General features: G+C 69.5%; 210 protein-coding genes and 16 pseudogenes (2 of these 226 cut by a window edge). 114 read left to right on the forward strand and 112 right to left on the reverse strand.

Annotated features, from left to right (window positions below; all coding sequences use genetic code 11):
* Both AC1P0E_RS00270 and AC1P0E_RS00275 read left to right on the forward strand, forming a co-directional pair.
* Positions 1-331 (forward strand): annotated as a pseudogene (locus tag AC1P0E_RS00270) (transposase) (its annotated part extends 187 nt beyond the left edge of the window); the annotation flags it as partial.
* Positions 332-474: 143 nt separating this feature from the next.
* Positions 475-1,522 (forward strand): annotated as a pseudogene (locus AC1P0E_RS00275) (hypothetical protein).
* A 28-nt stretch (positions 1,523-1,550) separates the two neighbouring features.
* On the opposite strand, the gene AC1P0E_RS00280 reads toward AC1P0E_RS00275, so the two are convergent.
* Entirely contained in the window at positions 1,551-1,868 is a 318-nt protein-coding gene (locus tag AC1P0E_RS00280) for a hypothetical protein (protein ID WP_482740103.1), read from the reverse strand.
* Positions 1,869-2,476: 608 nt separating this feature from the next.
* Here AC1P0E_RS00280 and AC1P0E_RS00285 point away from each other — a divergent pair.
* Together AC1P0E_RS00285 and AC1P0E_RS00290 are read left to right on the forward strand one after the other, a co-directional pair.
* A pseudogene (locus AC1P0E_RS00285) lies at positions 2,477-2,662 on the forward strand (winged helix-turn-helix transcriptional regulator); the annotation flags it as partial.
* 292 nt (positions 2,663-2,954) lie between these two features.
* Positions 2,955-3,809, forward strand: coding sequence for an ISL3 family transposase (locus AC1P0E_RS00290; protein WP_482745604.1), 855 nt, complete (start codon positions 2,955-2,957; stop codon positions 3,807-3,809).
* Positions 3,810-4,114: 305 nt separating this feature from the next.
* Here the strand turns inward: AC1P0E_RS00290 and AC1P0E_RS00295 are convergent, their stop codons facing one another.
* Together AC1P0E_RS00295 and AC1P0E_RS00300 are read right to left on the reverse strand one after the other, a co-directional pair.
* A complete protein-coding gene (locus AC1P0E_RS00295) occupies positions 4,115-4,591 on the reverse strand; it encodes a hypothetical protein (RefSeq protein WP_482740104.1) in 477 nt (158 codons plus the stop codon).
* Between the two features lie 97 nt (positions 4,592-4,688).
* Positions 4,689-8,141, reverse strand: coding sequence for an ALF repeat-containing protein (locus tag AC1P0E_RS00300; RefSeq protein WP_482740105.1), 3,453 nt, complete (start codon positions 8,139-8,141; stop codon positions 4,689-4,691).
* Positions 8,142-8,970: 829 nt separating this feature from the next.
* Between AC1P0E_RS00300 and AC1P0E_RS00305 the strand changes: the two genes are divergently transcribed.
* From AC1P0E_RS00305 to AC1P0E_RS00315, 3 genes are all read left to right on the forward strand, one after another.
* A complete protein-coding gene (locus AC1P0E_RS00305) occupies positions 8,971-9,483 on the forward strand; it encodes a hypothetical protein (RefSeq protein WP_482740106.1) in 513 nt (170 codons plus the stop codon).
* 85 nt (positions 9,484-9,568) lie between these two features.
* Positions 9,569-11,758, forward strand: coding sequence for a trypsin-like serine protease (locus tag AC1P0E_RS00310; protein WP_482740107.1), 2,190 nt, complete (start codon positions 9,569-9,571; stop codon positions 11,756-11,758).
* Positions 11,759-11,969: 211 nt separating this feature from the next.
* Positions 11,970-14,102, forward strand: a complete 2,133-nt coding sequence (locus tag AC1P0E_RS00315) for a glycerophosphodiester phosphodiesterase family protein (protein WP_482740108.1) — start codon at positions 11,970-11,972, stop codon at positions 14,100-14,102.
* A gap of 233 nt (positions 14,103-14,335) precedes the next feature.
* On the opposite strand, the gene AC1P0E_RS00320 is transcribed toward AC1P0E_RS00315, so the two are convergent.
* Positions 14,336-14,665, reverse strand: coding sequence for a hypothetical protein (locus AC1P0E_RS00320; RefSeq protein ID WP_482740109.1), 330 nt, complete (start codon positions 14,663-14,665; stop codon positions 14,336-14,338).
* Positions 14,666-14,726: 61 nt separating this feature from the next.
* Here AC1P0E_RS00320 and AC1P0E_RS00325 point away from each other — a divergent pair, with 61 nt between their 5' ends.
* The 4 genes from AC1P0E_RS00325 to AC1P0E_RS00340 all read left to right on the forward strand — a co-directional run bounded on the left by AC1P0E_RS00325 (position 14,727) and on the right by AC1P0E_RS00340 (position 16,294).
* Positions 14,727-15,140 carry a hypothetical protein gene (locus AC1P0E_RS00325; RefSeq protein WP_482740110.1) on the forward strand — a complete coding sequence of 138 codons (414 nt, stop codon included), beginning with the start codon at positions 14,727-14,729 and terminating at the stop codon, positions 15,138-15,140.
* Positions 15,141-15,450: 310 nt separating this feature from the next.
* Positions 15,451-15,606: a hypothetical protein gene (locus AC1P0E_RS00330; RefSeq protein ID WP_482740111.1), complete on the forward strand. Its 156-nt coding sequence runs from the start codon at positions 15,451-15,453 to the stop codon at positions 15,604-15,606.
* 24 nt (positions 15,607-15,630) lie between these two features.
* Complete coding sequence (locus tag AC1P0E_RS00335) at positions 15,631-15,828, forward strand: hypothetical protein (protein WP_482740112.1); 198 nt, start codon at positions 15,631-15,633, stop codon at positions 15,826-15,828.
* Positions 15,829-15,952: 124 nt separating this feature from the next.
* Entirely contained in the window at positions 15,953-16,294 is a 342-nt protein-coding gene (locus tag AC1P0E_RS00340) for a hypothetical protein (protein WP_482740113.1), read from the forward strand.
* On the opposite strand, the gene AC1P0E_RS00345 is transcribed toward AC1P0E_RS00340, so the two are convergent.
* Positions 16,291-16,623, reverse strand: coding sequence for a hypothetical protein (locus AC1P0E_RS00345; RefSeq protein WP_482740114.1), 333 nt, complete (start codon positions 16,621-16,623; stop codon positions 16,291-16,293). The genes AC1P0E_RS00340 and AC1P0E_RS00345 overlap by 4 nt on opposite strands.
* A gap of 219 nt (positions 16,624-16,842) precedes the next feature.
* Between AC1P0E_RS00345 and AC1P0E_RS00350 the strand changes: the two genes are divergently transcribed.
* Entirely contained in the window at positions 16,843-17,712 is an 870-nt protein-coding gene (locus AC1P0E_RS00350) for an IS5 family transposase (protein ID WP_482740115.1), read from the forward strand.
* On the opposite strand, the gene AC1P0E_RS00355 is transcribed toward AC1P0E_RS00350, so the two are convergent.
* Positions 17,699-18,238 (reverse strand): DUF6461 domain-containing protein, encoded by a 540-nt coding sequence (locus tag AC1P0E_RS00355; protein ID WP_482740116.1) that lies wholly within the window; start codon positions 18,236-18,238, stop codon positions 17,699-17,701. The two genes, AC1P0E_RS00350 and AC1P0E_RS00355, sit on opposite strands and share 14 nt — an antisense overlap.
* A gap of 729 nt (positions 18,239-18,967) precedes the next feature.
* Positions 18,968-19,903, reverse strand: a pseudogene (locus AC1P0E_RS00360) (transposase); the annotation flags it as partial.
* 248 nt (positions 19,904-20,151) lie between these two features.
* Here AC1P0E_RS00360 and AC1P0E_RS00365 point away from each other — a divergent pair.
* Positions 20,152-20,694 (forward strand): N-6 DNA methylase, encoded by a 543-nt coding sequence (locus tag AC1P0E_RS00365; protein ID WP_482740117.1) that lies wholly within the window; start codon positions 20,152-20,154, stop codon positions 20,692-20,694.
* A 322-nt stretch (positions 20,695-21,016) separates the two neighbouring features.
* Here the strand turns inward: AC1P0E_RS00365 and AC1P0E_RS00370 are convergent, their stop codons facing one another.
* Complete coding sequence (locus AC1P0E_RS00370) at positions 21,017-21,304, reverse strand: hypothetical protein (RefSeq protein WP_482740118.1); 288 nt, start codon at positions 21,302-21,304, stop codon at positions 21,017-21,019.
* Positions 21,305-21,516: 212 nt separating this feature from the next.
* Between AC1P0E_RS00370 and AC1P0E_RS00375 the strand changes: the two genes are divergently transcribed.
* The 5 genes from AC1P0E_RS00375 to AC1P0E_RS00395 are packed head-to-tail and all read left to right on the forward strand — an operon-like array spanning position 21,517 to position 22,946.
* Entirely contained in the window at positions 21,517-21,762 is a 246-nt protein-coding gene (locus AC1P0E_RS00375; protein WP_482740119.1) for a hypothetical protein, read from the forward strand.
* Positions 21,752-21,973 carry a LexA family protein gene (locus tag AC1P0E_RS00380; protein ID WP_482740120.1) on the forward strand — a complete coding sequence of 74 codons (222 nt, stop codon included), beginning with the start codon at positions 21,752-21,754 and terminating at the stop codon, positions 21,971-21,973. The genes AC1P0E_RS00375 and AC1P0E_RS00380 overlap by 11 nt, the downstream gene beginning before the upstream one ends.
* Before the next feature lie 22 nt (positions 21,974-21,995).
* Positions 21,996-22,322: a hypothetical protein gene (locus tag AC1P0E_RS00385; RefSeq protein WP_482740121.1), complete on the forward strand. Its 327-nt coding sequence runs from the start codon at positions 21,996-21,998 to the stop codon at positions 22,320-22,322.
* A gap of 13 nt (positions 22,323-22,335) precedes the next feature.
* A complete protein-coding gene (locus AC1P0E_RS00390) occupies positions 22,336-22,470 on the forward strand; it encodes a hypothetical protein (RefSeq protein ID WP_482740122.1) in 135 nt (44 codons plus the stop codon).
* The gene (locus AC1P0E_RS00395; protein ID WP_482740123.1) at positions 22,467-22,946 is read left to right on the forward strand and encodes a hypothetical protein; all 480 of its coding nucleotides are present in this window, start codon (positions 22,467-22,469) and stop codon (positions 22,944-22,946) included. The genes AC1P0E_RS00390 and AC1P0E_RS00395 overlap by 4 nt, the downstream gene beginning before the upstream one ends.
* Before the next feature lie 406 nt (positions 22,947-23,352).
* Here AC1P0E_RS00395 and AC1P0E_RS00400 read toward each other — a convergent pair whose 3' ends face one another.
* Positions 23,353-24,471 carry a fatty acid desaturase family protein gene (locus AC1P0E_RS00400; protein ID WP_482740124.1) on the reverse strand — a complete coding sequence of 373 codons (1,119 nt, stop codon included), beginning with the start codon at positions 24,469-24,471 and terminating at the stop codon, positions 23,353-23,355.
* A 7-nt stretch (positions 24,472-24,478) separates the two neighbouring features.
* The gene (locus tag AC1P0E_RS00405; protein WP_482740125.1) at positions 24,479-25,534 is read right to left on the reverse strand and encodes a ferredoxin reductase; all 1,056 of its coding nucleotides are present in this window, start codon (positions 25,532-25,534) and stop codon (positions 24,479-24,481) included.
* An 87-nt stretch (positions 25,535-25,621) separates the two neighbouring features.
* Here AC1P0E_RS00405 and AC1P0E_RS00410 point away from each other — a divergent pair, with 87 nt between their 5' ends.
* From AC1P0E_RS00410 to AC1P0E_RS00420, 3 genes are all read left to right on the forward strand, one after another.
* Positions 25,622-26,761 (forward strand): PucR-like N-terminal domain-containing protein, encoded by a 1,140-nt coding sequence (locus AC1P0E_RS00410; protein WP_482740126.1) that lies wholly within the window; start codon positions 25,622-25,624, stop codon positions 26,759-26,761.
* Positions 26,762-27,323: 562 nt separating this feature from the next.
* Complete coding sequence (locus AC1P0E_RS00415) at positions 27,324-27,662, forward strand: thioredoxin family protein (RefSeq protein ID WP_482740127.1); 339 nt, start codon at positions 27,324-27,326, stop codon at positions 27,660-27,662.
* Between the two features lie 588 nt (positions 27,663-28,250).
* On the forward strand, positions 28,251-28,538 hold the full coding sequence (locus AC1P0E_RS00420) for a hypothetical protein (protein ID WP_482740128.1): 288 nt from the start codon (positions 28,251-28,253) through the stop codon (positions 28,536-28,538).
* Here the strand turns inward: AC1P0E_RS00420 and AC1P0E_RS00425 are convergent.
* Both AC1P0E_RS00425 and AC1P0E_RS00430 read right to left on the reverse strand, forming a co-directional pair.
* Complete coding sequence (locus AC1P0E_RS00425) at positions 28,513-28,959, reverse strand: NAD(P)-binding domain-containing protein (RefSeq protein ID WP_482740129.1); 447 nt, start codon at positions 28,957-28,959, stop codon at positions 28,513-28,515. The two genes, AC1P0E_RS00420 and AC1P0E_RS00425, sit on opposite strands and share 26 nt — an antisense overlap.
* Positions 28,960-29,039: 80 nt before the next feature.
* Positions 29,040-29,426, reverse strand: coding sequence for a VOC family protein (locus AC1P0E_RS00430; RefSeq protein WP_482740130.1), 387 nt, complete (start codon positions 29,424-29,426; stop codon positions 29,040-29,042).
* A gap of 251 nt (positions 29,427-29,677) precedes the next feature.
* Here AC1P0E_RS00430 and AC1P0E_RS00435 point away from each other — a divergent pair, with 251 nt between their 5' ends.
* The gene (locus AC1P0E_RS00435; protein ID WP_482740131.1) at positions 29,678-30,307 is read left to right on the forward strand and encodes a TetR/AcrR family transcriptional regulator; all 630 of its coding nucleotides are present in this window, start codon (positions 29,678-29,680) and stop codon (positions 30,305-30,307) included.
* A gap of 1,605 nt (positions 30,308-31,912) precedes the next feature.
* On the forward strand, positions 31,913-32,431 hold the full coding sequence (locus AC1P0E_RS00440) for a hypothetical protein (RefSeq protein WP_482740132.1): 519 nt from the start codon (positions 31,913-31,915) through the stop codon (positions 32,429-32,431).
* Between the two features lie 564 nt (positions 32,432-32,995).
* On the opposite strand, the pseudogene AC1P0E_RS00445 reads toward AC1P0E_RS00440, so the two are convergent.
* From AC1P0E_RS00445 to AC1P0E_RS00455, 3 genes and pseudogenes are all read right to left on the reverse strand, one after another.
* Positions 32,996-33,175, reverse strand: a pseudogene (locus AC1P0E_RS00445) (dienelactone hydrolase family protein); the annotation flags it as partial.
* Between the two features lie 532 nt (positions 33,176-33,707).
* On the reverse strand, positions 33,708-34,949 hold the full coding sequence (locus AC1P0E_RS00450) for a glycosyltransferase (RefSeq protein ID WP_482740133.1): 1,242 nt from the start codon (positions 34,947-34,949) through the stop codon (positions 33,708-33,710).
* Positions 34,950-35,665: 716 nt separating this feature from the next.
* A pseudogene (locus AC1P0E_RS00455) lies at positions 35,666-35,943 on the reverse strand (MerR family transcriptional regulator).
* A 975-nt stretch (positions 35,944-36,918) separates the two neighbouring features.
* Here AC1P0E_RS00455 and AC1P0E_RS00460 point away from each other — a divergent pair.
* Positions 36,919-37,078: pseudogene (locus AC1P0E_RS00460) on the forward strand (ATP-binding protein); the annotation flags it as partial.
* Positions 37,079-37,103: 25 nt separating this feature from the next.
* Here AC1P0E_RS00460 and AC1P0E_RS00465 read toward each other — a convergent pair.
* Positions 37,104-37,556, reverse strand: a pseudogene (locus AC1P0E_RS00465) (acyl-CoA-like ligand-binding transcription factor); the annotation flags it as partial.
* Positions 37,557-37,884: 328 nt separating this feature from the next.
* Between AC1P0E_RS00465 and AC1P0E_RS00470 the strand changes: the two are divergent.
* From AC1P0E_RS00470 to AC1P0E_RS00480, 3 genes are read left to right on the forward strand one after another with little or no spacing between them, the layout of a single operon-like run.
* Complete coding sequence (locus tag AC1P0E_RS00470) at positions 37,885-39,093, forward strand: argininosuccinate synthase-related protein (RefSeq protein ID WP_482740134.1); 1,209 nt, start codon at positions 37,885-37,887, stop codon at positions 39,091-39,093.
* Positions 39,094-39,146: 53 nt separating this feature from the next.
* Entirely contained in the window at positions 39,147-39,875 is a 729-nt protein-coding gene (locus tag AC1P0E_RS00475; RefSeq protein WP_482740135.1) for a 2OG-Fe dioxygenase family protein, read from the forward strand.
* A 40-nt stretch (positions 39,876-39,915) separates the two neighbouring features.
* Positions 39,916-40,938, forward strand: a complete 1,023-nt coding sequence (locus AC1P0E_RS00480) for a DMT family transporter (protein ID WP_482740136.1) — start codon at positions 39,916-39,918, stop codon at positions 40,936-40,938.
* Here AC1P0E_RS00480 and AC1P0E_RS00485 read toward each other — a convergent pair.
* Positions 40,873-41,877 carry a LuxR C-terminal-related transcriptional regulator gene (locus tag AC1P0E_RS00485; RefSeq protein WP_482740137.1) on the reverse strand — a complete coding sequence of 335 codons (1,005 nt, stop codon included), beginning with the start codon at positions 41,875-41,877 and terminating at the stop codon, positions 40,873-40,875. The genes AC1P0E_RS00480 and AC1P0E_RS00485 overlap by 66 nt on opposite strands.
* A gap of 229 nt (positions 41,878-42,106) precedes the next feature.
* On the opposite strand from AC1P0E_RS00485, the gene AC1P0E_RS00490 reads away from it, so the two are divergent.
* Complete coding sequence (locus AC1P0E_RS00490; protein WP_482740138.1) at positions 42,107-42,301, forward strand: hypothetical protein; 195 nt, start codon at positions 42,107-42,109, stop codon at positions 42,299-42,301.
* A 4-nt stretch (positions 42,302-42,305) separates the two neighbouring features.
* Positions 42,306-43,118, forward strand: a complete 813-nt coding sequence (locus AC1P0E_RS00495; protein WP_482740139.1) for a hypothetical protein — start codon at positions 42,306-42,308, stop codon at positions 43,116-43,118.
* 331 nt (positions 43,119-43,449) lie between these two features.
* On the opposite strand, the gene AC1P0E_RS00500 is transcribed toward AC1P0E_RS00495, so the two are convergent.
* On the reverse strand, positions 43,450-43,650 hold the full coding sequence (locus AC1P0E_RS00500; RefSeq protein WP_482740140.1) for a hypothetical protein: 201 nt from the start codon (positions 43,648-43,650) through the stop codon (positions 43,450-43,452).
* 916 nt (positions 43,651-44,566) lie between these two features.
* Between AC1P0E_RS00500 and AC1P0E_RS00505 the strand changes: the two genes are divergently transcribed.
* Positions 44,567-44,995: an ATP-binding protein gene (locus tag AC1P0E_RS00505; RefSeq protein WP_482740141.1), complete on the forward strand. Its 429-nt coding sequence runs from the start codon at positions 44,567-44,569 to the stop codon at positions 44,993-44,995.
* A gap of 359 nt (positions 44,996-45,354) precedes the next feature.
* On the opposite strand, the gene AC1P0E_RS00510 is transcribed toward AC1P0E_RS00505, so the two are convergent.
* Together AC1P0E_RS00510 and AC1P0E_RS00515 are read right to left on the reverse strand one after the other, a co-directional pair.
* The gene (locus AC1P0E_RS00510) at positions 45,355-45,657 is read right to left on the reverse strand and encodes a hypothetical protein (protein WP_482740142.1); all 303 of its coding nucleotides are present in this window, start codon (positions 45,655-45,657) and stop codon (positions 45,355-45,357) included.
* 296 nt (positions 45,658-45,953) lie between these two features.
* Positions 45,954-46,280 carry a hypothetical protein gene (locus tag AC1P0E_RS00515; protein WP_482740143.1) on the reverse strand — a complete coding sequence of 109 codons (327 nt, stop codon included), beginning with the start codon at positions 46,278-46,280 and terminating at the stop codon, positions 45,954-45,956.
* Positions 46,281-46,487: 207 nt separating this feature from the next.
* On the opposite strand from AC1P0E_RS00515, the gene AC1P0E_RS00520 reads away from it, so the two are divergent.
* Positions 46,488-46,907, forward strand: a complete 420-nt coding sequence (locus tag AC1P0E_RS00520) for a peptidase inhibitor family I36 protein (protein ID WP_482740144.1) — start codon at positions 46,488-46,490, stop codon at positions 46,905-46,907.
* Between the two features lie 268 nt (positions 46,908-47,175).
* Here the strand turns inward: AC1P0E_RS00520 and AC1P0E_RS00525 are convergent.
* Positions 47,176-47,279: pseudogene (locus AC1P0E_RS00525) on the reverse strand (IS5/IS1182 family transposase); the annotation flags it as partial.
* Between the two features lie 193 nt (positions 47,280-47,472).
* Complete coding sequence (locus tag AC1P0E_RS00530) at positions 47,473-47,958, reverse strand: NUDIX hydrolase (RefSeq protein WP_482740145.1); 486 nt, start codon at positions 47,956-47,958, stop codon at positions 47,473-47,475.
* Between the two features lie 186 nt (positions 47,959-48,144).
* On the opposite strand from AC1P0E_RS00530, the gene AC1P0E_RS00535 reads away from it, so the two are divergent.
* Complete coding sequence (locus AC1P0E_RS00535; RefSeq protein ID WP_482740146.1) at positions 48,145-48,417, forward strand: transposase; 273 nt, start codon at positions 48,145-48,147, stop codon at positions 48,415-48,417.
* 897 nt (positions 48,418-49,314) lie between these two features.
* Here the strand turns inward: AC1P0E_RS00535 and AC1P0E_RS00540 are convergent.
* From AC1P0E_RS00540 to AC1P0E_RS00555, 4 genes are all read right to left on the reverse strand, one after another.
* A complete protein-coding gene (locus AC1P0E_RS00540) occupies positions 49,315-49,692 on the reverse strand; it encodes a hypothetical protein (RefSeq protein WP_482740147.1) in 378 nt (125 codons plus the stop codon).
* Positions 49,689-50,276 carry a TetR/AcrR family transcriptional regulator gene (locus AC1P0E_RS00545; protein WP_482740148.1) on the reverse strand — a complete coding sequence of 196 codons (588 nt, stop codon included), beginning with the start codon at positions 50,274-50,276 and terminating at the stop codon, positions 49,689-49,691. Before AC1P0E_RS00545 ends, AC1P0E_RS00540 begins: the two co-directional genes overlap by 4 nt.
* A gap of 385 nt (positions 50,277-50,661) precedes the next feature.
* Entirely contained in the window at positions 50,662-51,102 is a 441-nt protein-coding gene (locus tag AC1P0E_RS00550) for a hypothetical protein (RefSeq protein ID WP_482740149.1), read from the reverse strand.
* Positions 51,103-51,158: 56 nt separating this feature from the next.
* Positions 51,159-51,881 carry a TetR/AcrR family transcriptional regulator gene (locus tag AC1P0E_RS00555; RefSeq protein ID WP_482740150.1) on the reverse strand — a complete coding sequence of 241 codons (723 nt, stop codon included), beginning with the start codon at positions 51,879-51,881 and terminating at the stop codon, positions 51,159-51,161.
* Between the two features lie 56 nt (positions 51,882-51,937).
* On the opposite strand from AC1P0E_RS00555, the gene AC1P0E_RS00560 reads away from it, so the two are divergent.
* The 4 genes from AC1P0E_RS00560 to AC1P0E_RS00575 all read left to right on the forward strand — a co-directional run bounded on the left by AC1P0E_RS00560 (position 51,938) and on the right by AC1P0E_RS00575 (position 57,569).
* Positions 51,938-52,393: an ester cyclase gene (locus tag AC1P0E_RS00560; protein WP_482745605.1), complete on the forward strand. Its 456-nt coding sequence runs from the start codon at positions 51,938-51,940 to the stop codon at positions 52,391-52,393.
* Positions 52,383-52,877 carry a DUF3237 domain-containing protein gene (locus AC1P0E_RS00565; RefSeq protein ID WP_482740151.1) on the forward strand — a complete coding sequence of 165 codons (495 nt, stop codon included), beginning with the start codon at positions 52,383-52,385 and terminating at the stop codon, positions 52,875-52,877. Before AC1P0E_RS00560 ends, AC1P0E_RS00565 begins: the two co-directional genes overlap by 11 nt.
* Positions 52,878-52,998: 121 nt before the next feature.
* Positions 52,999-54,201 carry an epoxide hydrolase family protein gene (locus tag AC1P0E_RS00570; RefSeq protein WP_482740152.1) on the forward strand — a complete coding sequence of 401 codons (1,203 nt, stop codon included), beginning with the start codon at positions 52,999-53,001 and terminating at the stop codon, positions 54,199-54,201.
* 566 nt (positions 54,202-54,767) lie between these two features.
* Entirely contained in the window at positions 54,768-57,569 is a 2,802-nt protein-coding gene (locus tag AC1P0E_RS00575) for a type 1 periplasmic-binding domain-containing protein (RefSeq protein WP_482740153.1), read from the forward strand.
* Positions 57,570-57,807: 238 nt separating this feature from the next.
* Here AC1P0E_RS00575 and AC1P0E_RS00580 read toward each other — a convergent pair whose 3' ends face one another.
* The gene (locus tag AC1P0E_RS00580; protein ID WP_482740154.1) at positions 57,808-58,929 is read right to left on the reverse strand and encodes an amidinotransferase; all 1,122 of its coding nucleotides are present in this window, start codon (positions 58,927-58,929) and stop codon (positions 57,808-57,810) included.
* 369 nt (positions 58,930-59,298) lie between these two features.
* Between AC1P0E_RS00580 and AC1P0E_RS00585 the strand changes: the two genes are divergently transcribed.
* The 6 genes from AC1P0E_RS00585 to AC1P0E_RS00610 all read left to right on the forward strand — a co-directional run bounded on the left by AC1P0E_RS00585 (position 59,299) and on the right by AC1P0E_RS00610 (position 63,641).
* Positions 59,299-59,796: a DUF2975 domain-containing protein gene (locus AC1P0E_RS00585; RefSeq protein ID WP_482740155.1), complete on the forward strand. Its 498-nt coding sequence runs from the start codon at positions 59,299-59,301 to the stop codon at positions 59,794-59,796.
* Positions 59,796-60,017 carry a helix-turn-helix domain-containing protein gene (locus AC1P0E_RS00590; RefSeq protein WP_482740156.1) on the forward strand — a complete coding sequence of 74 codons (222 nt, stop codon included), beginning with the start codon at positions 59,796-59,798 and terminating at the stop codon, positions 60,015-60,017. Before AC1P0E_RS00585 ends, AC1P0E_RS00590 begins: the two co-directional genes overlap by 1 nt.
* Before the next feature lie 310 nt (positions 60,018-60,327).
* The gene (locus AC1P0E_RS00595) at positions 60,328-60,816 is read left to right on the forward strand and encodes a hemerythrin domain-containing protein (RefSeq protein WP_482740157.1); all 489 of its coding nucleotides are present in this window, start codon (positions 60,328-60,330) and stop codon (positions 60,814-60,816) included.
* A 105-nt stretch (positions 60,817-60,921) separates the two neighbouring features.
* Entirely contained in the window at positions 60,922-61,164 is a 243-nt protein-coding gene (locus AC1P0E_RS00600; RefSeq protein ID WP_482740158.1) for a DUF6411 family protein, read from the forward strand.
* Between the two features lie 309 nt (positions 61,165-61,473).
* Positions 61,474-61,848: a VOC family protein gene (locus AC1P0E_RS00605; RefSeq protein ID WP_482740159.1), complete on the forward strand. Its 375-nt coding sequence runs from the start codon at positions 61,474-61,476 to the stop codon at positions 61,846-61,848.
* A 242-nt stretch (positions 61,849-62,090) separates the two neighbouring features.
* Complete coding sequence (locus AC1P0E_RS00610) at positions 62,091-63,641, forward strand: PH domain-containing protein (RefSeq protein ID WP_482740160.1); 1,551 nt, start codon at positions 62,091-62,093, stop codon at positions 63,639-63,641.
* 678 nt (positions 63,642-64,319) lie between these two features.
* On the opposite strand, the gene AC1P0E_RS00615 is transcribed toward AC1P0E_RS00610, so the two are convergent.
* Positions 64,320-64,733, reverse strand: coding sequence for an Imm10 family immunity protein (locus AC1P0E_RS00615; RefSeq protein WP_482740161.1), 414 nt, complete (start codon positions 64,731-64,733; stop codon positions 64,320-64,322).
* Positions 64,734-64,968: 235 nt separating this feature from the next.
* A complete protein-coding gene (locus tag AC1P0E_RS00620; RefSeq protein WP_482740162.1) occupies positions 64,969-65,601 on the reverse strand; it encodes an HAD family hydrolase in 633 nt (210 codons plus the stop codon).
* A 487-nt stretch (positions 65,602-66,088) separates the two neighbouring features.
* Between AC1P0E_RS00620 and AC1P0E_RS00625 the strand changes: the two genes are divergently transcribed.
* The gene (locus AC1P0E_RS00625) at positions 66,089-66,904 is read left to right on the forward strand and encodes a hypothetical protein (protein WP_482740163.1); all 816 of its coding nucleotides are present in this window, start codon (positions 66,089-66,091) and stop codon (positions 66,902-66,904) included.
* A gap of 273 nt (positions 66,905-67,177) precedes the next feature.
* On the opposite strand, the gene bla is transcribed toward AC1P0E_RS00625, so the two are convergent.
* Positions 67,178-68,104, reverse strand: a complete 927-nt coding sequence (gene bla / locus AC1P0E_RS00630) for a class A beta-lactamase (protein WP_482740164.1) — start codon at positions 68,102-68,104, stop codon at positions 67,178-67,180.
* A 170-nt stretch (positions 68,105-68,274) separates the two neighbouring features.
* Between bla and AC1P0E_RS00635 the strand changes: the two genes are divergently transcribed.
* Entirely contained in the window at positions 68,275-69,168 is an 894-nt protein-coding gene (locus tag AC1P0E_RS00635) for a LysR family transcriptional regulator (protein ID WP_482740165.1), read from the forward strand.
* Positions 69,165-70,067 carry a serine hydrolase gene (locus AC1P0E_RS00640; protein ID WP_482740166.1) on the forward strand — a complete coding sequence of 301 codons (903 nt, stop codon included), beginning with the start codon at positions 69,165-69,167 and terminating at the stop codon, positions 70,065-70,067. The genes AC1P0E_RS00635 and AC1P0E_RS00640 overlap by 4 nt, the downstream gene beginning before the upstream one ends.
* Before the next feature lie 28 nt (positions 70,068-70,095).
* On the opposite strand, the gene AC1P0E_RS00645 is transcribed toward AC1P0E_RS00640, so the two are convergent.
* Positions 70,096-70,569: a carboxymuconolactone decarboxylase family protein gene (locus AC1P0E_RS00645; protein ID WP_482740167.1), complete on the reverse strand. Its 474-nt coding sequence runs from the start codon at positions 70,567-70,569 to the stop codon at positions 70,096-70,098.
* 159 nt (positions 70,570-70,728) lie between these two features.
* On the reverse strand, positions 70,729-71,490 hold the full coding sequence (locus AC1P0E_RS00650) for a TetR/AcrR family transcriptional regulator (RefSeq protein ID WP_482740168.1): 762 nt from the start codon (positions 71,488-71,490) through the stop codon (positions 70,729-70,731).
* 50 nt (positions 71,491-71,540) lie between these two features.
* Between AC1P0E_RS00650 and AC1P0E_RS00655 the strand changes: the two genes are divergently transcribed.
* On the forward strand, positions 71,541-73,232 hold the full coding sequence (locus tag AC1P0E_RS00655; RefSeq protein ID WP_482740169.1) for a CocE/NonD family hydrolase: 1,692 nt from the start codon (positions 71,541-71,543) through the stop codon (positions 73,230-73,232).
* Between the two features lie 296 nt (positions 73,233-73,528).
* Here AC1P0E_RS00655 and AC1P0E_RS00660 read toward each other — a convergent pair whose 3' ends face one another.
* Complete coding sequence (locus AC1P0E_RS00660; RefSeq protein WP_482740170.1) at positions 73,529-74,308, reverse strand: GntR family transcriptional regulator; 780 nt, start codon at positions 74,306-74,308, stop codon at positions 73,529-73,531.
* Positions 74,309-74,624: 316 nt separating this feature from the next.
* On the opposite strand from AC1P0E_RS00660, the gene AC1P0E_RS00665 reads away from it, so the two are divergent.
* Complete coding sequence (locus AC1P0E_RS00665; RefSeq protein ID WP_482740171.1) at positions 74,625-75,029, forward strand: ATP-binding protein; 405 nt, start codon at positions 74,625-74,627, stop codon at positions 75,027-75,029.
* On the opposite strand, the gene AC1P0E_RS00670 is transcribed toward AC1P0E_RS00665, so the two are convergent.
* The 3 genes from AC1P0E_RS00670 to AC1P0E_RS00680 all read right to left on the reverse strand — a co-directional run bounded on the left by AC1P0E_RS00670 (position 75,004) and on the right by AC1P0E_RS00680 (position 76,362).
* Positions 75,004-75,582: a SpoIIE family protein phosphatase gene (locus AC1P0E_RS00670; protein ID WP_482740172.1), complete on the reverse strand. Its 579-nt coding sequence runs from the start codon at positions 75,580-75,582 to the stop codon at positions 75,004-75,006. The two genes, AC1P0E_RS00665 and AC1P0E_RS00670, sit on opposite strands and share 26 nt — an antisense overlap.
* A gap of 133 nt (positions 75,583-75,715) precedes the next feature.
* Positions 75,716-76,147, reverse strand: a complete 432-nt coding sequence (locus tag AC1P0E_RS00675; protein WP_482740173.1) for a VOC family protein — start codon at positions 76,145-76,147, stop codon at positions 75,716-75,718.
* A gap of 20 nt (positions 76,148-76,167) precedes the next feature.
* Complete coding sequence (locus AC1P0E_RS00680) at positions 76,168-76,362, reverse strand: hypothetical protein (RefSeq protein WP_482740174.1); 195 nt, start codon at positions 76,360-76,362, stop codon at positions 76,168-76,170.
* Between the two features lie 93 nt (positions 76,363-76,455).
* Here AC1P0E_RS00680 and AC1P0E_RS00685 point away from each other — a divergent pair, with 93 nt between their 5' ends.
* The 3 genes from AC1P0E_RS00685 to AC1P0E_RS00695 all read left to right on the forward strand — a co-directional run bounded on the left by AC1P0E_RS00685 (position 76,456) and on the right by AC1P0E_RS00695 (position 78,002).
* Entirely contained in the window at positions 76,456-77,103 is a 648-nt protein-coding gene (locus AC1P0E_RS00685; protein WP_482740175.1) for a DUF4328 domain-containing protein, read from the forward strand.
* Positions 77,104-77,184: 81 nt separating this feature from the next.
* Complete coding sequence (locus tag AC1P0E_RS00690) at positions 77,185-77,766, forward strand: GNAT family N-acetyltransferase (protein WP_482740176.1); 582 nt, start codon at positions 77,185-77,187, stop codon at positions 77,764-77,766.
* A 104-nt stretch (positions 77,767-77,870) separates the two neighbouring features.
* Positions 77,871-78,002 (forward strand): hypothetical protein, encoded by a 132-nt coding sequence (locus AC1P0E_RS00695; RefSeq protein WP_482740177.1) that lies wholly within the window; start codon positions 77,871-77,873, stop codon positions 78,000-78,002.
* Between the two features lie 88 nt (positions 78,003-78,090).
* On the opposite strand, the gene AC1P0E_RS00700 is transcribed toward AC1P0E_RS00695, so the two are convergent.
* On the reverse strand, positions 78,091-79,710 hold the full coding sequence (locus AC1P0E_RS00700; protein ID WP_482740178.1) for a phospholipase D family protein: 1,620 nt from the start codon (positions 79,708-79,710) through the stop codon (positions 78,091-78,093).
* Positions 79,711-79,919: 209 nt separating this feature from the next.
* Between AC1P0E_RS00700 and AC1P0E_RS00705 the strand changes: the two genes are divergently transcribed.
* The 4 genes from AC1P0E_RS00705 to AC1P0E_RS00720 all read left to right on the forward strand — a co-directional run bounded on the left by AC1P0E_RS00705 (position 79,920) and on the right by AC1P0E_RS00720 (position 85,662).
* Positions 79,920-82,493 (forward strand): SpoIIE family protein phosphatase, encoded by a 2,574-nt coding sequence (locus tag AC1P0E_RS00705; protein ID WP_482745606.1) that lies wholly within the window; start codon positions 79,920-79,922, stop codon positions 82,491-82,493.
* Positions 82,494-82,596: 103 nt separating this feature from the next.
* A complete protein-coding gene (locus AC1P0E_RS00710) occupies positions 82,597-83,649 on the forward strand; it encodes a sugar ABC transporter substrate-binding protein (RefSeq protein ID WP_482745607.1) in 1,053 nt (350 codons plus the stop codon).
* 43 nt (positions 83,650-83,692) lie between these two features.
* Positions 83,693-84,484: an ATP-binding cassette domain-containing protein gene (locus AC1P0E_RS00715; protein ID WP_482740179.1), complete on the forward strand. Its 792-nt coding sequence runs from the start codon at positions 83,693-83,695 to the stop codon at positions 84,482-84,484.
* The gene (locus AC1P0E_RS00720) at positions 84,466-85,662 is read left to right on the forward strand and encodes a sugar ABC transporter permease (RefSeq protein WP_482740180.1); all 1,197 of its coding nucleotides are present in this window, start codon (positions 84,466-84,468) and stop codon (positions 85,660-85,662) included. The genes AC1P0E_RS00715 and AC1P0E_RS00720 overlap by 19 nt, the downstream gene beginning before the upstream one ends.
* 108 nt (positions 85,663-85,770) lie before the next feature.
* Here AC1P0E_RS00720 and AC1P0E_RS00725 read toward each other — a convergent pair whose 3' ends face one another.
* Positions 85,771-87,456 carry a glycoside hydrolase family 3 protein gene (locus AC1P0E_RS00725; protein ID WP_482745608.1) on the reverse strand — a complete coding sequence of 562 codons (1,686 nt, stop codon included), beginning with the start codon at positions 87,454-87,456 and terminating at the stop codon, positions 85,771-85,773.
* Positions 87,457-87,551: 95 nt separating this feature from the next.
* Positions 87,552-88,841 (reverse strand): MFS transporter, encoded by a 1,290-nt coding sequence (locus AC1P0E_RS00730; RefSeq protein ID WP_482740181.1) that lies wholly within the window; start codon positions 88,839-88,841, stop codon positions 87,552-87,554.
* Positions 88,842-89,020: 179 nt separating this feature from the next.
* Between AC1P0E_RS00730 and AC1P0E_RS00735 the strand changes: the two genes are divergently transcribed.
* The gene (locus tag AC1P0E_RS00735) at positions 89,021-89,677 is read left to right on the forward strand and encodes a TetR/AcrR family transcriptional regulator (RefSeq protein ID WP_482740182.1); all 657 of its coding nucleotides are present in this window, start codon (positions 89,021-89,023) and stop codon (positions 89,675-89,677) included.
* A gap of 49 nt (positions 89,678-89,726) precedes the next feature.
* Here the strand turns inward: AC1P0E_RS00735 and AC1P0E_RS00740 are convergent.
* The 7 genes and pseudogenes from AC1P0E_RS00740 to AC1P0E_RS00770 form a co-directional block, all read right to left on the reverse strand.
* A pseudogene (locus tag AC1P0E_RS00740) lies at positions 89,727-90,068 on the reverse strand (SDR family NAD(P)-dependent oxidoreductase); the annotation flags it as partial.
* Positions 90,065-91,024 carry a fumarylacetoacetate hydrolase family protein gene (locus AC1P0E_RS00745; protein ID WP_482740183.1) on the reverse strand — a complete coding sequence of 320 codons (960 nt, stop codon included), beginning with the start codon at positions 91,022-91,024 and terminating at the stop codon, positions 90,065-90,067. The pseudogene AC1P0E_RS00740 and the gene AC1P0E_RS00745, both read right to left, overlap by 4 nt.
* Positions 91,025-91,130: 106 nt before the next feature.
* Positions 91,131-92,063 (reverse strand): VOC family protein, encoded by a 933-nt coding sequence (locus AC1P0E_RS00750; RefSeq protein WP_482740184.1) that lies wholly within the window; start codon positions 92,061-92,063, stop codon positions 91,131-91,133.
* A gap of 1 nt (position 92,064) precedes the next feature.
* Positions 92,065-93,060, reverse strand: a complete 996-nt coding sequence (locus tag AC1P0E_RS00755) for an amidohydrolase family protein (RefSeq protein WP_482740185.1) — start codon at positions 93,058-93,060, stop codon at positions 92,065-92,067.
* The gene (locus AC1P0E_RS00760) at positions 93,057-94,187 is read right to left on the reverse strand and encodes an FAD-dependent oxidoreductase (protein WP_482740186.1); all 1,131 of its coding nucleotides are present in this window, start codon (positions 94,185-94,187) and stop codon (positions 93,057-93,059) included. The genes AC1P0E_RS00755 and AC1P0E_RS00760 overlap by 4 nt, the downstream gene beginning before the upstream one ends.
* A gap of 16 nt (positions 94,188-94,203) precedes the next feature.
* Positions 94,204-95,184: a cyclase family protein gene (locus AC1P0E_RS00765; protein WP_482740187.1), complete on the reverse strand. Its 981-nt coding sequence runs from the start codon at positions 95,182-95,184 to the stop codon at positions 94,204-94,206.
* A complete protein-coding gene (locus AC1P0E_RS00770) occupies positions 95,181-96,176 on the reverse strand; it encodes a fumarylacetoacetate hydrolase family protein (RefSeq protein ID WP_482740188.1) in 996 nt (331 codons plus the stop codon). The genes AC1P0E_RS00765 and AC1P0E_RS00770 overlap by 4 nt, the downstream gene beginning before the upstream one ends.
* A 128-nt stretch (positions 96,177-96,304) precedes the next feature.
* Here AC1P0E_RS00770 and AC1P0E_RS00775 point away from each other — a divergent pair.
* Positions 96,305-97,224, forward strand: a pseudogene (locus tag AC1P0E_RS00775) (LysR family transcriptional regulator).
* Position 97,225: 1 nt separating this feature from the next.
* Here the strand turns inward: AC1P0E_RS00775 and AC1P0E_RS00780 are convergent.
* From AC1P0E_RS00780 to AC1P0E_RS00820, 9 genes and pseudogenes are all read right to left on the reverse strand, one after another.
* On the reverse strand, positions 97,226-97,510 hold the full coding sequence (locus AC1P0E_RS00780) for a hypothetical protein (protein WP_482740189.1): 285 nt from the start codon (positions 97,508-97,510) through the stop codon (positions 97,226-97,228).
* Positions 97,511-97,757: 247 nt separating this feature from the next.
* On the reverse strand, positions 97,758-99,344 hold the full coding sequence (locus AC1P0E_RS00785; RefSeq protein WP_482740190.1) for an MFS transporter: 1,587 nt from the start codon (positions 99,342-99,344) through the stop codon (positions 97,758-97,760).
* Positions 99,345-99,404: 60 nt separating this feature from the next.
* Positions 99,405-99,878, reverse strand: a complete 474-nt coding sequence (locus AC1P0E_RS00790) for a MarR family winged helix-turn-helix transcriptional regulator (RefSeq protein WP_482740191.1) — start codon at positions 99,876-99,878, stop codon at positions 99,405-99,407.
* A 41-nt stretch (positions 99,879-99,919) separates the two neighbouring features.
* Positions 99,920-100,108 (reverse strand): annotated as a pseudogene (locus AC1P0E_RS00795) (ATP-binding protein); the annotation flags it as partial.
* Positions 100,108-100,312, reverse strand: a pseudogene (locus tag AC1P0E_RS00800) (alpha-L-arabinofuranosidase C-terminal domain-containing protein); the annotation flags it as partial. The pseudogenes AC1P0E_RS00800 and AC1P0E_RS00795, both read right to left, overlap by 1 nt.
* A 107-nt stretch (positions 100,313-100,419) precedes the next feature.
* Positions 100,420-101,448 carry a LacI family DNA-binding transcriptional regulator gene (locus AC1P0E_RS00805; RefSeq protein ID WP_482740192.1) on the reverse strand — a complete coding sequence of 343 codons (1,029 nt, stop codon included), beginning with the start codon at positions 101,446-101,448 and terminating at the stop codon, positions 100,420-100,422.
* Positions 101,449-101,476: 28 nt separating this feature from the next.
* Positions 101,477-102,394 (reverse strand): carbohydrate ABC transporter permease, encoded by a 918-nt coding sequence (locus AC1P0E_RS00810; protein WP_482740193.1) that lies wholly within the window; start codon positions 102,392-102,394, stop codon positions 101,477-101,479.
* Positions 102,391-103,332, reverse strand: a complete 942-nt coding sequence (locus AC1P0E_RS00815) for a carbohydrate ABC transporter permease (protein WP_482740194.1) — start codon at positions 103,330-103,332, stop codon at positions 102,391-102,393. Before AC1P0E_RS00815 ends, AC1P0E_RS00810 begins: the two co-directional genes overlap by 4 nt.
* Positions 103,329-104,642 carry an ABC transporter substrate-binding protein gene (locus tag AC1P0E_RS00820; protein ID WP_482740195.1) on the reverse strand — a complete coding sequence of 438 codons (1,314 nt, stop codon included), beginning with the start codon at positions 104,640-104,642 and terminating at the stop codon, positions 103,329-103,331. Before AC1P0E_RS00820 ends, AC1P0E_RS00815 begins: the two co-directional genes overlap by 4 nt.
* A 193-nt stretch (positions 104,643-104,835) precedes the next feature.
* Between AC1P0E_RS00820 and AC1P0E_RS00825 the strand changes: the two are divergent.
* Both AC1P0E_RS00825 and AC1P0E_RS00830 read left to right on the forward strand, forming a co-directional pair.
* Positions 104,836-104,949 (forward strand): annotated as a pseudogene (locus tag AC1P0E_RS00825) (hypothetical protein); the annotation flags it as partial.
* A gap of 40 nt (positions 104,950-104,989) precedes the next feature.
* Positions 104,990-105,580 (forward strand): annotated as a pseudogene (locus AC1P0E_RS00830) (Fic family protein); the annotation flags it as partial.
* Between the two features lie 15 nt (positions 105,581-105,595).
* Here AC1P0E_RS00830 and AC1P0E_RS00835 read toward each other — a convergent pair.
* Positions 105,596-105,865 carry a hypothetical protein gene (locus AC1P0E_RS00835; protein ID WP_482745975.1) on the reverse strand — a complete coding sequence of 90 codons (270 nt, stop codon included), beginning with the start codon at positions 105,863-105,865 and terminating at the stop codon, positions 105,596-105,598.
* A gap of 133 nt (positions 105,866-105,998) precedes the next feature.
* Between AC1P0E_RS00835 and AC1P0E_RS00840 the strand changes: the two genes are divergently transcribed.
* Complete coding sequence (locus AC1P0E_RS00840; RefSeq protein WP_482740196.1) at positions 105,999-106,274, forward strand: hypothetical protein; 276 nt, start codon at positions 105,999-106,001, stop codon at positions 106,272-106,274.
* A 110-nt stretch (positions 106,275-106,384) separates the two neighbouring features.
* Here the strand turns inward: AC1P0E_RS00840 and AC1P0E_RS00845 are convergent, their stop codons facing one another.
* Positions 106,385-107,218, reverse strand: coding sequence for a class II glutamine amidotransferase (locus AC1P0E_RS00845; RefSeq protein WP_482740197.1), 834 nt, complete (start codon positions 107,216-107,218; stop codon positions 106,385-106,387).
* A 201-nt stretch (positions 107,219-107,419) separates the two neighbouring features.
* Complete coding sequence (locus AC1P0E_RS00850; protein WP_482740198.1) at positions 107,420-107,806, reverse strand: cupin domain-containing protein; 387 nt, start codon at positions 107,804-107,806, stop codon at positions 107,420-107,422.
* 98 nt (positions 107,807-107,904) lie between these two features.
* Here AC1P0E_RS00850 and AC1P0E_RS00855 point away from each other — a divergent pair, with 98 nt between their 5' ends.
* Positions 107,905-108,525, forward strand: a complete 621-nt coding sequence (locus AC1P0E_RS00855) for an L-threonylcarbamoyladenylate synthase (protein WP_482740199.1) — start codon at positions 107,905-107,907, stop codon at positions 108,523-108,525.
* Positions 108,526-108,642: 117 nt separating this feature from the next.
* On the opposite strand, the gene AC1P0E_RS00860 is transcribed toward AC1P0E_RS00855, so the two are convergent.
* A complete protein-coding gene (locus AC1P0E_RS00860) occupies positions 108,643-109,047 on the reverse strand; it encodes an ATP-binding protein (protein ID WP_482740200.1) in 405 nt (134 codons plus the stop codon).
* Positions 109,048-109,307: 260 nt separating this feature from the next.
* Between AC1P0E_RS00860 and AC1P0E_RS00865 the strand changes: the two genes are divergently transcribed.
* On the forward strand, positions 109,308-110,105 hold the full coding sequence (locus AC1P0E_RS00865; protein WP_482740201.1) for a restriction endonuclease: 798 nt from the start codon (positions 109,308-109,310) through the stop codon (positions 110,103-110,105).
* Positions 110,106-110,186: 81 nt separating this feature from the next.
* Positions 110,187-111,083, forward strand: a complete 897-nt coding sequence (locus tag AC1P0E_RS00870; RefSeq protein ID WP_482740202.1) for an RNA polymerase sigma factor SigF — start codon at positions 110,187-110,189, stop codon at positions 111,081-111,083.
* A gap of 29 nt (positions 111,084-111,112) precedes the next feature.
* Here AC1P0E_RS00870 and AC1P0E_RS00875 read toward each other — a convergent pair whose 3' ends face one another.
* On the reverse strand, positions 111,113-111,493 hold the full coding sequence (locus AC1P0E_RS00875) for an STAS domain-containing protein (RefSeq protein ID WP_482740203.1): 381 nt from the start codon (positions 111,491-111,493) through the stop codon (positions 111,113-111,115).
* Between the two features lies 1 nt (position 111,494).
* Complete coding sequence (locus AC1P0E_RS00880; RefSeq protein ID WP_482740204.1) at positions 111,495-112,958, reverse strand: PP2C family protein-serine/threonine phosphatase; 1,464 nt, start codon at positions 112,956-112,958, stop codon at positions 111,495-111,497.
* 316 nt (positions 112,959-113,274) lie between these two features.
* Between AC1P0E_RS00880 and AC1P0E_RS00885 the strand changes: the two genes are divergently transcribed.
* From AC1P0E_RS00885 to AC1P0E_RS00895, 3 genes are read left to right on the forward strand one after another with little or no spacing between them, the layout of a single operon-like run.
* The gene (locus AC1P0E_RS00885; protein ID WP_482740205.1) at positions 113,275-117,585 is read left to right on the forward strand and encodes a HAMP domain-containing protein; all 4,311 of its coding nucleotides are present in this window, start codon (positions 113,275-113,277) and stop codon (positions 117,583-117,585) included.
* The gene (locus tag AC1P0E_RS00890) at positions 117,582-119,900 is read left to right on the forward strand and encodes a SpoIIE family protein phosphatase (protein WP_482740206.1); all 2,319 of its coding nucleotides are present in this window, start codon (positions 117,582-117,584) and stop codon (positions 119,898-119,900) included. The genes AC1P0E_RS00885 and AC1P0E_RS00890 overlap by 4 nt, the downstream gene beginning before the upstream one ends.
* A 44-nt stretch (positions 119,901-119,944) precedes the next feature.
* Positions 119,945-120,334, forward strand: coding sequence for an STAS domain-containing protein (locus AC1P0E_RS00895; RefSeq protein ID WP_482740207.1), 390 nt, complete (start codon positions 119,945-119,947; stop codon positions 120,332-120,334).
* Between the two features lie 128 nt (positions 120,335-120,462).
* Here AC1P0E_RS00895 and AC1P0E_RS00900 read toward each other — a convergent pair whose 3' ends face one another.
* From AC1P0E_RS00900 to AC1P0E_RS00910, 3 genes are all read right to left on the reverse strand, one after another.
* A complete protein-coding gene (locus tag AC1P0E_RS00900) occupies positions 120,463-120,666 on the reverse strand; it encodes a cold-shock protein (protein WP_028812747.1) in 204 nt (67 codons plus the stop codon).
* A gap of 377 nt (positions 120,667-121,043) precedes the next feature.
* The gene (locus AC1P0E_RS00905) at positions 121,044-121,739 is read right to left on the reverse strand and encodes a L,D-transpeptidase family protein (RefSeq protein ID WP_482740208.1); all 696 of its coding nucleotides are present in this window, start codon (positions 121,737-121,739) and stop codon (positions 121,044-121,046) included.
* 125 nt (positions 121,740-121,864) lie between these two features.
* Positions 121,865-123,046, reverse strand: a complete 1,182-nt coding sequence (locus tag AC1P0E_RS00910; RefSeq protein ID WP_482740209.1) for a hypothetical protein — start codon at positions 123,044-123,046, stop codon at positions 121,865-121,867.
* A gap of 78 nt (positions 123,047-123,124) precedes the next feature.
* Between AC1P0E_RS00910 and AC1P0E_RS00915 the strand changes: the two genes are divergently transcribed.
* Positions 123,125-123,781: a lipoprotein gene (locus tag AC1P0E_RS00915; RefSeq protein WP_482740210.1), complete on the forward strand. Its 657-nt coding sequence runs from the start codon at positions 123,125-123,127 to the stop codon at positions 123,779-123,781.
* A 71-nt stretch (positions 123,782-123,852) separates the two neighbouring features.
* Here the strand turns inward: AC1P0E_RS00915 and AC1P0E_RS00920 are convergent, their stop codons facing one another.
* The gene (locus tag AC1P0E_RS00920) at positions 123,853-124,464 is read right to left on the reverse strand and encodes a pyridoxamine 5'-phosphate oxidase family protein (protein WP_482740211.1); all 612 of its coding nucleotides are present in this window, start codon (positions 124,462-124,464) and stop codon (positions 123,853-123,855) included.
* A 35-nt stretch (positions 124,465-124,499) separates the two neighbouring features.
* The gene (locus AC1P0E_RS00925) at positions 124,500-125,684 is read right to left on the reverse strand and encodes a globin domain-containing protein (protein ID WP_482740212.1); all 1,185 of its coding nucleotides are present in this window, start codon (positions 125,682-125,684) and stop codon (positions 124,500-124,502) included.
* A gap of 369 nt (positions 125,685-126,053) precedes the next feature.
* Between AC1P0E_RS00925 and AC1P0E_RS00930 the strand changes: the two genes are divergently transcribed.
* From AC1P0E_RS00930 to AC1P0E_RS00950, 5 genes are all read left to right on the forward strand, one after another.
* The gene (locus AC1P0E_RS00930; RefSeq protein WP_482740213.1) at positions 126,054-127,739 is read left to right on the forward strand and encodes a ribonuclease J; all 1,686 of its coding nucleotides are present in this window, start codon (positions 126,054-126,056) and stop codon (positions 127,737-127,739) included.
* Positions 127,740-127,821: 82 nt separating this feature from the next.
* On the forward strand, positions 127,822-128,562 hold the full coding sequence (locus AC1P0E_RS00935) for a polyamine aminopropyltransferase (RefSeq protein WP_482740214.1): 741 nt from the start codon (positions 127,822-127,824) through the stop codon (positions 128,560-128,562).
* Positions 128,563-128,631: 69 nt separating this feature from the next.
* Positions 128,632-129,897, forward strand: a complete 1,266-nt coding sequence (locus tag AC1P0E_RS00940; RefSeq protein WP_482740215.1) for a D-alanyl-D-alanine carboxypeptidase family protein — start codon at positions 128,632-128,634, stop codon at positions 129,895-129,897.
* 161 nt (positions 129,898-130,058) lie between these two features.
* Entirely contained in the window at positions 130,059-131,276 is a 1,218-nt protein-coding gene (locus AC1P0E_RS00945) for a T4 RnlA family RNA ligase (protein WP_482740216.1), read from the forward strand.
* Between the two features lie 3 nt (positions 131,277-131,279).
* Positions 131,280-132,194 carry a phosphatase domain-containing protein gene (locus AC1P0E_RS00950; protein ID WP_482740217.1) on the forward strand — a complete coding sequence of 305 codons (915 nt, stop codon included), beginning with the start codon at positions 131,280-131,282 and terminating at the stop codon, positions 132,192-132,194.
* On the opposite strand, the gene AC1P0E_RS00955 is transcribed toward AC1P0E_RS00950, so the two are convergent.
* Positions 132,175-132,684 carry a hypothetical protein gene (locus tag AC1P0E_RS00955; RefSeq protein ID WP_482740218.1) on the reverse strand — a complete coding sequence of 170 codons (510 nt, stop codon included), beginning with the start codon at positions 132,682-132,684 and terminating at the stop codon, positions 132,175-132,177. The two genes, AC1P0E_RS00950 and AC1P0E_RS00955, sit on opposite strands and share 20 nt — an antisense overlap.
* A 281-nt stretch (positions 132,685-132,965) precedes the next feature.
* Here AC1P0E_RS00955 and AC1P0E_RS00960 point away from each other — a divergent pair, with 281 nt between their 5' ends.
* The 5 genes from AC1P0E_RS00960 to AC1P0E_RS00980 all read left to right on the forward strand — a co-directional run bounded on the left by AC1P0E_RS00960 (position 132,966) and on the right by AC1P0E_RS00980 (position 138,298).
* The gene (locus tag AC1P0E_RS00960; RefSeq protein WP_482740219.1) at positions 132,966-133,337 is read left to right on the forward strand and encodes a hypothetical protein; all 372 of its coding nucleotides are present in this window, start codon (positions 132,966-132,968) and stop codon (positions 133,335-133,337) included.
* Positions 133,338-133,633: 296 nt separating this feature from the next.
* Positions 133,634-134,782 carry a CapA family protein gene (locus tag AC1P0E_RS00965; protein ID WP_482740220.1) on the forward strand — a complete coding sequence of 383 codons (1,149 nt, stop codon included), beginning with the start codon at positions 133,634-133,636 and terminating at the stop codon, positions 134,780-134,782.
* Between the two features lie 190 nt (positions 134,783-134,972).
* A complete protein-coding gene (tgmA, locus tag AC1P0E_RS00970) occupies positions 134,973-135,164 on the forward strand; it encodes a putative ATP-grasp-modified RiPP (protein ID WP_482740221.1) in 192 nt (63 codons plus the stop codon).
* A gap of 17 nt (positions 135,165-135,181) precedes the next feature.
* Positions 135,182-136,120 (forward strand): ATP-grasp ribosomal peptide maturase, encoded by a 939-nt coding sequence (tgmB, locus tag AC1P0E_RS00975; RefSeq protein WP_482740222.1) that lies wholly within the window; start codon positions 135,182-135,184, stop codon positions 136,118-136,120.
* A 99-nt stretch (positions 136,121-136,219) separates the two neighbouring features.
* Positions 136,220-138,298, forward strand: coding sequence for a transglycosylase domain-containing protein (locus tag AC1P0E_RS00980; RefSeq protein WP_482740223.1), 2,079 nt, complete (start codon positions 136,220-136,222; stop codon positions 138,296-138,298).
* A 103-nt stretch (positions 138,299-138,401) separates the two neighbouring features.
* On the opposite strand, the gene AC1P0E_RS00985 is transcribed toward AC1P0E_RS00980, so the two are convergent.
* From AC1P0E_RS00985 to AC1P0E_RS01000, 4 genes are all read right to left on the reverse strand, one after another.
* Entirely contained in the window at positions 138,402-138,599 is a 198-nt protein-coding gene (locus AC1P0E_RS00985) for a hypothetical protein (RefSeq protein ID WP_482740224.1), read from the reverse strand.
* Entirely contained in the window at positions 138,596-139,417 is an 822-nt protein-coding gene (locus AC1P0E_RS00990) for a hypothetical protein (protein WP_482740225.1), read from the reverse strand. Before AC1P0E_RS00990 ends, AC1P0E_RS00985 begins: the two co-directional genes overlap by 4 nt.
* A 120-nt stretch (positions 139,418-139,537) precedes the next feature.
* Positions 139,538-139,930, reverse strand: coding sequence for a hypothetical protein (locus AC1P0E_RS00995; protein WP_482740226.1), 393 nt, complete (start codon positions 139,928-139,930; stop codon positions 139,538-139,540).
* Between the two features lie 326 nt (positions 139,931-140,256).
* Entirely contained in the window at positions 140,257-140,865 is a 609-nt protein-coding gene (locus tag AC1P0E_RS01000) for a hypothetical protein (protein WP_482740227.1), read from the reverse strand.
* A gap of 356 nt (positions 140,866-141,221) precedes the next feature.
* Here AC1P0E_RS01000 and AC1P0E_RS01005 point away from each other — a divergent pair, with 356 nt between their 5' ends.
* Positions 141,222-142,343: an HAD family hydrolase gene (locus AC1P0E_RS01005; protein ID WP_482740228.1), complete on the forward strand. Its 1,122-nt coding sequence runs from the start codon at positions 141,222-141,224 to the stop codon at positions 142,341-142,343.
* A 110-nt stretch (positions 142,344-142,453) separates the two neighbouring features.
* Positions 142,454-142,729 carry a GlsB/YeaQ/YmgE family stress response membrane protein gene (locus AC1P0E_RS01010; RefSeq protein ID WP_482740229.1) on the forward strand — a complete coding sequence of 92 codons (276 nt, stop codon included), beginning with the start codon at positions 142,454-142,456 and terminating at the stop codon, positions 142,727-142,729.
* A 32-nt stretch (positions 142,730-142,761) separates the two neighbouring features.
* Here AC1P0E_RS01010 and AC1P0E_RS01015 read toward each other — a convergent pair whose 3' ends face one another.
* Both AC1P0E_RS01015 and AC1P0E_RS01020 read right to left on the reverse strand, forming a co-directional pair.
* Entirely contained in the window at positions 142,762-143,250 is a 489-nt protein-coding gene (locus tag AC1P0E_RS01015; RefSeq protein WP_482740230.1) for a DUF5709 domain-containing protein, read from the reverse strand.
* Positions 143,251-143,346: 96 nt separating this feature from the next.
* Positions 143,347-145,764 carry a SpoIIE family protein phosphatase gene (locus AC1P0E_RS01020; RefSeq protein ID WP_482740231.1) on the reverse strand — a complete coding sequence of 806 codons (2,418 nt, stop codon included), beginning with the start codon at positions 145,762-145,764 and terminating at the stop codon, positions 143,347-143,349.
* A 229-nt stretch (positions 145,765-145,993) separates the two neighbouring features.
* Between AC1P0E_RS01020 and AC1P0E_RS01025 the strand changes: the two genes are divergently transcribed.
* From AC1P0E_RS01025 to AC1P0E_RS01035, 3 genes are all read left to right on the forward strand, one after another.
* A complete protein-coding gene (locus AC1P0E_RS01025) occupies positions 145,994-146,161 on the forward strand; it encodes a hypothetical protein (RefSeq protein WP_482740232.1) in 168 nt (55 codons plus the stop codon).
* 83 nt (positions 146,162-146,244) lie between these two features.
* Positions 146,245-146,544 carry a hypothetical protein gene (locus AC1P0E_RS01030; protein WP_482740233.1) on the forward strand — a complete coding sequence of 100 codons (300 nt, stop codon included), beginning with the start codon at positions 146,245-146,247 and terminating at the stop codon, positions 146,542-146,544.
* A gap of 92 nt (positions 146,545-146,636) precedes the next feature.
* Entirely contained in the window at positions 146,637-147,095 is a 459-nt protein-coding gene (locus AC1P0E_RS01035) for a CBS domain-containing protein (RefSeq protein ID WP_482740234.1), read from the forward strand.
* A gap of 30 nt (positions 147,096-147,125) precedes the next feature.
* Here AC1P0E_RS01035 and AC1P0E_RS01040 read toward each other — a convergent pair whose 3' ends face one another.
* The 3 genes and pseudogenes from AC1P0E_RS01040 to AC1P0E_RS01050 form a co-directional block, all read right to left on the reverse strand.
* Complete coding sequence (locus tag AC1P0E_RS01040) at positions 147,126-148,100, reverse strand: NAD(P)/FAD-dependent oxidoreductase (protein ID WP_482740235.1); 975 nt, start codon at positions 148,098-148,100, stop codon at positions 147,126-147,128.
* A gap of 81 nt (positions 148,101-148,181) precedes the next feature.
* Positions 148,182-148,637: pseudogene (locus AC1P0E_RS01045) on the reverse strand (GNAT family N-acetyltransferase); the annotation flags it as partial.
* An 18-nt stretch (positions 148,638-148,655) separates the two neighbouring features.
* On the reverse strand, positions 148,656-148,787 hold the full coding sequence (locus AC1P0E_RS01050; protein ID WP_482740236.1) for a hypothetical protein: 132 nt from the start codon (positions 148,785-148,787) through the stop codon (positions 148,656-148,658).
* A gap of 187 nt (positions 148,788-148,974) precedes the next feature.
* On the opposite strand from AC1P0E_RS01050, the gene AC1P0E_RS01055 reads away from it, so the two are divergent.
* The 6 genes from AC1P0E_RS01055 to AC1P0E_RS01080 all read left to right on the forward strand — a co-directional run bounded on the left by AC1P0E_RS01055 (position 148,975) and on the right by AC1P0E_RS01080 (position 156,034).
* Positions 148,975-150,684, forward strand: coding sequence for a SpoIIE family protein phosphatase (locus tag AC1P0E_RS01055; RefSeq protein ID WP_482745609.1), 1,710 nt, complete (start codon positions 148,975-148,977; stop codon positions 150,682-150,684).
* Positions 150,685-150,832: 148 nt separating this feature from the next.
* A complete protein-coding gene (locus AC1P0E_RS01060; protein WP_482740237.1) occupies positions 150,833-152,143 on the forward strand; it encodes an ATP-grasp domain-containing protein in 1,311 nt (436 codons plus the stop codon).
* 57 nt (positions 152,144-152,200) lie between these two features.
* Positions 152,201-154,252 carry a CocE/NonD family hydrolase gene (locus AC1P0E_RS01065; protein WP_482740238.1) on the forward strand — a complete coding sequence of 684 codons (2,052 nt, stop codon included), beginning with the start codon at positions 152,201-152,203 and terminating at the stop codon, positions 154,250-154,252.
* 105 nt (positions 154,253-154,357) lie between these two features.
* Entirely contained in the window at positions 154,358-155,038 is a 681-nt protein-coding gene (locus tag AC1P0E_RS01070) for a TNT domain-containing protein (RefSeq protein ID WP_482740239.1), read from the forward strand.
* Between the two features lie 10 nt (positions 155,039-155,048).
* Entirely contained in the window at positions 155,049-155,288 is a 240-nt protein-coding gene (locus AC1P0E_RS01075) for a hypothetical protein (protein WP_482740240.1), read from the forward strand.
* Positions 155,289-155,587: 299 nt separating this feature from the next.
* Positions 155,588-156,034, forward strand: a complete 447-nt coding sequence (locus AC1P0E_RS01080) for a subtilase-type protease inhibitor (protein WP_482740241.1) — start codon at positions 155,588-155,590, stop codon at positions 156,032-156,034.
* A gap of 149 nt (positions 156,035-156,183) precedes the next feature.
* Here the strand turns inward: AC1P0E_RS01080 and AC1P0E_RS01085 are convergent, their stop codons facing one another.
* Positions 156,184-156,936, reverse strand: a complete 753-nt coding sequence (locus AC1P0E_RS01085) for a transglutaminase domain-containing protein (protein ID WP_482740242.1) — start codon at positions 156,934-156,936, stop codon at positions 156,184-156,186.
* Between the two features lie 267 nt (positions 156,937-157,203).
* Here AC1P0E_RS01085 and AC1P0E_RS01090 point away from each other — a divergent pair, with 267 nt between their 5' ends.
* Both AC1P0E_RS01090 and AC1P0E_RS01095 read left to right on the forward strand, forming a co-directional pair.
* On the forward strand, positions 157,204-160,077 hold the full coding sequence (locus tag AC1P0E_RS01090) for a PQQ-dependent sugar dehydrogenase (RefSeq protein WP_482740243.1): 2,874 nt from the start codon (positions 157,204-157,206) through the stop codon (positions 160,075-160,077).
* 5 nt (positions 160,078-160,082) lie between these two features.
* Positions 160,083-161,867: a ThuA domain-containing protein gene (locus AC1P0E_RS01095; RefSeq protein ID WP_482740244.1), complete on the forward strand. Its 1,785-nt coding sequence runs from the start codon at positions 160,083-160,085 to the stop codon at positions 161,865-161,867.
* 29 nt (positions 161,868-161,896) lie between these two features.
* On the opposite strand, the gene AC1P0E_RS01100 is transcribed toward AC1P0E_RS01095, so the two are convergent.
* Positions 161,897-163,978 (reverse strand): SpoIIE family protein phosphatase, encoded by a 2,082-nt coding sequence (locus AC1P0E_RS01100; RefSeq protein WP_482740245.1) that lies wholly within the window; start codon positions 163,976-163,978, stop codon positions 161,897-161,899.
* Between the two features lie 201 nt (positions 163,979-164,179).
* Here AC1P0E_RS01100 and AC1P0E_RS01105 point away from each other — a divergent pair, with 201 nt between their 5' ends.
* Positions 164,180-165,130: a DUF3048 domain-containing protein gene (locus tag AC1P0E_RS01105; RefSeq protein ID WP_482740246.1), complete on the forward strand. Its 951-nt coding sequence runs from the start codon at positions 164,180-164,182 to the stop codon at positions 165,128-165,130.
* 11 nt (positions 165,131-165,141) lie between these two features.
* Here the strand turns inward: AC1P0E_RS01105 and AC1P0E_RS01110 are convergent, their stop codons facing one another.
* The 8 genes from AC1P0E_RS01110 to AC1P0E_RS01145 all read right to left on the reverse strand — a co-directional run bounded on the left by AC1P0E_RS01110 (position 165,142) and on the right by AC1P0E_RS01145 (position 173,451).
* Positions 165,142-165,450, reverse strand: coding sequence for an SCO5918 family protein (locus tag AC1P0E_RS01110; protein ID WP_482740247.1), 309 nt, complete (start codon positions 165,448-165,450; stop codon positions 165,142-165,144).
* 157 nt (positions 165,451-165,607) lie between these two features.
* On the reverse strand, positions 165,608-165,811 hold the full coding sequence (locus tag AC1P0E_RS01115) for a cold-shock protein (RefSeq protein ID WP_006604711.1): 204 nt from the start codon (positions 165,809-165,811) through the stop codon (positions 165,608-165,610).
* A 722-nt stretch (positions 165,812-166,533) separates the two neighbouring features.
* On the reverse strand, positions 166,534-168,174 hold the full coding sequence (locus AC1P0E_RS01120; RefSeq protein ID WP_482740248.1) for an MFS transporter: 1,641 nt from the start codon (positions 168,172-168,174) through the stop codon (positions 166,534-166,536).
* A 110-nt stretch (positions 168,175-168,284) separates the two neighbouring features.
* Complete coding sequence (locus AC1P0E_RS01125; protein ID WP_482740249.1) at positions 168,285-169,622, reverse strand: UDP-glucose dehydrogenase family protein; 1,338 nt, start codon at positions 169,620-169,622, stop codon at positions 168,285-168,287.
* A 271-nt stretch (positions 169,623-169,893) separates the two neighbouring features.
* Positions 169,894-170,520: a DUF6629 family protein gene (locus tag AC1P0E_RS01130; protein ID WP_482740250.1), complete on the reverse strand. Its 627-nt coding sequence runs from the start codon at positions 170,518-170,520 to the stop codon at positions 169,894-169,896.
* Between the two features lie 169 nt (positions 170,521-170,689).
* Positions 170,690-171,784, reverse strand: coding sequence for a carboxylate-amine ligase (locus tag AC1P0E_RS01135; protein ID WP_482740251.1), 1,095 nt, complete (start codon positions 171,782-171,784; stop codon positions 170,690-170,692).
* Positions 171,785-172,159: 375 nt separating this feature from the next.
* Positions 172,160-172,435 carry an isoamylase early set domain-containing protein gene (locus AC1P0E_RS01140; RefSeq protein ID WP_482740252.1) on the reverse strand — a complete coding sequence of 92 codons (276 nt, stop codon included), beginning with the start codon at positions 172,433-172,435 and terminating at the stop codon, positions 172,160-172,162.
* 119 nt (positions 172,436-172,554) lie between these two features.
* A complete protein-coding gene (locus AC1P0E_RS01145) occupies positions 172,555-173,451 on the reverse strand; it encodes a UbiA family prenyltransferase (RefSeq protein ID WP_482740253.1) in 897 nt (298 codons plus the stop codon).
* Positions 173,452-173,566: 115 nt separating this feature from the next.
* Between AC1P0E_RS01145 and AC1P0E_RS01150 the strand changes: the two genes are divergently transcribed.
* Genes AC1P0E_RS01150 through AC1P0E_RS01160 form a run of 3 tightly spaced genes read left to right on the forward strand, consistent with a single transcriptional unit; the run spans position 173,567 to position 176,196 of the window.
* Positions 173,567-174,625, forward strand: a complete 1,059-nt coding sequence (locus tag AC1P0E_RS01150) for a type III polyketide synthase (RefSeq protein WP_482740254.1) — start codon at positions 173,567-173,569, stop codon at positions 174,623-174,625.
* Positions 174,626-174,637: 12 nt separating this feature from the next.
* Positions 174,638-175,183, forward strand: coding sequence for an isoprenylcysteine carboxyl methyltransferase family protein (locus AC1P0E_RS01155; RefSeq protein ID WP_482740255.1), 546 nt, complete (start codon positions 174,638-174,640; stop codon positions 175,181-175,183).
* A complete protein-coding gene (locus AC1P0E_RS01160; RefSeq protein ID WP_482740256.1) occupies positions 175,180-176,196 on the forward strand; it encodes an NAD(P)/FAD-dependent oxidoreductase in 1,017 nt (338 codons plus the stop codon). The genes AC1P0E_RS01155 and AC1P0E_RS01160 overlap by 4 nt, the downstream gene beginning before the upstream one ends.
* 30 nt (positions 176,197-176,226) lie before the next feature.
* On the opposite strand, the gene AC1P0E_RS01165 is transcribed toward AC1P0E_RS01160, so the two are convergent.
* On the reverse strand, positions 176,227-177,219 hold the full coding sequence (locus tag AC1P0E_RS01165) for an EamA family transporter (protein ID WP_482740257.1): 993 nt from the start codon (positions 177,217-177,219) through the stop codon (positions 176,227-176,229).
* Here AC1P0E_RS01165 and ku point away from each other — a divergent pair.
* On the forward strand, positions 177,218-178,258 hold the full coding sequence (gene ku / locus AC1P0E_RS01170) for a non-homologous end joining protein Ku (RefSeq protein ID WP_482740258.1): 1,041 nt from the start codon (positions 177,218-177,220) through the stop codon (positions 178,256-178,258). The genes AC1P0E_RS01165 and ku overlap by 2 nt on opposite strands.
* On the opposite strand, the gene AC1P0E_RS01175 is transcribed toward ku, so the two are convergent.
* Complete coding sequence (locus AC1P0E_RS01175; RefSeq protein ID WP_482740259.1) at positions 178,255-179,076, reverse strand: helix-turn-helix domain-containing protein; 822 nt, start codon at positions 179,074-179,076, stop codon at positions 178,255-178,257. The genes ku and AC1P0E_RS01175 overlap by 4 nt on opposite strands.
* Before the next feature lie 124 nt (positions 179,077-179,200).
* Here AC1P0E_RS01175 and AC1P0E_RS01180 point away from each other — a divergent pair, with 124 nt between their 5' ends.
* Together AC1P0E_RS01180 and AC1P0E_RS01185 are read left to right on the forward strand one after the other, a co-directional pair.
* On the forward strand, positions 179,201-179,677 hold the full coding sequence (locus AC1P0E_RS01180) for a hypothetical protein (RefSeq protein ID WP_482740260.1): 477 nt from the start codon (positions 179,201-179,203) through the stop codon (positions 179,675-179,677).
* A gap of 146 nt (positions 179,678-179,823) precedes the next feature.
* On the forward strand, positions 179,824-180,915 hold the full coding sequence (locus tag AC1P0E_RS01185; RefSeq protein ID WP_482740261.1) for a glutamate--cysteine ligase 2: 1,092 nt from the start codon (positions 179,824-179,826) through the stop codon (positions 180,913-180,915).
* A 148-nt stretch (positions 180,916-181,063) separates the two neighbouring features.
* Here the strand turns inward: AC1P0E_RS01185 and AC1P0E_RS01190 are convergent, their stop codons facing one another.
* Complete coding sequence (locus AC1P0E_RS01190) at positions 181,064-181,561, reverse strand: peptidylprolyl isomerase (protein ID WP_482740262.1); 498 nt, start codon at positions 181,559-181,561, stop codon at positions 181,064-181,066.
* A 210-nt stretch (positions 181,562-181,771) separates the two neighbouring features.
* Between AC1P0E_RS01190 and AC1P0E_RS01195 the strand changes: the two genes are divergently transcribed.
* Positions 181,772-183,193, forward strand: coding sequence for a PP2C family protein-serine/threonine phosphatase (locus AC1P0E_RS01195; protein WP_482740263.1), 1,422 nt, complete (start codon positions 181,772-181,774; stop codon positions 183,191-183,193).
* Between the two features lie 69 nt (positions 183,194-183,262).
* On the opposite strand, the gene AC1P0E_RS01200 is transcribed toward AC1P0E_RS01195, so the two are convergent.
* Positions 183,263-184,750 carry a DNA-binding protein NsdB gene (locus AC1P0E_RS01200; protein WP_482740264.1) on the reverse strand — a complete coding sequence of 496 codons (1,488 nt, stop codon included), beginning with the start codon at positions 184,748-184,750 and terminating at the stop codon, positions 183,263-183,265.
* Between the two features lie 230 nt (positions 184,751-184,980).
* On the opposite strand from AC1P0E_RS01200, the gene AC1P0E_RS01205 reads away from it, so the two are divergent.
* A complete protein-coding gene (locus AC1P0E_RS01205) occupies positions 184,981-186,132 on the forward strand; it encodes an aminoglycoside phosphotransferase family protein (RefSeq protein ID WP_482740265.1) in 1,152 nt (383 codons plus the stop codon).
* Positions 186,133-186,227: 95 nt separating this feature from the next.
* On the opposite strand, the gene AC1P0E_RS01210 is transcribed toward AC1P0E_RS01205, so the two are convergent.
* The gene (locus AC1P0E_RS01210; protein WP_482740266.1) at positions 186,228-186,551 is read right to left on the reverse strand and encodes a carbohydrate-binding protein; all 324 of its coding nucleotides are present in this window, start codon (positions 186,549-186,551) and stop codon (positions 186,228-186,230) included.
* Between AC1P0E_RS01210 and AC1P0E_RS01215 the strand changes: the two genes are divergently transcribed.
* From AC1P0E_RS01215 to AC1P0E_RS01245, 7 genes are all read left to right on the forward strand, one after another.
* The gene (locus AC1P0E_RS01215; protein ID WP_482740267.1) at positions 186,495-186,695 is read left to right on the forward strand and encodes an ROK family protein; all 201 of its coding nucleotides are present in this window, start codon (positions 186,495-186,497) and stop codon (positions 186,693-186,695) included. The two genes, AC1P0E_RS01210 and AC1P0E_RS01215, sit on opposite strands and share 57 nt — an antisense overlap.
* Positions 186,641-187,015: an ROK family protein gene (locus AC1P0E_RS01220; protein ID WP_482740268.1), complete on the forward strand. Its 375-nt coding sequence runs from the start codon at positions 186,641-186,643 to the stop codon at positions 187,013-187,015. Before AC1P0E_RS01215 ends, AC1P0E_RS01220 begins: the two co-directional genes overlap by 55 nt.
* A gap of 118 nt (positions 187,016-187,133) precedes the next feature.
* A complete protein-coding gene (locus tag AC1P0E_RS01225; protein WP_482740269.1) occupies positions 187,134-188,165 on the forward strand; it encodes a glutathione S-transferase family protein in 1,032 nt (343 codons plus the stop codon).
* A 284-nt stretch (positions 188,166-188,449) separates the two neighbouring features.
* The gene (locus AC1P0E_RS01230; RefSeq protein WP_482740270.1) at positions 188,450-189,481 is read left to right on the forward strand and encodes a PHP domain-containing protein; all 1,032 of its coding nucleotides are present in this window, start codon (positions 188,450-188,452) and stop codon (positions 189,479-189,481) included.
* Between the two features lie 64 nt (positions 189,482-189,545).
* The gene (locus AC1P0E_RS01235; RefSeq protein WP_482740271.1) at positions 189,546-189,818 is read left to right on the forward strand and encodes a DUF1232 domain-containing protein; all 273 of its coding nucleotides are present in this window, start codon (positions 189,546-189,548) and stop codon (positions 189,816-189,818) included.
* 225 nt (positions 189,819-190,043) lie between these two features.
* A complete protein-coding gene (locus AC1P0E_RS01240; protein ID WP_482740272.1) occupies positions 190,044-192,038 on the forward strand; it encodes an N-acetylmuramoyl-L-alanine amidase in 1,995 nt (664 codons plus the stop codon).
* A 170-nt stretch (positions 192,039-192,208) separates the two neighbouring features.
* Positions 192,209-194,434: a terpene synthase family protein gene (locus AC1P0E_RS01245; RefSeq protein ID WP_482740273.1), complete on the forward strand. Its 2,226-nt coding sequence runs from the start codon at positions 192,209-192,211 to the stop codon at positions 194,432-194,434.
* 96 nt (positions 194,435-194,530) lie between these two features.
* Here AC1P0E_RS01245 and lepB read toward each other — a convergent pair whose 3' ends face one another.
* From lepB to AC1P0E_RS01280, 7 genes are all read right to left on the reverse strand, one after another.
* Positions 194,531-195,184 (reverse strand): signal peptidase I, encoded by a 654-nt coding sequence (gene lepB, locus AC1P0E_RS01250; RefSeq protein WP_482745610.1) that lies wholly within the window; start codon positions 195,182-195,184, stop codon positions 194,531-194,533.
* Between the two features lie 93 nt (positions 195,185-195,277).
* Positions 195,278-195,778 carry a hypothetical protein gene (locus AC1P0E_RS01255; protein ID WP_482740274.1) on the reverse strand — a complete coding sequence of 167 codons (501 nt, stop codon included), beginning with the start codon at positions 195,776-195,778 and terminating at the stop codon, positions 195,278-195,280.
* Positions 195,779-195,951: 173 nt separating this feature from the next.
* Entirely contained in the window at positions 195,952-196,182 is a 231-nt protein-coding gene (locus AC1P0E_RS01260) for a DUF397 domain-containing protein (RefSeq protein WP_482745611.1), read from the reverse strand.
* 93 nt (positions 196,183-196,275) lie between these two features.
* Positions 196,276-197,457, reverse strand: coding sequence for a thiolase domain-containing protein (locus tag AC1P0E_RS01265; RefSeq protein ID WP_482740275.1), 1,182 nt, complete (start codon positions 197,455-197,457; stop codon positions 196,276-196,278).
* Positions 197,454-198,497 (reverse strand): thiolase domain-containing protein, encoded by a 1,044-nt coding sequence (locus AC1P0E_RS01270; RefSeq protein ID WP_482740276.1) that lies wholly within the window; start codon positions 198,495-198,497, stop codon positions 197,454-197,456. The genes AC1P0E_RS01265 and AC1P0E_RS01270 overlap by 4 nt, the downstream gene beginning before the upstream one ends.
* Positions 198,497-199,441, reverse strand: coding sequence for a Zn-ribbon domain-containing OB-fold protein (locus AC1P0E_RS01275; RefSeq protein ID WP_482740277.1), 945 nt, complete (start codon positions 199,439-199,441; stop codon positions 198,497-198,499). The genes AC1P0E_RS01270 and AC1P0E_RS01275 overlap by 1 nt, the downstream gene beginning before the upstream one ends.
* Before the next feature lie 39 nt (positions 199,442-199,480).
* Positions 199,481-200,287, reverse strand: coding sequence for a crotonase/enoyl-CoA hydratase family protein (locus tag AC1P0E_RS01280; protein WP_482740278.1), 807 nt, complete (start codon positions 200,285-200,287; stop codon positions 199,481-199,483).
* Positions 200,288-200,448: 161 nt separating this feature from the next.
* Here AC1P0E_RS01280 and AC1P0E_RS01285 point away from each other — a divergent pair, with 161 nt between their 5' ends.
* Positions 200,449-202,077, forward strand: a complete 1,629-nt coding sequence (locus AC1P0E_RS01285; protein WP_482740279.1) for an acyl-CoA synthetase — start codon at positions 200,449-200,451, stop codon at positions 202,075-202,077.
* A 41-nt stretch (positions 202,078-202,118) separates the two neighbouring features.
* Here AC1P0E_RS01285 and AC1P0E_RS01290 read toward each other — a convergent pair whose 3' ends face one another.
* Positions 202,119-202,877 (reverse strand): PepSY domain-containing protein, encoded by a 759-nt coding sequence (locus tag AC1P0E_RS01290; protein ID WP_482740280.1) that lies wholly within the window; start codon positions 202,875-202,877, stop codon positions 202,119-202,121.
* Between the two features lie 164 nt (positions 202,878-203,041).
* The gene (locus tag AC1P0E_RS01295) at positions 203,042-203,488 is read right to left on the reverse strand and encodes an SRPBCC family protein (protein WP_482740281.1); all 447 of its coding nucleotides are present in this window, start codon (positions 203,486-203,488) and stop codon (positions 203,042-203,044) included.
* A gap of 51 nt (positions 203,489-203,539) precedes the next feature.
* On the opposite strand from AC1P0E_RS01295, the gene AC1P0E_RS01300 reads away from it, so the two are divergent.
* Together AC1P0E_RS01300 and AC1P0E_RS01305 are read left to right on the forward strand one after the other, a co-directional pair.
* Positions 203,540-205,084, forward strand: coding sequence for an ATP-dependent DNA ligase (locus AC1P0E_RS01300; protein ID WP_482740282.1), 1,545 nt, complete (start codon positions 203,540-203,542; stop codon positions 205,082-205,084).
* A gap of 362 nt (positions 205,085-205,446) precedes the next feature.
* Positions 205,447-205,644 (forward strand): DUF4236 domain-containing protein, encoded by a 198-nt coding sequence (locus AC1P0E_RS01305; RefSeq protein ID WP_482740283.1) that lies wholly within the window; start codon positions 205,447-205,449, stop codon positions 205,642-205,644.
* Between the two features lies 1 nt (position 205,645).
* On the opposite strand, the gene AC1P0E_RS01310 is transcribed toward AC1P0E_RS01305, so the two are convergent.
* Both AC1P0E_RS01310 and AC1P0E_RS01315 read right to left on the reverse strand, forming a co-directional pair.
* Positions 205,646-206,029: a DoxX family protein gene (locus AC1P0E_RS01310; protein ID WP_482740284.1), complete on the reverse strand. Its 384-nt coding sequence runs from the start codon at positions 206,027-206,029 to the stop codon at positions 205,646-205,648.
* A gap of 96 nt (positions 206,030-206,125) precedes the next feature.
* Positions 206,126-207,640, reverse strand: coding sequence for an alpha/beta fold hydrolase (locus tag AC1P0E_RS01315; protein ID WP_482740285.1), 1,515 nt, complete (start codon positions 207,638-207,640; stop codon positions 206,126-206,128).
* A 142-nt stretch (positions 207,641-207,782) separates the two neighbouring features.
* Between AC1P0E_RS01315 and paaK the strand changes: the two genes are divergently transcribed.
* Positions 207,783-209,072 carry a phenylacetate--CoA ligase PaaK gene (gene paaK / locus AC1P0E_RS01320; protein WP_482740286.1) on the forward strand — a complete coding sequence of 430 codons (1,290 nt, stop codon included), beginning with the start codon at positions 207,783-207,785 and terminating at the stop codon, positions 209,070-209,072.
* Here paaK and AC1P0E_RS01325 read toward each other — a convergent pair.
* Positions 209,041-210,573, reverse strand: coding sequence for an acyl-CoA synthetase (locus tag AC1P0E_RS01325; protein ID WP_482740287.1), 1,533 nt, complete (start codon positions 210,571-210,573; stop codon positions 209,041-209,043). The genes paaK and AC1P0E_RS01325 overlap by 32 nt on opposite strands.
* A gap of 180 nt (positions 210,574-210,753) precedes the next feature.
* On the opposite strand from AC1P0E_RS01325, the gene AC1P0E_RS01330 reads away from it, so the two are divergent.
* Positions 210,754-213,150: a penicillin acylase family protein gene (locus AC1P0E_RS01330; protein WP_482740288.1), complete on the forward strand. Its 2,397-nt coding sequence runs from the start codon at positions 210,754-210,756 to the stop codon at positions 213,148-213,150.
* 145 nt (positions 213,151-213,295) lie between these two features.
* On the opposite strand, the gene AC1P0E_RS01335 is transcribed toward AC1P0E_RS01330, so the two are convergent.
* The 5 genes from AC1P0E_RS01335 to AC1P0E_RS01355 form a co-directional block, all read right to left on the reverse strand.
* On the reverse strand, positions 213,296-213,712 hold the full coding sequence (locus tag AC1P0E_RS01335; RefSeq protein WP_482740289.1) for an SsgA family sporulation/cell division regulator: 417 nt from the start codon (positions 213,710-213,712) through the stop codon (positions 213,296-213,298).
* A gap of 164 nt (positions 213,713-213,876) precedes the next feature.
* Positions 213,877-214,449 carry an alkaline shock response membrane anchor protein AmaP gene (locus AC1P0E_RS01340; RefSeq protein ID WP_482740290.1) on the reverse strand — a complete coding sequence of 191 codons (573 nt, stop codon included), beginning with the start codon at positions 214,447-214,449 and terminating at the stop codon, positions 213,877-213,879.
* Entirely contained in the window at positions 214,415-215,443 is a 1,029-nt protein-coding gene (locus AC1P0E_RS01345; RefSeq protein ID WP_482740291.1) for a DUF6286 domain-containing Asp23/Gls24 family envelope stress response protein, read from the reverse strand. The genes AC1P0E_RS01340 and AC1P0E_RS01345 overlap by 35 nt, the downstream gene beginning before the upstream one ends.
* Positions 215,443-215,643: a hypothetical protein gene (locus AC1P0E_RS01350; protein WP_482740292.1), complete on the reverse strand. Its 201-nt coding sequence runs from the start codon at positions 215,641-215,643 to the stop codon at positions 215,443-215,445. Before AC1P0E_RS01350 ends, AC1P0E_RS01345 begins: the two co-directional genes overlap by 1 nt.
* Positions 215,644-215,657: 14 nt before the next feature.
* Complete coding sequence (locus tag AC1P0E_RS01355; protein WP_482740293.1) at positions 215,658-216,176, reverse strand: Asp23/Gls24 family envelope stress response protein; 519 nt, start codon at positions 216,174-216,176, stop codon at positions 215,658-215,660.
* 179 nt (positions 216,177-216,355) lie between these two features.
* On the opposite strand from AC1P0E_RS01355, the gene AC1P0E_RS01360 reads away from it, so the two are divergent.
* The 3 genes from AC1P0E_RS01360 to AC1P0E_RS01370 are packed head-to-tail and all read left to right on the forward strand — an operon-like array spanning position 216,356 to position 217,871.
* Positions 216,356-216,946: an RNA polymerase sigma factor gene (locus tag AC1P0E_RS01360; RefSeq protein WP_482740294.1), complete on the forward strand. Its 591-nt coding sequence runs from the start codon at positions 216,356-216,358 to the stop codon at positions 216,944-216,946.
* Positions 216,937-217,566, forward strand: coding sequence for an Asp23/Gls24 family envelope stress response protein (locus AC1P0E_RS01365; protein ID WP_482740295.1), 630 nt, complete (start codon positions 216,937-216,939; stop codon positions 217,564-217,566). The genes AC1P0E_RS01360 and AC1P0E_RS01365 overlap by 10 nt, the downstream gene beginning before the upstream one ends.
* Positions 217,563-217,871, forward strand: a complete 309-nt coding sequence (locus AC1P0E_RS01370) for an Asp23/Gls24 family envelope stress response protein (RefSeq protein WP_482740296.1) — start codon at positions 217,563-217,565, stop codon at positions 217,869-217,871. The genes AC1P0E_RS01365 and AC1P0E_RS01370 overlap by 4 nt, the downstream gene beginning before the upstream one ends.
* A gap of 15 nt (positions 217,872-217,886) precedes the next feature.
* Here AC1P0E_RS01370 and AC1P0E_RS01375 read toward each other — a convergent pair whose 3' ends face one another.
* Positions 217,887-219,443, reverse strand: a complete 1,557-nt coding sequence (locus AC1P0E_RS01375) for an acyl-CoA synthetase (protein WP_482740297.1) — start codon at positions 219,441-219,443, stop codon at positions 217,887-217,889.
* Complete coding sequence (locus AC1P0E_RS01380; RefSeq protein ID WP_482740298.1) at positions 219,440-220,552, reverse strand: NAD(P)H-dependent flavin oxidoreductase; 1,113 nt, start codon at positions 220,550-220,552, stop codon at positions 219,440-219,442. Before AC1P0E_RS01380 ends, AC1P0E_RS01375 begins: the two co-directional genes overlap by 4 nt.
* Before the next feature lie 222 nt (positions 220,553-220,774).
* On the opposite strand from AC1P0E_RS01380, the gene AC1P0E_RS01385 reads away from it, so the two are divergent.
* The gene (locus tag AC1P0E_RS01385; RefSeq protein ID WP_482745612.1) at positions 220,775-222,538 is read left to right on the forward strand and encodes a serine hydrolase domain-containing protein; all 1,764 of its coding nucleotides are present in this window, start codon (positions 220,775-220,777) and stop codon (positions 222,536-222,538) included.
* Between the two features lie 21 nt (positions 222,539-222,559).
* Here the strand turns inward: AC1P0E_RS01385 and AC1P0E_RS01390 are convergent, their stop codons facing one another.
* A complete protein-coding gene (locus AC1P0E_RS01390) occupies positions 222,560-224,110 on the reverse strand; it encodes a phytoene desaturase family protein (protein WP_482740299.1) in 1,551 nt (516 codons plus the stop codon).
* Between the two features lie 50 nt (positions 224,111-224,160).
* Positions 224,161-224,489 carry the end of a tetratricopeptide repeat protein gene (locus AC1P0E_RS01395; protein ID WP_482740300.1) on the reverse strand. Its footprint extends 1,918 nt past the window's final position, so 329 of the gene's 2,247 nt are visible here — the last part of the coding sequence; its start codon lies beyond the right edge, outside the window — the gene reads right to left on this strand; its stop codon occupies positions 224,161-224,163.

Below are 224,489 nucleotides of genomic sequence, written 5' to 3' on the forward strand. Positions count from 1 at the left end.
ACATGAACGCCTTCGGCAGCTCCGACCGCCTGGCCGGCGTCGCCGGCCTGGCCCCGTCCCCAAGGACTCTGGACGCATCAGCGGCAACATGCGCCGGCCACGCCGCTACTGCTGACGCCTGTGGTGGGTGTTCTATATGTCCGCCATGGTGGCTGCCCGTTCCTGCCCCGTTTCGAAGGCCTTCTACTACCGCATGCGAGCCGAGGGGAAGAATCACAAGCAGGCAATCATCGCCCTCGCGCGACGTCGTCTGAACGTTCTGTGGGCCCTCATTCGCGACGGCCGCACCTTCGAAATCACCGCACCTCCGAGCCCCATCCCGCTGGGCTGACACGCTCACAGCGAGACACCAGACGGGCTTGACAACTTCATTGGGATTCCTATGGTCCGCCTACTGACACATGGAAGCTGTGTGGGGTCAGCTGACGTGGACCGGTACACCCATTGTCAGACGCTGCTGGCAGCATCACCGCTATGAACGCCACCTTTACCACCCCGCCGAGGCCGGTCGACGTGACCGCGCTCTTCCCTCAACTGGCCCCGCTGGCGCGGACGGCGACCCGGCCGCATCCGCGGCCGGGGTCGCCGACCGTGCACGACAGCCACGTCGGCGGGCCGCTTCTGTGGCCCGCCGACGAGCCGTGGCCGTACTGCGAAGAACCGCACGACAGCCGCGCGTCGCTCAGGATCAACTCCCCGGAAGACATCCGGCTCCTGCGCCGCAACCGCGCCGCCGCCGCCGAGCGGCTGCGCCTCGCCCCCGAGGCACCCCAGTGGGCCCCCGAGGACCGGGAGACCTTGGAGCGGATCAAAGCGGGCCGCCCGTGGTTCGACGGCCCCATCCCCCCTCCTGCCCGTGGCCCAGCTCTACGCCCGCGACATCCCCTTCCCGTGCCCGTCCGGCGCGGACCTCCTCCAGGTTCTGTGGTGCCCCTTCGACCACTCGATGGCACACCCCGAGACCGCGCTCTTCTGGCGCTCCTCCGCCACCGTCACCGACGTCCTCGACGCACCGCCCGAGCCACCGATCGTCCAGGACGGCCACTACCTCCCGGAGCCGTGCCTGTTCTCACCGGAGCAGGTCACCGAGTACCCCAACCCCTTGGAGCTGGACAAGGAGCTTCAGGACCAGCTGGACGACATGAACCGCTGGGAGACGATCGACCCCGCGCGGTACAACGCGTACGCGGACGACCCGGGCGAGCTCTACCTGAACAACCTCTCCACCGCCCCCGGCTGGAAGACCGGCGGCTGGACCAGCTGGGGCCTCACCGACCCCAAGGCCCGCCCCTGCCCCGAGTGCGGCACCGAGCAGGTCCCGCTCCTCACCATCGCCTCCTCGGAATGGGACGGCGGCAGCGAGACCTGGATCGCCGAGGAGGACCGGACGGACCCGTCCCCGCCTCCCCTGGGCGCCCGGGACGGCAACTTCACCCTGATCGACATCGTCGGCGGCTACAACCTCCAGCTCCACGCCTGCCCGGCCGACCCGTCCCACCCCCACATCGAGCTGGTCCAGTGAGCAAGCCCAACGCCCCGGGACAACTCACCTAATGCATCAGCTCGGAGTGGGGATGCTCTGGGGCTGCCGGACAGATGTAGAGCTGTTGGTCGCGGACGTCGCTGATCTGGACGGCGGTCGGTTGCCTTGGAGCAGGGTTGGTGCCGAGGGGCGCGGTGCGGGTATTGCGGGGGACGCGACCGCGGTTGTACACCTCGATGCCTTGGGCGCGGAAGAAGTCAATCACGGCCTGGCCCTCCGTCCCGGTGTGGCCGGAGGACGGGATGGGGTGTTCTCGGTCTTCGTTCGGCAGCCAGCTGCTGGTGTCGTCGCCCTCGAACGTGGCGATGGCCAGCAGGACATCCATGTCGCTGTTGCAGGCGGGGCAGAGCCGGGGGGGGCGTCCCAGCGGGGCCAGCCGCTGACTTTCCAGCCGGGTGCGCCGGCCAGCTCACGGTCGCAACATGCAGGCACGGGAAGCCGGCCGGGGATCCGAGGACGCCGTGCAAGCGCTGCTACCAGAAGACCCTTCGTCGCTACGCCTGGTCTCGACAAGCACGTAGCGGAGATGCGGACAGTGCTGACCAAGACTCCTGGGGCATCGGGGGAAGCGGTTGGGGCACGTCTTGATAGGGATCGGGCCGTCACTTCTCATCGACAACCGCGGACCAGTCGATCACCAAGTGCCTCCGGAAACCGTCGACATGTCCCTAGAGATCAACGAAGCCACTCAGGTGGTACGGCGCGGTTCGATGCCCGTCTTGTCTTACAACGTCATGATTCTGACTAGCTACCGTTGCAACGCCTCAGGGTGACCTGCCGTGGCGTGGTCTGAGAGTCTGCCGGCGCGATGTATGAAGCGATCGTCGAGGTTGGCCGTGGTTGTGCTGGCGTGGGCAGCCTGCCTGGACGGCGACACCGGAGGCAGAGCCCTTGATTGGCATTCCTCTCCCGCCGTTGCTGCGGCGCCCCTACTTGGAGCGCGAGGGCCTGGTCACCCGCCGTAGGCTTCCGCCTCCTGGCGCCGCGTACGTCTACGAACTCACCGACCGTGGGCGGGATCTGCGCCCGGTGCTCACCACCCTCGCGACATGGGGCGCACTCGCGCTGGGCGAGCCCCGGCCCACCGACGCGGTGCGGGCCCACTGGTTCGCCGTACCCGACTCCCCTCCCCCGGGTGGGCACGGATGACGCAGACCCTCAACAGTTACCCGCCCGCTCTTCTTCCGTTGAAGATCGGCAGAAGGCATCACGGGCGGTGGGCCGCCCCATGCGGTGGCGTCATTTTTTGGTTCTGGCACAGATCTTGGGGAGCCGTCGCGGAGCGTTACCTCGATGTTCGATTGCGAGGGACTGGCTCGTGCGAGACGGCGTACGCCTTGGCGTCTGACGGCCAGAAGTGACGCTCCCTCAGGTGTATTCCGTTTGCTGCTCTGGTCGGCTGTGGACGGTGATGGTGCTGGTCATTCAGATCGATGCACCGTTCTGGGACTCGCTGGTGTTCGACGGGATCGACGATGTGGAGGTCGAGGCGGTTGCGGCCGCGTTCGGCACGGTCGAGGTGGTTGCGAGAGGCCGCGCGGCCGCGGCGGCGTGTCCGAACTGCGGCTGTTTCTCGGACCGGGTCCACGACCGTTACCAGCGCAGGCTTAGGGACCTTCCGCTCGCTGAGCAGGGCTTTGTGATCCGGCTGACGGTCCGGCGTTTCATCTGCGGGTCGGCGGGCTGTCCGCGTCGGACGTTTGCGGAGCCGTTCTCCAGGCTGGCTGCCCCGTACGCCCGGTTCACGACTCGGCTCAACCGTGCCTTGGAGCGAGTGGGACTCGCGCTGGCCGAGCGGACCGGCGCCCGCCTGGCAGCCCAGCTGGGATTCGGCGCGGGAAGAATGACCTTGTTACGCAGGGTCATGGCACTGCCTGATCCGCAGTTCAGCACACCGCGGGTGCTGGGCGTGGACGACTTCGCGATCCGTCGTGGCCAGACCTACTCCACGGTCTTGACCAGCGTTGAAGACCATCGCGTGGTCGATGTGCTCCCGACTCGTGAAGCGGGTCCGCTGGCCGCCTGGCTGCTCCGCCATCCCGGCGTGGAGATCATCTGCCGGGACCGGGCGGGCGCCTACGCCGAGGGTGCTCGCCGCGGTGCCCCTGGGGCTCTGCAGGTCGCCGACCGGTTCCATCTGTGGCAGGGCCTGGGCCGGGCCGTGGAGACCTGCGTCGCCGCCCACCGCGACTGCCTGCGCAACCCGACGCCCAGCGGCTTCCTGCCGCAGGACACCGCTCGCCCACTGACAACGGCCGGGGAGTGACGGTGATCACCGGACGGGTAGGGCGGCACCGTCGGCAGGCGCTTTTGAGGGCGTCGGCGACCAGGTCGGTCCGCAAATGACCGGCGGTTGCCCAGCCGAGGGCGGGAGGCGATGTCGATGACGGTGGCCGGGGACAGTGATCACGTGTCGCCGCCTGCGGTGACGGCCTTGAAGTCCCAGCCTCCCGCATCAGCCTGGCGACGCGGCGCCGTCCGCATCTCTCTCTCGCGTGGTGCCGGTCAGTCCTCCAGGTCAGGCCCGGCACCCTTGCCAGCGGGATCGCCCAAGATCAGGATTAGCAGATTTCAGTGGGTCATATTCTGAAGATCGCGAATTGCTGGATTACTCCCCATACCCGGATGCTGATCGACAATCACTTGAATCCCGGAACGAATAAATCGATACACCACCTGACCGTATTCCTCGATACCGCAGGAGGCCTTTACAGACTCACTCCAGGTTGGGGAAAAGACAAGACGGTCACCCTTCAGGGAGATGTGAATCTCCGATGAATCCTCAGTGAAGCTTATTCCCCCCTGGCCGGCGTTGCGAAGTCCCTCGACCGAATATGCGAGGCAAAACATGAAATCAATGAGAGGGAGGCGATCCTGCGAGATAATTTCCGTATCGTTGACCGTGAGTGTAACAGGGTAGATGAAGTAGGTGTAGCGAAGGAACAACGTGGAGAGTTCAGCCCAGTTGATTTCGCCCCGCAGCGCAGCGCCCTCAAGTTCGGGGGGCGTATCCCTACCGAGTTCAGGTGTGAATTCGATGCTCAGCATGTAGAAACCTCGCGTAAGGAGACGTTTGTTACATGGAAGGGGAGTACCGCCCGGAGTGGGGTCCCCTCCGGGCGGCCGCCCAAATGGATCGGCAATACTATACCGGATGCGCAGTAACGACGGCCCCGCTATCCGCGTCCAGGATCACCCTGATCGTCGATGATATATGACCGCCCCTTTTCGGGGCGACCCTACCTACGGGATTCGATGGACCGAAATTGCATGTGAATACAAGCCCAGGGCGCCCACCCGTATTGGTGGAAACGTCACCCTGCCCTACCGCTTCCTGAATTCTTTTCTTGAGGCGTTCGCCTTTGACGAATTTACCTTCGAATACTCCCTTGCCATCTGGGTCCTCGAGCCACTCCTTTCCGCCGGTTCGGTGGGCACTCTGCACGTGGCCCCAGCCGTCGCTACCGTCAGGGCGCGTCCATTTGACGATAGGACGGTATGCCCTGGATCCGGTGACGGCACCCTTGACCGTGACGGCTCCCTTGGCGAAGCCTTTAATTTTACCGAAGGGGGTGACGGCGGCGACTGCCCATCCGCAGTTTGAATTGAAGCCGAATTCGTTCCAGCAGTTCTTGAAGTCGGCGACTCCGGAGATCTGAGCAAGAAGCTCCATCGTGGCACGATCCTGCTGGCGCATCTGGTAAGCGGCCAGAAGACCTTCGGCGGGTTCTCCGAAGACGGTGCAGATCCGTGTGCCGAGGGGGTCTGGCGTGCCCGGAAGCGTAGGGCTGCCTGGGCTGATGGCGTCGGCGTAGACGAGGCACTGGCGGGAGTCGCTCCGCTCAAGTGCTTGCCGCTTCCGCAACTGTTCGGCTGCACGCCGCTTTGCAGCCTCTTCCTGGGTCCTGAGTACCGTTACGCGGTCCCAGGCTTCGTCAGCGGCTGCGTCTGCCTCTGCAGTGCTTTTACCGGCTTCGATGGCATCGGCTCGTGCCTGGCTGGCGGAGTCCCTGGCTGCGTATGCGGAGTCCTGTGCGTAATTGGCTGAGAATTCCGCTTGAGCTGCGGATTCCCCAGCTGCGTCGGCGTCCTTCTCCGCGCGCTTAGCGGCGTTGCGGGCGGTAGTGGCGGACTTGGCTGCCTGGTTGGCGCTGACTGCGGCTTTGTCGGCGGATGCGTCGGCGTCTTTTGCGTACTTGGCCGCAAGATTTGCGCTTTTGTCCGCTTCGGTGGCGGCATCGCTGGCTTCGTCGGCCGACTGGTTGGCCTCTGCTGCGGCCTTTGCGGCGATCCAGCGGTTTTTCTGAGCCTTGGCCGCGATGAGGGAGCCTTCGGCGATGAGGCGCTCGACCTGGGCGATGTGAGTGTCAGCGAGTTTGTCTTTGCGGTCGGCCATGTATTGGCCGACCTCGACGAAGCCGTGCATCAGGTCCGGTGCGCTGCCTGCCAAGGCGATCTTGGCTGCGGCCTTCACTTCAGGGCCGCCGCCGTTGATCAGTTGGCTGGCGGTGACGCGCTCGTCGGCGTTGCGGGCCTTGTGCTGGCCGCTGCGGATGAAGGTGATCAGGGCGTTGGCGCTGCCGTCGTTCAGCGCGGTTTCGGCGGCTGCCTTGACACCGGGTCCGCCCGTGGCGTGGATCTGGGAGACCGTTACGCGGTAGTCGGCGAGACCTGCCTCGTACTGGCCGGTGGTGTGGAAGGCCCGGAGCTGTTCGTCAGTGCCCTGGAGGGCCTCGGCCGCCGCAGTACGAACGTTCGGGTAAGGGCTGGTCGCAGCCAGGTTCTGCACCTGCTGGCGGATCTCATCGCGTTCGGCCTCCGATGCGCCGATGCGCAGATACTCCAGCACGTCTGCGTCGGTACCGGACAGGGCTGCAGCTGCAGCGTCCTGGCGCCAGGCACCGAAGTGCTTCATGACCCGGAGGGCAACGGCACGCCCCTTGTCCGCCACGGTCGCGGGGTCGGCGTCAGGCTTATTGGCCTCGACCACGAGGGCCTTGAGATCCGCGTCGATGGTGCGGCCCTCGACGACGGTGCCGGCAAGCGCAGTACCCAGCTCTTTGGTGACGCTCTCGTACGTCCGTGCCCGCTCGATGCCGGCGGCGGTGCGGGTGGCGAGGTCCTCGTCCTCGGTTTCCCGCGCAATGGCGAACGTTTCCTTGGCGGTAGCAACTGCCTTGTCAGCTGCTTCGGCTGCCACCTTGGCAGCCTTGGCGTACTTGGTGGCGTCGGCAGCAGCGTCGGCGGCCTCGCCGGCGTGTGCTGCAGCGTCCTCGGCCGCGTCGGCGGCGTTGTCGGCGTGCTTGGCGGCGGAGTTGGCCGCATCGCGCGCGCCCAGCGCAGCAGTGGCCGATTTGCGGGCCAGGGACTCGGCCTTCGAGGCGGCCTGGTTGGCCGCGTTGGCGTGCCGGCGGGTCTCCGCGGCTGCGGCCTTGGCCTCGGCGGAGGATGCGCCCGCGGCGGCGGCGTGGCCGGCGGCTTCGTCGGCTGCGTCCGCGGCGAGATTAGCGTTGGCACCCGCGCTGCGGGAGGCGGCGGCCGCGTTGGCCGCGGCCAAAGAAGCCTCTCCCGCCCGCTGGGCGGCCACGCCGGACTCGCGGGCCAGGTTGGCGGCATCACGGGCAGCCTTGGCCTGCGTTGCCGCGTTCGCTGCCTGGTTCTTGTCCTTGCCGGCTGCGATCGCGGCGTTGTAGGCACGGTTCGCGGCGTCGGCCGCGGCGGCAGCCGCGTTGGCGGTCTGTGCGGCGGCCATCGCCGCGATCCGCGCCGACTGGTTGGCGGAATTCGCCGCCTTGATGGCTGTCTGTGCGGCATCGGCGGCGGCGCGCGCGGCGTCGGCGGCTTGCTTGGCCTTGACCGCCGCACGTTTGGAGTCGTTCTTGGCAGCCTCGGCTTCCTTGGCTGCCTTCTGGGCGGCCTTCTTGGCCAGGTCGGCGGCCGCGTCGGCTTTCTCCGAGGCTTCCTTCGCGGACTTCGTGGCGTCCTCGGCCTGCTTGCCCGCCTGCTTGGCCTGCTCAGTCAACTGGGCGATGGTGGCGTGTTCCTGGTCACGGTTACGCGCCACGAACTGGCCTATATAGAGGAACTCGATAATGTCGTCGTAGGTCCCCCGCAGCGCCAACTTGCCTGCGGCTTTCACGTTCGTGCCACCAGCACCGATGATCTTGGAGACCTGGACTCGGTCGTCGGACTCACGTGCGGTGTGCTGGCCCAAGGCCAGGAATTTCTCAATATCCTCCGGAGTGCCCTGGAGGGCTGTCCCTCCGGCCTCCTTGACGCCTGCCCCGCCCAAGTTGATCAGACGCGAGACCTGCACTCGCTGGTCCTGCAGGTCGGGGTCGACCCATCCCCAGGTCAGAAACGCACGCACGTCCTCCGGGGTGCCTTGCAACGCCTTTTTGGCCGCGCCGCGTACACCGGCACCGCCAGCGTTGAGGACTCGGCTGACATCGACACGGTCGTCGGCAAGCTCTATTTCGTCCTTGCTGGCCAGAAAGGCTTGAACATCCGCGTCGGTGCCCAGAAGAGCCTGTTCGGCGGCCTCCTTGACCCCGGCCCCCCCGGTTTTCCAGTACGCCACCACCAGCGCCCGGTCCACAGCCGGATCTGGTTCGACTGCGAAGGCTGGTGACGCCCCTATCAGCCCCGTGATCAGAGCAGCGGAGAGCAGCGTGGCGATGGCGCCGCGGGAACCGCCGCGACGTGCTTGCCGTCGTTGCGGAAAGGAGTGTCCCCACACTCTTCCGGGTGAGCGTTCCCGTATTTTCACTTGGTTTCCTTCGTGCCGGATTCTCATGCGGCGGCTCGATGCCACGTGTGACGGGTGCGGCTGTGCACGTCTCAGGAGAAGGGCAGGTTGAGGTTGGTGGGTGGTATGCGCGATGGACCGCGGCATTGACAACGTGCCTGTGTGCGCGTCCGTGCAGGCGAAGTGACCTCTGGCTCACACGTAGCCGAGGATCTTACATGTGCTTTATTCGCAGGCCGGGCGTCGGGCTCGCAACTCGGCTTCGTCCGAAACGCGTTAGGCAACCTGGCCGGATCCTGTTGCTGGCGGATTCACTTGCTGTAGCTCAGTGAGGCAAGAATCTGAGACAGAAGGCGCTTCGCGGATCCTTGCAGCTTGTGACTTCGCCTGTATGCGTCACGCTTGCATCGTAGTTTCCACAGAGAGCGCTCCCTTCCCGACCTACGAGGCGCAACGTATGCCAGCCTGTGCGCTGATGGCCCAATAGCCGATGTGTGGGATCTGCTGCTCGAGGTCTCGGTGTGACTGTAGGTGCCATGCGGGCTTGAGACGGGCCCGGACAGTGTGACATGACGGTTCAACAGGTGCGCCAATCCGAGGACGGGTTGGGGCACCTACTTGTGCTTTACTCCTGGCATCGAAGGAGCTGTTCTGCTCCTGACTTCCCGGAGAGACACACATGGCGATAACGCGTGCCCGCAAGGCACTCCTGCTGGGTACCACCACTGCCGTGGCAGCCGCATGCCTCGGCTTCACTGCTTTCACCGGCGCCCACGCGGCGCCGCGGGGGCTGGAGGCGGCGCCGCGTGCGGCTGGTGAGATGCCTGCGATGGTGGAGAACTTCAACTACCCCGGAGCTGAACGGGTGCTCGAGGAGCGGAAGATCAGACTGAAGCGTGGTGATGGCCGTATCACCCTGGTCAATTGTGACGAGGCGTGGAACATCAAGGTCGAGTCCCGTCTGGACAACGCCGGTTACTGCTTCCAGGCGACTGCCAAGACGGGCTTCCTGACCCTTGAGCTTCCCGATGCCTACGGCATCTGGACCGAGAACCACCCGGTCAAGGCAACCCTGTCCGCGGAGGGTAAGGAAACCGTGGTGAACGTGCCCAAGGACGAGTACAAGCCGGTCGGTGAGTCCGGCGGTTCCGGCCTCAGGTCCGTCCTCGTGGAGCTGCGCGTCACGGGCTGACCCCCGCACCTGCTCATCCTCCTTTCGCGCACGTCCAGCCCGACGAGTTGGCGTGTGCGTCCCTTCTGAAAATCTTCGGGAAGACATGTCTCACATACGCTCTCGTGCAGGACTGGCCAGCACTGCGCTCGCCACCGCCGTAGTCGGCGTTGCCCTCTCCGGTGTCCCGGCGCATGCCGTCACCGGGGCCGTGGCTGCTGAAGGCAGCCTGGCCTTCACCACCCGTATCGACATCGGCGCCGGTGACCGTGCCTGCACCGGTTCCCTGGTCGACCCTCAGTGGGTGCTGACCACCGCCTCCTGCTTCGCCGACGACCCCGACCAGGGCTCCCAGGTCCGTGCGGGCAAACCGGCCAAGCGCACCACCGCAACGGTGGGCCGCACCGACCTAACCACCACCACCGGCCAGGTCCGCGACGTCGTCGAGCTGGTCCCGCGCACCGACCGTGACCTTGTCATGGCCCGTCTGGCCAAGCCTGTCACCGGGATCACCCCGGTCAAGATCAGCGAGACCATGCCGACCACCGGTGAGACCCTCACCGTCCCCGGCTACGGCCGCACCAAGACCGAGTGGTCCCCCCTCAAGCAGCACCAGGGCAAGTTCACCGTCGGCACCATCGGCACCGACTCGCTCACCATCACAGGCCAGGACGGTGCCGCCGTCTGCGCCGGCGACAGCGGCAGCCCCGCCCTGCGCAACAGCGGCGGCACCTTCGAACTCACCAGCGTCAACAGCCGCTCCTGGCAAGGAGGCTGCTTCGGCCAGGACCCCGCCGAAACCCGCACCGACGCCCAAAGCGCACGCCTGGACAACTTCAAATCCTGGATCGACACCACCATCCAGGCAGCCCGCATCACCGATTTCAACGGCGACGGGGTACGCGACATCGCCATCGCTGACCCGGCGGCCACAGTGGGCACGACGACCAGCGCCGGCCTGGTGCGGGTCATCTACGGCGGGGGCAAGGGCACCGCCGAGATCTCGCAGGGATCTGCCGGCGTCTCCGGTGACCCGGAGGCCAGCGACTGGTTCGGCGAGCAACTGGCCACCGTCGACTACAACCTCGACGGTTACACCGACCTGGTTGCCGGCACCCCGTCAGAGGACATCGGCGACGCGGCCGACGCCGGCCTGGTACAGATCATCTACGGATCGGCCGGGGGTCTGACCAAAGGCTTGGCAGCCACCCCGCTCGAGCAGGGCAAGGGCGAAGGCTCCCTCCTGGCCAGCGGGTCTGAAGCCGGCGACCGCATGGGTCACTCCGTAGCTGCCGGCCTCACGACTGTGGGCGAGGCTTACCTGCTGATTGGTGTGCCCGGTGAGGACCTGGATGGCATCGACGACGTCGGTAACGCCTACTACGTGCGGGGAAATGCCAGCACCTCTATCAACCAGGGCAAGAACGGCGTAGCCGGGAACATGGAGAAGGGCGACAGGTTCGGCACCACGGTCGCCGGCTCGCCCGAGCACCTGGCGGTCGGCACTCCTCACGAGGCCATCGGTGACCGCGCCGACGCCGGGTGCGTTTTGATCTTCAAGCAGGAGCTCACCGGTGGTTTTCCCACCCCTGTCGCCGACGCCAATCAAGACGACGGCACCATCACCATCAGCGGTTCCGCAGAGGCCAACGACGACTTCGGCGCAGCCCTGTCGATGACCTCCTACCGCACAGCAGCCGGTAACTCGACCACGGCCACCGACTCGATACTGGCTATCGGCGTCCCCGGTGAGGCGCACGGCGCCATGGGAGATGCCGGTCGGGTGGTCACTGTCAGGATCACCGCGAAGGGACAGGGGACCCAGCTCAGCGACATCAGCCAGGCCCCTGAGGATGTCTCCGGCGTCGTCGAGGTAGGGGACCGGTTCGGCAGCGAGGTGGCAACCGTCAATACCCGGCCCGGAGCGGTGGCGACGACGAAAACCATGCTGCTTGCGGTCGGCATGCCCGGCGAGGACATCGGGACGACCGCCGACGCGGGCTCGGTGAACACCTTCTCCCTGTTGGGCTCTCCCGGTGCCAGTGATGTCCCCGTCGAGCCGGGGAAGGGCCTGCCGGGGACCTCGGGTGCTGGCGAGAAGCTCGGTTCCACCCTCCACGCCACGGAGGAAAGCCTCTACATCGGTATGCCGTACGGTCCGGCACCATACGGCAGCCTCTACAGCGTTCTTTGGCGCAACGTCACCGACGCAGGCACCGAAGCCGTCACCACGTACCAGCCGGGAAGCAACGGTCTGCCCGCCAAGGGCAACCGCTTCGGCTACGCCATGCGCTAGCCCTCACTTGAATCTCGGGTGGCAGTGCACCACTGCCACCCGAGACTTCTTTTTGCCCCAGGCTCCGGCACTGCGGGCAGAGCTGCCCCCACCGGCCCAGAGCACCTCCGCCACCCCATGGGACGACCGGGTAGCGCGTCCACCCGCACCACCCGCCGGCGCAGTAGTAGCCGTACCACGACCAGAAAGCAGTTGTTCCGTGCGCCCAAGCATGCGCAAAACCCAATGCAACGTCCTCAGCTGGCTGGTCCTCTCAGCAGCCTTAACCACCGCCTGTGTCGCCCAACCGCTTGGGACGGATGGCAAGGTCTCCCCGCTGAGCGCCGAATCTGCGGTTCTGGCCCCCCTGCTCGAACAAAGGGCTACGTACCACCTCGAGGAAGCAGAAGGTGAGCACCGAATAGCCGGAGGCAAGCGGACGGACTTCTTCGCCGCAGTGCGCGGTGGTGCTCGGCTGGGGGTTGCTGGGCATGCTGGGACCGGTTTGAAGCTGAACGGTTCGACGGCGTATGCGGCGACGGCACGGTCGGTGGTGGACACCACGAAGTCGTTCTCGGTGTCGGCGTGGGTGAAGCTGGATCGCAAGGACGCGAACTACACATTCTTGTCGCAGGCCGGCATGAGGGCGAGCGGTTTCCAGCTGTACTACTCCAAGGCTTACGACCGCTGGGTGTTCAACCGCCACGCCACCGACACCGACGACACCAAGATCGTGCGCTCGCTGAGCGCGGAGGTTCCCCAGGTAGCGACCTGGACGCACCTGACCGGCGTGTACGACGCGAAGGCCAAAAAGATCCAGCTGTTCGTCAACGGCAAGGCGCAGACAGCCACAGACTTCACCACCCCCTGGCAGGCCCAGAGCGGCCTGCAGATCGGCCGCCTCCACCACCAGGGAACCTGGAAGGAATACGCACCCGCCACCATCGACGACCTACGACTCGTACAATCCACTACCACCCAGCCGGACGTCACTGCGATCATGGCCGGGCAGTCGCCGGATCACCTCCAGGAGCTGGTTACCTTCCCCCTGGACGAGACCGCCGGCACCACCCGCGCAGGCGGCGGCGACGGGGACGGGCTGGCCGCCACCATCGCCGGCGGTGGTGCTCGGCTGGGGGTTGCTGGGCATGCTGGGACCGGTTTGAAGCTGAACGGTTCGACGGCGTATGCGGCGACGGCACGGTCGGTGGTGGACACCACGAAGTCGTTCTCGGTGTCGGCGTGGGTGAAGCTGGATCGCAAGGACGCGAACTACACATTCTTGTCGCAGGCCGGCATGAGGGCGAGCGGTTTCCAGCTGTACTACTCCAAGGCTTACGACCGCTGGGTGTTCAACCGCCACGCCACCGACACCGACGACACCAAGATCGTGCGCTCGCTGAGCGCGGAGGTCCCCCAGGTAGCGACCTGGACGCACCTGACCGGCGTGTACGACGCGAAGGCCAAAAAGATCCAGCTGTTCGTCAACGGCAAGGCGCAGACAGCCACAGACTTCACCACCCCCTGGCAGGCCCAGAGCGGCCTGCAGATCGGCCGCCTCCACCACCAGGGAACCTGGAAGGAATACGCACCCGCCACCATCGACGACATCTCCATATCCCAAACCCCCTCGCCGGCCGCATGCTCGGTGACCAAGGCGATCGGTCACCGAGGTGCACCCTCGATCGCTCCCGAAAACACGCTGCCTTCCCTTGAAGGCGCTGTGGACGCTGGGGCGGCCTGGGTGGAGACAGACATCCGGTACACCAAGGACGGCGTGCCTGTGATCATGCACGACGCAACCGTCGACCGCACAACGAACGGAACGGGTCGCGTCGATCAACTCACCGCCGACCAGATCGCCGAGCTGGCCGTGGACGGCGGGGGCCGTGTCCCGACATTGACAGAGGTACTGGCTTCTCCCAAGGTGAAGTCGGTGCATGTGCTCCTCGAGATGAAAGGCCCCCAGAAGACCGAAGCGGTCCACGAGGCCCTGCGAGTCGTCGCCGAAGCGGGCATGACGAACCGGACCGTATTGCAGTCCTTCGACGAGAATGTCGTTCGTGACGCCGCTGGCTTCGAAGGTGCCCCCGACCTCGCACTGCTCCGCTCGACGCTGGACGCCGATCCCGTTGCCACCGCACAGGAGTTCGACCTAACCGCCTATGCCGTGAAATTCGGCGAGCTGGCCGGGAAGCCGAGCGTGGTGAATGACCTGAGGGCAGCCGGAGTGCAGACCTTCACCTGGACCGTTGACCGTGAAGACGACTGGGCAAGGGCGATCGACTGGGGAGTCGACGGCGTTATCACCGACCGCCCGGATGCGTTCGTCCAGTGGCGCGAGGCGCACTGCGGAAACTCCTGATCGATCAGGCGCCCGCTCCATTATCCGGCCCGGGTCGACGGCTCCCCACCTACGGCAGGCTGAGTCGAAGCCGTGGTGCTTAAGTGCAGTGCCCCGCCACGGCGGTGTGACACTTGGTTCGGCCGCCGCGAGACCACGGCGGAATGTGTCGGCGGGGCCGCCGGTGCCGCAGAGGATGAAGTTGATCCGGATGCAGTCCTGCAGGGCTTCGAAGTAGTCGCAGGCGCCTGGCTTTATCGAGCCAGAACTACTAGACATCGATGAAGCCACTCGCAGGTGCCGTCCTTCGCGAACGTCGCAGACCAGTGCTCGTACAACTGTTCCACCATGTGCTCACCCGCCGGATCACCGTGGGCACCGCTGGTGCGGGCAGGCGTCGGGAGGCAGGCTGAGAAGTGCGCCGGATCGGCACCCGAGGAGGGCCTGCCCATGACGTTCTTCCTGATCCTCTCATCGCGGCGATCGTGCTGGGCCTCATCGGCGTCGTCGCCGAAGGGCTGTTCTAGCTGCTGATCATCGGCATCGTGGTGTTCGGCGCGGCCCTGCTGTACCTCACTCTGCATCTGCGGAGCTCCGGCCGGCGCCGCCGTTGAGAGGCGGCAGGCCGAGGAAGGAAAGCACCCGATGACGAAGGGGCTGATGCGGGAGGCCGCGGTGCTCCTTCGGCGTCGCGCGGCCGAAGCCATCCAGTCCCCTGACGAACGGTGGATGATGGACCAGGACGAGACGGGCGCTCTGGTCCTGGCCGTGTTCACTCCGGAGGACATCGAGCCGGACGGCACGGTGAGCAGCAGCATCCTCGCCTCGTTCGCCTACCCCGACAGCCCGCAGCGGTCCACACACGCGCGGGCACTGGGGGCGGCCTCTCATATGGCCGCGCTGGACCCACCGACCGCAGTGACCCTCGCCGCCTGGCTGGAGACCACGGCATCGTTCGAGGACGGGGCCGAAGAACTCGGAGAGGTCGAGGGGGCGGCGCCGCTCGTTGAGCCGGCGGCCCGTTTCGCTCGTGCCTACCTGCGGACGACGGAAACGTAGCGACGCGGAACCGGGGCCGGCCGTGTGCCGACCCGCCCAGGTGCTCTTCCTTCGGACGACCACCGGGGCCTTCGGCTTTCCCGCTGGTTACGCCGCAGCCCTGGTTCGCGCCAGCGGTGATCCAGCCGCATCACCGCTTCGAGTGGCGCGTTGTTCCCAAGCCGTGGGTGCCTTGGCCGGAAGCGTCCCCCGGTGGCCTGGGGGTCGGCCATATCGGAGCAGAGCCGACCGCCCTGCTCGCCGTAGTCGAAGGAGTCCACCGCCTCATGGCCGACGCCGCGAACGCCCCTTCCGCAACCGTACCGCCCGTGTGGTCACGATCGTCGCCTTCGGAATCGGCGTCGCCTTCACCGGCTTGTGGACGTTCATTTCTGTCCCCCAGCTCATGGACCTCATCGCCGACCAGGACATCGACGCCCCGGTGCTTCTGGCCATCGCGGTCGTTACCGGGCCCGCCCTGTTCTGAGCCTTCATCGGTCTCGGCTACGGAATGAGCGCCCTCGGCTGGACTGCCGGAATCGCCAGCACCGGCATCCTCGTCAGCCTCACCTACGCGTACCTCACCGCGGCTGCCGATGACCACGGCTTCACCTACTGGCTGTTACTCACCATGATCGTCGCCTGCAACCTCGGTGCCTTCTGCGTGACCCCTTATGCCCTCGTTCGCGGCACCCTCGGGCGCCGTTGACCCGTCGCGTATCCGCAGGAGTGCCGGCGTTCCAGGGAGGACGAAGTGGCCGGAAGCCCAGCCCGCCCCGGCCCGGCGCTGACACACTCGGCAGCGTTGTGATCACCGAGTACTGACGGAGGACATGTTGAGCCAGCCGGAGCAGCCCTGGCAGCCGGGCCCGAACGATCTGCCCTTCACCACCCACCTGATCAACCCGCACGGTGACCGGCACCTCGGGTTCAACGACGTTGAGGGCCGCTTCTACCGGCTGTGGCAGCACCGCCAGCCCGAGGCGCTCCACACCGGCGACGCGATCCTGCTGCGTCCCAGCGACATCGACCAGATCATCAAGTTCTGCATGATCTGGGTGAAGAACCACCCCACCCACCCGCGCAGCAGTGATCTGTCGGACGAAGTCGCCGCCGGGGCCGAGGCCGTCGTCCTGCACTTCGCCCAAGCCGCGCAGGCCCCCGTACAGCGCTAAGCCGGCCCCTCGCTCGCCGCGCCCCACCGACCGATGAACTCGTCCAGGGCGCGGCGCTGCTGTTCCTCGCGGGCGATCTGCCTGGCGAGCGCGGTGCGGTCGATGTACGGGTCGACGGCGGCCAGGACCAGGCGCTGCAGCTCGTCCGGTTCGAGGGCTTCGACCTCCCATTGGACGGGGTGTGCGGGGTCGAATCCGTAGCGGGCGGCGAATGCCTTCCACCGGGAATCGCCGCGCTTGCCCTCGGTCGCGGGCAGCTCGTACGCGCGCACCTGGTCGTAGGTGAGCAGCACCCGGGTGACCGAGCTCCAGCAGCCCGTGCGTTCCACCCAATCCCGCTCAATGTCCTCGCCGGAGCAGTCGAAGTCGCCGACGTTTCTCCGGGGCTCAATGAGTGTGCGGTGGGAGTCTTCGCAGCTCAGAGGCAGTTGAGTGATCCTATCTTGTGCCACGCCTGTGGTGATGGGCGCAACTGGCATCCGCCCAGCTCACCGGGGTGAGGGCGACTCTCTCCCAGCTCTCCAAATAGACCGACCCCGAGATGACCCATGCCTCTCTCCACGCGCCGGCGCCGCTACCCCTCCGACACCTCGGTCGCGGAATGGGCGCTGATCGAACCACTCCTGCCCGTTCCGGCATGCCGGACCAAGAAGGGCGGCAGACCGGAGAAGTGGCACCGCCGTGAGGTCGTCGACGCGATCCGTTACGTCGTCGACAACGGCGTGAAGTGGCGGGCCCTGCCCGCTGATTACCCGCCCTGGCAGACCGTCTACTACCACTTCGTCCGCTGGCACCGGCGGGGAGTCGTGGCGATCCTGCGTGACCAGCTCCGCCGACAGATCCGCACTGGCCAGGGGCGATGCCCCTGGCCAGTGACACTGATCGTTGACTCGCAGTCGGTGAAGGGCGCGGACACCGTTTCCAAGGCCACCCGCGGCTTCGACGCGGGCAAAAAGATCAATGGCCGCAAGAGACACATTGCAGTCGACACCCTCGGGCTCCCCGTGATGATCACGGTGACTCCCGCCAGCATGACCGACCGCGATGCCGCCCGCGAACTCCTCTGGCGCCTGCGCGTGATGCAACCGCAGATCACCCAGGTCTGGGCCGATTCCGCATACGCCGGACAGCTCATCAACTGGTCCGGCGACTTCCTCGACATGACCCTCAAGACCGTCTCGCGGCCTCGCGGCGCGAAGGGCTTCGTGGTCCTCCCCCGCCGCTGGAAAGTCGAGCGCACGCTTGGCTGGATCATGAAATCCCGCCGCAACGTCCGAGACTACGAAGGCCTCCCCCAACACTCGGAAGCACACCTGACCTGGTCACTCGTCACATTGATGACCCGGCGCCTGACCCGAGGCAGCAAACGACCGGACTGGTCCAGGAAACCAGACGGCCGCAGCCCTACGGAGGAGTGAGCTGAGCGCTGAGAACTGGCTCGGTGAGCAGGTCATTAACAGCCAGCCCGACACCCAACCCCTCCGCAAGCCGAAGGTACAGTTCGCGTGGAGTCAAGGGGCCGTAATCGCCGGTATCCGGGTCCGCACCGTGCTTCCGCAACTCGGAGTTAATACGCGAGGGCGAACCCCCTACGAGATCCTTCAGCTCCGTCGTCGCATACCAGCTGAACGCGCTGAGCAACTGACCGTCTTCTGCGTACATGAACTCCGCCGGGCCCTCACCCCAAGCCAGAAAAACGCCGGCCGATCCCGTTGAGATGTCGCTGATCAGCTGCGGGTCGTCGAAACACCGCCAGCTGGAATGCTCCCAGACCCACGCCCAGTCACCCCACTGGCCGGCACTCACGACGTAGGCATCCATCTCGAACAGGAGGCTCCCGAACTCGTCGTGGAAGTCCTCCTGATCCCGGACGGCCACGGTCGCCGCATCGGCACCCATCCGTTCCAGGAGCTGCAAGGCCGTGATGCCCTTCACGAACGTCATGCTCACGAACGGAAGATCTTTTCCGACCATCCAGCCCAAACCAGTCACCAGCATCCCCCGCACCCTGAGCTTCTACGACCAAACGACGCCATCACAGACCTCGCGGTTCGCACACTCTCATCATCTCGATCAGCGCCGCCATAGTCCGGGGACTCTTCGGGTTCTCAAACAGGCACTATCTTGTCGTTTAACGACTCCGCTGGGCAGGCAACGGTGCTGGGGCAGCGATCGACGTAGGTCTATCCCCAACAGCGTCTTGCCCACCATCCGTCGTCGGGCGAGGCGAAGGGGTCGGGCCAGGTTTTGGCGATGTAGAGGTCGTCGAGCGGTTTCACCAGACGCCGCAGTTCACGCGCCGCGTGTGGCGGAAGAGCGTGCATTGCTGCTTCCAGCTCCTCGCTCGTCGGTTGTGGTAGAAGGGGTTGCACAAAAGGCAACCGCAACCGCCGGAGAGTGCACGACTGGGGCGGTGGGCTGTTCGCGACCACTGCCGCAGGGCCTGGGCTATCGCCCCAGGCCAGAGCCGATCGTGTTCGAGACGGGAAACCGCTCCGGCGAGCTTGCCGGAGCCAAGCGGCAACCCAGGCGTCGGTGTTTCATGCGCCTGCCGCCTCGGGTGGCGTCCGGAGGCGCGGACTTGGGACGGCCGATTACGCGGCATCGTCCTTTCTGAGCTTGTTGTTCACGGGGCCAGCATGCCAGATCCGAGGGACGGCTTCGCGCCCCGGATTACGCGTCGGACGGGTCACCGCCAGTGCGCCGAGGCTTAGTTCCTTGCTTGTGGTGCGCGGGGCGGGTATAGGACTCGCGCGTGGCGAGGACTCGTCCGACGTCGTAGCGGGTGGCGGGTTGTCGGTTCTTCGAGCCAAGCGGTCGACCGGGGCCGGGTCGGGTGGGTTTCGGTGCACCGGCTGGCGTGCCCGTCTTCGCCCGCAGGTTCCTGAACCCCCGCCTCACTCGGGCCGGAGTGAGCCTGTTCGGTTTCGCCGGCCGCTCCCACGGCCGTCGGAGGTCGCGCGCGAGCGGGCGGGCAAGCCGGAGCTGGGCGTAGGCGGCGATCACCAGCCACGTCCACCGGTCGGCTGCTTCTGAGCTGCGAAGCCGGGGTTTCGTCCAGCCGAGTGTCTGCTTGAACAAGCGAAACGTGTGCTTCAGATCGAAACGGCGCAGGAATGACTGCCAGCAGCGGTCCACGTCGTCGGGGGTGGCGCTGGTTTCCGACCACCACAGCCAGACGGGCTTGTTGACCCCGCTGGAGGGCAGCTTCTCGACGACCAGCCGAACGACGGTGCCCTCGATGATGGGCAGCGGCCCGTCGTGGTCGAGCCAGGCCGCCCGGCCGGTCAGCCGAGGGTGCAGCCGGTCCCATGCCGCGCGGTCGCCTTCCCGTAGAGACGGGTGTCCGTGACGGCCACGGCCTGCTCAGTGCCCCAGGTCGCCGAAGACGAACTCGCCCCCGTGCTTGAGCGGTCGGCCGCCTTTCGGGTAGTAGACCCGCGGCGGCGTCGGGCGCCGCATCACGCGGTCGGAGCGGAGGCGGCCAAGGACCTGCACCGGCAGACCGTCCAACAGATGAGCGATGCGGGGAGCGTCATAGCCGGCGTCCATCACCACCAGCACCTCCGGGTCGCCATGGTTGCGCGAGGCTGTCTGACGCATACGGCGGAGATGTGGAGCGGGATGTAGAGGTGGACAGGCCGGGGACAGACTCGGCCTAGTCGCAGGAACAGCACCCGGGCGGGAACTGCGCGAGCGGATCCACAACCACCTCGCTGCGGCAGGCTGAGCGCAGCCGACCAGGTGAGACTTGGCGGCCGGTGAAGCGGCGAGGGGCTACCTGCTCGGCAGGTCAGAATTGGGCACGCCCTCCGATGTACTTGGTCTTCTCGCACGCCGTACGGTTGGACCCGCCGGTGCGCGGCAAGGACGGGCGAGTGACGGCTACCCGGCCCGGCCTCGGGAAACGTGCCGAGCAGGGCTCCAGGTACACGCCAACTGAACTAGCAAGGGAGATGTGCCGCCTGCCCATCGGCCCGCAGCTTGACCGGCTGGCCCGGCATCCCAACCCGGAGAACGTGCTCCAAGTGATGGCCATGGATCCCGCCTGTGGGGCAGGAGTCTTCCTGGTCGAAGCCACTCGCCTCATCGCCGAACGGTTCGCACTGCGACTGTTCGGGACGGCACCGGCGGCAGCGGTCAAGGCAGTCATCCCGATGGTGTTTGAGGAGTGCATCTTCGGCGTAGACATCGACCCGGTGGCCATCGACCTGGCGAAGACCGCGTTGTGGCTGGAAGCTGAGGGACGGATCCCCTACAACTTCATGGACCGCAACGTGATCGTGGGCAATGCGCTGGACGACGAGATGCCACCAGCCTTCAGCGAGCGACGCCGCGAACTGCTGGAGGCTGAGACTCAACGAAAAGAGTACGAAACCAGCCGGCGCTGCGCTTCGTAATCTTGGCCCGCTGTCGACACCGACGATTGCCCCGGCCCTTCAGTGATCACGTCCGAGGCACCAACCTCCTGAGACGGCACAGCTAGCCCTGCGCTGGACCTGAGGAACGGTTCGACATCCCCGGGCCGCGCCGACGCTGTTTTTAGGCGCCCGCGCGCCCGGGTCCTCCCCGACTGGCGGGCGACCTGCAAAAACTCACCTTTTAAGAGGTGACTCCCTGCGCCCTTGTCCCGTGTCAGCGAACCTTAAGCGTGTGCCATCGAGGCTTGAGTGCACACGGAGACTACGACGGCAGCGAATTGCCAACCCAGCGTGCACCTTCTCAACTGATGTATGAGTCCCCCACAGAGACGACCCAGGTGGGTGCTCCTAGATTCCCGCACTGGTTGGTGGGACCGCTGCCAGGAAGCGTGGCGTTCAAGGCGTTGGCGATTCCTGGGCCAGCTGTCGTCGCACCATGGGCCACCGCCTTACCGACATTGCTACATACGTTGTTGTACGCGCTGTTGCCGAAGCCGATGATCGTGGTGGCCTCGGCCGGAGCAGCGGCGAGCACACTGACGACAACGCTCATCGCTGCCAGTGTTCCGCTTGCATTGAGACGGTTCATGCCCTCACCAACGCATTACTGAACCAGCAGACACGCGTTGGGATGCCGTGAGTCACTTGCAAGCAGGTGGTCCGGGGTGAAGGTCGCGCCGCGATCAGGCGCTCAAACTTTGATGGCACACGATCAAGGTTCGTTGTCACAGGACAGCCCCGGGGTCGCAGCCTCAGGTGCGAGCTGGCCTCTAAATTCGAACACGCACTCTACTTTGAGACATGGCGCAAAGTACGTTCCCTCACGACCTGATCCAGGCGCAGTACGACTGGGAGCGCACCTACGCGGCGCTCGCCGCACGCCGCCCGTACGCCAATACGGAGCTGCGCCGCCGCCTGCTGGCACTGTCCCGCCGGGTGCTCTGGCATCCCTTCTGGACCACGCCCAGTGGGCAGTCGGCCGCAGCTCGGGTGGAGCTGCGCCAGCAGGTGCGCGCCCAGCAGCAGGAAGAGGTGGATGCTCCGTGAGGACTGGTCTGAACTTGAGGCAGGAGGACATCCTGGCCTGTCTGCGGTACTGGACCGTGAATACGGTGACGCGCCCACCGTCCGCGAGATTGGTGAGCGAGTGGGCCTGTCCAGTCCGTCGTCCGTGCACTACCAGCTCAAGCAGCTGGAGGGACGTGGGCTGATCTCCCGCGCCGACTGCCGGTGGCGGCCCTACCGGCTCGTTGCCTGACGGCCACCGTCATGTCTGCAAGTTGGACTACGTCGAGGACCTCTACCGCGACTGGAACGACGGCCACCGCACCAGCGGAGGCGCCGCCGGTCGCGTGAACGCCGAGTTCGCCCGGATCCGTCGGGAGCTGGGCGACCTGCCCGGCATCACCGCAAGCCCCGCCCGGCTGCGCACCATGCTCCAGCACCTGACGAAGGCCCTTCACCCCGGCGTCCTGAACGACTGCTTCTACCAGCCCTCCTCCGCCCTCTGCGCGAAGCGGGCCCAGCACACGGGTCGGCCCCTGCCGCTGCTGACCATGTGCCTGACCTGTCCCAATGCCCGCCGCTCCAGCGTCCACCTGCCCTGATTGACCACCGCCCGTGCCCAGGCCCAGCGCCCGCTCGACGCCCCGGCGGGACTGTCCCGCCTCCAAAACCGCCGCGCTGACCACCCACATCGCCGAACTCGACCACGCCATCGCAGAACTCACCTCCACCGAAAGCCCCGACGCATGAATGACCCCGCCGCACTGCGGCTGCGGCACGCCCTCGAACACGCCGGCATTCCCGTACGGCCGGGCACCGACCAGGCTGTCGTGCACGCCTTCGAGCGGATCGTGACCGGCAACCCCGAACACACCAGCGGCGCCCTGTCCGTCTCCACGCTGTGCACGGAAGCGGCTATCTCGCGCGCCACCTACTACCGTTCACCCCTGGCGAAGATCATCACCGGACTGCTCCGGACACCGGACGCGCCACGACCGCAGACCGACACCCTGACGGCGGACATCGCCCGCCTCAAGAAGGCGGACCGCACGCTGCGCTCCCAACACGCGGCCGAGGAGCGGGAGGCACGCGCCACCATCGCCGCCTACGCCAACCACATCCAGACGCTGAGCCTGCGGAACGCCGAACTCGAAGCGGAGAACGCCACCCTGCGCGAAGCACTAGGCCAGGGCGGCACCGTGGCCTCCCTCCCTGTGACGCGTTGAATGCTGCCGGAAGGACTGCCGCAACCAGGGCCTGCCACCTGTCTTACTTCGGCTCACCCGCCCACCCCGGCAGCAGCGCAGGGTCGGACACAGGGGCGGCGAGCATCGGTTCCGGCAGTGTCCACGTCACAGCCCATGCCTTCCACCCAGCCCGCCCGTCGGCAAACCGAGTGCGCGTACGCACCCGACTACCGGCCCGACCATGGCAGGTCAGCGCACAACAACACCTCGCCGGGGGCTGTGTGCTGAGCTTTTGGCGCACGTCCAGGCAGCGCAGCCGACACTGAGCTGCCCCGGATCCCGTGTCGTACGGTCTGATGTCGCGGTCGCCCACCGTCCGCAACGGATCTCACCGAACCCGGCGGTGCCGCCGGTACGGCCGAGAGATCTGAACCAATACCGGGAATCAGGCGGCGACGAGCTCCTGCTCGCGGTCCGGCGTTTTGACCTTGGGCTTCTTGTTCGGCAGCGAGAGCCGGAAGACCTTGTGCCACGCGGAGAACACCTGTTTGGTCAGCGGGCCGGTGACGTACTCCAGCTCGTACTTCTCGAACAGGGCGCGCACCTTCACCGCGACCTCGGCGTACCGGTTGCTCGGCAGGTCCGGGAACAGGTGGTGCTCGATCTGGTGCGACAGGTTGCCGGTCATGAAGTGCATGGCCTTGCTGCCGCTGATGTTCGCCGAGCCCATCATCTGCCGCAGGTACCACTGGCCGCGTGTCTCGCCCTTGATCGACCGGCGCTCGAAGACCTGTACGCCCTCGGGGAAGTGCCCGCACATGATCACCGAGTGGGTCCAGATGTTGCGGACCAGGTTCGCGGTGAACGTGGCGGCGAGCGTGGGGAGGAACGACGGGCCCGACAGCAGCGGGTGGATCACGTAGTCCTTGAGCACCTGCTTGCGGATCTTGCGGCCCACGGCCTTGGCCCGCGCGCGGAACTCCGGGTTCTTGCGGCGGCGCTTGTGCAGGTTCTTGCCGAGCTCCAGGTCGTACGCTGCGATGCCGTACTCGAAGAAGCAGGCGTTGATGAAGTTCCACAGCGGCTGGCCGAGGTGGAACGGGTGCCACCTCTGGTCCTCGTCGACGCGCATGATGCCGTAGCCGAGGTCGTTGTCCTTGCCGATCACGTTGGTGTACGTGTGGTGCAGCTCGTTGTGCGAGTGCTTCCACTGCTCGGACGGCGAGACGTGATCCCACTCCCAGGTGGTGGAGTGAATCTTCGGGTCTCGCATCCAGTCCCACTGGCCGTGCAGGATGTTGTGCCCGATCTCCATGTTGTCCATGATCTTCGCCACGGACAGACCGGCGGTGCCGAGCAGCCACGCGGGCGGGAAGAGAGAGAACAGCAGCACGCCCCTGCTGACCAGCTCGAGCTTGCGCTGCGCCGAGATGACCTTACGGATGTAGGCGGCGTCTTTCTCGCCGCGGTCGGCGATCACCTCGTCGCGGATCGCGTCCAGCTCGCGGCCTAGCTCCTCGATCTGCTCCGCGGTCAGGTGGGCGGTGGGGTCGATGGCGGTCAAGGTGCTCCTACCGTTCGATGTCGCAGGGGCCCGCCGCGGCGGACACGCAAGTCTGGATGAGGACGCCCGGCTCGGCCTCGGTGATCTCGCCGGTGCGCAGGTCGCGGACGGCGCCCGCCTTGAGCGGCGTGACGCAGCCGAAGCAGATGCCCATGCGGCACCCGGAGGGCATGAGCACGCCGGCCTCCTCGCCGATGTCCAGCAACGGCGTGGCGCCGTCCGCGTCGACGGTCTTGCCGGTGGCTCTGAACGTGACCTCGCCGCCGTCGCCGGCGACGACGATGCTGGGGCGGAAGCGTTCGGTGTGCAGGCGCTCTTGTACGCCGTGCTCGGTCCAGTGCTCTTCGGCGGCGTCGAGCAGGCCCGCGGGCCCGCAAGCCCAGGTCTCGCGCTGGGCCCAGTCGGGCACGAGTTCGTCGAGACGGGCGATGTCGAGCATGCCGTCTGTGTCGGTGTGCACCTCGGTGAGCCGCAGCTTCTTGTCCGCGACCAGGTCGTGCAGTTCGTTGCGGAAGATCACGTCTTGCGGCTGTGGCGCGCAGTGGACCATGACGACGTCGTCGAACTCGATGTCGCGCAGCATGCCCATCACGGGCGTGATGCCGCTGCCGGCCGTCAGGTAGAGCACCTTGGCGGGCTTGGCCTGCGGCAGCACGAAGTCACCGGTCGGCTGGTCGAGCTGGATCAGCGTGCCCGGTTTCGCCCTGCGGACCAGGTGGTTGCTGACCTTGCCGTCCGGGATCGCCTTCACGGTGATCGTGACGCGGCCGTCCTGGCGGTTTGTCGGCGAGGTGAGGGAGTAGGCACGCCACAGGCGCACCCCGTCGACGTCGACCCCGATCCGCACGTACTGACCGGCTGTGTGGCCGCGCCAGCCCCGTCCCGGCCTGATCACGATGGTCGCGGCGTCACCCGTCTCGGGGTGCACGGCCTCGATGCGCCCACGCAGGTCAGCGCCCGCACGCAGCGGGCTGACCAGGTCGAGGTAGTCCGACGGCAGCAGCGGCGTCGTGACCATCTCCAGCAGTTTCCACGCCCTGCTGCGGAGGGCTGTACTCGTCATGACTCCAGCTTGCTGTGCCTCAAGGCGTAGAGTCCTGACCGCAGGACGTAAATCTGGTCGGCTGAATTGTTCGCAGGGAATAGAAACGTGAGCCATGCAATCCGGAGGGCCAGCGAACTGGCCCTGGATGAGACGACGGTCACCGCACTTCGGGGCGCGCTGAAGACCACCGCCGACGAGGTCGTCCTGGCGATCATCGACGAGGTCCCTTCCTACGCCAACGCCCTTTCGGGTCGCATGGGTGCCACCATCCGCCGAGCCGTCCGCACCGCCCTGGGGCACTACCTGGACCTCGCGAGCGGGAACGCCACAGGCGGCGACGCGGGTGACGCAGCCTACGAGCTGGGCCGCGGCGAGGTGCGCGACGGCCGTTCGATGGACGCCCTGCTCAGCGCCTACCGCGTCGGCGCCCGCGTGGCCTGGCGATGCCTGGCAGCGGGTGCCGTACCCGCAGGTCTGCCTGCCGCCGAGGTCGCCAAGTTCGCCGAGCTGACCTTCGCCTACATCGACGAGCTCTCCGCCGCGAGCGCCGCGGGCCACGCCGACGAACTGGCCGCCCGGGGCAGGGCCCACGAGCGCCACCTGGAACACCTGGCCCGCGACCTCCTCGCCGGCGCGAGCCCGGACGTGCTGCTGGCCTCTGTTCAACGGGCCGGGTGGCAGCCTCCGGTTTCGTTGACCGCGGTCCTGCTGCCCGCCGCCCAGGCCCGGCCTGCCTACCGCGCGCTCGACCCGAGCACCCTCGTCCTCGACGATCTGCCGGACGCCACCGGTGTGCTGCTCGTCCCCGATGCCGACCGATCACATCTCTTGCGGCAGCTGACCAACCGCACCGCCGTGGTCGGCCCGGCCCGGCCATGGACTCGTGCGTCCGCCTCGTACGCACGAGCCGCACGCGCGCGCTCCCTCTCCTCTGACATTCGCGACACCGAGGACCACCTGCCCGAGCTGGTGCTGAGCGCTGACGCGGACGCGTTCGCAGACCTGCGTGCCCGAGCCCTCGCACCGTTGCGGACCTTGCCTGTCGCGACCGCACGGCGGCTGGAGGAGACGTTGCGGGCGTGGCTGCTGCACCAGGGCAGGCGGGACGAGGTGGCGGCGGCGTTGTTCGTCCATCCCCAGACAGTCCGGTACCGGATGTCGCAGCTGCGGGAGCTGTTTCCGGATCTCGCATCGCCACAGCGGGTCCTTGAACTGACGCTGGCGGTCGGTCTTCGGGTCAGCTGACGCGTACTTCGACCGTCCACGACCGCGTCCGCGAGCAGTCCAGGAATCGTGCCTCGTTCTCGGTGCCATCAGCTGGCTCATGCGGCCCGGGGAAGAGCGGTATGAGCCAGCTGAGACCGGGGGTTGACGTGCAGACCAGACAAGGCCTCGGGGAAGCCCGTCGGGGCGCTGTCTCTGAGAAGCGCGGTGGCGGATACGGCTCGACTGGATCCGGTGGACGATGCGCACCGGCCCGCTCGTCGACGCGCTCATCGAGCATCTGGTCGGTGATCTGGGCCACTATGCCCTGGAAAACGGCTTTCATGTCGTCGTGGAGGCCGCGGTCCTGGCACGAGCTGACCCACGGGCGCGCGGCGGGCTGCAGCTGGGTGACCGGCGGGGCGGCCAGGCCGGGTCTCCAGGGGCGGGGTGCCGGGCCGCTCGCGCCGGGGACCACCGTGGTTCTGTGACGGCCCCGTGCCTCCCTTCCGACAGGTCAGCCGGACGACCGCCCGGGCCGGCCTGGCACACCGCGCGAGGGATGATGGGGATGGAATGACGGAACGCGAGGTCAGGAGCTTCCATGGCGAAGCGGGTTCACCGACCCCGTGAGGACGCGGAGTTCAATTTCATCCTCGGGATGAGCGGAGTTCCGGTCCTCGCATATTTCACCGGGACATGGCCCAAGGCAATCGAGCCCTGCCGGGTGATGGACCTTGTCGTGGGTGGCATCGCCGACGACTACAGGGGCCGCCTGACGGCCGTCCGCACCGACATCACGCGTTGTCCGGCCGCAACCGAGCGATACGGGATCACCGGAGCCCCGTCCTACGTCCTGCTGAAGGAGGGAGAGGCGGTGGCGCACGGCACGGGGCCTATGACCATCGCCGAGGTACGGAAGTTCCTGGACGGCCACCTCTGAGCAGCCGCTGCGGCACGTGGCCGCGACGCCCGTCACGTCTCGTCTATGGGAGCTGCGCCGCCTGAGACACCTTGGGGCTGAGACACCCCCACAGGTCACATAACGCCGTCGAGGACCAGTCCGTGCGGCAGCTGCTCCGCCGCGGTGACCAGGTCGGGGAATTGCCGTTGGATCAGGCTGCCGCGTCGGGACTGCAGAAGCGCTGGCGCGCCCGGCCGGGCTGGGGTGAACAGCAGGCATCTGTGGCCGTCGTTCTCCAGACTGTGCGGTGTCCCACGAGACGCCCCCCTACGTCGATTTGCGCGAGGATTCAACGGCGAGGTCTCTGCCATAGGCAGCAGCGTGGTAGCCCCAAACCGGCCGCCACCGGGGCTTCGCTTGTGCCGAGGAGCTGCTTGATCGGACGACGCCGAGCAGACCGGCGCATCCCAGGGCAGACTCCAACATTTGACCGATCCAGGGTCGTTCCACTGCGCACCCGATAGGTCCCAGGGGTCACTTCGTCGGACTGCGCGAGAGCGAGCGTTGCCAACTCCAGGCCACTGGGTCGCCCAGCTCCAGGTTACTTGCGGCGCCAGACGCATTCCCATGGAACGGAGGAGACTCGTCTCGGTCAGGGTTGCGCGCACGGTCGCCGACTTCCTCCGCACGGACGACCTGGAGCCCGCCGAGCGCGCCGCGCTCAACCAGGGGGTGACCGTACGGCGCGGCCAGGGCTACACCCTGCGCCTCACTGCCGCCCCCGCCGTGCACCGCCAGCTCCTCGCCCGCTGCCAGCCGCTCGACGGCGGCCAGGGCGTCCCGGCGGTTCCTGCCCAGCGCAAGGCCCGACGCGAGTACGAGAACCGCGTCAACGGCCTCGGAGCGCTGGCCTGACCAAGATCATCGCCTTAGCGTTAACCTCTGTACCGAGGTTCCCCGAGGCCGGACACGGTGACTGTGAGGTCAGGGCGCTCGACGGGCGCGGCGAAGTCGTTCGGGGTGGCGGTGTCGATGAGGACCTTCCCGGCCAGATGGTGCGCCCGGCTGCGTGCAGCGCGGCCAGGGAGGAGCCGCCGGTGGTCGCGTTGATCAGTAGTTCCGCGCCGTCGGCCGCCGCGTCGAAGGGGGCAAGGCGGGCCTGGGGGTGCTGTGGGAGCCAAGCGGAGAAGGGCGGGTTGCTCATCGTGTCCGGCTCCGTGCGTGCCAGGGTGGCGTCGGGTTCGCGTGTGCCCACCATGACCTGGTGCCCGAGTGCGGCCAGGCGTGCGGCGTGGGCTCGGCCGAACGCGCCGGTGCCGAGAACGGCGATCCTCATTACGGGTTCGATCCTTCATGAGGTTCAGGTGTGCGGCATCGCTGTCGCGGGGCCGGGCACCGGGTGGGCAGTCCGTTGGGTCACCAGGTCTGCTTCTGGGTGACGCCGATGACGTAACCGTCGGGCTCGGTGAAGTAGAAGATCTTCTGGCCGTTGTGCTCGGTGACGTCTTTGGTGACGTTCACCAGGGGCCGGATGCGCTCGACGTAGGCGTCGAAGTCGTCGACGGCCAGGTAGAACATGCCGAACGCGCCGACCTGAGTGTCCTTGAGGACGGGCAGCCAGGCGCGCAGCTGGTCGTGGCGCTGAACCATGAGCGCGAACTCGCCGTCGAAGAGCAGGATGCGCAGGTCGTCGTTCGGGTCCCCGCCGGAGGGCAGGGCGGTGAAGCCGAGCTTCTCGAAGAAGTCGACGGTGGCCTGGGTGTCGGTGACGCCGAGGCAGGCGGAGATCGCGGGAGGCTTCATCGCTTCGCTCTTTCGTGAGGGGTGGGCGCGACCCCAGGGGCCGCAGGCGGGTCGATCGCGGTGGTGGTAGCCACACTCAACCAGTACATTAGTACTGTACTGCAAGCCAAGGTGAGGCGCAATACGGACATTACGGCAGGCTAGCCATGCGGTGCCACCCTGACATCAGGGCGTCTCAACGGCAGGTACGGTGCGGCTAAGCCATCGAGGGGTTACAGTACGTTCGTACAGTCTTTATGGGAGGACAAGGTATGCCGACCGAGAAGCCGGTACGGCGCCGTCGCGATCCGCAGCGGCGGATGGAGGAGATCACCGCAGCGACCGAGCGGGTCATCGCCGCCCGTGGCATCGAGGGGCTGACCCACCGCGCGGTCGCCGAGGAAGCCGGCGTACCGCTCGGGGCGACCACCTACCACTTCGCCACCAAGGACGATCTCATCGCCTCCGCCCTCGCCGGGGCCGTGGACCGCTATGCCGCCTACCTGGACGACTGGGTGGCCCAAAGGCCGGATCTGGGCACAGACCAGCTGGTGGTCCTCCTTACTGACGTCCTGCGGGGCTGCTTCGGCCCGCAGCGAGACGAGCAGGTGATGGAGTTCGAGCTTTACCTGGCCGCCCTGCGCCGCCCCGCGCTGCGCCAGCTCGCCGACCGGTACGTGGAGCTGAGCATCGAGGCCCTGAGCCACTACACCGACACCGTCACCGCCACGGCCGCCGCCGCGGTCATGAACGGACTCACCCTGCGCGGCCTGGCCACCACCACACCACCCGACCGCACCAGCATTGAAGCCGTCCTGCGCCGGGTCCTGACGCCCAACGACACACTCACGCCCGCCCGGGCCGGGGCGCACTCCGGTGAAAACCAGCGGGCCAGTGGATAGCGACAGCGCTGGGAGGGCGAGGCGGGAGTTAGATGCAGACCGACTGCCGCTCGACGTGCCAGTGGGCATCCGCCCAGCTCATCGAGGCATCAGGACCTCGCCAATCCGCTAGTTCGGCGAGAGCAGAATCGGATCACCAGGGTGGATCCCAGCTCTTCACGGTCTGCCAGGGCCCCAATTTGCCATGATCCGTATTCGGTCAGTATCAGGCCTTGGGTACCCAGCCCGTACGCGCCAACCTGGCACAGAGCCAGCCCCGTTGAATCAGCTTCAACATGCTTATCCAACAGGGAACGTTCTGCAAACTCCGCGCATGTCGTAGGTCCTCCGTGGCTGGGGCGGGCGCTGCGTACGCACCGGTACGGCTGAGGACTGGTGACCAGCGGCGTTTCCGGTCCGCCCGCAGAATACGGCACCGTGACGACAACCCGCCGGCCACCCACCAGCCTCACTCCGCGGATCTCATCGGCGCGAACCAATGAAAACCCGGTGCCGTCGTCGCTGTCCGGAGCGTTGGTCGCCACCCACACGTCCTCCATGCTCAGCGGTGGATCTTCATGCACGGCATCTGGTCATAGTGCTGAAACTCCACACAGAATCACCTTCCACTTCACGATCTCGAACTTGCTGCCGCCAGCCGTGATCGGGGAGGCGTACTTCCAGCCTCGAACCTGACTGACCCACGTGCCGCCGCGCCACAGCGACACCCGGGCCTTCGCACCGACATGATGACCGGTCAGCGTCGCCGAAACCTAGCGGACATTGAGCTTGGTGCCCTGAATGCCGATGCCGACAGGACCGTCGTAAGCAGTGCCGCTCGCATGGGCAGGAGTGGCCGCCGCAAGCAGGGCCGCAGCAGCAGTCATGGTGATCAAAGTTCGCATACCCCCCAACCCCCAGGACCTGCCGACTGGTCACGGCGTACACCAGATGATCACTCCCATGGGGCTGCTCTGGGCAGGTCCGAAGGTATCCCTGACCGCAGCCCGGCTCCGTACGCGCCTCTCTTCCGTGCGAGCAGTTCCCCTCGCCACCATTGAAATATCTCACCTCTTAAGAGGTGAGATATTTCGGAGTGAGTTAGCAAAAACGCCTATGGAACTGGTCCGACGCGGTAAGTCTGGCCAGATAACCCGTGGCCAAGGGTCACTCTCGCCCGCACGGCGACCGTACCGGCCGCCTGACCACGCTCGTAGAAGGCTGCCCGTGCGGGGAGTTCGCCGGCCTTCAGGGCGGCGAACTGGCGTGGGCCCGCCCACTTTCAAACGGGAGGAGGGCTTGAGGAACATCCATGTCAGATCGTGCGCCAAGCACTCGTCCACCCTGGTGGGCAGCTGACGGAGCATCGGTAGTGAACGCGGTCCGAAGTCTTCCCACCGGTGACCTCCCAATATCTGCGGTACCAAGGCCGAAGCTGTCTTCTCGTAAATGCCGAATCAGGGCGACATGTGCTCGACTCTCAATTAGTTGGCAGCATTCCGCTGGCGGTAGGGGTGTCGCTCGGCCATTTTTCGGGTGCACCATTGCGAGACGGGTCGGGTCGGCGTCACTCTGGAGCGCAGGATGTGCTCAGCGTAGGCACATCGAAATTGAGAGGAAATGATCATGCGGATGCGCCACACGCCGGTGCGCTTAGCTGTCACATTGGGTTTCGCCGTCGGTGCAACCATGGTGGCCGCGGGCCCCTCAAGTGCTGAGCCCGGCCCGACGTCAGCCCTCACGGCCACCCATACAAACTGTGTCTTCACCGTCGAAAACGGGCAACAGGCGTGCTTCACGACCGCCGAACAGTCGAAGGAGTACGCCGCCTCCGCCGGGGTCTTGGTCGCCACTCTGTACGACTGGGTGAACTACAACTCGCAGGGCGCCCACCTCGCCATCTTTGCCCCCAATCGCTGCACCACATCGACCACCAACAAGGATTACCGCTACGCGGACATGCCTTCCGGCTGGAACGACAAAGTCAGCTCGGTCAGTACCCCGGCCAACGGAACCTACTGCGACGTCTGGTTTTCCTCCGACCGCAACTTTGAAGGTGAGTGCGGCAACCGGTGGATTGACAAGCACTGGGACCTGCGCCAGATCGGCTGCTTTAACCGAGCGAGTTCGTTCGAACTCAGCTGATAGCGGCAGAAACGCCGGCTGCCGGTGCGGAGGTCTTTCTAGCGCACGATCTGACATGGATGTTCCTCAAGCCCCGAGGAGGGGCTGATGCCGGGGGGTGGCTCGGTAGCCACTGCCGCTGCTCATTCGGCTCACCCGCCGCTTGGGCTGACTTTCGCTGGTACCGGTCCAGACGGTTACGCGAACAGCTATATCTCCCAGCGCTGCCGACCGCGTCCAGAAGTTCCGGGTCACGCTGACGAGGTGTCACCTGACCCGGCAAGCGGTCTCCCAGCGTCAGCGGCCATCCCGCGGATCATCGCCGTCTGGGGGTCCAGCCGAGATACGCGCCAAAGGGGCAATGAGTTGATCTTGATGTGACTTCGCACGTGGTCAGCACAATGAAGCCGCAGTAAATGCGTACACCTCGCCCCGGCAGCCGGAACGGACCGCCGCAGGTCGCGATCACGGCAGGGCTCCGTCGCAGTAAATCCGGTATTTACTGCGGCAGTTGCGAACGCGTTTCCGCGATCGAGCATCCGCCCGAATGCGGTTCTACTGTGCGGACTTGAGGGGAGGGGACTGTCAGTGCCCGGCGCCAGCATGCTTACCTGGGTCATGCCCCAGATCCTCCGTCACGGGCAGGCACTCGGCGAGCAGGTCGACGACGTCGCGCCAGGCTCGCTGCGCGTGCCGTGGGTGGTAGCCGACGCCGGGGACCACAGGGTGGCCGACCGGCGGGTGGTGGAAGGCGTGCAAGGCGCCGGTGACGTACGGCTCGTCGTGCTCGGGGTTCTGGTTCACGGCTCTGGCGCTCCAGGACGTGGAGGTTCAGGAACGCCGCGGGCTTGAACGCCAGCGCGGCCTGACCAGGCGCCGCCACGTGCGCAGCACCTCCGGGGCCAGCAGCTCTATGCCGTCGATCTGCAGGGCATCGAAGGCGACGAAGAACGCCAGGGCCTTCGCCCGCCCGCGGTCGCGGTGCGGCCGCGGGCGGCGGCCCGGCGCTGGAGGGCTTCGAAGGACAAACGGCCGACTGCGGTGTCCCAGACGACGATCTCGGACCAGGCCGTCCGGCAGCTGCTCGGCGGCGGCGACCAAGTCGGGGAACCGGTCCTGGACCAAGACGCCGCGCCGAGTCCGCAGGAGCAGCCGGCCGCCGGGACCGGCGGGGGGGGGGGGGAAGAGGATCGTCCGGTGGTCGTCGAAACATTTGCTCCGCCGCGAAGCCGCTCGCCAGAACGCCGGCACGTTACCTGTTAAACATCCGCGCCCGCCTCGCCCGAGCCGTGCAGCGCTATGTAAGGCGTTCCAGTGCGGTGAGCACGTCTCGTGCGCCGTCCTCCAGGGCGAGGTCCGTGGCGAGTCGGCGGGAGCGGGTGCCCAGTGCGGGGTTTCGTGTCGCGGTAACAATGGCTTCGGACAGGCGCTGCACGGTCAGGCGCTGGTAGCGCAGTGGGTGCGGGGCTACCCCCAGGGTGTGGAGGCGGCCGGCCCAGAAGTGCTGGTCGAGCTGGACCGGCACCGCGACGGCAGGGATTCCGGCGCGGAGCCCGGCCGCGGTGGTTCCGGCGCCGGCGTGGTGGATGACGGCGGCGGTCTTGGGGAACAGCCACGCGTGCGGGACCTCTTGGACGGTGATCAGGTCGTCGCCGTCGCCCCGAAGCCCGCTCCAGCCGGACTGGACGATGCCGCGTACCCTCGCTCGGCGGAAGGCTTCGGCGAGGAGGGCACTGAGCCGTTCGGCGTCCGCGGCGATGAAGCTGCCGAAGCCGGCGAAGACCGGGGGCGGGCCCGAGGCGAGGAAGTCCAGCAGACGGGGATCAGGTTGCCAGTCGGGCGGTGTCTCGGGCCACCAGTAGCCGCAGATTTGATGGCCCTCGGGCCAGTCCGTGGGGCGGGGGACGATCCGCGGACTGAAGCCGTGCAGGACGGTACGCCCTCGCGGCAGGCCCAGCGGTCCGCCGAACCGTTGGCGCGGAAGGCGCAGTTCGCGTCGCAGCTTGCTGACCGCGGGGGTGAAGATCGGTTCGGTGCCGGCCCACAGGGCGTGGGCGGCGAGCCGGTTGCCGAAGGGGCCCATCGAGCGGGCGCGGGTGATCAGAGGGGGAAAGGCCGTTGTGGGCTGGATCGGCTGGAGGTACACGCCGATGACCGGCAGCCGCATTGCCTCTCCGAGTGTCGAGCAGATGGGGTCGGTGATGGTCGAGGTCAGCACCACGTCGGTGCCCTGCCGTACGGCGTCGGCGACGCCTGCGGCCAGCCGGGGCATGAAGGCCCGTGCCATCCGCATCAACCGTGCCATCGCCACCGCCGGGCTCATCGACCGGGCCAGGTCCTGGCCGGCCGCAGAAGCCAGTTCCTGTCTGGGATCGACGGGCAGGGGCCGAAAGCCCAGCCCGGTGGCGGTCACCGTGTCCTGGAAGCGCTCGTGGGTGGCCACTGCCACCTCGTGGCCCGCGGCGCGCAGCCGCACTCCGAGTCCGGTGTAGGGGGCGACGTCTCCCCAGCTCCCTGCCGTCACAATCAGTACACGCATAGTCTCAATGTGTCACACAGTGCAACTAAGTGTCCCTGCCAGAGTGGCCCGTCAGGCACGTTTCAGCTCTCCCCGATCGGCACGGTCCGAAGGCGCCACGAAGCGTTCGCGGTCAAGGAAAGTGGACGTGGTACTGACACGCCGCAGAACTCGTCTTCAAGAGCGTGGATCCAGCGAACCAAACCGGACTGGTGCCGCCGTCCGCGCGGCCTCCCAGGAGGCCATGGAGTGGTCGAGAAGCGCGGCTATTCCGGTGGCTCCGGGATCTCAGTCGTGCGCCCTGCATCGATCACCAGGTCGGGTGGGCGGCAAGGGTCCGGGCTCGTTGCGCTGGGCGTAATGCGGGTGCTCCGTGTCATGGCGTGGCGGGCGAGTGACCACAGTCCGGAGGCATGAACGGTCGGGTAGCCGGAGCCCATTACTGGGCCCGGCCCACCAACTCCTCAATCAGCTGGTCGTCCACGGACCTGGCCGCCTGCGGCCCAGCCACCTCGACGGGCTCATGCTCAGACATGTTGTTGCTGGTCATCGGCGCATCTTCCATGATCAGGAGTTACACCGTTCTTTTTACAGTCCCCCGATACGACAACGTCGGTTGATGCGGTCCGTCCCATCCTCACCGCGAGCGACAACAGCTCGTCCGGCAGCGAACTCAACAAGTCTCGTGAGAAGAGGGAACGTCCGTTGTGACGGAACGCGGAAGATAAAGAACAAGCTCAGGCAGCGACCGTCGGGTTCGACACTTCGGCGGTGCGGCGGTATTCGGCGTTGATGCGCTGGGCTTCTTAAGTTCCCGGGCGCGCGCGGCGATGCGCAGCTGGTAGCGGGAGTAGCGGCAGTGTCCGCCCTCGGAGCGGAGCGGGGTGATGAGGCGGGCTTCGCCGAGGGCACGGAGGAAGTGCGGTGTGGTGCCGAGCATGTCGGCGGCCCGGCCCATGGTGTAGGCGGGGTAGTCATCGTCGTCGAGGCGGCCGTATGAGTCGTCTGCTGTCATTGCACCTCTCTCTGGAACACGTGGAGGGGCCCTGGTGCCGTATGGCACCAGGGCCCCGAAGGAACTGCTACACCATCTGCCGGCCCTGGTACTGCGCCGGCCTTCCGTGTCCGCTGACCCGACCGAGATGCTGTCGGGTGCGCGGGGATCGCGGTTGCTTGACCGGAGACCACCTCACTATCGATGTCCTGCGGTACCCGGGCTCAAGGACTTCCGCCCGGGCGATCCTGATGGCGCTCGGTTCCTCCGTTCTTCCCTCGGTGATCAATTGCTTACCAAGCGGGGTACTGCGTACTGCTGGTGATGCGAACTGCTCAGCGGCCTGCGACAGCGCCACTCTTCGGCAGCCAGCCCCGTCGCCCGTCCTGCATCTGCTCTGGCTTAGAACCCCACTGCCGAACCTCCCGATGCGCGCGTCCGCAGCCGACGCCTTCACCGAGGTGCTGCTCACTGACTTCACTGCTGGGTACTGCGAATGGGTACTGCGCACTGCACTTGCGGGTACTGCCACTGCGCTATCTGCGGTACTGCTCACGGCGGCCCCTGACTACTGCGGGCCACCCGGTCCGGTCGTCAGTCCCGTCACCGTCCTGCGACAACCCTGGCTTCGACACTCCACCACCGCACCGTTGTGCGAACTGCAACTGCGGTACTGCTGCCCCGCAGTTCGTCCCTGCCAGGCCCTGCGGTCCCTCTGGGCTACGAGAGAAACCATAACCACACCACCACCCAATGTCTACTCCAGCCAACATAGATTTTCGCGTGTTCGACAGTGAGGTACTCGACCTCGACAGCGATGGAGGGCGGGAGCAGGCCGGGTCAACGGGCCGCAGCCGGGGCACAAGCCCGGGGCAGCCAGGACAGAGCATCGACGATCCGGAAATCAGGGTGACCTGACTCCGCGACATCCGTCGCCGGCGCACGGCGAGAGCGCCCGGGATTCCCCTCGAAGGTCTCGTAGCGGCGATTGCAGCCAACGCTGCCGACACCGTGGTCCTGGGTCGTTTCGGAGCTCGTCACCAACGCCCTGCGCCACGGCGGCGGCACCTGCACCCTGGACCTGGCCGCCCACCCGGACAGCAACGAGGTGGCCGTGCACGTCCACAGCCCGCAGACCCCACGCATGCGCACCCCGACCTGAACGGCGGGCAGCCGGAGGGTTACTGCCGCTCTTCGGCGTCGAGCGCAGGAGCGATGACGTTGAAGGCTCGGCCGGTCAGTTCGGCTGGGTTATCTGCACCGTTACTGTCGCTCCACCGTTGGAGCACGACGTTGAAGGCGGTCAGCGCCATTCCGGCGGCCAGCTGCGGGTACAGGTCGGTGTCCGCTTCAAGCCCCTGGCGGCGCGCCAGCTCCACCGTCAGGCCCTCGCGCCACTGAGCCTGGCGCTCCAGGAAACGTGCAAGCAGGGCGGGGGTGCCCAGGATCAGCTGAACCACGCGCAGCGCCCTCTCCGAGTGCTCCGAGCAGGCGGCGATAGGCACTGAGACCGCGTGCCGCAGGGCAACCGAGGGGAGTTCCGAGGTGGGGCGGGCGATCAGTTCTGCCTGGATGCCGGTGCCCATGTCGGCAAGGAACTGGACGACCACGTCTTCCTTGGATGCGAAGTGGCGGACGCCTCAAGCAGGACCAGTCGCCGACGCTCTCGGCGTGCGCAAGGCGGCTCTGGTGGACTGGGAGAAGGGCCGCACGCCCGCCGGTCGCCACGCTCGGTGTGGCCGACCAGGACGGTGACGCGCAGTTCGTGGCGGTCGGGGCCGAGGACCACGAGGTGCTGTGGTGCGACATCCAGGAGATCCCCAACCTGACTGCCTGACCTGTTTGTCTGGCGGGGTTTCCGGGTCCGGTCATGACCGGACCCGGCCGCCCGGAATCCATTGTCCGGGGCCGTCGCGCACGGAAGTCTCCTGCTCTGTGACCAGTACAGAATTTGAAGGCGCCATGCATCCTCCGCTCATACGTTCCTTTTCCCAGCTCGAAGAGCTCGACCCCGACCGCCCCGTCGTGACCCTGTTCAGCGGTGGTCTGGACAGCTCGTACCTGCTGCTGCGGCTGCGCCGGATGGGCGTGCGCGAGGTGCACGCCGTGAGTGTCGATATCGGCGAGGACGAGTCCAGTACGTACAAGCGGCAGGTCGCCGAGGCGCTCGGGGCGACGATCCACATTCTCGACCGGCGCGAGGAATTCGCCGGGCGGTACGTCGCCCCGGCGATCGCCGCCCAGGCCGTCTACCTCGGCATCCATCCGGTCAGCTCCACGCTGAGCCGCCCGCTGATCGCCCACAGCGCGGTCGAGCTGGCCCGCGGTCTCGGCGCCCAGGCCGTGCTGCACACAGCCAACCGCTCGCAGAACACCCTGCGACGGCTCAACGGGGCGCTGCGGCTGCTCCGTTACGAGGGTGCGTTCGGCAGCCCGTACGACCTGGACCCCGTCACCCGCGACGACAAGCTCGTCGAGCTGCGGGCCGCGGGCATCGACCTGCTCGCCGGGCGGATCGTCAGCGGCGACTCCAATCTGTGGTGCCGCGAGTTCGAGTCGGGCATCCTCGACGACCCTGAACTGCATGAGGTCCCCGAGGAGATGTATGCCTGGAGCCGGCCGACCGCCGCACCGGGCGAGACCGACAACCTCACGGTCGCCTTCGAGCGCGGGCTGCCCGTCGCCCTCGACGGCGAGCCGCTGCCGCTGACGGAAATCGTCGACCGGCTCAACCGGAGGGTCGGCGCGTACGGACTGGGCCGCTACTCCGGGCTCGAGCACCTCGACCACGGCGAGAAGGTCCTGGAGATCCGCGAGATGCCCGCCGCCTGGCTGCTGCTCAGCGGCTACCGGCACATCGAGAGTGCCTGCCTGGACGCCGAAGTCATCCGGGAGAAGCGGCACCTGGAGCAGGTGTGGACGCGCGAGGCCCTTGAGGGCCGCTGGTTCGGTGAACTGCGGCTCGCCGTCCAGGCATTCATCGACACCTGCGCGTCCCGCACTACCGGGTCCGTGACCTGGCGGCTGCGCACCGGCGGCGCCGACACGCGTTCCATCACCGCAGGACGGCCGCTTTACCTGCGTGATCGGGAGGCCTGGGAGGAGCTCGCGATCGACGCCGAGTCGGCGCCGTTCGCCCGAGCCGGGGCGCTGCTGCTCGCCGCGGCCTGAGCCGTCGACCGACTGACCCGAGTACCGAACACCGATACGTACGGAGCACTTTCATGACCACTGCCGTTGCCCATCCCGTCGCCGTCGACGCCGTCAACGCCCTCGCCGGGCCCGGCGGACACCTGATGCCCGCCGCCGCACTGTCCTCCCTCGTCGGCGTCGGCGCCGACGACTGGGCGCGATTCGCCGCGCACTGGGACGAGCTCACCCTCGACACGTACATGGCCGACGGCGGCACCTACCGCTTCCGCCGGTACGGCCAGTTCGAACTCGACCCGGCCGCCGAGGAGCTCACGCTCCTGCCGCACGCCCCCTACCGCCAGGAATCCGACGTCAACACGCTCAACGGCGGCATCGAGCGCGTCTTCGACCCGCTGACAGACTCCTTCGCCGGCGACCCGCTGCTGCGCTCCGTGCTCGTCGAACTCGGCCGGCTCTTCAGCGCCGTCGACGGTACGACGTCGTGGAACGTGAAGCTCCACCCGTACCGCATCAGTGCCTCCGTCGACCAGAAGGGCCAGCCCGCGCCGGAGGGCAGGCACCGCGACGGGGTCACGTTCATCACCTCCCTGATGATCGGCCGCGCCAACGTCACCGGCGGGGAGAGCGGCGTCTACACCAACGAGGGCGAGCACCTGCTCACCACTACGCTGTCCGAGCCGGGCGACCTGCTGCTCGGCGACGACCGCCGCACTCTGCACTCGGTCACCCCGGTGCAGCCGGTGGACCCGGGACTCACCGCCCACCGTGACGTCCTGGTGATCGCCTACACCGCGCGCTGAAGCCGCAGCCGTTCTGACAGAGCCTGTTGAGGAGTACCGGATGAGCGTCACCGCGGCCCGCCGTGCCTGGCTGACCGATCTGCCCGTCCTGCTGGTCGCCGTGGTGTGGGGCTCCAGCTATCTCGCCGCCAAGGGCGTCACCACGACGCAGACCGTGCTGGCGGTGCTCGTGCTGCGGTTCGGCGTCGTGCTGCCGGTACTGGTCGTCGCCGGGTGGCGGAAGCTGCGGGCGCTGAGCGTCACGCAGGTACGCGGGGCCGGCGTCCTCGGGCTGATCCTGGCCGGGATCTTCCTGCTCGAGACGTACGGCATCGTGCACACCTCGGCGACCAACGCCGGGCTCATCATCAGCCTCACCATGATCTTCACGCCGATCGCCGAGAGCCGTATACGGGGAACGAAGTTGTCGCGGTCGTTCGTCGCGGCGGCGGGGCTCTCGGTGCTCGGCGTGCTGCTCCTGACCCAGGGCGCCGGCTTCAGCGAACCATCGCTCGGCGATCTGCTGATGCTGGGCGCGGCCGTCGCCCGTACCGTCCACGTCCTCGCGATGTCGCGTATGGAGTCGGTGCAGGGCGCGGACGCACTGTCGATGACCACGGTCCAACTGGGCAGCGCCGTAGCGGTGTTCGTGCTGCTTCTGGCGACGCCGGGGACCGGGGGCACACCGTGGGCGGCCGCTGCGGACTTCGGGGTCGGGCAGTGGCTGTGGCTGCTGTACCTGTCGGTGTTCTGCACGCTGTTCGCGTTCTTCGTGCAGATGTGGGCGGTACGCAGGACGTCGCCTTCGCGGGTCAGTCTGCTGCTCGGCACGGAGCCGGTATGGGCCGCGGTAGTCGGCATCACCCTCGCGGGGGACGAGCCGGGATGGCTCGGCCTCGTGGGCGTGCTGCTTGTCCTCGCGGGGACGGGGTGGGGGCGGATCGCCGCCGTACCGCAGCAGCGGGAGGCAGCGGTGGACCGGGCGGAGCCGACCGGGTCAGTCGTCGAGCCGGCCGGGTCAGTCGTCGAGCCAGCCGAGCCGGACGGCGCAGACACCGGCCTGAAAACGGCTGGCCGCGCCTAGCCGCTCGGTCAGTTCGGAGACGAGGCGGCGCACCGTTCGCTCGGAGAGCCCGAGCTTGCGGGCCATCGCCTCGTCGGTCAGTCCACCGGCGAGCATCCGCACCAGTTCGCGGTGGCGGCCGGTGGGCCGCCAGTCGCCTTCGGCGTCGCCGGGTTCAACGCCGGCGGCCGCGTAGGGCAGTACGCTCGCGCCCGCCCAGCAGTGCTCGAAGACCCCTCTGAACACGTCGACCAGGGTCTCGCTGCGCAGCACGACCGCGGCGATCTCCCCGTCCGCGGACTGCGGAGCCGGCACGATCGCCAGCGAGCGGTCCACCACGATCAGGCGCAGCGGCAGCGTGTGTGCGGTGCGCACCTGGGTGCCCGCGCCGGCGAGCCGCCGCAGATAGGCGGCCATGTGCGGTACGGCGGCCGCCGAGCCGAGATGGATCGTACGGATGTGTACACCGCGGCCCAGCGCGAGCCGGTCCCGTTCGAAGCCCGCCTCGATCATCTCGGCGGGCAGCGCATGGCCCGGATGCAACGACAGGACCTCCTCCTCGACGCGCTGCGAGGCGTCCTCCAGGGCCGCCGACACATTGGCCGCGCCCGTCACCACCTCCATCTGTACCGAGGAGAGCTCGCGGGCGTGCACAGGCTGGAAGTCCGCGACGACCTGCGCGAGCGCGGACCGCGTCTGTTGGACGGCGCCGAGCAGCGCGCCCGTGTGCCGCTCCTCCTCGAGGAGCAGATTGCGCAGGGCGGTGTCGGGGGCGAGCGCCGTCCAGCCGTTGCGGGTGTCGGCCGACGGTACGAACAGGCCGAGTCTGCCGAGCAGCTGGAGTACCTCGGCGAACTCCGTACCGCTCCAGCCGCGGTCCTCGGTGAGCAGCTCTGGGTGCCAGGAGGCATCATCCAGGGCGATCCGATAGAGCTCCTGGGCCCTTGCGCGTGCGTCCACCCCTGACCGCCCCCTCATTCCACGGCCGCTCCCCCTGCGGTCCTCGCGTCACGGATCTTAGAGGCTGTCTCACTTTGTGGATAACTCTGTCTGCGATGCGGACATCAGTGCGTGGAAGGCGTCCGCCCCTGGCCATGTCCGGTCCCGGAACTCCCTTTCCTGTAGGCGGGATGAGATCGCTGGAACATGCTGGTCACACACCGACCAACCACTTCCGGGGGGAACTCCCATGTCCGAATCCGTCTCGTACGCCGCGGCTTCCGTCTCGTACGCCGCCGCACCCTCGCGCCGTAGATACCTGCTCCGCGGAATGTTCGCAGCGCTCGCCGCGGTCCTCGCCCTCGGCGGGGCGGCCGCGACTGCCCACGCCGAACCGCAGGTCGCGGCCTCGGCCAACGGCAACTATTCGTTCATCTGGGGCTGATCCAGTGCCACGGCCGAGCATCGCCGTCGTCGCCCCGCTGACCGGGCCGCGCACGGTCTGGGGCACGGTCCTCCTCGGCCGGGTCGACAAGGCGCGGTCCGCGTTTCCGGACGCCGCCGAGTGGCACGTGCACGACGAGACCCCGGGGGTCGCGGACGCCGTCGCATGCGCCGGTTACACGGCTGTCGTCGGCCACAGCGACGCGGACGGCGCACGCCGGGCCCTGCCCTTGTACCGGGCCGCCGGACTGCCCTGTCTGCTGCCGTTCGTACGGGCCGACGCTCCCGCGCTGAGCTGGGCACCCGACGAGGACGCACTGGCCCGCACGATCGTCGAGGGAACGGTAGCCCTGGGCGCGGAGGCGCTCACAGTGGCGCATGACGAGGGGCCGGACTGGGTGGCGCTCGCGCACGGCGTCGGGACGGCCGCCGCGGCGGCGGGGCTCGCGCTGCGGTCGGGGGGTGTACTGGCCGTACTGGCGCCGCAGGAGCGGTTCGGGCGGTTCCTACGGGGCGCCGGCCCGGTGCTCACCCCGGTGGACTGCGGCCTTGTCTCCTTCGGTGCGCTGGCCAGGGCGGCAGACGGCCGCGAGGTGTGGGCCGTGCATCCGCAGATGTGCGCGGTACGGCGGGCCAGGACCGCGGTGACGGCCCTCACCCAGGCCCTCGACGCGGACCCGGCGCTGCGCGGGAGGGCCCTGACGGAGGCGGTACGGGCGCATTCGGGGGTGCTGCTCGCCGCCGGGGGCGGGATCGTGGGGGACGGCTGGAGGGTATCGCGACTCGGCAGCGTGTGCCCGGCGCGGGAGGGAGCCTGACCCCGTGGGTCCCGGGGCTGCTTTGCTGCTTTGCGGCAGGGGCACCTGTCGCGACGGCGCCCTCTGCCGATAGGCGCGTCAGGGTCGGCTGAGCCCACGGACGATCACGACACGCAGCAGCCGGCCCCGGCAGTCTCTTCCTGTGTAACCGGTTGAGGAGAGAAACGTGTACGCCGACACGCCTTAGAAAGAGAGTCACAGCTCCGCGCCGCACAGCCGCTGTTCGAACCGCATGACCGGCGCAAATGTCTCCAGTCCAGCGACGTCGAGTTGCAGCAGCACGGTGAAGCCGGGCATGTCCTGTCCCGTGTTCCGGTGCGGTCGGTGATCCTCAGGAGAACTGGGAGGCGGTGCGCGTCTCGTTCGCGTCGTAGGCGTCCGCACTGAGGCGGAAGTTGGCCGCTGCCTGGTCGAGCCGCTGCACAACGAACTTGTTCAACGCCTCCCAGCACCCCTGGAGCTCGTCGAGACTTCTGACGAAATTCCAGCCGTCGGCCGCGCGGGCCAGGCCCGTGCTCGCGCCCTCGGCCACGCCCCGCCTTGCGGATGACCTCGAACGCCGTCTCGCAGGCATCGGCCCGCTTGCGGAGGAACGACGAGGTGACCCCCCAGGTCCGGAGCAGCAGCGCCGGACGCAGCTGCTGGGACCCGCACTGCCGTCCGGGGATGGCTGATGCGACCCCGACGGGGCCGCAGGGCCAGAACGCCTTGGAGTGGGTGGGACTACGGAGTTCCTCCATCGCGGGGGCCTTCAAAGCGCTTGCAGCCTCTTGCCTGAACAGGTGAAGGGACCCTGGTGCCGCATGGCACCAGGGTCCCGGAAAAGCAACACCATCTACCGGCTACTTCTGTGCCGGGTACCTGTTTCCGCATCTCCGCCCGGGGGATGGACGGGAATGCGGGGATCGCGGATGCGTGACCGGGGACCACCTACCTTCCGGGGCCTTCGGTACCCGAGCGGACTCTTCCTCGCCCGGGCGATCCTGATGGCGTCTACCTCCTTCTTTCCTTGCGATCAATCTGTCGTACTGCTGGAACTGCGGGACTGCTTGCGCCCCCTTTTGGGCCGCTGGCCCGGCAATCAGCGACAAGACCCCTGCATGCGTCCGGCCCTGTAACTCCACTGCCGTGCCACAATCCGCCCCTGCGGGCCGTCCGGCCCGGCAGCCAACCCGAGGACCCTGGCGCATCCGGCCCTGAGGTTCCGCTGCCGTGCCACAACTCGCTTGAACCTGCATACGCGGCAGTTCATCCCTGCCGCGCCTCACTTGCTGTCCTGGCTACGAGCGAAACACTACCCGACCAAACGGCAATGTCTACTACCGCCAAGGCAGATTTCTTTCAGTTCGAGTAGTCAGGATTCTGCCGTCCCCGTGTGGAAGCTGCTCGAGCGGGCACGCTAACCGTTCTGCAAAGCGGTACAACCGATCCAGGTGGGGTGTACGTGCATGAACGACACAAAGATCACCAACACGGTTGCCTCACATCGAACGATGGGCGACAGCGCAGCTGACATCCATCGAGCCCGCGAGATCGCCCGGGCTTTCGCCGACAGCCTCAGGCCGGCACTCGGAGTGGACGTGGCAGACACCCTCGTCCTGGTCGTGTCCGAACTCGTCACCAACGCCCTGCGCCACGGCGGCGGCCGCTACACCCTCGAACTGTCCGCCGGCCCCGACGCGGTGAGCGCCGCAGTCGTCGACCTGAATCCCTCGCCCCCACGCGAGGTCGCCCCCGACCTCAACGGCGGCAGCGGAGGCTTCGGCTGGCACATGGTCCGCCGCCTGACCGACGCCGTGACCACCACTCCCGGCCCTGGCCCCGGCAAGACAATCAACGCCCTCATCACCCGGACCCCTGGCCAATCGACGGAGTAGCCGGGGTTGCAGACCGGCAACGGTCGGTGATGCTCCCGCTCTCGCACAAGCCGCTCGGATGGAACCAGGGTGGCGAGGGCGTAGGGCGCCGACGCCTGTCAGCAGCAAGGACCCGACGGGGGCGATGCCCACCGACGGACTTTTCAGCGTCAGTCACCAGTCAGCCAGATCCACCACGTTGAAGCAGTGAGGGTCGCCGCCCCTCCGTCATCCGCTGCTTCTCAGTGATCAAGCTCGGCAAGCCGGCGAGCAGGGCGGCGAGGGCGCCGGACGGGCCGCACGTCCACGGCGGTCACGTCAGGGAGGTCTTCGGCGTCGAGGTAGAGGCGCAGCCGGTCCTCCTCCAGGCAGACGAATCCTCACAGGCGCGGGTCCGACTCCTCTTCCGTTCGTTGCCAGGTGATGGCGCTCTTTGAATCTGGCTCCGACCGCAGTTGCGTGAACTCCACGGGGGTGAGGCCAGCGGTGACGGCGTCGAGGTCGCGGCGGAGGAAGCCGGCGTATCCGCTCATCGGTTTGGGAGCGCCCTGCTCGGCCTGGCGGATCCAGTCGAGAAGGAGGTGTCCGCTCTGGCGGCGGAGGGCGATGTCCCGGCAGGCGAGGCGGACTTCGAGCAGTGGCTCCTCCTGACTCTCGGTAAGGGCGGCCTCGCGTGGCCGCATGATCCAGGAGGTGATCTTGCGGAGACTCGGGATGTCGACCCGGACGGGTTCGGCGGCGCCGGCCCGGAGGGCGGCGAGGTGTAGGCGGACAACCTGGCGGCTGCTGCCCTGGTAGCCGCGTTCTCGGATTCCGAGGAACAGGCGGCTGCCGCTGCCTGACCGAGCGTCTGGGTGAGGCGTGAGTTCAAGTATGGCTTGAACGGTTCCAGCACTTCGGCGGGGTGGCGCTCGTGTGCTGAGGCCAGGATGGTCGAGGTCGGTGTCGCGGAAGCGTCGCACGGTCTTGCGGTCCAGGTTCAGCCGCGGGCGATGGCGCTGATCGTCCAGCCGACGTCGATGAGCCGGTGGACGTCCACGTGCCGGTGACACGTGCGCTCGATCATCTGAGTTCGGGACAACTCGTGCGGTGGAAGGCCCATCAACTGAGGTGCCAGTGGGACGTCGGCGGTCTCCTCGTCAGCACGTTTGCTCAGGCAGGCGCAATGTTGATGGCATGCCTCTTCCACGGCCGCGGACAGGTTCTGGAGCAGGTGCCACCTGTCGGCCGCTTCGAGGGCGTTCGGTGCGGCTTCTCTGACCGCGCGGGCGCCCGCGCCTACGTCTTCGACGGCACCGGTCACCACTGCGGCGATTGAACTCTGGATCCGCCCGTGATCCGCCGACAGGGCTTAGTTGGGGCGTGTCCGGCGGGGTGTGTGACCGAGCTGCGTTAGGGCGCGACTTGATTACACTATGGTGTGGTTTCGCAGTGGTTGTTGCATGTCGAGTTGCTTATGACGGGAAGGGAAGTTTGGGGAGAGCGCAACGCTCGACATAGAGGGAGGGAACACGTGAAGATCCGTATCGCGGTTGCTGCCGGAGCAGCGGCCCTTGCCACGTTGCTCACCGGGCCCGCATCAGCGGCCCCGGCACAACCCGCGGATTGGGGCATTGACTACGGCTCGGGCACGTGGGCATGCAGGACGGGCTATGTGTGCCTTTATGACAACTGGGACTTCAACGGTGGCGGCCCGGCCCGAATCCTCATGACGGACGAGGACATGCCGCGCTTGGACCAGCACAACTTCAACGACGGCACCAGCTCCATCGTCAACAACACCAACCGGGTCGTGCGGGTGTACCCGCACTACGACTACAAGGGGGTACCGGCGACACTCTTCCCCAAGGAGCGCATCAGCCTGAACGGCGACAACGGCAACTTCAACGATGTCGCCTCGTCCGTGAAGATTCTCCCCATTGCAATCGAGTAGCGCGGGCCCGCGCAGGGGCCGCGGAACGCTGAGTCCGTCCCGGTAAGGGCGAGTTGCCCTGGAGCCGCCCCGGGTTACCGGAACGTTCCGGTAACCCGGGGCGGCGTGCTGTACCGGGCCGGCCACGAAGAAGACCGCCGCGATCGGCCGGTGCAAACGGCGCTCGGACACGCAGCCGTCGAAGGGCACGTCGACTGGCCGTGTGCTGCCGACGCGTGTCTCTCGTCAACGTCAGCAACGCTCCGCACCGAGGTCTGTCCGGGGGGCATCATGGGAGCCACAGTCGGCTGCTGCGAGGGCCATCGTGCCGTGGAAGACGTACGCTCTCTTGTCGTACCTGGCCGCTACGGCACGGGATCCCTTCAGCGCGTTGGCCCGCAGCACCGCGCCCTTCCAACTCACCACCGAGATCACCGCGGCGATCCTCAATCGCACCCTGGGCATCCACACTGACTTCGCCGTCCGCGGCAAGGTCTCGCCGCGGACGGCTGGCCACCTACGCTGCCGAGGTCAGCCGCCGGAGGGACTCCTGAGACCAGGACACGGTCAGTCCAAGCTGATGGCGCTATTCGAGGTTCGGGACATAGCCAAGGTCAACCGGCGACGCAGACGGACCATCTCTCCGCACGCCAGCGAGCAACTCTGGCAGCTGCGGCGGCCACAACGGCTCTGTGTCACCAGACAGATCATCCGGCGTCCACCATCGCCAGCGCAGGATCTTGTCCGCCGCATGAGCGGCAGCGAGGTCACCGACTGGATCTCGGTGAGGGGCATGCGCGAGGAAGATGTGCTCGTGCTGCCGGACAGGGACTCCGGCTCGCGTGAAGTCATGTTCCCAGAGGCAGAACACTGTGCTGACCTCGACGTCGGTCCACCCGGTCTCCTCGCGCAACTCACGCTCAGCAGCCTTCAGCGGTGTCTCGCCCGGATCCATGCCACCGCTCGGCATCGCCCAGTGGACGCCGACTTCCTCGTTGTCATACCGGAACATGAAGATCGCTCCGGCCGGGTCCAGCACCGCGACTCTTGCTGCCTGTCTGGGTATCCGCATCGGCACACCCTGTCAGAGCGATTGCACCCCTGTCGATCAAGAACCGGACCAGGCATTCAGACAATTCCGATACTCGACGTCACCGTTAGGCGGAGAGGAACGTCGCCCTGTCCCGTGCGCTTGCGCTGTGTGGGCTGCGGACACTTCCGCACCGACGTCTCCTAACTCTTCGGCCTGGAGGCAGATTTGACCGACCTCCTGCGCAACCGCGAACGGCTGGCCGGCTTCGCCGACGCCGAGAGCTGGGCGAGGACGCAGGCATTGCCGTCGGACGACGAAATCAAGCGCGTCCGCCGCCTGGTACAGCGTGTCCGCCAAGACCTCGACAACCTCACCGACGAAGACCAAGCCAGATCCAAGAAGCAACCACCATGGTCCGCCGCGGCCGCACCCGTCTCCCCCGGCCTGCCCCGCGTCCGCCAGCCACTGCCCAACCTCCGCCCCGCCAGGACCGCATGACCAATCCCATGATCGACGGCCAACAGATCGTGCGCGGCCGGTATCGCCAGGGGTCCCCGTGCGGTTCACGTAGAGAACGGCGTCCAGGGTGGCTACGCAGCCTGCGGCCGCGGCGCTCGACATTGGCCGGCCAGGCGTTCGGGACCGGCTCGACCAGTTCCCACGACGTCCAATGCCAGTCCCCGCTTGCGGCCCAACACCCGTTTCGCCGCGTCCTGGCCGGTCGTGGAGGAGGGGGCCCCGACAGCCGCGTGGACACTCTGGGTGTCCAGCACCACCAGGGTCGGGTCCTCTGATCGGCAGGCCTTCTCACGGGCCTGACCAGGGCAGGAGTTCATGGATGACCTCGTCAGTCCCGTCGTCCCGCCAAGCGGCGATAGGCCCACTGTCAGCCGGTCCGGCTTTCGGTAGAGGTTCGCGTTCACGGTCTCCCGCATCGCATAGGTGCCCTTGTGACGGCTGGCCGAGCGGTGCCGATCCTTCCACGCGTGATCACCGGCTCGATCAACGACCACTGCCCACCCGATAAGCGGCTTGGGTACGGCTTCGTTCACTCACCACGCCACTCCAACAGCCAACCGGCTGCGGACCAGTGGGTTCCGCCCGCACCCACACCATCAGGCGACGACAGAAACTCAAAGACTCATGCAGCGCCCTCTCAGGTCAGCAACCACCAGTGCCGTTGGGTCGCACTGTCGCGGCCCCCATCAGGGCAGGGCAAAGCCGCGGGTCCTTGGGAAGCACCACACGTGAACGAGACTGCGGACGGCGGCCGCGCAGGACGGGCCCAGGCGGTGCGCTGCCTCGCCGCCCACGGGCCAGGCCGCCGCGAATCGATCACAGGCCCAGGCCTCGGGCGCGACGGCAGCGTTAGTCGCAGCCAGTGGCTCGGTCCTTTCAGGCGGCGCCAACACCGGCCAGCACCGCCACCGGCAACAGCAGCATCCATTGAGGCAGGCGCAGCAGCGGCCTCGACCAGCTGGTCGCCAACGACACAGCGAGGAAGACGCCTGAATAGGCGACGAAGTGGGCGGCCAGGAGCCAGGCGATGGCGTCACTACCCGCACGGTTTCCCAGGGCCAGCCACATCAGCGCAATGGCCGCCAGCACCAGGTCGGCGGTGACCATGTGCCAGACGGCGTGCAAGACACGGCGAGGTTCGTCGGGAAGATTGCCGGCCAGCAGCGGCCGGACGACATCCCGGCCACCCGCGATGGCGTGGATGGCGGCGACCGCGGCGGCGGTTATGCCGGCAGAGAGGAACCAGGCGTTCATCGGGACTCGATTCCGCGGCCGACGATGGCCGCCAGTTGAGCGGCGAGCTGCGGGCTGGGCTGCTCGCCCACCAGGCCGACGTGGAAGAAGACAGCTCCAGCCAGCGTGTCGAGGACCAAGTCGACCGGTACGTCGCGGCCAGTCTCCCCACGCTGGACGGCTCGCTCGAACACCGCCACCAGGCCATCTTTGGCCGGAGCCAGGAACTCGGACCGGATACGGGCCTGCAAGTCCGGGCCGGCGGCAAAGTCGGCCAGCAGGCCCGGCAGGGCCGCGGCGGCGGCCGGAGCGGAAAACTCCTGGATGAGGGCCTCCAGCAGCGTCGTCAGATCACTGGCCAGGCTGCCGGTATCCGGCGCCGGGGCCGCCTCGCTCCCGGTGAAGACCGCCTCGTACACCAACTCGGCCTTGCCCGACCAGCGCCGGTAGACGGTGTCCTTGCCGACGCCGGCCCTGGCCGCCACCGCCCCGATTGAGGTGGCCGCGTAGCCGACTTCGGTCACCAACTCGGTTGTGGCGGTCAGGATCGCCTGATGGGCACGACCGTCTCTGGGACGCCCACGCGGGGCGCTGGGAAGCGTCATGAGTTAACCATACGGGACGACCCGTAAAGTTTTACTCTGGGGCTTGCCACAACGGACGGCTGCCGTAGGTCGATCAACACCGCGTCGGGGATGGCTCGCCGGCTGGGGAGAGCCCCCAGCTACCGGGAAGCCAGCCGCTCCGTCCACGCCCGGAGCCCGGTGGTGGAGAGGTATGCAGTAAGCGCCGGCGCCGTCACCCGCGCCGACGGCGTACTGCCACCAGGACCCGGCCGGCTCCTCCCGGTGCGACATCTGACGTCAGGCAGTCGCACGCCGCGATCGCTGTGGCTCCCGCTCAAGCCTCCGGTCACGACCCGTGGCCCGCACAACCCGTTCAAGGGTTGTCCAGGCCACTGCCTTTGTGTCCCCGAGGGGGACTATCGGGTCAGTCGGACGCTGTTTGCATGCCCGCCGCCGGATCGCCGTCTCCGAAGCCGATCCACCAGTGCCCATCGTCCTTGACGAGAAGCAGTTCTTGTTGCTTTCCCACCTTTTCGTACGACAGTTGCACCTTGTTGAAGTACGGCACCGCCCCTTCGAGCACCGTGGCTTCCACATGGCCTTGCGCGCCCGCGGCGTACTCGCGGACGAGTTTCCGGGCTTCTGTGCCAGGCTGGTCGAAGTCCGGGCCGGCGAGCTGTGCCAGCCCTCCGGCGTCCCTGACCTTGAGCCGCTGGACATACACCCGTACGAGCGTGTCAACCTCCTCCGCAGTCTCCGTGACGTCCGCGTAGTCAGACTTCTCGGCCTTCACCGTGACGTCGACCGGCGGGGAGTCGGACAGGCCGTAGGGCGGCCGAAACCAGATCATCCAGACGCCGGCCACCACAGCGACCGCCGCAAGGAAGCCCCCACAGACCAGAGCGAAACCGCGGCGGGCAGTCACTCCTTCGGCGTTTCGATGGACGCGGCCGGCGCTCCGAGGAGCCCCTTGACGACGCGGCGGACCTTGGATGCGGCGTCGACATCGCCCAGGCGCATGGCGGTGTTGGCGGACATGAGTACCGCATCGACCTGAAAGGCCACCAGGTCCGGGTCCACCTCGGCAGCCTGTTCGGTGGCGACGGCATGGCGCACCTCGTCCGTGAGCAGGGCGAGCCAGGCGCTGCGGTGTCGCACCAGCGCATCCCGGACCACTCCGGGCCGGCCGTCGAAGTCCGGTAGCACTGCGGCCCAGAAGCAGCCGCCCGCGAAGAGCGGGGTCTGTGCGTAGGCGAGCCAGTGTTCGGTCAGCGCCCATAGCCGCGGTGCGCCCGGCGGGGCGGCCTGGGCGGGGCGCACGACCGCCTCGATGAACTCTTCGCGCGCCGTCTCGGCCGCGGCGAGCTGAAGTTTCTCCTTGGTCCTGAACAGCGTCTGAATGCCGCTCTTGCTCAGTCCCAGATCTGTGGCGAGGCGCCCGATGCTGAGCCCTTCCAGCCCCTCCAGCGAGGCGACATCCACGGCGTGGCGGGCGATCCTGTGGCGGGCCCGCGCGCCGCGCAGAAGGCGCTGGTCGCTGACCGTCTCGTCCGTCGGCCTCGTGGCGGTATCGACTTGCTGTGGCCCACCAGCCCTCGCGTGCTTGCTCATCGGCACCTCCTGGCACTCTCTTGCCTGGGACATACGATCGATCGTACGTTTAGTTTACATCGTCGAGGAGGCGGATGCACGTGAAACGCATGGTCGACCTGTCCGACAAACTGGCCGCCGCCAAGAGCAGGCAGGACCTCCCCGCGGCCCTGCGGGTCCTGCACCCGGACATGGTGCTGGAGACGCCTGCGTTCGGCACGACGGCCCGGGGCCTGGCCGAGAACGAGAAGGTACTCAGGCGCTTCTTCGGCTCCTTCCCTGACTACGAGGTCGTACTGGACGGCCACGCGAGCAATCACGACGTCCTCACCTGCTGGGGTACCGCACGCATGACCATGACCGGCGACCGGTTCGGCGTACGACCCGACGGGCGCCGGGCGGAGCTGCCGGTGTTCATCCGGTTCGGCTTCCGTGACGGCCTCATCGCCCATGAAGTGTTCTTCTTCGATCTGGCCACCCTGTGCGCCCAGTCGGGTGTCTCGGTGGACACCGTCCGGCGCAGATTGTTTCCCGCCGCCCCCAAGGAGGCCGAGCATGACGGCTGACCCACGGGTGAAGGACGTCGGCGAGATTCAGACGACACCCCTCTTCGACATCGTCGTGGACCTCGCTCCCCGCCTGCCCTTCGGCAGCGGTCCCTTCGGGCGGCGGGTGCTGTTCGGAGCCGCGGGCGGCATGTTCCATGGTCCACGGCTGCACGGCGACGTGCTGCCCGGCGGCGGCGACTGGGCGCTGTTCGGGCCGGACGGCACCATGACGCTGGACGTACGGCTGACGCTGCGCACGCACGACGGCGCGCTGGTGCACATGACCTACGGAGGCCGCTGGGTCACTCCGCCCCCGCTGCGCGAGGCCCTGTCCGACCCCGGCCGACGGCACCGGATCGACCCGGCCCGCTACTACTTCCGTACCACCCCCGTCTTCGAGACGGGGGCCGAACCGTACGCATGGCTCAACGGAATCGTCTGCGTCGGGTCCGGCTACCTGGTCGAGGGCGGGATCGCCTACACGGTCTCCCAGGTGCTGTGACGGACGCGCCTGTGTCCTGCCGGGGCACGGACCACGTCCGCCCCGAGTGGACGGACGCGTGACCCACGAGGATGCGGTCCGGTGCACCTGCCGGTGGACAGCGGACATAGCATGCGCAGGCATGACGACGTTGCACGACGACAGCATTCACCCGTTCCAACTCCACATCGCGCAGGACGAGCTGGACGATCTGCACGAGCGTCTGGATCGCACGCGCTGGCCGGATGAGCTGCCCGCAGTGGGCTGGGCATACGGAATCCCCCGCGACTACCTCAAGGAACTTGTGCGGTACTGGCGGCACGAGTACGACTGGCGTGCCGCGGAGGCCCGGCTGAACGAGTGGCCGCAGTTCACCACCACGATCGACGGGGCGAACATCCACTTCGCCCATATTCGGTCGCCCGAACCGGACGCCACTCCGTTGATCATGACGCACGGCTGGCCCGGTTCGATCGTGGAATTCACCGAGGTCGCCGGTCCGCTCACCGACCCGCGAGCGCATGGCGGCGACCCGGCGGACGCGTTCCACCTCGTACTGCCGAGCATCCCCGGCTTCGGACTGTCGGGCCCGACACGGGAGACGGGCTGGGAACTCCACCGGGTGGCATCCGCTTTCGCCGCGCTGATGGAGCGCCTCGGTTACCGGCGTTACGGGGTACAGGGCGGTGACTGGGGAGCGGGCATCTCACGAGAGATCGGCCGGACGCGGCCTGACCGGGTCATCGGCGTACACCTGAATCTGCTGCCGAACTCGTGCGCTACGCAGGTCCCCGATGCCGAGGAGCTGGACGCGCTGAGCCCGCACGAGCGCAAGCGCACGCTGGCCTCCTGGGAACGCTTCCAGGAATGGAGCCGTGACCGGCAGGGGTACGCGGACATCCAGTCCACCCGGCCGCAGACACTGTCGTACGGCCTGACCGACTCACCGGTGGGTCAACTGGCTTGGATCGCGGAGAAGTTCAAGGAGTGGACCGACTCCCGGGACCGCCCGGAAGATGCCGTCGACCGCGAGGTGATGCTCACCAATGTGATGCTGTACTGGCTGACCGGAACCGCCGGCTCGTCCGCCCGCATCTACTACGAGCGCGCACACGCCGACTCCTGGGGCACGCCGCCCGAGCCATCGACAGCGCCGACCGCGCTGGCCGACTTTCCACGGGACAACTTCATCCCGCTGCGGCACATCGCGGACCGGACGAACAACATCGCGCAGTGGACGGAGTACGACCGAGGCGGGCACTTCGCGGCAATGGAACAGCCGGACCTGCTGGTCGGCGATGTAAGAAGGTTCTTCCGCAAGCTCCGCGAGACTGCTCCCGAGTGACTGCCGCGAGGCCCGCCATCGACAGAGTGGTGATGTGAACCTCGTCGGCGTTTTTGACCCAGCAGACCGTGTCACCGGCCCAGATGTTTCCGGTCCTGAACGTCGCGCCCGCGCGGTGCACTGTGCTCTCCCAGCTGATGCGTATGCCGCTGCCACCGCAGGTCACGCCCCGGGTGCTGGGCGTGAATGATTCGCGCTGAACGGCGACACCTTCGGTCCCTCCTGGTCGACATCTGTGGGGCAGGGCCTGTCCCGATGCGCCGTACAGGAAATCGCCGCCGCCCTGCCCGCCCCCGGACCCACCGGGGCAGATCCCCCTAAGACAGCACCAGAGGGCCCCGGGGAGGAAGCCGTTCTCCCGGAGGTAGTCGGCGAGCTTCTCCACGGTCGGTGCGGCATTGCCCGGCTGGTGCTTCTCGTCGTAGTGCCGATGATTCCCCCGGCCTGGCGGGCCTCCGCCGGGCGAGGGGATTTCGCGGAGGCCGGTTGTTTCGCCACGCGCGCATCCTGCGCGTTCTGGCGAAAATCCCGTATCGGACATGATGGACGCAGGTAGCCTGCCTGGCATGCCAGAGACGGGGCCGGCTTTCACCGGTGTGCACGAACTGCTGTCCATGATCAGAGAGTTGACTCAGCGGCGCCGGTTCCTGGCCAGGACCTCGGACGACGAAGTACGGGGCGAACGGCCATTGCCGTTGGTCTGCCTGGTGCGCGACCAGGGCCCGAACAACTTCCTCCCCGCTCTCAAGGAACGGCTGGAGACGCCCCATCACCGGTCCTGGGTGCCCCACGCCTGTATTGATGCCCAGTCGGTGAACGAGTCGGTGACGGCACGCTGGGAAGGCACAACCGACCGGTCGATGCCGCTGATTCCGCTGCTGGACGAGCTGATGACCGAGCTCGCCACCGACCGCTTCGGCCCCGGACGTCCCTTTCGCTTCGACTACTACCGGCTGACGGACTGGCTGACCGGACAGCGGCTGTCCCCCGCGCCGGGGCGCCGCGATCAACAACTGGCAGGCCTGCTGCGCCAGTGGAGTGGCCGGGCGCACCGGTCGGACCGGGCCGCCCTCACCACCTCCATCGCCGCCACCCCCTCCCCCCTGAACATTCTCGGCTCCACCCTGTACCTGCTCGTGGAGGTCGGCCGCCGGATGGGGCTGCGCTGGCTGGGACGGCGGAGCCCCGGCCTTGGCCGGGAGGCGCGCTGGTTCATGCGCAGGCAGCCCTTCATGGTTCCCCGCCACTCCACCAGCTTCCGGGGGTTCGCGGAGCGGCTCACGGAACGCAGTCGCGAATCGGAGAATCCGGAGCAGATCAAGAAGCTGCTGGTGCATGCGTTTCTCGAAGACCTGCGACGGGCGTACCGCCGTCGGCGCTGGGTTGTCTTTCCCAAGCGCTCCGGGTGGCGCCGTACGGCGTACACAACCGTCCTGCTCGACAACGTCACAGAGGACAACGGTGGTTGGGAACTTCTGCGGCTGGTCAGCGAGGTCCGTAACGAGACCGGGGAACTCGACCCGCTCCTCGTCGTCGCGGCGAGCAACGAGCGCCCGGCGACGCTCGGAGCGGGAGACTCCGGCACGCTCTACAGTCCCCAGGAGGCCGGCGACGCGCTGAAGGTCTGGCTGGCCAACCTGCCCAGCAACCGGCAGCGGCTGGCAGAGAACGCCCGCTATCTGTGGATCGGCCTGCCGCCCGCGCAGGGGCCCCAGGTCGGCGTTCATGGCGCCCGGGTGAGCGAGGGAGACTTCCGGCCGCCCTCGGCTCCCTTACTGTCCCAACGAGGCATTGGCGAGGTCTTTTTGGCGATCGCGATGGTACTGATGCTGCTCCCCGTGACCCGGAACGTGATCGACTCGTGGGCCGCCGAGTGCGTCTACTTCCGGTCCGGCTTCCACAACGGCGTCTCGGTGAAGACGGCTGAGATCGGCCCGGACGACCGCCAGTGCATCGGCTACAGCGACAACGCCGCACAGATCTTCGGCACCAACAAGCGACTGCGGAAAGCGCAGCAGGCCATCTTCGCTCAGAACGAGGCGGCGGAAAAGCTGCGCCGGCAGCAGTCCGGCCGTCCGTATCTCAGCATCGTGCACTTCGTCGGGCTGACCCACCGCGAGGCTGCCCCGGACACCGATCATGCCGCTGCCGAGGAATTGGAGGGGCTGCTCCTGCGCCAGCGGGCACAGAACGTCAAGTCCAAAGCGCAGCCCCTGCTGCGCGTCATCGTGGCGAACGGCGGGGACGGCATGCGCAAGGCGCCGGAGGTGGTGCGCGAGATGCTCCGCCCGCTGTTCGACGCGGACCCCTCGGTGGTGGGGGTGGTCGGGCTGGACCGTACGGTCAAGGAAACGGAGCAGGCGATCACCGAGATCGGGCTGGCAGGGGTCCCGGCGATCGGCACCACTCTGACCGGCTCGGGGCTGGGCGACCGGTCGCCGCTGTACTTCCAGATGGTCCCGGACAACACGATGCAGGCCCAGCTGATCGCCGAATACGCGCGGCATCTCAAGGCACGGAAGGTCGCCCTGTACCACCCCCGGAAAACGGATAGTTACGTCGACACACTGGTCGCTGCGGCCGCCGCCAAATTGGCCGACCTCAACGTGCCGGTGACAAAGACCACGTGGCAGGGGTCAGCCGGCGAGGTGGCCTCCCTGTGTACGGACAACGTGGACCTGAGCGACGAGATCGTCTACTACATCGGGCGCGAGGACGACTTCGGGGACTTCATCCGATCCGCGACCAACGGGTGCACCGGCCGGCGGAAGCTGCCCCTCGTCGTGGCCGCCGACGCGGTCTCCCGGTTCGTCGCGCAGAAGGACAATCGTCAGCACATCTCGCTCGCGGGCCAGCCCATGTCGTACGTGGGGATGGGAAGCCTCGTCACGCTGGCGGGGGCTTCATGCGCCAAGGAGGGGCGTCCTGCGCCCCCGCTGGAGGCGAGGACGCCGCTGGTCGCGTTCTGTACGGGTTACAAGGATCTCCGCACGGAACTCGCGAAGACGCTCCCCAACGAGGAGTCACCGCAGACGCCGTGGCCGGCCGAGCGCACCGGAACCACCTACGACGTGGCAGGGCTGCTCGTCGAGGCCACTTCCACCCTGCACAAGCAACTGGACACACCGCCGAAGGGGGTGGCACCGCACCGGGCGGCGGTCGCACAGCAGCTCCGGGAAGCCACCTATCAGGGCGCGACCGGCGAGATCGACTTCCGGACCTCGCGCATCGGCAACGAGCGCAACCTCGCGGTCCTGCGGATCTCCGACATCCACGACCTGGACGCCGCGCCCGCGTGCTCGTACATGAAGGGCGACCTCTTCGACACCCAACAACCACGCGACCCCGACACCGGGTGCCCCAGGTAAGCGCGGCCCGGCGTCGGCGTCAGCGGCGCGGAGACGGGTGGCGAGTGACCAGTGACGAGTGACGAGTGACGAGTGGCTTGATCGCGCAGTGGATCGAGCATGGCGTCCAGCAACCCCCATGACATCGGTCACCGCGGCACCGTTTCCTCGCGGATGCATGCGGGCTGCCGAACGTGTTCCAGGCCGCCAGTCAAGACTCCGCGTCTGGTACCTCTGGTACTCACACTCGGCGGGCCGGTCAATTGAAATACGACTCGAGCGTCCCGCGACGCCGGACGTCGAGCGTCGCGCAGTGGAATGAGCCGCCGAACGGCGCGTAGTGCAGCAGGTCGCACGGGATCGGCTCGAACCCCCATTTTTCGAGCGCGCGCAGCATGTCGGTGTGGTGCCGCTCGGCGATCACCCGTTTCTCGTCGATCATGAGAATGTTCATGCTGAGCCACTTGCCGCACATCGAGGTGATCTTGAGCAAGCGCTCGTCGGTCGGGTTGGGCTGGGGGGCGATCAGGATGTCCCACGAGCGCAGGACGTCGGGCAGGCGGTCGACGTCGATGTATTCAGGGTTGATCAGTACCCGGCCGGGCGAGAGTACGAGAAAGGTCGTGTCGATGTGCATGGGTGCGTTGCAGCGGCTCTCGATCTCATGGATGCGATAACCAGGTCCGAGATGGCGGCGCAACCAGTCGATGCCCATTCGGTTGGTGACGTTGCTTCGCGTAACGAACAGGTCGCGTCCCGCGCGGACGAAGTCCGCCGCGTCGAAGACCGGCTCGAACTCGGTGAGGACGTAGCGCATGGGCTCGCCGGTCTCGGGGATACGGAAATCCGCCTCGAAAAGCGCGTCAGTGAGCTGCGGCTTTGGTGCCGCCGTCCAGCGCGCACCGCGCCGAAAGTAGTCCTTGAGGATCGCGCGATAGGAGTGGGTCTCGAAATATCGGCACGGCCATGCCATCGGGGTCTCGATGATCTCGTCGCCGATCACGAGCATGCTGTCACGCGGACAGGCGTTGCAAAAACCGCGCGACGACCAGTCGGGCGTGCTGAAGCGTTGCCTGTGGTTGACCGCGTCCGGGCGCCTGACCGTGATGTCGAGGGACTCCAGGAGAGTGATGAACTGATCGAGCTCGTGCTGCGCACGCTCGATCAGCATGCCCGGATACTTGAAGCCCGCGGCAAGCCCCTGCAACCGCGCCGCCCAAGGTGGGATGTTGCAGGCCACGACCGGGTGGCTGGAGGGGATCGTCGCGCCATCGAGACGCCCAACAATGATCTCCTCCAGCGGGTCCCACTCGTTGTGTGAATTGACTGGCGAGACAAGGGGTTCCGCAGCGTTGGCGGTCGTGGCCGATGGCACCGACATCACGCGTACTCCACCCCCCTCCTATGGGCATCGTTGTCTGCCGCCGGCGTCAGAATGCAGGGCCTCTGCAGCACCGCCATGCTCAACCCCTTTCAATCGAAGAAGTCAGTAACTCACTGTATCCTATGTAATACAGGAAGTTAAGGCTCGGGGCTGGGTTCGCGTCCACGTCCGCCAACGGGCAGAACCATCCACCAACGGGCCGTCACAGGGGAACATCACGCCCTTCGGCGGGAACGCGCCGCGCCCCGCCGTGCGTCCGCCGCGCGCAGGCCCTCCAGGTGACCCCCTCGCCGGCTTGCCCGACCCTCTTGCCGCCCCTATCGAATATCGATAGATTATCATCGTAAAACGATCGAAGGAGAAACGATGGGAAGAATGACAGTGCTCGCGCTGCGCGCCGTGCTGGTGGTGCTCCTCGCCGGCTCGGCGTTCGTACAGACAGTGATGGTGCCGCTGCTGGCCATCGACTTGGAGGAGCTGAACACAGACTTCGCGTACCTGCGCATCCCGCTCCTCGTGATCACGCTCCTGGGCGTCGTGGCTGTTCAGGTCGTCCTGGTCTGTGTGTGGCGGCTGGTGACAATGGTGCGACGGGGAACGGTGTTCTCACACGCCGCCTTTCGATACGTGCACGTCGTGATCGGTGCGATCGTGGCGGCCGCCCTCCTGATGTTCGCGCTCGCGGTCGTCCTGGCGCCGGGCGAAGCCGTCGCCCCGGGCGTGGTCCTCCTGTTGTGCGGGGCTGTCGTGGCAATCCTGGGAGTCGCACTCATCGTGCTCGTACTGCGCATGCTGCTCGCCCAGGCCGTCGCGCGCGAGGCCGAGGCGGCGCAGATGCAGGCCGAGCTGGACGAGGTGATCTGATGCCGATCGCCGTTGACATCGACGTGATGATGGCCAAGCGGAAGATGTCCGTCGGCGAGCTCGCTGACCGCGTCGGAATCACCCCCGCCAACCTGGCGGTGCTCAAGAACGGCCGCGCCAAGGCGGTGCGCTTCGCAACGCTTGCCGCACTCTGCGAGGCGCTCGAGTGCCAGCCGGGAGACCTGCTGCGCTGGGAGGCCGAGGACGCCGCGAACGAGTGACGTCTGCCGCTTCGGCGATACTTCCTCGTCCCCCTTGCCGGCTTGCCCTCACCCACTTCTCGTCCATCGTCTCGTGCATCGCACTCGCCATGCCCAGGAGCCCAACTATGGGCGCTGAGAGGGCAGCTATGCCCCCTCACCAACGGCAGGAACACGCGGGCCAGTAACCCCGAGTGTTTCGATCGAGACGGTCGGCTGTGGCCGCATGAGCAGGCTCTACGGCTTCTTGACTGTGCCGTGAGGAGGGGTGACGTGCGGATTGCGGGGAAGGCGTTCGGTCTACGTACATGCGAACAAGCCAGGAGGCGACGTGAACGACGTGGTGGAGCTGATCACGCAGGATCACCGGCGGATGGAGGACCTCTTTCGCGCGATGCGGAGTGTGGAGGAGGACCGGGCCGCGGCGCTCAGGGAGTTCGCGGACTTGCTGATCGCACACGGTGAGGCCGAGGAGGCGGAGGTCTACCCGGCGCTGCGCCGCTACCGGAAGGTCGACAACGACGAGGTTGACCACGGCGAAGAGGAACACACCGAGGGCAACAAGGCCCTGGCGGCCCTCCTGGAGGTGTCCGAGGTGGGCTCGCAGGACTGGGACGAGAAGCTGGAGGAGCTGTCCGAGGCCATCACCCATCATCTGGACGAAGAGGAACGCACGCTCCTCAACCACGCCCGGGAACTCGTCGCGGACGAGCGGCGGGCGGAGCTGGGCGAGGCGTTCGCCCGCGAGCGCGAGCGGCTGCTCAAGGAGGGGTGCGGAAGCCTGGAGAACGTACGCAAGGTCATCGCGGCATCCGATTGACGCCTGGTGGGCAGGGACGGCCGGTTCGGCCTGCGCGTGCAGCCGGTCTCGCGGGGCACGCGGCATACACACTCGACACTCGACACTCGACGCAAGGAGACCGTCATGATGATCGTCGGCATCGTCGCCGTCTGCATAGTCCTGGCCGTTCTGGCCTTCTTCGTGCCCCGGCTGTCCCGGCACCCCGAACGCGGTACCCAGCGCACTCTGGGAGCCGGATCACGCGCCGGCGGGAAAGCCCCAGGCGTCCTGGGCCGGATCTTCAGTAAGCCGTTTCGCAGCAGTTCCCGCGCCGTGGGCCGCAGCGGCTCCGCCGGTCGGCGCACTCGCGGGCGCATGCCGTTCTGAGGATCCCCCTCCGCCGCAATTGCTGTCGTCGTCTGATGGCGTCTGAGCGGGGCGGGCCAGGGGTACGTAGCCAGGAGGGGTGTCCTCTCCCTGCTGGGGATTCCGGGGCCCGGACGGGCTGTGGGCAGCGGCGGGGCGTCGGTGCAGCCGGGGTCGTGGGCGACCGGGATCTCGTCGGCGAAGAGCGATGAGTTCGCCGCTCCGGCGCGGTCCTTACTGGTGACGGCCCTGGTCGGAGGCTCCTCCCACCGGGCAGCCGTCGGGCCCGAACGGGCCGATCGGAGTGGCGACCTCGCTCAGGAGGCAATCATGTTCGGTACGACGAAGGCGTTCAGCGGTTTCTCGGTGGACGACATCGAGGCCGCCAAGGCGTTCTACGGCGAGACACTCGGCATCACGGTCTCGGAGGAGAACGGCCTGCTCACCCTGCGTATCGCGGGCGATCGGGACATCCTTATCTACCCCAAGCCCGACCATGTTCCGGCGACGTACACGGTGCTCAACTTCCCTGTCGACGACATCGAGGCCGCCGCCGACGAGCTCACCGGCCGGGGGGTGGCGTTCCTGCGCTACGACCACCTACCGACGGACGAGAAGGGCATCTTCCGGGGCGGAGGCCCGCTGATCGCGTGGTTCACAGACCCCGCCGGCAATGTGCTGTCCGTCCTCGAGACACCTTCGTGAACCCAAGGCCCGAAGCCGCATCAGCTCAGCTTCGGTCAGTCACCAGGGAGGCGTTGCAAATCATCTTCGATACGAAGCGCTGAGCCTTCTTCCAGCGGCCAACTCGACACCCCACACCATCTGGCTGGCTGCTCCTGGCGTCAGCGGCACTCCGCACCGCACGAGTCGGCAATGTTCGGGGCAAGGAAACTGCCGGACACTGCACAAGCAGGTTCGGCCCGGCCGATGGCAGGGTTCGGCACATGAACCATGCCCCGGAAGTGACCTGCCGTCCCCTCTGGAAGCGCACCCTGTGGTTCTTCGTAGGACTCGGCGCCGCCGGAGCGAGCCTGGCCGCGGTGCGCCTGGCGTACTGGGGCATGGACGCGTGGCTGGGCATCGGCCTGCTGCTCGCGCCGGCGGGTATCGCATCCCTCCGCAAGGTCACCGCCCGAGTGAGCGCCGACGCGTACGGCCTGCACACCCGGACACTGCTGCGCCGCCGGAGCGTGCCGTGGCGCGACGTCGCCGACTTGCTCGTACACCTGAAGTACGAGAACACGACTCGTGGCCAGGAGACCCGCCGCGTCGGCCTGGTGCTGCGCGACGGACGCAAGCGGCTCCTGCCTCTGCCGCAGAGCTGGTCATCCCACGACCCGGACTTCGACGCGAAGCTGGACGCGCTTCGCGCGCTGCACCGTTGTCACGGAGCCCCGGAGTCGAGCCACGTTCCCGTCGTCACGGACCGCACCGCCGGGCGCGGCTGGGCCCGGTCAGTGGGCCTGTGCGCGCTGTTGCTGGCGGGGGCGGGCGCGGCCGCGTGGTTCGTGCCCAACACCGCGTCGGACGAGCAGGCGTGGAAGTCGGCCACCCCGTGTACCGCCCAGACGCCCGCCACCGAGCACGGCGAGTGCCTGACCACGTTGTCGGCCGTGATCGAGCAGACTGATGCCAACCGGCCCAAGCAGACCAGCTGGCTGTACTTCGCCGGCAGCCGGCCGCTGGAGCGACTCGCCGTCTCGCGAGAGGCTGCGCAAGGTTTCCAGTCCGGCGACAGCGTCGAATTGACCGTCTGGCGCGGCACGGTGAAGGTGGTCGCCGGAGAGCGGCATGTGTGGCGCGAGCACATCCCCGCCGCCGGTGACCTGGCCGTCATCGCGGCCGCGTGCGCCCTCGCATCGGGCTACCCCGGCGCCCAGGCGCTGCTGCGCCTGCGCGGCCGGCGGCTGTCGGCCGACGAGGTCCTGCCGTCGGCCCTTCCGTTCGCGGGCGCGCTCGTCGGTACCGCCCTGTGGCTGCTGCCGCTCTGTTATCTCCATCCCACAACCCTGCTCACCTCCCCCGTGGCGATCACGTGGGCGGCCGTGGGCTTGCCGGCCACGCTGGTCCTCTTCATCTGGGCCTGGCGCACCACCCACGTCCGTTCGCCCGGGAAGGCCGGAGCGGCCGAAGAGCCCGCCGAGACGGACAAGGAGGTGTTCCTGGCCGCTCGCTTTCTGGAGCACACCGACTACAACCCGCACGGCTTCGGCACCCACGTCGTCCTCGGGGGCGGCCGGCCCGCGGTGACGCCCCACCCGGGCCCGGGCCGGTTCGCGGCGAAACCGATACCGGTGGAGCGGCTCACCGTCAAGGAATTGCGGCGTGCCCGGGGCGACGACGGCGACATCGTCCCCAGAAGCTGGCACATCGCCGAACTCGACGACGCGGGCAAGCCGGTCCGTCTCGCGGCCGCCCCGGGCGACTTGACCCGCATCATCCGCGAGCTGAGCCCTGCGAAGACCCGCGCGGCCCACGCGAACTCTGAGCCATGACCGCCTCTTCAGTCCGCCTGCAAACCCGGGTGGGCCGCCCGGCGCTGCGGCGGCGACGCTACGCCGGCGCTGCGGCTCGTCAGCAACGCGGTGCTGAACGAGGAGGGCCCCGTGCTACGGACCGGTCTGCCTCCTGGCCGACTTCGGTGCCTCGGCCGCACCGTATGCCGACCGGGTACGGCACATCATGGACAACACCGAGGGATGGCACCGGATACAGGCCGCGGTCACCTTGTGGTCGATCACGGGCGTGCGGGAGCCGAGCACCTCGGCCCTGGAAGAGTCTTCGGTGACGCGCTGCGGGCCCTGAGCCGGATCGGCATGATCACCCCTGCGGTGCGTACCGCCCTTCGGACGGTGAAGGGGTGCGAACACGGCGCCCGTGCACCGCAGTCGGACTTCCCCTCGCTGTAGGGCCGATTCTCCGAACGCCAGTCGCCTACTAGGGGTTTCGTCCGGTGGGAAGGCCCGCCGAACCGGCTGCAGCCTGGCTCCCTGCCGTTCCCCCTCCCCCACGACGCATGGCTGTAGCCAGTACCAGGGGCGGCTCCGTCGGGAGGGATGTAGGCGAGCATGGTCTCTTCTGTCTCTCCATCTCGTCTGGCACGAGTCCTCCTCGCCGGTCCCGACGGTGCAACGATAAGTCTCAACGCAATGGCGGATCGCGCGTGAGGGCCGCTACAACTCGACACGCAGAGGAAGCGCGTCCGCCCGGCCGTACGCCAGGATGCGCGGCAGCACCTCCCGCATCCGGTTCACATCCTCGGCCGGGGCTCGCAACACAGCCTCGATTACTGAATCTTCCACGTCGAGGGCTGCCAGTGATGCGGGATCCAGTACGACGCGCAGTACTTCGCCGTCGAAAGTCACCTCGCGGACACAGCCGTAGGCGGTGCCTTGATCCGGCGTGACGAGACAGTGGGTGTCGAAGCCAAGGGCTACGTTCTGGGCGTCGGGTTCGTCGAAGTCGCACATGAAAAGCAGCGAGAAGGCGTCGGCGTCATCCGACTCCGCCAGCCCCGCCATCATGCAGTCGTCTTCGTCTTCATTGTCGAATCCGCAAGCCACCTGGGCTATGAATTGGAATGCCACGCGTTGGTTCTACCAGTCGGCTCGGACAGGCGGCGCACCCGGCCAGTGGGCAGGAGAAAGCCCCGCGCAGCGGAACCGGCACATCACTGCAGGGTGGGCTGTCCTTGCGGTGATCATCACGTACTGGGTGGGGCGTCGGGCTCGGCGGAGGATCGCCCGCGAGATCGGTGTCGCGGAACGGTACGTGCACGTCATCGCCCGGCGGATCCAGAAGGCGTCGGTCGTTGCGGCAGTCTCAAGCGTTCAGCAGGAAGCTCAACGGCTTGCTCAGGTCGGCAGGTTCGCGGTAATGGATACCGGTCATCCCGAGTCCGACCGCGGCCTCGATGTTCTCCAGCCGGTCATCCACGAAGAGGCACCGGTCCAGGGTGACGCCTGCCCGCTGGGCCGCGATCTCATAGATCTTCAGGTCCGGCTTGGCCACCCCCACTCGCGCGCTGCTGACGACGTGGTCGGCGAGGTCAGCCAGCCCCATCGACGCCAGGTCGTTCTCCAGTTCCAGGGTTGCGTTCGTCACCAGGACCAGGGGCATGTGTTCCTTTACCCGACGAAGCAGGGCCACCACCAACGCGTCGGCACTGAAGGGCGCCGTAGCGAGCGCAGTACCCAGCTCGCGTGCCTGCGCCTCCGGCACCTGGCCTGTGAGGCGGAGCACGATGGACTCCACCCACTGCTGCTGAGTGACCTCGCCGAGGAGCAACGGAAGGTCCGTCTCCGGCGCATAAGCCACCTTCGCGGTCGTGCCTCCCGCCACCCCTGCGGCGCGTTCCAGTTCTGCCAACTGGCTTGTGTCGTAGAAACGGATCACGTTGTCGAGGTCGCACAGCACTGCGTCGAAGGGCCTGGTGAGGATCTTGGAAGCCGTCACTGCCCCTGGATAGCACAGCGATCGGCGAGCGGTCGATGCTCTGTGGCTCTGCTCCGGGCGTGCGAACCGGGCAACGTCAGATGGGACAGAGAAGGGTCACGCGAGACGGGGCAGGTCTGGCCCGAAGATGCCTCGAACGTGATCGACCGTAGAGGGGGCCCGCCGGACGCGGAAGCTGCCTTCGTCTGTCATGTGCTCCGGCCAAGGACGCACGTGATTGCAACGAAGGCCGTGAGGGTGAGTCTGCTGACCTATGCAGTCCGCAGGAAGCGTCACGCTTCCTCATCGTGGCTGCGGGCGGGCTCGGCAGACGGGTGATGGCGGTGGCTATTTGGCGAGCTGGGCGAGAGTGGCGTGGACACCGGTGAGCCGGGGCACGTCAGTCGGCACCCGGCCGAGATTGTTGTCATCGCCCGCCTGTAGCTTCTGCACATGAGCATCATCCGCGCATCGCGCCTGCGGACTTGGCGCATTGGAGGAGGGCAGCGTGTCAAGCCGCACGATCTTGTTTGATTTCATTGCTCCGATCTCATTCGTTTTGATCGGGGTCGTGGGGCTGCGCTTCCTGGCCGGCAAGAGGAAGAACCTGGCTGGGGCAATTGGGACCATGTCCCTGTCCGTAACTGGCCTTGCGTACTTCACCTTCGATGGAGTCAATCCTGCCGTGCGAGGCGCTGTCGCGATCGTTGGATTGCTCATCTGGGTGCGAGTTGTCTGGACCTCAGGGGTGATCGGGGGCGGCGTCCGGCCGAGCAGTGTGGTCGTGGGGCCCACACATGGATCGCACCACCCGAACCGAGGTGGAATCTCGCCGCAGTTGCACCACTCATCAGGACGTGTTCTGAACGGGCCCCGAGGGGCACAACCGTGGGTACGCGGGGCAGCGATCGTCTTTGCGGTGGTAGCAGGCATGTTGGTGCTTGCCGCCATCAGTATGCGCGCGCTGCTGAGCAGTTATCAGGGGCACGGGCATCTTGGGCCCTCTGACACACCTGCGGTGGTCACCACCATCGTGACCCTTGGCACAGCCATCGGCGCTCTCATCGGTGTCACGGTCACTGCCTTCGCGAAGTACGTTTCGGCCCGCGGCCAGGCCGATGCCGACATGGTGCGTGCGAGAGCCGAGTTGATGCGCGCTGAAGCCGAGATGGTCAGAGCCCGGGCCGGACTGCCCGCCGCCGAGGCGTCGCCCAACGGTGCACCGGATACGCCGCAGGCCCCTGCTGCGCCGCCCGATACAGCGCCACCCCCCGCACCGCCGGCTCGCGAACCGGGCCCGGAACCTCCTGCCGTCTCGCCATAGGGGTACGGCGAATGCCCCCGCCCGGGGCCGGATCAAGAAGGGTGTGGTGACCGACGCCTCGGCCTGCGCACGGCGCGGCTCGGCGTCAACATGCCTCGTTCCCCTTGGGAGTCGAGCTCTCTCGAAGGTATCCCCGCACACCCCCTGGCCGGCCAACGCTCGCGGGGCCGGGGCGAAGGAGCTGGGTGCGCGCAGGGCGAACGTCTTGGTCACCGCGCCCGGCCAGGTCACCGTCCGGACGTCGGTCCGCTCGCCCGCGCCGCGTACCTCTTGCTACGACAGCGTGTCGGCGACGACCGAGGCTGCTTCCGCGATGAGTTTGTCGTCGTGCTCGGCGCCCTCCTCGCTGCGGTTCGACATGATCGCCACGACGATGGGTGCGGTGTCGGGAGGCCAGATCACGGCGATGTCGTTGCGGGCGCCGTAGCCGCTGCCACTTCCGGTTTTGTCGCCGACCACCCAGCCCTTGGGGACCCCGGCCCTGATGAGCTCGGCTCCGGTGGTGTTGGTCCGCAGCCACTTCGTGAGCTGCGCCCGCTCGCCCTTGCCAAGGACGTTGCCGAGGACGAACGCGCGCAGGTCCTTGGCCAGCGCCCGCGGTGTGGTCGTGTCCCGCGTGCTGCCAGGCGCCCACTGGCTGAGCTCGGGCTCGCGGCGCTCCATCCGGGTCACGTCGTCGCCCAGTTCCTCCAGTACGGCGTCCAGGCCCTCGGGGCCGCCCAGTTGCTCGAAGAGCAGGTTGGCCGCGGCATTGTCGCTGTAGCGGACGGCGGCGTCACACAGCGCGCGCAGGGTCATGCCGGTCGCGACGTGCTTTTCGGTCACGGGAGAGTTGGCGATCAGGTCGTCACTCGAGTATTTGATCACCCGGTCCATTCCGCTCAGGGAGTACTTTCGCAACACGGCACCGGCGGCCAGCGCTTTGAACGTTGAGGCGTAGGCGAACCGCTCGCCATCGTTGTAGGCCACCTCGCGCCCGGTGCCGGTGTCGACGGCGTATACACCCAGCCGCGCGTCGAACTCGCGCTCCAGCTTCTTGAACTCGCGGCCGAACGGTTTCGCCGCCGTACTCGGGCTCGCTGTGGCGGAGGAGGGAGACGGTGAGGCCGGGGCAGCGCCTTCACCGCAGGCCGCAAGCGGGACGAGGGCGAGCGTGGCGAGCGCACCGAATACGGCGCGCGCGGTACGAGTGTGCTGCATGGTCCCAAACCTCCAAGGCGCCCCGTACACAGGGCGCACAGGGGATGGAGCGGCACGGCGCCATCCCGGTACGTGGTCATGAATGCCAGGACCACCCTGGCCTTCGGCTAGCTGTGCGGTCCAATGCGCTCATGCGCTGTTCGATGCCGATCTGGCATAGAGTTCGGGCCGTGGATCTGGTGGGGGCGTGTCGCGCGTTTGTCAGCGTCAGCGAGTACGGCAGTTTCACCGTCGGAGCGTCTGCTGCCCGGATGTCCCAGTCGGTGGCCAGCCGACGCGTCGCCGCCCTGGAGGAACACTTCGGTGAGCAGCTGTTCGAGCGCACGTCGCGGCGGGCCGTTCTCACAGCCTTCGGCCGGGAGCTGCTGCCGACCGCCCGGCAGCTCGTACAGGCGGCAGATGTCCTGCTGCACGAGGCAGAAGCCGCCAAGCACAGGCCGTGGCGGCTCGCGGTGCCCGACATCTGCTCCACGGTCGATCTCGCCCGGCTCGTCGCCGAGGCACGCGGGCACGGTGTCACGCTCGATCTCCGCGTCGCGGCGCCGGCGCGGCGCATGGAACTCCTCCACTCGCAGCAGGTGCGTGCTGCCTTGCTCGCGGTGCCACCGGACGACGCGACGTGGTCCGTACCGCTCGGGCTTGCCGGTGCCCAGGATCCCGGCATGAAGCGCGTCTACCTCGAAACGCTGCGGATCGGGCGGGCCTCCCCAGGACCGGCCCGCCACATCTGGATTCAACCGGAAGACGACGTGCCGCACATCCGTGACCCGTTGACGCGCCTGCGCGACGCGGTGGGACTGCGGCCCGCACAGCTCGTCGTCGCAGCCGACCTGACGACCGCCGCGGCAGAAGTCCTCTGCACACACGACCTGCTGCTGTGTTCCCCCGCTCAGGCCGACCAACTCGCCCTGAGCTGGCGGCCTGTCGGGGAGGCCGCGCTCAGCCGGGGGTTCGCCCTCGCCGCCGCCGCGGACGGCAATCCACAGCCCGTCGAAGCGCGCCTGGGCGACGCCATCGCCCGCTGCCTCGGCGCAGGCACGCAGGCGGGAGGAGTGGCGGCGTGAGCACCGAGGCACTGCTTCGCGACATGCGGCGGCAGCTGCACGACGGGGGCCTGCACGGCTGCCTGCTCGTGCGCGATCTGCACACGGGAGACGAGCTGGCGATCGAGCCGGACACCCCACTGCCGTCCGCGTCGCTGGTCAAGGTCCCGCTCGCGCTGGCGACGACAGAGCGCATCCGACGGGGCGAGCTCGACGGAGCGACGATGCTCGACGTACAACCCGGGCGGATCACCACGCCCGGACCCACCGGTCTGAGCCGATTCCGTCACCCCACCCGGATCGCGATCGACGACCTGCTCTACCTGAGCACCTGTCTGAGTGACGGAACGGCCGCCGACGCGCTGTTCGACCTCACACCGCCCGCCCAGGTCGCCGGCATCCTCCACGAGCTCGGCCTCCGCGGCATCACCGTCCGGCACACCATGGGGGAGCTGTCCGACACCCCCGTCGAACGCTTCGATGCCGCCCAGGCCCATCTCGCCCACGCCCTCGCCATCGACGCCGGCACCAGCGGCCGCGGACACCGCGTGCCGCAGCTCGACACCACCCGCGCCAACACCGGCAGCGCACGTGCCTACGTCGAACTGCTCCAAGCCCTGTGGACACCATCGACGATCCACCGTGAAGTGGCGATGCGTGTGCGAAGCCTCATGGCCCACAATCTGCTAAGGCACCGGCTTGCCCCGGATTTCAGCTCGGACGCCACCACTTGGTCCTCCAAGACCGGTACTCTCCTGAACCTCCGCCACGAAATCGGTGTCGTTGAGCACTCCGACGGTCAGGCCTTCGCCCTCGCCGTCCTTACTGAGTCACTCGTTCCGGCCAGTACCCAGCCCGGAGCCGACGCCCTCATGGCGCAGGTCGCCCGCACACTGCGTGACCATCTTCGGCAGCTCTAGCCTCCCGAGCCGGCGCCGTCGCCCCTGGTTATCCGAATTGGCCGGGCTGGTAGTCGCCGGCGGGCTGCTGGACGATGACGTTCACGCGGTTGAAGGCGTTGATGAGGGCAATGAGCAACGTCAAGGAGGCGAGCTGCTCCTCGTCGTAGTGCTTGGCGGCATTCGCCCAGGCCTCGTCCGTGACGCCACCGGCCGCGTCTGCGATGCGGGTGCCCTGCTCCGTCAGCTCCAGGGCGGCTCGCTCGGCCTCGGTGAACACCTTGGCCTCCCGCCAGGCCGCGATCAGGTTGAGGCGGGTGGAGGTCTCCCCGGCGTGCGTGGCCTCTTTGGTGTGCATGTCGACGCAGAAGCCGCAGCCATTGATCTGGCTGGCGCGGATCTTCACCAGTTCCTGTGTCGCCGCCGGCAGCGTCGAGTCCGAGACCACCTTGCCCGCAGCGGTGATGTGTTTCAGGGACTTGGCTACGACCGGGCTGCTGAAGAGGTTCAAGCGAGCATCCATGGTGCACTCCTTGCCGTTGTTGGTGGCTACACCTCTCTGACGGGACAGCTCGGCAAGATGTGACAGGAACGAATGTGACGTACGTCTCCCCGCTCGCGCCGCGGCAGGAGCACGGGGCGCTGTTGCGACGGGGACGGTTGTACGTCGCGGAATGCCCGCTCAGTCGGTATCGAGGCCGCCGATCAGTCGGTTGAGGAATCGGGTGAACGTGGCTTCGGGAGTGAGGGGGCGTCCGGGCGCGGAGAGGACCTCGGCGAGCTCCGGGTGGTGGCCGTCCGCGGCGACAGCGGCGAGGTAGCGGGCCTCGGCTGCGGCCCGGTCCGGTGATTGCGCCGCTGCGGCCTGCGCGATCTCGTGGGCGACGTGCGCGGCAACGAATCCGGTGAGCTGGGCGAAGACTTCGAGCTTCGCGGCGCCGTCCAGCCGGGTCGGCCGCAGGGCGGCGAGAGCGCGTTCCAGGAATGCCAGTGTGTGCGGGCCGAGTGTTCGGCGGGCGGACAGCGCGGCGGGAAGCCAGGGGTGACGGAGCATCAGAGCGCGCTGGAGGTGGCCGATGGCTCTGAGATCGATACGCCAGTCGCCGGTGAGGGCACCTGCCGCCGGCAGTTCGCCACTGACGTGGTCGACCATCAGTTCCAGCAGTGTCTCCTTGTCGGGAGCGTAGCTGTAGAGCGACATGACCCCGGCCCCCACCTGGGAGGCGACCCGCCGCATGGTGACCGCCTCCAGCCCCTCGGCGTCCGCCAGGGCGACGGCTGCGGCGGTGATCGCCTTGCGGCTGAAGGCGGGTTTGCGCCCTCTGCCGGGCCGGCCGGGGCTCAGCCACAGCTGTTGGGGGTCGACGCCTGTGGCGCCGGCCCCGTCTCCTCGGGTCACGATCTTCTCGTTCCTTTCCTCGCCGCTGTGACTTGCGGGAACCATCCAAGCATCCGCTATTCTCGTACGACGTACGAGAATAGCGGAAGGCAGCCATGACAGCGCACACGCACGATGCCGTACCGAGGCCCGACTGGACCGCGCCCACTGGAAAGCCACCGCTGTCCTCACGGATGATGAGGGCCACCTGGCGCGGCCTGCCGGCCAAGCGGCACGAAGTCGGGTGGGAACCGGGACTCGTGGTACCGGCCGCCGACGGCAGCCCCTTGCTCACGGACCACTACTTCCCCCGGGCGGCGGGCGACTTCCCCACCCTTCTCGTGCGCTCGCCTTACGGCAGAGGCCTGCCGTGGTCACCCATGTACGGCATGCTCTTCGCCGAACAAGGCTTCCACGTGGTGGTGCAGAGCTGCCGCGGCACCGGTGGCTCAGGCGGTCGGTTCGACCTGTGGCGCAACGAGGCCGCCGACGGCCGGGCCGCGGTGTCCTGGCTGCGAAAGCAGCCCTGGTTCAACGGAACTCTGGGCACAGTCGGCCCCAGCTACCTGGGTTACGTCCAGTGGGCACTCGCCCTGGACCCGCCACCGGAGCTGAAGGCGATGGCGATACAGGTCGGCCTGCACGATCCCCATGCCCTCTTCCACGCAGACGGTGCCCTCCGCCTGGAGAACGCCCTCGCCGTCGGCCTTGGCATGACGTACCAACACCAGGGGCTGGTCCCCTTCCTGAGAGCAACGGTGCGTCTCCAACGCCGTCTGCGCGAAACAACCACCGCGCAACCGCTGCGCCGGGCGTACGAGTCCGCCCTGGGGGAAGTGCCCTGGCTGGACGACGTGATGACCCACCCGGACGCCGACGACCCGTACTGGCTCGGCGCGTTCCTCGGGGAGGCGGCGGAGCGGCGAAACGTTCCCACCGGTCTGGTCACCGGGTGGCACGACGCACTGGCCGACCAGACCTTCGAGCAGTACGGCAGGCTGCGGCAGGCCGGGTGCGAGACCGCCTTGCTCGTCGGCCCCTGGACTCACACTTCCGCACTCCAGCAGGGCTGGCCCGAGGTGTTCGCCGAGAGCCTCGCATGGCTGCGCGCCCACCTGTGCGCCGACCCTTCCGGCCTGCGCCCCACGGGGGTGCGCGTGCACGTCGGGGGCGAAGAGGCGTGGCGGGACCTCGCCGACTGGCCGCCGGCCCCGGGCTCGGTTTCCTGGTTTCCCGCCCCGGAGGGGCTTCTCATCCAGCAGCCCCCCACCGACTCCACGCCGCTGACGTCCTTTTGCTACGACCCGGCAGAGCCCACCCCTTCCGTGGGCGGCCCCCTGCTCTCCCGGGCCGCCGGCTCCCGCGACAACAGCGCCCTGGAGGCACGAGAGGACGTTTTGACGTTCACCGGCCCGCCCCTGACCGACCCCTTGGACATCCTCGGCCCGGTCTCCGCGCGACTGCAGATCGCGACGGACACCGGACACGCCGATGTCTTCGCCCGCCTGTGCGACGTGGACGCACAGGGCCGTTCCACCAATGTCTGCGACGGGCTGGCTCGGCTGCGGACCGCTGGGCAGGCCCCCTCGGACATCACCGTGCCGATGAGCTCCACCGCGTACCGCTTCGCGGCCGGTCACCGTCTTCGCCTGCAGATCAGCGGAGGCGCCCATCCGCGCTACGCCCGTAATCCCGGCACCGGGGAGCCGTCGACCGGTGCCACCAGCCTTACGCCGGTACGCATCACGCTGTACACAGGTTCAGCATTGGCTCTCCCCCGGGAGACCCGGGAACGCGGCCTGGCGTAGGAGCACGCTGCGGGAAGGCGGTCAGGGCGTTGTCGAGCGGCTCGGACAACGCCGGTCCACCCGGGCAGCGGTCCCGGACCTGGCTGGAAGTCCCCGTCGCTCTCGACGTTGGCGACCATCGTGCACAGCACCTTGAGCGCGGCCGCACGAGATCGCCCGGGTCATCGGGCAGTTGCTCCACAAGGACATCAGCGACGACGAGTACGTCAGCTGGGTGACCACCTCCTCGCGGCTCGGCGCGGCGGGGCCGCCGTTCTCCCGCGCACGTGAGCACGGCCGGCCGCGCATCGACCGGATCAGCCGGCGGCAGATGGCGCGGTCAGCGCGAAACGGTAGCTGAGCTGCCACGACCCGGCCGGCACCGTGAGGTCGGTGACCTCCAGCGGTCGTTCGTACTGGTCGCACACCAGCCGCCGGATGCGGAGTTGAGCCGGCGCGTCCGCGGTCTCGGCGACCGTGCGCGGAGGCACCAGGGTGAGCGTCTCGGAGCGTACGGGGCGCAGACCCGCCTCCAGCATCCACTGGTAGAGCCGACGCAGGTCGCAACGCGTACCGCGGCGCAGCTGGCGACGCCGGTTGGCGAGCTGCGGGACTTCGGTGATCGCGACGGAGGAGAAGTACGAAGTGGCGGTCTGGACGACGCCCTCGACGGGATCCGTCAGGCGTTGGCGGTGGACCATCGTACGGACACCGCTTCGCAGTTTGAGCGAGTCGGCGACGTCGGCGGGTGCGGGCTCGTAGGTGAGGTCCGGCGCGGAGGGAGTGGCCAGCCCCACGGGGATCACGCCGCCGGGGAAGACGAGGTCGCCGGCCACCGGAACCGTGACGGCTCCAGCGGGCGGATTGGGAACGTACGTACCGCTCTTGTCGGTACTGACGATGCCCTGCTGGCGCAGGTACTGCAGCGCCTGGCGTACGGTCTGGCGATTGACGCGATGAGCGGCGGCCAGAGTCCTCTCGGAGGGCAGGCGGCCGCCAGGAGGTACTTGTTCGCGCTCCAGATCGGCTTGCAGTCGGTGCGCGAGCGATCGGTACAGCGGTACGGGTACGGGTGCGGCATTGGCCTGCTCGTTCATTTCTGCGGTCCTCACTGTGCGGGTAACCGAGCGTGCTCAGTCATGCGACCTCCGTACATCTATCACAGTGGTCTATACCTTTGAATGGGTATGGCGCTGAACCCGGTGACAACTCCGTGAAATGAGCCGGGCCGGGCCCCGACATGATGCCTTGGGCCGAAGGTCCGCAGCGCCTTGGCCATCGCGGTGATGGCGGGAAATCGCCCCCGGCGCTTCGGTCCAGAACTGGCCCGGATGTACGGCGCCGCAGTGAACCGAGCCGCAGAGGGTAGACGTTATGCAGCCAGTGCTGGACGAAGATTTCGGGGAGAATGCCATGGCCGTCAAGGCGACCGGGTGGGCCCGCACGTTTGCGGCGAGCAAGGGCGTACGCGGAGGGCGGGAGTGGACGCGCCGTCAGCTGGGGTCCCTCCCCTGGGCCGCTGAGGCGCCCGAAACCGTGGACGAGATCGTCCTGGCGGTCTCCGAACTCCTCACCAACGCGCACCTGCACGCCCACAGTGACGCCCAGCTGGTGCTGACCTGGGACAACACCTGTCTGCACGTGAGCGTGCACGACGAGGCCGCCGCCATGCCCGCGCCCAGCGACGCGGACGACGGAGCCGTTTCGGGCAGGGGCGTCAGCATCGTGCAGGCTCTCGCCGACAGTTGGCACACTCACCCGCAGCACCACGGCAAGACGGTCACCGCCTGCTTCAAGCCCCCTCACCCCGAGCCGTGAGGGTCCCCCGTCCCACCGTCGGCCGCGTCGTGAACGCCACCCTGGCCGCGCCCCGGCCGGCGCGGTGCACGCGGGCGAGGAGGAGGACCGTGTCATCGGCCGGCGGGCCGGGCAGAAGGCGCGCGAGGATGCGGTCCGCCGTCGCTTCCAACGCCTCCGACTCCCCCGACGCCCCCGCCAGTTCGGCGCGCAGCATGTCGAGCGAGGCCGGTCTCGATGTCGCGGCCGCGTGCCTCGACGAGACCGTCGGTGTACAGGGCGAGCGTGCGTTTTCGGGGAGCTCGATCGCGATCGTCCGGAAGGCGAAACCGCCGACACCGAGAGGTACTCCCAGGACGTCGTCGACGGTCTCGACCCGGCCGTCCGGATGGAGCACCAGCGGCGACGGGTGACCGGCGCCGGTGATGCGGAGGCCGCGCCGTGGGACGCGTCCGTGAAGAGAACGGCGCCGGGCTTCGACAGGACCGCGGCGGAATCGTACCCGAAGAGATCCTGCGCGCCGGGCCCCCAGTAACACACCAGATCCGTTGTCGTCGATGCCGAAGACCGCCATGGAGACAGCTGGTCATCCACAATCTGAGTTCCATGCCGGGTGGCCGCCACCGCCCGCGCCCGGGCCTTTCTCCGGCGGACTGACGGGCGGGGCCCGAGCCGGACGGTTTGGCTTCCGCCCGGCTCGGTGGTGCTCAGCGTTGCGACAGCTCCGACGGGGCCTCCTGGACCACCCAGCCGTTGCCGTCCGGGTCCTCGAACGACATGAACGAGTTCCAGGTTTCGCCCTTGCCGTCCTCCCAGCCCGTGGCGCCGACGTGGCGGATCGGGGAGACGTCCATGCCTCGGTCCACCAGCTCCTCGCGGGCCGCTTCGATGTCCGTGACACACAGCTGAAGGCCCTGCAGCGTGCCCGGGGCCATGTCGTTCATACCGGGAGCCGGGGGCATCCCTTGAAGCATCGCGATCGAACACCGCGAGCCGGGCGGGGTCATCTGGATGATGCGCATACCGGGGGCGACCTCGTCGTCGAGGTCCACCTTGAAGCCGGCCTTGTCGGCGTAGAACGTTTTCGCGCGGTCCATGTCGGTGACAGGGACCGGGACGACTTCGAGTGTCCAGTTCATGGGGATGCTCCTGGGAAATGTCAGCGGGTCCGGCCGAACGGATCGCCCTTGGCGTAGCCGGAGACCGCATGGGGCGCGACCGCCGGCACCGGGGCAGGTCCACCGTCGCCGACGAAGGAGCCGCCGTGCACGTCGAAACGCCAGTTGGGCCCGCACTTGTTGGCGGAGCCGGTCGAGCTGTGGTCATCGGGCCGTTCCAGTGCCGCATCAGGCAACGTTCGCCCTGTCGTGACGCGTCGCGCCGGATCGCGCCTTGGGGTCCGTTCAAGCTGGACTGAATGCCGAGCCCGGCAGTAGGTTTTGGCCGCGTGAGTCACAACGACGCCATCGCCGTGTCCCCGCCCGTGCCATCGGCCGACCGCGAGCCGCTCTTCGTACCGAAGGCGATGACGACTGTAGTCGTGGCCGCGCTCGGGGCTTGCGTGCTGGTGAATGGGGCGTTGCTTGTCGCTCAGTTGCATCTTTACCGTGCGACTGACGGCTCGTATGCCGCCTTCGAGAGGGAGATATGGGTCGGCAACCTCACCGGTATGAGGCTGTTCGCCACCCTGCTGACCGGATTCGTCTTCCTTCGCTGGCTGTGGCAGATGCGGGTGAACGCCGAGGCTCTGGCGCCCGGCGGACACCGGATGAAGCGCGGCTGGACTACAGGCGCGTGGCTGGTTCCGGTCGCCTGCTTCTTCCTTCCCAAGCGGATCCTCAATGACATCTGGGCTGCCAGCTCTCCGCCCGGCCGCCCGCGGCGTACCGGTGTACTGCTGACCTCGTGGTGGCTGCTCTTCGTGGCGGCGCAGCTTCTCGCCTATCCCTCCACCTCCCGAGGCCCGCTGCCGACAGAGATTGCCGGGGCCGCGCTCTATGTCGTCGCGGGGGCTCTGTGTATCGGTGTGGTGCGGCGGCTTGCCGCGATGCAGCGGGCGCGCCTCCAGGGGGCGGCCGGTAAGCCCGCCTGTTGAGGTGCCGCGCATTCGCCGCGAACGTTGCCTGGTGCGGCACTAGGCTGCTCTTCGAAGGAAAACTCACACCCGAGGAGCAGGATGTTCGCGATATCGCTGGGCGACGACGGCGCCGAGCTGCGGCCCCTGGAGCCGTGGAACGCCGAGGAGTTCATGGCCCACATGGACCGCGGCCGCGAGCACATCGGCCGCTTCGTCGAGCTCCCGGACCACGTCACCGACCTGCCCTCCGCAACCGCGTTCCTGCGGAGGTACGCCGACAAGGCCGCCACCGACTCCGGGCGCGTCTACGGGATCTGGGCCGACGACACCCTCGTCGGCGGCGTCATGTTCCGGATCTTCGACACCGCGACCGGCAACTGCGAGGTCGGCTGCTGGCTGGAGGAAACGGTGGTCGGGCGCGGCCTGGTCACCCGCGCGATCCGGGTGCTCGTCGACTGGGCGGTCGAGGAGCGCGGCATGTACAGAGTGGAATGGGTCGCGGACGCCGACAACACCGCCAGCCTCAAGGTCGCCGAACGTCTGGGCATGGTCCGGGAAGGAGTGCTGCGGGAGAGCTACCCGTACCGGGGCGTCCGCCGTGACCAGGAGGTCTGGTCGGTCCTGGCACCGCAGTGGCGCGAGCAGAGGGAGGCCTCGGCCGCCCCGGCCTCGGTCTCTTGAGGCCCTGCCCCTTCAAGGCCCCGGTCGGCGGGGCAATCGACTCCGGCGATCGATCGCACGAGGCCCGGCCCCGCCGTGGACGTCAGGTCCTATGCTGGTCCGCCATGGGAGACACTCCGCACGAGGCCGGCGAATGGCGGCAGGGGCGCAACCCGCAGCGCCGGAAGGTCGGGGTGCTCGGCTGGGCCCTGCTGGTCCTGCTGGTGATCGCGCTGTTCACTCTGTGGCCGGGCTGAGACCGACTCATGTCCCGCGCCTGCGTGCGGTCGGTCCACGTCGGGGCCTCTGTGGCTTCCAGCAGTGACGTGAAGGTGAAGAGCAGGCTCAGTATGTGTTGTTGCGGCGCAGAGTGAAGGGGCGGCCGTCGGGGTCGACCAGGAGACGGTACAGGGGCATGGAGAGTGCCTTCGCCGGCGGTGAGAGGTCCGGGGGGCGGTACGTACGAAGGCGGCCGGGGGGCCGTGGGCCCTTGCGGCCCCCGTCGTGCCAGGCGTCCAGGGCCGCGGCGCTCGTGGCGAAGGTGTCGAAGGCGGTCACCGGGTCGCACAGGGGGTCCGGCGCGTCAGGTGCTTCGGGTTCTTCCCTGTCCAGGTGCTCGCGCGAGAGTTCCAGCCGCAAGTTCCTTGCGTAGCCGCGCGCGCCGTCCCCGAGGCCCCCGGGGTCGCGCGGCTCGCGGGGGTCGACGTTCTCGTCCAGTACGGCGCAGCCGAGTTCCGAATCGTGCGTCCAGGAGCGGAGGTTGATGTTGTCGGACCCCACCGAGGCCCAGACGTCGTCGATCACGCACACCTTGGCGTGCACGTACACCGGTGTCCCGGCATGGTTCTCCAGCCCGTACACCGCGACGCGCCCCTCACCGCCGCCGTGTCGCAGGTGCTCCAGCGCCGTGATCCGGCCGACGAGGTTCATCGGCAGCGTGAAGCGGCCGTCCTGGTCGGGGAGGGAGGGGATGACCGCGACAAGACGCAGGCCGGGGTTCGCGGCCAGGGCCTCGGCGAAGCACTGCACCACGTGCGGGGACCACAGGTACTGGTCCTCCAGGTAGATGAGCGCACGGGCACGCCGCAGTGCCTTGAGGTAGCCGCGCGCGATGCTGCGTTCACCGTCGGGGGCGAAGTCGTAGCCACGCAGCAGACGGTTCGGGTAGGTGCGCAGCACCTGGACGGTGTGCGTGCCGCACGGCCGGGGGTCGGGCAGCTGGGGTGGCAGCGGGTCCGCGTGGGTGTCCTCACGGTGGGCGCGCTCTCTTATGCGGGTGACGGGGCTGCGGCTGAGCGGAGCCGGGTCGTCCCAGCGTTCGCGGAAGCAGGCCTCGATGTCGCCGACGGCCGGTCCGCGCAGTTCCAGCTGGATGTCGTGCCACGGTGGATGCGGTCCGTACGCGGCGGAGATGGGCTGCGACTGCGGGTCGCCGCGGTGAGTGGCGTCGTCGTGGCGGTTGTGGCCCAGGTCGATGCCGCCGGCGAACGCGACGTCGAGCTCGGGGCGGCCGGGATGGCGGAGTACGACGAACTTCTGGTGGTGCGATCCTCCGGGCCTTACCCGCATGTCGAGCAGGCACTCGCCGCCCGCCGCTTCGATCTCCTCGCCGAGGTGGCGGTTCTCGGTCTCACTGAACTGGAAGCGGTCCAGGTGGGAGCGCCAGACCAGCCCCTTGACGATCACGCCGCGCTGCGCCGCCTCGCACAGGACGGTGCCGATTTCGGTTCCGGGACCCGCGAGCCGCTCGTCGGGATCGCCGCGCCAGTCGGTGAACAGGAGCAGGTCGCCGGAGCGCTGCGAGCGGACTGCGGCGAGGAGCTCTCCGAAGTACGTCGCGCCATGGATCAGGGGCCGCACCCGGTTGCCGTCCGACCAGGCCACCGGGCCCGGTCGGCGGCTGTGCAGGCGGGTCGCGGGATTGCCGCGTTCGCCGGATGTCAGCAGCCAGTCGGTGAGTTCCACAGCATGGGTCCTCCTCCGCCCCGCTCGGTTTCGAACCTACGGCTACCCGATTCGCGCCCGCTCATCCGGAGCGCGGGTGGTGCCCGGCGGTGCCGGCCGCTCCCGCAACCTCCGCCTCCCGGCGAACGCGCAGGTCATCATCGGCGCCCGGCCGGCTGGCTTCCTCGGCGCCGGCGTCGCACGATGGAGTGGAGGCGGTGGACCGCGGAATGCCGAACGGACGCGGCGCCGGAGGGACCGGTCCGCGAGTGGGCAAGGCGACCGTGGTGTGCGTCTTCGGCTGCCCTCGTACGGAGGCGGTACAGACAGTGACCCGGCAGAACTCTGCGTTTCGCGGGACTGAGCTGGTCGCTGTGTACGTGCTGACCGCGAGCGGCGGTGAACTGCAGCTTGCCGAAGCCGTGGGAGAGCGGGGCAGCCCCTACCGGCTGCCCACGGCGTACCCGCTGTCGGGCAGCTCTCCGGTCGCCGACGCGTTGCGCGCCAACCGGCCGGTGTGGCTGAACCCTCAGGAACTCGCGGCCTACGGTGGGAGTGGCCCCCACAGCGGTGCTGATTCCCGCACCACCCTCCCGAACGGCGCCGGGACGGCGCCGGACAAGGTCTCGCTGGGCGCCCTCCCTCTGGGAGGGGACACCAAACAGCTGGGCTGCCTCGTCGTGATGGGGAAGGCAGCGGACGGCTTCAGCGCTGACCACCGCAGCCTCCTGGAGCTGTACGCCGACCAGGTGTCCGCAGGTCTGGAAGCGGTCGGGGCCCGCGCCACGGTGCGGGCGGAGGCGCCGCCCCGCCGTCCGGGTCCCGGTCTGATCCCCCTGCACGGCGGCGCCTTCACCCTGGAGCTGAGCACCGGGCGGATGGACGCGGACGCACAGGTGTTGCAACTGCTCGGCATCACCCCGGAGGACTTCGACGGGCGGGTCGAGACCTTGCTCGAGTGCGCCGTCCCCGAGGACGTTCCCGCGATGATGTCGATCCTGGAGCCGGGGTGGTCGTCCTCCGTGAGCCAGCAGCTGGCGTTCCGTATCCGCCGGCCCGGCGGCGAGCTGCGCTGGCTGGGTCTGCGGTGCCGGGTGGTGGACGGCGATGACGGAACCCCGGAGCGCGTGCTGGGCGTGGTGGCCGACACCTCGTACCTGCGTCCCACCGCCGACGAGGTCTCGGTGGTGCAGCGGCTGTCGGCCGCCCTGGCCGGTGCGACAACGATCCGCGACGTCAGCCGAGTGGTGGTCTCCGCCCTGCGCGCTCCTCTGCACGCCGACCGGGTGGCGATCGCCGAGCTGGAGGGCGACCGGCTCGTGGTCACCCTCCTCGACCCTCCGGAAGCCGATGCCTGGCCCCCGGTCTGGAGGTCGGAATGGCGTTCGGAATGGCCTGACGTGTCGTGCCACGCGCTGCCCACGCTGGAGGGCGCGCTGCGGGAGGGGCATGTGAGCCTGTGGCCCCCGGGCGCCGACCTCGAATCCGGCCTGGTGGGCATCGGACCGGGCGGTCTGGCCGTGCTGCCGCTTCCGGCCGACGGCCGGACGGTCGGACTGTGCCTGGTGGGGTGGGACGGGGCGCACCGGTTCGGGCCGGAGGAACGGTCCCTGCTGACCGCGACCGCCGGTCTGGCCGGCCAGGCGCTGACGCGCGCCCACGCGCTGGACGCCGGGCACGAACTGGCGACCATGCTCCAGCGCAGTCTGCTGCCCCGCAAGCTGCCGGCTCTGCCCGGCGGGGTGGCCGTCGCCCGCTATCTGCCCGCGACAGTCGGGCTGGAGGTCGGCGGCGACTGGTACGACGTCATTCCGCTCTCCGAGAGCCACGTGGCGCTGGTCATCGGGGACGTGCAGGGCCACAGCGCGGGCGCCGCCACCATCATGGGCCAGATGCGTACGGCCATCAGGGCGTACGCCGTGGAGGGGCACCCGCCGGATGTGGTGGTGGCCCACGCCAACCGCCTGCTCGTCGGTATGGAGACCGACCTCTTCGCCACCTGCTGCTACGTGGATCTGGACATGGAGGAGGGCATCGCCTGGTCCGTACGGGCGGGGCACGTGCCCCCGGTGATGCGCCACCCGGACGGCGCCACCGAGGAAATGGCGGTCGAGGGCGGCCCTCCGCTGGGAGTGCTGGCGGACGCGGAGTTCCCCATGACCGAGGCGGGGCTGGCACCCGGCACCCTGCTCACGTTGATGACGGACGGCCTGGTCGAGTCGTCGAGCCTCTCCATGGAGGACGGGCTGCGCCGCGTGTGCGAGCTGCTCCGGGCGGCCGACCCGGCCGATGTCGGGCAAGTGGCTGACCAGCTGCTCTGGAGCGTGAACCGGCGAGACGACGATGTGGCGGTGCTGCTGCTGCGCTACGACGGGATGCTGCTGCGGCCGGTACGGGTCCGCTGGGCGGTATGGCGGCTTCCCGACGCCGTGATGCACGCCCGTCGGTTCACGGCGCGCACGCTGCGCTCCTGGAACGTGGCGGAGGAGGTGGACGAGGCGTTGCTCGTGGTGTCCGAGCTGGTCACGAACGCCATCGCGCACACCGAGGGGGAGGTGCGGCTGGACCTGACGCTGTCGACGGACCGGCTGCGGATCGCGGTCAACGACGCGTCACCTCGCGCCCCCGTCAAACCGGCCAGTGTGGACTGGGAGGCGACCGGCGGCCGTGGCCTGTTCCTGGTCGCGGCGATGTCGGCGTCCTGGGGCTCGGTGCCGCTCAGTGGCGGCAAGCAGGTATGGGCCGAGATCGCGCTGTCGGCACGTGAGCGACTCGTCAGCGACGCGGCAGCAGGAACGAGGTGACTCCACGGTGTTCTCCCACACCCGACGCCGTACCGACGTCCCCGGGCTCGCCCCATCACGTCCCCCGCCCCATCGCGCCGTCGTTGTCGTGGCCGCGTTGGCGATGGCTGCCGGTCTTGTCTCGTGCGCCAAGGCCGGAGAGGTGAACGACTCGCAGCCGACTGTCGGCGGGGCCAACTCGCGGATCGGTCTGCTGCTGCCGGACAACACCTCGCGTTTCGCCACGTTCGACAGGCCGCTGATCGAGGCGAAGATCAAGGAACTCTGCGACGAGTGCGCGATCGAGTTCGCCAGCGCGGACCACGATGTGGCCACCCAGCAGCAGCAGATGGACGCGATGATCACGAAGGGCGTCGGAGTCCTGATCCTCGACGCCGTCGACTCCAAGTCGATTCGCACCTCGGTCGACAGGGCGCGGAAGGCAGGCATCCGGATCGTCGCCTACGACCGGCTCGCGGAGGGCCCGATCTCGGCGTACGTCTCCTTCGACGGCGAGCAGGTCGGCAGGCTGCAGGCCCAGGCGCTGCTCGAGGCTCTCGGAGACAAGGCGGACGGCGGCCAGATCGTCATGATGAACGGCGCCGGTACGGATCCCAACGCGTCCTGGTTCAAGAAGGGCGCATTGTCCGTTCTCCAGGGCAAGGTGAGGATCGGGAAGGCTTACGACACCGAAGGCTGGAGGCCGGTCAACGCCAACCTGAACATGTCCGGAGCCATCGCGGCCCTGGGCGCCGACAGCATCGACGGTGTGTACTCCGCCAACGACGGCCTGGCCGCCGGCATCATCTCCGCCCTGAAATCCGCCAAGATCGATCCGCTGCCTCCCGTGACCGGACAGGACGCCGAACTCGCGGCCATTCAGCGGATCGTCCGAGGCGAGCAGTACATGAGCGTCTACAAGCCCTTCAGGCTCGAAGCCGACGCGGCCGCCGAGATGGCCGTCGCGCTCGTCAGGGGCGAAAGCCTGGACGCCGTCGCGAAGCACCGGATCAGCAGCCCCACCACCGAGGACATTCCCGCCGTGCTGCTCACCCCGGTGTCCGTGACGGTCGACAACATCGAGGACACCGTCGTCAGGGACGGTACGTACACGGTCGACGAAATCTGCACCGAGGAGTTCCTGGACGCCTGCAAGAAGGCGGGACTCGTCCCGTAGGGCGGGCGCGGAGCCGATCGGTCCGACGGCGAAGGAGGAGCAGATGGTTCACAAGTCGGCACCACCGCTGCTGGCGCTGCGGGGCATCTGCAAGCGGTTCGGCGCGGTGCAGGCACTCGAGGACGTCGATCTGGAGATACACGCCGGTGAGGTCGTCGCGCTGGTGGGCGACAACGGCGCCGGCAAATCCACCCTCGTCAAGGTGATCGCCGGCGTCGACCACGCCGATCACGGCGTCATCGAGTGGGAGGGCAGGGCCGTCCACGTGACGTGTCCGCACGAAGCCCAGGACCTCGGTATCGCGACCGTCTACCAGGACCTCGCCCTGTGCGACAACCTCGATGTCGTCGGCAACCTCTTCCTCGGCCGTGAGATCCACAGGATCGGCGTACTCGACGAAGTGGAGATGGAACGGCGCACTCTGGGTCTGCTGGACTCCCTCTCCGTACGTATGCCGAATGTGCGCCTCCCGGTCGCCTCCCTCTCCGGAGGCCAGCGGCAGACGGTCGCGATCTCCCGCTCGCTCCTCGGCGAGCCCAGAGTCGTCCTGCTGGACGAGCCCACCGCCGCCCTGGGCATCGAGCAGAGCGCCCAGGTCCTCGACCTCGTGGAGCAACTGCGCGAAGGAGGCCGCGGCGTCCTGCTCATCAGCCACAACATGGGTGACGTCAAGGCCGTGGCGGACTGGATCGCCGTACTGCGCCTGGGCCGGAACAACGGGTTCTTCGACGTGAGGACCACATCGCACGAGCAGATCATCTCCTCCATCACCGGCGCTACGGACAACGCCGTGTCCCACCGCGCGCACGACCGCGGGTGGGGGGTGGCGCCGTGAGCAGGGGTTACGCCGACGCCCTCCGGAGGAGGTTTCGCGGGGGCGAGCTCGGTTCCGTACCGGTCGTGCTCAGTCTGGTGTCGATCTGGATCATTTTTCAGTCCCTCAACCAGAACTTCCTCTCTCCCCGCAATCTGTCCAACCTCAGCGTGGACATCGTCGGCACGGGACTCATCGCCGTCGGCGTCGTGTTCGTCCTGCTCATCGGGGAGATCGACCTGTCGGTCGGTTCGGTGAGCGGTCTCGCGGCGGCCGCGTTCGCCGTCCTGAACGTGAGCCACGGCATGGGGGAAGGACTCGCCGTCCTGATCGCCGTGCTCCTCGGAACCGCGGCCGGAGCCCTTCACGGTGTCTTCTTCGCGAAACTCGGCGCGCCCGCGTTCGTGGTCACCCTGGCGGGACTGCTGGGCTGGAACGGCCTGATGCTCTACATCCTCGGTTCCAGCGGCACCGTCAACCTTGATGACGACGGCCTCGTCGCCAAACTCACCAGCCACTACTTCAACGATGTCGCCGTCGCGTACGGTGTGGCGGCACTCGGCGTCGCCGGGTACTTCCTCATCTCCTGCCAGGACGCGAGACGCCGCAAGGCCAGAGGCGTCCCGTCCCGGCCGCTGCGCACGATCACCTGGCGCGCCGGACTGCTGGCGGCGATCGCCTGCTGCGCCGCGTATGTGCTCAACCGGTTCCAGGGCATGCCGCTCGCCCTGCTGGTCTTCCTCGTCATCCTCGTCGGCCTCGATTACCTCCTTCGCCGCACGACGTACGGTCGCAAGGTCTTCGCGCTCGGAGGCGGCGTCGAAGCCGCCCGCCGGGCCGGCCTCGACGTGGCTTCGGTGCGCATCTCGGTGTTCATGATCTCGGGAACGATGGCCGCGACCGGCGGCCTGTTCCTGGCCTCACGGGTCAGCTCCGCGAGCCAGACGTCGGGCTCGGGGAACCTGCTGATGAACGCTCTCGCCGCGGCGGTCATCGGCGGAACGAGCCTGTTCGGCGGACGGGGCAGCACATGGTCCGTGCTGCTCGGCGTCCTGGTCATCCAGTCGATCGCCTCCGGTGTGGCTCTGCTGGGCATCCAAGCGGCCGTACAGTTCATGATCACCGGCGGTGTGCTGCTTGTGGCCGTGGTCATCGACTCGCTGTCCCGGCGCGCCCAGAAGGCCCACGGCAGAGTCTGACGCGCCGAGGGACGGGAAGAAAGCCGCCCGGGACCCGATCCCCCCACGGGTCGGGTCCCGGGCGCGGGCGGGACCGTCAGGTGTCCCGCCGTTCAGGGGAGGCGCCCGTCAGAGGGTCAGCCCGTGGCCGTACGGGAAGACCGGGTCCGCCGTGTCGTTCGGTACGTCCGGGCTGGAGGCCTCGACCGCCGCCATGGAACGCGGCAGGTCGAAAGGCAGACGGCCCTCGGGCTTGGCGCGCCCGAACGCCACGTCCAGCAGGGCCTCGTCGCTCGCGCCGTAGTCGGCGAGCAGCGCCGCGGCCCTCTCCGCGATTTCCGGGATGACGGCGGCCCGCTCCAGGTTGACGCAGACGAGCGTCGGCACGGTGTCGAGGAGCTGGAGGATCTCTTTCAGCCGGGCGTCGGGGAAGGCGAGCGAACCGGAGTGGAAGAAGGACTCGAACTTGGTCGCACCGGGCTCGTACGGGGTGCGCAGGCGCAGTACCGCGAGGTCGGCGTCGGCCGGGTCGGTGACCAACTCGCCGTAGGTGGCGGCTGTTTCCGCCCCGAGCCCTTCGACGTACAGCTTGGGACGGCCGGTCAGCGGGAGCAGCGACGCGCGGTTGCTCAGCACGGTGAGGGAGCGGCGCTGCGCGGCCTCGCCCGCCGCCTTGGACGGGCCCGCGCCGACGATTTCCACGGCGCGGTCCGGGTCGACGTACGGGTTGTCGAAGAGGCCGAGCACGAACTTCTCACGCAGGAGGCGGCGTACGGATTCGTCGATACGGGATTCGGGGACGCGCCCGGAACGGACGAGTTGCACGATGATCTCGGGGCACTGCTCGCCGCCGAACTGGTCGCATCCGGCGTCCAGGGACTTCGCCGCCCGCTCGGCGGCGCTGAGGTGCTCGACGCCCCAGGCGCGGGCCGCGTGCGTCTCGCCGAAGATCACGGCGTCGGTGAGCAGGCCCCAGTCGGTGCAGACGATGCCGTCGAAGCCGAGCTGCTCGCGCAGCAGTCCGGTGATGACGCCCTTGTTGAAGCCGAAGCCGACCTCTTCCCAGTCGGTGCCGATCGGCTGGCCGTAGTACGGCATCATCTGCGCGCATCCGGCGTCGACGGCGGCTTTGAAGGGTTCGAGGTGGTGTTCGCGCATGCCGCCCGGGTAGACCTGCTCCTTGCCGTGCGGGAAGTGCGGGTCCTCGCCGTCCTTCTGCGGGCCGCCGCCGGGGAAGTGCTTGACCATGGCGCTGACGGAGTGCGTGCCCAGGCGGTCTCCCTGAAGGCCGCGGACGTACGCGCGTACGAGCTCACCCGTCGTTTCGGCGCTGGAGCCGAACGTGCCGGACTGGCGTGACCAGCGAGGCTCGGTGGCCAGGTCGATCTGCGGGTGGAGCGCGACCCGGAAGCCGACGGCGAGGTACTCGCGGCGCACCGTCTTCCCGAACTCCTCGACGAGGTCGGCGTCACCGATGGCGGCGAGGCCCAGCGGTTCGGGCCAGGCGGAAAAGGCTCCCGCGTTGAAGGAGGCGCCGGGATTGTCGGTGAAGGCGTGGCGCGGGTCGGTGGAGAGGGTGACGGGGATGCCGAGGCGGGTGCTCGCCGCCAGTTCCTGGAGCCGGTTGACCCACTGGGCCATCTCACGGACGCCGTACTGGCCCAGCAGGTTGAAGTGCGTGAGGTGCCTGCCTTCGACCAGCTCCGGGGTGGCGAAGGGGAGCATCGACTGCTCGGCGTCGGTGACGAGGGAGCCGTCCGGGTTCATCGTCAGCATGGAGTGGAAGAGCTGGCCCGCCTTCTCCTCCAGGGTCATACGGGCGAGCAGGTCGTCGACTCGCTCGGCGACGGAGCGCTGGGGGTCGCGGTACGCGGGAGTGGGGCTCACGGGGGCTCCGTTGCTCGAAGTGGTTACTTGACGGTGCGGATGAACTGGACAGCCACGGCGCCGAGGACGCAGGCGACGCCGCCGAAGAGGAACAGCACGCCGTAGTTGCCGCCCCCGCCGACCGCCAGCAGCGCGGGCGCGATGATCGGCACGAGGGACTGCGGAAGGGCGTTGCCGATGTTGAGTACGCCCATGTCCTTGGCGGACTCCTCCGGGTTGGGCAGTACGGCCGCGGCGAGCGCCACGTCGACGGAGAGGTACAGCCCCTCGCCGAAGCCGAAGACGACCATGGCCACGACGAACACCGGGAAGGACTGGGCCGTCGCGATCAGGGCGAGGCCGGCGGCGATCACCAGGGACGAGCCGAGTACGTACGGCTTGCGTCGGCCGGACTTGTCGGACAGGACACCACCGAGCAGCGAGCCGGCCACGACGGCGGCCACCATGGCGACGGTGGCGACGGCCAGCTTCCCGGGGACCTCGCTCTGGTCGTATCCGAGCCGGTCCATCAGGAAGTACACCTGGTAGCTGGTGACGCAGGAGATGCCGATGAAGACCAGGAAGCGGCCGGCGAAGTTCCAGGCGAAGTCGGGGTGCTTGCGCGGGCTCACCCAGAAGCTGCGCAGGAACTCCCGGAAGCTGTAGGGCGCGAAGGAGCCGGGGGCGGCCGGGCGGTCCTTCATCAGCACGGCGAGGCAGACGGCGCCCGCGAGGCCGAGGAGCGCGGGGACGACGAACGCCAGGGCCAGGTTCGTGCGCAGAGCGTTGGCGAGCACGGTGCCGGTGACGATGGCGATCGAGGTCATCATGCCGACGATGCCCGAGACGCGGGCGCGCTGCCGCTCGGGGATGAGGTCCGGCACGCAGGAGGTGAGGGCCGCGAACGCGGCGTTGCCGCCGAGCTGCGCGAGTGCCCAGCCGAGCATCAGGACCGGCACGCTGTTGCCGACGGCGACGGCCGCGAGGCCGAGGAGGCTTACGGCGGCGCCGCCTGCCAGCCAGGGGCGGCGGCGGCCGAAGCGGCTGGTGGTGCGGTCGGACAGGGCGCCGAAGGCCGGGTTGCCGATCATGGCGAGGACCGCGCCGAGGGAGAGGACCTGCCCCAGGGCGGCGCCGCGGTCGGCCTCGGGGACGATCTGGGAGACGCGCAGGGCGAGCGTGACCACGACCGGTGTCAGCAGGGCGAGCATGAGACCGAACTGCGCGAAGGCGAGGCCGAAAACCAGCCTGCCCGGCGCCTTGTCCGGCTCTGGCAGGCCGGTGACGGCCGGTGCCTGGGGAGTGAGGGAGGCGGCGTCATGAGTGACGGCCATGGCGGGCTCCAAAAGGGACGAGGCGACATCCTTGCCGCACGACGCCCACACAGTAAGCGCGAAAACCGAGCGGGTGGTAGGTTTCTTGAATGTGGCCTGGGTCACGTCGCAGCCAGGCAGGGTGGCTCTGTCCGTATGGCCGGAAAACGCCCCGCATCGACGGCCATTAGAGTTGCTCCATGAGCGCACCCCAGGAGCAGAACAAGCGCCGGCCCGCAGGCCGCGGCACATACGCCGTGGGCGACGAGCGCCGGCTGCGCATCCTGGACGCGGCCGTCGAACACTTCGCCCAGTGGGGCTTCCACGCGTCGTCCCTCGCCCGTATCGCCAAGGACGTCGGCATCACACAGGGCGGCTTGCTGCACCACTTCCGCAGCAAGGAGAGTTTGCTGGTCGCGGTGCTGGAACGCAGCGACGAGCAGGACGCCGAGAAGTTCTTCACGACCGAACCGGCCTCGGCGACCGAGTGCTTCACCACGCTGGCCGGCCTGACCGCGCACAACGCCACCAGGCTCGGCCGGACCAAGATGTTCAACGTCCTGCTGGCCGAGGCCGGCGACCCCGGCCACCCCGCCCACGCCTACTTCGCCGCGCGCAACGCCGAGGTGCTGAACGCCGTCTGCGGATCCTTCCGGCGAGCTGCGGACAGCGGCGAGCTCAAGCCGGACACCGACTCCCGGGCCCTCGCCCGGGAAGTGGTCGCGGTCATGGACGGCCTCCAGCTCCAGTGGGCACTCGATCCGCGCGGGGTCGACATGCCGGCCCAGTTCCGCGCCTACGCGGACCGGACGCTGCGGGCGATCACCGTGGCCGGGTCCGGGCTGCCGGACGCCTGACCGAGGGCCCCGGTACGGGGCGGGGCGGCCGTACGCGCGGCCACCTCATCATCAGCGGCGCGAGGTGCTGGATGCCCAGCAGCGGGCCGGTGACGTTCACCGCGTACACACGGGCGAAGTCGTCGGCGGTGACGTCGTCGAGGCGGGCGCGCCAGGTGACCCCGGCGTTGTTGACCAGCCCGTGCACGTGGCCGTACCGGGTGCGCAACTCGGCGGCGAGGGCCGCCCAGTCCGTCGCGCTGGTGACGTCGAGGCGGCGGCAGCCCGTGGAGGTGGTCACGTCGGTGGCGACGACCGTGGCACCCTCCCGGGCCAGGGCCCCGGCCTCGGCCGCGCCTTGGCCCCGGGCGGCCCCGGTGACGACCACGACCTTTCCGGCGAGGCGCGTCACGACCGGGCCCGCGGACGTTTGCGGGCGGCGGCCAGCGGGACGGGATCAGCCCCTGGAACCACGGTGTTGGACACGGCGCCGATCCCCTCGACGGTGAGCGTGACGGTGTCGCCCGGCTTCAGCGGCCGGGGCGAGCGCTCCCCCCGCAGGCCCCACAGTTCCGCCAGGCAGCCGCCGTTGCCGCAGGTGCCGGATCCCAGGACGTCACCGGGTCTGACGTACGTACCGCGTGAGGCGTACGCGACCATCTCCTCGAAGGTCCAGCTCATGTTGGACAGCAGGTCCTGGCCGACGACCTCCCCGTTGACCTCGGCGGTCAGCGCCAGGCGCAGGAAACCGTCGGCGTCGCGGTAGGGCTCCAGCTCGTCGGCGGTGACGAGGTACGGGCCGAGCGTGGTGGCGGTGTCCTTGCCCTTGCAGGGACCGAGACCCACCTTCATCTCGGCGGACTGGAGGTCACGGGCCGACCAGTCGTTGAAAATCGTGTAGCCGACGATGTGGTCGCGGGCCTGCTCAGGAGTGAGATCACGGCCCTCCCGGCCGACGACGGCGGCCACTTCGAGCTCGAAGTCGAGGACCGAGGAGCCCGGTGGCACGGGTACGTCGTCGTACGGGCCGATGGTCGCGTACGGATTGGTGAAGTAGAAGGTCGGCGCCTCGTACCACTGGCCGGGTACGCCCGCCGTGCCGTCGACCGAGCGGCGTACGCCCTCCACGTGCTCCTCGAAGGTGACGAAGTCCCGGACGGTCGGGGGTTGCAGCGGCGGCAGCAGCGTCACGTCCCGCAGCGGCGGCCCGGCGGGTACGTCGAGGGTGGCGGCGCCCGCCTCACGGAGCCTGCCGCTGCGGAGCAGGTCGAGGAGTGAGTCGTGGCCGGGGACGGGATACAGACGACCGTCGTCCTCGACGACGCCGAGACGCCGGCGGCCGAGATGTTCGTAACGGGCGAAGCGCATGGGAGGGGCTCCAGGGGGTGGGAAACCGGGGGCGCGACGGGCAGTCAGGGCATTGACATATGGCGCCGCGCCCCCGGGGGTCGGAGAACCGCCGTACGGCGGACGGTCAGACCGGCGGGGCGACGAACACGCCGCGGTCGACGTCGTTGAAGGACTCCTTCGCCACCAGCTCGTTCATCGCGTTGGCCGTGCCCCACTGGTCGGTGACCTCGGGCTGCGAGAAGTCGTAGACGTGCGGGTGCCAGGTGTCCTCGTCGAGCTCTTCGAGCTCGGTCGTGTACTCGACGGTGTTGCCGTGCGGGTCGAGGAAGTACGTGAAGGTGTTGTCGCCCGCCAGATGCCGGCCGGGGCCCCATATCTTGCGGAATCCGGCGCGCATCACCCGCCCGGAGCCGCGCATGTACTCGTCCAGGCCGCGCATCTCGAAGGAGACATGGTGGAGTGAGGTGTGCGGGCCCTTGGCGATGGCCATGGAGTGGTGCTGGTTGCTGATCCGCATGAAGTGCATGACCTCTCCCATGTGCGGGGAGCTGAGCGTGTCGGACAGCGCGAAGCCGAGGTGCTGCTCGTACCACTGCCTTGTCCGGTCCAGGTCCGGCGAGTTGAGGACGACGTGGGAGAGCCGGACCGGTATTGCTTCCTTCTCCTCGATACGACGGTGCTGCCGGGCCTCGACATCGGTGGAGACCTCGATCGTGCGGCCGTCGATGTCGAAGAAACGGAAGGCGTAGCCTCCGCCGGGGGTGTCGGCCTTCTCCGGCTGCGAGATCAGCTGGACGCCGCCGGCGAGGAGCCGCTCAGCGAGGGTGTCGACGTCGGCGGGGGTGGCCGCGCCGTACGAGACGAGGTCGAGGCGCTTCTCCTCGGCCTTGCGTAGGCGTACGACGTACTGCTCCGGGGAGCCCTCGGCGGCCAGGAAGGAGATGCCGGAGTCCTCGGCGACCTTGGTCAGGCCCCAGACGCCGGAGTAGAAGTCGAGCTGCTTGTCGTAGTCGGGGACGGCGAGGTCGACGTGGCGCAGGTGGGTGAGCAGACGCATGTCATTCCTTCCTCAGGAGTGCCGCCGCATTGGCACCGCGTACGGCGTGGAAGTCGGTTTCGGGCAGGCCGGCGGCGCGCAGGGCGGCCACCGGGCCGTCGGTGCCCATGTCGAAGGGGAAGTCGGAGCCGAGCAGTACGCGGTCCGGTCCGGCGACGCGGAGCAACTCCCGCAGCACGTGCGGGTCGTGGACGAGGGAGTCGAAGTACAGGCGCTTGAGGTAGCTGCTGGGCTCGTGGGTGCAGCCGCGCGTGTCGGTGCGGGCCCGCCAGGCGTGGTCGGAGCGGCCGATGTGGGTGGGGAGATAGCCGCCCCCGTGCGCGGCTATCAGCTTCAGTCCCGGGTGCCGGTCGAGGACGCCCGAGAAGATCAGGTGGGACAGTGCGACGGCGTTCTCGGTGGGCTGGCCGACCGTGTTGGACAGGTACCAGCGGTCGAGGCGATCGTCGAGGGTGCAGCCGAAGGGGTGCAGGAAGAGCACCGCGCCGGTTTCGGCGGCGCGGGCCCACAGCGGCTCGTACGCCGGATGGGACAGCTCCCGGCCTGGCGCGTGCGACGAGATCTCGACGCCCAGCAGGCCTGCTTCCAGGGCGTGATCGAGGGCTTCGACGGCGAGCTCGGGGTGCTGGAGCGGTGCCAGGCCCAGCCCGTGCAGCCGGTCGGGGGCCTGGGCGCAGTGCGCGGCGGTGCCGGTGTTCGCCAACTCGTATACGCTGCGGGCCAGTTCCTCGTCGGCCCAGTAGTGGTAGTGGGACGGGGAGGGAGAGACGAGCTGGATGTCCACACCCGCCGCGTCCATGGCTGCCAGCCGCTTCGTGACGTCCGTCAGCAGCGGGATGCGGTCGCGGACCATCGGGCCGTTGACGGCCAGGGCCTCGGGGCCGTTGCGCCGGGCTTCGAGGTTACGGGCCTGGGCCAGCGCCGGCTGTCCGCTCACCGCCTCTTCCACTTGCGGCACGAGGAGGTGGGCGTGGACGTCGATCGTGGGTGAGGTCAAGGGAGTTCCTTCAGTACGGTCGTGGTGCGGCCCATCAGCCCCGGCACATCCGCGTCCCGCACGCCGTCGAGCTGCCACTGGCCGATCTGGACCGAGGCGTCGACGACCATGCGTACGCGCGGCATGCGGCGGTCGCGATAGGCGGTCAGCAGGTCGTCGTCCCAGACCGGCTGGGAGCCGAGGAGTTCGGCGAGGACCCAGGCGTCCTCCATGGACATGGCGGCGCCCTGGGCGAGGGTGGGCGGGCAGGCGTGGGCGGCGTCCCCGACCAGCACGACCCGGCCGCGGTGCCAGGGGCCCTCGACCAGATGCCGGTCGAACCAGGTGTAGTTGACCTGCGCGGGGTCGGTGATGGTTGCCCGGATCTCGTCCCAGTGGCCGCCGTAGCCCTCCGCGAGGCGGTGCATCTCGTCGGCGTACGAAGCGGGGTCGATGGACGCCCGGTCGCGGTTCGGCTCGACGAGGTAGGCATAGAGCGTGGCGTCGCTGGTGGGGCAGAAGCCGGCGATGAAGGCGGGGCCGCCGTAGGCGAGGTGCGTACGGACGACGCCTGCCGGGCGCGGCGCGGGGGTGCGCCAGATGGCCATGCCGGTCGGGGCGGGTCTGTCGGTGATGCCGATCAGTTCGCGGGTACGGGACTGCAGGCCGTCGGCGGCGGCCACCAGGTCGTAAGTGCCCGTTGTTCCGTCCGTGAAGGACACGTCGGCGACGGTGGCGTTCTGCGCCAGCTTGTCGATCGTGCAGCCGAGCCGGACGCGGGCGCCCGACGCGCGTACGGCCTCGATGAGGATCTTCTGCAACTCGGGGCGCTGCATCCCGACGGTGGCAGGCAGGTCGTCGCCGCCGGTGCGCAGGTCCTGCTGGGTGAGGATCTCGGTGCCGTCGGGGGCGGTGATGGTGACGCCGTCGGTGCTGCAGCCGTGCTCGCGCACCTGCTCCCAGACACCGATCTCGCGCAGTACGCGCAGGGCGTTGCCCTGGAGGGTGATGCCGGAGCCGGTCGTGGCGTTCCAGTCGGCCTTGGTCTCGACGAGGTCGACGGCGATGCCCGCTCTGCGCAGCAGGACGGCGAGTGCGCAGCCGGCGGTGCCACCGCCGACGACGAGGACGGAGCGGGTGGGGGTCATGTTCGGGGTTCCTCTCTCACTTCACGGCGATGGGGTTGACCGGCGAACCGACGGCTCCGGTGATGGGCAGTGGGGCGGCGGTGAGCCAGAAGTCGTACACACCGTCTTCGGCGCAGTCCTCGGCGAGCGCGTCCGGGTCCCACATCTCGCCGATGAGCAGGCCCATGTTGGGGATGGCGACCTGGTGCAGCGGCTGGAATGCGTGGTCGAACTCGTTCGGCCGTACCTCGAAGCCCCAGGTGTCGGTGGCGACGGCGGCGATCTCGCTTCCGTGCAGCCAGCCGGCCGTGGTGAAGGACAGGCCGGGCGACGGGCCTCCCGCGTACTCCCCCCACCCGTCGCGCCGGGCGCGGGTGAGCCTTCCCGTGCGTACGACGACGATGTCACCGCGACCCACCCGCACACCGTGGGCCTCGGCGGTCCGGTCGAGGTGCTCGGCGGTGATGGCGAAGCCGTCGGGCAGCTCCCCGTCGGCGCCGACGGTGCGGCCGACATCGAGGAGTACGCCGCGCCCGGCGACGTACGGGGCCATGTGCTCGATGCCGGTGACCAGATCGCCGTCGGACGTGACGGTCTTGGCAGCGTCCCGGCCGTTCCAGGCCTTGCCGTGGTCGAAGATGTGGCCGAGGCCGTCCCACTGGGTCGAGCACTGCAGCGGCATGGCGATCACGTCGTCGGCGCCGCCGATGCCGTGCGGGAAGCCCTGGTTGCCGAGCGCCGCGTCCGTACCGGTGTCCAGCATGGTGTGGACCGGATTGGTACGCCGCCGCCAGCCCTTCTGCGGGCCGTCCATGTCGAAGCGCTGCGAGAGGGAGAAGCTCACACCTCTGCGTACGAGCGCGGCGCCTTCGCGGCGCTTGGCTTCGTCGAGGAAGTTCAGCGTCCCGAGGACGTCGTCCGCGCCCCAGCGGCCCCAGTTCGTATACGCCTTCGCCGCCTCGGCTATCGCGCCTTCGGGGTCGGTACGGTCCAGGTCGGTCCGGTCGATGTCCGTCACGAGGTCACCTCCGCGACGCAGCGCGTGCGCTGCGTGCCGAGCCCGGTGACCGAGCCCTCCATGACGTCGCCGTCGCGCAGCAGCCGGCCCCAGTGGATACCGTTGCCGGCCGGGCTGCCCGTCAACAGTAGGTCGCCGGGCAGGAGTTGGGCGCTCTGGGAGACGTACGAGATCAGCCGGGCGACGCCGAAGAGCATGTCCTTCGTCGACTCGTCCTGCATGGTGTCGCCGTTCAGTTTCAGCGTGACTCGCAGGTCGGACGGGTCGGTGATGAACCCGGCCGGGACGAGGTACGGGCCCAGCGGGGTGAAGCCGGGGGCGTTCTTGCAGCGCAGCCAGTCGGTGCCGATGGCGGGCATGTCGCGGCGGAAGACGGTCGCGCGGTCGGTCAGGTCGTTGGCGATGGTGTAGCCCGCGACGTACGACAGAGCCTCCTCGACCGTGACCCGGTGGGCCGGCTTTCCGATGAATACGGCCAGCTCCAGCTCCCAGTCCGGCTTCCGGCACCAGGCGGGCAGGACCACGTCGTCGTACGGGCCCGTGATCGCGCTCGGCAGGCCGATGAAGACGTACGGCAGGTCCTCGGCCGCCCGGCGGTCCATGATTTCCGCGATCTCGGCCCGCGCCTGGTCCTCGGTGCGCGGGTCGTCGGGCGAGCGGTGTGCCACCTCCAGGTCGATCACGTGCTGGCGGTAGTTGGCGCCGGACTGGAAGACCTGGCGCGGCTCGACCGGCGCGTGCACCCGCAGACCGGCGAGCGCCTGCCAGCTCCGGTGTTCGCGGTCGCGCGCCAGGTCCGCGAGGTGCGGCAGCGTCTCCTCCCAGTCCTCCACGAGCGTGCGCACACTGTCCGGCGCCCCGTCGAGGACCCGGCTCAGATCCATCACCCGGTCCTCGGCCACCAGCCCGGGGAACGCGGCCTCCCCCGGCACGGAGAACGTTCCGAGCGCGAAGGGTGCGGAGAGTACGGACGATTGCGGGGCTGTTGCCACGAGATTTCCTCCCACTGGATTGGGACCACTCTGACCTCCCCCGCATTGATCAGGGAAATCAATCTTCCCTATGCTGAGAATCCACACCGTGGATACCCGATACCCCTACGAAGGCAGGCGCTCCTCCGGTGAATCTCTCCCGGCTCGACCTCAATCTCGTCGTCGCCCTGCGCGCGCTGCTCGACGAACGCAACGTCACCCGCGCCGGTGAGCGGGTGGGCCTGAGCCAGCCCGCCATGAGCGCCGCCCTGTCGCGGCTGCGCCGGCACTTCGGCGACGAGCTGCTCACCCGCGTCGGCAACAGCTACGAGCTCACCCCGCTCGGCGTCGTCCTGCGCGACCGCAGCGCGACCGCCTGCGACCTGCTGGACCGTGTCTTCAGCAGCCAGGCCGACTTCGACCCGGCCACCGAGACCCGCGAGTTCACGCTGCTCGGCTCGGATTACGGCGCGGCGGTCTTCGGGGCCGTACTGAGCCGCGTTCTGCACGAGGAGGCGCCGGCGTCCGGATCACCTTCCAGCAGAGCAGCCCGGCCGTCGTGGAGAACACCGCGACGGTGCTGAGCACCGTCGACGGCCTGCTGATGCCGCACGGCATCATCGACGGCTTCCCCGCTGTCGAGCTGTTCCAGGACCGATGGGTGTGCCTGGTGGCCGACGACCACCCGGAGGTGGGAGACGTGCTGACCCTGGAGGATCTGGCCCGGCTGCCGTGGGCGGTCTATCAGCGTCCGTACGACGCGCCGGCCACCCGCCAGCTCAGCATGATCGGCGTCAGCCCCCGGGTGGAGGTGTCCGTACAGACCTTCCAGCTGCTCCCCTACCTCGTCGAGGGCACCCGTCGGGTCGCGCTGATCCAGGAACGACTGGCCCGGCGCGTGGCCGGCACGGCCGCGGTCCGGGTTCTGCCGTGTCCCTTCGCGGCGGTGCCGGTCCAGGAGGCGATGTGGTGGCACCCCGTACACACCCAGGACGCGGCCCACATCTGGCTGCGGGACATCGTCGCCCGCGTCGGCGGGCAGGTCGCCGGGGGTGCGGGCGACCACTGACTCACCCGCCGGGGGCCACGCCGGACTCCGGCTCGCGGCCGGCGGCCGCCACCTTGCGCTGATGCGCCAGAAGTCCGGCGAACCCCGCGATGAAACCGCTGATCAGGCCGGACACCGCGTGGTTGATCGCGTTGGCCGGCTCGCTCTGCGGCATGCCGATGACCGCGTAATTGACGGCCGCGCTCATCAGCGCTCCGATCACGCCTCCGATGAGGCCGCTGATCAGCGAGGCGCGCAGAGGGGACGGGAGACTGGTGGTGCGGGCTGGCGTATGTGGTGCGGTCATCGTCGACTGCCCTCCTGGCACGGCTGCGGTGGGACCGACCGGGAGCCCCGCTCACCGGTCGAGATGCAGCACACCTTGCGGCAGGAACACCCGCGAGGGGAACGGGTTGGCTCATTCGATGCCGTGATGCCGTTCATCCAGCCGACGGATACGGACGGCGAGGGCGCGAAGAGAACGGCCCGGCCGGGCGCGAGCCGCCGTCCCCACGGGCTCGCGATCCCGGCCGGGCCGTCCGGCCCGTCACCCCTCAGTGACGAGCGCCCTCGGGGTTGCGCCGTACACCGGCCGCGGCAAGGACGGCACCGATCACGCACAGCACGCCGGTGACGAGCGCGGCGGTGTGCACACCGTTGATGAACGCCTGGCCGCTGCCCTCGATCACCGCGGCCTTCAGCTGCGCCGGCATGTCACCGGAGACCGGCGAAATACCCATGGCCACCGCGTCCTTGGCCTCGTGCATCCCCTCGGCCATGGGCGCCGGCACCCCGGCGGAGGTGAGTTCGCCGGTCAGGGTCGAGCCGACCCGGCCGCTGATCAGGGACACGAGTACGGAGGTTCCCAGTGCGCCGCCGACCTGAAGCGCGGTGGCCTGCAGGCCACCCGCCACACCGGCGTCCTTGACCGGCGAGTTGCCCACGATGGCGTCGGAGGAGGCGGCCATCACCATGCCCACGCCGAGGCCGAGGGCGATGAAAGGCGGCCACATCGCGGCGTACGAGGAATGCACACCCCATGCGAGCATCCCGAAGGCGGCGCCGGCCTGGAGCACCATGCCGAGCGGCATGGACAGTCTGGCGCCGAACTTCTCGGTGAGCTTCGCGCCCAGCGGCGATGCGACGACGGACGCCAGGCTCAGCGGCAGGGTGCGCACGCCCGCTTCGACGGGGGTGAAGCCGCGTACGTTCTGGAGATACAGCATCACGAAGAAGATCACGCCGAGCAGGACGAAGAAGTTGATCGCCGTGATGACGGTGCCGATGGTCAGCGCGGGGCTGCGGAACAGCCGCATGGGCAGCAACGGGTGCTCCACGCGCGTCTCGTACCAGCCGAACACCAGAAGAATCACGAGGCCGGCGGCGAGCGCGCCCAGCGTCGAGCCCGAACTCCAGCCCCATGTCTCGCCCTTGACCACGCCGAACACCACGACGAGCAGGCCGAGCGCGAGCAGGATCACACCGGGGACGTCGAGGCGCTGGCTGCCGGTGGTGTTCTTGCTCTGCGGCAGCACCAGCGCGCTGAAGACGAGCGCGACGACGCCGATCGGAGCGTTGATGTAGAAGACGGACTCCCAGCTGACGTGCTCGACGAGCAGACCGCCGACGATGGGGCCGAGCGCGGTGGACACGGACGACACCATCGCCCAGATACCCACCGCCATACCGAACTTCTTCGGCGGGAACACCGCGCGCAGCAGTCCGAGCGTGTTGGGCATCAGGAGCGCGCCGAAGAAGCCCTGTACGGCGCGGAAGGCGATGACGCCCTCGATCGACCCCGCCAGGCCGATGGCGACCGAAGCGAGGGTGAAGCCGACGACTCCGACGAGGTAGAAGGTGCGCCGACCGAAGCGATCACCGAGCTTCCCGCCGAGAATCAGCGCGGCGGCCAGCGCCAGCAGATAGGAGTTGGTGACCCATTGCAGGTCGGCGGTGGACGCGTTCAGGTCCCGGCCGATCTCCGGGTTCGCGATCGAGACGACGGAGCCGTCCAGGCCGACCATGAACAGGCCGAAGGCGACGGCGATGAGCGTCAGCCAGGGCTTGGCGCGGCGGCTGCCCGGAGCGGCGGACGGGCTGTGTGCGGGCAGGGGTGAGCTGTCCACGACAGTGGAGGACATGGAGGTGCCTTGCTTCCTCGTAAAGATGAGCGTCGTACGGACGCGGGTACGCGGGCGCCGTCAGTAGGCGGCGGGGTGAATGTGCCGCGCCAAGCCATGGAGAGCGCCGAGGGCGGACCCGATGGCGTCGAGATCCCCGTCGGTGAGGGTGTGCAGCGCCTCGACGACGTACCCGTCGAGGAGGCCCCCGACCTCGGCGAGCCGGCGGCGGGCCTCGGCCGTCAGGTGCAGATGCGCGACCCGCTTGTCCGCCGGGTCCTGCCTGCGCTCCAGCTGCCCCTGGGCAGCCAGCTGTGTGACCAGGGCGCTCACGTTGTTCGGCTTCATCAGCAGTACGTCGGCGGCCTCACGCACCGTGACCCCGTCACGCTCACCGACCAGCCGCAGGAGCGCCAGCTGGCTCTCGGGGGGCTTGGGGTGCGGAAAGTCCTGGGCAAGACGCCGGTCGAGCGCCCGGTGCAGCGCGGGCAGGACAGCCGACATCGCTGAGGCGATGTGCCGGATGTCCTGTTCGGACGCGCTGGGGGTAACCATCCGGGCAGCATAAGTATGACTGGATACCTATGTCAACATACCTAGGTCGGCATGCCTACTGGCGCGTCCTGGCCGGAGCTCCCGATGAGCTGCTCGGTCCAGATCGTCTTGCCGTCGGCGGTGTACCGGCTGCCCCAGCGGTGGGTCATCTGAGCGACCAGGAACAAGCCCCGCCCGCCTTCGTCCGTCAGACGGGCACGGCGCAGGTTCGGCTGCGTCTGGCTGGGGTCGCGATCACGTCGACCAGCTGGACGAGGCAGGCGACGGCCACCCGGTCGGCGTGGCGCAGCAGCGCGATGAGCAGTGACCGAAGACGACGGCGTCGGTGACGCTGTAGCTGTCCTCCAGCAGTCTCGGCGCCTCGGGCCAGAGCGGCGGATCGGCCCCCGGCTCTCCGCCTGATGGCGGTTCTGGTACCAGACGTTCCACTCGTCCAACCCCCATCACCAGGGGTCGACCCCCATGCGCGAGTGGCGTGCCCGGACGACAGGACCGCAGGCGCCGTGAGTCCGGGGACCCACGGCGCCTGGCGGGGATCAGGTCAAGCCGATCCCCGGCGTACCAGCTCGGTGGGGAGGATGACGGCGGAAGGCTCCTCCCCCGCTATCCGGGCGAGCAGCATCCGCACCATTTCGGTGCTGATCCGGTCCCACGGCTGACGGACCGTGGTGAGCCCGGGCCGCGACAGCAGTGCGGCCGGCGAGTCGTCGAAGCCGCCGACCGCCACGTCCTCCGGCACCCGGCGCCCGCCCCGGGCCAGCGTGTCCAGTACCCCTTGCGCCATCAGGTCCGACGCCACGAACACCGCGTCCATGCCGGGCGCCCGCTCGAGAAGCACTTCGGCCGCCTGCTCCCCGCTCGCGCGGCTGTAGTCGCCCGGCACGATGAGCGACTCGTCCACGGGCAGACCGCACTCGGCCAGTACGTCGCGGTAGCCCGCGAGACGCTCGACGCCGCCGGGGGTGTCGGCGGGGCCCGTCACGGTGGCGATACGGCGGCGACCGGAATCGTAGAGGTAGCGCACCATCGACCGGGCGCCGTCCCGGTCGTCCGCCGCGACGTAACTGACCTGCGTACGCTGCCCGAGCGGCTTGCCGCAGGCGACCACGGGGACGCCCGCCGCATCGAGTTCGCTCACCACGGGGTCTCCGGAGTGGCTGGAGACGAGCAGTACGCCGTCGACGTGGCCGCCCTCGATGTAACGCAGGTTGCGCCGTCGCTCGGCCTCGGTCCCCGCGATCATGAGCAGCAACGGGACGTCCTGCGCGGCGAGCGCCTGTGTGCAGGCCCGCAGCAGCACATTGAAGTTGGGGTCCTCGAAGAAGCGCTCCTGCGGTTCGGTCAGCAGGAAGGCCACCGAGTCGGACTTGCCGGTGATCAGTGAGCGGGCGTGCCGGTTGACGACATAACCCGTCTTGCGGATGGCGGCGTTGACCGCTGTCTGCGCCGTCGGGCTGACATAGTGTCCGCCGTTGAGGACGCGAGAGACGGTGCCGCGCGAGACCCCCGCCTCGCGGGCCACGTCGTGGATGGTCACCGATCGCCGTTTGCCGTCTGTACCGCGGATCATGAATCTTCTTTCCCCTCGTCACCTGCGGTCAGGACTTTACGGCCCCGGAGAGCAGGTCGAGGCTCCAGAACCGCTGGATGACCAGGAAGAGGGCGATGAGCGGAACGATGGCGAGCAGTGCGCCGGTGATCACCAGCGTGTAGAGGGCGGGAGTGCTGTTTCCCTGGGCGAGCAGGGTGAACAGGCCCACCGTCATGGGGAACCTCTCGTCGTCGCTGAGCATGATGTACGGCAGCAGGAAATTGTTCCAGATCGCCACGAACTGGAAGAGGAAGATGGTCACGAGCCCCGGCGACATCATCGGGACGGCGATCCGCAGGAAGATCCGCCACTCGCCGGCGCCGTCCATCCGGCCAGCCTCGACCAGTTCCGTGGGGATGGCGGCCTCGGCGTAGATCCGGCCCAGGTAGACGCCGTACGGGGAGAGGATGAGCGGCAGGAGCACGGAGAGGTACGTGTCCGTCATGTCGGCCTTGGCCATCAGCAGGTACTGGGGGATGGCGAGGATGACCGGGGGCACGAGCACGCCCGCGAGGATCACGTGGAAGACGGTCTCCCGCCCCCGGAACCGGTAGATGGCCAGGGCATAGCCGGCGAGTGCCGACACCATCGTCGAAAGGACCGCGCCCGCGCCCGCGTAGAGGGCCGAGTTCGCCATCCACTGCCAGTAGATGCCGTCGCGGTACGCGCCGAGGTCCGCGAGGTTGTCGGCGAAGCCGGTGCCGGGCAGGAAGGTGAAGGTGGAGAACAGCTCCGCGCCGGACTTGGTGGATGCCACCAGCACCCAGGCGACCGGCAGCAGGCAGTAGAGCGCACCCAGCACCAGGGCCGCGGTGGGCAACAGGGCGACCCTGCGGCGGCGCGGTGGCCCCTGGGCGGTGCCCGGCGTAGTGCCTGCCGCCGGAGGCCCCTTGTGTTTCGAAGCAGGCGTGACAAGCGTGCTCATCGGGTTCCTTCCTGCGTGGTACGGGAGTTGAAGACCCTCAGCAGGGTGAAGGAGAGGACGAAGGTGGCGGCGGCGAGGACCACCGCGGTGGCGGAGGCCGCGTACATGTTCCCGTTCACGAAGGCGTCGTTGTAGACCTTCATGAGCGGACTCCAGGTGGTCGGGATTCCGTTGGTCAGCGGTCTGAGGGTGGTGGGCTCGCTGAAGACCTGGAGGGTGGCGATGACCGAGAAGAAGAAGGTCAGTACCAGGGACGGAGCCACCATGGGGATCTTGATGCGCAGCGCGATCTGCAGCGGTGTGGCGCCGTCGAGTTTCGCCGCCTCCTGGACTTCGGCGGGAATGGACCGCAGCGACGTATAGATCACGATCATGTTGAAGCCGGTGCCGCCCCAGATGGCGATGTTCGCCAGGGACAGGAAGAGCGGTCCGCCGTCGAGGAGGTCCGGTTGCGGCAGTCCCAGCCGGCCGAGGAGGTGGTGGAAGGGGCTGACGTCGGGCAGGTAGAGGAATCCCCAGAGCAGGGCGGCGATGACACCGGGGATGGCGTACGGAAGGAAGATCGCGAGCCGGGAGAAGGAGCGTGCCCGTACCCGCTCCGCGTCCAGGAGCAGCGCGAACAGCAGGGCCAGGCCGAGCATGACCGGCACGACGATCGCGCCGTAGCCGAGGATGCGCAGGGCGCCGTGGCCGAGTTCGGCGTCCGTCAGGGCGGCGGTGTAGTTCTCCAGGCCGGCCCAGACCTCGGCGCGGGCTCCCTTGCCGAGGCCCAGGCCCTGTACCTCCACCTTGTGGAGGCTGAGCCAGAGCGCGTACCCGATGGGCAGGGCGAAGAAGAGTGCGAAGAGAACGGCGGCGGGCGCGAGGAAGCCGTACGGGGCGGCCTTGACCCCGTACGCCTTCCCGCGACCGCGCGCCGTGGGGCGGGTCAAGGTCACGGGGCGACCTCGAAGCCCTGCTTCTTCAGGTCCGCGACGGTGGCGTCCTGCATCCCGGTGAGGGCCGGGCCGAAGTCCGACCTGGTCTTGGCGGCCGCGCCGAACTTGTCCTTGAAGGCGGCGTACGCGACGTTGACGTTGGGCCCCCAGGAGGCGGGGGCGGTGGTCTCCGCGATCTCGGCGGCGCGGGCGTAGAAGTCCGGCTGATTGGCGAAGAAGTCCGGGGCCTCGTTGAGCGCGCCGCCGCTCTGGGCGGCCGTGGCGGCCGGGTAGATGCCGCCCTCCTTCACCAGCGCGGCCAGTGCCTGGGGGTCGGTGTTCAGCCAGGTCGCGAACTTCGCGGCAGCCGCCTTGTGCTTCGAGTCGTTGGTGACGGCGGTACTGGAGCCGCCCCAGCTGCCGGTGGCCTTGTCGCCCTTGGCCGACCACTGGGGCAGGGGGGCCATCGCCCACTTGCCCTTGGTGTCGGGGGCGGCGGTGGTGAGGGTGCCCGGCGCCCAGACGGCGCTCACCCAGGCGATCTGCTTGCCGGTGTTGAGTGCCTTGTTCCATGCGGGGGTGTACATCGGCTGGTTGTCGATGGCCCCCTCCTTGACCAGGCCGCCCCAGAAGTCGGCGACCTTCCTGGTGGCCTCGTCGTCGACACCGACCCTCCACTTCTCGCCCTCGACCGTCCACCACTGGGCGCCGGCCTGCTGGGCGAGCCCGGCGAAGAGTCCGGAGTCGTTGGACGAGAAGGTCGTCAGCGCCTTGTCCGGAGCCTTCTTCTTCAGCGCCCGTGCGGTCTTTGCGAACTCCTCCCAGGTGCCGGGGACGCTCAGCCCGTACTCCTTGAACAGGTCGGACCGGTAGAAGAACATCATCGGCCCGGAGTCCTGGGGCACCGCGTAGACGGCGTCGGTGCCCAGCGTGGTCTGCTGCCAGATGCCCGGGGCGAACTTCGCCTCGGCGTCACCGGCCTCCTCGGAGATGTCGGCGAGCGCGTTATTGGTGACCAGGGTCGGCAGCGCCTGGTACTCGGCCTGAACGAGGTCGGGGGCCTTCTTCGCCTTGGACGCCGTGATGATCTTGGTGACCAGGTCGTCGCCGGACGCCTGCTTCTTCACGGTGACCTTGATGTCCGGGTTCTTCTTGTTCCAGATGTCCGCCACCTTGTCCATGCCCGGCGCCCAGGCCCAGTAGGTGAGTGAGACAGGACCGGAATCGGCCTGACTGTCGCTGCCGGACGACCCGCAGGCAGTCAGCGCGGTCGCACCGAGAGCGACAGCGATGGCGGTGGCCGCGAGGCGGCGGTGGGGCATGTGGGACATGAGGGCTTCTCCCTGACCGAAGGGGCCTCCGTACCGACGCGGAGGCCAAACATGCGTCTGTGAGCGTTCACAGTAGAGAAACGTTCCGGACACTTGTCAATGGTTGTTCGTGTGCGGTTATGTTGCACTACTGCATCGATTGATGTGTGTGCACGTTCCCAAATGATCGAATTTCCACGCCCAGGAGAGCTTCATGCCGGACACCACCTCCCACGGCCTCCACGGGCTCGCCTTCGGCGGGGACTACAACCTCGAACAGTGGCCGGAAAGTGTCTGGGAGGAGGATGTCCGGCTGATGCGCGAGGCCGGGGTCACCATGGTCAGCGTCGGGGTCTTCTCCCGGGGCCTTGCCCGAACCGGAGCCCGGCGTCTACGACTTCGGCCGGCTCGACCGGTTGCTGGACCTGTTGCACGAGAACGGCATCCGCGTCGACCTCGGCACGCCCACGGTCATCCGCCCGCGTGGTTCTACCGCGCCCACCCCGACGCCCCGCCGCTCAGCCGCGAGGGCGTGCGGTACGCGTTCGGCTCACGCGGCGCGATCTGCCGCATGCAAGGACGCCGGCATCGCCCCCCCCGGTACCGAACTGCCCTGTGACGTCGAGGTACTCGCCGCTCCGGTGAGAGCGGCGAGTACCTCTTCGCCATCAACCACACGACGCCAAAGTGCCGCTGGACGCGCCCGGTACCGAACTGCTCAACGGAGAGTGCGCCACGGTCCATCTGCCCGTACCGGCGGGCGCTGTCAGGGTCGTGCGGTCAGACGCCTGATCCCCACAGAACTCCCGTGGACGGCACCGGCGTGTGCGACAGGCTGCTCGCGTGGACCCGTATGCCTGGCCGAGGGTCGCGAGCCGGCTGTACCGCTGCCTGCGAGGGCCGCCCGTCTGTACCTCGACATTGCCTTCTTCCACCCTTTCGACGACGGCAACGGCCGTGCCGCGCTGCTCGGTCTAGGCCATCTGCCGGCCGCCGAGGACATCGTGCTCGGCTGGGTCGCCCCGCTCCCGGTCGCACGTTACGCCGACGATCCGGAGGGGGCCGCCGAGCTGGCCCGCGTGGTGTGTCTGCTCATCACCCGGTCGTCGTCGCACCGGGCCCGCTCCGACAGCGGAAGTCGGCACTCCTGACGCGATGCCGTTCCGCCCGCCGCCGGGCTCGTCCAGGGCAAGTTGGCGGGGCGGCTTGGTGTTGCACAGCTTCTGCGAGCCGGCGGTCCGCATTCGGCTTTCGTAGTGCCGGCCGGCCGACCGCGCGCAGCCGGCCCCCAGGCGGTCGGCTAACGGATGGGTGACGGCTCCATTGCGGCTCTGCCGCTGAGCGTTCTCCCCGGTCTGCCCCGTCGTTGTGACCGGCATGACTGCTTCCGGCGACGACCTCGGCTCAGCCCTGTATGCCCAGCTCGCGGGAGCCTACTGGCTCGATACCGCGCATGCGGCCGAGACATGTCGCTGGTGCGAGCTGTTGGGGCAAAGTGACCAGCCCCGTCGGACCGGTAGGACGACCGCGCGTCGGCCGGGCCGGGACGGTCGGCAAGCGCTCGTCGAAATGGTGGGGCGGAGCCGGGTGATCATGCTTGCCGTGGCGGCTGTCACCGTCGTCGCGGCGTTGCTGGCTGTGGTGCTGGGCTGACCAAGCCTGTCGGCGTCCGCAACAGTGGCTGACGGCTCAGACTCAACGGGGCAGAAGACAGCTTCCCGTTACCGTGCACCCGTGCGCAGGCGCACAGCGCTCCTCCCCGGCTACACGGGTTGTGGTGCGAAGGGCAGCAGTTCGTCCGCGCCCGCCCGGACGAGGGCGCAGCTGCCCTCGGGAAGCTCGTTCCAGACGCCCGGCAGATCCCCCAGCGGCTCGGACACGATGAGACGCGTCTCGGCGGAGACACCCCGCAGAAAATCGAGGTCGGGGTGGAGTGCCCGCACGGTGTCCGCCCTGCTGCTGTAGAAGAGCGACCGCGATCGCGCCTGACTCGAGTACCGGAAGGCCCACAATCTCTCACTGTCGGTCACGGCGATGGTCATCTGGAGCGGGAATTCCACCCCGTGCTCACGCCCCACCCCTTCGACCAGCCCGGCCATCCGGGCAACGGCACCCATCGCGTCCTGATCCAGCCCCAAGGTGATCGCCAGGTAGAACATCACTTCCGAATCTGTCGACCCTTCGAGCAAGGAGTACAGCGCGGGGTCGACGGCCAGCGAAAGATCACGCCGGATCCGGTGGAAGTCGGTGATCGCCCCGTTGTGCATCCACATCCATCGGCCGTGGCGGAACGGGTGGCAATTCGTCTGCTGCACGGCTGTTCCGGTCGAGGCGCGGACATGAGCGAAGAACAGCGGCGAGCGGACGTGGTCCGCGATTTCCTGCAGGTTGCGGTTGTTCCAGGCGGGACCTGTGTCCCGGACGATGGCAGGAGTGCCCGTGTCGGATCCGTACCAGCCGATGCCGAATCCGTCACCGTTGGTCGTCTCGACCCCCATCCGCGAATGAAGGCTCTGGTCGATCAAGGAATGGGCGGGTTTGTACAGGACGTCACCGAGCATGACAGGGGTTCCCGAGTAGGCGAGCCATCGGCACATGAAGAGCAGCCCCTTCCCGTTCGACACCACCTGCGGCGCACGACGGCCGAGGCACCCCGGGGCGGACCGGCCCGGTCAGGCTCTCTCGGGGCTGCACCCCGGTGGTTCGGCCAAGGCCAGGCGCCCGCTCGGGGGCGCCAGGCGCCCCTGCCTCGTGGCGGCCTGTGCCGCGAGGGAGCGTCTTCAGACGGATGCCCCGCATCACCGGCCGGAAACAGCAGGCCCGTCGATCACCCTGTAGCCGGGGACAGACGGCCAGCGAACAGTCAGCACCACCGACTCCTCTTCCGCGTACCAGGAGTGGTCGACGCCCCGGCCCCACACCACGTAGTCCCCTTGCCGGGCCAGGAGAACCTCGCGCCCCGGAAATTCCATGCGGAAGCGCCCACTGATCAGGACCAACACGGCTGTACGTTCCTCACCCGTCACCCACTGCGCCCGCTTGTCACCCTGTGGGTGGACGCCCCACTTGATCTCGAGCGCCGCGCTGTGCCGAGGATCGGAGACGTCTTTGAAATGCCCGAGCAGCCACCCCCGGTCCAGTGCCGCGTCCCGGCCCGCGTTGCCCACGTAGACGTTGTCGTTCATGCGTCCGGAAAGTAGCAGCCGAGCACCTCGCAAGAGTCACAAGCCGCGTCTGTCCGGGCCACCTGAGCGCGGGGCTCCTGATCGCGTAGGCTCGCCGGATGGCGAAGTATTTCGATGTGCACCCCGAGAACCCTCAGCGGCGCACCATCAGCAGCGTGGCTGACAGCATCCGCTCCGGCGCGCTCGTCGCGTACCCGACGGATTCCTGTTACGCACTGGGGTGTCAGCTGGGCAATCGTGACGGCCTCAGTCGGATCCGGTCGATCCGGAACCTCGACGATCGTCACCACTTCACCCTTGTGTGCCAGGACTTCGCGCAGCTGGGTCAGTTCGTGCACGTCGACAACGACGTGTTCCGTGCGATCAAGGCAGCGACGCCCGGCAGTTACACCTTCATCCTCCCGGCGACGAAGGAGGTACCGCGCCAGTTGCTCCACCCGAAGAAGAAGACCGTCGGAGTCCGCATTCCCGACCACCTCGTCACTCAGGCTCTGCTCGCCGACCTCGGTGAGCCGCTGCTTTCCAGCACGCTGCTCCTGCCCGACGAGGAGGAGCCGATGACGCAGGGCTGGGAGATCAAGGAACGGCTCGACCACGTGGTGGACGCCGTGATCGACTCGGGCGACTGCGGCACCGAGCCGACCACGGTCATCGATTTCTCCAGTGGCGAAGCCGAGATCGTACGCCGAGGGGCGGGCGACACCGCGCGCTTCGAGTAGCCGTGTCGGTGGGCATAAGCAGCCTAGGCTTCCAGGGGACCGGGAGCCGACGCGGTGTCCTGATTCATGGCGTACATGATCTCAACTGCTTTCCAGTGGCGCGTCGGTGGGAGCGCGTCAGCGCGGCGAAGTGGGGCTGCTGGGCACAAGGGCCCAGATGCGCTTGCCGCCCGTGTGCGTTTCAACGCCCCACCCCGATGCCAGGTGGTCCAGGATGTACAGCCCGAATCCGCCAAGGTCGGCCTCGGGGTCCGGGGTTCGCTGGGCCGGCGGTTCCGGACTGGCATCGCGGACGGTCAGGCGAACGCCATCCGCTGTCGGGTTCAGGTGGAGCCACGCATCCGTACCGGCATGGCGGTGAGCGTTGGTGACCAGCTCGGAGACGAGGAGGACCACCACCTCGATGCGTTCGGGCGGCCAGCTCCACGACTCCAGCGTCTCCCGCGCGAGGTCACGGGCGTGAGCGAACGCGCCCGGCCCCTGAGCGATACGCCAGCCGCGGCCGATCACGGCGTCAGCCATCGCTCTCGCGCGGCTGTCCGTCTGGAGCTGATCACGTCCATGGGTGTCCTCGGCCGAACCTCGTGTCGTTGGGTGACAGGCTACGGGATCCGTTGCGAATACCGTTGGGATTGTCACGCCCGGCTCCTCACCGGGCCCCTCGTCAAGTCCCTTGCCCGCAGCGCCCGGTCAGGCCGCCCGGCTGTTTAAACAGGCAGGCCGGGGCAGACGGGACCCATGAGTGATCTTGACATTGCCGCATCCAGGGGTGACCGCCGCATATGACCATACCCATACGCAGGCCGGGACGCGTCCGCCGGAGGCCTGCCTTCAGCCTCCGGCAGACGGTCCTGTGCTTCGGACTCGTGGCCATTGTTCTGTGCGGTGCCGGCCTCACTGTGAAGCTTGCCGTACGAGAGGCCGACAACCGCCCGGCTGTCGCCGTAGTGGCAGCAGCCGCGGTGATCGCCGCCGGAGCGGCCCTGCGGAGCGTGCGCAGGCGGCGCGGTGCGGCCCGCGTCGCCGGCGCCGTGGTCGACGCCACGTACCGGGTCGCCGAGACCAGCACCGCCGAGAAGCAGCGCGGCCTTCCCCAAGCCACAGCCGCCCCGGTGGAGGCGGAGGTGGAGGCCGGGGTGAGCGTCCCCGTCGAGACCTTCGCGTCCACGGATTACGCCGCCATGGACCCGGCGGATTTCGAGCAGGCCATCGCCGCACTGTGCGAGCGGGACGGCTGCGAGGACGTCCACGTAGTCGGTGGAGCCGGGGACCTCGGCGCCGATGTCGTGGCCACTACACCCGACGGCCGGCGGATCGTCATCCAGTGCAAGCGCTACGGCCCCATGAACAAAGTCGGCTCCCAGGACGTCCAGCGCTTCGGCGGGACCTGCTTCGCGGTGCACGAAGCCCATGTCGCGGCCGTCGTGACCACCGGTGAGTTCACCCAACCCGCCGCCGAGTACGCCGAGCAGTGCGGGATTCTCTGCGTCGACCACACCCGGCTCGTCGCCTGGACCGACGGCACCGGATCCGCTCCCTGGGAAGAGGTGGTCGCCGGAGCCGTCGGCGATTGCCCGTGATTCTTGCCGGACGGCATGAATACAAGATTAAAGGCCGGGCACACCCTTCTGGGAACTGCGCTACCAGGGGAGGACAGAAACATGACAGCAACTTCCACACAGGCTGCCGAGACCGGTGAGATGGAGGCCACAGCCTCGTCTCCGGTCGGCTCACCGGCCGGTGTCGAGGAGCTGCCTTGGATCGAGGACGCGGGGAAAGTCGCCCCGAAGGACGCTCGAGCACTGTCGAAGCTGTTCTTCGAGCAGCTCCAGGTCCTTGAAGAGGGCACTCACGCCTACCAGTACGCACGCAACACCCTGGTCGAGATGAACCTGTCTCTGGTGCACTTCTCCGCACGCCGGTTCCGCAACCGCGGCAGCGGCGAGATGGAAGACGTCATCCAGGTCGGCACCATCGGCCTCATCAAGGCCATCGACCGGTTCGACCTCTCGCGCGAGGTCGAATTCACGAGCTTCGCCCTCCCGTACATCGTCGGGGAGATCAAGCGCTTCTTCCGCGACACCACGTGGGCCGTGCACGTTCCCCGGCGCCTTCAGGAACTGCGCGTCGAACTCGCCAAGGCCAAGGAAGGCCTTGTCCTCGACCTCGGCCGCGAGCCGACCGTCAAGGAACTCGCCGAGCACCTGAAGTTGAGCGAGGACGAGGTCATCGAGGGCATCGTCGCCTCCAACGGCTACACGGCCGGCTCCCTGGAGACACCCAACGACGGTGGTGACAGCGGCCAGGGCGACTCGGCCCGTACCGTCGCCGACGTGCTGGGCGAACCGGATCCCGCCATGGAAACGGTGGAAGACCTGCACACACTGGCCCCGCTCCTGAGCCGGCTCGACGCGCGGGAGCGACGCCTCATCGAGATGCGCTTCGGCCAGGAGCTGACACAGTCCCAGATCGGCGCCCACCTCGGCGTCTCGCAGATGCAGGTCTCCCGCCTGCTCGCCCGTACGATCGCCAAGCTCCGCGAGGGCATGCTCGCCTGACGACCCCGGCAGGCGGGGGCCGCCGCGGACTACGGACCGGCCGCCGGGCCATGCGTCGCACAGTGCGCGCTCATGGCCGCGGCGGCGTCCGCATGGGCGGGCATCAGCTGGCTGACGCCGGTGAGGTCCAGGAGCCGGGTCAGCCGGTCGGGCACCGCGGCGAGGGCGAGAGACCCGCCTGTTTCCTTGGTGCAGCGCAAAATGCCGATCAGCGCGTTGAGACCCGACGAGTCGCAGAAGGCGACCGGCGCCAGGTCCAGGATCAGATGCAGGTTGCCCTGCCGGTTCAGTTCCAGGGCGCGGTCGCGCAGGTCCGGAGCAGTGCCGAAGTCGATTTCGCCCGCGACGGTGAGCACGGCGACGGCGCCGTCGAACTGCTGGACGGTGAAGGTGAGGCTGCGGGGCACCACGTCAGTCCTTCTGGCCGGCGGCGCCGGCTGCGTCGACAGGGGCAGGCACCCCGGCGGTGCGAGCGGTCGCGCTCGCACCGGGGCGTCCCGAGACCTGGGTTGTGGGTACGGACAGGGCCAGCAGAGCGACGTCGTCCCCGACGTCCTGCGGAAGATCGTGTATCAGGGCCACGGCGTCGTCGACCAACGCGGTGGCGTCCGCCGGGCCGGTGCGCCGGGAGAGGAAGTCCGCCACGCCGCTTTCTCCGAGCATCGTTCCGTCGGCGAGCCGGGCCTCGGTGAGCCCGTCGGTGTACAGCAGCAGTCCCTGGCCGGGCCCGAGGTGGAAGGTGCGCGAGGTGAACACGGCGTCCTCGAAGGCGCCGACGAGCATCCCGCCCTTGATGTGTACGGGCTCCACGCGCACTCCCCCGCCCGGCCGCGTGTGGAGGCGGTAGGCGGGCGGGTGCCCGCCGGAAGCCACGGTGACGTCGAATCCGGCGTCCGCCGCCGGTTCGAGGAATCCGAACACACAGGTGCAGAAACGGCTGCCGGTCGCAGCGTCCAGGAGCAGCGCCGCGTTCAGCGCGGCCAGTACCGCTTCGGGCTCCTTGTGGTGCTGGGCGGCCTCGCGCAGCGTGTAGCGCGTCAGAGAGGTGACGGCTGCCGCCGCTGCGCCCTTGCCGCACACGTCGCCGAGGAAGAACGCCCATCGCGCTCCCCCGAGCGGGAACACGTCGTAGAAGTCGCCGCCGACGTCCTGCGGGGAGGCCGTCTGATAGTGACAGGCCAGTTCGAGTCCGGGCACCGCCGGCAGCGCCGGAGGCAGCAGCGTCCGTTGCAGCGTCGAAGCGAAGGCCTCGAGGGATGCCTTGTCCCGCTCGGCCCGCGTCCGGGCTGTCTGCTCGGCCGTGCGCCACTCCCGCTCCGTACGTACCGCGCGCAGCGCCGAGAGCCTCAGCTCCATCTCGTCCAGGACGATCGCGGCCAGATCCTCCAGGGTCGCCCGATCCGCCTCGCTGATCACGCGGGGCCGGGTGTCCAGGATGTTCACGGTGCCCAGCCGGTGCCCGTCGGGCGTGGTGATCGGGGCGGCGGCGTAGAAACGTACGCCCATCGCCCCGGCGACCAGCGGGTTGGAGCACGCCACGGGGTCTGCGAGCGCGTCGGGAATGACCGTCGTGCCGTCGGCGAGGATCGCCGAGGCGCAGAGCCCCGGATCACGGCCGATCTGGCTGACCCCCTCCATTCCCGCGGCCGCCTTGAACCAGATCCGGTCACTGTCGACGATCGTCACCGTCGCCACCGGGACGCCGAAGAGCCGGGCCGCCAGCGCCGCCACCCGGTCGAACGCGCCGTCAGGGGGTGTGTCGAGGATGTCGTAGCGCCGCACCGCCTCCATGCGGGCCGCCTCCCGCTCCGCGCCGGGTGCGAGTGCCCGGCGTACTGCCCCTCCCGGCGCAGGCGCCGGTACCGATGCTGGCATCCCCTCGAACTCTTTCCGTCCCGCCGGCCTCCGTACGTCCGACGACACCGGCGACCCTACGCCAAACGAGGTTTTCACGGTCCGCCGCGCGGTGTACTGACCAGGGCGCGCGAAGGCCTGCCCAGCAGTGGGTTTTGGTCATCGTCCCGGCGTACAAAACCCCACTACGGACCGACAACGCACCAGAATGCTTGCCGGATGGCAACTATGGCAGTATGAGCCCGGCCGCATATCCGGACCATCAGCTGCGTTTCTCACGGCCGGTCCCATGTCGGCCGGTTCGCGCGGGCTTGCAAAATGAGGGGCGGGAATCACGATGACTGTGGGCCAGGGGCCGGGGAAGCGTGCCACGGCGCGTGTGCGTGACAGCGCCAGGGGCAGTGCGCCGGGCGCCGTCGGGGAGCCGGAGCTGCGGCAGTTGCTCGCCGGGCTCACCGCCGTACGCGACGGTGATTTCGGTACGCGGCTGCCCGCCGACAGTGACGGGCTCCTCGGTGAGATCGCCACCGTCTTCAACGGCATGGTCGACCAGTTGTCGCTGTTCACCTTCGAGGTGACGCGGGTGGCACGCGAGGTCGGCACCGACGGCAGGCTGGGCGGCCAGGCGCACGTGCCCGGAGTGGACGGTACGTGGAAGGACCTCACGGACTCCGTCAACGCCATGGCCGGCAACCTCACCACCCAAGTGAGGGACATCGCCCAGGTGGCGACCGCCGTGGCCAGGGGCGACCTCTCCCAGAAGATCACCGTGGATGCCCGCGGGGAGATCCACGCGCTGAAGAAGACCATCAACACCATGGTCGACGAGCTGTCCGCGTTCGCCGACGAGGTGACCCGGGTGGCCCGCGAGGTCGGCACCGAAGGCAGGCTGGGCGGCCAGGCGCAGGTCCCCGGAGTGGGTGGTACCTGGCGCGACCTCACCGATTCGGTGAACTTCATGGCCGGCAACCTCACCGCGCAGGTCCGGTCGATCGCCCAGGTCGCGACCGCCGTGGCGCAGGGCGACCTCACCCGCAAGATCGACGTGAACGCGCGCGGCGAGATCCTCGAACTCAAGACCACCATCAACACCATGGTCGACCAGCTCTCCTCCTTCGCCGCCGAAGTCACCCGAGTGGCCCGCGAAGTCGGCACCGAGGGACGCCTCGGCGGCCAGGCGGACGTCCAGGGCGTCTCGGGTACGTGGAAGGACCTCACCGAGTCCGTGAACGTCATGGGCGACAACCTGACCGCGCAGGTCCGGTCCATCGCCCAGGTCACGACCGCCGTCGCCCAGGGCGACCTCACCCAGAAGATCCGGGTCGACGCGCGCGGCGAGATCCTGGAACTGAAGGAGACCATCAACACGATGGTCGACCAGCTCTCCGCGTTCGCCGACGAGGTGACCCGGGTGGCCCGCGAGGTCGGCACCGAAGGCAATCTGGGCGGCCAGGCCACCGTGCGCGGTGTGTCGGGCACCTGGAAGGACCTCACCGACAACGTCAACGTCATGGCGTCCAACCTCACCAGCCAGGTGCGGTCCATCGCCCAGGTCGCCACCGCGGTGGCACGGGGCGACCTCTCCCAGAAGATCACCGTCGAGGCGAAGGGTGAAGTCGCGGCCCTCGCCGGGGTGATCAACACCATGGTCACCACACTCTCCGCTTTCGCGGACGAGGTGACGCGGGTGGCCCGCGAGGTCGGCACCGAGGGAATCCTCGGCGGTCAGGCGCAGGTGCCGAACGTGGCGGGCACCTGGAAGGACCTGACGGAGAACGTCAACTCCATGGCGAACAACCTCACCGACCAGGTCCGCAACATCGCGCAGGTGACCACGGCCGTCGCCCGGGGCGATCTCACCCGCAAGATCGACGTGGACGCGCGCGGCGAGATCCTGGAACTCAAGACGACCATCAACACCATGGTCGACCAGCTCTCCTCCTTCGCCGCCGAGGTCACCCGAGTGGCCCGCGAAGTCGGCAGCGAGGGGCGCCTGGGCGGACAGGCCGAGGTCGAAGGCGTATCCGGTACGTGGAAGCGCCTGACGGAGAACGTCAACGAGCTGGCGGGCAACCTCACCAGACAAGTGCGCGCCATCGCCGAGGTCACCGGCGCCGTGGCCGAGGGCGACCTCACCCGTTCCATCACGGTGGACGCATCCGGCGAGGTCTCGGAGCTCAAGGACAACATCAACTCCATGGTGGAGTCGCTGCGCGAGACCACCCGGGCCAACCAGGAACAGGACTGGCTCAAGACCAACCTCGCCCGCATGTCCGGGCTGATGCAGGGCCGGCGCGACCTCAAGGTCGTGGCCGAGCTCATCATGGACGAACTGACCCCGCTCGTCGGCGCGCAGTACGGCGGTTTCTACCTGGCGCAGGACCACGACGGAGTCAGCGAGCTGGAGCTCATCGGCTCGTACGGCCACCCTGGCGACACCGGCGATCCGGGGCGCCCGGTGCGCTTCCGCCTCGGCCAGTCACTGGTCGGCCAGGCCGCGCGCAGCCGCCGTACGATCGCGATCGAGGAACTGCCGCCCGGTTACATCACCATCTCCTCGGGACTGGGGTCCACCGACCCCGCCAGCCTGATCGTGCTGCCCATCGTCGTCGAGGGCCAGGTCCTCGGCGTGATCGAGCTCGCCTCGGTCACCGCTTTCACCCAGGTGCACCGCGGTTTCTTGGACCAGTTGATGGAGACGGTCGGGGTCAACGTCAACACCATCGTGGCGAATGCCCGTACCGACGAACTGCTCGGCGAGTCGCAGCGCCTGGCCGCCGAGCTCCAGGCCCGTTCCGGGGAGCTCCAGGTACGTCAGGAGGAGTTGCAGAACTCCAACGCGGAACTGGAGGAGAAGGCCGCTCTGCTCGCCTCGCAGAACCGCGACATCGAAACGAAGAACCTGGAGATCGAGCAGGCACGCCAGGAACTGGAGGAGCGCGCCCGGCAGTTGTCGCTGGCCTCCAAGTACAAGTCGGAGTTCCTGGCCAACATGAGCCACGAGCTGCGCACCCCGCTCAACAGCCTGCTGATCCTCGCCCAGCTCCTGTCGCAGAACCCCACCCGTAACCTCACCCCCAAGCAGGTGGAGTACGCCGGCATCATCCACTCGGCGGGTTCGGACCTTCTCCAGCTCATCAACGACATCCTCGACCTGTCGAAGGTCGAGGCCGGGAAGATGGACGTCAGTCCCGAGCGCGTGCCGCTGCGCCGCCTGCTGGACTACGTGGAGGCGACCTTCCGGCCGATGACCGCCCAGAAGGGACTCGACTTCCGTATCAGCATCGCTCCGGGAGTCCCCACCGACCTGATCACCGACGACTCCCGGCTGCGGCAGGTCCTGCGCAATCTGCTCTCCAACGCGGTCAAGTTCACCGAGGAAGGGGCCGTCGAGCTGCGGATCGCTCCCGCCGCCGAGTCCGACCTGCCCTCGCATGTACGCGAGTACGGTCAGGCCCTGTCCATCCGCGTCCTGGACACCGGCATCGGCATCGCCGAGCCGCAACTCGAAGCGATCTTCGGTGCCTTCCAGCAGGCCGACGGCACAACCAGTCGCAAGTACGGTGGTACTGGCCTCGGGCTGTCCATCAGCCGGGAGATCGCCCACCTCCTCGGCGGAGCCATTCAGGCGACGAGCACCCTCGGCGAGGGCAGCGCGTTCACCCTCCTGCTCCCTGTGGCACGGTTCGAGGAGCGCGAGCCGGCCGGGGACGAGGACACGCAGCAGCAGCCGGCGGTGTCCGCACCCCACCTCGTCCCCGCACAGCGGCGCCTGCTGGTCATAGAGGACAGACCGCGCGGTCTTCTCTCCCTGGTCGCCGAGAGCGCGGTGGCCGAACTGGCGGAGAACCACAGCGTCGCCGACGCCCGCGGGCCGGTGCGTCTGCACACCGCCGTGGGCCCGGAGGAGGCGGCCACCGCACTCGCCGCGGAGCCGTGCCACTGTGTCGTCCTCGGCCTGGACATGCCGGACGGCGCGGCCATGCACTTGCTGGAGGCGCTGAACGGTGACCCGGCCCTGCGTCAGGTCCCGGTCCTCGCCCACCACACGCGCCGCCTGGACCAGCAGCAGGAGCGCCGGCTGCACGAACTCGCCCGTATGAAGCCGCTCGAGCTGTTGCCCAGTCTCGACGAACTGCGTGAGCGGATCGCCCTGCATCTGACGGCCGAGCGGCCGTCCGACGTGCTGCCCCTTGCGCGGTCGGCGGCTTCCGCCGTGCATGCGGTCTCCCAGCCGGGGCATGACGAAGGTCCGGCCGGCCAGCTGTCGGGGCGGGTGGTCCTGGTCGTCGATGACGACGCCCGCAACGTGTATGCCCTGACCGGGATCCTGGAGACGCACGGCATGGAGGTTCTGCACGCCGACAACGGCCGCAAGGGGCTGGAGGTTCTCGCCCGGCACGACCACATCGAGCTGATCCTCATGGACGTGATGATGCCCGAGATGGACGGTTACGCCGCGACAGCCGCGATCCGGGCCATGCCGGAGTACGCGGACCTCCCGATCATCGCCGTAACGGCCAAGGCCATGGAGGGCGACCGGGAGAAGAGCCTGGCCGCCGGGGCCAACGACTACATCACCAAGCCGGTCGACGCGGACGTGCTTGTGGCCTGCATGATCCGCCGGCTGAACCGGTCACCTCGGTGACCGGGGACAACCAGCGGCTCGAAGCGCTCGCCGCCACCGTCGAGCAGCTGCGCCTGGACCTCGTCCTCGCGCAGGAGTCCGCCGACGCCCGCGCCCTGATCGGGATCGCCACGGGAATTCTGGTCGAGCGGGGTTACGGCGGACCGACGGAGGCCGCCCAGCACTTGGAGTCGCTGGCGGAAGCCGCCCGGCTTCCGCTGCTGGAGCTGGCGGCCGACGTCGTCAACGCCGCGTCCGACGACGCCGTCACCGACGTGCTGCCTCCGGCCGTGGCGAACACGGACAAGCAGGGCGCCGCGGGAGCGGTGCTGCGGCTGCGGGCCGCCGAGGCCGGCTCACTGTCCAGCGATCCGCAGTCCGCGGCGGAGGCACTGCTCGACCAGGCGCTCGTCCCGCTCGGCGCGGATGCGCTTGCCCTGTGGGCGGCGGGGCAGGACGGCGCCCTGGTCCTCGCGGGGCACGCCGGATTCCCGCGCGGGGAGGCCGAACGGTGGAGGTACGTCCCACCGGGCGTCTCCACCCTCGCGCAGCGGGTCCTGACCGAACGCAAGCCTCAGTGGTACGGCACCCTGCCCGCCGGTGCGCTCGGCATCGGACAGCGCCGCGGCGGCGGGGCCCGGGCGGTGCTGCCCGCCGAGAGCTCCGGCCGCATCTTCGGCGTACTGGAGGTGTGCTGGCCGCATCCGCAGCCACCGCTCACCCCTGCCACCACCCGGCAGCTCGACGCGCTGGCCGACCTGTGTGCCCACACCCTGCCGGGCGCGGACCTGTGGGGAAACAGCGCGGACAGCCACCCGGACGACGCCATGAGCGCGCTGGGGGACCTCGCCGACGGGCTTCTCGATCCGGCACTGGTACTGCGGCCGCTGATCGACGGTCAGGACGCGGTGTCCGACTTCCGCATCGCCCATACCAACGCTCACTTCGCCGACCTGGCCGGGCGCCCCCGCGGCGCGGTCACCGGCATGAGCCTCCTGGAGGCGTACCCGCTGACCGCCCGCGAGGGCGGCCTGTACGAACATGTGCTGCGGGTCCACGCCACGGGCGAGCCCTTCCGCTCCGAGCGGATGGCCCTCGGTGCGCTGGTGGCCGACGTACCACTCAGCACGTTCGCCTCGGTGGGCATGGCCCGGTTCGGCGACAGCGTTCTGCTGACCTGGCGGGTCGAGAGCGAAACGGCCAGGCTGGCCGAACTGCTCCAGCACGCGCAGCGGCTGGGACGTATCGGAGGCTTCGAGGAGAACACGGTCAGCGGGCAGATCATCTGGAACAGCCAGCTGTTCTCCCTCTTCGGACTGCCGCCCACCTCGTCCCCCGTCCCGCTCGAAAGACTGCACAAGCACGCCCACCCGGACGACTCGGTGGCCATCGGACGCTTCCTGCGCACGCTGCTGCACCACCGTCATTCCGCCTCCACCTCGTTCCGGCTGCAACGGGCGGACGGCGTGGTGCGCCACATCCGTATCGTCGCCGAACCCGTCACCGGCCCTGCCGGGCAACTGGTCGCGATCCGCGGTGCCTACCAGGACGTCTCCTCCCAGCACTGGACCGAGGTGGCCCTGGCCGCCACCCGCGACCGGCTCGCCGACTCGGAGCAGCAGTCCGCCGAACGCAACCGGCTCGCTCTGCAGCTCCAGCAGGCGATCATGCCTCCCTCTCCCCCGGCGGTCGACACGTCCGGGCTGCGCGTGGCGGTGCGGTACCGGCCGGCCGAGGAAGGCCACCTGGTGGGCGGCGACTGGTACGACGCGGTCGTGCTGCCCACCAGGATGGTGCTGCTGGCGGTGGGCGATGTCGCCGGGCACGGCATCAAGGCGGCGACCGGCATGGTCGTACTGCGCAACGCCCTTCGGGGCCTGGCCGCGACCGGAGCCGGGCCGGCCCAGCTGCTGGGCTGGCTGAACTCGGTGGCCCATCATCTGACCGAACAGGTGACGGCCACGGCGATCTGCGGCATCTACGACCCCGGGACCGGGCAGCTGCGGTGGGCGCGCGCGGGGCACCCCCCGCCCGTTCTGGTCCGCGGCGGCGAGGCCACTGCCCTGCCGTTGCCCGGCGGAATCCTGCTCGGGGCCATGGCGGACGCCACGTACGAGGAACACCTCGTCACGCTGGACGGCGATGACCGGCTGCTCATGTACACCGACGGGCTGATCGAGCGGCGCGACCTGTCGGTGCAGCAGTCACTGGAACACCTGCTGTCCATCGCCCAGGAGCCGGCTCCGGAACTCGACAAGTACCTGGACCGGCTGCTGACCCACAGCCGTTCGGACACCGACGACGACACGTGCCTGATCGGCGTGCACGTGAGATGACCCGGACTCCCCTACTCTCATTCCACTTTCACGAGGCAGGAAATATGTCCCCCGAGCCTGACAACCTGAACGTCGAAGTCACGATCCACGATGCGAGCACGGCCGTCCTGAGGGTCGGCGGCGAGCTGGACTTCGACACCGCGACGCTGCTGCACACCCATCTGGCCAACCAGCTCCATCACGGGCGCCTTCACCTCGTACTCGACCTTTCGGGCCTGGACTTCATGGACTCGTCAGGCCTCAACACCGTCATCAAGGCGACACGTGAGACGCGCCAGGCCAACGGGAACCTGCACCTCGCCGCCCCCACGCCCACGGTCCACCGGCTCCTGGAGATCACCGGCATGAACGCGGCCACGCCGATCCACGCGAGCGTCGACGACGCCCTGAAGGCCGCGGACTCGGCCGGCCCGGCAAGAGGATCCGATACGTAAGCGTTTCACGCCCCCGCTGCCCAGCGGTTGTGCGGCCCACCGTTTCGGTCCGGGGCGGTGGGCTCCCGGCCGACAAGGCCCCCCGGAGCTCGGGCTCCGGGGGGCCTTGCGTACGTACCGTCGTCGGATCAGGCGACCGTGATGTTCTCCGCCTGCGGGCCCTTCTGGCCCTGCGTGACGTCAAAGGTGACCGTCTGGCCTTCCTGAAGCTCACGGAAGCCGGAGGAGTTGATGTTGGAGTAGTGCGCGAAGACGTCCGGGCCGCCGCCGTCCTGGGAGATGAAGCCGAAGCCCTTTTCGGAGTTGAACCACTTGACGGTTCCGCTGGCCATGCTGGTGCCTCTCAGTCGATATCGGATCCGCACCGCGCGGACCCGGAGGTGGTCGCCCTGGTCCTTGGCACTGCACAGCAAAGCGCCCACGCCATAGCGCGGGCAGGAACTGCGAACCACGACATCTGCCAGCGACGCTACACGCCGAAGCGGCCGCTCACCAGAGAGCAACTGCCTCCGGTGGCGGACGTCGTACCGAAATGGGCGAGCATCTCCGCCTTCCCGTCCACAGCCGTCGACGCCGTGCACCCGAAAGGTGAGCCGCGCGGCCGGGGCTCTGCGCCCTGCTGGGCCCGGTAGAAGACATTAGGCATTGAGCACGGACCGGATCCGCGCCCGGGAGTCCGGCTACGGGTCCGGTGCCGGGGCCGGCACGCTCAGGTGCCGGGCTTGCGGCCGTACACGAAGACGTCGTCGCCGTTGCGCAGGAGGCTCCAGTACTTCGCGGCGGCGGTTTTGGTCATGTTCACGCATCCGTGGGAGCCGGGCGGCGCCCAGACGCTGATGCCGACCGAGTGGAAAGCCTGGCCTCCGTCGAAGAACTGGCTGTACGGCATCGGCACGTTGTACAGGCTGGACACGTGATCGATGTTCCGCCAGTAAATCTTCTCCAGGCCGGTGCGGGTCTCGTAACCGTTACGGCCGGTGCGCACCGCGACTGGTCCGTACACCAGCTGTCCGCCGTCCTGGATCCAGCTGAGCTGGAGCGTCAGGTCGACGCAGGCGATACGGCCCTTGTTCGTCGGGCACTTGCCCGACTTGTTCGGGTTCTTCCCGACGGCCTTCTGCTTGTTCATGAGGTCCATGGCGCCCCACGTGATGGGACCGGCGAACCCGGCGTTCGGACTGATCGAGTGTTTCGTCTGGAATGCCTGGATCGCCTTGCAATCGGCGGACGACTGCCTTCCGTCCACCGGCCGGCCGAGGAACTTCTCGACCTGCTTCTGGTGAGTCCCGGTCCGCGTTGTGCACGACGCGGCCTGGGCTGTCGTGCTTCCCATGACCACAGTGAGCGGAGCCACCAGGCCGATGATCCCGAGTGTGACAACTCCTCGTCGGCGTATTTCCCTCATGGTCGTCGCCTCCTTGTGCGTCGCGCGCAATTCACGTTTCGCCTAATAGACGGCAGAAAGGACGGAGGAGTTGCACGCGAGAAGGAGACGATTACGTAACTACGGGCCCCCGAAGTCACGGACGTTCAGGTACGTGAGACGGGGCGGCACCCTTCCTCGCGGTCGCTGATGTCCCGGCTGCGGTCGTAGGGGTCCACCGGGGAGCCGGTCGGGGCCTCCGTCGCCGTGTCTTCGTCGAACACCGGATACAGGAAGCCGTCATAGGTGAAGCAGTCGGAGTTCGAGATGTCCATCCGGTAGTCGACAACGGCCAGTGTGCCGGGTGTTGTCTCCCACTTGGCGGGGTCGGACAGCGCGACGGTGAGTTGTCGGCGCACGATGGTCCGCTCCACCTGGAGCGCGCCCGGCCGCGCTTTCACCAGCGGATAGACGAAGGTGTAGTCGGCGTGGACCAATACCTCGCCGGGCCCCCTTTCGCCTTTCTCGAACGTCATCCGGCCCCGTGTCTTGATCACGTCGCCGGCCAGTCGCACCTCGGCCGGATCGAAGCGGCTGAACATCGACAGCGGGTCCTGGTCCTCACGGGGTTCGCTCAGCGCCCTGCCCAACATGCCGCGGACCTCCGGCTGGAGTGGTTCGAGCAGCTTCAACGCGGCCTCGGGCCGCTCGCCCCCGACTGTGGCCCGGTCGAGGTTGGCGCTCACCAGGAGCTCCTTGGTACTGCGCAGAGCCTGGTCCACCTGTTCCCGGGTCATACCGCTTACGGCCTTCGCCTGCGGCACTTCGATCCCGGCAGAGCCGTTCGCCCACCGGACGGCCGGCGAGCCCCGGAAGGGCTCCTCGAGCGTCGGCACATCCGAGTAGGGCTCGCGCGGGGGCGCTGAAGCGGGCCGCGCCGCCTCCTCGGGCAGAGGCGTCGACGCCACACCGCGGTCCTCGTCGCTCTTGAAGCGGTCGGTCAGCAACTCCGGGCGTACGGCAAGGACGGCCAGGCCTGCCGCAAGCAGCACCGTCAGCACCGACCCGGCGCGACGGCGCCGAGCTGTTCGCCGCCCGTCCGGGTCACGCCAGGCAGGCCCGGTACGCCAGCCGCCGGGCAACGGCGCCGGCTCGGCCCGAGCCGCACGCTCCCGCGCTGACAGTTCCCTGGGAGCCTCTGCCTGGCCGGTCTGCCCCGCCGTGCGGAGGAACTCCGCCCACTCCTCGTCCGACACGGACGAGCCGTCGCCGGGACGGCCTTCCGGTGCGCTCTTGCCCACTGTCCCCACCCGCTCCTGTGCTGCTGACGTGCACATTGCATCACGCATGCACAGCAGGCCGGGGTGCGGGTGCGGGCGTGGGATAACCTGCACGGCGATCGATCACACTCAGGGGTGGGGACCTTCATGGGGCAGGACTTGGCGCGGGGCATCGTCCCGGCTACGGCGCTGGCGGTACTGATGCTGGCCGGCTGTTCGTCGGCGCCGGACGCCGGAACGGCCGTACGGGACAAGCCGGCCAAAGGGCCGAGTAAGAGTGCGCGTGCCGAGGCGGGGGCCGGGACCGCCGCCAAGGGCGCGACCGTCGGCGGCGCCGGTACGCCGTGCGCCCTGCCCGTCTCCTTCACCACCGCCGCCGACTGGACAGCGGAGAAAGTGACGGTGGGCGACGATCCGGTGTTCGGCTCGCTCGCCAAGCAGGGGACCGTCGGGCTCGTCTGCGAGCTCGACGCGAAGCCCGCTGGAAACGTCGGCTACCTACGCGTCTGGACCAGCGACGACACGGGCACCCCGCGCAAGGTGCTCGAGGACTTCATGGCGGGCGAGAAGAAGGCCGATACGGTCCGCTACCGCGAGACCAAGGCCGGTGAACTTCCCGCCACGGAGGTCACGTACACCATCACCAGCGAGTTCCTGGACGAGCCGAAGAAGGAGCGGGCACTCGCCGTCAGCACCCCGCACGGTGCAGTGGTGTTGCACCTGGGCGGGCTGGATACACAGGAGCACGAGGCGATGCTCCCGGCGTACGAACTGGCGAAGAAGACCATGGCGGCCACGGACTGACGCCCGCTGGTGGTGCGCGTTGCACGGCGAGGGTTCTGATCTCGCAGGCCGCGGAGCATCGCGCCCCCGCCTCACCCGCGGGAGTGGTTTGTCAGACGCCCCCCTTCCAGCGGTCCGAAGGAAGGCTCGGCCGGTGTGGCGGTGAAGTAGTCGGCGTCCTTCGGGCGTTTCAGTGCGGGGCCGCCCTGGGGGCGGCGGGCCGGTTCGAGGTGGGGTATGTGCTTGGAACAATGGATGTACGCCTCGACGACGGTCAGGTGTACCCAGAATTCGGGCTGCCGCCCCGGCGCCGTGTCGACCGGTATCAGGGGGTGGGCCGCGCGGAGTTCCTCCCTGCCGAGCAGCCGGGCCGATCCGTTGACGTGCAGTCCGATGTGGTGATGGGTGAAGTCGACGAACAACAGCCCTGCGTTCGGGTTCTCCGTCATGTTGCCGGCGCTGGCCATGACGCCGTTTCCGCGGTACTCCGGGTAGGTGAGGGTGTGTTCGTCCAGGACGGTGACGAATCCTGGCGGGCCGGCCCGGAAGCTGGCGTCGCAGTGGCCACGGGCGTCTGCTGTGGAGAGGAAGACCATCGACTGCCGGCTGATGAAGTCCCGCATCGTCGGGGTGAGATGGGGGTGGACCTGCCGGTCGTAGAAGGCGTCGGCGCGCTCCGCGGTGCCGAGATGGTCTTGCAGCATGCGCTCCCCGCGGGAGGGCGCGGCGTCGTGACTGTTCACAGGTATTCGCTCTCGGGCTGGTGTCGGGGGGGTGCGAGGGGTGTGGTCAGCACAGGATCGCTGAGTGGGTCGTGGTGAATACGGGCCGCCGGCACTCCGTCGTTTCTGAGGATCTGGGCGGCCGCGGTGACCATGCCGGGCGGCCCGCAAAGGAAGGCCTCATGCTGCCCCCAGGGTCCGAACTCGCGCAACACCTGCGGCAGAGTGCCCTCGCGGCCGGGGATGTGCTGGTGCGAGACGGCGGCTCGTACGGAGAGCCAGTGCTGGCGCTGGGCCATCCGCAGCATGTCGTCCAGACCATAGAGCTCTTCGGCGGTGCGCGCCCCCACGAAGAGATCGACGTAACGACGCATATCACTGCGGACCGCCTCCTCCAGGAGGGCCCGGATCGGTGCGAGGCCGGTTCCTCCCGCGACGCACACCAGGTCGCGGTCACCGGCTGCGGACAGTGTCATGTCGCCCTGTGGCGGCCCCAGCGTGACGGCGTCGCCGACGGCGGCCCGGTGTACCAGGGCATTGCTCACGCGGCCGCCGGGCACGGCGCGGATGTGAAAGGTGAGTGTGGAGTCCGCGCGGGGAGCGTTTGCCGGTGAGTACTGACGCCAGGCCTTGGGCTGCCAGGGCGTCCGCATGCTCACGTACTGGCCTGCTTCGTACGCATAGGGAACTTCCGGCCGGACTGTGATTTCGGCGATGCCGTGGCCTCGGTGTTCGTGCCGGACGATCCGCGCCGCCCAGGTCGCGGGGCGCAGGCGGGTGTCGTCGGCGGCGGCCAGGATCATCACCCGCGCCGCCGTGGTGTAGGCGCGGGTCCAGGCGGCTTCGACATCCGCGGTCCACGCGGCGCCGGCGTAGCGGGCGAGAGAGGCCAGAAGGCACTCGCCGACTGCGGGGTAATGAGCCTCGAGAGCCCCGAACTTCCGGTGGTCACGGCCGAGGAGCGTACAGAAGCGCACGAGGTTCTCCGGATCGTCGACCAGGTCGACGATGCGCAGCAAGCCGCGCAGGAGCCTGTCGCGCTGCCCGTCCATGTTGTCCGGGAAGAGCTCTTTGACCTGCGGGTAACGCGCGAAAAGAATGGTGTAGAAGTAGACGGTCAGGTCAGCCGCGTGCGGTTCGACTACCGCAAGACCGGCGCGTACGAGCGCGATTTCGCGGGCGGTCAGTGGTGAGGGCGCCATGCCGGGGGCTGAGACACCCGTGGGGGCGGGCGCGTCCACTGAGGAGCTGTGCGGTGGCGTCGAACGTGCAGGCAAGGGGCATGTCGCAATCACAGAAGGCCCGGCCGCTGTACTGACCGGGGCATGGAAACACTCGTTCGGGGCCGACGGTAGACCGGGAGAGAATACTCATGCACCGCGTCGTGCGGCGGACCCCGCCGGGTGCCTGTCCGTGGGTCGCGCGGCGCCGTCGGCCCGTACGAGAAGGGCAAAAGGACGGCTGCGACCGTGTCCAATCCGTTATCGTCGCCCGCGCAACCGGGCTCCGCGGCGTCGGCGGGCATGCCCGGTAAATGATCTGCGGCAGCACCTCCGGTAACGTCACAAGCTATGAGCCATCCGCATCCCGAACTTAAAGCCGCCCCTCCCCTGCCCGACGGAGGGCTGAGGGTCGTCGCCCTCGGCGGCCTGGGGGAGATCGGCCGCAACATGACCGTCTTTGAGCACGCCGGCAAATTGCTCATCGTCGACTGCGGCGTGTTGTTCCCCGAGGAGACCCAGCCCGGGGTCGACGTGATCCTTCCCGACTTCACATCGATCCGGGACCGCTTGGACGATGTCGTGGCGGTGGTGCTGACCCACGGCCACGAAGACCACATCGGCGGCGTCCCGTACCTGCTCCGCGAACGGTCCGACATTCCTGTCGTCGGCTCGAAACTGACGCTCGCCTTCCTCGAAGCCAAACTCAAGGAGCACGGCATCAGGCCGCGCACCGTGCGGGTGCGCGAGGGCGACCGGCGGGGCTTCGGTCCGTTCGACTGCGAGTTCGTGGCGGTCAACCACTCCATCCCGGACAGCCTCGCGGTCGCGATCCGCACCCGTGCCGGGATGGTGCTGCACACCGGTGACTTCAAGATGGACCAGTTCCCGCTGGACGACCGGATCACCGATCTGCGTGCTTTCGCCCGGCTCGGCGAGGAGGGTGTGGATCTGTTCCTCACCGACTCGACCAACGCCGAGGTTCCCGGCTTCACCACGTCCGAGCGCGATCTGAACCCCGCGATCGAGCAGGTCATGCGTACCGCCCCGCGGCGGGTCATCGTCTCCAGCTTCGCCAGCCACGTGCACCGCATCCAGCAGGTTCTGGACGCGGCTCACCAGCACGGCCGCAAGGTCGCCTTCGTCGGCAGGTCGATGGTCCGCAACATGGGCATCGCCCGCGAGCTGGGCTATCTGAAGGTTCCGTCCGGCCTGATCGTGAGCCTGCGGGAACTGGAGAAGCTGCCGGACCACAAGATCGCTCTGGTGTGTACCGGTTCTCAGGGCGAGCCGATGGCCGCGCTGTCCCGGATGGCCAACCGCGATCACGTGATCCGGATCGGGAAGGGCGACACCGTCCTGCTCGCCAGCTCCCTGATCCCGGGCAACGAGAACGCCATCTACCGGGTGATCAACGGACTGACCCGGTGGGGCGCCCACGTCGTACACAAGGGCAACGCCAAGGTGCACGTCTCCGGGCACGCCAGCGCCGGTGAACTTGTCTACTGCTACAACATCGTCAAGCCCCGGCACGTCATGCCCGTACACGGCGAGTGGCGCCATCTGCGGGCCAACGGCGACCTGGCCATCCGCACCGGGGTCGACCCCGACCGCGTGGTCATCGCCGAGGACGGCGTCGTCGTGGACCTGGTCGACGGGCGCGCCTCCATCACGGGCAAGGTGCCTGCCGGTTACGTCTACGTGGACGGCATGACGGTCGGTGGCGCGACCGAGGCGTCGCTCAAGGACCGCCTCACTCTGGCGGAGGAAGGCGTCGTGACCGTGGTGGCTATCGTCGACGCCGATACGGGAGCACTCGCCGAGAGGCCCGACTTCCTCGCCCGGGGCTTCGTCCACGACGACACCACCTTCGAGCCGGTCATCCCCGTGATCGAAAAGGTGCTCGCCACCGCGGCCGAGGAAGGCGTCGGAGACGCACACCAGCTCGAACAGCTCATCGCTCGCGCCGTGGCGTCCTGGGCGTTTCGCACTCACCGCCGCAAGCCCCTCATCATCCCGGTCATCATCGACGCCTGAGAGATGAGCACGGTGGTTGCCCGGGACGCGGCAGACGGCGTCCCGGGCTCGGCTTCGGCTTCGGCTGAGGAAAGGTGAACGAATGAGTGCTCGTTTCGAGGAGATCGACTGGCGGCCGACGCCGCTGGGCGAGATCAGCCTGCGGCGCCGGCGCGATCCGGCGTCGGGCGCGGATGTGTACGAGGTGAAGCTCGGTGACGAGTTCCTCATGTCCAGCCTTTTCACGGCCGGCGAGATCGCGCTCACCCGGCTCGGCCTGGCGAAGCTGCCGCACGCCGAACTGGACGTCGCCGTGGGCGGCCTCGGGCTCGGATACACCGCCCAGGCGGCGCTCGACGACCCGCGCGTGCGTTCGCTGGTCGTGGTCGACGCGCTCGGAGAAGTGATCGACTGGCACAAGCGGGGGCTGGTCCCGCTGGGGGCCGGCCTGGCGTCGGACTCCCGCTGCCGCCTGGTCGAGGGCGATTTCTTCGCGATGGTCGGCGACTTGCGAGGCCTGGACCCGCGCCTGCCGGGCCGTCGGTTCCACGCCATCCTGCTGGACGTCGACCATTCCCCGCGCCACGTCCTGAACCCGCGCCACGCGGCGCTCTACCAGCCGGCGGGGCTGCGCGCTCTGGCCGGCCGTCTCCAGCCCGACGGTGTCTTCGCCCTGTGGTCGAACGACCCGCCGGACGAAGAGTTCAGCTCCGTACTCGCGGAAGTGTTCGCGGAATCGGAAGCCCACGTCGTCGACTTCCCCAATCCTCTGCAAGGGGGAACTTCGACCAACACCATCTACGTGGCGACGAAACAGCCGGACACCGACGCCCCGCGGATGTGACGTCGCCCGGGTTCCGCCGGTCGGCCCACCAGACCTGCGCGTAACGCTGTCCGTTTTTACGCTGGTCCAATGATCACCAGGTCCAGTGTTCGCGGGCTTCTTTCCGGTGCGGCGTTCGCTCTCGCTGCGCTGGTCCTCCTGCCGCCGCCGGCCACAGCTGTCACACAGAACGATCCGCTGCCGCCGCCGCGCCCCGCATCCGTCGGCAAGGCCCTCCTGCACCGGCCGGGCACCCACGTGCGCGCCCAGCCGGGGGCGCCCGCCCTCCCGCGAGACGTGTCCGCCCTGTCGTGGCTGGTGGCGGACGTCAGTACGGGTGACGTGCTCGCCGCCCGTAACGCGCACCGGCGCCTGCCCCCGGCCAGCACCATCAAGACCCTCTTCGCTCTCACCGCCCTCCCCCGCCTGTCCGGCACCGCGCTGCACACGGTCACCAGGACCGAACTCGACGCGGTGGGTGAGGGCAGCAGTGTGGTGGGGGTGACCCCGGGAGGCACGTACCGGATCCCGGATCTGTGGCGGGGTGTCTTCCTGAGTTCCGGCAATGACGCGGTACACGTACTGGCGGAGCTGAACGGCGGCTGGAAGGCCACGGCGGCGCAGATGCAGGCCAAGGCCCGCGCCCTCGGCGCACTGGACACGCACGTGGTCTCGCCGGACGGCTACGACGCTCCGGGCCAGGTCTCCTCGGCGTACGACCTGGCTGTCTTCGGGCGGACAGGGCTGGCGAACCCGCAGTTCGCCCAGTACGCGGCGACCGTCGACACCCGCTTCCCGGGCGGCACGCGAAGCGACGGAAGCCCCACGTGGACCTTCCGGATCCGGAACACCAACCGGCTGCTGACCGGCACCGACGGAGTGAAACGCTACCCCGGCATCATCGGCCTCAAGAACGGATACACCTCCCGCGCGGGCCACACCCTGATCGCCGCCGCCCACCGTGACGGCCGCCGCCTCCTGGTCACGGTGATGAACCCGCAGAAGGGCGGCGGCCGCGCCGTGTACGAGGAGGCCCGCTCCCTCCTCGACTGGGGTTTCGCCGCCTCGGGACGCGTCCAGCCCGTCGGATCGCTGAAACCTCCCGCCGCACGCCAGGACCCCCAGACCGCGCCTGCCTCCGCCGCGCAGGCGGCCGCTCTGCAGCGGGAGGAGCCCGGCTCGGGCGTCGCGTACTCCTGGGTCGGCGCACTCGTCGGCGCGGCGTGCCTTACGGCAGGTGTCATCGTATGGACGCGGGGCGGGAACCGCGGGCCGGTGCCGGCGGGCCGGTTCGGATCCGCTCTCGGGCCGGTTCGGGCTCTGGCGCGTTGGGCACGGTCGGCTGTACGACGGTGACGAGGGCGGCGATGCAACCGGGGGCGGCTCGGTTCGGGCGACCCGGTCAGCACTCGAAGTCCGCTGCGACCTGCGGCTCTCGGTGCCGGTCCGCACTTTATTCGCTGTCGGCCGGCGTCCGGCGCACGAGAGAATGAAGCCTCCGAAACTTGGAGGACCCCATGAGCCAGGCGTACCTGACTCTTCAAGAGCTGCTGCCGCCCGCCGAGTTGGCGGCCGCGCTCGACGCCGGGCACGTCACCCGCAAGCCGCACCCCGAGCTGCCGCTGTCGATCTACACGTACACGCGGACGTGCCAGTACGAGCGGATCTGGAACAGGGTGACGACGCGTTGCCGCGGGCTGGTCGCCGACGACTCCACCGGTGAGATCGTCGCGCTTCCCCTGCCGAAGTTCTTCAACGTCGGTGAGCACGAGGCCGGTCAGCCCTACGCGCCCGCCCTGCCGGACGAGCCGTTCGAGGTGTACGACAAGGTCGACGGCAGCCTCGCGGTGGTCTTCCACTACGCGGGCCGGTGGCAGGTGGCGTCCAAGGGGTCCTTCATCAGCGCGCAGGCGCGGTGGGCCCAGCGCCGGCTCGACGGCAAGGACACGTCGGCCCTGACGCCCGGGGTGACGTACCTGGCGGAGATCCTGTACCCGCAGAACCGTATCGTCGTCGACTACGGCGACCGCCGGGACCTGGTGCTCCTCGCCGCGTTCGGCAAGGACGGCGCGGAGATACCCATGGCCGAGGCCGGGGCCGCGTGGCAGTGTGTCGGGTCCGTGGTCACGATGTGGCCCGCCATGCCGATCGCCGACCTGATCGAGCTGACCACGTCGAACACGATGCCCGGCGGCCGGTCCGCCTCCGGAACGGACGCCGAGGGCTTCGTGCTGCGCTTCGCTTCCGGGGTACGGGCGAAGGCCAAGCTCTCGGAGTACGTACGACTCCACAAGGTGCTGACGGGCGTCACGGAGCGGGACATCTGGCGCAGCCACGGCATCCAGCGGTTCGCGGGCATGTCCGCGAAGCGGCTCGCCCAGGGCCTGGGTTGCTCACGCGCCGAACTCGGGGGCATCACGGCAGCGGGCGGGCGGCCGCTGGACGCCCTGCTGGAGCAGGTGCCGGACGAGTTCGATGCCTGGGTTCGCGGGGTGATCGCGCGTCTGGAGGGCGAGGCGGCGGCGCGCGAGCACGCCATCGACGAGGCGTACCGGAAGGTCACCCATCTGGCCGGCGACCGGGGCGCGTTCGCCCGCGCGGTCCGGGAGCTGCCCGACGCACAGATCCGGGCCGCCATGTTCCTGCGGCTCGACGGACGCCCGACGGACCTCGTCGTGTGGCGGGCCGTGCGGCCCGAGGCGGCCGACCCGTTCAAGACCGACGAGGAGAACTGACCAGTGCCCGTAGTACACGTCATGACCGGGTTGCCGGCGTCGGGCAAGACGACTGCCGCACGTCAGCTGCAGGCGGACGCCGAGGGCCGGATGCGCCGGGTCAACCTCGACGACCTCCGGGCGATGCTCGACCTCCCCGCCGCCGAGCGGGGCCGGTCGTGGGCGCATGAGCAGACGGTGCTGGCGATCCAGGACGCCGCGGTGCGAGCGGCCGTCGACGACGGCTTCGACGTGGTCGTCGACAACACACACCTGACCCCCCACATACCGAAGCGTCTGAAGGCCGCGGTCGCCGGTCTGGCCACGTTCGTCGTGCACGACTTCACCGGTGTACCGGTCGAGGAGTGCATACGCCGGGACGGCGAGCGGGAGCGGGCCGTCAGCGAGGACATCATCCGGATCCTGGCCGAGAAGCACGCGCGGGCCACCAGGGGCGGATGGCGGCTCACCGACACGTGGCTGAACGACCAGCTCCCCGTGGAGCCGTACGTACCGGACCCGGCGCTGCCGGCTGCGGTGATGTGCGACATCGACGGAACGCTCGCCCTGACGGGCGACCGCGGGCCGTACGACTTCACGCGATGCGAAACCGACCTGCTCAACGTGTCGGTGCGGCAGGCTCTGCGTTCCTTCAGGCGGGCCGACAACGACGTCATCGTGCTGCTGTCCGGGCGCGGTGAGGAGTACCGCACGCAGACTGAGGCGTGGCTCCGGCGGCACGAGGTGCCGTACGACAAGCTGTGGATGCGCGGGGCGGGCGACGGGCGCCGCGACGACGTCGTGAAGGCCGAGTTGTTCGACCGGCACGTACGTCACCGTTACGCGGTGCGGGTGTCGCTGGACGACCGTGACCGCGTGGTCGCCCTGTGGCGACGCATGGGGCTGCCCACGTGGCAAGTCAACTACGGCAATTTCTGAGAGTTGCCGATGCGTCGGCGGGCCCCTGCCGTACGTCGGCCTGCTCGTGGTCGCAAGCGCGGGACGGCGCGCAGTCGCAGTTCGGTACTGAACCCTTGGCGCCCCGCGCGGCCACGCAACCCGGCAGTCCATGTGCGCGCATCGCCGCATCGACGCCGGTGACCAACGCGGTACGCAGTGCGTCGAGGCGGCGGTAGGCGTGGTCGTCGAGGACCTCGGTGAGCATGGCGCGGACGGCGGCGAGCATCAGCGGAGTGCCGTTGAATGTACCGACCTGTTCGTACGTGTTGTCCGCGCTGTACGCCATCAGCTCACCGCCCATGGACTTGGCCAGGCACACGAGGGCGGGCGTGACACCGAAGACTCGGTCGCACCACTCCTTGAGCTGGGCGTGGTAGCCGTCGGGCGGGACGATGAGCCCGATGTTCATCATGACGGGCTCGATGATCATTCCGGCGATCTCGCTCGGGTAGGCCGGCCCGTAGGCCACCGAGCTGGGGCGGTCGGCCGGGCCGATGTCCCCTGCCTACCAGGCCGATCTGGTGTTCCATCTGCTCGGCCCGGACGCCTGCCCGGAGGACCGTGAGGCCGTCGCGGAGCTGCTTCGGCCGGCCGACACGTCCCTGCCGGTCGGGGACATCCTCGCGGCCGTCGCCGCCACCCACTTCGAGCGCGTCAAGGCGAACGCCCTGACGTACGTCTACCTCACCTTTTACGTGCTCGGCCGCCACCCGCGCGGTGCAGTGCCTGCTCGACCGGGAACGGCGCCGCATGGCGTCGCGGCGTACGGTCGCCGACTTCGTTCTGGCCATGCTCGCCGTCATGGAGGGCTTCTCGTTGCGCGGCCGCGTCGAACCCGACCCTCGCCCCTCCGGCGAGGCCGCTCCCCGTTCGCCGCTGACGGAGGCACTCGCCGCCACCCTGAACGCTCTCTGGGACTCCTTCACCCGAGCCGATTCCCCCGGCGTCGTAACCGCGTTGAAGAAGACAGCGGGCGCGTTGTTCACCGCCTGCGCCTCCATCCACCGCGACAGCGCTGATCACGTACGCTGTGCCCGGGCGCCGGCCGGCACGGTCACAGCGGACCGGCTTCCTTTGTCACCAGCAACTTCAGGATGGAAAAACAGCGCATGGGAATGCTGATCGTCATCGGTGCGGGCGCGTGCATAGTAGTCCTCGGCATCGTCGTCGCAGTGATTCTGATCGCACGCAGCCGTAATGGCGGCGGTGCGGCGCCCGTTCACGGGGCCCACCCGCACCAGCCCGCGCCCTACCCGATGCCTCCGAACCAGGCCTACCCCCCGGCTCCGCCGAACCAGCAGCCGTACCCCCCGAACCCGTACACCCAGCAGCCTCCTTTCCAGGGCCGGTGACCGCTCGGCAGCGGTGATCCACTCGGACGTCCACGCTGCGGGCCCTCCGGTGGGAAAATTGGGTGCATGGGCCAGGCCCTCGTGACGCTCGTGCTGAGCGGTGACGTGATGCCGGGCCGGGGCGTCGACCAGATCCTGCCGCACCCCGGTGATCCGGTGCTGCGCGAGGGATACATCCGCGACGCCCGCGATTACGTCTCGCTGGCCGAGGCGGCCAACGGCCCGGTCCCCGCGCCTGTGGACTACGCCTGGCCCTGGGGCGCGGCGCTGGGTGTGATCGAGGCCGTGGCGCCCGACGTCCGGATCATCAATCTGGAAACCAGCGTCACGACGAGCGACGATTTCGCCCCCGGCAAGGCCGTGAACTACCGGATGCACCCGGACAACGTTCCGTGCCTGACCGCGGCGCGACCCGATGTGTGCGCACTGGCGAACAACCACGTCCTGGACTTCGGGCGCCGCGGCCTGGAGGAGACGCTGGACGTCCTGCGGGCCGCCGGGCTCGGGCCCGCCGGCGCCGGACGCGACCTGGCCGAGGCGCGGCGGCCGGTGGCGGTCCCCACGAAGGGCGGCGGGCGAGTGCTCGTGCTGTCGTGCGGGACTGCGTCCAGCGGCATCCCGTCGCGCTGGGCGGCGACCGGGGACCGGCCGGGCGTCGATTTCGTACCCGACCTGTCGGCCCGCAGCGCGGACGCCCTTGTACGGCGGCTGCGGGCGGTGCGCCGGGACGGTGATCTGACGGTCCTCTCGATCCACTGGGGTTCGAACTGGGGGTACGCGGTGCCGCCGGCCCAGGTCACCTTCGCACGGCGGCTCGTCGACGGCGGCGTGGACGTCGTGCACGGCCACTCCTCGCACCATCCGCGCCCGGTCGAGATCTACCGGAACAAGCTCATCCTGTACGGCTGCGGAGACCTGATCGACGACTACGAGGGCATCACGGGGTACGAGCGGTATAGGGACGACCTGCGCCTGCTGTACTTCCCGTCGCTCGACGCGAGTACGGGCGAACTGACCGGCCTGCGGATCGCCCCGACGCAGGCCCGGCGGATGACGCTGCACCACGCCTCGGCGGCGGATGCCGGCTGGTTGTGCGAGGCCCTGACCAGGGCGGGACAGGCTTTCGGCACGGTACTGGAGCCGGAGCCCGGCTCCGACGGCTTCCTCACGCTCCGCCGGCCCGGGCGCGCCGTACGACGCCGTACGGCTCCGTAGTCCACGTGTCGGTGGCCGCCCCCTCTACGGACCCGCCGGAAGCCAGGTCAGGTTCCCGGGCTTTGTCGGACCCGGCCGCATGGAACGGGTCACCCTCGGCGGACCGTCTTAGCGGACGGTAATGAACTCCCTGCATGACCGGCACGTACTGACATATGTACATCGCTGGTTGATCAGAAACGAGGAACCCGTGCGACCGTTCGTATTGAACTACGCCCAGCAGAGTGAAGGGCCGGACATCCCGGTTCCCTACGATTACAGCAGCGCCCTCCAGCTCAACCTACTGCCCGACGGGCGGCCCGCCATCAGCGATCAGGCGCTGCTCCTGGCCACCAGCACCACCACGTCCACGGCCGGCTCCCAGACGCACTTCGACGACTGACCGGCCTGGCGACGCCGATGACCGTACTGATCCTGACGTGCCCTCAGGACGTCACGACCGACATGGTGGTGGCCAAGCTGCACGAGCGGGGCGTACCGCTGGTGCGTCTGGACCCCGCGGATCTCCCCGGTGAAGCCGGCATGTCGGCCGAGTACGTCCGTGGTGACTTCCACTGCTACCTGTCCGCGGACGGGCGCGTGGTCAGCTCCAAGGCTCTGCGCTCCATATGGGTGCGACGGCCCGGCGAGCCCGCCGCACACGTTCCGGAGCCGTCGCAGTGGCTCACCGCCGAGACCAGACAGGCCCTGTACGGCGTGCTGTACTCCACCACCGCACGCTGGATGAACCATCCCCGCCAGGCGGAGCAGGCGCGGCTCAAGCCCTGGCAGTTGCGCTTCGCGCACCAGAGCGGCTTCGCCGTGCCGCCCACCGTCGTCACGACCTTCCCACGCGTGGCCGAGCAGTTCGCGGCGCAGTACGGGAAGGTCGTGGTGAAGTCCCTCTCGGGGCCGCCCCGCAGTGAGCCCGCGATCGCCCTGCCCACCGCGCTCGTCGAGCCCGGCACGGACTTCGCCGGTGTCGAGGCCGGCCCCACGCTGCTTCAGCGGTACGTACCCAAGCGGGCCGACATCCGGCTGACGAGCGTCGGTGGCCGGATGTTCGCCGCCCGGAAGGTCTCCGCGTCCGGGCAGGTCGACGGACGCTACGGCGGCACCGGCAACGCGTGGGAGCCCGCCGGCGTACCGGACCGCATCGCCCAAGCCGTGCACGAGTACACGGAGCTGGCAGGCCTCGCGTACGCGGCTTTCGACTTCGCCGAGGACACCGAGGACGTCTGGTGGTTTCTGGAGTGCAACCAGGGCGGCCAGTTCGGCTTCGTGGAGCTGGAGACCGGCCAGCCGATCGCGGAAGCGGTCGCGTCCTGGCTGGCTCGGGAAGCGCGTGAGGCGGCTTGAACGGGCGGCTTGAACGGGCGACCGCCGCACCGCGTAGTAGGGGGCGGGCGGGGTGACCGTGATCGTACAGAAAAGGGGCGAACATCTGTGATGCGTCGAATGGGAACGCGAGCGACGTGGCTGCCGCCGCGCCCGCCCCTCGGCAACGGGCGCAGGTTCCGCATCGACTACCCGCGTCAGGGCCGCCGCGGACCGTTGCGGCTGATGCCGTCGTGGCGCCAGCTGCTCGGCCTCTCGCTGCTTTGCTGCGGTACGGTCGCAGCGCTGTTCGGCTATGTCTACTCCACCGTGCACATCGCGGACGTGAACGCCGCCGCGCGAGCCGAGGCCAACGTCTACTACTGGGCCGACGGCACGCAGATGGTCAGTGTCGGGGCGGTCAACCGGCAGAACGTCCCCCTGTCCGACATCCCGCCGTCCCTGCAGAACGCCGTGATCGCGGCGGAGAACGCCGACTTCTACAGCGACCCGGGATTCTCCGTCGGCGGCGTGGGCCGGGCCGTGGTGAACATGGCACGCGGCGGGGAGGTCCAGGGCGGTTCGACCATCACGCAGCAGTACGTGAAGAACACGTACTTGACGCCGGAGCAGACGGTGGACCGCAAGCTGCGCGAACTGTGCCTCGCGGTCAAGCTGTCCAGGTCCCTGTCCAAGCAGGAGATCCTTCAGGGGTATCTCAACACCAGCTGGTTCGGCCGCAACGCCTACGGTGTGCAGGCCGCCGCCGTGGCCTACTACGGCATGGACGCCAAGGAGCTCGATCCCGGCCGCAGCGCGCTGCTGGCCGCGCTGCTCAAGGGAGCGGAGCAGTACGACCCCTCCCTGAGCGAGGCGAACCACCGCCGGGCCGAGGCGCGGTGGCGGTACGTCCTGGACCGGCAGGTGGAGCTCGGTCACATGTCGCCGCAGGAGCGGGCCAAGTACACCGTCTTCCCCGAGCCGCGCCGGCAGTCCGTGTCCACCAGCCTGTCCGGGCAGACCGGTTACCTGGTGGATGTGGCGAACAAGTACATCGAGAAGCGTACGGGGCTGACCGCCGAGGAACTGGGCCGCGGCGGTTACCGGATTCGCACCACCTTCGACAAGGCGAAGGTGGAGCAGCTGCGGCAGACCGTGGACGAGGTCGCAGCGCAGCGGCTGGACCCCGAAGGCCGGATCGCCGACCGGGACGTCCAGTTCGGCGCCGCCTCCGTGCGCCCGGGCGACGGCGCGGTGCTGGCGCTGTACGGCGGCTCCGACGCGACCGAGCACTTCACCAACAATGCCGACACGGCGGGCGTGCCGGTCGGTTCGGCCTTCAAGCCGTTCGTCCTGGCGGCGGCTCTTCAGTACGGAGTCCGTTCGCCCGGCCCGGCCGCGCGGGAAATGCCGGTGACTTCCGACAGCTTCTACGACGGGACGGGCGTCCTGACTCCCGGAACACCGTGGCTGCTGCCTGAGGGGGCGGGCACCGGCACCGGCCGCCGGTTCGCGGACGGCGTCCTGCCTCTCGCTACCGGCCTTCCCACCCTGCGCGAGGCGCTGGTGGGGAGCGGCGACAGCGTCTACAGCCGCCTCGGTGAGGACGTCGGACTGGTGAAGGTGCGCGATCTCGCGGTCAGTACGGGCCTGTTGCCGCAGAGCATGGCCCCCCTGGAACGGCGCTTCTCCGTCGGCACCTCCACGCCGAGCGCCATACGCATGGCCGACGCGTACGCCACCTTCGCCGAGGACGGCCGGCGGACGGACCCGTACTCCGTCACCGCGGTCACCTACCGGGGCACCCGGCTGGAGGGGCTGGAGCGGCCGGCCGGCAGGCAGGTACTGGACACAGAGGTCGCCCGTGAGGTCTCCCGGGCGATGCGGGACGTGGCCGTGGACGCGCTGGCGCCGGACACCCTGCGCGAGCTGGCTCCGGTCGCGGCGGGCCGCACCGGCGACGACGACCGGTTGCCCGCCGCCTGGTTCGTCGGCTACACCGAGGAATTGTCGACCGCCGTGACCGTCTTCCGGGACAAACCGGGCGAGGGCGGCCTGCTCCCGATGTTCGGAGTGGGCGGAGTGGGCGGGGAGGGCGGAGTGGGCGACGCCGACGGATCCGGGGCGGAGCGTGGCGACTTCCTGCCGCTGCGGGTGTGGTCGTCGTACATGGCAGCGACACTTTCGGGAGCGGGCGGCACGGGGCCCGGCGCCCGGTAGGGGCCTGGCCGACCGCCGGCATGCGGCACGAAGGGGCCGGCGTCCAAGACGGACGCCGGCCTCTGCCGCGCGCGTGGTCGACCGGGTGGTGCGGTCACGGGTCTCAGGACGCCCGGTGGCCCAACTCGTCGGGAGTCGACGGCACGTTGAGGAACGGGATGGCAATACGCCGGGGAAGCGCCTTCGGCATGTCCGTGGTGTTCTGGTCCTGTGCCTGAGCCTCGCCGCCCCGAACCGGTTGCCGGTTCGCGGGAGCCGTCTGCGGCGCGGTCCCCGTCCCGTACGCGCCGAGGGTGATCACGCGGCACTTCCGTCGGCCGGTTTCGTGGCGGTGGCGGTGGTGGCGGGCCGCCTGCGGCCCAGGGCGAGGGCGCCCGCCACCGCGAGGAAGGCGACCCCGCCCGCGGTGATCAGCACGCCGGCGACCTCGTTGCCCGGACGGGGGCCGCTCCCGGTCTCGACTCCCCCCGCGGGGACGGACCCCACCGCCGCGCCCTCCGCCGGGCCGCAGACGGCCGGGGCGGTGGCTTCCTGCGGAAGCTTGGGGTCCAGGTCGCTCGTACCCAGGCCGAAGTCGTACTGCTTGTTCCCGTTCGGGTCGATGCCGTGCTGTACGACGTACAGGTCCTTGACGTGGTCGGCCACGTCCTGGGAGACGGTGATCGTACGCTCGTAGGACAGCCTTCCCTGCCCGTCCGCGACCGGCATGCGGTCCACGGCGACGCCGCTGCCGGCGGAGGTGTCGCCCTCGGTGGTGAGCGAGATGTTGATCTCACCGTGGAGGGGCAGCCCTTCGCTGGTGGTGACGATCCCGTCGCCGTCCTTGTCCGCGCTCGCGTCCGGGCAGCGGAAGCCACGTCCGTCGGCGGAACCGTGAATGTGCTGTGCGTGCGGCTGCCCGGGTACGAGCCCCCGCGACTCGATCTTTACGGTCAGGCGTGTGCCGTCCAGACTGAGCATCGCCGTGCCGTTTGCGCCGGAGCCGTTCAGCGGGGCCAGGTTGATCTGGCGCGCGGTTCCTTCGGCGGCGGCCGGGGAAGAGGTGACTGCCGCCAGAGCGAGGGCGGCGGGCAGGGCCACAAGTGCGACGAGGCGAGTTGTGGTGCGCTGGGCTCTCACGATCGTTCGTTTCCTTTCCGGTGGCCGCCCTGCCTGGGGACGGCCACGGTCCGCGTCCGCGTCCGGCTCTGGTGGTGCGGGACACCGCCCGTGGGCAACCGCCCGTCACACGCACGGAGTTCATCGGTGCGGGGTGCTGCCCGCTCCCACGGGTGCCTGCATCTGCTGGGCGGAGTGCGGCGGGATGGACGCGACCGGAGCCGTCTCGCTGAGGTGGCCGACGTGCGGGCGGGCCCGGTCGGCGGCGGGGTTTCCGGTGATGGCAGCGGTCGCCGGGCCTGACGGGGGCGGCGCGCTCTTGCGCTCGTCGGGTGCGTTCGCGACCGACGACCACGTACGCAACCGATGGCTCGCGGCCTCGTCGAGCGTTACGGGCGCCCCGCGCTGCTCGGCCAGCCGGCTCGCCTCCCGGCCGAGCGCGGCCACGTCGTCCCAGCGCAGGCTCAGCACCACGGAGAGCTCGGCGCCGCCGCCCGGCAGCCCTTGCATCATTGCTTCAACACGATCGGTCATGTCCGCTCCTGCTCGTTGACACAGAGACGTATCGCCGCACCTGGGTCGGGCGCGGGTAGCCGGTAGTACGCACTGTGTGGGCGGCATGTTCAGCGAGCGTTCGGACAGGAGCGGTTGGTGACATGGCTGAGCCGACCGACGACGGTCCCGCCACCCGGGCGCAGCAAGTCGGCGGCGTACCGGGGCTTCGCCGCGGTGCAGCCGCCGAGCCGTGACCAGTGCAGGGGGCGGGGCGGCGTACGCGTACGCCGCGGTCCTGCGGGAGACCGGTCCGCACGCGTGCGGAGCGCTGAGCGGTGTGCTGACGGGGCGTCGTCGGCTTCTCGTTACGCGCCCGTTGTGGCGGGCGCGGCGGCTGATTGTGCCGTCGCTTCGTCGTTCTTGACGACCCTGTAGTAGACGGACTTCTGCTGCTTGGTGCGTTCGCTCTGGTTCTTGGCGACTGACGCCTCGAGGGCGTTGCGCACCACTGTCACGCTCAGCGTGCGTTCCGGATGTGCCTCGCTCAGTTCCTGGGTGACTTCGGCCGCCGACCGTGGTTCGTCGTGCTTGGCCAGTACGGCGACGACGAGTTCACGCAAGGGCGGCGCGGTCTTGTTCGACGGCGGCGCGGACTTGTTCGCCTTTGCTCCGGTGTTCGGTTGTGCCGTCTTCCCGGAGCGCTTGTCGTTGTCGGGTGCCGGCTTCGCACGGCGTGCCTTGGGAACCGTGGCGGTCTTGGCCGCCTTGGGTGTCCTGCCCTTCTTCGCGGGCGCGGTGCCCAGGGCCGCCCGCATGCTCACGAGCAGCTCGTAATCCTTCTCCAGTGCCTCGAGCTGACTCTGGAGGGAGGCCACTTCGGACCTGACACGTTCTTGTTCTTTGGTGTTGCGCTCCAGATCTGCGTCGACCTGGTCGGCGTATTGGGACTGCAGCGTGGGATTTCCTTCTGGCATGACAGCTCACTTTCCTCGCACCACTGTTGGGGGCGGATGCTACTCACGTTTCTTGCTCCTGCAGAACCACGCGTGTGTGGCAATTCGACACCAAGGCTCAACTCACTGTCGAGCAAGGCGCTCGATTTCACTCGGCGTAGCGCTTTCTCCGACGCCACACGTCAGTCGGTGAGGGCTCGTTGAGAGTGTGGCGGCACCGAACGCGGCAGCACGCTGACGGCCCCATCGCCGCGCCGACGTACCCAAATCCGCCCCGGTCACGCCTTGTGGCCGGGTGACTTCCCTAACGGGCGTCCGGGGCGCGGCGGGCTACGATCGCGGGTCGCTGTGAAGATCGATTTCAGGGGACAGACAGAATGACGAAGCGCACAAAGGGCAGGCTGGCGGTCCTCGGGACCGTGGGCGTACTGACGGGCGCTCTGGTGGCAGGGGCCGGCCTCGGCTCGCGCCCCGAGGCCAAGGCGGCGGACGCGTCCGGCAGGGCCGCGGCCGAACTGCGGCACTGGCCCGCGCCGGTGGCCGCCGAACTGGGCCGGGTCATCTCCAAGAACGCGGACAAGGGCGCGTACGCCGTGTTCGACGCGGACAACACCACCTACCGCAACGACCTCGAGGAGTCCCTCCTGCCCTTCCTCGAGATGCGGGGCGTGATCACCCGCAAGTCGATGGACCCGTCGCTGAAGACGATTCCCTTCAAGGACACCGCGGGCCACAAGGAGAGCCTGTACAGCTACTACAACAGGCTGTGCGAGATCGACGACCAGGTCTGCTACCCGTGGGTCGCCCAGATCTTCTCCGGATTCACCCTGAAGGAGCTCAAGGGGTACGTCGACGACCTGCTGGCATACGGAAAGCCCATACCCGCCGAGTACTACGAGGACGGGAGACTCACGACGACCGAGGTCGAGGCGCCCGAGTTCCTGACGGGGATGCAGGAGCTGTACAAGACCCTGCGCGCCCACGGCATCGAGGTCTACGTCGTCAGCGCGGCCAGCGAGGAACTGGTCCGCATGGTGCTCGCCGACCCCAAGTACGGTTACCACGTCAAGCCGCAGAACGTCATCGGCGTGTCGATGCTCCTGAAGGACCGCGAGACCGGCGACGTCACCACCGCCCGCAAGGAGGTAGCAGCCGGCGACTACGACCCCGCCGAGCTGAGCGACCGCGAACTGACCCCGACGCTGTGGGCGCCGCTGACGTGGTTCGAAGGCAAGCCCGCCGCGATCAGGACCTACATCGACGAGTGGCGTAAGCCCATTCTGGTGGCGGGTGACACACCGGTGAGCGACGGACCCATGCTCTTCCACAGCACCGATCCGAAGAACGCGGGTACGAGGCTCTGGGTCAACCGCAAGGACAAGTACCTCAAGCAGATCCAGGACATGCGGCGGTCCAATGCCGCGCGGCAGAAGGAGCTCGGTGGGCCCGTGACTGCCGACAAGCGGTGGCTGGTCGTCAAGCCCGAAGAGATCCGCTAGCGCGCCCCGGCGCCTCCGCCGGCCATCCGCTCGGCCATCCGCAGGTTTGAAAACCCGCTGCGAGCCTACGCGCTACGAGAAAACCATCGAGCGACACCTGGAGGTGCCCCATGGGCATCATTGCTTGGATCCTCATCGGACTTCTCGCCGGCCTCATCGCCAAGGCGCTGCTGCCGGGCAAGGACCCGGGAGGCATCATCGTCACCATCCTCATCGGAGTCGCGGGCGGGCTGCTGGGCGGCTGGCTCGGCAAGGTGATCTTCGGCGTCGACTCCATCGACGGCTTCTTCGACCTGTCGACGTGGATCGCCGCCATCGTCGGTTCGCTCATCCTCCTGGTGCTCTACCGCCTGGTGGCAGGGGGCCGGTCGCGATCGCACGCCTGATCCCGGGCCCCCCGGTCACCACGGCGCGCTCGCTACGGCGCCTCGTCCTGGTCCGCTGATTCGCCATCCGCAGGTGCGACGTGCATCGCGGCTTCCTCTGCCGAGGCCGCGCCGCCGTCGATCCCGACATCCCGTCCCAGTACGCCGATGTTGCGCCGCGGCGCCTCCTCCGGCACCGGGGCGATGCGGCCCGCACGGCTATCGGCGGCCTGCTCGTCCAGGGGTTCACCCTCGCCCCCGGGCAGGTCGCCGACCGCGTCGCCCTCCGGCGGCCGCACGTCGGGCATTTCCTGCGCCAGCCGCTGGTCGAGGGACTCCCCCTCGCGCTGCTCCTCGCCGGTGGTGCCGTATTTCGTCGCTCCCAGGGCCCGCTCGGGCGGGGAGTACCCCTCGTCCAGCATGTCGTCCAGGTTGCGCTCCCCCACCGCGTTCTCCAGGTCGAGGTCGTCGGTGGGCCTGTTCTGTCCGTCGGAGTTCTCGGGCTGGTAGACGTCGTCGCCCCGTGCCGCGTCGTCAGTCATCCGCTGGTTCCTTTCGCGTGGTGGTGTCCTGTTCCCGGCTCGCGCATGTGGGTACCCGATCAAGAACGCACCACACCGCATTTCTGACATTCCTCCTCATGGCGAGCCCGGCAGCGGTTGTTCCGTCCAGATGGTCTTGCCGTGGCGGGTGTACCGACTGCCCCACCGCTCCGTGAGCTGCGCGATCAGGAAGAGGCCTCGGCCGCCTTCCTCGGTGGCGCGTGCGCGTCGCATCCGGGGCTGCGTACTGCTGGGGTCCGACACCTCGCAGATGAGTGTCGACGTACGGATGAGCTTGAGTTCGACGGGGCCGCCCGCGTAGCGGATGGCGTTGGTGACCAGCTCGCTCGCCACGAGCTCGGTGGTGAAGGCGAGTTCGTCCAGTCCCCAGCGGGACAGCTGCCCCACCACCAGCGCACGGGCGTCCGCGACCACCGCGGGGTCCGGCTCCAGGACCCACGTCACGCTGTCGTCCGGGGAGACCACACGGGTGCGGGCGAGCAGCAGCGTCACATCGTCCGACAGCGGGCTCGGGGCCAGATCGGCCACCACCTCCCGGCCGAGCTCCCGCAGCGGACGGCCGAGGGCGTCCGCGGCCATCAGCCGGTGTCTGAGCGCCGCCATACCTTCGTCCAGGTCGGCCCGGGGCCGCTCGACCAGGCCGTCGGTGTAGAGCGCCAGCACGCTGCCCGGTTCGACCTCCATCTCCACGGGCTCGAAGGGCAGTCCGCCGACTCCCAGGGGCGGGCCGGGGCTGACGTCGACGTAGCGGACGGTCCCGTCCGGAGCCAGCAGGGCGGGCGGGGGGTGCCCGGCGCTGGCCATGGCGCACTGTCGTGACACCGGGTCGTACGTCACGTACAGACATGTGGCGCCGAAGGAGTCGTACGCGCTCTGCGGTTCGGAAGTCTGGGTGCCGTTCTCGAAGCTGCTGTTCTCGACCGTCAGTTGGGAGACGAGGTCGTCGAGGTGAGTGAGCAGCTCGTCGGGTTCGAGATCGAGATCGGCCAGCGTGCGCACGGCGGTGCGCAGCCGTCCCATCATCGCTGTGGCCTGCAGGCCGTGGCCGACCACGTCTCCGACCACAAGGGCGACCCGCGCGGACGACAGGGGGATGACGTCGAACCAGTCCCCGCTCACCCCGCCGGCCGTGTCCGTGGGGCAGTAGACGCTGGCGCTCTGCACGGCGGCCGTCTCGGTCGTCGTCGGCGGGAGCAGGCTGCGCTGCAGACTCACGGAGGCGTGCCGCTCGCGTGCGTACCGGCGCGCGTTGTCGACGACCAGGGCCGCGCGGGAGGCGATCTCCTCCAGCAGGGCCAGGTCGTCGGCGCCGAAGGGCGCGCGGTCGTCGGTGCGCCATACCGTGACGCGTCCCAGGAGCCTGCCTCTGGCTCGCAGCAGCGCGCTCATGCCGGAGCGGACGCCCGGACCGGGCAGGGGGCCGGGCACATCGTCGTCGCCCGGCCCCTGCTCGGCGAGTCGCGGCCACACGCGGCCCCGTGGGGCGTCGTCGCCGGCGTCCATCAGCATGGAGCCGCCGACCGACAGCAGCCCGGCGTCCGCTCCGCCCGCCACGGCCGCCCGCCGCAGGGCGTGATGCCGCTGGTGGCCGGGGCCGGGCTCCTCGTGCGCGAACACCGCCTCCGCGATGTCGACGGCGGCCAGGTCGCCGAGAACCGGGACCAGTACATCCGCCAGATCCTGCGTGGTTTCCGCCACCGACAGGGAGTTGCCCAGCACCGCGGTGGCGCGGTGCAGCAGGTCGAGGCGCTCGCGGGCGCCACGCTGTTCCGTGACGTCGGTGAACAGGGCGGTCACGCCCATGACGCGACCGTCCGGCTCCTGGAGGCGAAACGCGGACAACGCCATGATCCGGCCCGTCCCCGGGTCGACCCGGGTGCGTACGAGGGCGTCCATCGCCACCAGGGGTGTCCCGGTCGTGAGCACCTTCCGCAGCTGCTCTTCGATCAGGCGAGCGTCATCGGCCCAGAGGAACTCCGTGAGCCGCAGACCGCCCAAGTCGGCGGGCAGGCCGGTGTACGGAAGGATCTGAGTGTTCGTCCGCACCAGTCGCAGCTCTCGGTCGAACATCGCGAAACCGACGCGGTCCTGGAGGAACATCTCCTGCATGAAGGCGTGGTCCTGGCGCCACCGCACCATCAGGGCCGCAGGCGCTCCCAGAACGAAGAAGCGGGACGAGCGCCGGTCCGGCTGTCCGCGGTCCAGCGGAAGGACACGGAACATGACGTCCGCTTCCTCTCCGCCCCCCTCGCGCACCACCGCCCGGCCTTCCCACACCGGCCCGTCGCGCTGTGCCATGACCTGCGGCCACAGGGCGGGGTCGGCCAGCAGTTCCTTGATCCGCCGGCCGCACAGTTCCTCGGCCCGCCGGTTCAGGAGAGCCTCGGCCGCCGGAGTGCAGCCGAGAACCGTCCCGGCGGCGTCCACCAGCAGCCCGGCCGCTTTGCCTGCGTCGAGGGGATCGTCGTTGCTGCGAGCAATGCGCACACGCACCCCCGAGATCGGGCTCTCACCGGTCCTGATCCGGCCGGACGGTCGGCACCATTGATCCGTGGTGTCCTGGTTCTCTTGATCAGGCTATCCATCACCCACGCTGTCCGCCCGCCCGGAAAGCAGAAGACGGCCAATGGCCGATCGCACCGCAGGCGCCGGCATGCGGTCGTGGTGGGACTGTGTGACCCTGGCCGCGAGACCGGGCCGTGCCGGACCAAGGGAGAGTGCGATGAATCAGCTCGGAGACAAGCCGGAAGAGGTCCGCAAGCAGCTGGAGGAAGAGAAGCGGCAGGCCCGGGAGCGGGAACGGAAGTCCGCCGGCCGGAGCGCCGAGCCCCGGGACCCGTCCGCGGAACCGGACGACCCGGCGTACGGCGACGAGCGGGATCCGGGCTGACCACGACCGGGGCCGGACTAACGGCCTGCTCCCCCCTGTTCACGCCGGTCGCGGATGTGGCCGCAGATGCGAGACTTGGACCTATGGACTGGGCTTCATGGACGACGCTCGGAGTACTGACGGGCCGGGGCGGGGTGCTCACCGAGGAGGTGGGCGTTCTGACCGGGGACCTCACGGTGCACACCACATGGGCCGACGGTGAGGCGAGGATCGCTGTGCAGTACAGCGGATCGTCGGACTGGTTCACGATGTCGGGCAGTCCGGTGCCCTCCCCTTCGGAGGCCGACAGCCGGAACCTGCACGACGCCGTGGTAGCGGCGGTACGTGCCGGGGGCGCCGCCACTGTGCCCGCTCCACCGCACAGCAGTTCCTCGGCACAGTGACGCCGCTCCCCGGGTCGTAGGGCCGGCTGCTCCTTGCACGGCATGCCGGTCCACGTCACCGCGGACGGCCCACCACGGCAAGGAGAACGGCCATGCTCGCGCGTGATCTCGCGGAACCGTACCCCTGCGTGTCGGTCGACGCCGACGCCGTGGAGGCGGCGCGGCTGCTCGCGGGGAACAAGCTGCCCGCGCTGCTCGTGGTGGACGCGGACCAGCGGCCGTACGCCATCGTGCCGGGCTCCCAGCTCATCAAGCTGCTGGTGCCCGACTACCTGCTGGAGGAACCGCTGCTCGTCTCGGTGATCGACGACCGGCACCTCGGTGAGGTCGTGGAGAAGATCGCCGGCCTGACGGTCTCCGAGTGGCTGCCGCGCCGCACCTACGCGCCGCCGGTGGTCGGGCCCGACGCCGGTTTGCTGCAAGTGGCGACGCTCATGGCCCGTACGCGCAGTCCGCTGGTGGCCGTCATCGAGCGCGAAGGCGACGAGGTCCGCCTCCTGGGCGCCATCACCGCGGCCTGCCTGATGACCCATCTCGTCGGTAACCCCTGAGCGAGGGGATCAGCGCGGCGCCGCGGCCCGCTACAGCGGCGTGGCCGGGGACAGCGCCCTCGCCGCGCGGTGGCCCTCGACGGCCCGTTCCACGTCCTCCTCCACCAGGTGGTGGTTGATGGCGCCCGCGGCCGCCGATCCCATGCCGGCCGCCGTGACCACCTGCGCCCGCGGATCGGCGACGTTGCCCACCGCCCACACACCGGGCACGCTGGTGCGGCCCGTACGGTCGGTCGTCACCCAGCCGTTCTCGTCCCGCTCACAGCCCAGTGCGGTCAACAGGGCGTCGCGGGGCACCATGCGCGGAAGGACGAACACCGCGCTGCGGGGCACTACCTGGCCGTTGGCCAGTTCGACCCCGCTCAACCGGTCGTCGTCGCCCACCACCAGGCGCTTGATCACGCCATCGGCGACGCGCACACCGCGAGCGGTCAGCCGCTCGTGGTCGTCGCCCGTCAGGTCCAGGGTGTGCCGGAAGAGGACGACGTCGGACGACCACTGCCGCAGCAGCAGCGCGTGCCGCACAGCGCCCGGGTGTGTGCCGAGGACTCCGATCGGCCGGTCGCGCACCTCGTAGCCGTGGCAGTACGGGCAGTGCAGCAGGTCGTTGCCCCAGCGCTCACGCACGCCAGGAATCCCGGGCAGTTCGTCGCGCAGGCCGGTGGCCACCACCACCTGGCGGGCGCGGAGTACGGGCCCGCCTGCCAGGTGCACGAGGAAACCGGGGTCGATGCGGTCGACCTGCCCCTCCATCAACTCCACGCCGTAGCCGGACACTTCCGCACGGCCCACTTCCAGCAGGGACGCCGGGGACATCCCGTCCCGGGACAGAAAGCCCTGCATGTGGGCGGCCGGGGCGTTGCGCGGTTCCCCGGCGTCCACCACCGCCACCCGGCGGCGGGCCCGGGCCAGTACCAGGGCCGCGTTCAGGCCGCCGGCCCCGGCGCCGACCACCACGACGTCGTACACCAAATCACCCGACGCCACACTCTTCGTGTCGCTCATTGCGATCACCTCCGCCCACAGGATGCGACCGGGCCGGCGGCGGTGGCAATCTCTGTTGCTGTTTCCGGGAAATGCCAGTGGTCAGAAGTCCCAGGACCTGGGGCGTGCCAGCGCCTCCCACTCGGTGCGGAGCAAGGACAGGACCGCCAGGTCGTGGCGGCGCCCGCGGTGCAGGCAGGCTGAGCGGCGTATCCCCTCCTGGACGAAACCCGACTTGGCCAGGACTGTGAGCGCGGCTGTGTTGCCGGTGTGCGTGTCCGCCTGGAGACGGTGGATGGGCAGTTCGCCGAAGGCGAGATCGGTCAGCGCGTCGAGCGCGTCCGTGCCGTAACCCTGTCCTCGGTAGCGCGGGTCCAGCATCAGGTGGACTTCCGCCGTGCCGTCGACCAGGTCCTGGGCCACGAGAGCCGTGTGGCCGATCGGCGTGCCGTCGGGGAGCAGGATGAGGAAATCGTCGCGGTTGTGGTCGTCCCTGTCACTCTCCAGGCGCTCGCGCAGCGCGGAGAGGGAGCGCGGCCAGAAGCCGATCTCCTGTGCTGCTACGGGGTCGGCCCGTCACCCGTATATCAGCTCGGCGTCATCCACGTCGAGAGGGGCGAGAGAGACATTCCTGCCCCGCCAGCACGGCTCTCGGCCCGGTTCCCCGGCCTCGTTCTCCGTCTCGTTCTCCGTCATGTTCTCGATCATGGGCGGATGCTACGGGCCGACCAGGCACCGGGGCCACTGCCGGTCCGCTGTGATCGCGATGTCAAAGCACGAGCGTCCGATTCGCGCGACACTGGGCGTGACAGACGTGTCTGCCGCCTCGGGAGGTGCAGCGTTGGCCGATCGCCAGCTTCCTCAGCGCGTCCCTGAGCGCCTGAAGGCGTCGGCGATGCTGCGCCTGCATCGCAGGATGCGCTCCCTGACCGACCGCTTCCCGGCCAGGAACCGGCTGGTCTGGCTCAGCGAGGCGAGCACGCGGATCGGCACCACTTTGGACCTGGACCAGACCGCCCGCGAGCTGGCCGACTTCACCGTTCCCCGGCTCGCCGACTGCGCGGCGGTCGACCTGCTGGAGTCCGTCCTGCTCGGCCAGGAGGGCGAACACCGGCCCGGGCCGGGCGCGCCGCTCACGCGCGCCCTCGCCGTCGCGGCGGTCGACGGTCTGGCCCGGCGTCTGGAGCCGGACCCGGTCGGTGAGGTCTCGTACCATCCGCACTCGGTCGCGTCGGTGCACTGCCTGGTAGCCCGGGAACCCGTCCTCATCGCCCGGATGGAAGACGGCGACTTCGAGCGGGTCGCGGTCACCGCGTCCGGCGCCGTCAAGATGCGCGAGGCCGGTGTGCACAGCTACATGGCGGTGCCGCTCATCGCCCGCGGCGTGCTCCTGGGCGTCGCCGACTTCATGCGCCTGGGCACTAGGCCGCCCTTCACCGACGCGGATGTCGCCCTCGTCCTGCAAGTGGCCTCCCGCGCGGCAGTGTTCATCGACAACGCCCGGTTGTACGGCCGCGAGCGCGAGCACGTCGTCAGCCTCCAGCGCAGCCTGCTGCCACGGGCCACGCCGGCGACTCCGGGGCTGCGGGTCCGTGCCCGCTACACGCCGACGGCCGACGTGAGCGGCGTGGGCGGTGACTGGTACGACGTCATGGCGCTGCCGGGCGGACGCAGCGCGCTGGTCGTCGGCGACGTCATGGGGCACGGTCTGTCGGCGGCGGCGACGATGGGACGGCTGCGCACGGTCGCCCGGACCCTCATGGCCCTGGACACCGCGCCCGAACGCGTCCTGGCCCGGGTGGACATGGTCGCCCGCGACCTCGAGGACGACCAGGTGGCGACGTGTCTGTGCGCCGTCTTCGACCCGGCCACCTCCACCTACACACTCGCCAGCGCCGGCCATCCCCCGCCGCTGCTGGTGGCCGCCGACGGGCAGGCGTCGTACGTCGACGTCCCGCCGGGAGCGCCGCTGGGCTCGGGCGTCATTCCGTACGACTGTGTCCGGCTTCCCGCACCCGTCGGCAGCCGGCTCGTGCTGTACACGGACGGCCTGATCAAGTCCCGCACGGAGGACCTGGACGTACAGCTCGAAGGGCTGCGGCGGGCCGTGTCGGGCATGGCCCCCGCTGAGCTCGACGCGTGCGATCTGGTGACAAGCATCCGTGGGCACGAGATCCGGTTCGACGAGGCGGTGCTGCTCGTCGCCACGAGCCGCCGGCCGCTGCCGGACGCCGATGTGTCGGTCTGGCCGCTGGCGGAGGACGCGGCACCGGCCGCGACCGCCCGCCGGCTGGTCAGGGAGCAGCTCGACCGGTGGCAGCTGTCCGAGCACAACGACGTGATGGAACTCGTCGTCAGCGAGCTGGTCGGCAACGCGGTGCGGTATGGCGACGGGCCCGGCGAGCTGCGCCTGATCCGGCACGACCGCCTCACCGTGGAGGTCTCCGACACCGGCCCCGACCTGCCTCAGATCCAGCACGCGAGCCTGAGCGACGAAGGCGGCCGGGGTCTGCAGCTCATCAACATGCTGTGCCGGCGGTGGGGCGCCATTCGCACCGCGGCCGGCAAGATCGTCTGGGCTGAGCACGACATCCGCACGCCCTGACAGCGGGTGGGGCCGTTCTTCGTCACGACCGGTGTGCCCGGTGTGCGCACATCTCCTGGCAGACGGCTGACCAGTCGGTTTCCCGATTCGATGTGTGAGACGCGCCTGACGAGGAAGGCGACCGGGACGAGCCGACGAAGGAGAGCCAGTGAGCGATCGCAAGAACATATTCATACTCGGCCTGGACGAGGCCAACCTGCCGACCCTGCGAGCCGTGCCCGACGCACAGGAGTACGAGTACCACCCGCTGCTCACGGTCGAGGAGCTCCAGCACGGCGAGGTGTCGGTCGCGGAGCTGTTCGACAAGGCACAGGCGGTACTCGACGCCTTCGAGGGCAGCATCGACGCGATCGTCGGCTACTGGGACTTCCCCGTGAGTACGCTCGTACCGATGCTGAGCGAGCGCTACGGCACGCGCAGCACCGGCCTGGAGTCCGTCGTCAAGTGCGAGCACAAGTACTGGAGCCGGCTCGAGCAGCAGAAGGTCGTCGACGAGCATCCGCGTTTCGGCCGGGTCGACATGGAGGCGGACGATCCGCGCCCGCCCGAGGGCGTGGGCTTTCCGATGTGGCTCAAGCCCGCCCTGTCGTATTCGTCGGAACTCGCCTTCGGCGTCAAGGACCAGCAGGAGTTCCGTGAGGCGGTCGACGAGATCCGCAAGGGTGTCGCCCGCGTGGGCCGGCCCTTCGAGTACATCCTCGACATGCTCGACCTGCCCGAGGAGATGGCCGGTGTCGGAGGTCAGGTCTGTCTGGCCGAAGAGGCGATCTCGGGCATCCAGGTCGCGGTGGAGGGGTACGTCCACGACGGGGAAGTCACCGTCTATGGCGTCCTGGATTCGATCAACTACCCGGATTCCTCAAGCTTTTTGCGTCACCAGTACCCCTCCGCCCTGCCCGAGCCGGTGATACGCCGGCTGCACGACGTCTCCGAACGGGTGATGCGGCAGATCGGTATGGAAGCGGCGACCTTCAGCATCGAGTACTTCTACGATCCGCAGACCGACGCGATCAATCTGCTCGAGATCAATCCCCGGCACTCGCAGTCGCACGCGGAGCTGTTCGAGTACGTCGACGGCTCGCCGAACCACCACTGCATGCTCAGTCTCGCCCTGGACAAGGACCCCGCCCTTCCGCACCGGGCCGGCCCGTACAAGGTCGCCGCCAAGTGGTACTACCGGTGGTTCGCCGACGGTGCGGCACACCAGGTGCCCACGCCCGAGGACATCGAGCGGATCGAGCGCGAGATTCCGGGCGTACGGGTCGACGTGGTGCCCGAGGAGGGACAGCGTCTGTCCGAGACTCCGCAGCAGGACAGCTATAGCTACGAACTGGCCCACATCTTCACAGGTGGGAACAGTGAGAAGGAGCTGCGGGAGAAGTACGACCGGTGTGTGGCGGCCCTGGGCCTCGCCTTCGACGAGACGACGCCGGGCGGACGCGACCAGAAGAACGTCTGAGTACTCCGAGGACTCCTCGGACTCCGAGGACCCGCGAGAAAGGAGCGGCCCCGCCGTATGCGTTTCGTGAGCAATCTGCCGCACGCGACGAAGGAAGAAGAACACGTCGTCGTCCCCATGTCCGACGGCACGCGCCTGTCCGCCCGCATCTGGCGCCCGGTCTCCTCCGACGAGGAGCCCGTGCCGGCGGTGCTGGAGTACATCCCGTACCGCAAGCGCGACCTGACCGCGGTGCGCGACTCGATCCATCACCCGTACATCGCGGGGCACGGCTATGCGTGCGTACGCGTGGACCTGCGGGGCACCGGCGACTCCGAGGGCGTACTCGCCGACGAGTACCTCGAGCAGGAGCAGGCCGACGCCGAGGAGGTACTCGCCTGGCTCGCCGAGCAGCCGTGGTGCGACGGAACCACCGGCATGATGGGCATCTCCTGGGGCGCCTTCGCCGCCCTCCAGACGGCGGCCCGGCAGCCGCCGAGCCTGCGCGCCGTCGTCATCGCGTCCTTCACGGACGACCGGTACTCCGACGACATGCACTACATGGGCGGCGCGATGCTGTCGGACAACCTCGCGGAGGCGGGGACGATGTTCGCGTACGCGACGTGTCCGCCGGATCCCACCGTGGTCGGCGACCGCTGGCGCGACATGTGGCACGAGCGGATGGAACACACCCGCCCGTGGGTCCTGGAGTGGCTGCGCCATCAGCGCCGTGACGACTACTGGCGGCACGCCTCGGTGTGCGAGGACTACGCGGCCGTACGCTGCCCCGTCCTCGCCTCCAGCGGCTGGGCCGACGGCTACTCCAACGCCGTGACGCGGCTGCTGGGGAATCTCGACGTACCGCGCAAGGGTCTGATCGGACCCTGGTCCCACAAGTTCCCGCATCTGGGCGAGCCCGGCCCGGCCATCGGCTACCTCCAGGAGGTCGTCCGCTGGTGGGACCACTGGCTGAAGGGCGTCGACAACGGCGTCATGGACGGCCCCATGCTCCAGACGTGGATGCAGGACAGCGTGCCGCCCTCGACATCGTACGAAGAGCGGCCCGGCCGGTGGGTCGGCGAGCCGGACTGGCCCTCGCCGCACATCGAACCCGTCGCGCATCCGCTCCTGCGACACCGCATCGTCATGCCGGGAGACGCGACGCCTGCGGCGGGCGACGGCAGCGAGGGCCACAGCGACGCGATGACCGTGCAGTCGCCGCTGTCCGTCGGGCAGTTCGCGGGCAAGTGGGCCTCGTACAACGCCCCGCCGGACCTGCCGTACGACCAGCGCGAGGAGGACGGCGGCTCCCTGGTCTTCGACACCGGCCCGCTGGACGAGCCGGTCGAGATCCTCGGCTCCCCGACGGTCGAACTCGACCTGTCCGTCAGTGAACCGGTGGCCACGGTCGCCGCCCGCCTCTCCGACGTCGCACCCGACGGGCGTGCCACGCGGGTCACGTACGGCGTGCTGAACCTGACACACCGAGACGGTACGGGCGAGCCCGAGCCACTGGAGCCCGGCCGCCGCTACCGCGCCACCGTCCAGCTCAACGGTGTGGCCCAGGTCTTCCCGCCCGGCCATCGCATCCGGCTCTCCCTTTCCACGTCGTACTGGCCCCTCGCCTGGCCACCGCCCAAGCCCGTCCTGCTGAGCGTGCACGAGCGGTCCAGCACACTGACGCTGCCGGTGCGCCCGACGGACGAACCGGACGAACTGCCGCAGCGCCCCTTCGGTGAACCCGAGGGCGCCGAGCCCATCACCACCACGCGGCTGTCGGCTCCCGAGCAGCGCTGGGAGGTCAAGCGCGACCTGATCGGGTACGACTCCGCGCTGGAGATCGTGAAGGACCGGGGCATGGTACGCATCGACGACATCGGGCTGGACGTCGGCTGCCGCGCGTACGAGCGGTACACCGCCACGGCCGACGACTTCACGTCCGTCGGCGGCGAATCGGCCTGGACCATGCGGTTCCGGCGGGACGACTGGGACGTACGCGTGGAGACCCGCACCGAACTCCGGTGCAGCGAGACGGAGTTCTTCGTCGACGCGACCCTCGACGGTTACGAAGGGGAGCGGCGGGTCTTCTCCCGTACCTGGAACGAGACGCTGCCACGCGACTGGCTGTAAACAGTCCCCCTCGGGGCGGCTTGAGCCAACATGCGGCACGGAATGTAGCTGATCCACTACGCTGCGCCGCGTCGCATGTTGGACCAGCACCCGAGGGGACCCTGAGTGAACCGAATTCGGACCGTACTCGCCGCGCTCGGCATCACCGCCGCGACGGCGCTCGCGCCGGCCGCGAGCGCCGCTCCGCAGGAACACGGGCAACGGCCGGCGGCCGGCGCGTCCCGGCACGAGCCGTGCACCGGCTCGCTCCAGGACGACGCACGGCTCGGCCCCAAGTGGCTGCCGTCGAAGCACGAGAAGCCGGTGGGCCCGCTGCTGAAGGGCTACAAGCGGACCGGGAAGCTGTCACCGACGGCCTTCCTCAAGGAGTACTGGCAGGGGCCCGCGGACTCGGGCGGCTGGAAGTATCCGCCCAATGACGGGTTCGGCGAGGTCAACGGCGAGGTGGACAAGGCCCCCGCCAAGCTCCGCAGCGGCCAGCGCCTGGACCGTTTCGGTTCGGAGTACGGCGCGTACCTGGCACCCGCCGGCGACCCGTACGCCAAGCGCGCACTGCCCCCGCAGAACCTGAACACGCGCGAACCGTCGGTCCCGTGCGACTACCGCGTCTACGAGGTCGCCAAGCCGTTCTGGGTGTGGCAGGGGAGCATCGCGCCGTGGTTCGAGCAGCCGGGCGGCGGGCAGCAGATCAAGCTCGACCAGGCGTTCCTGGACCCGGGCGAGGGGCAGCGGCTGAACGTGAAGTGGCTACTGGAGCACGACTACCTGGAACCGGCCGGCGCGTAGCCTCACCCTCATGGACCGCCACGAACTGCGGGCCGCGCTGAGCGCGGCGGGAGTGCCCGACGACTACTACCGCATCGAAGGCGTCCACGAACCGGCCCCCACGCCCCCCGACTTCCTGTACTTGGCCAGGAGCCAGGAGGAGGTCGGGGGGTGGGAGACGGGTGCGTACGAACGCGGTGTCCACGAGACCGTCAGCCGGCATACGAACGAGGCCGAGGCCTGCGCGCAGTTGCTGCGCCTGCTGACCTGAGGCCCCGCCGAAAAGCGATGCTTTCCGGTCGAAGCAGCCTAGGTGACGAGTGAACCAATTCGACGAAAGCGCAGGCCAGAAGGTCGTTTCGCCTTGTACCACCGCCTCGCGTCCACATGATGGACGCCTTCGGCGGTGTCGGGCGCACCGCCTCCGAGCTGCCCGAACGACCGTTCGGTCACCCGATCCGATCGTGTACGGCCGGAATGAGCTGATCAGTGTGCATTCACTGTCCGCATCAGCAACACTCCTCACCGCAACACCCCCGCAACTCATTCGCAATCAGAGGAGTTTCATTCATGCGTCACATCCGGAACACGCTCGGCGCCGTCGGCGCGGCCACCGTCCTCGCACTGACGGGCGCTGCCACCGCGAGCCCGGCGTACGCGGAGCCTGCCGGGACGACCAGCCTCTACGCTCCCTCGGCCTTAGTTCTCACCGTGGGTACGGGTGAGGAAGCCGGCTCGGCGATCGTCGGGCGCGCCGTGACGCTCAGCTGCGCACCCAGGCCCAGCGGCACCCACCCGGCGCCCACGGCCGCCTGCACCGAGCTGCGTGAGGTGGGTGGCGAGTTCTCCGGCCTGATCGACACGTCGCCGCGACAGAACTGCACGCGCGAGTGGGACCCGGTCGTGATCACCGCTCAGGGCGTGTGGCAGGGCAAGCAGGTCTCCTGGTCGACCACCTTCGGCAACGCGTGCCAGATGGAGGCCGGCCTGGCCGAGCGCGCGCTGTTCGCCTTCTGACCGTTCGTCCCCACGTACGAGGAAGCCCCGGCTGGTCGGGGGAAACCAGCCGGGGCGGCAAAGGCGTGAGCGCGGAGGGCGGTCGCCTCTCGGCGAGGAGCTCCATGGGGCTTCAAAGGGGGGCTTCCTTCATGCTCCACTGCTGATCATCAGGCCGCGGAGCGGCGCCCCAGCAGCGCACCCCCGACGATCCTGGCGGGCGGGCAGAGGGTCTGGCCGTGGGCTGCGAAGAGGGCGTCCCGTGAGGAGAAACGCCCGAGGTCCTGCCGTACCACTGCCGACAGGTCGTACGACGAGCAGCCGTCCGCGCCGCAGGTCGAGCCGTCCCAGTCCACAGCGGTGGAGGCCAGGGCCTCGAAGAGCGTCTGCGACCCCGTGTTCGTGAAGCCCGCCGGGTTCGCCTCGCCGAGTGCGCCGAGCGGCGCGTACAGCTCGGACACGGCAACCCACTCCTGCCCGAGCCGGAACTCCGGCCAGGCCAGGACGACCGTGTCGGGCACCAGGCGGCGCAGCCGGGGAAAACGCGGGTACCAGAACGAGCCGTCGATCAGAAGGCCCCGTACACGGGTGGGGATGCCCGCCGCGCGGGCGACCGCTTCGAGAACCGCGAGGCGCTGGCTGCACGACCCGCGGCGCCGCGCCAGCGTCTGGGAGGCGGACTGCGCGTCGTCGAGGGCGTAGACCGCGCGAACCCGGTCGCCGACCAGGCGGTGCGCGGCCAGCAGCAGCGGCCGTTCGCCGGTCCCGGAAGCGGCGGACCGGGCGTCTTCGAGCAGTTGCCGGACCCGCTCGTGACGCCAGTCGAGTATCGCGGTCGGAACCACGGACCCGGCGGCTTCGACGGCGCAGGCCGAAGCGGGTCGCCGGTGTCGCCACCACGGAGTCAGCACGATGCTCGTCATGGCCGGATGCTACGGTCCGCCGCCACCGGCTGGGACACCGGGCTCCGAGACGCACCTGCCGCCGCTTTGTCCTCACTGCGGAAGAAGTTGCGAAAGCGGATGCGAAAGGGGTTACGCGAGGGGACGAAGCCCGCTAACTTCCTTGAAACGAAGCGGACTTGCATGGCTTCCGGTTCGCCTTCCGGCGCGACGGCGCGCGCCTGGCTCCCCCCGGCAGGACTCATTTCCTGGTCCGCCGGGCCCCCCACCCCACTCTGGGAGACTTCTGTGCGCAAAAAACCGTTCAGACCCCGCCTGATCCCGGCGTTCCTGCTCACGGCCTTACTCACCGCCGGTTTCCTGACGCCCGCCCGATCCGCCTCGGCCGCCCCGGTGGACGCGGACCGCGGAGCACCCAAGGCGGCCGCGGCCGAGGAGTTCCAGCAGGTCACCCTCGCCAAGGGCGTCGCGGAAACCGGCGAGCCCATGACGATGGCGGTACTCCCCGACCGCTCGGTGCTGCACACCTCACGTGACGGCACGCTGCGGCTCACGGACGCCGCGGGCACAACAAAGGTCGCCGGGAAGCTCGACGTCTACAGCCACGACGAGGAAGGCCTGCAAGGCGTCGGCGTGGACCCCGGCTTCGCCTCCAACCGCCTCGTCTACCTGTACTACGCCCCCAAGCTCAGCACCCCCGGCGGCGACGCCCCGGGCGACGGCAGCGCCGCCGACTTCGCGCCCTTCGACGGCGTGAACCGGCTCTCCCGCTTCGCCCTCGCCGCCGACGGAACCCTGAACCTCGCGAGCGAGAAGAAGATCCTCGACGTACCGGCCTCACGCGGAATCTGCTGCCACGTGGGCGGCGACATCGACTTCGACGCACAGGGCAACCTGTATCTCACCACCGGGGACGACTCGAACCCCTTCGCGTCGGACGGCTACACACCGATCGACGAACGCGCGTCCCGCAACCCGGCGTACGACGCCCAGCGCTCCTCGGGCAACACCAACGACCTGCGCGGCAAGGTCCTGCGCATCAAGGTGAACGCGGACGGGTCGTACTCCACGCCCTCGGGCAACCTCTTCGCGCCCGGCACGGCGAAAACCCGCCCCGAGATCTACGCCATGGGCTTTCGCAACCCGTTCCGGATGAGCGTCGACAAGGCCACCGGCACCGTCTACCTCGGTGACTACGGGCCGGACGCGGGAACGGCGAGCGCCGCACGCGGCCCCGCCGGCCAGGTCGAGTTCAACCGCATCACCAAGGCCGGCAACTACGGCTGGCCGTACTGCACCGGCAAGAACGACGCGTACACCGACTACAACTTCGCCACCGGCGCCTCGGGCGCGAAGTTCGACTGCGCCGCCCCCAGGAACAACTCGCCCCGCAACACCGGACTCACCGACCTGCCCCCGGCCCAGCCCGCCTGGATCCCGTACGACGGCGGCTCGGTACCCGAGTTCGGCAGCGGATCGGAGTCACCCATGGGCGGTCCGGTCTACCGTTACGACGCCTCCTCCCCGTCGGCCGTGAAGTTCCCGCAGAGTTACGACGGGAACTTCTTCGCCGGCGAGTTCGGCCGCAAGTGGATCAAGCGGATCGCGCAGGGCACGGACGGCACCGTCCAGTCCATCAACGCCTTCCCCTGGAACGGCACGCAGGTGATGGACATGGCCTTCGGCCCCGACGGCGCGCTGTACGTCCTGGACTACGGCACCGGTTACTTCAACGGCGACGCGAACTCCGCCCTGTACCGCATCGAGCACATCACCGACGGCCGTTCCCCCGTCGCCCAGGCCAAGGCCGACCGCACCTCCGGGAAGGCGCCGCTCGCCGTGGCGTTCTCCTCGGCCGGCAGTTCCGACCCGGACGGGGACCCGCTCGGCTACGCGTGGAAGTTCGGCGACGGCGGCACGTCGACCGCCGCGAACCCGTCCCACACGTACACCGCCAACGGCCAGTACACCGCCGAGCTCACCGTCTCCGACGGCACCGGCAAGAGCGCCACCGCGTCCGTGCAGGTGACCGTCGGCAACACGGCGCCCACAGTGAAGCTGGAGCTTCCGGTGGACGGGCGCATCATCGACCCGGGCGAGGCCGTCCCGTACAAGGTGACGGTCACCGACCCGGAGGACGCGTCCGTCGACTGCTCCAAGGTGAAGATCACCTTCATCGTCGGGCACGACAGCCACGGCCACCCGCAGACCTCCGCGACCGGCTGTTCCGGCACCGTGCAGACCATCGCGGACGGCGAGCACGACCCGAACGCGAACATCTTCGGCGTCTGGGACGCGGAGTACACCGACAAGGGAGCGAACGGCCAGCCCGCCCTGACCACCCACACCCAGCACATCAGCCAGCCCAGCCACCGGCAGGGCGAGCACTACGGCGACTCGTCCGGCGTCCAGGTCGTCAGCCACACGCCGGCCCACGGCGGAAAGACGGTCGGCTACATCGACAACGGCGACTGGATCTCCTTCAAGCCGTACGCCCTCGACGACACCACCCGGTTCACCGCGCGGGTCGCCTCCGGCGGCGTCGGCGGCACCATCGAGGTACGGGCCGGCTCCCCCACCGGCACGGTGCTGGGCACGGCGACCGTGCCCGTGACGGGCGGCTGGGAGACATACCGGGAGGTCAGCGCCGCGCTGACCAACCGGCCCGCCGGTACGACCACGCTGTACCTCGTCTTCAAGGGCGGCAGCGGCGCGCTCTTCGACGTCGACGACTTCCGGTTCACCACAGCGGGGGCAGGTCCCCGGACGGGTGAGGTGAAGGGCGTGAACAGCAAGTGCCTCGACGTCGCGGCCGGATCGTCCGCCGACGGAACGCAGGCCCAGCTGTGGACCTGCAACGGCAGCGGCACGCAGCAGTGGACGCTGCCGGGCGACGGGACGCTGCGGGCGCTGAGCAAGTGCCTGGACATCAGCGGCGGCGGGACCACGGACGGCACCAAGGTCCAGCTGTGGACGTGCAACGGCACCGGTGCGCAGCAGTGGGCGCCGCAGACCGACGGGACCGTCCGCAACCCGCAGTCCGGCAAGTGCCTCGACGCCGAAGGCGGCACCTGGAACGACGGCACGCGCGCCCATCTGTGGACCTGTCACACCGGCCCCAACCAGAAATGGGCCCTGCCCGTAGCAGGAGAGGAGGCGTAACCGATATGCGTACTGCCCTCACCAAGGCCGGCTGCTGGCTCGCCGGAGCGCTGCTGTGTGCGGCGGCCGCGCCCGCTGTGGCCGTGAGCGACCGGGCGCCGGGCGAATCCGCTCGTACAACCGCCCGGCAGAGCGCCGGCACCGCTCTGCGGGCCGCCGCGGCCGATCCGGCGTACAAGGTCCTCGCGTTCTCCAAGACGGCGGGCTTCCGTCACTCGTCCATCGCTGCCGGCCATGCCGCGCTGCGTGAACTCGGCGGCGCGAACAACTTCGCCGTGGACGCCACGGAGAACTCCGCCGCGTTCACCACGGCCAACCTCGCGCAGTACAAAGCCGTCGTCTTCCTCTCCACGACCGGGGACGTGCTGAACGGCACGCAGCAGACGGCCTTCGAGCAGTACATCAAGGGCGGTGGAGGTTACGCCGGCATCCACGCGGCCGCCGACACCGAGTACGACTGGCCGTTCTACGCCGGGCTCGCCGGAGCGCTGTTCCACTCCCATCCGCACAACCAGACGGCGACGGTCAAGGTGGAGGACCGCGCCCACGACGCCACCGCCCACCTCGGCGCCACCTGGCAGCGCTTCGACGAGTGGTACAACTACCGCACCAACCCGCGTACGACCGCCCACGTCCTGGCCTCGCTCGACGAGTCCAGCTACTCGGGCGGCAACATGTCCGGCGACCATCCGATCTCGTGGTGCAAGGGTTACGAGGGCGGCCGGGCCTTCTACACCGGTGGCGGTCACACCGACGAGTCGTACACCGAGCCGGCGTTCCGCAGGCACCTGCTGGGCGGGATCCGCTGGGCGGCGGGCATGACGGAGGCCGACTGCCGTCCCGAGACGGGCTACACGCCGCTGTTCGACGGTACGGGCACGACCGGCTGGAAGCAGGCCGGACCCGGCTCGTTCACGCTGGCCGACGGCACGCTGACGTCGCAGGGCGGTCTCGGGATGCTGTGGTACTCCGCGAAGGAGTTCACCGGCGACTACTCCCTCAAGCTCGACTGGCGGATGGACGGGGACGACAACTCCGGGATCCTGGTGGGCTTCCCGGCGTCCGACGATCCCTGGTCGGCGGTCAACAACGGGTACGAGATCCAGATCGACGCCACGGACAGCGCCGACCGGACTACAGGGGCCGTGTACGGGTTCAGGTCCGCCGACGTAGCCGCCCGCGACGCCGCGCTCAACCCGCCCGGTGAATGGAACACGTACGAGATCCGCGTGACCGGTGAACGGCTGGAGGTCTTCCTCAACGGCCGCAAGGTCAACGACTTCACCAACGCCGACCCCGTCCGCAGCCTGCGCCAGGGCCACATCGGGATCCAGAACCACGGCGACGGTGACCAGGTGTCCTTCCGCAACGTCCGCGTCAGGACATCCGGTGGTACGCCGCCGGGTCCTCGCACGGGAGAGATCAGGGGCGTCAACGGCAAGTGCCTGGACGTAGCCGGCGGCGCGACCGGCGACGGCACCCAGATCCAGTTGTGGACCTGCAGCGGCGCGAACGCGCAGAAATGGTCGCTGCCCGGCGACGGCACCTTCCGCGCGCTGAACAAGTGCCTGGACGTCAGCGGCGGCGGGAGCGCCGACGGCACGAAGATCCAGCTGTGGACCTGCAACGGCACCGGCGCGCAGCAGTGGCAGCCGCAGCCCGACGGAACCGTACGCAACCCGCAGTCCGGCAAGTGCCTCGACGCCGAAGGCGGCACCTGGAACGACGGCACCCGTGCCCATCTGTGGAGCTGCCACACCGGCCCCAACCAGAAGTGGACCCTTCCCTGAGTGGCCGTCGGTAGCGCCTGAGGTCCGCTTCAGCCGCCCATGACCGTCGCCCGGGCCATCAGCAGCGCCACGTCGTCGTGGTCTCCCGGGTGCCGCAGGGCATGCAGAAGCAGGTCGCAGGTCTCTTCCAGGGACGCGGGAGGGTCGCTGAGGTGCCCGAGCAGAGCGTCCAGACGTTCGTCGATGGCCTGGTCGCGCGTTTCGACCAGGCCATCGGTGTAGAGGACCAGCCGGTCGCCGGGGCGCAGGGACAGCGTGGTGGTGTGGAAGGTGATGTCACCGACGCCGAGAGGGGCGCCGGTGGGCAGGTCGAGCAGTTCGGGCGGACGGCCGGGGCGTATCAGGACGGGCGCCAGGTGGCCGGCGTTGGAGATGAGGCACTGGGCCCGGTGCGGATCGTAGACGGCGTAGATGCAGGTGGTGATGGTCTGACCCATGCGGTCGGTGATGCGGTCGAGATGGTGCAGCACCTGGTCCGGGTCGAGGTCGAGTTCGGCCAGGGTGCGGGTGGCGGTGCGCAGTTGCCCCATGGTGGCGGCGGCGCTGATGCCACTGCCCATGACATCGCCGACGACGAGAGCGCTCTTGTCACCCGTCAGCGGAATGACGTCGAACCAGTCGCCGCCCACCTCGTCGGCCGCCTGCGCGGGCTGGTAGCGGCTGGCGATCTCCAGGCCCGGCTGGCCCGGCGGACGCTCGGGGAGGAGGCTGCGCTGGAGAGTGAGGGCGGTGTTGCGTGCCTGGCGGTACCAGCGGGCGTTGTCGATGCACACCGCCGCCCGGGCGGCGAGCTCACCGGCCAGGACTTCGTCGTCGGGGCTGAAGGGCTCCGGGTTGCGGGTGCGCTTGAGGTCGAGGGCGCCGAGGACTTTGCCGCGCGCGATCAGCGGCACGGCCAGGTAGGAGTGCAGTCCGGCGGTGGCCAGGAGCTCGGCGGCCTCGGGACTGCGGGCGATGCACAGCAGGTCGTCGCTGCCCACATGGGACACGCGGACGGGCAGGCCGGTGTTCACGCACCGGGTGACGAGCCGGTCGGCCTCGTACTGGGCCACCTCACCGGGCGGGTCGGCCGCTCGTACCGCCTCACTGGGGTACGCGCTGGCCACGGCGAGCGCGCGGAACACCGCCGGCCCGGTGTGGGCCGTTACGGGCGAGCGGCCGTTCAGCACACTGTCGAGCACGTCCACGGCGGCCACGTCGGCCAGCTGCGGCACCGACACTTCCGCGAGCTCGCGAGCGGTCTCGTCGAGGTCGAGCGTGGTGCCGATGCGAATGGAGGCGTCGGCCACGAGTGCGAGCCGCTGGCGGGCCTGGGCGGCTTCGGTCGTGGCGCGCCGCCGCCCGGTGACGTCCACGACGGAGATGGCCACCCCGAGCACCTTCCCGTTGGACGCCTCCAGCCGGTAGAAGGACACCGACCAGGCGTTCTCGTGGTCGGGATCGGCCGGCGTACTCCCGGCGGACTCCCGGTCGACGATCGGGACGCCGGTGGCCAGAACCTCACGCATACAGGATTCGATGGACTCGGTGTCCAGGAAGGGCAGGGCCTCACGCACGTTACGGCCGACATGCTCGGCGGCGGACAGACCGTTGATGCGCTCAAGTGCCGGATTGACCGTGACGTACCGCAGATCGGTGTCCACCACCGCCAGACCGATCGGGGACTGTGCCACCAACCGGGTGGACAGGGCGAGGTCCCGCTCCACCCTTCGCAGCGTGGCCTGGTCGGTGGCCAGGCCCAGTGCGTAGATGTCCTTCTGGTCGTCCTCCAGCCGCATGTTGCGAAATTCCACCAGCCGTGTGCTGCCGTCCCTGTGGCGCATCGGGAAGACGCCCGCCCAGCCGGCCCCGCCCGCCATGACCTGCTCGAACAGCCCGTCCACCAGCGCCAGGTGCTTCTCCTGGACCAGCAGCCTGCCCGCGAACCGGCCGAGCGCCTCGTCGGCGGAGTAACCGAACAGTTCCTCGGCCTGCGGGCTCCACAGGACGATCCGCCCGTGGGCGTCGAGCACCACGGCCGCGACACTCAGCAGGTCGAGCAGACCCCCCGACGTGTACGGAGCACCCCCCGGCTGATCGGGGTGGGCAGGGACGGGTTCGGTTGCGCGCATCCCGGGCTCCTTCCGCCCGCCGCCGTTATCTCCCATCGTCTCTCTACCCAGGATGCGCCCGCATCCGCTGTGCGGCTTCGACGCGACATGGCGCACGGCGAACCGACAGCGCCTCGATGGCGTGATGATTGGTGTGGGAGCTGCCGTCGCTCCGGGCAAGGAGTGGTGCGCTCCCACGGTCCGACTCGGAAGGTGGCAGCCATGCACGCAGCCGGCGCGAAGAGATCAGCCGGAGTCTCACTCGCCACACTGGCGCTGCTGCTCGTGGCGGCGTGCGGCGGCGGAGGTGGCGGCACGCAGGACACCACTCCCCCGCCGGACAACCGCGTTTCGTCCAGCGCCCGCGTCCTCGCGGTGAAGATCGACAACGTCGGGGCGGCCCGGCCGCCGACCGGGCTGGAGAACGCGGACATCGTCTACCTGGAGCAGGTGGAGGCCGGTCTCAGCCGGATACTCGCCGTCTACTCGTCCGACGTACCGCCCGTCGTCGGCCCGGTGCGCAGCGCCCGCGAAACGGACCTGGAGCTGCTGCGGCAGTTCAACCGGCCCACGCTCGCCTACTCCGGCGCGCAGAGCAGGCTCATTCCGCTCATCGAGGCGGCGCCGCTGAACGCGCTGTCACCCTCAGAGGCACCCGACGCGTACTTCCGCAGCGGCGACCGGCCGGCGCCGCACAATCTGTACCTGCGGCCCGGGAACATACCGCACCCCGGCTCCGGTTCGAACGCCGCCGAGCACATGGGGCTGGGCCCCGGCCCGGCGCCGGCCGGAGGCGAGGCGGTCAGTGAGCGGACGGTTCGCTACCCGTCGGCGAGCTTCGCCTTCACATGGTCCGCGGACCAGAAGCGATGGCTGGTGGAGATGGACGGCGATCCGGCCCGTACGGCGGCCGGGGAACGGCTGGCGGCGGCGACCGTGGTCCTGCAGGACGTGACCGTGCGCCCGTCGGACTTCGGGGACCGCTCGGGCAACAGGACACCGCTCACCGAGACCGTGGGCTCCGGCTCGGCGACCGTCCTTCGGGACGGCAAGGCGTACGACGCGCAATGGTCGAGGAACGCCGCCGAGTCCCGGACCGAGTTCACGGCCGCGGACGGCGAACGCATGACGTTCGCCTCCGGTCAGGTGTGGATCGTGTACGTCGCACGCTGACCGGCGGGGTCTCAGACGCGTTCCGGCTCTCCCAGCAGCGCCGCCGCGGTCTCGAGCGGGGTGAGGACAGGGGGCTCGGCCGGCGCGGGAACGGCGCGGCAGGTGAAGCCGAGGCGGGTCAGTGCGCGGGTCACTTCACCGGCGCTGAAGTCGCGACGGTCCTGTCCCGTGATCACTTCTCCCACCTGCTTGACGGGGTAGTGGCGACGGCCGATGATCACCGACTCGCCGGTCACAGGTTCGGGCTTGATGCCCTTCATCGACTCCTGCACGTCGCTCTTGACGAGGTCGAAGGGGAAACGGGCGATCACACAGCGCATAATGCCTCAGCAAAGTCGAAGAGAGCCGGAAATGATTGACGTCCGATAACCAGCCGAGGAAATACAGAAAACGCCGGCGGCAGAGCGGCCCGGAAAAGAAACGAGCCGGGGCCCGCACCCCAAGGTGCGGGCCCCGGCTACGCCGTACGCGTCAGCGTCAGGCGGGAACGATGTTCTCCGCCTGCGGGCCCTTCTGGCCCTGCGTGACGTCGAAGTTCACCTTCTGGCCCTCCTGCAGCTCGCGGAAGCCCTGGGCGGCGATGTTCGAGTAGTGGGCGAAGACGTCAGCGCCGCCGCCCTCCTGCTCGATGAAGCCGAAACCCTTTTCCGCGTTGAACCACTTCACGGTGCCAGTAGCCATGTCATATCTCCTTCGGGGCAGTGCCCGGAACCGCACTGTGCGGACCCGGTGTCGCGCGATGATCGCCCCTCCGGAAAACCGCACCGGAAATACAAAAGCACCTGTCGCCACGAACGGCCGACAAGAGCACTTGGAGTCTTTGGGAACCACAACTGCAACTGATATTCACCGTAGCACGACTTGGGCACGAGAGGGCGGCAAGTAATATCATTTCACCCGGAAGGCCTTAAACCCTGACCGCGCATCTCGTTATTTTCTGTGCCGGCGAGCGCAGATATTCGCGGGGAGGCACCGGGAGGCGCCGGGAGGCGTCCGGAGACATGGAGGGGCCCCGGTGCGTCCGGCACCGGGGCCATAGGGGTTCAACACCATCTATCGGCGCTCGGCGCCGATTCTTGTTTTTCCGCACGTCCGCCGGGGAGGCCGGAGATGCGGGGATCTTGGATGCGTAACCGGGGACCACCTTCCCATCCGGGGTCTGCGGTACCTGAGCGAACTGGACCCTCACTCAGGCGATCCTGATGGCGTCCTCTCCTCCCTTTCTGATCAATTCCGGCTTGCTCTGCTCTTCATGCGGTGCCCTGCACCGCGGCGCCGGTCGTCTCTGCCGCGCTGTGCTGACTTCGTCGGCTACGTCAGAAACTCTAATCACCGAGAGCCCAGATGTCTACTGTCGCCACGATAGATATTTGAGCGGTGTGCGGGAGCCGCTCCCGCGGCCGTCATGGCAGCAACGACACCTCCTCGTCGCGGCCCGAGGCGTACGCCCAGATCATGTGGCGTACGAACGGCTTGGAGCCCGGCCGGGTCAGTGCCAGGGCCCGGGCCTCCAGCTCCTGGTCCCACTTGTTCCCGCGCTCCATGATCAGGCGCAGATGCTCCCGCTCCGAGCCGACGGTGAACGTCTCCAGGAAGAGTGTCGGGTCCGCCATGTCCTCGAAAAGCCCCCACATTGACGCGCCCGTACGCCGACGCGACTTGCCCACCGGGCGCATCGCCTCGATGAACGCCTCGGCGTTCTCCGGGTCCACCCGCCATTCGACAGTGACCAGAACGGGCCCGGCGTCCCGTCCCGGCATCGCGACATCGGGCACGTCCGCCCAGACCTGGGCCGGGCGCACGTCGACCGGGCCGGACGGCATCGGCAGCGGCCGCGTGCTCGCCACCGTGGTCACCAGCAGGCCGATGCCCGACACCACGAACGCGGTGCGCACGCCCAGCAAGTCGGCCGCCATGCCCCACCCCACGCCGCCGATCGCCTGCCCGCCCATGAATACCAGCTGGTAATAGGCGAGACCGCGGGTCCGGGCCCAGGCGGGCAGCAGCACCTGGGCGGAGGCGGAGAGCGTGGACAGGACCGCCACCCACGCCAGGCCGGAGACGATCAAGGCGGCGGCGACCGCGAGCGCGTACGGCACCAGGCCGATCACCGCCATCGTCACGGCGTAGACCGCCATGGCGCCCGTCACCAGTACGTTCGTCTTCAGATGCGCGCGGATCGACGGCAGCAGAACCGCCCCCAGGACAGCACCGAGCCCCACGCTGCCGAGCAGCAGGCCGTAGCCGCCGGCGGAGAGACCGAGCGGCCCCCTGGCGACCGTCGGAAGCAGGGCCCACAGACCTCCGGCGAAGATCATGAAGAGGCCCGAGCGGCCGATGACCGCCCCGAACAGCGGCGCGCTGCGCACATACCGGGCGCCCGCCCTGATGGCGTCACGGATGTGCTCGGAGCCGAGCGGCCTGTGGGTCACCGGACGCTTCCAGGCGTACAGCACGACCAGGACGCCTAGGAAGGACAGCGCGTTGAGGGCGAAAGTGGCCTCGGGGCCCGTGACGGCGATCATCGCGCCGCCGAGAGCCGGCCCCGCGGCCCGCGCCACGTTGCCGTTGGCGCTGTTGAGCAGGGCGGCCTGCGGAATCTCCTCCCGGCTGACCAGCTCGGGCTGGATGGCCTGGAACGAGGAGATGCAGAACGCCTCACCCACTCCCATCAGCGCGGTCAGCCCGAGGAGCAGGGTCTGGGTCACCGCATCGGCCGCCGTGACGGCGGCCAGCCCTGCCGCACCGATGAACATCAGGAGTTGCCCGCCGAGCAGCAGCCGCCGTTGGTCGAGGATGTCCCCCAGCGCCCCGGCCGGCACCACCAGCAGGAAGACCGGCAAGGTGGTCGCCGTCTGCACCAGGGCGACCTCGAACGCGCCGCCGCCGAGGTCGCCCATGAGCCACTGCGCTCCGACGGTCTGCATCCAGGTGCCCATGTTGGCCGCGAGCTGGGCGATCCACAGGGCCCGGAACACCGGGCGGCGCATGGGTGCCCACGCCGAGGGTTCCGGGCCCCAGTCCTGTGCAGGCGACTGCTTCACCTGAACGCTCTCCTCATCGTCGGAGTCATGGAGCTGTCCATGCCCTCTTCGACAAGGGATGCTATGGCCCGAAACGTCTCAAGTCGGCGCGGTGGGGCCCGCGCCGCCGGTCACGCTTCCAGCTGGGGCTCGGCAGTCGCGGTCGTGGCGGGGGCGGGAACCCTGGTCCCGATGCTCCGGTAGCGGATGGGAAGACCGGCCATCCCCTCGGGCGGCAGGCAGTTCTTGCCGTCGATGAGCAGGCGCGGCTCGGCGAGCCGCTCGGCGAGCCGGGGCCAGTCCGCCTCGATGGCCTGCGGCCATTCGGTCAGCAGGACGACGGCATGGGCGCCGTTGAGCGCGTCGGACAGGTCCGGGACGGGATCGGCGGCCGGGAAGAGCCCGGCGACGGCCGCCGGGTCGGTGGCCGGATCCCAGACCCGTACACGCGCCGCTTCGGCGAGAATCGCCGGAACGACGGTGCGGCTGGGAGCGGCACGCAGATCGTCGCTCCAGGGTTCGTACCGCACACCGAGGACGGCGATCGTCGCATCGCGCAGGGCAACACCGAGTTCGGTACGCAGTATCCGCAGCGCCAGCCCGGCCTGCGCCTCGTTGACGGCGATCGTCGCCCGCAGCAGGGGGGCCGCTATACCCACGCTGCTCGCCCAGTGGGCCAGGGCGGCCGTGTCCTTCGGCAGACAGGAATCGCCGTAACCCAGGCCGGGCTGGAGGAAGGCGTGGCCGATGCGCGGGTCGTAGCCGACGCCTTGCAGGACCCGGTCGACGTCGACGTCGGGCCCGCAGCACATCCCGGCGATCTCGTTCGAGAAACTGATCTTCATGGCGAGGAACGTGTTGCTCGCGTACTTGATCATCTCGGCGCTGGTGGGAGTCGTGGCCACCCATGGGCTCGCCACACCGGCGTACAGCTCACGCAGCGCCCGCTCGCTGTCGTGACTCCAGGTGCCGACGACGATCCGGGCGGGGGCGGCCCAGTCCTCCAGGGCGCTTCCCTGATTGAGGAACTCGGGGTTGTACGCGTAACGCTCGCGCAGCCAGGGGTGCGCGTCGGCGAGTCGGGTGCTGGTGCCGGGCGGCACGGTGGACTTGAGCACCACCCTGGGAACGGGCAGCAGACTCCCGGTCGTCTCGAGCACAGCCGTCACCTGGGACAGGTCCGCGGCCCCGTCGGGTCCGGGCGGGGTCCCCACGGTGATCAGCACGATGTCGAAGGGCGTCCGCCGGTGGCTCTCCGCCAGCCCGCCGACGAACCGCAGCCTCCCGGTGGCCAGCGCGGCAGCCAGCTGCTGGGGCAGGCCCGGTTCGAAGACCGGCGCCTCCCCGGCGTTCAGCATGCGCAGCCGGCCGGGGTCCTGCTCGACGCCGGTGACGCTGTGCCCCTGCAGGGCCAGCGCGACGGCACCCGTCAGTCCGACGTAACCCTGTCCGACGACTGCTACTCGCATCACCAACCACCTCCTCTTCGCGGCAGTGCACCGGCAGCCCTGGACGGCGCCCCGGGGGGCGGGAGCGCGGCCAGGAAGCAGGCTGGGAAAACGCCTCGAAGCCCTGTGGAATTCACCAGCGGACGCGTGCCCGTACGACGACGTACGGCCGCGTCGCGCATGGCAGTGAGGAACTCGGCAGGCAGGTGCTGTCGCCTGCTTCCCTCATAGCACCCCAACACAGCGGTGATCGCATCCGGTGCGTGACGGGACGCCCGACGCCCGGCCCTCGTCAGGGCGCGGCGGCCGGCCGTCGGCGTACCCAGCCGAGCAGGACGACCGAACACACCGCGGCGAACGCGCACCAGGTGGAGATGAATTCCAGCCGCCACAGCGCCGCGCACACGACCGCACCCACGGCGACCAGGACGCCGAGCAGCCGGAGCAGGCGATCGCCTGCGAGCAGCAGGGAACCCACGGTGGCAAGGAGGTAGCCCGCGACGAGCAGCTCGGGATGCGGGAGGTCGAGTACGTACCCGAGGGTGCGGCCGCGGATCTCGGCGGTCACGGGACGGGTGACGAGGCAGTACGTGAGTGACGCCGCCGTCGCCGCTCCGGCCACGACCGGGACCAGCAGGCGCCGTTGGGAGTGCGGGTGCGCGGCGCACAGCACGCCCACCGGCACCCACAACGCCAGCAGCGGAAGCGCGATGACGGCCCAGGCGACGGTGGAGGGACCCGTACCGCCGCCGGAGCGCCAGATCACCGACTCGACGATCTGATGCGCCCCGAGAAGCAGCGGAAGCGCGGCCAGCGGCAGGTCACGGGCGCGGGGCCGCGGCCGGCGCGCGACACAGGCCGCTCCGATCGCGGCGATGCCAGTGCCTGCCACGAGATCGGCGGTCGCACTCCAGCACATGGCGTCCCCCGGAGACCCCGAATCACGCGAACCGGTCATCGTCGCGCGCAACGCTACGGCTCACTGGGCCAACGCCTCCGGTGACACGACCACCGCACCCGGCGGAAATGCGATGCGCACGGGCCGCACGGGCCGCACAGGGCCGCACCGTACGTCCGTGACGGTTCCGCTACTGAGGTGTGTTCTGCATCGTGACCAGATCGGTCAGCGCCCGCTTGCCGCCCTCGGCCAGCGCTCGGCGCTGCAGGTCCGCGGAGGTGCCCTGTTGCAGGAGCCGGTGGACCAGGGAGGAGACCTCCCGCACGTCTCCGGATTCCTCGAGGGCGGGTGTTATGTGATCCATCAGTTCACTGAGGACATCGCCCGCGCTGCGGAGCCGGCCGTCGGGAGCCACCAGCGAACCGCTGATGCCGTCCCGCGCGGCGTACCAGTTCGCGCCGTGCAGCAGTTCCGGCGCGCACTCGGCCTGTGGCACGCCGGCCTTTTCGTCGCTGATGGCCGTCGCGACGAGAGCGCGCACTATTCCGGCGAACATGACGGCGTCGTCGGCCCTCAGTTGCACGTCCATGCACCGCACCTCGACGGTGGGATAACGGTCGGAGAGACGGGCCTGCCAGTAGAGCTGGCCGGCGTCGCTGATGATCCCGGACGTCACCAGCGCCCGGACCCGCCGCTCGTGGTCGGCCAGATCGGCGAAATGCGGCGGGGGCCCGCTGACCGGCCAGCGGCCGAAGATCACGGTGCGCCAGCTGGAGAACCCGGTGTCGTGGCCGTCCCACAGCGGTGAGTTCGCCGACATGGCCACCAGTACGGGCAGCCACACTCTGATCCGGTTCAGGACGGCGACGCCCATCTCCGGATCGGACACGGCCGCGTGTACGTGCATTCCGTTGACCAACTGCTCCGCGACCAGTTGCGGGGCCTGGGACTCGATGGCGAGGTAGCGCGGTGACCGGGTCACCGGCACCGGCGCCACCTCCCTGAAGGGCGCTGTGGCACACGTGGCGAGCCGGCATCCGAACTCCTCGGCCGCGGCGCCCACCGCGTGGCGCAGGCGCAGCAGATGGCCGCCGACCTCGTCGAGATCGGTACAGACCGGAGTGGCGACCTCCACCTGCGCCTGCAGCAGCTCGGACTGGACCTCCCCCCGGCCCACGATCGGCTCCAGACCGGACGATCCCCGCACCTCTTCGGCCAGCGGCACCGGCAGGCACGTGTCCGGGTCGAGCAGGAGGTACTCCTCCTCGACTCCCACAGTTATCACGCCGGCCCCGGTTGCCGGCCAAGCGCGATCATGCCGAGACCCAGGGCGCCGACCGGCAGCGCTGCCTGTCTCACAGGGGTCCGGGCCGGCGGCGCCGTACGGTGCTGAGCACTCATGACCGCACTTCCTTCTCCTGAGGGCAACCCGCCGGGCCGCCCGATCAGTCCCCGTACTAGGCAGTGTGTACCCATTACTCTCGCGGCTAGCCGGTCCGCTTGAACAGGCGTTCTTCAGCCGTCGCCGGACCGTTCACAAGCGGTGACCGCCCCGGCGCACAGCGCCTTACGAACCGGTTCGAGCTCGTTTGTGACCCTAGTCCGCACCGCCGGCATCCGCGATCCAGGCGTGATCGGCGCCCTGCCCCGGACCGGCGCGTCAGGTGTGGACGACGCTGTTGTGGCCGTCCTGGTCGTCGGCGTGGCCGTCGTTGAACCAGTAGTCACCGTGGGCGAGATAGCGGAACCCGTAGCGCTGTTCCTTGGGAAGCGTGACGGTGACGGACCGAGTGCCGTCCTCCCGTTCGGTGAAGGGGTGGGCTCCCGGCTGCCAGTCGTTGAAGTCGCCGACCACGCTGACCTGCCCGCAGGCTTGGCCGGCCGGGATGACGAAGGTGATCTCAGTGTGCTTCTTACGTCGGCTGCGCTCCAGCATCGCTGAACCTTTCCTCGGAAGGGAGTGCCTCAGGATCCCCGCCCCATAGCCCTTCCAGCGCGTCTTGTTGGGCCGACGGCGCCGCCGGTCGCCCGGATGGCGCACGCGCGGGAGCCGGGTCAGGTGACGGCCGCTCCCTGCCGGAGCAGCAGGGCGACATCGACCGCCGCGACAAGCATCGCGGCGAGGAACGGCAGCCTCGGGCGCCGGCGGCCGAGCACCGCACCGCCGACCGCCACGACCAGGGCCACGGACAGAGCGGTCGCCCCTGCGGTGCCGGCGGGGCCGGGGCGGGCGAACGTCAGCAGCGCGGTCGCCGTCACGAGGGGCACCGGCAGCAGCAGCCGTCCGCGAGCGGGGCCCAGCCGCTGGGGCCAGCCGCGTACGCCGGTGGCCAGATCGTCGCCGATGTCGGGGAGGACGTTCGCCAGATGCGCGCCGACGCCGAGCAGCGCCGCCGAGACGACGATCCACCAGGCCGGCCAGGGGCGCCCCGCGAACCCGAGCGAGACGAAGGCGGGAAGCGCCGCGAACCCCACCGCGTACGGCAGCCAGGACAGCACGGTCGCCTTCAGCCCGAAGTTGTACGCCCAGGCCGCGGCGACCCCGACGAGGTGGACCGTACCCGCGAGCGGACCGTACGCGAGGGACAGGGGCACGCACAGGGCCAGGGCGGTGACCGCCGCAGCACGTACGGCGGTCACGCCGACCGAACCGGCGACCACGGGTTTGGTACGCCGTCCGACTTCACGGTCGCGCGCGGCGTCGACGGCGTCGTTGCTCCAGCCGACGGACAGCTGTCCCGCCAGCACCGCGGCCGCGACCAGCAGGCACCCGGCCGCGTCCTGGCCGCCGGCCGCCGCCATCACGGTCATCAGAGCGCTCACCACGACGGTCGGGGCCAGGTGGCACGCCCTCAGCAGGCCGCCCGCCGACCGCAGCAGGCGGCTCGGGCCGGTCCTCGCCGGCGTCCTCGTCGCTGCCCGGTGCGCAGCCTCCACGTCCACGGCGCCCATGCTAGGGGGCCCGGCCGTCGCCGGGAGTGAGCCGCCGGACGAGCGACATGGCGTGTGGCGCCGGCGAGCAAGGGCACTCATTGCAAGGTCCCCCACTCCCGGCCTCGGACCCCAGATGACCCGGATCGCAGCTGTCCACGGAGTTCTCGCCCCGCACCGGCACGCCCAACGAGAGATCACGGACATGATCGCCCGGATGTGTCTGCCCGAGGGAGCCGATCGCCGGGCCCTCGATCGCATCCACGAGAGCGCCCGGGTGAGCACCCGCCACACGGCGCTGCCCCTCGACGCCTACGCGTCTCTCCACGACTTCGGCGCGGTCAACGACGCGTTCATCGAGGGGGCGGTGAGCCTCGGCGCCGAGGCGGTCGGCGCGGCGCTCGACACGGCGGGGCTCTCCCCGCGCGACGTCGACCTCCTGATGTTCACCTCGGTGACCGGCATCGCCGCGCCCTCGGTCGACGCGCGTCTCGTGGGCCCGCTCGGGCTGCGTCCGGACATCAAGCGCGTCCCCGTCTTCGGCCTGGGCTGCGTCGCGGGGGCGGCCGGTATCGCGCGCCTGCACGACTACCTTCTGGGGCACCCCGATGACGTAGCCGTACTTCTGTCGGTCGAGCTGTGCTCCCTCACCTTGCAGCGCGGCGACGCCTCACCGGCCGGTCTGGTCGCCGGCGCGCTCTTCGGGGACGGCGCCGCGGCGGTGGTCGCGTGCGGTGCCCGCCGGCCGGCGGGCACGGACGCACCGGTCGTGGTCGACGCGCGAAGCCATCTCTACCCGGACAGCGAGCACCTGCTGGGATGGGACGTCACCGGCTCCGGTTTCCGCGTCGTACTGGACGCCGGTGTCCCTGACGTCGTACGCAAGAACCTCGCCGCGGACGTCGACGGCTTCCTCGCCTGCCACGGTCTGCACCGCGAGGACATCACTGCCTGGGTGTGTCACCCCGGCGGTCCGAAGGTGCTGGAGTCGGTCGAGGACGCGCTCGAACTGCCCGCCGGCGCGCTCGACGTCACCTGGGGTTCGCTGGCTGCCGTGGGCAATATGTCGTCCGCCTCGGTGCTCCACGTCCTGCGCGACACCCTGGCCGAACACCGGCCGCCCGCGGGCACGGCCGGACTGCTGATCGCCATGGGGCCGGGCTTCTGCTCCGAACTGGTCCTGCTGCGCTGGTAGGGAGAGGAACGCATGCTCTGGTACGCCTTGCTGATCCTGGCCGTCGGCTTGGAACGCGTCGCCGAACTCGTCGTGGCCCGCCGCAACGCCCGCTGGAGCCTGGCGCGCGGCGCCGTCGAGGCCGGAGGCGGGCACTATCCGGTGATGGTCGTCCTGCACACCGGCCTGCTCGTCGGCTGCGTGGCCGAAGTCTGGTGGGCCGGGCGGCCGTTCGACCCGGTGGTGGGCTGGAGCATGACCGCTGTCGTGGTGGCCGCGCAGGCCCTGCGCTGGTGGTGCGTCCGCACGCTGGGGCCCCGGTGGAACACCCGCGTGCTCGTCGTGCCGGGCCTGCCCCTGGTGGCGGGCGGACCGTACCGCCTGCTGAGTCACCCCAATTACGTGGCGGTGGTGGCCGAGGGGCTCGCCCTGCCGCTGGTGCACGGCGCCTGGCTGACCGCCGCGCTCTTCACCGGCCTCAACGCGGCGCTGCTCACCGTACGGATCCGCTGCGAGAACCAAGCGCTCGGGCTCGCTCCGCGGCGTGCCGCCGGGAGCGGGGCGGGTGCGGGACTGTGATCGACCTGCTCGTGGCGGGCGGCGGACCGGCCGGACTGGCCACCGCCATCCACGCGGCGTCGGCGGGCATGGAGGCGGTCGTGATCGAACCGCGCAGCACGCCCGTGGACAAGGCGTGCGGTGAGGGGATCATGCCCGGCGGCGTGCTGGCCCTGGAAGCACTGGGCGTACGGGTCGGCGGTCGCGCGCTGCGCGGTATCCGTTACGTCGACGGGCGCCACCGCGCCCAGGCCTCATTCGCCGACGGCCCGGGCCTCGGGGTGCGACGTACGCAGCTGCACGCGGCGCTGGCACTGCGGGCCGCCGAAGCCGGCGTCAAGGTCGTCACCGGCAGAGTCACGGAGGTGCGGCAGAGCGCGGACGCGGTGAGCGCGGGGGGCCTGCGGGCACGCTGGCTGGCGGCCGCGGACGGCCTGCACTCGCCGCTGCGTCACTCGCTCGGCCTGGATCTGCCCAGCCGCCGGCCCCGGCGCTTCGGTCTGCGACAGCACTTCCGGGTGAATCCGTGGACGGACTACGTCGAGGTGCACTGGTCGGCCTTCGGCGAGGCGTACGTGACGCCAGTCGGCGACGGCCTGGTCGGAGTGGCCGTGCTGAGTACGGCGAAGCACAGCTTCGACGCACACCTGGCGCACTTCCCGCACCTGCTCGAGCTCCTGGACGGACACCCCGCCGCCGGCCCGGTGCGGGGTGCGGGCCCGCTGCGCCAGCGGGCCCGCCGTCGTACCGCCGGCCGGGTGGTTCTGGTGGGCGACGCGGCGGGCTACACCGACGCGCTCACCGGCGAGGGCGTCGCGCTCGCGCTGGCGTCGGCCGAGGCGGCAGTGCGGTGCCTGAGAGCCGGACGGCCGCAGGCGTACGAACGGTGCTGGCGGCGGCTGTCGCTGCGGCACCGACTGCTGACGGAAGGTCTCGTACGGCTGAGCGGTCACGCGGACATCGCTCGTCTGGTCGTACCGGCGGCGGCCAGGATGCCGTCGGTCTTCGCGGCGGCCGTCCGCACCCTCCAGTGACGCGCCAACCGACGGCGTGGAGAGCTCCGTTCATGCCAGGCTCAGCAGGACGACGGCGGCGCCCGCGCTCACGAGGCCGGTCACCTGCGCCCGGGTGACCTTCTCGCGCAGTAGCGCCAGCCCGAGGACCGTCGGGATGGCGGGATACAGGGAGGCGAGGACGACGGCGATGGCGAGCATCTGCTGCTGGGCCGCCCAGAGGTAGAGGACGAGGCCGAGGGCCGCCCCCGCCCCGATCACGCCGGCCTGCCCCAGCAGCTTCGGTGCCTGACGGAATTCCGGAGCGTACCGGCGGGCACTCGGCAGCAGCAGCACGACGGCGGCGAGCCGGCCGGCCGCCACGGGCCACAGGCCGCTCACGGGGTCCGCCTGGGCGAGCCCGATGTACTGAACGGCCACGCCCAGGCTCGCGATCAGCCCGTCCAGCGACGCCTGCCCGGCCGGCGTCCGGCCACCCCCGCCGCCACGGGCGCCGGTCCCGCCGCCGGACACGAGCCACAGGGCCGGCACGGTGACGCCGATCCCCAGCCAGGCCAGTGCACCGGGCCGGTCGCCCAGGAAGAGCACGCCGCACAGTACGGACAACGCCACCCCGGTGACCGCGCTCACCGGGATCACGACGCTCATGGCCCCACGACTCAGGCCGCGGTTGAGGAAATGCATGGCCATGCCGCTTCCCGCGCCGGACAGCGCACCCCACATGACATCCGTGGACCGGACCGCTGCCGCGGGCAACGCGCACGCGGCCACGAGGGCGAACAGCAGACCGCCGACCTGGCCGAGGAAGGTGACAACGGCGAAGTGGACGCGGCGGGACAGCAGTCCGCCGGCGAAGTCGACAAAGCCGTAACAGGCCGCCGAGGCCAGCGCGAGAAGAGCACCCATCCCGTCCAGGTGCCCCCGTGCGGGTGCCCCGATGCCACCTCGCTCAGGAGCCGCGGAAGCGCGGAACGCGATCGTCCCGGGATGCGGATCGGGGCGGGCGGGGGTGCCATGGGTGCAGAAGGAGGTGGCAGCGGCCATGGCACGTCCGGTGTGGAGTGGAGCTCTGACCTTCGGCTTGGTGTCCCTGCCCGTACAGATGTTCACCGCGACGGACAGTCACACTGTCCACTTCCACCAACTCCAGCGCGGAACGTCGGACCGGGTCCGCAACAAGCGGGTGAACGAGCGCACGGGCGACGAGGTCCCGCTCGACGAGATCGTCAAGGGCTACGACGCGGGGGACGAGTACGTGCTCATCGAGCCCGGTGAGCTGGAGGACATCGCTCCGGGCCGCTCCCAGGCGGTGGACATCACCGGGTTCGTGGACCTTGAGCAGGTCGAGCCCGTCTTCTTCGACAAGACGTACTACCTGGGTCCGAAGGGCAAGGAGTACGCCAAGATCTACGCTCTGCTGGAGAAGGCGCTGGCCGCGGCGGGCAAGGCGGGGATCGCCACGTTCGTCATGCGCAACCGTCAGTATCTGGTCGCCGTGAAGTCCGAGGGCGGGCTCCTGACGCTGCACACCCTGCACTGGGCCGACGAGATCCGCGATCCGCGCGAGGAGATCGGCACGCTGCCCGGCAAGACCGACGTCACCGGCCGCGAGCTGAAGATGGCCGAGCAGCTCATCGAAACGCTCAGCATGGACTGGAACCCCGAGGAGTTCCACGACACCTTCCAGGAGCAGGTGACGAAGCTCATCGAGGCCAAGCGCACCGGCGAGTCGCTCGAGAAGGCGGAGCCCCCGGCCGAGTCCACGAACGTGGTCGACCTGATGGAGGCGTTGCGGGCCAGCGTCGACCAGGCCAAGAGCCCCAAGGGCCGCGGCAAGGGCAAGACGGCCGCCGCCGACGCCCCGGTCGCCCGGATCAAGGACGCCGCCGACAAGCGCCGGGCCGGCAGCGCGGCGAAGCCGAAGAAGGAGACGAAGGCTTCGTCGCTCGACTCCCTGACCAAGGCCGAGCTGTACCAGCGCGCCACGGACGCCGAGATTCCCGGCCGTTCCTCCATGACACGCGAAGAACTGGTCAAGGCCCTCAGCGGCAAGCGAGGACGGCGCAAGGCCCAGGCGTCCTAGCCGGGCGCAGCCACGGCCAGCGCACGCAGAGCCTGCGTGGTGAAGTCGTCCAGGGGATAGAACAGCTCGATCGCGAGCTCCGAAAGCGTCACATCGGCCGGGGCCCCGAACGTCGCCATCGTGCTGAACATCGACAGCTCGCCCCTCGGGGTCCGCACTCTCAGCGGCACTTGCACCGGGCCGGGCCGCGCCGCCGGGTTTCCACGCTCGGCCGACGTCTGTTCGCCCGCGTGCACCGGGTACTGGCACACCTCGTCGTACAGCGCTCGCAGCTCCGGGTCGCCGGTGGCGTTCACCTGGCGCAGCAGCCGCTCGATGAACAGGCCCCGCACCTCGGCGAGATTCGCCAGCCGCGGAGCCAGGCCGTCGGGGTGCAGGGTCAGGCGGAACACGTTCGGCCGCGGCTCCAGCAGATGCGCCGGTACGCCGTCCATCAGTACGGACATGGACCGGTTGCCGGCCAGCACGTTCCAGCAGCGGTCGACCACGACCGCGGGGTACGGCTCGTGCGCCGTCAGCATCGTGTCGAGCGCGGAGCGGACCGAGGCTATGCTCTCGTCGTCGAGACTGCTCTCCCGGTACTCCGGCGCGTAACCGGCGGCCAGCAGCAGGGTGTTGCGCTCGCGCAGCGGGACATCCAGGGCGGCGGACAACCGGAGCACCATCGACCTGCTCGGGCGGGCACGGCCGGTCTCCACGCAGGACAGGTGCCGGGCCGAGCTGTCCGCCAGCAGGGCGAGGTCGAGCTGGCTGAACCGGCGGCGGCGGCGCCACTCACGTAACAGGGCGCCCACCCGAGACAGCTGTTCCGCATCCATGCCCGGGAGGATATCCGCCCGTGGATCATGGCGGCCATGACCTCGGAGGTCATTGAGTCCGGGACCTCCGCGGTGCCACGGTCTCCCCGTGCCGGATCGGCCCACCGCGACCAAGGAGACTCGTATGACCTTCCCTGTCACGACAGCCCGGCGCCGGGCGGCCGGCGGCGACGCCGCACCGGACGCCCTGCTGCGCACCAGCCTGCGTGCCGACAGCTGGAGCACCGCCGCTTTCGGTGTCGTCATGCTGGCCGGCGGCAACTGGCTCAGTGGCCCGCTCGGCCTGCCGGTCACCTGGTCCGTCCCCTTCGGGATCGCCATGCTGGGCGGGGCCGCCGCGCTCGCCCTCATCGCCGGCTACCCACGGATCCCGTCGCGTCTCGCCCTGACCGTCGCCGTGGGGAACGCCGTCTCCTGTGTGGCGCTCCTCCTGCTGGCGTTCACGGGCGTGGTGCCGCTGACCGGCCTCGGTACCGCGTTCATGGTCGTCGGGGCGGTGGTGGTGGCGGTCTTCGCCGAGCTCGAGTTCGTCGGGCAGCGGCGCTCCCGGGGCACCTGCCGCCGTGCGGCGCCGGGAGCGGGTGAGATCGCCGGGCATTAAGGGCCCGACTGAGGGCAGAGGGAAAGAAACCGCATCGCGGCCTCCTGATCCGGTCGTGATGTCAGCCGTGGTGCGGTTCGCATACGGATCTACAGCATTGCGCCCGGGCCGCGTCAGGCCGGCCGCGCCGCGGAGAGGCAGTCGTCGTGCGGAGTGTCGGAGTGGAGGAGGAACTCCTCCTGGTGGATGCGCGGACCGGTGAGCCGCAGGCGTTGTCGACGGCGGTACTGGCCGCCGTGTCGCGGGAGGGCGGCGGTGAGGGCGAGGTCTTCGAGGCCGAGCTGCACCGGCAGATGCTGGAGTTCGCCACCCGGCCGCAGACCGCGATGGGTGATCTCGCGGAGGAGATCGTCCGCTGGCGGTCGGAGGCCGCGCGCCACGCGGAGGACCTCGGCGCCGCCGTCGTCGCCCTGGCGACGTCTCCGCTCCCCGTCAGCCCGTCCATCGGGGCCGGCGAGCGCTACCAGTGGCTCGAGGAGCAGTTCGGGCTGACCACGCAGGAGCAGCTGACGTGCGGCTGCCATGTCCATGTGTCGGTGGATTCCGACGACGAGGGCGTCGGAGTCCTCGACCGGATCCGGCCGTGGCTGTCCGTACTGCTCGCGATGAGCGCGAATTCCCCCTTCTGGCAGGGCAAGGACAGCCGGTACAGCAGCTATCGCAGCCGGGTGTGGGGCCGGTGGCCGTCGTCCGGGCCGGTGGAGATCTTCGGCAGCGCCGACCGCTACCACGAGCAGGTCGGCTCCATGCTGGGCACGGGGGCCCTGCGGGACGAGGGGATGATCTACTTCGACGCCCGGCTCTCGCACCACTACCCCACCGTGGAGGTGCGGGTCGCCGACGTATGTCTGGATCCCGGTACGACGGTGCTCCTGGCCACGCTGGTGCGCGCGCTGGTGGAGACGGCGGCCCGCCAGTGGAGGGCCGGCGAGCCGCCCGCACGGCACGGCGTCGGCCTGCTGCGGCTGGCCGCCTGGCGAGCCGGCCGGTCGGGGCTGGAGGCGGAGCTGATCCATCCGGTCACGATGCGTCCCGCACCGGCCGAGGCGGTGGTGCGGGCGCTGTTCGATCATGTCCGGGACGCTCTCGAGGACAGCGGTGACGTGGTTCCCGCCCAGGAAGGTCTCGCGGCCCTGCTGAAGGGCGGAAACGGCGCCCGTGTCCAGCGCGATCTGGTGAACGGGGGCGCCGGCCTGCGCGAGGTGGTCACCGAGTGCGTACGCAGGACCCGCGGCTAGGCCACGGATGGCCGGCCCGCTGATCGGGCGGAGTCCCGGCGGAGTCCCGCCGACCTCCCGGGCCGGCAGGGGCGCATGTGCGAGCGCCGGCCGACGCATGGCGTCGGCCGGCGCGCTCAGGGCCACAGGCTCAGGGAGCGGAAGGGGCTCAGATGACGCCGGACTCGGAGATGGTGACCTTGGCGCTCGGCGTGCCGCTGCGCGAGCCGTAGCCCTCGATCTTCCGGACGAGCTCCATGCTCGCCTCGTCGGCGACCTCGCCGAACACGACGTGCTTGCCGTCCAGCCACGACGTCACCACGGTGGTGACGAAGAACTGGGAGCCGTTGGAGTTCGGGCCGGCGTTGGCCATGGACAGGAGGCCCGGCCGGTCGTGCTTGAGCTTGAAGTTCTCGTCCGCGAACTTCTCTCCGTAGATGCTCTTGCCGCCGGTGCCGTCACCGCGGGTGAAGTCGCCACCCTGGAGCATGAACTCGGGGATGATCCGGTGGAACGAGGAACCGGCGTAGCCGAAGCCCTTCTCGCCCGTGGCCAGCGCGCGGAAGTTCTCCGCCGTCTCGGGGACCACGTCGTCGAACAGGTTGAAGGTGATCCGCCCGGCGGACTCGTTGTTGATGGTGATGTCGAAGTAAGCCTTGATCGTCATGGTTCTATCCTGACATCCCGGACGACATCTCGTGCATCCGGCATCCCGAAGAGGCGTTTGCGGCGCGTTTCAGGAGGCCGACGGCATATGCCATAAGCACCACCGTATCGAGTGTTGCCAAATCCCTTACGGGCCTTTCCCGGCTGTGCCACAGTCGTAACCGGTCCATCCATCAGACTTGGCCTGGCCGCGCCTGTATCGGAGTACGACATGCCGTCCCATCTGTTCGCGGACCGTCCTGCGCCCCAGCCTCCCGAGCCGGGCTCCGTGGACGCGCTGATCTCGCAGACCCGCAGGCTGCGCGGCGAGGTGGCCGCGGTGCGCCGGGACGCGGTCGCGGTGGACGATGAAGATCCGCAGGGACGATGGCAGCGAGCCCTGTGCGACCTGGCGGTCCATCAACTCGACGACCTGGGCGGCCATTTGGGGCAGCTGAAGGCCGGACTGCCTGCCCAGGCCGCGGAAGCACCCGCCAGCCGCTCTCCGGTCGAGCGCGCCACCTCGTTACTCAGCCGGGTCGGCAGCGCCGAGTGGAACCTGCTGACCGACGAGGCGAACTGGTCCGACGAGCTGTACGAGATCTTCGGCCGTACGCCCGAGAGCGGACCACTGACCCTCGACGAGCTCCCGTCCATGCTGGTCACCGAGGACCAGGGCTTCCTCGCCTCGATGGTCACGGACTGCCTGGTCGACGGGAAGCCGATCGACGGCGAGTTCCGCATCGTGCGCACCGACGGCGCCGTACGGACACTGCACATGATGGGCGAGCCGGTGCTCGACTCCGACGGCTGCACCGCCTCGATGTGGGCGGTGCTGCGGGATGTCAGCGAGCTGCGCCGCAGCCAGCGGGCCGTACGCGAGACGCGTGACTCGCTCCAGCGCCAGCAGCACATCGACCGGACCGAGCGCCGGATCGCGGTCGAACTGCAGGAGTCCGTGCTGCCGCCGTGGCGCGGTTCCCTGCGGCTCCCGCACGGTGCCCCCGCCGCGCTCGACCTCGCCGCCCACTATCTGCCGTCCGCATCCAGCGAACTCATCGGCGGGGACTGGTACGACGCGCTGGAACTGCCCGGCGGCCAAACGCTCCTTTCCGTCGGCGACCTGACCGGCCGCGGGGTCGCCGCCACCTCCGGGATGGCCATGCTGCTCGGCGCTCTGCGCGGGATGGCCGTGGCCGGCATCGCCCCCGGCGCGCTGATGGGGCACCTCAACCAGCTGCTGGAAGCCTCGACCCAGCCCGCGCTCGGCAGCGCGATGTGCTGCCGCTACGACCCGGTCACCCGGCTTCTGACCTGGGCGCAGGCGGGACACCCCGCCCCGCTGCTGTTTCGCGACGGGACGGGGCGCTCGCTGACGCCGCCCGAGGGCGTACTGCTCGGGGCGACATCCGGTGCCGCGTACGAGCAGGCCGAAGTGCAGCTGCGCCCCGGCGACCTGCTCGTGCTGCACACCGACGGGATCTCGCGCCGCACACGCACCGATGACGCCGGCCCCTCCAGGCTGCTGGACCTCGCGCCGCGCTTCGCCGAGGCCCGCAGCGCGCACGAGTGCGTGCGGCTGACCGTCGAGGAGTTCGGCGAGGCGGAGCGAGAGAACGACGCGTGCGTGCTGATCGCCCGGGTCGCGGCGTAGGCGCGTAACCGCGGGAGTCGCAGTCGTGTCGTGGTTGCGGGATGTCCGGTACTGGATGTGCTGGAAGTACTAGATGCTGGTGCTCCTGTTCGCCTTCTTGGCCGGCAGCGCCAGCTGGATCTCCTCGCGCAGGTTTTCGATCTTCGGGTAGCCGGCGTACTCACCGGTGAGCCGGTACATCTGGCGCAGCCGGTCCCATGTGCGGTGCGACGAGGTCTCGCCCATCGACACCAGCGCGAGGCGTGCGTACCGGTCGGCCTGTTCCGGGTCGTCCGCGATGAAGCACGCGGAGGCCAGCGAGAGGTAGTCGAAGATCTTCGACCGCTGCCTGCCGCCCGCCCGGAGATCGAGCGCCTGCTTGGCGTGCCGCTGTGCGGTGATCGCCGCCGACGGGTCGTGCTCGGCGAGCGTACGGAAGGCGAGGGCCTGCATCCCGTGCATGTCCGCCTCGTCGAACATCTGCATCCAGCTCGGCGGCGGAACATCTCCCTTGTCCGATACGAACAGTTCCTCCGCCTCCCCCAGCGTGCGCCGCATCGCCTGGCCGCGGCCCATGGAGGCCTGTGCCCAGGCTTCGATGGTGTGCAGCATGGCGCGGGTGCGGGGCAGCATCTGGTCGCCGGACCCGGACTTGGCGAGCTTCATCAGGTCGAGGGCGTCGTCGGGCTTTCCGAGATGCACCATCTGGCGGGCGGCCCGGGAGAGGGCCTCCCCCGCCCTGGGGCGGTCGCCGCCTTCGCGGGCCGCGTGGGCGGCGATGACGAAGTACTTCTGGGCGGTGGGTTCGAGGCCGACGTCGTGGGACATCCAGCCGGCGAGAACCGCCAGGTTGGCGGCGACGCCCCACAGCCTGCGCTGGAGATGGTCGGGGTGATGGTAGGCGAGCATGCCGCCCACTTCGTTGAGCTGGCCCACTACCGCCTTGCGCTGGAGCCCGCCACCACGGGCGGCGTCCCAGGCGCGGAACACTTCGACGGATCGCTCGAGCTCTTCGATCTCCTGCGACCCGATGGGGGCGGCCTCGTAGCGGTCGTACCCAGCGGGGTCGGCGTGCAGGGGATCGAGAGTGCGTGGAGCGTCGGCCGCCAGAGCGGGATCGGTGTGCAGCCAGTCGTGCATGGCGCTGCTGAGTGCGGAGCCTGCGGCGAGCGCGGCGCCCGCGCCCACCAAGCCGCGTCGGTTGAGCATGAGGTCCATTCCCGTGAATTCGGTGAGGACCGCTGCCGTCCGTTCGGGCGCCCACGGAAGACCGTCGGGATTCTCTGCGTTCCTGACGTCTCGCCGTTTCCCCGTGCGCCCGTGCCGGTCGAACCCGAGGTCCTCGATGGTCACGACACGGCCGAGTCGCTCGGTGAACAGAGCTGCCAGCACCTTGGGTACGGGATCGCGTGGGGCTTCCCCCATGTCGATCCAGCGTCGTACGCGCGAGGTGTCGGTCGCCAGCTGCGGATGGCCCATGGCCGCCGCCTGCCGGTTGACCAGCCTCGCGAGTTCGCCCTTGGACCAGCCGGCGAGACCGAACAGGTCTGCCAGGCGGGTGTTGGGTTCTCCGGTCACTTCAAGCCCCCAGGTTCTCGGCTGATTTCGACAGTAACCCCGTGTCAGATGCGCCGGGGATATTCGCCAGGGTTCGCCAGGGTCCGCCACATGGTGTGCCACCCGCGGGCGGGTGTCAGGTAAGAAAGCGCCACCCCGTTCCGGCAACCGGCCGGCATTCCCCAGGGTGCTGATCGGTTGCCGGGGCGGGCGGCGCACGTAACTCGTCGGCGCGCGAAGGGATCTGTCCCATGTACACAGCATCGTCCTCCGTGTCCGCCCCGCCTCGGCCGTACCGTCCAGTGGCGACGGGCAGCGGACCGTATCTCGACCCCAACCACGCCGGCGGAGCGTCACTCGGCGCGGGACGGGCCCGGCGCGCGGCGGCAGGGCTGGGTTCCCAACCGCTCAGCGGGAGACTCGACTTGTCCGGCCCCCAGGGCGCGCAGCTGAGGAAGGCCATCGCCTCGGTGCACCGGATCTGCCCGGAGTTCAATCCGGTGCAGGTACTGCGCCGCAGCGGACGTTCCGTACTGCTCGTCGGCACCACAGGCCGCGCGACCGCGGTCGCCAAGTGCTTACTGGACCACTCCCCCGCCTGGGCGGAGAGGTTCCGGCACGAAATAGCTGCATACCGCGCGTTCGTCCGGCACCGCCCACCGGTGCGCGTGGCACGGCTGATCGCCGCGGACCCCGACAACTGCGCCCTGGTGATCGAGCGGATGCCCGGCCGGGTCGCGGCGCTCAGCCGGCATCCGGCAGAGGCGCCGCCGCGGGCCGATCTGCGGGCCGTGCTCGGCGCGATCACGCGGGTCAACGCGTGGCGGCCACCGCCCGGAACGTTCGACGCGCCGCTCGACTATGCCTCCCGGATCTCCCGGTACCACGCACTGGGTCTGCTCACCGACCGGGACCTGGGGGACCTCCAGAAGCTCCTCCACGGGGTCGCGCATGCGGCCGGAGGGCGCCAGAGCATGGGCCAGTTCTGCCACGGCGACGCGCTGCTCTCCAACATCCTGATGTCGCCGGCCGGACCCGTCCTGGTCGACTGGGAGCACGCGGGCTGGTATCTGCCGGGGTACGACCTGGCGACGCTGTGGTCTGTGCTGGGCGACGCTCCGGCGGCGCGGCGGCAGATCAGCCAGCTGGCGCAGGCACCCGGCACGGCCTCGCGGGACGCGTTCCTGGTGAACCTGATGCTGGTACTGACGCGGGAGATCCGTACGTACGAAACCGCTGTCCAGCGCACCATGCGCGAAGCCGCTCCCGTGGGCGGGGCGGCGGGGCAGGCGCCGGCGGGTGCCGTGTCGACCGGTGAGGAACAGCGGTTGCTGCTCCGGCGGCTGCATGACGACTGCGCGATGGCCCGGCGGGCCGTTCGGGCGGCTGTCGGCACCCGCTGACGAAGAGGGGAATGCGTCGGCCCACCCGGTGATCAAGAGTCACCGGGTGGGCCGGCGCATTGTCATGTGCCGTGCCGGGGGCGCCGGCCAGCCGGTCAGGGGCTCTGGAATTCCACGGCGTCCACGTCGAACGAGTTGTTCTGCGGTGACGTGAAGACCAGATAGAGCTTGTGGGCGCCCGCGAGCGTCTCGACCGGGACGGCCGGGGTCGCCCGATAGGTGTCCCAGCCACCGGTGTTCGGTACCGGAGTGGTGGCGAGGGGCTGGCCGTCCGGTGCGTCGGCGCGCAGTTCGATCGCGCCGACTCCGTACGGGCTGGACACCTTGTAGCCGACCTTGCCGATGCCCTCGCCGCTCATCGGGTGGAAGGCCACCCAGTCGCCGTTGGACACGTCGCCTGTGCGGGCGACATCGGGCACATCCGGGTCGGCGACGAGGGTGATCTGTGCCGGTGCGGCAATTCCGGCTGCCTGGATGCGGTCGCGGGCGGTTCGGCGATCGCGGCCCGGTGGCGGGGCTCGGGCTGGACGCGTCGTCCGGCAGCGACGTCGTACGGCTGGTGAAGGCCGGGAACCGGGACGCCGTGCGCATGGTGCGCGAGGCGGGACGCGCGGTGGGCGAGGTGCTGGCGGGCCTGGTCAACTTCTTCAACCCGGACACGGTGGTGCTGGGCGGGGCGCTGGCCGCCGTGCACGACCAGTTGCTGGCAGGGGTACGGGAGGCGGTGTACCGGCGGTCGCATTCGCTGGCCACGCATGTCCTGCGGATCGAGCCGAGCCGTACGGGCGAGAACGCTGCGGCGGCCGGCGCCGGGATCCTCGCGATCGAGCACGCGCTGTCCCCGGCGGAGGTGGACCGGGCGCTGGCGCGGGCGGCGTCCTGAGGGTGGCGGCGGGTGGCCGGCGGCACAATGGCTGTGTCACCGCCTGTGTGCCGGAGCGCGTGCGGCACCGGGCGCCGGCGGGGAAGGCTCTCAGTACCCGACCGGGAAGGAAGCCACGATGAGCTCGGACACTGACGGCAACACCGCGTACGGAAAGAAGACCTTCAAGCGGTCGAAGAGCCACTTCGCGGACCGCGTCACGGCCGACGGCAAGGACGGCTGGCCGGTCGAGGCGGGCCGCTACCGGCTCGTGGTGAGCCGCGCCTGCCCCTGGGCGAGCCGCGCGCTGGTCTCGCGGCGGCTGCTCGGCCTGGAGGGTGTCGTCTCCCTCGCCGTGGCCGATCCGATCCAGGACGACCGCAGCTGGCGGTTCACCCTCGATCCCGGGGACCGCGACCCCGTACTGGGCATCCGGTACCTGAGCGAGGCCTACGACGCACGGGAGGCGGGCTATCCCGGAGGGGTCAGCGTCCCGGCGGTCGTGGACGTACCGAGCGGCAAGCTGGTCACCAACGACTACCAGCGGATCACGCTGGACTTCGCCACCGAGTGGACGGCTTTGCACCGGCCGGGGGCGCCCGATCTGTACCCGGAGCCGCTGCGCGGGGAGATCGACGAGGTCATGGAAGGCGTGTACCGCGACGTCAACAACGGGGTGTACCGGGCGGGCTTCGCGACGGACCAGAGCGAGTACGAGGACGCCTGCCGGGACGTGTTCCGGCGGCTCGGCCTGGTGTCGCAGCGGCTCGCCGACCGCCGCTATCTCGTCGGTAACACCATCACGGAGGCGGACATCCGGCTGTTCACGACGCTGGTGCGGTTCGACGCGGTCTACCACGGTCACTTCAAATGCAACCAGTGGAAGCTGGTCGAGGACCCTGTGCTGTGGGCGTACGCGCGGGATCTGTTCCAGACACCCGGCTTCGGGGACACCGTCGACTTCGACCACATCAAGCGGCACTACTACTCGGTGCACACCGGCATCAATCCGACCGGCATCGTGCCGCTGGGTCCAGACCCCTCGGGGTGGCTGACCCCGCACCACCGGGAGGAGCTGGGCGGCCGGCCGTTCGGGGACGGTACGCCGCCGGGGCCGGTGCCGGAGGCGGAGCGGGTGCCGGTGGCGGGGCGGGGCTTCCTCAGTCGTTGAGCAGCCGCCATGCGGTGCGTCTCGGACGTCCCGACGCCGACGAATCCGAGGTGAGGGCGGCGCACTGCTGTCGGGCGGTGAGCGCCAGCGTGTCTCGATCGCGCGAGCGCTGCTGAAGAACGCGACCCCCCGGAAGTACTTTCGGTACGAACAGTGGCAGCGAGCAGGTAGGGGAAAGGAACCGTCCGCCGTACCCGGACGTGCGCGCGAGGTGGCGCTGGGGGAAGCTGGATGTCCCGGCCGACCCGGGTACGTACTGCCGGACCAGCCGACGAGAGGTGCCGATGGATCCCGTCGAGGCTCTGGAACGGATCGCGTTCCTGCTGGAACGGGCCCAGGCTCCCACCTATCGCGTACGGGCGTTCCGCACCGCCGCCGCCACCGTCGCCGCACTCCCCGAAGGGGAGACGCGAAGCCGCGTGGCCGCCGGCTCGCTGGAGACGCTCAAGGGCGTCGGGCCGAAGACGGCGCAGGTGGTCCGCGAGGCGCTGGCCGGCGGGATGCCCGCCTATCTGCAGCGGCTCGAGGAGGAGAGCGGGGGGCCGAGGACCGAGGGCGGTGAGCGGTTGCGCGCACTGCTGCGCGGCGACTGCCATCTGCACTCCGACTGGTCGGACGGCGGAAGCCCCGTCGAGGAGATGGGGCGTACGGCGGCGGCGCTGGGCCATGAGTGGGCCGTCCTCACCGACCACTCCCCCCGGCTCACGGTCGCGAGCGGGCTGTCTCCCGAGCGGCTGCGCGAACAGCTGGAACTGGTGGCCGAACTCAACGAGCACTGGGCGCCGTTCCGGCTGCTCACCGGCATCGAGTGCGACATCCTCCTCGACGGTTCGCTCGACCAGGAGCCCGAGCTGCTGGAGCAGCTCGACATCGTGGTCGTGTCCGTGCACTCCAAGCTGCGGATGGACGCCGCCGCGATGACCCGCCGCATGGTCGCCGCCGTGAGCAACCCGCACGCGGACATCCTCGGGCACTGCACCGGCCGGCTGCTCACCGGGCGCGGGCGGCCCGAGTCGCAGTTCGACGCCGACGAGGTGTTCGCCGCCTGCGCCGCCTCGGGCACGGCCGTGGAGATCAACAGCCGCCCCGAGCGTCTCGACCCGCCGAGGCGGCTGCTGCGACAGGCCGTCGAGGCCGGTGTGCTGTTCTCCGTCGACACCGACGCGCACGCGCCCGGCCAGCTCGACTGGCAGATCTACGGGTGCGCCAGGGCCGAGGAGTGCGAGGTGCCTCCCGAGAGGGTGGTGAACACCTGGGCCATGGACGATCTGCTGACGTGGGCCCGTACGCGCGACGTGCCGTCGTCCAGTGCCTGAACCGCTCCCCGCGCGGGCACATGAGCAGATACAGTGCGCCGGTCGCAAGCCGCTTGGAGGTCGCATGAGCACCGAAGCATGGACGCTACTGGTCGTCGCCGTGGTCCTGACGGTGGCGACGCTCGCAGTGGCGGTGTTCGTGCTCGTACGACTGGTGCGAGCCCGCCGGAGTCTGCGAGCCGCGGGGCTGCCGGAAGGGCGTCCCTGGGTCTTCTGGGCCGCTGTCGCCTACCTCGTCCTGCCGACGGATCTGATGCCGGACCCGGTGTACCTCGATGACATCGGCGTACTGCTGCTCGCTCTCAGGTCGGTGCGCGCCGGTCGCGATGCGACCTGACGTCAGCGCCTTTCCATACCCGGCCATTGGTCTATGCCACTGACGCGTCGCAGGCCCGTACGCCATCGCGGCGAAACTCTGCCGTACCCGCGCTGACGTGCGGAATTCTCGTGCGAAACCCTTACTGTTGCGCCTCATTGACGGATCGTCCGGGAGCCGATACCCCTGTAGTCGAGCCCCGGCCCGCAGGTCCTTCGCGCACCACACCCGTCTCTGGAGGCCGCATTGCAAGGATCCGTCACGTCACGATCCACGGGCGCACGCAGACGTGCCTGGCAGGCGGGGGGCTTCGTGGCGTGCGCGGCGCTGGTGCTGCCGCTGCTGTCGGCCGGCCCTTCCGCCACCGCCGCTCAATCCGCACAGCCCGCCCAGCCCGCCTCCGGCGCGTTGCAGCGCGATTTCGCCGCGGCGGCCGCGCAGTACCGGGTGCCGCAGAGCGTGCTGCTCGGTGTGTCGTATCTGCAGTCCCGCTGGGACGCGCACGGCGGCGCGCCGAGTGTGACCGGCGGCTACGGCCCGATGCACCTCACCGACGCCGGGACCGCGCTCGCGGACGCGCCGCACCACACTGACTCCGGGGAGGACCCGCGCGGTGACGATTCGCGGGCCGCGCGCACCGGCGGAGAGGTGCAGACCCCCAAGGCATCCGAACTCTCCGGCCGGCTCAAGACCTTGGAGCGGGCCGCCGCCCTCACCGGGCTGCCGGAAGCGCAGCTGCGGCAGAGCCCCGCCGCGAACATCCGGGGCGGGGCGGCGCTGCTGGCCGCCGCGCAGAAGCGGCTCGGGCAGCCGCTCAGCGCCGACCCGGCCGACTGGTACGGGGCGGTCGCCCGCTTCTCCGGGGCCGACGACACCGCGACCGCGACGACGTACGCCGATGATGTGTACGACGTGATCCGGGCGGGTGAGCGGCGTACGACCGACAGCGGACAGCGGGTCGCCCTGCCCGGCATCCCGGGGCTCGAGCCCGACCGTACACAGGCCGCCGGCCTCGGCCTGCGGACCGCCGACACCGGGCTCACCGAGTGTCCGAAGACGGTGGCGTGCGAGTGGATTCCCGCCCCGTACAAGGAGTTCGGGGACGGCGACTACGGCAACCACGACAAGGGCGACCGGCCCCGCAGCCAGGGCATCGACTACATCGTCGTCCACGACACCGAGGCGACCTGGGACACGACGCTGCGGCTGGTCCAGAACCCCGAGTACGTGTCGTGGCAGTACTCACTGCGTTCCTCGGACGTGCACATCGCTCAGCACGTACCGCTCAAGGACGTGGCCTGGCACGCGGGCAACTGGTACATCAACTCCAAGTCCGTGGGCCTGGAGCACGAGGGCTTTCTGACCTCGCCCGACGCCTGGTACACGGAGGCGATGTACCGCACGTCGGCGCGGCTGGTGAAGTACCTGGCGAAGCGGTACGGCATCCCGCTCGACCGGCAGCACGTCCTCGGCCACGACAACGTCCCCGGCACGGTCACGGCCAACATCCGCGGGATGCACACCGACCCCGGCCCGTACTGGGACTGGGCGCACTACTTCAAGCTGCTCGGCAGGCCCTTCACGCCGACGGCGGGACCGGACAGCGGCGTGGTGACCATCCGGCCCGAGTACGCGAAGCACCAGCCGCTCTACACGGGCTGCGTGAAGACCGGTCAGCCGTGCGCGCCGCACGGCTCGGGCGCCGTCAGGCTGCACACCGCGCCCGCCGCCGACGCTCCGCTGGTGAAGGACATCGGGCTGCGCCCCGGCGGCCAGGACTCGACGAACGGCGTCAACGACACGGGCGCCCGCGCCTCGACGGGCCAGCAGTACGCCGTGGCCGAGCGCAAGGGTGACTGGACCGCGATCTGGTATCTGGGACAGAAGGCGTGGTTCCACAATCCGGGCGGGCAGCCGTCCGCGGTGAACGCCCGCGGTCTGCTGCTGACGCCGAAGGACGGGGCGGCCGACGTGCCGGTGTACGGGCGGGCCTACCCGGAGGCGGCGGCGTACGCCGGGACGTCCGTACCGGTGCAGGCGGTCTCGCCGCTGCCGTACAAGCTGCTCGCCGGGCAGCGCTATGTGGTGGGCGACCGTGCCCCGGGCGAGTACTTCTTCGCTCCGACGTTCGAAACAGCGGGGCACCGGGTGATCCGGGGCAAGGAGGCGTACTACGAGATCCAGTTCGGGCACCGCGTTGCCTATGTCAAGGCCTCTGACGTGCGCGTACTCGCGTCGTAGAGGGTCGCGGGAGACGACGGGGGCGCCATCGGCCACGACCGGCGACGGCGCCCTCTTGTGTGACTAATGAGCGCGGGGCGTGGGCCGTACGGGCGACGGGTAGGGCTCGTCGGAATTGACCGGTCCGCGCGACGGTGGGCGCGCGGACGTCCTGGAAAGGCCGGACGTACATGGCACAGCAGCCCTTCACACTGCCGGACTTCTACGTTCCGTATCCGGCGCGGCTCAATCCCCACGTCGACGAGGCCCGTCGGCACACGAGGGAGTGGGCACGCCGGATGGAGATGCTGGAAGGCTCCGGCATCTGGGAGGAGCGCGACCTCGAAGCGCATGACTACGCGCTGCTCTGCGCGTACACGCACCCCGACTGCTCGTCCGAAGTGCTGGCGCTGGTCACCGACTGGTACGTGTGGGTCTTCTTCTTCGACGACCACTTCCTGGAGACCTTCAAGCGGACCCTCGACCGGGAGGGCGGGAAGCGTTACCTCGACCGGCTGCCGGCCTTCATGCCGATGGACCTGGCGGACGGCACGCCGGAGCCGGAGAATCCGGTCGAGGCGGGGCTCGCGGACCTGTGGGCGCGCACCGTACCGAGCATGACGGGCGCGTGGCGGGAACGGTTCGCCGAGTCGACGAGGCATCTGCTCAACGAGTCGCTGTGGGAACTCTCCAACATGGACGAGGGCCGGATCGCCAACCCCGTCGAGTACATCGAGATGCGCCGCAAGGTCGGCGGCGCGCCCTGGTCGGCCGGGATCGTCGAGTTCGCGGCGAACGCCGAGGTCCCGGCGTCGGTGGCGCACTCGCGGCCGCTCGGCGTGCTGCGCGACGCGTTCTCGGACGCGGTGCATCTGCGCAACGACCTCTTCTCGTACCAGCGCGAGGTCGAGGACGAGCAGGAGAACAGCAACGGTGTGCTGGTGCTGGAACACTTCCTGGGCTGTACGACGCAGGAGGCCGCCGAGGCCGTCAACGACATGCTGACGTCAAGGCTCCAGCAGTTCGAGAACACCGCGCTCACCGAAGTCGGGCCGCTGTGCGCCGAGAAGGGACTGAGCCCCGACGAGACGGCCGCCGTACTGGCGTACGCGAAAGGTCTGCAGGACTGGCAGTCGGGCGGGCACGAGTGGCACATGCGCTCCAGCAGGTACATGAACGGCGGCGGGGCGGCGGCCGGGCCCGCCGAGAGCGGCTGGGGCATGGCGGCGGCCACGATCCACTTCACCCCGCGGGCCGAGGCGGCGCGCCTGCGCAAGCACAGCCATGTGCCGCACCAGCACGTCGGCCCGTCCATCGTCCCCGATCTGGACTTTCCGTACGCGCTCCAGCTCAGCCCGCATCTGCCGGGCGCACGGGAGCGGAACATCGCGTGGGCACGGCGGATGGGGATGCTGGAGCCGCAGCCGGGGAGGCCGGCATCGAACGTCTGGGACGAGCGGCGGGTGCGCAACATCGACCTGCCGCTCTGCTCGGCGGGCCTGCAGCCGGACGCGACGCCCGAGGAACTGGACCTGTCGTCGAACTGGCTGACCTGGGGGACGTACGGCGACGACCTCTACCCCGTGATCTACGGACGCCCCCGCGACCTGGCCGGGGCGCACGCGGCCAACGAGCGGCTGCGGCTCTTCATGCCGCTGGACGGGGAGCCCGCGCCGGAGCCGGCCGACGCGATGGAGCGGGGGCTCGCCGACCTGTGGGAGCGGACGGCGGGGCCGATGAACGACGCTTCGCGGCGTACGTTCCGCAAGGCGGTCGACGACATGATCGCGAGCTGGGAGTGGGAGCTGGCCAATCAGGCACTGCACCGCGTTCCCGATCCGGTGGACTACATCGAGATGCGGCGGTTCACCTTCGGCGCGGACATGACGATGCGGCTGTGCCGGCTGTCGCACGGCGACCGGGTTCCCGACGAGATCTATCAGAGCGGCCCCATCCGCTCGCTGGAGAACTCCGCCGTCGACTACGCCACGCTGCTCAACGACCTGTTCTCGTACCAGAAGGAGATCGAGTACGAGGGCGAGGTGCACAACGCCGTCCTGGTCGTGCAGAACTTCTTCGGCGTGGACTATCCGACCGGGGTCGACATGGTGCACGAGCTGATGAAGGGGCGGATGCGGCAGTTCCAGCATGTGATCAACGTGGAACTTCCCGTCCTCTACGACGACTTCGCGCTCAACGCCGAGGTCCGGGAGATCCTCGACGGCTATGTGCACGAGCTCCAGGACTGGATGGCCGGGATTTTGAACTGGCACAGGGCCTGCGTCCGTTACCGCGACGAGGACCTGCGGGGCGGCACCGGCGGCGCCCCGTGGCACCTGAGCGGCCCCACGGGGAGGGGCACTTCGGCCGCCCGGATCATCGCCCTGCTGGGCCGGCCGGCCGCGGCGCACGCGTAACACGACACCGCGCAACACGCACGGGTAACACGCCCGCGCCGGTGAACAGGCCGCTGTGTACGGCCGGTTCACCGGCGCGGGTCCGGGGGCGTACGGTCAGCGACGCGCGTCGATGCCCGTCCGGCCGAAGGTGGCGGGCACCGGCAGGTTGTCCAGCCGGCCGAGCGGCCAGGCGATCACGACCGCGCGCCCCACCACGTCGTCCACCGGCACCATGCCGGCGCCGGGCTCGTCCTGGTGGTAGCGGGAGTCGCCGGACGCCTGGCGGTGGTCGCCCATCACCCAGAGATGGCCGCTGGGCACGGTGACCTTGAACTGTCCGCCCGTGTCCGTGCTGCACGCCGTGTTCCCGGGGAAGACGTACGGCTCGTCGAGTGCCTTGCCGTTGACCTTCAGCGGGCCCGTGCCCTGGCACTCCACCGTGTCGCCGCCGACTCCGACGACCCGTTTGATCAAGTCCTTGTCCTCGGTCGACGGCATCAGCCCGATGAAGCCGAGCCCCTTCTGGACGGCGTTGGTCCGCGGGGTCGGCTCGTTCTTCAGCCAGTCGGCCGGGTCGTGGAAGACGACAACCTCACCGCGCTCGGGCTCGGAGCCGAACCACGGGGTCAGCTTGTCGACGAGTACCCGGTCGCCCTTCTGGAGCGTGTTCTGCATGGAGTCCGAGGGGATGGAGAACGCCTGCAGCAGAAAGGTCTTTATCACCAGCGCCAGCAGCAGTGCGATCAGGACGAGGAGCGGGAGTTCCATCCAGAACGGGCGCTGCTTCTTCCCTCTCGGGTGCCGCGTTTCCGGTGCGCCGACTGCCACATCTCCCACAACCGCTCCTCGCCTCACAGGGACTCAGCCCTGCTGGAACAGCTCCGCGGGCAGGGGCTTCAGCAGCGCGTACAGGTCGTCGGTGATCGGCCGGTCCCAGCTGGCGATGGTGACGAGCACATTGTCGCTGCGGTCGAACTGTACGCAGGAGATGCGGGTTTCGGAGAGTTTGATACGCCGCACGATCAGGAGGTTGTCGCCCTGCATGACCGGCATGTCCTCGCTGCCGGTCACCTCGACGGGCTCGTCGTTCTCGAGCGCGACGAGCAGCTGCGCGACCTCGAAGGGCACCTGGCCCTCATCGAGCTCCCTGGCGGGCGAGCCCTCCGGAAGGTTGCCGATGATCATCGCGGGACCGCGGCCGCCGAACAGGTCGTAACGCAGGAAGACACCCTGGCAGCTGCCGTCGGGCGCAGGCAGCAGGCCCGCTCCGAGGTTGCCCGGCCAGTCGCCCGGGTCCATGGCCAGGACATCGAATTCCGGGCCCGCGGGCGTGGCGGAGGGGCGGCGGCGGAGGAAGGACATGCCGCCATGGTACGTGGCCCGGAGGGTCTTCCGGCGTCGGGGCGGGCCGGTGCGCAGGTCGGCTCCGGGCCGGGTGCGCAGGTCGGCTCCGGTCCTGGTCCTTGATCACCGTACGGGCCGGTTTCGGCCCCGTACGGTGATCAGGACAGGCGGTGGAGCCGTCGCCGCGGGCCTCAGGTCAGGTCGAAGGCGCCGTTGCGCGCGTTCAGGACGAAGGCGCGCCACTCGGCCGGGTTGAAGATCAGTGAGGGGCTGCCTGGGGCGTCGGCGTTGCGCATCGCGATGAACCCCTCGACGAACGCGATCTGGACGTCACCCGCCCCCTGACTGCCCGACTGCCAGTCCGCTTTGCTCAGGTCCAGCTGCTCCGGCTTGTCCCAGCCCTTGGCCCGCTGCACGGTCATGCTCTCGGCCACGTCCTGCTCCTCCCGGTTCGTCGTCCGCCGGTCAGCCTAGCGATCGACTCCGGCGACGGACAGGCCGCGACGGTTCCGCGCTCAGCCGGAGGGCGGCTCGGCGCCGACCAGCCACATCGAGAAGAACTGCGCGCCGCCGCCGTAGGCGTGTCCGAGGGCCCTGCGGGCGCCGTCGATCTGGTGTTCTCCGGCCTGTCCGCGCACCTGGAGGGCGGCCTCGGCGAAGCGGATCATGCCGGAGGCGCCGATGGGGTTGGTGGACAGGACCCCGCCGGACGGGTTCACGGGCAGGTCGCCGTCGAGTTCGGTGGCACCGGACTCGGTGAGCTTCCAGCCCTCCCCCTCGGCGGCGAATCCCAGGTTCTCCAGCCACATCGGCTCGTACCAGGAGAACGGCACGTACATCTCGACGGCGTCGATCTCCCGGCGCGGGTCGGTGATCCCCGCCTGCCGGTATACGTCGGCGGCGCAGTCCTTGCCGGCCTGCGGGGAGACGAAGTCCTTGCCGGCGAAGAGGGTCGGCTCGCTGCGCATCGCACCGCCGTGCACCCAGGCGGGCGGACGCGGCGCGCGGGCCGCGCCGTCGCGCCCGGTGAGGACCATCGCGCAGGCGCCGTCGGAGGAGGGGCAGGTCTCGGAGTAGCGGACGGGGTCCCAGAGCATCGGCGAGGCCTGGACCTTCTCCAGGGTGATGTCCGGCTCGTGGAGGTGGGCGTACGGGTTCTTGAGGGCGTTGCGGCGGTCTTTGTACGCGACGAGGGACCCGACGGTGTCGGGTGCGCCCGTGCGGCGCATGTACGCCCGGATGTGCGGCGCGAAGAAACCGCCGGCCCCGGCGAGCAGGGGCTGCTGGAACGGGACGGGCAGGGACAGGCCCCACATGGCGTTGGACTCGGACTGCTTCTCGAAGGCGAGGGTCAGGACCGTGCGGTGGACGCGGGCGGCGACCAGGTTCGCGGCGACCAGGGCGGTGGAGCCGCCGACGGAGCCCGCCGTGTGGACACGGAGCATGGGCTTGCCGACTGCGCCCAGCGCGTCGGCGAGATAGAGCTCCGGCATCATCACGCCCTCGAAGAAGTCGGGGGCCTTGCCGATGACGACGGCGTCGATGTCCGCCCACGCCAACTGGGCGTCGTCCAGGGCGCGCTGGGCGGCTTCGCGCACGAGACCGGCTATGGAGACATCGCGGCGGGCGGCGACGTGCTTGGTCTGGCCGATGCCTACGACGGCGACGGGCTCCTTGCCCGTGACTGTCCTGCTCATGACTCCCCCTCCAGGACGGCGACGAGGTTCTGCTGGAGGCAGGGCCCCGAGGTGGCGTGCGCGAGCGCCCGGTCGGACGCGCCGCGGTGGATACGGGCCGCCGCCTCGCCGATCCGGATGAGGCCGGCCGCCATGACGGGGTTGGCGGCGAGCGCCCCGCCGGACGGGTTGACGTTCACGTCGTCGCCCAGCCGCAGCGCCTTGCGCAGGACGACCTCCTGCGAGGTGAAGGGCGCGTGCAGCTCGGCGGTGTCGACGGGCCGCTCGAAGGCTCCGGCCCGCTCGGCGGCCTGCCGGGCGGACGGGGAGTCGGTGAGGTCCCGTACGCCCAGGCTGTGCGCCTCGATGCGGTGGTCCATGCCGCGTATCCAGGCCGGTCGCTCGCACAGCCGGCGCGCGGTGTCTCCCGCCGCCAGGATCACCGCCGCCGCACCGTCGCCGATGGGCGGGCAGTCGCCCGTACGCAGCGGCTGTACGAGGTAGTCGCCGGCGGGGACGGCCCCGCTGAGCTGGGCGTGCGGGTTGGCCCCGGCGGCGGCCCGGCTGCGGGCCGCGACCGCCGCGAGGGCGGGCTCGTCCGTGTCGCCCGCGTCGATCAGCGCCTGGGCCTGGAGCGCGGCGATCGACACCGAGTCCGGCCAGAGGGGGGCGACGTAGTACGGGTCGAGCTGGCGGGTGAGCACGTCGCGGAGCTCGCCGGGCGAGGACTTGCCGTACCCATAGACGAGCGCGGTGTCGGCCTCGCCGGTGAGCAGCTTGACCCAGGCCTCGTAGAGCGCCCAGGCGCCGTCCATCTCCACATGGGACTCGGAGATCGGCGGCCAGGCGCCGACGCCGTCGAGGGCCATGGTGAAGGAGAAGGCGCGGCCCGCGAGATAGTCGCTCGACCCGGAACAGGTGAAGTCGATGTCGCTGGTCTTCAGACCGGTCCGCCCGAGCACCTCGTGCAGCACCGGCATCAGCATCTCGACTTCGGACAGCTCGTCGGTCCGCCGGAGGTGATCGGTCTGCGCGAATGCCACGATCGCGATCTCGCGCATCAGATCAGCTCCTTGTACACGTCGTAGTCGGCGTCCGGTTCGCCGGTGGGCCGGTAGTGGTCCGGGTAGCGGCCGCCCTCGGTCCACACCGGTTCGACCCGCAGCCCCATGCGCACCTGGTCGTACGGGATGCCGCCGATCCGCCCGTGCAGGGCGAGGTCGGCGCCGTCGAGTGCGATGTGTCCGTAGACGTACGGGACTTCGATGTCGAGATTGCGCGCCTTGATGTTGACGATGCAGAAGGTGGTGACGGTGCCCCGGGGGCCGACCTCGACCCGCTCGGCGGTCGCGATGCCGCAGGTGGGGCACGCGCCTCGGGGCGGGACGTACACCTTGCGGCAGGAGGGGCAGCGCTCGCCGACGGTGCGCTGCTCGGCGAGCGCGTTGATGTAGTCGGTGGGGGCGCGGCCGGGGCTGTACGTGTAGTCGAGGCGGGCGGGGGCGGTGATGCCGGTGACGGGGTCGGCGAAGCGGCCGTCGTGCGGGGCCGCCGGGCCGCCGTTCTCGCTCTCGTACGGTTCGAAGCAGGCGATGTCGGTGATCGCGCCCGTACGTTCGCCGGCCCAGCGGACGCGGACGCGCATGCCGGTGCGTACGGCGTCGGGGCCCGGCGCGTCCAGTACGTGCAGGAGGGCGGTGTCGGCGCCGTCGAGCTTCACCAGGACCCACGCGAAGGGGGTGGGGAGGGGCTGGTCGCGGCGCGGAGCCGGGTTCCAGGCCCAAGTGGTGACGGTGCCGGTGGGGGCGACTTCGACGAGGTCGCGGATCTCTTCGGCGGTGACCGGGTCGTACTCGACGGGCGGCACGAGCACCCCGCCGCCGGCGGTCTTCACGCCGAGGACGGTGCGCTCGCGCAGGCCGGTGAGGAAGGCGCTCTGTACGGGGCCGAGGGAGCGGGTGAACGGGAACTCGACAACGAACGGGGCACTGAGGACTTCGGGCATGTACGGCTCCTTCTCAGGCGTCGTTCCGAGGCGTCCTTCTCAGGCGCGCCGGTAGAGGGGATCGCGCTTCTCGGCGAAGGCGCGGGAGCCTTCCTTGGCGTCGGCGGTGCCGAAAATGGGCCAGCCGCGCTCAAGTTCGGCCGCGAGGCCGTACGCCTCGGTCATCTCCGCCGTCTCGTACACCGACGCCTTGACCGCCTCGACGGCCAGTGGGCCGCAGGCGTTGATCTGCTCCGCGATGGCGAGTGCCTTGTCGAGGGCGGTGCCGTCGGGGACGACATGGCCGACGAGTCCGATGCGTTCGGCTTCCCGCGCCGGGTACGGGCGGCCGGTGAGCAGCATCTCCAGGGCGTGGGTGCGCGGGATCTGGCGCGGCAGGCGTACGGTCGAGCCCCCGATGGGGAACAGGCCGCGCCTGACCTCGAAGAGGCCGAAGGTGGCACTCTCCGCGGCGACGCGGATGTCGGTGCCCTGGAGGATCTCCGTACCGCCGGCGACGCAGTACCCCTCGACGGCGGCGACGACCGGCTTGCGGGGGCGGTGGTGGCGCAGCATCGCCTTCCAGTGCAGGTCGGGGTCGGCCTTCATCCGGTCCCGGTACTGGTCACCGCCCATCCCCTGGTCGCCCGCGAGGGCTTTGAGGTCCATGCCCGCACAGAAGTCTCCGCCCGCGCCGGTCAGCACGACGGAGCGGATCTCGTCGTCCGCGTCGGCGGCGAGCCAGCCGTCGTACAGCCCTACCAGCATCGGCAGCGACAGCGCGTTCTTCGCCTCGGGCCTGTTCAAGGTGAGCACCAGCGTGGCGCCTTCGCGCCGCACGGTGAGGTGTTCCGTACCACCACCCATGTGACTGCCTCCCGTCTCTCAGGAACGAGAACAGGTTGCAGTAGGGCGGCGTCCACTTCAATAGTTTTCTGACACTCAGTCAGATTTCTTCGGCTCAGCCCTTCCCACTTGTGGCGGGCTTTGCTCTGATGAGAATTCCGCAGCCGGGGTCAGGAGGAACGGTGGAGTACAACCTTGCCGACCTGTTCGAGTCGGTCGTCGACGCGGTCCCCGACCGTGAGGCGCTCGTGTACGTCGACCATCCCGGTACGGGCGCTGAGCGCAGGCTCACGTACGCCGAGCTGGACGCCGCGGCCAACCGCGTCGCCCACCACCTCGTCGACGCGGGGGTGAAGCCGGGCGAGCACCTGGGGCTGCACCTCTACAACGGCATCGAGTACCTCCAGACCGTGCTGGGCTGCCTCAAGGCACGCGTCGTCCCCGTCAACGTCAACTACCGCTATGTGGAAGAGGAGCTGGTCTACCTCTACCGCGACGCGGACCTGGTGGCGCTCTTCTTCGACGCCGAGTTCACCGAGCGGGTCGCGGCCGCCCTGCCGCGGACGGACAAGCTCCGGCATCTCGTACGGGTGGGTACGCCGCCCAGTGGCGCGCCGGAGCCCGCGATCCTGCCCGTGCCGTTCGCGCAGGCCGAGGCGTCGGGTTCGGACGGGCGGGGGTTCGGGCGGCGCTCGGGCGACGACCAGTTCATCATCTACACCGGCGGCACCACGGGCATGCCGAAGGGCGTGATGTGGCGCCAGGAAGACCTGTTCTTCTCCGGGCTCGGCGGCGGCGCGCCGACCGGTGAGCCGGTGAAGTCCCCGCAGGAGCTGGCGGAGCGGGTGGCGGCCGGCGGTGACGGGATCACCTTCTTCCCCACTCCCCCGCTGATGCACGGCACATCGACGCTCACCGCCTTCATCGGCTTCTTCTTCGGCCAACGCGTGGTCGTCCACCGCAAGTTCGCGCCCCAGGAGGTGCTGCGTACGATCGAGAAGGAGAAGGTCACCAGCGTGTCGCTGGTCGGCGACGCGATGCTGCGGCCGCTGATCGACGCGTTGAACGGGCCGATGAAGGGGACCGACTGCTCGTCGTTGTTCAGTGTCTCCTCGTCGGGCGCGATCATGTCGGAGACGGTCCGCGAGCAGTTCCAGGCGCTGGTGCCGAATGTGATGCTGCTGAACAACTTCGGGTCGTCGGAGTCCGGCTTCAACGGCACGGCGACGGAGGACTCGGGCCCCGAGAAGGGGTTCAGGCTGCGGATGAACTCCCGTACGGCCGTGGTGGATCCGGCGACGTACGCCCCGGTCGTGCCCGGCGAGGTGGGCCGCATCGCGCAGCGCGGGCATGTCCCGCTGGGCTACTACAACGACCAGAAGAAGACCGCCGAGACCTTCTTCGAGGCGGACGGCGAGCGGTGGGTGCTGCTGGGCGACATGGCGACGGTGGACGAGGAGGGCATCGTCACCGTGCTGGGCCGGGGCTCGCAGTGCATCAACACGGGCGGCGAGAAGGTGTACCCGGAGGAGGTCGAGCAGGCGCTCAAGTCCCATCCGGATGTGTACGACGCGCTGGTCGCCGGGGTCCCGGACGAGAAGTGGGGCAATCGGGTGGCAGCCGTGGTGCAGCTGCGCGGGGGCGCGGACGCGCCGGGCCTCGACGCCATCCAGGCGCACTGCCGGACCCGGCTCGCGGGATACAAGATTCCCCGGCAGCTGGTGATCGCTCCGGAGATACAGCGCTCGCCGAGCGGCAAGGCGGACTACCGGTGGGCCCGTTCGGTCGCGACGGGCTCCGGCGGCCGTTAGCCGGCCGCCGGGCCCCCGCCGCGCCCAGTGGCTGAGACGGGTCAGTCGCGGTCGACGTCCTCGCTCAGAATGTTGCCGGTCGTCGCGTCGATGTCGAACGTCGTCTTGTTCCAGTCGTCGGTGGTCACGACCTCGACGGACCAGACGACGTCACCGCTGTCGGCGTCGTCGAGTTCCATGGAGGTGACCGTGCCCTTCTTCCGGTCGGTGGCGGCCTTGGCCACCTGCTCCGGAGACTGCTTGACCTTGGTGAGCCAGTCGGCACGTTCCGCCTTGTCATCGGCGTCCTGACCCGCGTCCGTACGGGACCGGATCACGTCACCGGACTCGGCGTCGATACGGACGGTGTGCTCGGTACCGTCCTTCTCGGAGACCTCCGCGACCCAGACCGATCCACGGGCGGCGGGGCTCGCGGTCGGGCTCGGGCTCGGACTGCCGGTGGGGCTCGCGTCGGCGTCGTCCCCACGGGCCGAGCGCTTCAGCTCGATCGCGAGCAGAGTGCTTCCCGAGACCTCGCCCACCGCCGTGGCGGCGGCCTTGTCGGCGGTGACCTTGGCGCTCGGGACCAGGGCCTTGCGCGCGGCCTGGTCCTCGGTGAGCCGCGCGGAGCCGGTAGGGCTCGGCGAGGTGGTCTGCCGCACCTCCGGCTGCCCGGCGGCGGCACGAGACGTCTCGGCGTCGCCGCTGTTCCCGCAGCCGCTGACGAGCGCGGCGGCGGTTACGGCGCAGAGGGCGGCAATACGGACACGCCGGGCACGCGGGCCGGCGGCGCGGTACAGGTGAATGGACTGAAGGTTCATGACCGCACGATTAACCTCCCGGCCGCCCCGGCATGTCGCCCGGAGCCAAGAGTCACCCGATCGCACGGCCGTTCGCCGCCCTGCCCGGGCGCGGCAGCACTGGGGCAGGGTCGGGCGAGACGGTCGCCGGCCGGCGCGCGGAAGCTGACGGACCGGGATTGCGGTCACGGGCCGGGCGGCGAACCGAGCAGGCCCGTGAGCGCCCGGCCGAACACCAGCCGGCCCGCGCGGGCGACCACCGCGTCGAACACGCCGGGAAGCCCCCGCAGCCGCAGGTCCTCGGTCCAGACGACCACGGCCCCGTCAGGAGCCGGATGTACGGCGATCCCGGCCCATCCCAGCACCACCCCGCCCCGCTTCTCCAGCCGGCAGTGTCCGGCGCCGCCGCCCTCCGGCGGGTCCCAGACGACGACCTCCATCGGATCGTCGAAGCCGAGGCGCCCGAGGCCGGTACGGGCCACGAGCACCGTCCCCGCGGCCGTCGGCGCAGGGGTGGTGACGGTGATGCGGGTGAGCGGGACCTGGGCGGCGTGGTCTTCCCACACGGTCAGGCGCCGCCATGCCTCGTCGGCGGACAGAGGTGTTCGGCGTTCGATACGGAAAAGGGCCACAGTCCGACCTTAAGGACTGCGGGGCGGCGGACGCCGTTGCAGGATGGGGGCATGCTGCTGGCCACACTCGCCCGGGTCTCGCGGGAGATCGCCTCGACGTCCGCCCGCTCGCGCAAGATCTCGCTGCTGGCGGAGCTCTTCCGGAGCGCCGCGCCCGACGACGTACCGATCGTGATCCCCTGTCTCGCGGGCCGTCTCCCGCAGGGGCGCATCGGGATCGGCTGGAGTCTGCTGCGCGAGCCTGTCGCTCCCGCCGCCGAAGCATCGCTGACCGTACGGGAGGTGGACGCGGCGCTGACCGCGTTCGCGGGTGTGTCGGGGACCGGGGCGCAGGCCGAACGGGCGCGGCTGGTGCGGGAGCTGATGGGGGCGGCGACGGAGGAGGAACAGCGGTTCCTGTTCGGCTTGCTCACGGGTGAGGTGCGGCAGGGCGCGCTGGACGCGCTGGCGGCGGAGGGGCTGGCCGCGGCGGTGTCGGTGCCCGCGGCCGATGTGCGGCGGGCGGTGATGCTGGGCGGTTCGCTGGTCGCGGTCGGCCGGGCGCTGCTGGCCGCGGGGCCCGAGGCGCTCGCGGAGTTCAGCCTCCAGGTGGGCCGCGCCGTGCCGCCGATGCTGGCGCATCCGGGGCAGAGCGCCGGCGCGGCGGTCGGCAAGCTCGGGGCGTGCGCGGTGGAGGAGAAACTGGACGGCATCCGGGTGCAGGTGCACCGGGACGGCACACGGGTACGTGTCTTCACGCGCACCCTGGACGACATCACGGACCGCGTACCGGAACTCGACTCTGTCGCAGCCGGGTTGCCGGGGGACCGCTTCATCCTCGACGGCGAGGTCATCGCCTTCGGCACGGACGGCAGGCCGCTGCCCTTCCAGGACATCGCGGGTCGCGTCGGCTCCCGCCTCGACGTGGCGGCCGCGCGCGATGCGCTGCCGCTGTCCCCCGTCTTCTTCGACGTACTGGCGCTCGACGGTGAAGTACTCCTGGACCTGCCGTACCGGGACAGGTACGAGAGGCTGGCGCGGCTCGTGCCCGAGCCGATGCGCGTACGCCGGACGGTGGTGACGGGCCCCGACGACGCGCCGGGGGCCGACGACTTCCTGGCGCGGACGCTGGCGCGCGGCCACGAAGGGGTGGTGCTCAAGGCGCTGGACGCGCCGTACCAGGCCGGGCGGCGCGGCACGTCGTGGCTCAAGGTGAAGCCCGTACACACCCTCGACCTGGTGGTTCTGGCCGCCGAGTGGGGGCACGGGCGGCGGACCGGCAAACTCTCCAATCTGCATCTCGGCGCGCGGCGGCCCGACGGTACGTTCGCCATGCTCGGCAAGACGTTCAAGGGCCTCACCGACGTGATGCTGGAGTGGCAGACGGGACGGCTTCGGGAGCTGGCGACCGGCGACGACGGCCATGTGGTGACGGTACGTCCGGAGCTCGTCGTCGAGATCGCGTACGACGGGCTTCAGCGGTCCACGCGTTACCCGGAGGGTGTGACGCTGCGTTTCGCGCGCGTGGTGCGCTACCGGGAGGACAAGCCGGCCGCCGACGCGGACACGGTGACCACCGTTCTCGCGACGGGGCCGGTGCGGGCAGCGGAGGAGTGAACAGCTGTTCCCCCGTCCCCCGCGTGCGGCTTCGCGGACGACCGGATGTGGGTGCGTGAGCATGCCGACGACGCCCGGGATCGCGGGTTCCCAGCCCGCGTGGCAGAGCGTCCGGATCGATCGCCGTACGCGTGACATCGGGCTGGGGGTCGTCCAGCAGGACCGCCGGGTGACGGGGGTACGGCGCCCGGCCGAGCATCGCCCGCGAGGCCCGGTGGGCCTGAAGACGTGCGTCACCAGGGAGATTTGGCGTGGCGCGCCGAGCGGCCGACGCGGCCGCAGGGGCATGGTCCGGGCAGGAGGGGTAACACGTACGGCGTCGGACCCCATGCCTGTCCCCCACTCCCCCGAGGATGTCGACCATGCCGATCACCTTCCGCAAGAGCTTCCGGATCCTCCCGGGGGTGCGGCTGAACATCAACCGTCGTTCCTGGTCCATCACGACCGGCGGCAGGAACGGCCCCCGGCGCACTACCAGCAGCACGGGCCGCCGCACCACTTCGATGGATCTGCCGGGCCCCTTCGGCTGGCGCAAGACCACGCGCACGCGGCGGGGATGACTCAGCGGGCGGCGTCCCGCCCGACCTTGGCCGCCCACAGGACGAGCGGGACCTGGAGCGGGAGCCGCGCGTAGGCAAGGGACTTGAGCGCGGCGGGCTTGTGGCGCCAGTCGTACGCCATCTTTACGTTGGCCGGGAACACGCCCGCGAAGAAGCACGCGGCGGCGACCGCGCTCACCCGGCGCGTGCGCGGCACCGCGAGGCCCGCCGCCAGCAGGAGTTCGGCGACGCCGCTCGCGTGCGTCCACGCGCGGGGGCTCCCCGGCAGCGCCTCGGGAACGGTCGCGTCGAAGGGTCGCGGCGCCACCATGTGGGCGGCGCCCGCCACGGCGAGGAGACCCACGAGAAGACGCGCGGAGCGGTCGGTGGCGTCGGTGGCGGTCATCGGGGGCCTCCTGGGCGGTCGTGCGCGGTCCTGGCGCCGTGGCAGTCCGGCAGCATGATTATTACCAGTCGGTACGACGCATTGCTAGACATCGCGTCAGTAACAGCCGGCCGCCCTCAGCTCCGCCAGGAACTCCTGCGGAGCGTTCTCATGGATCAGATGGCCGGCGTCGACGGTCACCAGGCGGCAGCCGGGAATCAGTTCCGCCATCCGCGCGAGCCCCTCCTGCGACAAGTGGCCGGCGGGGCCGCCGGCGATCAGCAGTGTGGCCGCGGTGACACCCGTCAGCCCCTGCGCCCAGGCCGGGTCGGGGTCGTTGTACCGCGCGTCCGTCGCGGGCACGACCTCCCAGTCGAAGCCGGGTTCCTCGTTCGTACGGTACGGAGCCGGGCGCCGCGGGTCGGCGGGGAACGGCGCGGGCGGGTCCTCGAGCACCAGCCGCCCGATCCGCTCCGGATACGCCTGGGCCACGAGCAGGGCGACCAGGCCGCCCATGGAGTGCCCGACGACGTCGGCACGGTCCAGACCGAGCGCGTCGAGGAACGCCCGTACGTCGTCGCGCATCCGCGGGTACGTGTAACCGCCCGGCCAGTCGCTCATCCCGTGGCCGCGCAGGTCCGGGGCGTACACCCGGCGGGTGCTTGCGAGTTGCTCGGCGATGTGCGTCCAGTGGGCGCTGTTCCCGGACCTGCCGTGCAGCAGTACCACGGGTGGCGCTGCGGGGTCGCCCCAGGTGCGGTACGCGATCCGGATGCCGTTCGCCCGTACGCTCCGCAGCCCCGCGTCGAAGAAGGCACCGACCGTACGGGCGAACCAGCCGGGGTCGTCGAGCCACGGAAAGTGCCCGCCGCCGGGCTGTACGGCCAACTCGGCACCGGGGAAGAGCGCGGCGATCCCGGCAGCGCGCTCCGGGGTGGGCACACCGTCGCGTTCACCCGCGAGCACGAGAACGGGCGCCGCGAACGACGCCAGCGCGGCGCGGGTCGCCGGCGGGTCGAAGGTGCTCTGCGTGGCGAACACGTCTGCGGCAGCCGTGTTCAGCTGCTGGGGGCTCGCGGCGGCGTGCGCCTGGGCGGCCGCGTCCCAGCGTCCGTAGAAGAACGGATAGGCCGAACCGGATGTGCCGACGCCCCGCAGTTGCGCGTCGAGGGCGGCGTACGCCTCCTCGAACCACGGCTCGCCCTTCCTCAGCCGCGCTGCCGTCAGCCGGTCCTCGGGCGTCACCGGCACCGCCGCGGCCCACGCGGTCGGCGTCACGAGCGCGAGGCGGCGCACGCGGGCGGGGTGAGCGGCGGCGTACAGCATGCCGAGATTGCCCGCGGCCGAGTGCGCCAGCACGTCCATCCGCTCCAGCCCCAGATGCTCGCGCAGCGCCTCGACATCGGCGACGAGCCGCTCGCAGCGGTACGTCGCCGGGTCGGCCGGGACCGCGGAGTCACCGGTGCCGCGCAGGTCGAGCATGACCAGCTGCCGGTGGGCCGAAAGTCCGCCCAGGTCACCGAGGTACACGGAGGCGCGCATGGCACCGCCGGGCAGACAGATCAGCGGCTCCCCCTCACCCACGACGTGGTAGGCGAGCGTGGTCCCGTCGTACGCGCTGAATGTCCGCATGGCCCTCATACGCAAGATCATCACAACTGCCGGGTGCCCAAAGCAATGCCTTTCCCTTGACGCCCGACCGGGCTCCTGGATTACTGGCCCGCAGGAGATCAACCGAATGATCGGTTGTCCGGTCGGTACGGGAGAGTCACTTATGACGGTTCTGCTGGACGCGGCGGAGGAGCTCGGCCGCGAGGAGCTCGCGGCGCTGCAGCTCGAGCGACTGCGGACGACTCTGAGGCACGCGTACGAGAACGTCCCGTTCTACCGGCAGTCGTTCGACAAGGCCGGTCTGCGCCCCGACGGCTGCCGCTCGCTCGCCGACCTCGCCCGCTTCCCCTTCACCGTCAAGACCGATCTGCGCGACCACTACCCCTTCGGCATGTTCGCGGTCCCCCAGTCCGGCATCCGCCGCATCCACGCCTCCAGCGGTACGACGGGCCGCCCGACGGTCGTCGGCTACACCGAGCGCGACCTGGACATGTGGGCCGACATGGTCGCCCGCTCGATCCGCGCGGCCGGCGGCCGCCCCGGCCACAAGGTGCATGTGGCGTACGGGTACGGCCTGTTCACCGGCGGCCTCGGCGCGCACTACGGGGCCGAGCGCCTCGGCTGCACCGTCATCCCCGCGTCGGGCGGCATGACCGCGCGCCAGGTGCAGCTCATCCAGGACTTCCGCCCCGAGGTCATCATGGTGACGCCCTCCTACATGCTGACGCTGCTCGACGAGTTCGAGCGCCAGGGCGTGGACCCTCGTACGACATCCCTCGAAGTTGGCATCTTCGGCGCCGAGCCGTGGACCGAGGAGATGCGGCGCGAGATCGAGGAGCGCTTCGCGATCGACGCGGTCGACATATACGGGCTGTCGGAGGTCATCGGTCCCGGCGTGGCGCAGGAGTGCGTGGAGACCAAGGACGGCCTGCACATCTGGGAGGACCACTTCTATCCGGAGGTCGTCGACCCGATCACGGGCGAGGTGCTGCCGGACGGCGAGGAGGGCGAGCTGGTCTTCACCTCGCTCACCAAGGAGGCCATGCCGGTCGTCCGCTACCGCACCCGTGACCTCACTCGGCTGCTCCCGGGAACGGCGCGTCCGGCCTTCCGGCGCATGGAGAAGGTCACCGGCCGCAGCGACGACATGGTCATCCTGCGCGGCGTGAACCTCTTCCCGACCCAGATCGAGGAGATCGTGCTGCGTACGCCCGGGATCGCGCCCCACTTCCAGCTGCGGCTGACCCGCGAGGGCCGGATGGACCACCTGACCGTACGGGCCGAGGCGCGGCCGGAGGCCTCCGGGGATCAGCGGGCGGCCGCGACGGCGTCGATCGCGGCCGCGGTGAAGGACGGCGTCGGGGTTTCGGTCGGGGTCGAGATCGTGGACCCCGAGACGCTGGAGCGGTCGGTGGGCAAGCTCAGGCGGATCGAGGATCTGCGGACGAAGTGAGCGATCCGAGGCGGTCCCGCAGCTCGCGCTTGAGGATCTTCCCGCTGGCGTTGCGCGGCAGCTCGTCCACGAACAGCACCCGTTTCGGGGCCTTGAAATGGGCGAGCTTCTCGCGGGCGTGGGCGAGCAGTTCGGCCTCGGTCACCTCGCCGCGCGGCACGACGACGGCGGTGACGGCCTCGATCCAGCGTGCGTCGGGCAGTCCGACGACGGCCGTCTCCGCGACGCCGGGGTGGGTGTAGAGCGCGTCCTCGACCTGCCGGGAAGCGACCAGTACGCCACCCGAGTTGATGACGTCCTTCACCCGGTCGACGACCGTGAAGTACCCCTCGGCGTCCCGTACGGCCAGGTCACCGGAGTGGAACCAGCCGTCCCGGAAGGCCTCGGCGCTCTCCTGCGGCTTGTCCCAGTACCCCTCGCACAACTGGGGTGAGCGGTAGACGACTTCGCCGGCCGCCCCGTCGGGGACCTCCTTGCCGCTCTCGTCGACGACCTTCGCCTCCACGAACATGACGGGCCGCCCGCACGAATCCATCCTCCCCTCGTGCTCTTCGGGGCCGAGGACGGTGGCGAGCGGGCCGATCTCGCTCTGTCCGAAGCAGTTGTAGAAGGCGAGCGCGGGCAGCCGCGCACGGAGCCTTTCCAGTACGGGTACGGGCATGATCGACGCCCCGTAGTACGCCTTGCGCAGCGCCCCGAGGTCACGTGTGGCGAAGTCGGGGTGGTTGGCGAGGCCGATCCACACGGTCGGCGGCGCGAAGAGACTGTCCGCCCGCCCCGCTTCCACCAGGTCGAAGATCCGCGCCGCGTCGGGTGCGTCGAGGATGGTGTTCTCGGCGCCGACCGCGAGGTACGGCAGCAGGAACACGTGCATCTGCGCGGAGTGGTAGAGCGGCAGGGAGTGGACGGGCCGGTCGTCCGCCTTGAGGTCCAGGGCGGCGACGGCACTGACGTACTCGTGCACGAGCGCCCGGTGGGTCATCATGGCGCCCTTGGGGAGCGCCGTGGTCCCGGACGTGTAGAGCAACTGGGCCAGGTCTTCGGCTCCCGGGGCCCGTTCGGGCGCGAAGGGGCGCGGTGTGTCCAGCGCGGTCAGCAGCGAATCCTCGCCGTCCCGCAGGAGTCGTACGGGAAAGCCCTCCGGGACGCGGTCGGCCAGGTCCGGATCGGTGAGCACCAGTGCGCTGCCCGACTGGCCGAGGACGTACGCCAGGTCCTCGCCGGTGAGGTTCTGGTTCACCGGGACGTGCACGAGTCCGGCGCGGGCGCAGGCGAGGAAGCCGATCAGGTACGCGTCGGAGTTGTGGCCGTACGCCGCGACCCGGTCGCCGGGGCGCACGCCTTGGGTGCTCAGCCAGGCCGCCCCGGTGGACACCGCCGCGTCGAGTCCGGCGTACGTCCAGGTGCGCCCGGCGTACCGGACCGCGGTGCGGTCCGGGGTCCGGCGCGCGCTGCGGCGCACGATCCCGTCGACTGTGCTGCTGCGTACGTCTGTCGTCATGGCGTGATCCTGGGACGCGGGGTGGCCGGGGTCAAGGGGCTGAACGGGCCTCGGCGGGGCCCGACGGGCACCCGGTGGGGCTGGATACCGAACGGGATGTTGACATGAGCGCGCTCGGCTGCGTGCATGGACCAACCACTCTGTCAATCACCGTGCACCACAGTCCCTTTGGGAGGCACGTTGCACCTCCGCACCCGCCTGAGACAGCTCGCGCTCACCTCGATAGCCCTGGTCACCGCCGCGGCCGTGCTGCCACCGGCCACGGCAGGGGCCGATGATCCCGGTTCCCGTGACCGCCATCCGTCGTCCGGGAAGCTGTCCGCCCTGATCCGCTACACGGAGCACGGCATTCCGCACATCCTGGCCAAGGACTACGCGAACCTCGGCTTCGGCACCGGCTGGGCCCAGGCCGCCGACCAGGTCTGCACGCTCGCCGACGGCTTCGTGACCGTGCGCGGTGAGCGCTCGCGCCACTTCGGCCCGGACGCCGCGCCCGACGGCTCGCTCTCGTCCGCCACCAAGAACCTTTCCAGCGACCTGTACTTCGCCGGAATACGGGACGCGGGCACGGTCGAGAAGCTGCTGGCCACGCCCGCACCGGCCGGTCCCAGCCGGCAGATCAAGGAGTCGATGCGCGGCTGGGCGGCCGGGTACAACGCGTGGCTCGCCCAGAACCGCGTCACCGACCCCGCGTGCAAGGGCGCCGACTGGGTGCGCCCGGTGACACCACTGGATGTCGCCGGACGCGGCTTCGCGATATCCGTCCTGGGCGGCCAGGGCCGGGGCATCGACGGCATCACCGCCGCGAAGCCGCCGGGCACCGCGCCCGTCGGGGCGGTCGACCCCGGGCGGGCGGCGGATGCGGCGCGCGAGATGTTCGCGTCGGGCGATGCCGACATGGGGTCCAACGCCGTGGCGTTCAGCGGGAGAACCACCGCGAACGGGCGCGGCCTGCTGCTGGGCAATCCGCACTACCCGTGGAAGGGCGGGCGGCGCTTCTGGCAGTCGCAGCAGACCATTCCGGGTGAACTCAACGTCTCCGGCAGCTCATTGCTCGGTACTACCATTGTCAGCATCGGCTTCAACGACAAGGTGGCGTGGAGTCACACGGTCGCGACCGGCGTCACGCTCAACCTCCACCAGCTGACGCTGGATCCGGCCGACCCGACGGCGTATCTCGTGGACGGCAAGCCGGAGCGTATGACGAAGCGGACGGTGTCCGTCCCGGTCAAGGGCGGCGAGCCGGTCACCCGGACCCAGTGGTGGACCAGGTATGGGCCGGTCGTCACGGCGCTCGGCGCCTCGCTGCCACTCCCCTGGTCGGCGACGACGGCGTACGCCCTCAACGACCCCAACGCCGTCAACATGCGGGGCTCCGACACCGCACTCGGCTTCGCCAAGGCCCGCTCCACGCGCGGCATCGAGAAGACGCTGCGCCGCGTCCAGGGGCTGCCGTGGGTGAACACGATCGCGGCGGACTCCGCCGGGCACTCCTTCTTCAGTCAGTCGCAGGTCCTGCCTCGGATCACCGACGAGCTGGCGGGGCGCTGTTCGACGCCGCTCGGGAAGGTGACGTACCCGGCGTCCGGCGTCGCCGTACTGGACGGGTCACGCACCGACTGCGCACTCGGCTCGGACAAGGACGCGGTGCAGCCGGGGATCTTCGGCCCCTCACGGATGCCGACGCTCAAGGACGCGCCGTACGCCGAGAACAGCAACGACAGCGCCTGGCTGACCAATGCCGACCGGCCGCTGACGGGCTACGAGCGGGTCTTCGGCACGGTCGCGACACCCCGTTCCCTGCGGACGCGCGGTGCGGTCGAGGATGTTTCGGCCATGGCGCAGAAGGGCCGGCTGACGGTCGGCGATCTGCAACGGCAGCAGTTCGCGAACCGCGCGCCCGCGGGTGACCTGGCGGCGGCCGACGCGGCGAAGGCATGCACGGCGCTCTCGGCGGACCGCGCGGAGCTCGGGGAGGCGTGCGAGGTGCTCGGCCGCTGGGACAGAACGGTGAACGCGGACAGCGAGGGCGCGCTGCTCTTCGACCGGTTCTGGCGCAAGCTGGTGGCCTCCGTGCCGCCGGCCGAGCTGTGGAAGGTGCCGTTCTCCCCGGCGGATCCGGTACGTACGCCGAACACGCTCAACACGGGCGCACCGGGCTTCGCGACGGCCCTCACCGGCGCGGTCTCGGAGCTGAAGGCGGCGGGCATCGCGCTCGACGCGCCGCTCGGGAAGCACCAGTTCGTCGTACGGAACGGGAAGCGCCTCCCGATCCACGGCGGTACGGAGGCGCTCGGCATCTGGAACAAGATCGAGCCCGTGTGGAACGCGCCGGGCGGCGGCTACACGGAGGTGACGACCGGCTCCAGCCACATCCAGGCGGTGGGCTGGGACGGCGGCCGCTGCCCGGTGGCACGCACGCTGCTGACGTACGCGCAGTCGTCGAACCCGTCGTCGCCGTACTACAGCGACCAGACCCGGCTGTACGCGGAAGAGCGCTGGGTGACGTCCCGGTTCTGCGAGAAGGACATTCTCCGCTCACCGGAACTGCGGGTGCACCGGGTGCGCGAGCGCTGACGGACCGGCATCGCGACGGGCCCTCACCGGTGCGGTGGGGGCCCGTTCGACGTCCGAGGCCCTCGGGTTGGCCTCAAGCCGAGTCGGTGCTCCACGGTCGGCCGGCCCACTGGCCCTGGCCCCGACCCCGCCCGTACGCGCCCGTTCACCCCGAAGCGAGCAGGGACTCGATCAGGGCGTCGACGGCGAGCCGTTGCGACTCCTCGGCCACCGGTACGGCGGCGAAGGCGTGGGCGAGGAAACGCTGGAGGCCGCGCCGGTCGATCTCCACCACTGCTGCGCCCTCCGGCGCCGTCAGGTGAACGGTGACCCACCGTTCACCTGACGGCCGCACCCGAACGTCGGCCACCCCGGCCGGCGCGTGCAGTCCCGCCGCCAGCAGGGCGCGCGCGAAGGTCCAGGTCGCCGGGACGTCGTTGCTGGACGCGTCGGCCGGGAAGGTCAGGTGGACGGCGAGCGGGTCTTCGCACGCATAGGTCAGCGAGACGGTGACGTCGTACCTGATGCCGATGCTGTCCGCGCAGAGCCGCGCCGCGACCAAGTGAGTCATGCTGGCGAGCAAGGGACTCTCCTTCCCCTCGTACCGGTGCCCGCGTGCACCGCTGTCCGTCCAGACACCGGCCGGGCCCGGTCCTCACGCGGTACGCCGTCATGTCACCTGTGTGGGTGACGGACGCGGGGCGGCGGCCGGGCGCGGGCCGTGCAGGGGCCGAGCGCGGGCCGTGGTCAGCGCGTGCGGACCTCGCGGTGCCCACGGACCCGGAACCGGACGCTGAGCGTCAGCCGTTCGCTGCCCGTGGCGGTCCGGGCCGCCCGCAGCTGCTCCCCGGCGAGACGTTCCAGCATGGCGTCGGGGCCCGCCCCTGGCTCCAGGAGTACGGCCATGGCCAGCCGGGGCCGGGCGCGCGTTCCCAGGAACCGTACGCGCGCCCTGACCACTCCGGGAAGCCTCTCCGTCTCGGTACGGACGGCTCGTTCCAGCGCCCGCGTACGCAGATGAACGGACGGGTGAGGGAGTGCGACGCGCCGCGGCGCGCGCGCAGGACCTTGCGCCACGAGCCACCAGAGCGAGGCCGCGGTGGCCGCACCGGCGACGGCGATCACGGCGGGCGAAGTCCAGTCGGGGACGGGCGGCGGCCGCAGGCCCTCGCCGGGCGACGGCCACCACGAAGGCACCGACAGCGCGAGGCCGGCGACGGCCAGCCAGGTTCCGCCTGCCAGCACCGCCGTGCCAAGGAGCGTCAGCAGTACGCGGTTGAGACTGTCACGCAACGGTCTCGTGCGGCGCGCGGGTTTCATGTGTCCCTTCCTCGTGCTCCGGTACTCGCTCTTCCCCGTCGGCGGGTACGGGTGCGTGCCAGTTGCCGTCCCGTACGGCCCTGCCCCGCACACTGCCGGTTCGTGCGGTGCCCAGCCCCTGGAACGTCGCGTGGAGCCGTTCGGACACCGCCGTGCGCGCGGCGTCGGGATCGCCGAACGCCACCGTCACGCGCGCGTGTACGCGTTGCGCGCGGCGCAGCCGGACGCGGGCCGCAGTCACCCCGGGTACGTCGAGCGCGGCGTCCCGCAGCAGCGCACGCGCGCTCCCCCGGGCCAGGTCGGCCCGTACACCGGAAGCGGGCGAGGCCAGCGGCAGGCGGCGGGTCCCCGGGGTGAGCGCGAGCACGACCAGCCACGCCCCCAGGAGCGCGAGGCACACACCCGCCACCGTCAGCCGGGCGTCGCCGCCGCTGCCGGCGTCCGCGAGGCCGGCCGCCAGCCGGTCCTGGACCACGTCCTGGATCACGTCCTGGACGCGCGCGGCCGTACGGCCCCCGGTCGCCACGATGTCGTACAGCAGGGCTCCGCCCGCCGCGGTCCCCGCCAGCGCGACGAGCGCGGCGGGCAGCCGCCGCGCCGACCACGCCCGCCGGACCGCGCGACCCGGCGCCACGCGAAGCTCCTGGGCGGCGGGCGCCGCCCCCGGCCGGAAGGGCGCGGGGCCGGGCAGCAGCCGGCTGACCGCGACCTCCGCAGCCGACACGGTCAAGCCCGTCAACTCGGCCGTACGGGACGCCACATGCTCCTGCACCCGTGCCCCGAGTGCGGTGGAATCCGCCGGATAGCGCAAGCCGATCCGGAGCGAGACGCGCAGAGAACTCCCGCGCCGCGCCACGGCGGCGTGCTCCGCGCTTCCGTCCTTCCCGAGACTTTCACCGGCGGCGCGCGACACGACCCGGCGCAGCGCCCGGTCGGCGATCACCGTCGTACCGCGGTCGGCGGCCTGTCCGCCCGGCTCGGCCCGCACCACCATCAACGCCTCCGCTCCGCGATGCCGTCCAGGAACCGCCGCAGATCCGTGCCGTCACCGCCGCTTCCCCCGTCGAGGGCCCGGCCGGCCGCGAATCCCACGCCGCCGAGTGCCCCGACCAGCAGGAACGCACCGAAGCCGCCGAACCACGCGGCGAAGGCCAGCGCCATGCCCACCATCAGCCCCAGCTGCGCTGCGCTCATTCGCGGGAAGCCCTTCACTCCACGCGCGATTCGGCGCCGGACGCGTCCTCGCCGGACTCCTCGGGCAGGTGGACGTCGTCGACGGAGATGTTCACCTCGACGACTTCGAGTCCCGTGGTGCGCTCGACGGCGGAAATCACGTTCTCCCGTACGTCCTTCGCCACGTCCATGATCGGTACGCCGTACTCGACGACCAGGTCGATGTCGATCGCCGTCTGGCGCTCGCCGACCTCCACCTTGACCCCACGGCCCACGTTGGGCCGCCCGCCCGGCACCCGGTCGCGTACGGCGCCGAAGGTGCGCGACAGGCCGCCGCCCATGTCGTGCACGCCCGGGACCTCGCGCGCCGCCATGCCGGCGATCTTCACCACGACGACGTCGGCGATCGACGTCTTGCCGCGGGTGCCGGCGGGCTCGGCGGCGCCGGTGGCGCCCGTTCCCACGGTCGTGGTGTGTCCCGGGTCCGATCCTCCCTTGCGTGCGGTGGAGGCGTTCGCGTTCGACGGTCCGGCGGAGACTGTGTTCGACGTCATCGTTTTTCCCCTCGGAGTTCTCGGCACATGTGCCCTGTCACTTCGTTGGACACGAGAGCGGGCCCGGTGTCACGCGGATCTCAACCTTCTTTTCCGCAGGGTGTCACGGCGGCCGCGTGACACATTCGCCGTCTGCGTGTCCAAGCAGATGTCAGTACAGGTAAGAGAGGAGCCGCCGAGTGCCCGGGGACGGGGAGGAACCGCCGCAGCCGACGCAGGATCCGTCGAGGTACGACGAGGACGCGCTGCTGGCCGTGCGGGCCCGTGAGGGCGACGAGGAGGCGTTCGAGGCCCTCGTACGCGGCCACGGTCCCGTGCTCCTGCAACTCGCCCTCCGTATGCTCGGTGACCGGACCGAAGCGGAGGACGCTGTGCAGGACGCTTTCGTCAGTGCCTGGCGCAGGCTGCCGGAATACCGGGGAGAAGCCGCCTTCCGTACGTGGATGTACCGGATCGTCACCAATCGCTGCCTGAATCTGCTGCGCTCGCGCAGACCGGTGACAGACCTGGACGCCGTGCCTGAACCGGCCGCTCCCGAGCACACCGGTTCCCCGGCGCGCGCCGCCGAGGCCGGAGCCGCTCTCAAGGAACTGTCACAGGCGCTGGCCGGGCTCTCGCCGGAACAGCGGGCCTGCTGGGTGCTGCGCGAGCTGCACGGACTGCCGTACGAGGAGATCTCGGACGCCGTCGGGATCAGCCATCAGGCGGTCCGCGGCCGGATCTTCCGGGCGCGACGCACTCTGATGGAGGTGATGAGCGCATGGCGCTGAACGCACAACCCGCGGGCGGTCACGATCGCGCGGACGACGAACTGCTGCCGTGCGGGCGCTCCCTGGCCGACGTCTGGGACGCCCGTCTCCCCGTCGGCCACCGGGCGGACTGCCCGCACTGCGCCGCCGCGCTCGACGAACTGCGGGTGCTGGACGACTTCGTCAGCCGTGCCCGCGCCGTGGAAGGCGTGGCAGCCACGGACGCCTCGGGATCCGGCGCGCCGGACGCCGAAGCGGTGACGGACCGCGTGATGGACATCGTGCGCCTGGAGCTGCGGCCCGGCCGCACGCTGCCTCTCGGTGAGCCCGACGAGGACAGCTGGGTGTTCGAGTCCGCCGCGGCGAGGGCGCTGCGGGCGGCCGCCGACGCGCTGCCCGGTGTACGTACGGGAAGTTGCCGCATCGCACCGGTGGGCCCGGCGGCCCGGGTGGAGATCGAGGTGGCGGTGGCTCTGTCGTGGAACCTGCCGGAGGCTTCCGAGGCGGTACGCGCTCGGGTGGCAGCGGCTGCCGAGGAGGTGCTGGGCATGCCGGTGCGGGCCATCGACGTACGGGTGATCGACATTCTCGACGACATTCGAGGCGAGATCGTCGACGAGCGGGACGGGAGCGGCCGATGACGACGCCGACGAGCAGGACGCAGCTGGAGCGCGCGGCCGCCGAGGCGGCTCTCGCGGTGCCGGGCGTGGCGTTCCTGCGCCCCGGGATCGCCGAGGTGCTGCGCGGGGCGACGGGGCAGCGGCCTGGGAGTTCTGGCGGCGTGCGGGCCAGGGCAGCCGAGGGCGCGGGTGGGTGGCGGATCGAGGTACAGCTGGCGGTGGTGCGGGGCCACCGGGCGGTGGATGTGACGCGCGCGGTTCGTGCGGCGGTGGGGGCGGCGGCCGCGGTGGTGAGCGTGACTGTGACTGTGACTGGCATCGTCTGAGGTCCTGGCGCTCGCTCAGAGGGCGCGCTCGTGGCCCTCCCAGTACGGCTCGCGCAGTCGGCGCTTGTAGAGCTTGCCGTTCGGGTCGCGGGGCATCGTCACGATGAAGTCGACGGTCCTGGGCCGCTTGAAGGCGGCGAGCTGCCGCTCGCAGTGCGCCAGGATGCCGGCGGCCAGCGCGTCGTCGGGAACGTGGCCCTCGGCGGGTTCGACGACGGCCTTGACCTCCTCGCCCCAGTCCGCGTGCGGGATGCCGAAGGCGGCGGCGTCAGCGACGGCGGGGTGGGAAAGGAGGGCCGCCTCGATCTCGGCGGGGTAGATGTTGACACCGCCCGAGATGATCATGTCGATCTTCCGGTCGCGGAGGAAGAGGTAACCGTCCTCGTCGAGTACGCCGAGGTCTCCGACGGTGAAGAAGTCCCCAATGCGGTTCTTCCTCGTCTTGCCTTCGTCCTTGTGGTAGCTGAAGCCGCCGGTACTCATCTTCATGTAGACGGTGCCGAGTTCGCCCGGCGGCAGGCGGTTGCCTTCGTCGTCGAATACGGCGAGTTCGCTGATCGGCCACGCCTTGCCGACGGTGCCGGGCTTCTTCAGCCAGTCCTCGGCGGTCGCGAAGGCGCCGCCGCCCTCGCTGGCCGCGTAGTACTCCTCCACGCAGTGGCCCCACCAGTCGATCATCGCCCGCTTGACGTGGTCGGGGCAGGGCGCGGCGCCGTGGATGGCATGGCGCATCGAGGACACGTCGTACGACGCGCGTATGTCCTCGGGGAGGGCGAGCAGCCGGTGGAACTGGGTCGGGACCATGTGGGTGTGCGTGCACGCGTGCCGGTCGATGAGGCGCAGCATCTCCTCGGGTGTCCACTTGTCCATGAGTACGAGCGGATGGCCGATGTGCAGGGCGGCGCCCGCGAACTGGAGTACGGCGGTGTGGTAGAGCGGCGAGCAGACGAGGTGGACGTTGTCGTCGAAGGGGCGGATGCCGAAGATGCCGAGGAAGCCGCCGAGGTAGGACTCTTCGGGGAGCTTGCCGGACAGCGGGCGGCGAATGCCGCGCGGACGTCCGGTGGTTCCCGAGGTGTAGTTCATGACCCAGCCGAGGGTGCGGTCGGCTGGCTCGTACGAAGGCTGTCCGACAAGGAGTTCCGCGTACGGAACGAACCCGGGAACGTCGCCGACGGCGTAACGGCGGTTCCCGGGAAGCTTCGCTTCGTCGGCCGCGGCGGTGGCGGCTCCGGCGAAGCGTTCGTGCGCGATGACGACTTTCGCGCCCGAGTCGGCGACGATCCAGGCGATCTCGGGACCGACGAGGTGGTGGTTCACGGGAACGAGGTAGAAGCCGGCCTGGGAGGCGGCCAGGTAGGCGGTGAAGAGCTCGACGCCATTGGGGAGCACTACGGCGAAGGCGTCGCCCTGCCGCATGCCCACGGCCCGCAGTCCGTGGACCAGTTGGTTGACGGCGGCGTGCAGCCGTCCCGCCGTCCATTCCTCGCCGTCGGGGGCGGTGAGCACCGTACGGCCGGGGTCCGCGGCCGCCTGGGCCCAGAAGCCGTTGGGCGGCTGATTCGTCGTCATGACTGGCTGGTCCTTCCGGCGATGCGGTCGATGCGGTCCACGGCACGTTCGAAGCCACGGGTGAGGTCGTCGAAGACGGCCTGGACGCTGCGTTCGGATGTCATACGGCCGACGATCTGGCCGACGGGCGTGCCGAGCAGGGGCCCGATTTCGTACTTCTGGATACGGGAGACGGCCTCGGCCACGAGCAGTCCCTGGAGCGGCATGGGGAGCGTCCCGGGTCCGCTCGGGTCGTCCCAGGCGTCGGTCCACTCGGTGCGCAGCTGGCGAGCGGGCTTGCCGGTGAGGGCGCGGGAGCGGACGGTGTCGCCGGAGCCGGCTGCGAGAAGTTTGGCGGTGAGGGCGCGGGAGTGGAGGTCGGCCTCCTCTGTGGTGAGCCAGAGCGAACCGAGCCAGGCACCCTGGGCGCCGAGCGCGAGACCGGCGGCGATCTGTTCGCCGCTGCCGATGCCTCCGGCGGCGAGTACGGGCAGCGGACGGACGGCGTCGACCACTTCGGGGACGAGGACCATGGAGGCGATCTCGCCCGTATGGCCGCCCGCTTCGTATCCCTGCGCCACGACGATGTCGATGCCCGCATCGGCGTGGCGCTTGGCGTGTTTGGCGCTGCCCGCCAGGGCGGCGACGAGTACGCCGTGGTCGTGGGCGCGGGTGATGACGTCGGCGGGCGGGGAGCCGAGGGCGTTGGCGAGCAGCTTGATGGGGTAGTCGAAGGCGACGTCGAGCTGGTTGCGGGCGACCTCCTCCATCCAGCCGGTGATGCGCCAGCCCGACGCCTCGCCCGGGGCGAGTTCGGGTACGCCGTGTTTGGCCAGGGTTTCCTCGACGTACCTGCGGTGCCCTTCGGGGATCATCGCCTCCACGTCGGCCTCGGTCACGCCCTCGACCTTCCTCGCGGGCATGACGACGTCGAGGCCGTACGGCTTGCCGTCGGTGTGTTCCGCCATCCACTCCAGGTCGCGCGCGAGTTCGTCCGGCGCGGTGTAGCGGACCGCGCCCAGCACGCCGAATCCGCCTGCCCGGGTGATCGCGGCGGCCACCGCCGGGAAGGGCGTGAAGCCGAAGATGGCGTGCTCGACACCCAGTTTCCTGCTCAGCTCCGTCTCCATGAGCGGCAGGATGCCGCAGCGGGGCGGACGAGGGAAGAGTTTTTCTGATGCAGCGTCAGATTTTGCGACTTCCTTGGGGCGGTTGACAGCGTCAGCGGCCTGCAAGAAAGTTTCACTTGTTGAGCGTGTGTCGGAAGTTACTTTCACAAGGGGTGGCTCGTGACCGACGGTGCGGCGGAAGCGGACAGAGCAATCAGCCGGCGGAGGCTGGGCGGCGGCATCATGGCACTGGGCGGCGCCCTGGTGCTCGCGCCACTGGCCGCCGGGCGCGCGGGCGCGGCGGCGAACCGGGCAGCGACGGACGGCGCCGACGGCGGACGGCCGACGCTGCGCCGAGGTTCACCCGAACGCGCCGGACTCCTCCCCGGGCCCCTGAACCAGCTCGTCACGGACGCCGAGCGCTATCTCGGCCCCTCCCCCAAGCACCCCTGGTACGCGGGCGCGGTCCTGCTCGCCGGGCGTGGCGGCACAGTGGCGCTGCATCGGGCGATCGGATCGGCTGTGCGCTATGCGGCGTACGACGAGAAGACCGACACGGCGGTGGAGCTCCCGGCGGACCGGCGGATCGCGATGGCCGAGGACACGGTCTTCGACCTGGCGTCGGTCTCGAAGCTCTTCACCTCCATGCTCGCCGTGCAGCAGATCGAGCGCGGCACGCTGGAGCTGGAGGCGAAGGTCGCCACGTATCTCCCCGAGTTCGGGGGCGCGGGCAAGCAGGACATGACGGTGCGCCAGCTGCTCACGCACACGTCGGGGTTCCGTGCCTGGATTCCGCTCTACAAGGAGCCGACGCGGGAGGGGAAGCTGCGGCTCCTGTGGAACGAGGCACCGGCGAGCACGCCCGGTACCAAGTACCTCTACTCGGACCTGAATCTGATCTCGCTCCAGCTGGTGCTCGAAGAGATCACCGGTCGCACTCTGGACGCACTGCTCCACGACGAGATCACCGCTCCGCTCGGGATGCACCGCACGCGCTTCAATCCGCCAGCCTCCTGGAAGCCGAAGACCGCCGCCACCGAGGACGCGCGACTGCCCTGGTCCGGTCTCGACCGGGGCCTGGTGTGGGGCGAGGTCCACGACGAGAACGCGTACAGCTTCGGCGGCGTCGCCGGCCACGCCGGCGTGTTCTCCACCGCCTGGGACCTCGCGATCCTCGGCCGTACGCTCCTGAACGGCGGCGCGTACGGGCGGGCGCGGATCCTGGACCCCGAGTCGGTGGAGCTGATGTTCACCGACTTCAACACCGCCTTCCCCGGCGATGAGCACGGCCTCGGCTTCGAGCTCTACCAGCACTGGTACATGGGCGCGATGGCCGCTCCGAAGACCGCAGGCCACACCGGCTTCACCGGCACCAGTCTCGTTCTCGACCCCTCGACCGACTCCTTCCTCGTCGTACTGGGGAACTCGGTCCACCCGGTGCGCAGCTGGCGCTCCGGAAGCGCCCCGCGCGTAGCCGCCGCCAACAACATGGCCCGCGCCGTCGCGGTACGCCCGACTCACGGCCGGACCGCCTGGTTCTCCGGCATGGCCTCGGCCACGACAGCCACGCTCACCCTGCCCGCCCTCAGTCTGCCTGCCCTCGCCGCACCCTCGGACCGTCCACGGCTGCGCTGCTCGCTGTGGTGGGACACCGAACCCGGCTCCGACCGGCTCTTCCTGGAGGCCTCGGGGGACGGGGGCGGCACCTGGCAGGTGGTGCCGTTCACGACCGTACGCAAGGGGCATGAGCCGCGGTCGCACCCGGCGGGCGCGGTCACCGGCTGGTCCGGGCGCGTCTGGCACCGGCTCAGCGCGGACCTGGCGGCCTGGGGCGGCGAGGAAGTGCGTCTGCGCTGGCGTTACCGGACCGACACGCTGTACGTCGGACGGGGAGCGTACGTCGACGGCCTGCGGGTCGACGACGGCCGCCGCACGCTCTTCGACGAGGCGAGGCCCGCGGACGCGGCCCGCATCGAGGCGACGGGCTGGACAGCGTCCGAGGACTGACCGGCGACCGGCCCGGCTCCGTCAGCGCCCGAGCACTGCCATCGCCGCGTTGTGGCCGGGAATGCCGCTGACGCCCCCGCCGCGGACGGCGCCCGCCCCGCACAGCATGACGTTCGCGTACGCCGTCTCGACGCCCCACCGGCCGGTCCCGGCGGACTCGTCGGCGTACGGGAAAGACAGTGGGCGGTGGAAGATGTTGCCGCCGGGCAGCCGCAGTTCGCTTTCGAGGTCGAGCGGGGTCTTCGCCTCGATGCAGGGGCGGCCGTTCTCGTCGAGCGCGAGGCAGTCGGTGAGGGGTTCTTCGAGGTAGGTGTCGAGCTGGGCGAGAGTCGCCGCCAGGAGTTCGGCGCGGGCCGCTTCATTGTCGTGGGCGAAGAGGCGGGCCGGCGTGTGCAGGCCGAAGAGGGTCAGGGTCTGGTACCCGTGTGCGGCGAGTTCCGGGCCGAGGATCGAGGGGTCCGTCAGGGAGTGGCAGTAGATCTCGGAGGGTGGTGCGCTCGGCAGCCGCCCCGACGCGGCTTCGCCGTACGCGGCCGCCAATTGACCGTACCCTTCGGCGACATGGAACGTTCCCGCGAACGCTTCTTCCGGTTCCACGGAACGGTCGCGCAGGCGCGGAAGTCTGCGCAGCAGCATGTTGACTTTGAGCTGCGCCCCTTCGGCGGATGCGGAGGCGGAAGGCTCGTCCCCGAGGAGCTTTTCGAGCGCCTCCGGAGAGGCGTTCACGAGAACGTTCCGGGCGGCGACAGTGGCCTCACCCGTGTCGCTCCGGAAGGTCACTTCGGCGCGGCTTCCGTCGGTGTCGACACGGGTCGCCTCATGGCGGGTGACGATCTCGGCGCCCGCTGCCCTGGCGGCGTTCGCGAGCGCGTCGGTGAGCGCTCCCATGCCGCCCACGGGAACGTCCCAGTCGCCCGTGCCCCCGCCGATCACGTGGTAAAGGAAGCAGCGGTTCTGGAGCAGCTTCGGATCATGGGCATCGGCGAAGGTGCCGATGAGGGCGTCGGTGAGGACTACGCCCCGTACGAGATCGTTGGCGAAGTGCTCCTCGATCGCGACACCGAGCGGCTCCTCGAAGAGCATCCTCCAGGCCGCCTCGTCACCGATACGGGCCCGCAGCGCGTCCCGGGTGGGCAGCGGTTCGGTGAGCGTGGGAAAGACGCGCTCGGCGACGCGTCGCATGACGGCGTAGAAGGACTGCCAGGACGTGAACTCCGCATCGCCGCCCGTGAGCCGGGCGAACGATTCCCGGGTCCTGTCGGCGCCGCCGCCGACCAGCAGGCCGCCGCGTCCGCTCGGCGTGTACGAGGAGACGGTGCGCTTGCGTACGGCGAACTCCAGCCCCAGATCGTGGACGATCCGCTGAGGGAGCAGTGACACCAGGTAGGAGTAGCGGGAGAGCCGGGCGTCGACACCCGGGAAGGGCCGGGTGGACACCGCTGCGCCGCCGGTGCGGTCCAGGCGTTCCAGCACGAGCACGGAGCGCCCCGCCCGGGCCAGATAGCCGGCGGCGACCAGGCCGTTGTGGCCGCCGCCGACGATCACGACGTCATAGCTGTCCTGTACGGGCATGGCGTGCGCACTCCTGTCTGTCTTCGCGTACGTCTTCGGCTACCCCGGACTCAGTGGCTCTGCGCTCCGCGTTGCTGCCGCAGGGCGGCCACCCGCCGGTACAGCTCGACGGCCTCCGCGCCGCGCCCGAGCTGCTCCAGGCAGTGCGCCTCGTCATTGCGGCTGGCGAGAGCGTCGGGGTGATCGGCGCCCAGGACGCGTTCGCGGGCCTCGGCGACCTGCCGGTAGACGGTGAGGGCGTCGGACCAGCGGCCGAGCCAGCCGAGGCCGACGGCGACCTCCCGGCGGCTGACGAGGGTGTCCGGGTGGTCGGCACCAAGAACGCGCTCGCGAATCGCGCATACGTCGCGAGCCTCCGCCAGGGCCTCCTCCCAGCGGG

The sequence above is a fragment of the Streptomyces sp. TRD_SC_5 genome (genome assembly GCF_056836825.1).

Coding starts and splice junctions, on each gene's coding strand:
- AC1P0E_RS00280 (WP_482740103.1), bottom strand. CDS start 1,868: ATGGATGTCCTGCTGGCCATCGCCACGTTCGAGGGCGACGACACCAGC.
- AC1P0E_RS00290 (WP_482745604.1), top strand. CDS start 2,955: ATGGTGCTGGTCATTCAGATCGATGCACCGTTCTGGGACTCGCTGGTG.
- AC1P0E_RS00295 (WP_482740104.1), bottom strand. CDS start 4,591: ATGCTGAGCATCGAATTCACACCTGAACTCGGTAGGGATACGCCCCCC.
- AC1P0E_RS00305 (WP_482740106.1), top strand. CDS start 8,971: ATGGCGATAACGCGTGCCCGCAAGGCACTCCTGCTGGGTACCACCACT.
- AC1P0E_RS00310 (WP_482740107.1), top strand. CDS start 9,569: ATGTCTCACATACGCTCTCGTGCAGGACTGGCCAGCACTGCGCTCGCC.
- AC1P0E_RS00315 (WP_482740108.1), top strand. CDS start 11,970: ATGCGCAAAACCCAATGCAACGTCCTCAGCTGGCTGGTCCTCTCAGCA.
- AC1P0E_RS00320 (WP_482740109.1), bottom strand. CDS start 14,665: ATGCAGAGTGAGGTACAGCAGGGCCGCGCCGAACACCACGATGCCGAT.
- AC1P0E_RS00325 (WP_482740110.1), top strand. CDS start 14,727: ATGACGAAGGGGCTGATGCGGGAGGCCGCGGTGCTCCTTCGGCGTCGC.
- AC1P0E_RS00335 (WP_482740112.1), top strand. CDS start 15,631: ATGAGCGCCCTCGGCTGGACTGCCGGAATCGCCAGCACCGGCATCCTC.
- AC1P0E_RS00340 (WP_482740113.1), top strand. CDS start 15,953: ATGTTGAGCCAGCCGGAGCAGCCCTGGCAGCCGGGCCCGAACGATCTG.
- AC1P0E_RS00350 (WP_482740115.1), top strand. CDS start 16,843: ATGCCTCTCTCCACGCGCCGGCGCCGCTACCCCTCCGACACCTCGGTC.
- AC1P0E_RS00355 (WP_482740116.1), bottom strand. CDS start 18,238: ATGACGTTCGTGAAGGGCATCACGGCCTTGCAGCTCCTGGAACGGATG.
- AC1P0E_RS00370 (WP_482740118.1), bottom strand. CDS start 21,304: ATGAACCGTCTCAATGCAAGCGGAACACTGGCAGCGATGAGCGTTGTC.
- AC1P0E_RS00375 (WP_482740119.1), top strand. CDS start 21,517: ATGGCGCAAAGTACGTTCCCTCACGACCTGATCCAGGCGCAGTACGAC.
- AC1P0E_RS00380 (WP_482740120.1), top strand. CDS start 21,752: ATGCTCCGTGAGGACTGGTCTGAACTTGAGGCAGGAGGACATCCTGGC.
- AC1P0E_RS00395 (WP_482740123.1), top strand. CDS start 22,467: ATGAATGACCCCGCCGCACTGCGGCTGCGGCACGCCCTCGAACACGCC.
- AC1P0E_RS00405 (WP_482740125.1), bottom strand. CDS start 25,534: ATGACGAGTACAGCCCTCCGCAGCAGGGCGTGGAAACTGCTGGAGATG.
- AC1P0E_RS00415 (WP_482740127.1), top strand. CDS start 27,324: ATGGCGAAGCGGGTTCACCGACCCCGTGAGGACGCGGAGTTCAATTTC.
- AC1P0E_RS00420 (WP_482740128.1), top strand. CDS start 28,251: ATGGAACGGAGGAGACTCGTCTCGGTCAGGGTTGCGCGCACGGTCGCC.
- AC1P0E_RS00425 (WP_482740129.1), bottom strand. CDS start 28,959: ATGAGGATCGCCGTTCTCGGCACCGGCGCGTTCGGCCGAGCCCACGCC.
- AC1P0E_RS00430 (WP_482740130.1), bottom strand. CDS start 29,426: ATGAAGCCTCCCGCGATCTCCGCCTGCCTCGGCGTCACCGACACCCAG.
- AC1P0E_RS00435 (WP_482740131.1), top strand. CDS start 29,678: ATGCCGACCGAGAAGCCGGTACGGCGCCGTCGCGATCCGCAGCGGCGG.
- AC1P0E_RS00440 (WP_482740132.1), top strand. CDS start 31,913: ATGCGGATGCGCCACACGCCGGTGCGCTTAGCTGTCACATTGGGTTTC.
- AC1P0E_RS00450 (WP_482740133.1), bottom strand. CDS start 34,949: ATGCGTGTACTGATTGTGACGGCAGGGAGCTGGGGAGACGTCGCCCCC.
- AC1P0E_RS00470 (WP_482740134.1), top strand. CDS start 37,885: ATGCATCCTCCGCTCATACGTTCCTTTTCCCAGCTCGAAGAGCTCGAC.
- AC1P0E_RS00475 (WP_482740135.1), top strand. CDS start 39,147: ATGACCACTGCCGTTGCCCATCCCGTCGCCGTCGACGCCGTCAACGCC.
- AC1P0E_RS00480 (WP_482740136.1), top strand. CDS start 39,916: ATGAGCGTCACCGCGGCCCGCCGTGCCTGGCTGACCGATCTGCCCGTC.
- AC1P0E_RS00490 (WP_482740138.1), top strand. CDS start 42,107: ATGTCCGAATCCGTCTCGTACGCCGCGGCTTCCGTCTCGTACGCCGCC.
- AC1P0E_RS00505 (WP_482740141.1), top strand. CDS start 44,567: ATGAACGACACAAAGATCACCAACACGGTTGCCTCACATCGAACGATG.
- AC1P0E_RS00510 (WP_482740142.1), bottom strand. CDS start 45,657: ATGCGGCCACGCGAGGCCGCCCTTACCGAGAGTCAGGAGGAGCCACTG.
- AC1P0E_RS00530 (WP_482740145.1), bottom strand. CDS start 47,958: ATGCGGATACCCAGACAGGCAGCAAGAGTCGCGGTGCTGGACCCGGCC.
- AC1P0E_RS00540 (WP_482740147.1), bottom strand. CDS start 49,692: ATGAACGCCTGGTTCCTCTCTGCCGGCATAACCGCCGCCGCGGTCGCC.
- AC1P0E_RS00545 (WP_482740148.1), bottom strand. CDS start 50,276: ATGACGCTTCCCAGCGCCCCGCGTGGGCGTCCCAGAGACGGTCGTGCC.
- AC1P0E_RS00555 (WP_482740150.1), bottom strand. CDS start 51,881: ATGTCCCAGGCAAGAGAGTGCCAGGAGGTGCCGATGAGCAAGCACGCG.
- AC1P0E_RS00560 (WP_482745605.1), top strand. CDS start 51,938: ATGGTCGACCTGTCCGACAAACTGGCCGCCGCCAAGAGCAGGCAGGAC.
- AC1P0E_RS00565 (WP_482740151.1), top strand. CDS start 52,383: ATGACGGCTGACCCACGGGTGAAGGACGTCGGCGAGATTCAGACGACA.
- AC1P0E_RS00570 (WP_482740152.1), top strand. CDS start 52,999: ATGACGACGTTGCACGACGACAGCATTCACCCGTTCCAACTCCACATC.
- AC1P0E_RS00575 (WP_482740153.1), top strand. CDS start 54,768: ATGCCAGAGACGGGGCCGGCTTTCACCGGTGTGCACGAACTGCTGTCC.
- AC1P0E_RS00580 (WP_482740154.1), bottom strand. CDS start 58,929: ATGTCGGTGCCATCGGCCACGACCGCCAACGCTGCGGAACCCCTTGTC.
- AC1P0E_RS00585 (WP_482740155.1), top strand. CDS start 59,299: ATGGGAAGAATGACAGTGCTCGCGCTGCGCGCCGTGCTGGTGGTGCTC.
- AC1P0E_RS00590 (WP_482740156.1), top strand. CDS start 59,796: ATGCCGATCGCCGTTGACATCGACGTGATGATGGCCAAGCGGAAGATG.
- AC1P0E_RS00600 (WP_482740158.1), top strand. CDS start 60,922: ATGATGATCGTCGGCATCGTCGCCGTCTGCATAGTCCTGGCCGTTCTG.
- AC1P0E_RS00605 (WP_482740159.1), top strand. CDS start 61,474: ATGTTCGGTACGACGAAGGCGTTCAGCGGTTTCTCGGTGGACGACATC.
- AC1P0E_RS00610 (WP_482740160.1), top strand. CDS start 62,091: ATGAACCATGCCCCGGAAGTGACCTGCCGTCCCCTCTGGAAGCGCACC.
- bla (WP_482740164.1), bottom strand. CDS start 68,104: ATGCAGCACACTCGTACCGCGCGCGCCGTATTCGGTGCGCTCGCCACG.
- AC1P0E_RS00645 (WP_482740167.1), bottom strand. CDS start 70,569: ATGGATGCTCGCTTGAACCTCTTCAGCAGCCCGGTCGTAGCCAAGTCC.
- AC1P0E_RS00650 (WP_482740168.1), bottom strand. CDS start 71,490: ATGGTTCCCGCAAGTCACAGCGGCGAGGAAAGGAACGAGAAGATCGTG.
- AC1P0E_RS00655 (WP_482740169.1), top strand. CDS start 71,541: ATGACAGCGCACACGCACGATGCCGTACCGAGGCCCGACTGGACCGCG.
- AC1P0E_RS00660 (WP_482740170.1), bottom strand. CDS start 74,308: ATGAACGAGCAGGCCAATGCCGCACCCGTACCCGTACCGCTGTACCGA.
- AC1P0E_RS00665 (WP_482740171.1), top strand. CDS start 74,625: ATGGCCGTCAAGGCGACCGGGTGGGCCCGCACGTTTGCGGCGAGCAAG.
- AC1P0E_RS00670 (WP_482740172.1), bottom strand. CDS start 75,582: ATGGCGGTCTTCGGCATCGACGACAACGGATCTGGTGTGTTACTGGGG.
- AC1P0E_RS00675 (WP_482740173.1), bottom strand. CDS start 76,147: ATGAACTGGACACTCGAAGTCGTCCCGGTCCCTGTCACCGACATGGAC.
- AC1P0E_RS00690 (WP_482740176.1), top strand. CDS start 77,185: ATGTTCGCGATATCGCTGGGCGACGACGGCGCCGAGCTGCGGCCCCTG.
- AC1P0E_RS00695 (WP_482740177.1), top strand. CDS start 77,871: ATGGGAGACACTCCGCACGAGGCCGGCGAATGGCGGCAGGGGCGCAAC.
- AC1P0E_RS00705 (WP_482745606.1), top strand. CDS start 79,920: ATGCCGAACGGACGCGGCGCCGGAGGGACCGGTCCGCGAGTGGGCAAG.
- AC1P0E_RS00710 (WP_482745607.1), top strand. CDS start 82,597: ATGGCTGCCGGTCTTGTCTCGTGCGCCAAGGCCGGAGAGGTGAACGAC.
- AC1P0E_RS00715 (WP_482740179.1), top strand. CDS start 83,693: ATGGTTCACAAGTCGGCACCACCGCTGCTGGCGCTGCGGGGCATCTGC.
- AC1P0E_RS00725 (WP_482745608.1), bottom strand. CDS start 87,456: ATGACCCTGGAGGAGAAGGCGGGCCAGCTCTTCCACTCCATGCTGACG.
- AC1P0E_RS00730 (WP_482740181.1), bottom strand. CDS start 88,841: ATGGCCGTCACTCATGACGCCGCCTCCCTCACTCCCCAGGCACCGGCC.
- AC1P0E_RS00735 (WP_482740182.1), top strand. CDS start 89,021: ATGAGCGCACCCCAGGAGCAGAACAAGCGCCGGCCCGCAGGCCGCGGC.
- AC1P0E_RS00745 (WP_482740183.1), bottom strand. CDS start 91,024: ATGCGCTTCGCCCGTTACGAACATCTCGGCCGCCGGCGTCTCGGCGTC.
- AC1P0E_RS00750 (WP_482740184.1), bottom strand. CDS start 92,063: ATGCGTCTGCTCACCCACCTGCGCCACGTCGACCTCGCCGTCCCCGAC.
- AC1P0E_RS00760 (WP_482740186.1), bottom strand. CDS start 94,187: ATGACCCCCACCCGCTCCGTCCTCGTCGTCGGCGGTGGCACCGCCGGC.
- AC1P0E_RS00780 (WP_482740189.1), bottom strand. CDS start 97,510: ATGACCGCACCACATACGCCAGCCCGCACCACCAGTCTCCCGTCCCCT.
- AC1P0E_RS00785 (WP_482740190.1), bottom strand. CDS start 99,344: ATGTCCTCCACTGTCGTGGACAGCTCACCCCTGCCCGCACACAGCCCG.
- AC1P0E_RS00790 (WP_482740191.1), bottom strand. CDS start 99,878: ATGGTTACCCCCAGCGCGTCCGAACAGGACATCCGGCACATCGCCTCA.
- AC1P0E_RS00805 (WP_482740192.1), bottom strand. CDS start 101,448: ATGATCCGCGGTACAGACGGCAAACGGCGATCGGTGACCATCCACGAC.
- AC1P0E_RS00810 (WP_482740193.1), bottom strand. CDS start 102,394: ATGAGCACGCTTGTCACGCCTGCTTCGAAACACAAGGGGCCTCCGGCG.
- AC1P0E_RS00820 (WP_482740195.1), bottom strand. CDS start 104,642: ATGTCCCACATGCCCCACCGCCGCCTCGCGGCCACCGCCATCGCTGTC.
- AC1P0E_RS00835 (WP_482745975.1), bottom strand. CDS start 105,865: ATGCGGACCGCCGGCTCGCAGAAGCTGTGCAACACCAAGCCGCCCCGC.
- AC1P0E_RS00840 (WP_482740196.1), top strand. CDS start 105,999: ATGACTGCTTCCGGCGACGACCTCGGCTCAGCCCTGTATGCCCAGCTC.
- AC1P0E_RS00845 (WP_482740197.1), bottom strand. CDS start 107,218: ATGTGCCGATGGCTCGCCTACTCGGGAACCCCTGTCATGCTCGGTGAC.
- AC1P0E_RS00850 (WP_482740198.1), bottom strand. CDS start 107,806: ATGAACGACAACGTCTACGTGGGCAACGCGGGCCGGGACGCGGCACTG.
- AC1P0E_RS00855 (WP_482740199.1), top strand. CDS start 107,905: ATGGCGAAGTATTTCGATGTGCACCCCGAGAACCCTCAGCGGCGCACC.
- AC1P0E_RS00860 (WP_482740200.1), bottom strand. CDS start 109,047: ATGGCTGACGCCGTGATCGGCCGCGGCTGGCGTATCGCTCAGGGGCCG.
- AC1P0E_RS00865 (WP_482740201.1), top strand. CDS start 109,308: ATGACCATACCCATACGCAGGCCGGGACGCGTCCGCCGGAGGCCTGCC.
- AC1P0E_RS00870 (WP_482740202.1), top strand. CDS start 110,187: ATGACAGCAACTTCCACACAGGCTGCCGAGACCGGTGAGATGGAGGCC.
- AC1P0E_RS00880 (WP_482740204.1), bottom strand. CDS start 112,958: ATGCCAGCATCGGTACCGGCGCCTGCGCCGGGAGGGGCAGTACGCCGG.
- AC1P0E_RS00885 (WP_482740205.1), top strand. CDS start 113,275: ATGACTGTGGGCCAGGGGCCGGGGAAGCGTGCCACGGCGCGTGTGCGT.
- AC1P0E_RS00895 (WP_482740207.1), top strand. CDS start 119,945: ATGTCCCCCGAGCCTGACAACCTGAACGTCGAAGTCACGATCCACGAT.
- AC1P0E_RS00900 (WP_028812747.1), bottom strand. CDS start 120,666: ATGGCCAGCGGAACCGTCAAGTGGTTCAACTCCGAAAAGGGCTTCGGC.
- AC1P0E_RS00905 (WP_482740208.1), bottom strand. CDS start 121,739: ATGAGGGAAATACGCCGACGAGGAGTTGTCACACTCGGGATCATCGGC.
- AC1P0E_RS00910 (WP_482740209.1), bottom strand. CDS start 123,046: ATGCGTGATGCAATGTGCACGTCAGCAGCACAGGAGCGGGTGGGGACA.
- AC1P0E_RS00915 (WP_482740210.1), top strand. CDS start 123,125: ATGGGGCAGGACTTGGCGCGGGGCATCGTCCCGGCTACGGCGCTGGCG.
- AC1P0E_RS00920 (WP_482740211.1), bottom strand. CDS start 124,464: ATGCTGCAAGACCATCTCGGCACCGCGGAGCGCGCCGACGCCTTCTAC.
- AC1P0E_RS00925 (WP_482740212.1), bottom strand. CDS start 125,684: ATGGCGCCCTCACCACTGACCGCCCGCGAAATCGCGCTCGTACGCGCC.
- AC1P0E_RS00930 (WP_482740213.1), top strand. CDS start 126,054: ATGAGCCATCCGCATCCCGAACTTAAAGCCGCCCCTCCCCTGCCCGAC.
- AC1P0E_RS00935 (WP_482740214.1), top strand. CDS start 127,822: ATGAGTGCTCGTTTCGAGGAGATCGACTGGCGGCCGACGCCGCTGGGC.
- AC1P0E_RS00940 (WP_482740215.1), top strand. CDS start 128,632: ATGATCACCAGGTCCAGTGTTCGCGGGCTTCTTTCCGGTGCGGCGTTC.
- AC1P0E_RS00945 (WP_482740216.1), top strand. CDS start 130,059: ATGAGCCAGGCGTACCTGACTCTTCAAGAGCTGCTGCCGCCCGCCGAG.
- AC1P0E_RS00960 (WP_482740219.1), top strand. CDS start 132,966: ATGGCGTCGCGGCGTACGGTCGCCGACTTCGTTCTGGCCATGCTCGCC.
- AC1P0E_RS00965 (WP_482740220.1), top strand. CDS start 133,634: ATGGGCCAGGCCCTCGTGACGCTCGTGCTGAGCGGTGACGTGATGCCG.
- tgmB (WP_482740222.1), top strand. CDS start 135,182: ATGACCGTACTGATCCTGACGTGCCCTCAGGACGTCACGACCGACATG.
- AC1P0E_RS00980 (WP_482740223.1), top strand. CDS start 136,220: ATGGGAACGCGAGCGACGTGGCTGCCGCCGCGCCCGCCCCTCGGCAAC.
- AC1P0E_RS00995 (WP_482740226.1), bottom strand. CDS start 139,930: ATGACCGATCGTGTTGAAGCAATGATGCAAGGGCTGCCGGGCGGCGGC.
- AC1P0E_RS01000 (WP_482740227.1), bottom strand. CDS start 140,865: ATGCCAGAAGGAAATCCCACGCTGCAGTCCCAATACGCCGACCAGGTC.
- AC1P0E_RS01005 (WP_482740228.1), top strand. CDS start 141,222: ATGACGAAGCGCACAAAGGGCAGGCTGGCGGTCCTCGGGACCGTGGGC.
- AC1P0E_RS01010 (WP_482740229.1), top strand. CDS start 142,454: ATGGGCATCATTGCTTGGATCCTCATCGGACTTCTCGCCGGCCTCATC.
- AC1P0E_RS01015 (WP_482740230.1), bottom strand. CDS start 143,250: ATGACTGACGACGCGGCACGGGGCGACGACGTCTACCAGCCCGAGAAC.
- AC1P0E_RS01025 (WP_482740232.1), top strand. CDS start 145,994: ATGAATCAGCTCGGAGACAAGCCGGAAGAGGTCCGCAAGCAGCTGGAG.
- AC1P0E_RS01030 (WP_482740233.1), top strand. CDS start 146,245: ATGGACTGGGCTTCATGGACGACGCTCGGAGTACTGACGGGCCGGGGC.
- AC1P0E_RS01035 (WP_482740234.1), top strand. CDS start 146,637: ATGCTCGCGCGTGATCTCGCGGAACCGTACCCCTGCGTGTCGGTCGAC.
- AC1P0E_RS01040 (WP_482740235.1), bottom strand. CDS start 148,100: ATGAGCGACACGAAGAGTGTGGCGTCGGGTGATTTGGTGTACGACGTC.
- AC1P0E_RS01050 (WP_482740236.1), bottom strand. CDS start 148,787: ATGATCGAGAACATGACGGAGAACGAGACGGAGAACGAGGCCGGGGAA.
- AC1P0E_RS01055 (WP_482745609.1), top strand. CDS start 148,975: ATGCTGCGCCTGCATCGCAGGATGCGCTCCCTGACCGACCGCTTCCCG.
- AC1P0E_RS01065 (WP_482740238.1), top strand. CDS start 152,201: ATGCGTTTCGTGAGCAATCTGCCGCACGCGACGAAGGAAGAAGAACAC.
- AC1P0E_RS01075 (WP_482740240.1), top strand. CDS start 155,049: ATGGACCGCCACGAACTGCGGGCCGCGCTGAGCGCGGCGGGAGTGCCC.
- AC1P0E_RS01080 (WP_482740241.1), top strand. CDS start 155,588: ATGCGTCACATCCGGAACACGCTCGGCGCCGTCGGCGCGGCCACCGTC.
- AC1P0E_RS01085 (WP_482740242.1), bottom strand. CDS start 156,936: ATGACGAGCATCGTGCTGACTCCGTGGTGGCGACACCGGCGACCCGCT.
- AC1P0E_RS01095 (WP_482740244.1), top strand. CDS start 160,083: ATGCGTACTGCCCTCACCAAGGCCGGCTGCTGGCTCGCCGGAGCGCTG.
- AC1P0E_RS01100 (WP_482740245.1), bottom strand. CDS start 163,978: ATGCGCGCAACCGAACCCGTCCCTGCCCACCCCGATCAGCCGGGGGGT.
- AC1P0E_RS01105 (WP_482740246.1), top strand. CDS start 164,180: ATGCACGCAGCCGGCGCGAAGAGATCAGCCGGAGTCTCACTCGCCACA.
- AC1P0E_RS01110 (WP_482740247.1), bottom strand. CDS start 165,450: ATGCGCTGTGTGATCGCCCGTTTCCCCTTCGACCTCGTCAAGAGCGAC.
- AC1P0E_RS01115 (WP_006604711.1), bottom strand. CDS start 165,811: ATGGCTACTGGCACCGTGAAGTGGTTCAACGCGGAAAAGGGTTTCGGC.
- AC1P0E_RS01125 (WP_482740249.1), bottom strand. CDS start 169,622: ATGCGAGTAGCAGTCGTCGGACAGGGTTACGTCGGACTGACGGGTGCC.
- AC1P0E_RS01130 (WP_482740250.1), bottom strand. CDS start 170,520: ATGTGCTGGAGTGCGACCGCCGATCTCGTGGCAGGCACTGGCATCGCC.
- AC1P0E_RS01140 (WP_482740252.1), bottom strand. CDS start 172,435: ATGCTGGAGCGCAGCCGACGTAAGAAGCACACTGAGATCACCTTCGTC.
- AC1P0E_RS01145 (WP_482740253.1), bottom strand. CDS start 173,451: ATGGGCGCCGTGGACGTGGAGGCTGCGCACCGGGCAGCGACGAGGACG.
- AC1P0E_RS01150 (WP_482740254.1), top strand. CDS start 173,567: ATGACCCGGATCGCAGCTGTCCACGGAGTTCTCGCCCCGCACCGGCAC.
- AC1P0E_RS01155 (WP_482740255.1), top strand. CDS start 174,638: ATGCTCTGGTACGCCTTGCTGATCCTGGCCGTCGGCTTGGAACGCGTC.
- ku (WP_482740258.1), top strand. CDS start 177,218: ATGGCACGTCCGGTGTGGAGTGGAGCTCTGACCTTCGGCTTGGTGTCC.
- AC1P0E_RS01165 (WP_482740257.1), bottom strand. CDS start 177,219: ATGGCCGCTGCCACCTCCTTCTGCACCCATGGCACCCCCGCCCGCCCC.
- AC1P0E_RS01175 (WP_482740259.1), bottom strand. CDS start 179,076: ATGGATGCGGAACAGCTGTCTCGGGTGGGCGCCCTGTTACGTGAGTGG.
- AC1P0E_RS01180 (WP_482740260.1), top strand. CDS start 179,201: ATGACCTTCCCTGTCACGACAGCCCGGCGCCGGGCGGCCGGCGGCGAC.
- AC1P0E_RS01190 (WP_482740262.1), bottom strand. CDS start 181,561: ATGACGATCAAGGCTTACTTCGACATCACCATCAACAACGAGTCCGCC.
- AC1P0E_RS01195 (WP_482740263.1), top strand. CDS start 181,772: ATGCCGTCCCATCTGTTCGCGGACCGTCCTGCGCCCCAGCCTCCCGAG.
- AC1P0E_RS01205 (WP_482740265.1), top strand. CDS start 184,981: ATGTACACAGCATCGTCCTCCGTGTCCGCCCCGCCTCGGCCGTACCGT.
- AC1P0E_RS01225 (WP_482740269.1), top strand. CDS start 187,134: ATGAGCTCGGACACTGACGGCAACACCGCGTACGGAAAGAAGACCTTC.
- AC1P0E_RS01230 (WP_482740270.1), top strand. CDS start 188,450: ATGGATCCCGTCGAGGCTCTGGAACGGATCGCGTTCCTGCTGGAACGG.
- AC1P0E_RS01235 (WP_482740271.1), top strand. CDS start 189,546: ATGAGCACCGAAGCATGGACGCTACTGGTCGTCGCCGTGGTCCTGACG.
- AC1P0E_RS01245 (WP_482740273.1), top strand. CDS start 192,209: ATGGCACAGCAGCCCTTCACACTGCCGGACTTCTACGTTCCGTATCCG.
- lepB (WP_482745610.1), bottom strand. CDS start 195,184: ATGGAACTCCCGCTCCTCGTCCTGATCGCACTGCTGCTGGCGCTGGTG.
- AC1P0E_RS01255 (WP_482740274.1), bottom strand. CDS start 195,778: ATGTCCTTCCTCCGCCGCCGCCCCTCCGCCACGCCCGCGGGCCCGGAA.
- AC1P0E_RS01260 (WP_482745611.1), bottom strand. CDS start 196,182: ATGACCGTGCAGCGGGCCAAGGGCTGGGACAAGCCGGAGCAGCTGGAC.
- AC1P0E_RS01265 (WP_482740275.1), bottom strand. CDS start 197,457: ATGAGCAGGACAGTCACGGGCAAGGAGCCCGTCGCCGTCGTAGGCATC.
- AC1P0E_RS01270 (WP_482740276.1), bottom strand. CDS start 198,497: ATGCGCGAGATCGCGATCGTGGCATTCGCGCAGACCGATCACCTCCGG.
- AC1P0E_RS01275 (WP_482740277.1), bottom strand. CDS start 199,441: ATGCCCGAAGTCCTCAGTGCCCCGTTCGTTGTCGAGTTCCCGTTCACC.
- AC1P0E_RS01280 (WP_482740278.1), bottom strand. CDS start 200,287: ATGGGTGGTGGTACGGAACACCTCACCGTGCGGCGCGAAGGCGCCACG.
- AC1P0E_RS01290 (WP_482740280.1), bottom strand. CDS start 202,877: ATGAACCTTCAGTCCATTCACCTGTACCGCGCCGCCGGCCCGCGTGCC.
- AC1P0E_RS01300 (WP_482740282.1), top strand. CDS start 203,540: ATGCTGCTGGCCACACTCGCCCGGGTCTCGCGGGAGATCGCCTCGACG.
- AC1P0E_RS01305 (WP_482740283.1), top strand. CDS start 205,447: ATGCCGATCACCTTCCGCAAGAGCTTCCGGATCCTCCCGGGGGTGCGG.
- AC1P0E_RS01310 (WP_482740284.1), bottom strand. CDS start 206,029: ATGACCGCCACCGACGCCACCGACCGCTCCGCGCGTCTTCTCGTGGGT.
- AC1P0E_RS01315 (WP_482740285.1), bottom strand. CDS start 207,640: ATGCGGACATTCAGCGCGTACGACGGGACCACGCTCGCCTACCACGTC.
- paaK (WP_482740286.1), top strand. CDS start 207,783: ATGACGGTTCTGCTGGACGCGGCGGAGGAGCTCGGCCGCGAGGAGCTC.
- AC1P0E_RS01325 (WP_482740287.1), bottom strand. CDS start 210,573: ATGACGACAGACGTACGCAGCAGCACAGTCGACGGGATCGTGCGCCGC.
- AC1P0E_RS01340 (WP_482740290.1), bottom strand. CDS start 214,449: ATGAAACCCGCGCGCCGCACGAGACCGTTGCGTGACAGTCTCAACCGC.
- AC1P0E_RS01345 (WP_482740291.1), bottom strand. CDS start 215,443: ATGGTGGTGCGGGCCGAGCCGGGCGGACAGGCCGCCGACCGCGGTACG.
- AC1P0E_RS01350 (WP_482740292.1), bottom strand. CDS start 215,643: ATGAGCGCAGCGCAGCTGGGGCTGATGGTGGGCATGGCGCTGGCCTTC.
- AC1P0E_RS01355 (WP_482740293.1), bottom strand. CDS start 216,176: ATGACGTCGAACACAGTCTCCGCCGGACCGTCGAACGCGAACGCCTCC.
- AC1P0E_RS01365 (WP_482740295.1), top strand. CDS start 216,937: ATGGCGCTGAACGCACAACCCGCGGGCGGTCACGATCGCGCGGACGAC.
- AC1P0E_RS01370 (WP_482740296.1), top strand. CDS start 217,563: ATGACGACGCCGACGAGCAGGACGCAGCTGGAGCGCGCGGCCGCCGAG.
- AC1P0E_RS01375 (WP_482740297.1), bottom strand. CDS start 219,443: ATGACGACGAATCAGCCGCCCAACGGCTTCTGGGCCCAGGCGGCCGCG.
- AC1P0E_RS01380 (WP_482740298.1), bottom strand. CDS start 220,552: ATGGAGACGGAGCTGAGCAGGAAACTGGGTGTCGAGCACGCCATCTTC.
- AC1P0E_RS01385 (WP_482745612.1), top strand. CDS start 220,775: ATGGCACTGGGCGGCGCCCTGGTGCTCGCGCCACTGGCCGCCGGGCGC.
- AC1P0E_RS01390 (WP_482740299.1), bottom strand. CDS start 224,110: ATGCCCGTACAGGACAGCTATGACGTCGTGATCGTCGGCGGCGGCCAC.